The 230,686-nt window shown below is 37.8% G+C and carries 203 protein-coding genes and 2 tRNA genes (2 of these 205 cut by a window edge); 90 read left to right on the top strand and 115 right to left on the bottom strand.

The window, feature by feature from the left end; translation table 11 throughout:
- From ASE92_RS14675 to ASE92_RS14660, 3 genes are all read right to left on the bottom strand, one after another.
- Positions 1-275: the 5' portion of a serine O-acetyltransferase gene (locus tag ASE92_RS14675; protein WP_056850851.1), read on the bottom strand. Its footprint begins 268 nt before the window's first position; 275 of the gene's 543 nt are visible here — the first part of the coding sequence; the start codon lies at positions 273-275; its stop codon lies off the left edge, out of view.
- A gap of 167 nt (positions 276-442) precedes the next feature.
- Positions 443-2,035, bottom strand: coding sequence for a hypothetical protein (locus ASE92_RS14670; RefSeq protein WP_056850850.1), 1,593 nt, complete (start codon positions 2,033-2,035; stop codon positions 443-445).
- 452 nt (positions 2,036-2,487) lie between these two features.
- Positions 2,488-3,123, bottom strand: coding sequence for a LuxR C-terminal-related transcriptional regulator (locus ASE92_RS14660; RefSeq protein WP_157255754.1), 636 nt, complete (start codon positions 3,121-3,123; stop codon positions 2,488-2,490).
- A 387-nt stretch (positions 3,124-3,510) separates the two neighbouring features.
- On the opposite strand from ASE92_RS14660, the gene ASE92_RS21610 reads away from it, so the two are divergent.
- Positions 3,511-4,269, top strand: coding sequence for a sensor histidine kinase (locus tag ASE92_RS21610; RefSeq protein WP_056850847.1), 759 nt, complete (start codon positions 3,511-3,513; stop codon positions 4,267-4,269).
- A 162-nt stretch (positions 4,270-4,431) separates the two neighbouring features.
- Here the strand turns inward: ASE92_RS21610 and rfbA are convergent, their stop codons facing one another.
- The 15 genes from rfbA to ASE92_RS14580 all read right to left on the bottom strand — a co-directional run bounded on the left by rfbA (position 4,432) and on the right by ASE92_RS14580 (position 21,369).
- Entirely contained in the window at positions 4,432-5,292 is an 861-nt protein-coding gene (gene rfbA / locus ASE92_RS14650) for a glucose-1-phosphate thymidylyltransferase RfbA (protein WP_056850846.1), read from the bottom strand.
- Between the two features lie 54 nt (positions 5,293-5,346).
- Entirely contained in the window at positions 5,347-6,210 is an 864-nt protein-coding gene (gene rfbD, locus ASE92_RS14645; protein ID WP_056850845.1) for a dTDP-4-dehydrorhamnose reductase, read from the bottom strand.
- Positions 6,203-6,751: a dTDP-4-dehydrorhamnose 3,5-epimerase gene (gene rfbC / locus ASE92_RS14640; protein WP_056850844.1), complete on the bottom strand. Its 549-nt coding sequence runs from the start codon at positions 6,749-6,751 to the stop codon at positions 6,203-6,205. Before rfbC ends, rfbD begins: the two co-directional genes overlap by 8 nt.
- Positions 6,751-7,803 carry a dTDP-glucose 4,6-dehydratase gene (gene rfbB, locus ASE92_RS14635; protein WP_056850843.1) on the bottom strand — a complete coding sequence of 351 codons (1,053 nt, stop codon included), beginning with the start codon at positions 7,801-7,803 and terminating at the stop codon, positions 6,751-6,753. The genes rfbC and rfbB overlap by 1 nt, the downstream gene beginning before the upstream one ends.
- Before the next feature lie 414 nt (positions 7,804-8,217).
- Complete coding sequence (locus ASE92_RS14630; protein WP_056850907.1) at positions 8,218-8,781, bottom strand: DUF3109 family protein; 564 nt, start codon at positions 8,779-8,781, stop codon at positions 8,218-8,220.
- Positions 8,782-8,783: 2 nt separating this feature from the next.
- A complete protein-coding gene (locus ASE92_RS14625; RefSeq protein WP_056850842.1) occupies positions 8,784-9,557 on the bottom strand; it encodes a DUF3108 domain-containing protein in 774 nt (257 codons plus the stop codon).
- Between the two features lie 149 nt (positions 9,558-9,706).
- The gene (locus tag ASE92_RS14620; protein WP_056850841.1) at positions 9,707-10,237 is read right to left on the bottom strand and encodes a DUF2480 family protein; all 531 of its coding nucleotides are present in this window, start codon (positions 10,235-10,237) and stop codon (positions 9,707-9,709) included.
- A gap of 66 nt (positions 10,238-10,303) precedes the next feature.
- Entirely contained in the window at positions 10,304-12,391 is a 2,088-nt protein-coding gene (locus ASE92_RS14615; RefSeq protein ID WP_056850840.1) for a SurA N-terminal domain-containing protein, read from the bottom strand.
- A 235-nt stretch (positions 12,392-12,626) separates the two neighbouring features.
- A complete protein-coding gene (lptC, locus tag ASE92_RS14610; protein ID WP_056850839.1) occupies positions 12,627-13,199 on the bottom strand; it encodes an LPS export ABC transporter periplasmic protein LptC in 573 nt (190 codons plus the stop codon).
- On the bottom strand, positions 13,199-14,491 hold the full coding sequence (locus ASE92_RS14605) for a hypothetical protein (protein WP_056850838.1): 1,293 nt from the start codon (positions 14,489-14,491) through the stop codon (positions 13,199-13,201). Before ASE92_RS14605 ends, lptC begins: the two co-directional genes overlap by 1 nt.
- A 1-nt stretch (position 14,492) precedes the next feature.
- A complete protein-coding gene (locus tag ASE92_RS14600) occupies positions 14,493-15,227 on the bottom strand; it encodes a type III pantothenate kinase (RefSeq protein WP_056850837.1) in 735 nt (244 codons plus the stop codon).
- Positions 15,228-15,371: 144 nt separating this feature from the next.
- Positions 15,372-16,352: a DUF6427 family protein gene (locus tag ASE92_RS14595; protein WP_056850836.1), complete on the bottom strand. Its 981-nt coding sequence runs from the start codon at positions 16,350-16,352 to the stop codon at positions 15,372-15,374.
- A 181-nt stretch (positions 16,353-16,533) separates the two neighbouring features.
- Positions 16,534-17,523, bottom strand: a complete 990-nt coding sequence (locus ASE92_RS14590) for a glycosyltransferase family protein (RefSeq protein WP_056850835.1) — start codon at positions 17,521-17,523, stop codon at positions 16,534-16,536.
- A 20-nt stretch (positions 17,524-17,543) separates the two neighbouring features.
- Entirely contained in the window at positions 17,544-18,398 is an 855-nt protein-coding gene (locus ASE92_RS14585; protein ID WP_056850834.1) for a UDP-2,3-diacylglucosamine diphosphatase, read from the bottom strand.
- Positions 18,399-18,858: 460 nt separating this feature from the next.
- Positions 18,859-21,369, bottom strand: a complete 2,511-nt coding sequence (locus ASE92_RS14580; protein ID WP_056850833.1) for a YfhO family protein — start codon at positions 21,367-21,369, stop codon at positions 18,859-18,861.
- A 129-nt stretch (positions 21,370-21,498) separates the two neighbouring features.
- Here ASE92_RS14580 and ASE92_RS14575 point away from each other — a divergent pair, with 129 nt between their 5' ends.
- From ASE92_RS14575 to ASE92_RS14555, 5 genes are all read left to right on the top strand, one after another.
- Positions 21,499-22,581, top strand: coding sequence for an alginate lyase family protein (locus ASE92_RS14575; protein WP_056850832.1), 1,083 nt, complete (start codon positions 21,499-21,501; stop codon positions 22,579-22,581).
- Positions 22,582-22,646: 65 nt separating this feature from the next.
- Positions 22,647-23,153, top strand: a complete 507-nt coding sequence (locus tag ASE92_RS14570) for a GbsR/MarR family transcriptional regulator (protein WP_056850831.1) — start codon at positions 22,647-22,649, stop codon at positions 23,151-23,153.
- Positions 23,154-23,257: 104 nt separating this feature from the next.
- A complete protein-coding gene (locus tag ASE92_RS14565; RefSeq protein ID WP_056850830.1) occupies positions 23,258-24,073 on the top strand; it encodes a hypothetical protein in 816 nt (271 codons plus the stop codon).
- Between the two features lie 5 nt (positions 24,074-24,078).
- Positions 24,079-25,005 carry a TIGR01777 family oxidoreductase gene (locus tag ASE92_RS14560; RefSeq protein ID WP_056850829.1) on the top strand — a complete coding sequence of 309 codons (927 nt, stop codon included), beginning with the start codon at positions 24,079-24,081 and terminating at the stop codon, positions 25,003-25,005.
- Positions 25,006-25,073: 68 nt separating this feature from the next.
- Positions 25,074-25,529, top strand: coding sequence for an SRPBCC family protein (locus tag ASE92_RS14555; RefSeq protein WP_056850828.1), 456 nt, complete (start codon positions 25,074-25,076; stop codon positions 25,527-25,529).
- A gap of 126 nt (positions 25,530-25,655) precedes the next feature.
- Here ASE92_RS14555 and ASE92_RS14550 read toward each other — a convergent pair whose 3' ends face one another.
- The 5 genes from ASE92_RS14550 to ASE92_RS14530 all read right to left on the bottom strand — a co-directional run bounded on the left by ASE92_RS14550 (position 25,656) and on the right by ASE92_RS14530 (position 31,634).
- A complete protein-coding gene (locus tag ASE92_RS14550; protein ID WP_056850827.1) occupies positions 25,656-25,913 on the bottom strand; it encodes a DUF4834 family protein in 258 nt (85 codons plus the stop codon).
- A gap of 114 nt (positions 25,914-26,027) precedes the next feature.
- Complete coding sequence (locus ASE92_RS14545) at positions 26,028-26,225, bottom strand: YwbE family protein (RefSeq protein ID WP_056850826.1); 198 nt, start codon at positions 26,223-26,225, stop codon at positions 26,028-26,030.
- A gap of 54 nt (positions 26,226-26,279) precedes the next feature.
- Positions 26,280-28,322 carry an excinuclease ABC subunit UvrB gene (uvrB, locus tag ASE92_RS14540; protein WP_056850825.1) on the bottom strand — a complete coding sequence of 681 codons (2,043 nt, stop codon included), beginning with the start codon at positions 28,320-28,322 and terminating at the stop codon, positions 26,280-26,282.
- A 340-nt stretch (positions 28,323-28,662) separates the two neighbouring features.
- The gene (locus tag ASE92_RS14535; RefSeq protein WP_056850824.1) at positions 28,663-31,035 is read right to left on the bottom strand and encodes a M1 family metallopeptidase; all 2,373 of its coding nucleotides are present in this window, start codon (positions 31,033-31,035) and stop codon (positions 28,663-28,665) included.
- Positions 31,036-31,049: 14 nt separating this feature from the next.
- Positions 31,050-31,634, bottom strand: a complete 585-nt coding sequence (locus tag ASE92_RS14530; RefSeq protein WP_056850823.1) for a HupE/UreJ family protein — start codon at positions 31,632-31,634, stop codon at positions 31,050-31,052.
- Between the two features lie 237 nt (positions 31,635-31,871).
- Between ASE92_RS14530 and ASE92_RS14525 the strand changes: the two genes are divergently transcribed.
- Together ASE92_RS14525 and ASE92_RS14520 are read left to right on the top strand one after the other, a co-directional pair.
- Complete coding sequence (locus ASE92_RS14525) at positions 31,872-32,378, top strand: DUF6702 family protein (protein WP_056850822.1); 507 nt, start codon at positions 31,872-31,874, stop codon at positions 32,376-32,378.
- Between the two features lie 134 nt (positions 32,379-32,512).
- Positions 32,513-33,781 carry a hypothetical protein gene (locus ASE92_RS14520; RefSeq protein WP_056850821.1) on the top strand — a complete coding sequence of 423 codons (1,269 nt, stop codon included), beginning with the start codon at positions 32,513-32,515 and terminating at the stop codon, positions 33,779-33,781.
- Here the strand turns inward: ASE92_RS14520 and ASE92_RS14515 are convergent.
- Entirely contained in the window at positions 33,778-35,709 is a 1,932-nt protein-coding gene (locus tag ASE92_RS14515) for a glycoside hydrolase family 172 protein (RefSeq protein ID WP_056850820.1), read from the bottom strand. The genes ASE92_RS14520 and ASE92_RS14515 overlap by 4 nt on opposite strands.
- Positions 35,710-35,896: 187 nt before the next feature.
- Between ASE92_RS14515 and upp the strand changes: the two genes are divergently transcribed.
- The 5 genes from upp to ASE92_RS14490 all read left to right on the top strand — a co-directional run bounded on the left by upp (position 35,897) and on the right by ASE92_RS14490 (position 38,923).
- Complete coding sequence (upp, locus tag ASE92_RS14510) at positions 35,897-36,544, top strand: uracil phosphoribosyltransferase (protein ID WP_056850819.1); 648 nt, start codon at positions 35,897-35,899, stop codon at positions 36,542-36,544.
- Between the two features lie 65 nt (positions 36,545-36,609).
- Positions 36,610-36,936 (top strand): low molecular weight protein tyrosine phosphatase family protein, encoded by a 327-nt coding sequence (locus ASE92_RS14505; protein WP_056850818.1) that lies wholly within the window; start codon positions 36,610-36,612, stop codon positions 36,934-36,936.
- A gap of 27 nt (positions 36,937-36,963) precedes the next feature.
- A complete protein-coding gene (locus ASE92_RS14500; protein WP_056850906.1) occupies positions 36,964-37,653 on the top strand; it encodes a YjjG family noncanonical pyrimidine nucleotidase in 690 nt (229 codons plus the stop codon).
- Between the two features lie 21 nt (positions 37,654-37,674).
- On the top strand, positions 37,675-38,193 hold the full coding sequence (locus ASE92_RS14495; protein WP_056850817.1) for a DinB family protein: 519 nt from the start codon (positions 37,675-37,677) through the stop codon (positions 38,191-38,193).
- Positions 38,194-38,230: 37 nt separating this feature from the next.
- Positions 38,231-38,923 (top strand): hypothetical protein, encoded by a 693-nt coding sequence (locus ASE92_RS14490; protein WP_056850816.1) that lies wholly within the window; start codon positions 38,231-38,233, stop codon positions 38,921-38,923.
- Here ASE92_RS14490 and ASE92_RS14485 read toward each other — a convergent pair.
- Positions 38,920-39,819, bottom strand: coding sequence for a hypothetical protein (locus ASE92_RS14485; protein ID WP_056850815.1), 900 nt, complete (start codon positions 39,817-39,819; stop codon positions 38,920-38,922). The two genes, ASE92_RS14490 and ASE92_RS14485, sit on opposite strands and share 4 nt — an antisense overlap.
- 109 nt (positions 39,820-39,928) lie before the next feature.
- Here ASE92_RS14485 and ASE92_RS14480 point away from each other — a divergent pair, with 109 nt between their 5' ends.
- The 5 genes from ASE92_RS14480 (at position 39,929) to ASE92_RS14460 (ending at position 45,195) form a co-directional block, all read left to right on the top strand.
- A complete protein-coding gene (locus ASE92_RS14480) occupies positions 39,929-41,257 on the top strand; it encodes a flippase (RefSeq protein ID WP_056850814.1) in 1,329 nt (442 codons plus the stop codon).
- Complete coding sequence (locus ASE92_RS14475; protein ID WP_056850813.1) at positions 41,254-41,901, top strand: hypothetical protein; 648 nt, start codon at positions 41,254-41,256, stop codon at positions 41,899-41,901. Before ASE92_RS14480 ends, ASE92_RS14475 begins: the two co-directional genes overlap by 4 nt.
- 12 nt (positions 41,902-41,913) lie before the next feature.
- Positions 41,914-42,675, top strand: a complete 762-nt coding sequence (locus ASE92_RS14470; protein WP_056850812.1) for a class I SAM-dependent methyltransferase — start codon at positions 41,914-41,916, stop codon at positions 42,673-42,675.
- 111 nt (positions 42,676-42,786) lie between these two features.
- Entirely contained in the window at positions 42,787-43,701 is a 915-nt protein-coding gene (locus tag ASE92_RS14465) for a glycosyltransferase (protein ID WP_056850811.1), read from the top strand.
- 42 nt (positions 43,702-43,743) lie between these two features.
- Complete coding sequence (locus tag ASE92_RS14460; RefSeq protein WP_056850810.1) at positions 43,744-45,195, top strand: alpha-L-fucosidase; 1,452 nt, start codon at positions 43,744-43,746, stop codon at positions 45,193-45,195.
- Here ASE92_RS14460 and ASE92_RS14455 read toward each other — a convergent pair.
- Positions 45,190-45,942: a methyltransferase domain-containing protein gene (locus ASE92_RS14455; protein WP_056850809.1), complete on the bottom strand. Its 753-nt coding sequence runs from the start codon at positions 45,940-45,942 to the stop codon at positions 45,190-45,192. The two genes, ASE92_RS14460 and ASE92_RS14455, sit on opposite strands and share 6 nt — an antisense overlap.
- A gap of 130 nt (positions 45,943-46,072) precedes the next feature.
- On the bottom strand, positions 46,073-49,261 hold the full coding sequence (locus ASE92_RS14450) for a S41 family peptidase (protein WP_056850808.1): 3,189 nt from the start codon (positions 49,259-49,261) through the stop codon (positions 46,073-46,075).
- A 74-nt stretch (positions 49,262-49,335) separates the two neighbouring features.
- On the opposite strand from ASE92_RS14450, the gene ASE92_RS14445 reads away from it, so the two are divergent.
- The 4 genes from ASE92_RS14445 (at position 49,336) to ASE92_RS14430 (ending at position 53,320) form a co-directional block, all read left to right on the top strand.
- On the top strand, positions 49,336-50,616 hold the full coding sequence (locus tag ASE92_RS14445) for a glycosyltransferase (protein ID WP_082455071.1): 1,281 nt from the start codon (positions 49,336-49,338) through the stop codon (positions 50,614-50,616).
- Between the two features lies 1 nt (position 50,617).
- Complete coding sequence (locus ASE92_RS14440) at positions 50,618-51,709, top strand: YhcG family protein (protein ID WP_056850807.1); 1,092 nt, start codon at positions 50,618-50,620, stop codon at positions 51,707-51,709.
- A gap of 2 nt (positions 51,710-51,711) precedes the next feature.
- Positions 51,712-52,458 carry a glycosyltransferase family 2 protein gene (locus ASE92_RS14435; protein WP_056850806.1) on the top strand — a complete coding sequence of 249 codons (747 nt, stop codon included), beginning with the start codon at positions 51,712-51,714 and terminating at the stop codon, positions 52,456-52,458.
- Between the two features lie 301 nt (positions 52,459-52,759).
- On the top strand, positions 52,760-53,320 hold the full coding sequence (locus ASE92_RS14430) for a type 1 glutamine amidotransferase domain-containing protein (RefSeq protein ID WP_056850904.1): 561 nt from the start codon (positions 52,760-52,762) through the stop codon (positions 53,318-53,320).
- A gap of 63 nt (positions 53,321-53,383) precedes the next feature.
- Here ASE92_RS14430 and ASE92_RS14425 read toward each other — a convergent pair whose 3' ends face one another.
- The 6 genes from ASE92_RS14425 to ASE92_RS14400 form a co-directional block, all read right to left on the bottom strand.
- Positions 53,384-54,427 carry a hypothetical protein gene (locus tag ASE92_RS14425; RefSeq protein WP_056850805.1) on the bottom strand — a complete coding sequence of 348 codons (1,044 nt, stop codon included), beginning with the start codon at positions 54,425-54,427 and terminating at the stop codon, positions 53,384-53,386.
- 126 nt (positions 54,428-54,553) lie between these two features.
- The gene (locus ASE92_RS14420) at positions 54,554-55,738 is read right to left on the bottom strand and encodes a serine hydrolase (protein WP_082455070.1); all 1,185 of its coding nucleotides are present in this window, start codon (positions 55,736-55,738) and stop codon (positions 54,554-54,556) included.
- A gap of 31 nt (positions 55,739-55,769) precedes the next feature.
- Positions 55,770-56,687 (bottom strand): lysophospholipid acyltransferase family protein, encoded by a 918-nt coding sequence (locus ASE92_RS14415; RefSeq protein WP_056850803.1) that lies wholly within the window; start codon positions 56,685-56,687, stop codon positions 55,770-55,772.
- A gap of 79 nt (positions 56,688-56,766) precedes the next feature.
- Complete coding sequence (locus ASE92_RS14410) at positions 56,767-57,693, bottom strand: lysophospholipid acyltransferase family protein (RefSeq protein ID WP_056850802.1); 927 nt, start codon at positions 57,691-57,693, stop codon at positions 56,767-56,769.
- Between the two features lie 381 nt (positions 57,694-58,074).
- On the bottom strand, positions 58,075-59,871 hold the full coding sequence (gene typA, locus ASE92_RS14405) for a translational GTPase TypA (RefSeq protein WP_056850801.1): 1,797 nt from the start codon (positions 59,869-59,871) through the stop codon (positions 58,075-58,077).
- A 255-nt stretch (positions 59,872-60,126) separates the two neighbouring features.
- Positions 60,127-60,576: a VOC family protein gene (locus tag ASE92_RS14400; RefSeq protein WP_056850800.1), complete on the bottom strand. Its 450-nt coding sequence runs from the start codon at positions 60,574-60,576 to the stop codon at positions 60,127-60,129.
- Between the two features lie 117 nt (positions 60,577-60,693).
- Between ASE92_RS14400 and ASE92_RS14395 the strand changes: the two genes are divergently transcribed.
- Positions 60,694-61,371, top strand: a complete 678-nt coding sequence (locus ASE92_RS14395) for a TIGR02117 family protein (RefSeq protein WP_056850799.1) — start codon at positions 60,694-60,696, stop codon at positions 61,369-61,371.
- Positions 61,372-61,375: 4 nt separating this feature from the next.
- Here the strand turns inward: ASE92_RS14395 and ASE92_RS14390 are convergent, their stop codons facing one another.
- Positions 61,376-62,185, bottom strand: coding sequence for an esterase family protein (locus tag ASE92_RS14390; RefSeq protein WP_056850798.1), 810 nt, complete (start codon positions 62,183-62,185; stop codon positions 61,376-61,378).
- Between the two features lie 169 nt (positions 62,186-62,354).
- Between ASE92_RS14390 and ASE92_RS14385 the strand changes: the two genes are divergently transcribed.
- From ASE92_RS14385 to ASE92_RS14345, 10 genes are all read left to right on the top strand, one after another.
- Positions 62,355-63,062 (top strand): esterase family protein, encoded by a 708-nt coding sequence (locus tag ASE92_RS14385; RefSeq protein ID WP_056850797.1) that lies wholly within the window; start codon positions 62,355-62,357, stop codon positions 63,060-63,062.
- 78 nt (positions 63,063-63,140) lie between these two features.
- The gene (locus tag ASE92_RS14380; protein WP_056850796.1) at positions 63,141-64,244 is read left to right on the top strand and encodes a RimK family alpha-L-glutamate ligase; all 1,104 of its coding nucleotides are present in this window, start codon (positions 63,141-63,143) and stop codon (positions 64,242-64,244) included.
- 28 nt (positions 64,245-64,272) lie between these two features.
- Positions 64,273-65,373 (top strand): carboxylate-amine ligase, encoded by a 1,101-nt coding sequence (locus ASE92_RS14375; RefSeq protein WP_056850795.1) that lies wholly within the window; start codon positions 64,273-64,275, stop codon positions 65,371-65,373.
- Between the two features lie 7 nt (positions 65,374-65,380).
- A complete protein-coding gene (locus ASE92_RS14370; RefSeq protein ID WP_056850794.1) occupies positions 65,381-66,208 on the top strand; it encodes a type 1 glutamine amidotransferase in 828 nt (275 codons plus the stop codon).
- A gap of 139 nt (positions 66,209-66,347) precedes the next feature.
- Positions 66,348-67,535, top strand: coding sequence for a hypothetical protein (locus ASE92_RS14365; protein WP_056850793.1), 1,188 nt, complete (start codon positions 66,348-66,350; stop codon positions 67,533-67,535).
- Between the two features lie 53 nt (positions 67,536-67,588).
- Positions 67,589-67,747 (top strand): FeoB-associated Cys-rich membrane protein, encoded by a 159-nt coding sequence (locus tag ASE92_RS20960; RefSeq protein WP_082455068.1) that lies wholly within the window; start codon positions 67,589-67,591, stop codon positions 67,745-67,747.
- 11 nt (positions 67,748-67,758) lie between these two features.
- Positions 67,759-68,349, top strand: a complete 591-nt coding sequence (locus ASE92_RS14360) for a Crp/Fnr family transcriptional regulator (RefSeq protein ID WP_056850792.1) — start codon at positions 67,759-67,761, stop codon at positions 68,347-68,349.
- Positions 68,350-68,535: 186 nt separating this feature from the next.
- Positions 68,536-69,066, top strand: a complete 531-nt coding sequence (locus tag ASE92_RS14355) for a YceI family protein (RefSeq protein ID WP_056850791.1) — start codon at positions 68,536-68,538, stop codon at positions 69,064-69,066.
- 66 nt (positions 69,067-69,132) lie between these two features.
- On the top strand, positions 69,133-70,002 hold the full coding sequence (locus tag ASE92_RS14350) for a pirin family protein (RefSeq protein WP_056850903.1): 870 nt from the start codon (positions 69,133-69,135) through the stop codon (positions 70,000-70,002).
- Positions 70,003-70,236: 234 nt separating this feature from the next.
- Positions 70,237-73,641 carry a glycosyltransferase gene (locus ASE92_RS14345; protein ID WP_056850790.1) on the top strand — a complete coding sequence of 1,135 codons (3,405 nt, stop codon included), beginning with the start codon at positions 70,237-70,239 and terminating at the stop codon, positions 73,639-73,641.
- Between the two features lie 642 nt (positions 73,642-74,283).
- Here the strand turns inward: ASE92_RS14345 and ispF are convergent.
- From ispF to ASE92_RS14325, 3 genes are all read right to left on the bottom strand, one after another.
- On the bottom strand, positions 74,284-74,763 hold the full coding sequence (ispF, locus tag ASE92_RS14335; RefSeq protein ID WP_056850788.1) for a 2-C-methyl-D-erythritol 2,4-cyclodiphosphate synthase: 480 nt from the start codon (positions 74,761-74,763) through the stop codon (positions 74,284-74,286).
- A gap of 50 nt (positions 74,764-74,813) precedes the next feature.
- The gene (gene porV / locus ASE92_RS14330; RefSeq protein WP_056850787.1) at positions 74,814-76,001 is read right to left on the bottom strand and encodes a type IX secretion system outer membrane channel protein PorV; all 1,188 of its coding nucleotides are present in this window, start codon (positions 75,999-76,001) and stop codon (positions 74,814-74,816) included.
- A 194-nt stretch (positions 76,002-76,195) separates the two neighbouring features.
- Complete coding sequence (locus ASE92_RS14325) at positions 76,196-78,784, bottom strand: AsmA-like C-terminal region-containing protein (RefSeq protein ID WP_056850786.1); 2,589 nt, start codon at positions 78,782-78,784, stop codon at positions 76,196-76,198.
- Between the two features lie 250 nt (positions 78,785-79,034).
- Here ASE92_RS14325 and ASE92_RS14320 point away from each other — a divergent pair, with 250 nt between their 5' ends.
- A complete protein-coding gene (locus tag ASE92_RS14320; protein ID WP_056850785.1) occupies positions 79,035-80,714 on the top strand; it encodes an SUMF1/EgtB/PvdO family nonheme iron enzyme in 1,680 nt (559 codons plus the stop codon).
- A gap of 59 nt (positions 80,715-80,773) precedes the next feature.
- Here the strand turns inward: ASE92_RS14320 and ASE92_RS14315 are convergent, their stop codons facing one another.
- The 29 genes from ASE92_RS14315 to ASE92_RS14170 all read right to left on the bottom strand — a co-directional run bounded on the left by ASE92_RS14315 (position 80,774) and on the right by ASE92_RS14170 (position 108,106).
- The gene (locus tag ASE92_RS14315; RefSeq protein ID WP_056850784.1) at positions 80,774-81,274 is read right to left on the bottom strand and encodes an acetyl-CoA carboxylase biotin carboxyl carrier protein subunit; all 501 of its coding nucleotides are present in this window, start codon (positions 81,272-81,274) and stop codon (positions 80,774-80,776) included.
- A 4-nt stretch (positions 81,275-81,278) separates the two neighbouring features.
- Positions 81,279-81,998, bottom strand: coding sequence for a DUF4159 domain-containing protein (locus ASE92_RS14310; protein WP_200926423.1), 720 nt, complete (start codon positions 81,996-81,998; stop codon positions 81,279-81,281).
- Positions 81,995-82,699: a 16S rRNA (uracil(1498)-N(3))-methyltransferase gene (locus ASE92_RS14305; RefSeq protein ID WP_056850783.1), complete on the bottom strand. Its 705-nt coding sequence runs from the start codon at positions 82,697-82,699 to the stop codon at positions 81,995-81,997. The genes ASE92_RS14310 and ASE92_RS14305 overlap by 4 nt, the downstream gene beginning before the upstream one ends.
- A gap of 8 nt (positions 82,700-82,707) precedes the next feature.
- The gene (locus ASE92_RS14300) at positions 82,708-84,132 is read right to left on the bottom strand and encodes a hemolysin family protein (protein ID WP_082455067.1); all 1,425 of its coding nucleotides are present in this window, start codon (positions 84,130-84,132) and stop codon (positions 82,708-82,710) included.
- Positions 84,132-84,683 carry an inorganic diphosphatase gene (locus ASE92_RS14295; RefSeq protein ID WP_056850782.1) on the bottom strand — a complete coding sequence of 184 codons (552 nt, stop codon included), beginning with the start codon at positions 84,681-84,683 and terminating at the stop codon, positions 84,132-84,134. The genes ASE92_RS14300 and ASE92_RS14295 overlap by 1 nt, the downstream gene beginning before the upstream one ends.
- An 8-nt stretch (positions 84,684-84,691) precedes the next feature.
- Positions 84,692-85,342, bottom strand: coding sequence for a DedA family protein (locus ASE92_RS14290; protein ID WP_056850781.1), 651 nt, complete (start codon positions 85,340-85,342; stop codon positions 84,692-84,694).
- A 48-nt stretch (positions 85,343-85,390) separates the two neighbouring features.
- Complete coding sequence (locus tag ASE92_RS14285) at positions 85,391-86,764, bottom strand: NADH-quinone oxidoreductase subunit N (protein WP_056850780.1); 1,374 nt, start codon at positions 86,762-86,764, stop codon at positions 85,391-85,393.
- 3 nt (positions 86,765-86,767) lie between these two features.
- A complete protein-coding gene (locus ASE92_RS14280) occupies positions 86,768-88,231 on the bottom strand; it encodes a NuoM family protein (protein WP_056850779.1) in 1,464 nt (487 codons plus the stop codon).
- Positions 88,232-88,251: 20 nt separating this feature from the next.
- Positions 88,252-90,153: an NADH-quinone oxidoreductase subunit L gene (gene nuoL, locus ASE92_RS14275; RefSeq protein WP_056850778.1), complete on the bottom strand. Its 1,902-nt coding sequence runs from the start codon at positions 90,151-90,153 to the stop codon at positions 88,252-88,254.
- Positions 90,154-90,166: 13 nt separating this feature from the next.
- Entirely contained in the window at positions 90,167-90,496 is a 330-nt protein-coding gene (gene nuoK, locus ASE92_RS14270) for an NADH-quinone oxidoreductase subunit NuoK (protein WP_010601897.1), read from the bottom strand.
- Positions 90,496-90,999, bottom strand: a complete 504-nt coding sequence (locus ASE92_RS14265; RefSeq protein ID WP_056850777.1) for an NADH-quinone oxidoreductase subunit J — start codon at positions 90,997-90,999, stop codon at positions 90,496-90,498. Before ASE92_RS14265 ends, nuoK begins: the two co-directional genes overlap by 1 nt.
- A gap of 146 nt (positions 91,000-91,145) precedes the next feature.
- Positions 91,146-91,649 (bottom strand): NADH-quinone oxidoreductase subunit I, encoded by a 504-nt coding sequence (locus tag ASE92_RS14260; RefSeq protein WP_010601899.1) that lies wholly within the window; start codon positions 91,647-91,649, stop codon positions 91,146-91,148.
- Between the two features lie 2 nt (positions 91,650-91,651).
- Positions 91,652-92,689: an NADH-quinone oxidoreductase subunit NuoH gene (gene nuoH / locus ASE92_RS14255; protein ID WP_056850776.1), complete on the bottom strand. Its 1,038-nt coding sequence runs from the start codon at positions 92,687-92,689 to the stop codon at positions 91,652-91,654.
- Positions 92,689-93,699: a 2Fe-2S iron-sulfur cluster-binding protein gene (locus ASE92_RS14250; RefSeq protein WP_056850775.1), complete on the bottom strand. Its 1,011-nt coding sequence runs from the start codon at positions 93,697-93,699 to the stop codon at positions 92,689-92,691. The genes nuoH and ASE92_RS14250 overlap by 1 nt, the downstream gene beginning before the upstream one ends.
- Before the next feature lie 175 nt (positions 93,700-93,874).
- Positions 93,875-95,242, bottom strand: coding sequence for an NADH-quinone oxidoreductase subunit NuoF (nuoF, locus tag ASE92_RS14245; protein WP_056850774.1), 1,368 nt, complete (start codon positions 95,240-95,242; stop codon positions 93,875-93,877).
- An 81-nt stretch (positions 95,243-95,323) separates the two neighbouring features.
- A complete protein-coding gene (gene nuoE, locus ASE92_RS14240; RefSeq protein ID WP_056850773.1) occupies positions 95,324-95,836 on the bottom strand; it encodes an NAD(P)H-dependent oxidoreductase subunit E in 513 nt (170 codons plus the stop codon).
- A complete protein-coding gene (locus ASE92_RS14235; protein WP_056850772.1) occupies positions 95,829-97,043 on the bottom strand; it encodes an NADH-quinone oxidoreductase subunit D in 1,215 nt (404 codons plus the stop codon). Before ASE92_RS14235 ends, nuoE begins: the two co-directional genes overlap by 8 nt.
- A 5-nt stretch (positions 97,044-97,048) precedes the next feature.
- On the bottom strand, positions 97,049-97,549 hold the full coding sequence (locus ASE92_RS14230) for an NADH-quinone oxidoreductase subunit C (RefSeq protein ID WP_056850771.1): 501 nt from the start codon (positions 97,547-97,549) through the stop codon (positions 97,049-97,051).
- Complete coding sequence (locus ASE92_RS14225) at positions 97,549-98,091, bottom strand: NADH-quinone oxidoreductase subunit B (protein WP_039472971.1); 543 nt, start codon at positions 98,089-98,091, stop codon at positions 97,549-97,551. The genes ASE92_RS14230 and ASE92_RS14225 overlap by 1 nt, the downstream gene beginning before the upstream one ends.
- A 228-nt stretch (positions 98,092-98,319) precedes the next feature.
- The gene (locus tag ASE92_RS14220; protein WP_056850770.1) at positions 98,320-98,691 is read right to left on the bottom strand and encodes an NADH-quinone oxidoreductase subunit A; all 372 of its coding nucleotides are present in this window, start codon (positions 98,689-98,691) and stop codon (positions 98,320-98,322) included.
- An 81-nt stretch (positions 98,692-98,772) separates the two neighbouring features.
- Positions 98,773-100,494 carry a tetratricopeptide repeat protein gene (locus tag ASE92_RS14215; protein WP_056850769.1) on the bottom strand — a complete coding sequence of 574 codons (1,722 nt, stop codon included), beginning with the start codon at positions 100,492-100,494 and terminating at the stop codon, positions 98,773-98,775.
- Between the two features lie 114 nt (positions 100,495-100,608).
- Positions 100,609-101,511, bottom strand: a complete 903-nt coding sequence (locus ASE92_RS14210; protein ID WP_056850768.1) for a PstS family phosphate ABC transporter substrate-binding protein — start codon at positions 101,509-101,511, stop codon at positions 100,609-100,611.
- A 240-nt stretch (positions 101,512-101,751) separates the two neighbouring features.
- A complete protein-coding gene (locus ASE92_RS14200) occupies positions 101,752-102,573 on the bottom strand; it encodes an energy transducer TonB (protein WP_056850766.1) in 822 nt (273 codons plus the stop codon).
- Between the two features lie 18 nt (positions 102,574-102,591).
- Positions 102,592-103,098 carry a biopolymer transporter ExbD gene (locus ASE92_RS14195; RefSeq protein ID WP_056850765.1) on the bottom strand — a complete coding sequence of 169 codons (507 nt, stop codon included), beginning with the start codon at positions 103,096-103,098 and terminating at the stop codon, positions 102,592-102,594.
- Between the two features lie 3 nt (positions 103,099-103,101).
- Positions 103,102-103,716, bottom strand: a complete 615-nt coding sequence (locus ASE92_RS14190; protein WP_056850764.1) for a biopolymer transporter ExbD — start codon at positions 103,714-103,716, stop codon at positions 103,102-103,104.
- 74 nt (positions 103,717-103,790) lie between these two features.
- Positions 103,791-104,621 carry a MotA/TolQ/ExbB proton channel family protein gene (locus ASE92_RS14185; RefSeq protein ID WP_056850763.1) on the bottom strand — a complete coding sequence of 277 codons (831 nt, stop codon included), beginning with the start codon at positions 104,619-104,621 and terminating at the stop codon, positions 103,791-103,793.
- A 298-nt stretch (positions 104,622-104,919) separates the two neighbouring features.
- Positions 104,920-106,515, bottom strand: a complete 1,596-nt coding sequence (pckA, locus tag ASE92_RS14180; protein WP_056850762.1) for a phosphoenolpyruvate carboxykinase (ATP) — start codon at positions 106,513-106,515, stop codon at positions 104,920-104,922.
- Between the two features lie 301 nt (positions 106,516-106,816).
- Positions 106,817-107,167 carry a translation initiation factor gene (locus ASE92_RS14175; RefSeq protein WP_056850761.1) on the bottom strand — a complete coding sequence of 117 codons (351 nt, stop codon included), beginning with the start codon at positions 107,165-107,167 and terminating at the stop codon, positions 106,817-106,819.
- A 36-nt stretch (positions 107,168-107,203) separates the two neighbouring features.
- On the bottom strand, positions 107,204-108,106 hold the full coding sequence (locus ASE92_RS14170) for a diacylglycerol kinase family protein (RefSeq protein ID WP_082455066.1): 903 nt from the start codon (positions 108,104-108,106) through the stop codon (positions 107,204-107,206).
- 204 nt (positions 108,107-108,310) lie between these two features.
- Here ASE92_RS14170 and metK point away from each other — a divergent pair, with 204 nt between their 5' ends.
- Complete coding sequence (gene metK / locus ASE92_RS14165) at positions 108,311-109,597, top strand: methionine adenosyltransferase (protein WP_056850759.1); 1,287 nt, start codon at positions 108,311-108,313, stop codon at positions 109,595-109,597.
- Positions 109,598-109,663: 66 nt separating this feature from the next.
- On the opposite strand, the gene ASE92_RS14160 is transcribed toward metK, so the two are convergent.
- Complete coding sequence (locus ASE92_RS14160; RefSeq protein ID WP_056850758.1) at positions 109,664-110,194, bottom strand: biopolymer transporter ExbD; 531 nt, start codon at positions 110,192-110,194, stop codon at positions 109,664-109,666.
- Positions 110,195-110,294: 100 nt separating this feature from the next.
- Positions 110,295-110,825, bottom strand: a complete 531-nt coding sequence (locus tag ASE92_RS14155) for a superoxide dismutase family protein (RefSeq protein ID WP_056850757.1) — start codon at positions 110,823-110,825, stop codon at positions 110,295-110,297.
- Positions 110,826-110,943: 118 nt separating this feature from the next.
- On the opposite strand from ASE92_RS14155, the gene ASE92_RS14150 reads away from it, so the two are divergent.
- Positions 110,944-111,291 (top strand): hypothetical protein, encoded by a 348-nt coding sequence (locus ASE92_RS14150; RefSeq protein ID WP_056850756.1) that lies wholly within the window; start codon positions 110,944-110,946, stop codon positions 111,289-111,291.
- Between the two features lie 64 nt (positions 111,292-111,355).
- Here the strand turns inward: ASE92_RS14150 and ASE92_RS14145 are convergent, their stop codons facing one another.
- Entirely contained in the window at positions 111,356-112,555 is a 1,200-nt protein-coding gene (locus ASE92_RS14145) for a redoxin domain-containing protein (RefSeq protein ID WP_056850755.1), read from the bottom strand.
- Positions 112,556-112,679: 124 nt separating this feature from the next.
- Here ASE92_RS14145 and ASE92_RS14140 point away from each other — a divergent pair, with 124 nt between their 5' ends.
- The 5 genes from ASE92_RS14140 to infC all read left to right on the top strand — a co-directional run bounded on the left by ASE92_RS14140 (position 112,680) and on the right by infC (position 116,935).
- Positions 112,680-114,191, top strand: a complete 1,512-nt coding sequence (locus tag ASE92_RS14140; protein ID WP_056850754.1) for a cell wall metabolism sensor histidine kinase WalK — start codon at positions 112,680-112,682, stop codon at positions 114,189-114,191.
- Positions 114,188-114,874, top strand: coding sequence for a response regulator transcription factor (locus ASE92_RS14135; RefSeq protein ID WP_056850753.1), 687 nt, complete (start codon positions 114,188-114,190; stop codon positions 114,872-114,874). Before ASE92_RS14140 ends, ASE92_RS14135 begins: the two co-directional genes overlap by 4 nt.
- A 49-nt stretch (positions 114,875-114,923) precedes the next feature.
- Entirely contained in the window at positions 114,924-115,778 is an 855-nt protein-coding gene (locus ASE92_RS14130; RefSeq protein ID WP_056850752.1) for a DMT family transporter, read from the top strand.
- A gap of 158 nt (positions 115,779-115,936) precedes the next feature.
- Positions 115,937-116,242 carry a hypothetical protein gene (locus ASE92_RS14125; protein WP_056850751.1) on the top strand — a complete coding sequence of 102 codons (306 nt, stop codon included), beginning with the start codon at positions 115,937-115,939 and terminating at the stop codon, positions 116,240-116,242.
- Positions 116,243-116,365: 123 nt separating this feature from the next.
- On the top strand, positions 116,366-116,935 hold the full coding sequence (infC, locus tag ASE92_RS14120; protein ID WP_056850750.1) for a translation initiation factor IF-3: 570 nt from the start codon (positions 116,366-116,368) through the stop codon (positions 116,933-116,935).
- 206 nt (positions 116,936-117,141) lie between these two features.
- Here infC and ASE92_RS21745 read toward each other — a convergent pair whose 3' ends face one another.
- The 7 genes from ASE92_RS21745 to ASE92_RS14085 form a co-directional block, all read right to left on the bottom strand.
- A complete protein-coding gene (locus ASE92_RS21745) occupies positions 117,142-117,435 on the bottom strand; it encodes a GIY-YIG nuclease family protein (RefSeq protein WP_056850749.1) in 294 nt (97 codons plus the stop codon).
- A 299-nt stretch (positions 117,436-117,734) separates the two neighbouring features.
- Entirely contained in the window at positions 117,735-118,028 is a 294-nt protein-coding gene (locus ASE92_RS21740) for a GIY-YIG nuclease family protein (RefSeq protein ID WP_056850748.1), read from the bottom strand.
- A 59-nt stretch (positions 118,029-118,087) separates the two neighbouring features.
- Positions 118,088-118,161 (bottom strand) — tRNA-Asp (locus ASE92_RS14105).
- A 254-nt stretch (positions 118,162-118,415) separates the two neighbouring features.
- Positions 118,416-118,670, bottom strand: a complete 255-nt coding sequence (locus ASE92_RS14100) for a GIY-YIG nuclease family protein (RefSeq protein ID WP_056850747.1) — start codon at positions 118,668-118,670, stop codon at positions 118,416-118,418.
- A gap of 89 nt (positions 118,671-118,759) precedes the next feature.
- Positions 118,760-118,833 (bottom strand) — tRNA-Asp (locus ASE92_RS14095).
- A 103-nt stretch (positions 118,834-118,936) separates the two neighbouring features.
- Complete coding sequence (gene prfA, locus ASE92_RS14090; protein ID WP_056850900.1) at positions 118,937-120,010, bottom strand: peptide chain release factor 1; 1,074 nt, start codon at positions 120,008-120,010, stop codon at positions 118,937-118,939.
- 420 nt (positions 120,011-120,430) lie between these two features.
- The gene (locus ASE92_RS14085) at positions 120,431-121,171 is read right to left on the bottom strand and encodes a UDP-2,3-diacylglucosamine diphosphatase (RefSeq protein WP_056850746.1); all 741 of its coding nucleotides are present in this window, start codon (positions 121,169-121,171) and stop codon (positions 120,431-120,433) included.
- Positions 121,172-121,345: 174 nt separating this feature from the next.
- Here ASE92_RS14085 and ASE92_RS14080 point away from each other — a divergent pair, with 174 nt between their 5' ends.
- Complete coding sequence (locus ASE92_RS14080; protein WP_056850745.1) at positions 121,346-123,457, top strand: prolyl oligopeptidase family protein; 2,112 nt, start codon at positions 121,346-121,348, stop codon at positions 123,455-123,457.
- A gap of 35 nt (positions 123,458-123,492) precedes the next feature.
- Here the strand turns inward: ASE92_RS14080 and ASE92_RS14075 are convergent, their stop codons facing one another.
- Entirely contained in the window at positions 123,493-124,203 is a 711-nt protein-coding gene (locus ASE92_RS14075) for a hypothetical protein (protein WP_157255753.1), read from the bottom strand.
- Positions 124,204-124,406: 203 nt separating this feature from the next.
- Between ASE92_RS14075 and ASE92_RS14070 the strand changes: the two genes are divergently transcribed.
- Together ASE92_RS14070 and ASE92_RS14065 are read left to right on the top strand one after the other, a co-directional pair.
- Positions 124,407-125,417 (top strand): NAD(P)/FAD-dependent oxidoreductase, encoded by a 1,011-nt coding sequence (locus tag ASE92_RS14070; RefSeq protein WP_056850743.1) that lies wholly within the window; start codon positions 124,407-124,409, stop codon positions 125,415-125,417.
- 69 nt (positions 125,418-125,486) lie between these two features.
- Positions 125,487-125,813 (top strand): 2Fe-2S iron-sulfur cluster-binding protein, encoded by a 327-nt coding sequence (locus ASE92_RS14065; RefSeq protein ID WP_056850742.1) that lies wholly within the window; start codon positions 125,487-125,489, stop codon positions 125,811-125,813.
- Between the two features lie 207 nt (positions 125,814-126,020).
- Here the strand turns inward: ASE92_RS14065 and ASE92_RS14060 are convergent, their stop codons facing one another.
- From ASE92_RS14060 to ASE92_RS14040, 5 genes are all read right to left on the bottom strand, one after another.
- Positions 126,021-128,621 (bottom strand): glycoside hydrolase family 2 TIM barrel-domain containing protein, encoded by a 2,601-nt coding sequence (locus ASE92_RS14060; protein ID WP_056850741.1) that lies wholly within the window; start codon positions 128,619-128,621, stop codon positions 126,021-126,023.
- Positions 128,622-128,848: 227 nt separating this feature from the next.
- Entirely contained in the window at positions 128,849-131,107 is a 2,259-nt protein-coding gene (locus tag ASE92_RS14055; RefSeq protein WP_056850740.1) for a GH92 family glycosyl hydrolase, read from the bottom strand.
- A gap of 158 nt (positions 131,108-131,265) precedes the next feature.
- Positions 131,266-132,591: an alpha-L-fucosidase gene (locus ASE92_RS14050; RefSeq protein ID WP_056850739.1), complete on the bottom strand. Its 1,326-nt coding sequence runs from the start codon at positions 132,589-132,591 to the stop codon at positions 131,266-131,268.
- A gap of 35 nt (positions 132,592-132,626) precedes the next feature.
- Positions 132,627-134,318, bottom strand: coding sequence for a S41 family peptidase (locus tag ASE92_RS14045; protein WP_056850738.1), 1,692 nt, complete (start codon positions 134,316-134,318; stop codon positions 132,627-132,629).
- Positions 134,319-134,457: 139 nt separating this feature from the next.
- Positions 134,458-134,673 (bottom strand): hypothetical protein, encoded by a 216-nt coding sequence (locus tag ASE92_RS14040; RefSeq protein ID WP_010599278.1) that lies wholly within the window; start codon positions 134,671-134,673, stop codon positions 134,458-134,460.
- 170 nt (positions 134,674-134,843) lie between these two features.
- Between ASE92_RS14040 and ASE92_RS14035 the strand changes: the two genes are divergently transcribed.
- Positions 134,844-135,446: a porin family protein gene (locus ASE92_RS14035; RefSeq protein WP_056850737.1), complete on the top strand. Its 603-nt coding sequence runs from the start codon at positions 134,844-134,846 to the stop codon at positions 135,444-135,446.
- A gap of 116 nt (positions 135,447-135,562) precedes the next feature.
- Here the strand turns inward: ASE92_RS14035 and ASE92_RS14030 are convergent, their stop codons facing one another.
- The 4 genes from ASE92_RS14030 to ASE92_RS14015 form a co-directional block, all read right to left on the bottom strand.
- Positions 135,563-138,184, bottom strand: coding sequence for a gliding motility-associated C-terminal domain-containing protein (locus tag ASE92_RS14030; protein ID WP_056850736.1), 2,622 nt, complete (start codon positions 138,182-138,184; stop codon positions 135,563-135,565).
- 73 nt (positions 138,185-138,257) lie between these two features.
- Positions 138,258-139,067, bottom strand: coding sequence for a DUF4397 domain-containing protein (locus ASE92_RS14025; protein WP_056850735.1), 810 nt, complete (start codon positions 139,065-139,067; stop codon positions 138,258-138,260).
- Between the two features lie 17 nt (positions 139,068-139,084).
- Entirely contained in the window at positions 139,085-140,632 is a 1,548-nt protein-coding gene (locus tag ASE92_RS14020; RefSeq protein ID WP_056850734.1) for a SusD/RagB family nutrient-binding outer membrane lipoprotein, read from the bottom strand.
- Positions 140,633-140,643: 11 nt separating this feature from the next.
- The gene (locus tag ASE92_RS14015) at positions 140,644-143,724 is read right to left on the bottom strand and encodes a SusC/RagA family TonB-linked outer membrane protein (protein WP_056850733.1); all 3,081 of its coding nucleotides are present in this window, start codon (positions 143,722-143,724) and stop codon (positions 140,644-140,646) included.
- A gap of 238 nt (positions 143,725-143,962) precedes the next feature.
- Here ASE92_RS14015 and ASE92_RS14010 point away from each other — a divergent pair, with 238 nt between their 5' ends.
- Entirely contained in the window at positions 143,963-144,709 is a 747-nt protein-coding gene (locus ASE92_RS14010) for a DeoR/GlpR family DNA-binding transcription regulator (RefSeq protein ID WP_056850732.1), read from the top strand.
- Between the two features lie 37 nt (positions 144,710-144,746).
- On the opposite strand, the gene ASE92_RS14005 is transcribed toward ASE92_RS14010, so the two are convergent.
- The 3 genes from ASE92_RS14005 to ASE92_RS13995 form a co-directional block, all read right to left on the bottom strand.
- Positions 144,747-146,042, bottom strand: a complete 1,296-nt coding sequence (locus ASE92_RS14005) for a RagB/SusD family nutrient uptake outer membrane protein (RefSeq protein WP_200926422.1) — start codon at positions 146,040-146,042, stop codon at positions 144,747-144,749.
- A 15-nt stretch (positions 146,043-146,057) separates the two neighbouring features.
- Entirely contained in the window at positions 146,058-149,138 is a 3,081-nt protein-coding gene (locus ASE92_RS14000) for a SusC/RagA family TonB-linked outer membrane protein (protein ID WP_082455064.1), read from the bottom strand.
- Between the two features lie 87 nt (positions 149,139-149,225).
- Complete coding sequence (locus ASE92_RS13995; RefSeq protein ID WP_056850730.1) at positions 149,226-150,422, bottom strand: anhydro-N-acetylmuramic acid kinase; 1,197 nt, start codon at positions 150,420-150,422, stop codon at positions 149,226-149,228.
- 139 nt (positions 150,423-150,561) lie between these two features.
- On the opposite strand from ASE92_RS13995, the gene nagB reads away from it, so the two are divergent.
- Positions 150,562-152,487, top strand: a complete 1,926-nt coding sequence (gene nagB, locus ASE92_RS13990; RefSeq protein WP_056850729.1) for a glucosamine-6-phosphate deaminase — start codon at positions 150,562-150,564, stop codon at positions 152,485-152,487.
- 107 nt (positions 152,488-152,594) lie between these two features.
- On the opposite strand, the gene ASE92_RS13985 is transcribed toward nagB, so the two are convergent.
- The 3 genes from ASE92_RS13985 to ASE92_RS13975 form a co-directional block, all read right to left on the bottom strand.
- Complete coding sequence (locus tag ASE92_RS13985) at positions 152,595-153,617, bottom strand: LacI family DNA-binding transcriptional regulator (RefSeq protein WP_056850728.1); 1,023 nt, start codon at positions 153,615-153,617, stop codon at positions 152,595-152,597.
- A gap of 73 nt (positions 153,618-153,690) precedes the next feature.
- Positions 153,691-154,851, bottom strand: a complete 1,161-nt coding sequence (locus ASE92_RS13980) for an acyltransferase family protein (protein ID WP_056850727.1) — start codon at positions 154,849-154,851, stop codon at positions 153,691-153,693.
- Between the two features lie 381 nt (positions 154,852-155,232).
- The gene (locus ASE92_RS13975; RefSeq protein WP_056850726.1) at positions 155,233-156,777 is read right to left on the bottom strand and encodes a glycoside hydrolase family 10 protein; all 1,545 of its coding nucleotides are present in this window, start codon (positions 156,775-156,777) and stop codon (positions 155,233-155,235) included.
- A 206-nt stretch (positions 156,778-156,983) separates the two neighbouring features.
- Here ASE92_RS13975 and ASE92_RS13970 point away from each other — a divergent pair, with 206 nt between their 5' ends.
- The gene (locus ASE92_RS13970; RefSeq protein WP_056850725.1) at positions 156,984-157,886 is read left to right on the top strand and encodes a hypothetical protein; all 903 of its coding nucleotides are present in this window, start codon (positions 156,984-156,986) and stop codon (positions 157,884-157,886) included.
- A gap of 13 nt (positions 157,887-157,899) precedes the next feature.
- Here the strand turns inward: ASE92_RS13970 and ASE92_RS13965 are convergent, their stop codons facing one another.
- The 4 genes from ASE92_RS13965 to ASE92_RS13950 form a co-directional block, all read right to left on the bottom strand.
- Positions 157,900-161,628 carry a HAMP domain-containing sensor histidine kinase gene (locus tag ASE92_RS13965; protein ID WP_056850724.1) on the bottom strand — a complete coding sequence of 1,243 codons (3,729 nt, stop codon included), beginning with the start codon at positions 161,626-161,628 and terminating at the stop codon, positions 157,900-157,902.
- Positions 161,629-161,718: 90 nt separating this feature from the next.
- A complete protein-coding gene (fabD, locus tag ASE92_RS13960) occupies positions 161,719-162,600 on the bottom strand; it encodes an ACP S-malonyltransferase (protein ID WP_056850723.1) in 882 nt (293 codons plus the stop codon).
- 82 nt (positions 162,601-162,682) lie between these two features.
- The gene (gene folE / locus ASE92_RS13955) at positions 162,683-163,318 is read right to left on the bottom strand and encodes a GTP cyclohydrolase I FolE (RefSeq protein WP_056850722.1); all 636 of its coding nucleotides are present in this window, start codon (positions 163,316-163,318) and stop codon (positions 162,683-162,685) included.
- A gap of 14 nt (positions 163,319-163,332) precedes the next feature.
- Positions 163,333-163,743: a 6-carboxytetrahydropterin synthase gene (locus ASE92_RS13950; RefSeq protein WP_056850898.1), complete on the bottom strand. Its 411-nt coding sequence runs from the start codon at positions 163,741-163,743 to the stop codon at positions 163,333-163,335.
- A 102-nt stretch (positions 163,744-163,845) separates the two neighbouring features.
- On the opposite strand from ASE92_RS13950, the gene mqnB reads away from it, so the two are divergent.
- A complete protein-coding gene (gene mqnB, locus ASE92_RS13945) occupies positions 163,846-164,472 on the top strand; it encodes a futalosine hydrolase (RefSeq protein ID WP_056850721.1) in 627 nt (208 codons plus the stop codon).
- 41 nt (positions 164,473-164,513) lie between these two features.
- Positions 164,514-165,359, top strand: a complete 846-nt coding sequence (locus ASE92_RS13940; protein WP_056850720.1) for a menaquinone biosynthesis family protein — start codon at positions 164,514-164,516, stop codon at positions 165,357-165,359.
- Positions 165,360-165,587: 228 nt separating this feature from the next.
- Here the strand turns inward: ASE92_RS13940 and ASE92_RS13935 are convergent, their stop codons facing one another.
- From ASE92_RS13935 to ASE92_RS13915, 5 genes are all read right to left on the bottom strand, one after another.
- A complete protein-coding gene (locus ASE92_RS13935; RefSeq protein WP_056850719.1) occupies positions 165,588-166,283 on the bottom strand; it encodes a response regulator transcription factor in 696 nt (231 codons plus the stop codon).
- A gap of 153 nt (positions 166,284-166,436) precedes the next feature.
- On the bottom strand, positions 166,437-168,266 hold the full coding sequence (locus tag ASE92_RS13930; RefSeq protein ID WP_056850718.1) for a sensor histidine kinase KdpD: 1,830 nt from the start codon (positions 168,264-168,266) through the stop codon (positions 166,437-166,439).
- 279 nt (positions 168,267-168,545) lie between these two features.
- Positions 168,546-168,986: a hypothetical protein gene (locus tag ASE92_RS13925; protein WP_056850717.1), complete on the bottom strand. Its 441-nt coding sequence runs from the start codon at positions 168,984-168,986 to the stop codon at positions 168,546-168,548.
- A gap of 4 nt (positions 168,987-168,990) precedes the next feature.
- Positions 168,991-169,806 (bottom strand): T6SS effector amidase Tae4 family protein, encoded by an 816-nt coding sequence (locus tag ASE92_RS13920; RefSeq protein WP_157255751.1) that lies wholly within the window; start codon positions 169,804-169,806, stop codon positions 168,991-168,993.
- A gap of 542 nt (positions 169,807-170,348) precedes the next feature.
- Positions 170,349-170,717 (bottom strand): DUF3127 domain-containing protein, encoded by a 369-nt coding sequence (locus tag ASE92_RS13915; protein ID WP_056850715.1) that lies wholly within the window; start codon positions 170,715-170,717, stop codon positions 170,349-170,351.
- Between the two features lie 71 nt (positions 170,718-170,788).
- Between ASE92_RS13915 and ASE92_RS13910 the strand changes: the two genes are divergently transcribed.
- From ASE92_RS13910 to ASE92_RS13775, 28 genes are all read left to right on the top strand, one after another.
- Complete coding sequence (locus ASE92_RS13910; RefSeq protein WP_056850897.1) at positions 170,789-171,979, top strand: class I SAM-dependent RNA methyltransferase; 1,191 nt, start codon at positions 170,789-170,791, stop codon at positions 171,977-171,979.
- Positions 171,980-172,441: 462 nt separating this feature from the next.
- Complete coding sequence (locus ASE92_RS13905; protein WP_056850714.1) at positions 172,442-172,723, top strand: helix-turn-helix domain-containing protein; 282 nt, start codon at positions 172,442-172,444, stop codon at positions 172,721-172,723.
- 71 nt (positions 172,724-172,794) lie between these two features.
- On the top strand, positions 172,795-173,439 hold the full coding sequence (locus ASE92_RS13900; protein ID WP_056850713.1) for an HD domain-containing protein: 645 nt from the start codon (positions 172,795-172,797) through the stop codon (positions 173,437-173,439).
- A gap of 86 nt (positions 173,440-173,525) precedes the next feature.
- The gene (locus tag ASE92_RS13895) at positions 173,526-174,065 is read left to right on the top strand and encodes a hypothetical protein (RefSeq protein WP_056850712.1); all 540 of its coding nucleotides are present in this window, start codon (positions 173,526-173,528) and stop codon (positions 174,063-174,065) included.
- A gap of 73 nt (positions 174,066-174,138) precedes the next feature.
- On the top strand, positions 174,139-175,398 hold the full coding sequence (locus tag ASE92_RS13890) for a putative DNA modification/repair radical SAM protein (RefSeq protein WP_056850711.1): 1,260 nt from the start codon (positions 174,139-174,141) through the stop codon (positions 175,396-175,398).
- Positions 175,398-176,162, top strand: a complete 765-nt coding sequence (locus ASE92_RS13885) for a TIGR03915 family putative DNA repair protein (RefSeq protein WP_056850710.1) — start codon at positions 175,398-175,400, stop codon at positions 176,160-176,162. Before ASE92_RS13890 ends, ASE92_RS13885 begins: the two co-directional genes overlap by 1 nt.
- 33 nt (positions 176,163-176,195) lie before the next feature.
- Positions 176,196-176,852, top strand: a complete 657-nt coding sequence (locus ASE92_RS13880; protein ID WP_056850709.1) for a hypothetical protein — start codon at positions 176,196-176,198, stop codon at positions 176,850-176,852.
- Positions 176,853-176,909: 57 nt separating this feature from the next.
- The gene (locus ASE92_RS13875; RefSeq protein WP_056850708.1) at positions 176,910-177,935 is read left to right on the top strand and encodes a cell wall metabolism sensor histidine kinase WalK; all 1,026 of its coding nucleotides are present in this window, start codon (positions 176,910-176,912) and stop codon (positions 177,933-177,935) included.
- Positions 177,936-178,074: 139 nt separating this feature from the next.
- On the top strand, positions 178,075-179,490 hold the full coding sequence (gene miaB, locus ASE92_RS13870) for a tRNA (N6-isopentenyl adenosine(37)-C2)-methylthiotransferase MiaB (RefSeq protein WP_056850707.1): 1,416 nt from the start codon (positions 178,075-178,077) through the stop codon (positions 179,488-179,490).
- A 70-nt stretch (positions 179,491-179,560) separates the two neighbouring features.
- On the top strand, positions 179,561-180,811 hold the full coding sequence (locus ASE92_RS13865) for a sigma-54-dependent Fis family transcriptional regulator (RefSeq protein ID WP_056850706.1): 1,251 nt from the start codon (positions 179,561-179,563) through the stop codon (positions 180,809-180,811).
- A 30-nt stretch (positions 180,812-180,841) separates the two neighbouring features.
- Positions 180,842-181,348, top strand: a complete 507-nt coding sequence (locus ASE92_RS13860) for an LptE family protein (protein ID WP_056850705.1) — start codon at positions 180,842-180,844, stop codon at positions 181,346-181,348.
- A 72-nt stretch (positions 181,349-181,420) separates the two neighbouring features.
- The gene (locus tag ASE92_RS13855) at positions 181,421-182,455 is read left to right on the top strand and encodes a hypothetical protein (protein WP_056850704.1); all 1,035 of its coding nucleotides are present in this window, start codon (positions 181,421-181,423) and stop codon (positions 182,453-182,455) included.
- Between the two features lie 14 nt (positions 182,456-182,469).
- Positions 182,470-182,826: a preprotein translocase subunit SecG gene (secG, locus tag ASE92_RS13850; RefSeq protein ID WP_056850703.1), complete on the top strand. Its 357-nt coding sequence runs from the start codon at positions 182,470-182,472 to the stop codon at positions 182,824-182,826.
- Positions 182,827-183,351: 525 nt separating this feature from the next.
- Positions 183,352-184,515 carry a hypothetical protein gene (locus ASE92_RS13845; protein ID WP_056850702.1) on the top strand — a complete coding sequence of 388 codons (1,164 nt, stop codon included), beginning with the start codon at positions 183,352-183,354 and terminating at the stop codon, positions 184,513-184,515.
- Positions 184,515-185,390, top strand: coding sequence for a hypothetical protein (locus ASE92_RS13840; RefSeq protein WP_056850701.1), 876 nt, complete (start codon positions 184,515-184,517; stop codon positions 185,388-185,390). The genes ASE92_RS13845 and ASE92_RS13840 overlap by 1 nt, the downstream gene beginning before the upstream one ends.
- 128 nt (positions 185,391-185,518) lie before the next feature.
- A complete protein-coding gene (locus ASE92_RS13835; RefSeq protein ID WP_056850700.1) occupies positions 185,519-186,070 on the top strand; it encodes an RNA polymerase sigma factor in 552 nt (183 codons plus the stop codon).
- Positions 186,071-186,081: 11 nt separating this feature from the next.
- Positions 186,082-186,426, top strand: a complete 345-nt coding sequence (locus ASE92_RS13830; RefSeq protein WP_056850699.1) for a hypothetical protein — start codon at positions 186,082-186,084, stop codon at positions 186,424-186,426.
- A 221-nt stretch (positions 186,427-186,647) separates the two neighbouring features.
- A complete protein-coding gene (locus ASE92_RS13825) occupies positions 186,648-186,914 on the top strand; it encodes a hypothetical protein (RefSeq protein ID WP_056850698.1) in 267 nt (88 codons plus the stop codon).
- A 3-nt stretch (positions 186,915-186,917) separates the two neighbouring features.
- Entirely contained in the window at positions 186,918-187,142 is a 225-nt protein-coding gene (locus tag ASE92_RS13820) for a hypothetical protein (protein ID WP_056850697.1), read from the top strand.
- Positions 187,143-187,146: 4 nt separating this feature from the next.
- Complete coding sequence (locus tag ASE92_RS13815) at positions 187,147-187,530, top strand: hypothetical protein (RefSeq protein ID WP_056850696.1); 384 nt, start codon at positions 187,147-187,149, stop codon at positions 187,528-187,530.
- Positions 187,531-187,550: 20 nt separating this feature from the next.
- Complete coding sequence (locus ASE92_RS13810) at positions 187,551-188,006, top strand: Hsp20/alpha crystallin family protein (protein ID WP_056850695.1); 456 nt, start codon at positions 187,551-187,553, stop codon at positions 188,004-188,006.
- A gap of 179 nt (positions 188,007-188,185) precedes the next feature.
- The gene (locus ASE92_RS13805; protein WP_056850694.1) at positions 188,186-188,947 is read left to right on the top strand and encodes a DUF4197 domain-containing protein; all 762 of its coding nucleotides are present in this window, start codon (positions 188,186-188,188) and stop codon (positions 188,945-188,947) included.
- Between the two features lie 86 nt (positions 188,948-189,033).
- The gene (locus tag ASE92_RS13800) at positions 189,034-189,969 is read left to right on the top strand and encodes a PD40 domain-containing protein (RefSeq protein ID WP_056850693.1); all 936 of its coding nucleotides are present in this window, start codon (positions 189,034-189,036) and stop codon (positions 189,967-189,969) included.
- 228 nt (positions 189,970-190,197) lie between these two features.
- A complete protein-coding gene (groES, locus tag ASE92_RS13795) occupies positions 190,198-190,488 on the top strand; it encodes a co-chaperone GroES (protein ID WP_056850692.1) in 291 nt (96 codons plus the stop codon).
- A gap of 85 nt (positions 190,489-190,573) precedes the next feature.
- A complete protein-coding gene (gene groL, locus ASE92_RS13790) occupies positions 190,574-192,208 on the top strand; it encodes a chaperonin GroEL (protein WP_056850691.1) in 1,635 nt (544 codons plus the stop codon).
- Between the two features lie 305 nt (positions 192,209-192,513).
- The gene (locus tag ASE92_RS13785; protein WP_157255750.1) at positions 192,514-198,429 is read left to right on the top strand and encodes a PKD domain-containing protein; all 5,916 of its coding nucleotides are present in this window, start codon (positions 192,514-192,516) and stop codon (positions 198,427-198,429) included.
- Positions 198,426-199,448 carry a PorP/SprF family type IX secretion system membrane protein gene (locus tag ASE92_RS13780; protein WP_056850689.1) on the top strand — a complete coding sequence of 341 codons (1,023 nt, stop codon included), beginning with the start codon at positions 198,426-198,428 and terminating at the stop codon, positions 199,446-199,448. The genes ASE92_RS13785 and ASE92_RS13780 overlap by 4 nt, the downstream gene beginning before the upstream one ends.
- A gap of 23 nt (positions 199,449-199,471) precedes the next feature.
- The gene (locus tag ASE92_RS13775) at positions 199,472-200,131 is read left to right on the top strand and encodes an MgtC/SapB family protein (RefSeq protein WP_056850688.1); all 660 of its coding nucleotides are present in this window, start codon (positions 199,472-199,474) and stop codon (positions 200,129-200,131) included.
- Here ASE92_RS13775 and ASE92_RS13770 read toward each other — a convergent pair.
- Positions 200,128-203,010: a hypothetical protein gene (locus tag ASE92_RS13770; protein ID WP_056850687.1), complete on the bottom strand. Its 2,883-nt coding sequence runs from the start codon at positions 203,008-203,010 to the stop codon at positions 200,128-200,130. The genes ASE92_RS13775 and ASE92_RS13770 overlap by 4 nt on opposite strands.
- A gap of 81 nt (positions 203,011-203,091) precedes the next feature.
- On the opposite strand from ASE92_RS13770, the gene ASE92_RS13765 reads away from it, so the two are divergent.
- Positions 203,092-204,519 carry an L-serine ammonia-lyase gene (locus ASE92_RS13765; RefSeq protein ID WP_056850686.1) on the top strand — a complete coding sequence of 476 codons (1,428 nt, stop codon included), beginning with the start codon at positions 203,092-203,094 and terminating at the stop codon, positions 204,517-204,519.
- Between the two features lie 201 nt (positions 204,520-204,720).
- On the opposite strand, the gene ASE92_RS13760 is transcribed toward ASE92_RS13765, so the two are convergent.
- Positions 204,721-205,632 carry an AEC family transporter gene (locus tag ASE92_RS13760; protein ID WP_056850685.1) on the bottom strand — a complete coding sequence of 304 codons (912 nt, stop codon included), beginning with the start codon at positions 205,630-205,632 and terminating at the stop codon, positions 204,721-204,723.
- 65 nt (positions 205,633-205,697) lie between these two features.
- Complete coding sequence (locus ASE92_RS13755; RefSeq protein ID WP_056850684.1) at positions 205,698-206,933, bottom strand: DEAD/DEAH box helicase; 1,236 nt, start codon at positions 206,931-206,933, stop codon at positions 205,698-205,700.
- Positions 206,934-207,480: 547 nt separating this feature from the next.
- Between ASE92_RS13755 and ASE92_RS13750 the strand changes: the two genes are divergently transcribed.
- Both ASE92_RS13750 and ASE92_RS13745 read left to right on the top strand, forming a co-directional pair.
- Complete coding sequence (locus ASE92_RS13750) at positions 207,481-208,059, top strand: RNA polymerase sigma factor (protein WP_056850683.1); 579 nt, start codon at positions 207,481-207,483, stop codon at positions 208,057-208,059.
- On the top strand, positions 208,052-209,344 hold the full coding sequence (locus ASE92_RS13745; RefSeq protein ID WP_056850682.1) for a carboxypeptidase-like regulatory domain-containing protein: 1,293 nt from the start codon (positions 208,052-208,054) through the stop codon (positions 209,342-209,344). Before ASE92_RS13750 ends, ASE92_RS13745 begins: the two co-directional genes overlap by 8 nt.
- Before the next feature lie 565 nt (positions 209,345-209,909).
- Here ASE92_RS13745 and ASE92_RS13740 read toward each other — a convergent pair.
- Both ASE92_RS13740 and ASE92_RS13735 read right to left on the bottom strand, forming a co-directional pair.
- Positions 209,910-210,920 carry an inorganic phosphate transporter gene (locus ASE92_RS13740; RefSeq protein WP_056850681.1) on the bottom strand — a complete coding sequence of 337 codons (1,011 nt, stop codon included), beginning with the start codon at positions 210,918-210,920 and terminating at the stop codon, positions 209,910-209,912.
- 12 nt (positions 210,921-210,932) lie between these two features.
- Complete coding sequence (locus tag ASE92_RS13735; protein WP_010599217.1) at positions 210,933-211,574, bottom strand: DUF47 domain-containing protein; 642 nt, start codon at positions 211,572-211,574, stop codon at positions 210,933-210,935.
- Between the two features lie 360 nt (positions 211,575-211,934).
- Between ASE92_RS13735 and ASE92_RS13730 the strand changes: the two genes are divergently transcribed.
- The 4 genes from ASE92_RS13730 to ASE92_RS13715 all read left to right on the top strand — a co-directional run bounded on the left by ASE92_RS13730 (position 211,935) and on the right by ASE92_RS13715 (position 217,192).
- Complete coding sequence (locus ASE92_RS13730) at positions 211,935-213,722, top strand: hypothetical protein (protein ID WP_056850680.1); 1,788 nt, start codon at positions 211,935-211,937, stop codon at positions 213,720-213,722.
- A gap of 62 nt (positions 213,723-213,784) precedes the next feature.
- Entirely contained in the window at positions 213,785-215,620 is a 1,836-nt protein-coding gene (locus ASE92_RS13725; protein ID WP_056850679.1) for a hypothetical protein, read from the top strand.
- A 58-nt stretch (positions 215,621-215,678) separates the two neighbouring features.
- Positions 215,679-216,233, top strand: coding sequence for a LemA family protein (locus tag ASE92_RS13720; RefSeq protein ID WP_056850678.1), 555 nt, complete (start codon positions 215,679-215,681; stop codon positions 216,231-216,233).
- Positions 216,233-217,192, top strand: a complete 960-nt coding sequence (locus ASE92_RS13715; protein ID WP_056850677.1) for a DUF3137 domain-containing protein — start codon at positions 216,233-216,235, stop codon at positions 217,190-217,192. Before ASE92_RS13720 ends, ASE92_RS13715 begins: the two co-directional genes overlap by 1 nt.
- Here the strand turns inward: ASE92_RS13715 and ASE92_RS13710 are convergent.
- The 8 genes from ASE92_RS13710 to gltX form a co-directional block, all read right to left on the bottom strand.
- Positions 217,189-217,554 carry a response regulator gene (locus ASE92_RS13710; protein WP_056850676.1) on the bottom strand — a complete coding sequence of 122 codons (366 nt, stop codon included), beginning with the start codon at positions 217,552-217,554 and terminating at the stop codon, positions 217,189-217,191. The genes ASE92_RS13715 and ASE92_RS13710 overlap by 4 nt on opposite strands.
- A 26-nt stretch (positions 217,555-217,580) precedes the next feature.
- On the bottom strand, positions 217,581-218,165 hold the full coding sequence (locus ASE92_RS13705) for a chemotaxis protein CheB (protein ID WP_056850675.1): 585 nt from the start codon (positions 218,163-218,165) through the stop codon (positions 217,581-217,583).
- Positions 218,150-218,968 (bottom strand): protein-glutamate O-methyltransferase CheR, encoded by an 819-nt coding sequence (locus ASE92_RS13700; RefSeq protein ID WP_056850674.1) that lies wholly within the window; start codon positions 218,966-218,968, stop codon positions 218,150-218,152. The genes ASE92_RS13705 and ASE92_RS13700 overlap by 16 nt, the downstream gene beginning before the upstream one ends.
- The gene (locus ASE92_RS13695) at positions 218,969-219,340 is read right to left on the bottom strand and encodes a response regulator (RefSeq protein ID WP_056850673.1); all 372 of its coding nucleotides are present in this window, start codon (positions 219,338-219,340) and stop codon (positions 218,969-218,971) included.
- A gap of 15 nt (positions 219,341-219,355) precedes the next feature.
- A complete protein-coding gene (locus tag ASE92_RS13690) occupies positions 219,356-222,937 on the bottom strand; it encodes a response regulator (protein ID WP_056850672.1) in 3,582 nt (1,193 codons plus the stop codon).
- A gap of 18 nt (positions 222,938-222,955) precedes the next feature.
- Complete coding sequence (locus ASE92_RS13685; RefSeq protein WP_056850671.1) at positions 222,956-224,089, bottom strand: hybrid sensor histidine kinase/response regulator; 1,134 nt, start codon at positions 224,087-224,089, stop codon at positions 222,956-222,958.
- 259 nt (positions 224,090-224,348) lie between these two features.
- Positions 224,349-225,185: a neutral zinc metallopeptidase gene (locus tag ASE92_RS13680; RefSeq protein ID WP_056850670.1), complete on the bottom strand. Its 837-nt coding sequence runs from the start codon at positions 225,183-225,185 to the stop codon at positions 224,349-224,351.
- A 150-nt stretch (positions 225,186-225,335) separates the two neighbouring features.
- Positions 225,336-226,844 carry a glutamate--tRNA ligase gene (gene gltX / locus ASE92_RS13675; RefSeq protein ID WP_056850669.1) on the bottom strand — a complete coding sequence of 503 codons (1,509 nt, stop codon included), beginning with the start codon at positions 226,842-226,844 and terminating at the stop codon, positions 225,336-225,338.
- Positions 226,845-226,980: 136 nt separating this feature from the next.
- Between gltX and ASE92_RS13670 the strand changes: the two genes are divergently transcribed.
- The 3 genes from ASE92_RS13670 to ASE92_RS13660 are packed head-to-tail and all read left to right on the top strand — an operon-like array spanning position 226,981 to position 229,088.
- The gene (locus ASE92_RS13670; RefSeq protein ID WP_056850668.1) at positions 226,981-228,186 is read left to right on the top strand and encodes a HAMP domain-containing sensor histidine kinase; all 1,206 of its coding nucleotides are present in this window, start codon (positions 226,981-226,983) and stop codon (positions 228,184-228,186) included.
- Entirely contained in the window at positions 228,167-228,676 is a 510-nt protein-coding gene (locus ASE92_RS13665; RefSeq protein WP_056850667.1) for a DinB family protein, read from the top strand. Before ASE92_RS13670 ends, ASE92_RS13665 begins: the two co-directional genes overlap by 20 nt.
- Positions 228,663-229,088 (top strand): hotdog fold thioesterase, encoded by a 426-nt coding sequence (locus tag ASE92_RS13660; protein WP_056850666.1) that lies wholly within the window; start codon positions 228,663-228,665, stop codon positions 229,086-229,088. Before ASE92_RS13665 ends, ASE92_RS13660 begins: the two co-directional genes overlap by 14 nt.
- Before the next feature lie 260 nt (positions 229,089-229,348).
- On the opposite strand, the gene ASE92_RS13655 is transcribed toward ASE92_RS13660, so the two are convergent.
- On the bottom strand, positions 229,349-229,714 hold the full coding sequence (locus tag ASE92_RS13655; protein ID WP_056850665.1) for a DUF6249 domain-containing protein: 366 nt from the start codon (positions 229,712-229,714) through the stop codon (positions 229,349-229,351).
- A 135-nt stretch (positions 229,715-229,849) separates the two neighbouring features.
- On the opposite strand from ASE92_RS13655, the gene ASE92_RS13650 reads away from it, so the two are divergent.
- Together ASE92_RS13650 and ASE92_RS13645 are read left to right on the top strand one after the other, a co-directional pair.
- Complete coding sequence (locus tag ASE92_RS13650) at positions 229,850-230,416, top strand: Crp/Fnr family transcriptional regulator (protein WP_056850664.1); 567 nt, start codon at positions 229,850-229,852, stop codon at positions 230,414-230,416.
- A gap of 72 nt (positions 230,417-230,488) precedes the next feature.
- Positions 230,489-230,686 carry the 5' portion of a multidrug efflux SMR transporter gene (locus ASE92_RS13645; protein ID WP_056850663.1) on the top strand. Its footprint extends 123 nt past the window's final position, so the window shows 198 of its 321 coding nt (coding positions 1-198); it begins with the start codon at positions 230,489-230,491; its stop codon lies beyond the right edge, outside the window.

The raw sequence follows: 230,686 nt of genomic DNA, 5'->3' as shown, positions 1-230,686 counted from the left end.
GTTTTACTACTAATAACGGTTCCAAAACCATATTGTATCTTGAGGCCCTTCCCAATTCTTGCACCAGAATTTAGGCCGATGTTAAGCACCCAACCAATTAAGAATTTATAGAAAAGCAAATACCAAAAGAACAGATACCGCAAGATTTTATGTTGGTACACCAAAGAGGAGAGTCTGAAGAGAATCATGATCATCCTCGATTTGAAATTCCCCTTATTCTCCTGCCAATCTTGAAATATACCAGCTTTAAAAATGAGCTGATTATCTAACCTCATTATTTTTTTTGTAAATCATATATCGTGAATGATCGAAACCACACGCCTTACTTTGCGAGGAAGATTTAAATCATATACAAAAATAAGATTTGCAAAAAGGCTTTTCAATAGCCCTTAAATACCAAACGAATAACTGTTAAACGCTGCCTTTGAGGCAAAATTTATAATTATTTAGCCTCTACAAAAATAGGTGTTTCGCTAACCTCAAGTTGTACAATTCCATTTTTAGTATCTACAACTCTACTGTTCATTTGATTTTTCCCAACGGCAAGTGTATAAATAACAGCTTGTTTTGCCGAACCTAAATTCAAATCATAGCCTGCAGTACGGCCAATTTCATCAGGAACAGTAAGTACATACATTTTTTTATCGTTTAAAGCGTATACATCCACAATAGGATCAGCTTTAAGTGAAGATTCATAATGATATTCTCCTAATAATTTATTGGTTTGCAGAACATAGTCTGCAGAGGGCCGCTTGCCACCACCAGGGTTGATAAAACCTGATGAAGTATATTGAGTCCAGCTGTTTACGTCAACATTATCCAGCATATAAAAAATACATTTGGATACACCAGTTCTGGCATACAAGAGTGCAGTACGTAAATTCCAGTCTGCTTGAGTAATTAGAGCACTCTTATTGCCAATTTTAATGGCCCTTTGCGAAGTATGTTCACCAGAATCATAGCCAGTTTCAGTAACCCAAACCGGGATGTTGCCCGCAACCTTTTTAGACATCGCCGAAAACTGATTGGCAACGGATTGTAAATTAGAAAGTTCTGGCGCCATTCCTTTGGTTGCATTTCCGTTATTTCTAAATGCATCGTTCGAATAGAGATGGTAGTTAATCACATCAAAACACAGATTAATTTCCCCATTTGCTTTTTTCCCCCTGTGTATTTCACACCATTTGATCATCTTCTCAACAAACTGTGGACTTGGGTCTGCTAATCCACCCATTACAACTATCATATTCGGATCGGCATTTTTTACACCGAAGCCTTTTCCTAATTTGCCCTGGTGCCCATCATAAAAGGCCGACATGTTCGCGGCATATTCTTCAGGAGACTGCTTGGCTAAATCACCCTTCCACCATTTATCACGTTCATTGTCACATTCGATGTATTTAACGATATCTAAACCAACTTTTTTAACATTTCTGGTATCATCTCTCCAACGGATAGATGGATCAATTAGGAGCAAATTAGTATCTACTTTAGTGTTTGAGCCATATCTTGCTGCCAATTGAAAAGCGGCCCTTGCCTGTTTGATATAACTTTCAGGTTTGCTTCTATCTAAACCATAAGGTGCAGGTACATTTTCCGGGTCTCGCTGGTTTGCAGGATAGGTAGCAAGTAACCAGCTTGGACAACTCTTAACATCTATCAAAACATATTTGCCTGCATTTTTTAACGATTGGTAAATAAGATCATAATCCCAGCCACCATTATGTGCCGGACCAAAAGTAAAAACACCATCTTTTGGCTCAATCTTATCCCACTCTAAGTAATGCCGAACTCCGGTAAATATTTTGACATTATCAAATTTAGTCGGATCAATTTGATTATGCGCCACATCGGAAGACATATCCCATTCAAATGCATTTATACCTAAATATTCTTTGAATGCAATACCGTTGCTCGGCAAATTAGGAGATTTGATCAAATTAAGCGGCTGATCTTCAATAGCAATTGACCTTTTACAGGAATTCGATAAAAGAATTACCAGTAGACTGGTAATAGTTAAGATAGATTTGAACATTTCGGGAGATTTGCATCTAAAATAGCAATTTTCTTTTTGTAACGAACAAATTTTTAAAAAGATTTTCGAATTAAACAGCGTTACCCAGAATGAATACAGTTTGCTTAGTATCCAGAAGGAAAATGAACTCCACTAGCCCTTTACTTTTTGACGTCTTGGTAATTTTGACAACTCGGCCCCTGGATTCGTATTCATCAATTATTTCATCGCCGAGTTTTATTTTATTCAATTTAACTATTGGAGTAATGAAGCCTAATCTGATCATAATGACTGAATTAAATAGCATCTTCAAACCACTACATGTAAAATTTAAAGCAGAAATAGTAGATTCAAGAATGATATAAATAGCCTTGCAATATTGATACCAATCATATATTTACAGGAAAGAAAGCCCCTGTGCTAGCTGTTAGTAAGGAATTAGGTGCAATATGGCGATTAAAACGAAAGTTCAATTAGTTATAGTTATACTCTTTAAATTTATTCAGCGCTTCAATTTTGTTTTGAACATGAAGTCTTTTATAAATGTTTTTACAGTGATTCTTAACGGTATTAGGGCTAATAAAAAGCTGATCTGAAATCTCTTTGTAAAGCAAGCCCTTACTTAAAAGAGATAATACTTCCAATTCCCTGGCGCTTAAACCCAAGTCTACTCTTTTAGTCCCAGCATCCTTGTTTTGAAGTAAACTGATTACTTTACGAGCGATGAATGGACTCATGGGAGAACCACCTTCATAAAGGTCAATTAAGGCATCATGAATTTCAGCTGTTGTTGACCCTTTAATAATATAACCTGCCGCACCGGCCTTTAATGCACTAAATATTTTTTCGTCATTCTGAAAACCGGTACACATTAAAAACTGAGTATTCAGATTATTGGTTTTACTTTCCAAAATAACATCAATGCCTGATTTATTCTTCAGTTTAATATCAACGATCACAATATCCGGTGTGTTTACTGGCAGGCATTCTAGTGCCTCTTCAGCAGTTGCATAGATGCCTTTGATTTGGAAAAAATCATTTTCCTTAATGGCATTTACAAGACTCATGCGATAATAATCGTGATCCTCAATTATTGAAATAGAAATCATACAGTTAGCTATTTTATTTTTTATATTCGCAGCCACCGATAATAAGAAGATTTACATTAACTTAAACGTTTAAATCTGCTTCGACAGATTTTGTATTTTAAGCTAATCAAACAAGAAAAAATATAGGGGCGACAACTGTTCATTCATCATAACGAATGAACATTAGCAAAACTAAATAATATTAATCTACCGTCAAGATTTAGTTACGTCCTTTTAAATCAACGCGTTAAATAAAGATATACTACTAACTTTACTACAGTAATAAATACAACATAACATAAGATTATATCTACACAAATAGTATTTTACACCTCATAAATGTATAATTAATACTACTATATTTATATATTTTGTGTCATTTAGTGGATTAACATATAAAAACAGAAGATGAATCTAGCGCATATCCCTTTTTATGAGATCAATATTTACTACATTTTATTCACAATAATTCTGTTCATTCTGTTCATTTATTTGATTATAAAATTCTATTTTAATTCAAATTTTTACAGGAAGAATTTTAGAAGTCAGCGCAACTTGATCAATTTGGAGCGGGAAAGAATCAGTAGTGAGATCCACGACGAGATAGGATCAGGCTTAACGGCTGTTAAATTGTATGCCGAACATGCAAGTAGATCTAGATCGGATGTCAAGGAAATTCAAAACATAAAAGTAATGATTGATGAAATTTCACAGAAAATAAATGAGATCATTTGGAGTACAAATTCGGAAAATGATCATCTGGAAAGCCTCGTTTATTTTATAGAGGATCAAGTCCGCCAGTTATTTAAGCATAGTAAAATTCAATTTGAATCGGAAATAGATCAGAATATCCCTCAAAATAAAATTGATAATCAAGGAAAAAGAGAATGCTACCTACTCATCAAAGAGATAGCGCATAATGCATTGAAGCATTCAAAAGCATCGAAGATAAAACTAAATTTTTATTTCAATGGCGGTGATATGATCATAACCGTTAAGGATAATGGCATAGGCTTTGATTTTGAGCAGAATTCAGGAAAAGGAATGGGCCTTGAAAATATTCGAAACCGGACAGAACGGATTAATGGAACAATAACCATCGAACAATATAAAGGCACTATGATCAGTGTAAAGATTCCCTTAAAAGCAGATTTCGTGATCGGTTAAATAGTAATGTGAAAAATCCTGCAACTTCTATCCTCCCTCTAAATTCGTTTAAGACTTTTGATAGCGACTAATCCTGTATGAAATTTTCAGGATTAGTCGCTAAAAATGCAGATTAAACTTTTGCCTTTTAATACACTGCCAGGCGCAACGTTGTATTTTGAATTATTTAACCAATTTCAACAAATAACTACCATAACCACTTTTTACAAGCGGGGTTGCAATTGCCTTGAGTTGTTCGGCGTTAATAAAACCCATGCGATACGCAATTTCCTCGATACATCCGATTTTTAAACCCTGGCGTTCTTCAATAATCTGAACAAATTCTCCAGCCTGCATTAAAGAGGCGAAAGTTCCGGTATCCAACCAGGCCGTACCTCGGCTTAATACGCCTACTTTCAATTTACCCCGCTCCAAATACACACGGTTTACATCGGTAATTTCATATTCGCCACGAGTAGAAGGTTTGATATTTTTTGCAATCTCTACCACTTCATTATCATAAAAATAAAGCCCTGGAACGGCATAATCTGATTTGGGTGAAACAGGTTTTTCCTCGATAGAGATGGCCTTTTTATTTTCATCAAATTCTACCACACCATAACGTTCTGGATCGGCAACCTGGTAAGCAAATACCACTCCCCCATCCGGATCTGAACTGGCTTGTAAGAGCTTAGCCATACCATCACCATGGAAAATATTATCGCCTAAAACGAGTGCTACCTTATCGTTCCCGATAAAATCGGCGCCAATAACGAAAGCCTGTGCTAAACCATTTGGCTCTGCCTGAACAGCGTAACTAAATTTACAGCCCAATGAAGTACCATCACCCAAAAGTTTTTCGAAATTTGGAAGGTCATGTGGTGTAGAAATGATTAGGATTTCTTTAATTCCAGCCAGCATTAAGGTAGACAATGGATAGTAAATCATCGGCTTATCGTAAACCGGCATCATTTGTTTGCTACAAGCAAGTGTTAAAGGATGCAAGCGTGTTCCACTTCCACCGGCTAATATTATACCTTTCATTTGATTTTAAATTTTAGATGTTAGATTGCGCTAAACTCAATCAACTATTGGACGTTAATTATTTTCTTTTAGCTTTTCAATACACTTTACCAAGCTATCTCTCCAATAAGGGATAGTGATATTAAATGTAGATTTAATTTTTGATTTATCCATTACAGAAAAGGCCGGACGAACCGCCTTAGTTGGATAAGCGGAGCCCGGGATAGGATTTGCTTTAACCGTTGTATGACTAATATCGAAAATGGCTTTTGCAAAATCAAACCAGGAAGTTACCCCTTCATTGCTATAATGATACACGCCGTATTGGGTAGAGCCAGATTCAATGATATCAAAAATAGCGTGAGCTAGATCAATAGCATAAGTTGGTGTTCCTACCTGATCAGCGATGATATTTAGCTCCTCTCTTTCTGCCCCTAACTTCAGCATTGTTTTCACAAAATTATTGGCATATTCAGAATAGAGCCAACTGGTGCGAAGGATAAAATGTTCATTGATCAATGCCACCACTGCTTTCTCGCCATCCAATTTAGTTTGTCCGTATACATTAATGGGGTTTGCTTCATCGTTTTCTGACAAAAGCTTCACCACATTTCCTTCAAAGACAAAATCGGTAGAAACATGAATTAAAGTGGCCTGATTGGAAGCACAAGCCAAAGCTAGATTTGCCGCTCCTGTTTCATTTACTGCCTTTGCCAAGTCCACTTCGTCCTCCGCTTTATCTACAGCTGTGTATGCAGCGCAGTTAATTACAAAAGCCGGCTGCTCCTCTTGCAGCAAAGATTCTAATCCAGGTTGGTTCAAAATATTGGCCTCTGCCTCGGCTGGAAAAACGATATCAGTAATCCCTCTTCGTTCTGCAACGGTTTTCAGGCATTGTCCCAACTGACCGCCTGCACCTATGATTAATATTTTACCCATGATGAAGTTCAGCGAAAGGTTTTAATAAAAGATCTTTGTCAGAAATTGAGGCCTGATCAGCCGGAATTAACCAATCGATGTTTAAATCGGTATCATTGTAAATCACGCCGGTTTCAGAAGCTTTGTTAAAATAGTTATCACACTTATACAAAAATTCTGCAGTCTCACTTAGCACGGAAAATCCATGCACAAAACCTCTTGGAATATACAATTGCAATTTATTCTCCGCACTTAACCTGACAGCAACGTGTTTTCCATAGGTTGGTGAACCTGGGCGGGCATCAACAGCAACATCCAAAACCTCTCCTTTGGTTACACGAACGAGTTTCGCTTGTGCAAATGCTCCTGTTTGGGCATGTAAGCCTCTGATTACTCCATAAGAGGAAAAAGACTGATTATCCTGAACGAAATCGCCAGATAATCCAGTTTTTTCCTCAAAAGTTTGTTTATTAAAACTCTCGAAAAAGTATCCACGTGCATCTTCAAAAACCCGTGGCTTGATAATGATACAGTCCTTTAAACCTGTCTGCTCAATTTCCATTATTTATTATTGTACTGTGATTCGTAGTAAGATTGGTAATTACCTGAAGTAACGTTATTTAACCAGTCTTCATTTTGAAGATACCAATCAACCGTTTTGGCTAAACCTTCTTCAAATTGTAAACTAGGCACCCAATCTAATTGGTTTTGTAGTTTCGAAGAATCAATGGCGTAACGTAAATCGTGGCCGGCACGGTCAGTAACATAGGTGATCAACTTAGCAGATTCACCAGCTTCACGACCTAATTTCTGATCCATAATATTGCATAATAAATTGATTAAATCAATGTTTTTCCATTCATTATGGCCGCCGATATTGTATGTGTCACCTGTTTTCGAGTTGTGGAAAATTACATCAATCGCACGGGCGTGGTCTTCTACCCATAACCAATCGCGAACATTTTCTCCCTTACCATAAACAGGCACAGGTTTGTTATTTTTAATATTGTTTATGGCTAATGGAATCAGTTTTTCAGGAAAGTGGTGTGAACCGTAATTGTTTGAGCAGTTAGAGATTACACAATCCATTCCATAAGTATCATGATAAGCCCTTACAAAATGATCTGAACTGGCCTTGGAAGCCGAGTATGGACTATGAGGATCGTAAGCAGTAGTTTCGGTAAACATGCCTTCCTCACCCAAAGCACCATATACCTCATCGGTACTTACGTGATAAAAACGTTTTTTATCATAGTCACCTTTCCAGTATTCACGTGCCGCGTTTAGCAAGTTGACTGTTCCAATCACATTGGTCATCACGAATGCAGTAGGATCAGCAATAGAACGATCGACGTGACTTTCTGCCGCCAGGTGAATCACTGCATCGAAATTTTCATTTTTAAACAAATCCATAATCTCAGCCGCATCGGTAATATCTACCTTTACGAACTTATAATTAGGTTTGTTCTCAATATCAGTTAAATTAGCCAGGTTGCCGGCGTACGTTAAAGCATCAAGATTAACAATCTCGTAATTGGGGTAATTGTTTACAAAGCGGCGGACTACGTGAGAGCCAATAAAGCCTGCCCCACCAGTGATTAGAATTTTTTTCACAGTTATAAATGATTTTCAGTCGGCTAAAATAAGATAGTTATTACAATTAGACAACTTATTAGTACTTAAAGGCTATGGATTAAACGGTATTACTCCAAAAGCAAAGTCGTAAAAGCTTGAGATTTTTATCAAACTCCGTATTCGCTCTAAAGTTGGTTGAAAAAAACATACCTCAATTGGCTGATTGAATGTAGTGCCGCAAGTGGGGTTTACCGGGAATAGAGCAGGTAATTACAATTTCTTATTTAGTTGATATCTTTTTATCTGAAACCATATCGATATAAACATCTGGCAAAGCCAGAGTTAAACAACGTTGAACTGTGTGATTAGATAGATCATGCCTATCGACTTGCTTCCATGTGTCATAGCATTCTTAAGGCAAAAATATAATCCTTATAAAAAAGAACGATTAGCTTATAGTGCCGCCACCGAACTTTCCAGCTCTTTATACCAATCTTCTCCATACTTTCGGATTAGTGGTCCTTTTAAAAAACTGTATACCGGCACTTTCAATTCCCTTCCAAAAGTACAGGCATCATGACAAATGTGCCAACGGTCGTAATTGAGTACATCAAATTCAGGATATTTGGTGATGCGGATAGGATACAAATGGCAAGAAATGGGTTTCTGCCAGTCTACGATTCCCTGTTCGTAAGCTTTTTCAATGGCACATTTGGTAATGCCGCCCTCAAAAAGCACGTACGCACATTCTTTGTTTTTATCAACACAAGGCGTGGTTAAATCGCCATCTTCATCCACTACATAAACGCCCTGTTCTTCAATGGCTTGAATACCTTTTTCATTCAGCAAGTGTTTGATTTTTGGGTAGATTTCTTCCAGAACAGCGGTTTCATCATGATCCAGTGGAGCACCCGAATCTCCTTCTACACAGCAGATCCCTTTGCATTTGCTGAGGTTACAAACAAAGTTTTCCTTTAAAACGTCTTCGTGCACCAGCACTTGTTCCACTTCTATCATCATTATTCTTTTGCTAAAGCATATTTTAAGCCTGCGGCTGATTTTAATTCCATGGTTACGGCGCCAACTAGAATTTCTACCTGCGCTTTTACAGGCACCCTGTTACCATCGTCGGTAACCCACAAATACAGCCGGCTATCTTTTTTAAATATCCGGCCTGGTTTAATGGATGGACTAAATTTTAAACAACGGATGTTCCCTAGTTTACTTTTAATGGTTTCTTTACCCACATATTCAATTTCTAAAGCAGAAACTTCATCCTGCAGGAAATAGTTCAGCTTGAAACTATCGCCAACTTTAAGCTTAGAAATATCCAGACTTCTTGCGAAGTAATATGCGGAAACCAAATCAAAAGTCTGTGTAGTTGGAGTAGTAAAAGTACCCCTGTTAGATACTATCTTTTTCCCGTCCTGATTGAACCGAGCTTTATCCTGTCGCTTATAACTTGACTCCCTTATATTTTCCTGATAAAAATAAGGCAACAAATCCTTTTTATCAATGTACGAATCGTAATGATCTCTGATCTTATAAAAAACATCAAAGGTTCCTGATGTTTGCGCATCAACAGTAAGCTTGTAAGTTGGCCTATTATCAAAAACTAAATCAGAATTGGTTACTTTGATGGTTGCTTCTGCAGCCGTAATAAAGCCGTATCGCAACTTATATTGTAAGGTTTCTCCTTCCTGAAAAACCGGATCCTTCTTGAGCGGCAACTCTTGCGCCTGCAGCTTAAATGCTCCAATGGCTATCGTGAATAATAAGATTAATTTTTTCATTTGCTGTGCGTTTCGTTTGTGTGTTATGATGATAACGATTGAGAATGTTATGCTATATCATCAATCCGAAATATATACAAAAAGCCAACCAAACTAAAATTATTTAAACGCGATAAAATACAAAGCTATGAAGCTTCCTCTTTTGCAGGTTAGGGCTGGGCAGGGCTATCTTTCCTTTTAAACACCGGAACAGTAGAACAAGGCTCGCCAAACATAATACTTTTTACTACAGGTGTAAGCAAGTTCGTTACTTCTACATAAGCGGAAACCGGAACATTAATATCTCCACAGCCTTTTACTACAACGCGTTCATCCGCATAATCTTGTGGATCAATTTTAGCCAGCGCTTTAGCAAACAATACTGCATCCAACGTTTCCAAACCACCAAAAACGACCTCATTGGCATAAGGCTGAAGCTTATTGGCTAAGAGCATATATGCCCAGGTAGGTACAATGGCATCTGCAGAACAGACAATTCCCACATTCTTATCTTGATACTGGGTCCAATCATGCTCTTTAATAAATGCCCTAAAATCTTTTTCCCTTAACATTAACCCGTGAAAAAGATTATCCTTGATATCATAGATTACCCTTTCTCCTTTATGATAAAAATCTTCCAGGTTTAAAGTAATCAAACCACTGCTGGCTACTTTGTTAACGATATTTTCTTGAATTTCCATGGCTGCTAAATAAAAAAACCGTCCCCACTATGAGTGGAGACGGTTGCAAATTTACGGAATTTCTAATTAATAGAATTTCACGCGATTGTCTTTTATAGTAGCCTGATCAATTAAAGCCTGGAAAGCCGCCTGACCAGAACGTTGGCCTAAGCTTAACAACATACTTTCCTTCTGTTTAAACATGTTTGCAATCGGCGCTGGGTTAGTAAATCCATCCACAACGAAAACATAAACACCACGATCGCCAGCTACAGGAGCAGAAACTTTACCTGGTTGTGCACCAAATACGCTACCCACCAATTTGTTTTCTTGCGCAACACCTGGAATAACAGGGTTTGCGAAAACAATATTTTGAACTGGATTAACCGGAGCACCCACTTTAGATGCAATTTGATCTAAACTTGCTTTACCGGCAGCGTTCAATTTATCTTTAAGCATTTTAGCTTTAACTTCATTTAATACCAACGGCTGAATTTCTTTTTTAACCGCTTCTAATGGAAGAATACCTTTAGGATTTACAGCTGTTAAACGAGCTACCACGTATTCATTGGTCATGGTGTAGATTTCAGGTAAAACATCGCCTTTATCTGCAGCGTAAGCATCTTGAATTAATTTACGTGGATTATCTAAACCTGCAGCGAAACCCTGAGTTGCACTAATTTTATCGGCAACTGCTACTTTCAAACCTTTCTCTTGTGCATATTTCGCAAAATCTTTGCCTTTAACATCGTTTAAAAAATTGCTTGCCGCTTTATAGGCTGCTTGCTGTGTTTTGCTACTTGCGCCTAAAGCTTTCTCGATATAAGCCAATTTCGCCACTTTCGAATTACCCATCTGTCTTTCGATACTCATGATATGGTAACCGAACTGTGATTTAACCACTTTCAAATCGCCAGCCTTGCCATCGAATGCTGCGTTCTCAAACTCTGGAACCATTTGCCCACGGGTAAAAGAAGGTAAAGAACCACCTTGATCTTTTGAACCATCAACGCTATAAGTTTTCGCTAATTCTGCGAAGTTACCGCCTTTGGCAATTAACCCTTTTAACGAATCGGCTAATTTAATTGCCTTATCTTCACCACCAACTTTAGCCGGATCAATAAGGATGTGTTTTACTTTAACCGAATCCGGAGAGAAACGGGTATCAATCACCTTTACCAGTTTATAAGAATTCCCAGTTAATGCCGGACCATAATAACTTCCCGCTGGCAAAGCAAAAACTGCTGAATCTAAAGCTGCATCACCTAGTTTACCTTTTGATAAGTAAGTATAAGGCACCTTAACATCAGAGTTGATTGCGGCGAAAAGAGAATCATTTTTAGAAGTTCTGAAATCAGCTGCAATTTTTTCAACCTGTGCTTTTACTGCTGCAGAATCTGCTGCAGTTGGGCGAATGCTGAAAGATACATAATCGAATGAACGAGATTCCTGTGGATTATTGAAACGAGCTTTGTTCTCATCGTAATAAGCTGAATAATCTGCATCAGTTAATTTCACCGAAGCATCGGCAACAGTACTGTAATCTAAACCCACATATTTAAAGTTAGCCAGCTTATTGCGGTTGGTATATTCATCTGTAGCTTCTAATGAAGTTACATAAACCGAATTACGGATCAAGTTTGAATATTTCGCCTGTAAAGACTGTTCTTTGATTTGCTGCTGCAACATGTTTGATTGTTGCAAAGCCTGTGCATCTTTTGATTTTAAGAAATTCATCAAAGTAGCACGATCAATCTGACCTGTTTGAGGATTTGAAAAGTATTGTTTGATGATTGGGCTTGGGTTTTGGCCTTGCAATAAGTCGAACAACTCATCTTCAGAAACCGTTAAACCTAAACGCTCATATTCTTTATTCAATAAAACGCCAGCTAGTTCAGCATTCCAGGCCTGATCAACAGCCATAGCTGTCATCTGAGGATTTAAGCTTCCGCCGAATTGTTGTTTGTATTGATTTAAACTCTGATCTACTTTTGGTTGAAAATCATCAATACTGATATCATTCCCATCAACCGTACCCACTACTTTTTGATTTGCCGACCAAAAAGGCTTACCCACGTTAATTGCATCGCCTACTAAAAATGCAACAATTGCAAAACCGATTGCGAAGACCAAGATATAGCCAGCACGGTTACGCAAAAATGTCATTAATCCCATATTGTAATTATAAATTTATTTAGTTTTTTTTAAGAGGGCGCAAGATACAAATTTGCCTTAAAAAAGGAAACACAAAATTTTATTTATCAAGTGTTTAATATTTAGGGAAATAGAACCGCCAAAATTATAGAATGAGTGATGGATTGATGAGAGAATGCACGAAAATCAGGAAATGGTAAAGCAAATTAAATCGATTCACATTCCATCATTCTTTCATTCAAAATTTAATCATTATTTATGGCGCTATGCCTTCCTTCATATTTAGATCGCCACTTCCGGTTTCCATTGAATAGGTACTGAAATCCTGCGGAGCCTCGAAGTTGATGCCATTGCCTTCGCTACCGTCGGCGCCTTTTACGTAAACACGTTGTGTAGAGTAGAAAATTTTCTTTATTTCATCCCAAATCAACTCCTGGGAAGAAAAAGTATCGCCCTTGCTATTTTTAACAACTACATTTTTTCTAAACTCCGTCTTTTTATCCTGATCCTTGCGAATGGCGTAATCACAAACGAGGTTTCCATCAATGGTTCCGTTTGGATTGAAAAAGTCGATATTTACCCCTTTGGGCATTTCCTGATAGATTGCACCCTCTGATGGGGTAACCTTGTCCATAACTGGCGCATTTCCTTTGGCTTTTACACGAGCGGAGTCGCTGTATATTACTTCTACGCCAATAGTTCTGTCTCTGGAAAAAGTAATTTTGTTAATGGCAACCGGATTTGCTTTTTTCAGGTCGTCATCTCCACAGGATGCCAAAAATAATGGCATCCCCAGCATTAAACAAAAGAAAAAAGTTTGCGGTTTCATTAATCAACTCTATATCTACGGAACCAGGTATCGTTAAGTGTAAATCCTAAATGAAAGTTAATGAATTTTTCTTTTACGAGGTTATTGCTTACCGTTCCCCGCTGACCAACTTCTGTTGTGAAGTTGATTTTGTAGAACGCCGAACCTGCGTTAGCGCTTGGCAATGGAAATCCAAATCCTAATGAAGCGCCCATTTGTTTGATATCCTGATTATTAATCTGAATGTAGGTTTTATCGTAATTTACGCCTAAACGATAATCGATACGTTTCATATAACTATTATATGAAGTTGCATCTGGTGTCCATTGCCCACCCAATGAGGCACCCCAGCTATCCTGCAAGCCAGAATTTATATTGTTGATACTCGTTGCAGCCCATTTGCTCATTCTAAAATCGGCTCCAATTAACCATTTATCACTTTGTTTTATGGAGATCCCGAAATTGTGCGTTAATGGTAAAGTCAAGTTTGATTTTCCGTTATCTACCGAATTTAAAGTATCAAGTGCAGTACTTTCATTACCAGCAGCATCTCTGGTGTATTGGGTAGCAAAAAATGTTTGGTTAGAATTTAACTTACCAGAGTTACTTCCTGAGTAGCCCAAGGTTACTGATGTTCTTTTGCCAACATTAAAATCATATTGAATACCATAGGAAACATTTAAGCCACCTACGCTATTTTTATTTTGAAGTTTTGCATTAATTGCACCTGCAAGGGCATATTCAGTTGCTCTTGTTGTTTGAAGATTACCAAAAATGTATTCTGCATTGGCACCAATTCTTAAGTGATCGCCAATTCGATAGCCATAACCGATATAGGCTTTTGACAAACCACCTTCGCCTTCATAAAGTTGATCTACGCTGGTGGTATCAATTTTCACCTTGTTTCTGTAAGAATAACCTAAATCAGAATAAGGAAGGATTCCAAAACTGAATGCCGATCTTCTACTTACCGGAATGGCAAATGCCAGGTGGCTGAAAGTAGCATTAAAACTGGTTTCGCTTAAGCTATTTCGGGTTAAACTGGTTAAGCCTGCACTCATGCCTACATCAATAGTAGTTAAAGTGATGGCTGAATACGATGCAGGATTTTGCATGTTGATATTATTAAATCCTGTAATAGAATTTACTGCAGTAGAAATACCGCCCATAGCCCTTAACTGTGGCAACAATGAACCCTTGATATTTCCAAGTCCATACCTTGAATATGGAGATGAAGTGGTAACCTGCGCTTGAGCACCTAAACCACAAACTAGAACGAGTATGGCTGCAATATAATTGATTCTTTTGTACATTTTAATCTGCAATAGCTTCATTTAATCCTTTTAATACGATATAGGGATCTTGTATAATTTGAGGCGCAAAGATGCTGTTTTGTAATTGCTTATACAAAAAATTAGCATCGCCGCCTGTTATAATCACCTTTAAAGCACTTTCTTTTATATTATTTAAGGCGATAAAGCCTTCAATTTCATTTATAATTCCTTGCAAAACACCATTTTTTATGGCCGATTGCGTATCCTTGCCTTCTGGTATGGCTTCCTTTGCACTCCAATCTATCAGAGGCAATCTCCCCGTGTACTCATGTACAGCTTTAAAACGCATGGTGATCCCGGGGCTTATACTTCCGCCAAAATATTCTTTTTTGCTGGTAAGCAGATCATAAGTGATACAGGTTCCGGCATCAACCACCAGGCAAGCATTTTTCGCGAATAAACTATTTGCGCCTAAAATTCCTGCCCATCTATCTAATCCAAGGGTTATCGGTGTTTCGTACCTATTCGTAACGCCTTTAGTTAGGGTCGCAGAAAATCGGACGTATTGAGTGTGTTTTTTTAGATATTCCTCCAGCGCTCCAATCTCTTGATTTACACTGCTGATGATTGATTTTTTGGGCGAGAACTTGTCGATCAGCTGACCAAGATCTAAAATACCCAGCTTAGCCAACCGCTGATGATGAACGATTTCTTTTCCTGCAAAAACAGCCACCTTCGCCGATGAATTACCTATATCAATGCTTAAACTATGCATTTATGTATTTTAACACGAAAATTTGTTTGATACACTACCTATCTCTATCAAGCGAATTACAATCCAAAAAGCATTAATCGCAAAATCCTGCCACAAAGCTATCAATCTTTGTTAAGTTTTGATCTAGTATTTTGTTAAAAAAGGTTAAACAAAAAGAAAGTATTGTATAGATAGGACAAATAAAACGAAGAGTGTTTCGTAAAACCAACGCTTTTTCGCATTGCTAAAATAATAAGCCAGCAATACTGATCCTGGCGGTACGCAGAGTAGAAAATGCCAGATCCGGAAGTTTGGTTTTAAATAGAAACTGGCACCTGCAACAATGAACATAAAAAAAAGCAATTGAAATCCTTTCCGTGTGCTGATAAAGCTTCTGAAAAAGTTTTCACGCAGTTGTAAAGATGCCAGAACGATAATAATAGCGACCGGAATCAGTACAAGATAATCGTTATAGTTCACCTGAAAAACAGAAGGAAACTTATTGCCCAAAGGTTTCCAGATCTGGTAAAAGGAGGATAGGTTATCACGCCAATAATAAAATACAGCAAGAAAGAAAAACACGGTGATAAATCCAACGAGGCCGGCAATCCACTCCCGCCAATTAAAAGATCTAAAAAGCAAAAGCGCTAAAAAAATCATCAGCAACATGGCCATGAAAGGGAAATAGATCAATGTTCCAATGCCAATGATCATTCCGATATCAAAAACTGTGGTAATGGAATTTGCGCTCTTGCCCAATTTTAAAAATTTATCAATCACCCAGATCAATAAGAAATTAGCGATCAACGCAGGACTTAAAATCATGAAGGGCATGAATAAGCTCATGCCGGTGATGTACATTAATGCAGGCAAAAAGCTTGGTTTAGCCAACAAATTGTGGTTATTGATAACTCTATTAAAAATTAAGGCCTGTGAAAAAACGATTACTGCCGCGAAAAAGATATTGGCTGAAGCCGAAAATGCATTATCTAAATCAATGTTGATCAACAATCGGGCAAAAGGCTCCAAAAAATCAAAATTCAGCTGACTTGGCGTTTCATAAAAAATGGCAATACGCATCAAAAATGTGTAAGCCAATAGAAACAAGAGGTTAATAGGATTTAACTGTCGAAACTGATTAATCATGCCTTTTTAAAGAGTAGGCAAAGTAAAGATAAAAAGCTGAAAGGACAAAGAGCAAGGATGAAAGAGGAAGGAGAAAGGAATAATGAGCAAGGAGCAATGAATAAGGAGTAAGGAATAATGAGCAAGGAGCAACCTTTAGCCCCAGACTAAGGACTTAACACTACGAACTCCAGACGAAAAACTACACCCTCGCATATTTTTTCACCATATCATCAATAATCTTTTCCGTTTCATCAGGGAAATTAAATTCATGTTTCTGCGGATTATTAACCCAATCTTTAACAATGGGCAACCAATTTCTTGTGCTTCCCCAGATTACCGGCAAGCCAAATTGCTTGAGCGCATAGGCATTGCATTGTTGCTCAAACTGGAAGCGCATTGGTGCTACCAGTAACTTTTTCTTTAAATACAGTGCTTCCGCTGGTCCTTCGAAACCCCCACCGGTAAATAAACCTTCGCAGGTAGCCAGGCTTTTGTTAAACTTTTCATTATTTACAGGCTGTACAGAAACATTTTCGTGCGTGTAAGCTTCTTTACTATGTTTAGAGAAAACTTCCCATTTCACTTGGGGAATTTGTGAAAATAACTGAACTAACCTCTTATCATCAACCGCTGGTAAGTAAACAGTATAGTGGCCCAGATTCTCACTTCTTATTGCCCTAATTTCAGCCCTGATTACTGGGGTATGAATAAAGGTATCGTATCGATCAAAGTGAAATCCAATGTGGTATTTGGTTGGCGCATAACGGCTCAAAATCAACTTTCCCCAATCCAAAGTTCTCGGTCGCGGTACTTTTTTCGATTTAAAGGCGGCCTGGTGACTAAGCGAAACGCAGTCAATTCCCTGCAGTTTACAAGCCCAGGCACTTACCGGCTCGAAGTCGTTCACAATCAGATCATACTCTTTCAAGGGCAATTGCTTCATGTCTTTTCTGAAACGAAAAAGATTCATGCTTAACCAGGTAGCAAAATGATCAACACCACCTTTTTTTCCAAAAATGAAGCTGAAGCCATGTAACTGATATTTCACCGGTTGGCTAAGTTTAACATCAGCCTGTGTCCCGCTCACTAAAATATCGAGTTCGCCATATTTTTGAAGCAATGGAATAATTTCCCTCGCCCTGCTAATGTGACCGTTTCCTGTTCCCTGAATTGCGTAAAGTATTTTCATTTGTGCCCGAATATCTAAAATTATTGAGCAATTTCATACTTAATATGTTGTAAAAGTATGTTTACATCGAGTTTACTTTTTAAATCTTCAGCATCTGATAAGATCCCCTCATCTAATTCATCTTTGATAAAATCTATATGATTGTATTTAAAAATGGTCCAACTTTGATCTTGATACTCTAAAGCAGTTAAGCTTTCAACCCAGTCACCACTGTTCAGATACGTTACCTGACCATCTTCAGTTGCGATATTCCTTTTTTCTGCCTGATGAATATGTCCACATACCACGTAGTTGTATCCCTTCTCGATGGCCAATTCGGCAGCGGTTTGTTCAAAGCTGTTGATAAACTTTACAGCATCTTTAAACTTCGCTTTAATTTTCTTCGAGAAACTCATTTTCTCACGACCAAAAGCGTTGAGGATCCAGTTTACGAAGCTGTTGATTAAGATCAATGTATCATAGCCAACGGCGCCCATTTTAGCTAACCATTTAGAGTGTTGCATCGTCACATCGAAAACATCTCCATGGAAGAACCAGGCTTTTTTACCGTCGAGCTCTAAAATCAATTTATTCTGGAGGTGAAAGCTGCCCATCTCCATCCCATCAAACTTCCTTAGCATTTCATCGTGATTTCCGGTTAAATAATACACCTGAACCCCTTCAGATACAAACTTCATCAGCTTGCGGATCACCTTCATGTGCGATTCGGGCCAATAGCTTTTACTAAACTGCCAGATATCGATGATGTCGCCGTTTAGGATAAGGGTTGTAGGTTTAATACTTTTCAAATACTTGAGAAGCTCTTTGGCATGACAGCCGTAGGTGCCCAAATGTACATCGGAAATTACGACTACATCAATGGTTCTTTTATCCATAACCGGGAAATTTAGGGGAGAAGAATTTATTACCGCCTGAATGAAGCAGTTTAAAAATATTGAAGATTATCCTACCACTCTTCTTCCTCATCAAGTTTAACCTCAAAAGGACTAAAGAAATAAAGTACAATAATTAACAAGCAAACGGCGAAGAATGACTCTAGCATATCATCTGATTTTACATTACAAATGTAAGACACTGTTTATCAACCAAATGTTACGAGACTGTTAAATTATTCTTCGAAATGATAAAGGATGTTAAAACCGCAGGTGAAGTTGCCTATTGTAACTGCTTTAAGGATAAAAAGGGCTGATCACCGGGGAAGATAACTTTTCAAAAACACAAAAGTCATCCAATGAACATAGCCTTGTGCTTAAATTCATCAGATGACTTTTTATTTTCTTAGCGCCTGCTTTAAACAGACTTTTAATTCGTTTAATCGAATGATAAGCTAATCCGTCAACCTTCAACTGTCTTCTTTTTCTTCTTGTTTTCTGAGTAAAACCCGAAGCCCAAACCAGCAAGCAATAAAATTGAACCTGCCAATGAGATATTTTCTCCTACATAATAAGAAGTTGGGTGAAAGATAAATTCTACTTTATGATTTCCACCTTCAAGTTGTGCAGCTCGAAGAATGTAGTCAGCCCTGAAATAAGGCTTTTCAACCTCATCGATATACATTTTCCAACCTTTGTTGTAGTAAATCTCAGAGAAAACGGCAATCACATCTTTTGCTGAAGAATATTCATAAGTTAAATGGTCTGGCGTGTATTTAGTTAGTTTAATAAACCCTTCTACACCTGTACCCAAACGTTTGGTATCGATTAATGATTTATACTGTTCATCAACAATCGCCTCTTTTTTTGCATCAAAGCTGCTGATTGCTTTCATCTCTTCATCGGCATTTTTAGCATATTGAACACTTTGTACAAACCATGCATTACCCGCAGCTGTAGCATTGCGCTGCATCTTATAAGAGCCGTTTTGCGGATCCTGGGTGATAATGTATTTGGTATTTAACATATCCAAAACATCTTGATTGATGCTTTTTGTTAACTGATGATCAACCAGCTCCTGGAAACGTTTTAACCTGGCGGAGTGGAAACCCCCAACAGTTTTATGGAAAAACGAAGTTTCAGCACTTTTGAATGGATCGCCCAGCGATAAGTCAAAAACCCTAAAGTTTGGATCCTTATCAGCAGAAATAAAGTTGTCTACATCACGTGGTTGATAATGATTTTCGAGATCTGATTTTGCAACAAAGTTTTGATTGTTTAAGTAGCGGCGATCAACCTGCCATAAATCAATTAAGATAAATACTGCCAACAAGCCAAACGCCAGTTGCATGTTCATCTTTTTGGTGATAAATGCCCAGGTTAAGCCAAAGCCGATAGCGATGAAAAGCAAAGTACGTAAAGCATCAGCACGGGCCAGGCTCACGCGGTCTTCTTTTACCGCTGCCAATATTTGAGCAGTAAGTGAAGTATTATTTTGTGTGATCTGATTTAACCAGGTTGTTAATTGTGCTTGTGTTGAACTGGTGAAGCTGAAAAATACAGTTGGGGCTATCGCAACCAAAAGTGCAAAACCACCGGTAATACCTGCAGACCAGGTAAGGCGCTGAACCAGATATTTTTGATCATACTTTCCGTCTTGTGCTTCTTTAACTGCAAGTATGGCCAGTAGCGGAACCAATAATCCCACAACAGCGAGAATAGATTCTACGGCCCTGAATTTATTATAGCCAGGCAGGTAGTCAAAGAAAAGATCGGAAATTATTGGAAGATTTTGTCCAAAAGAAAGGAACAACAACAGGATACTGGTTCCCAATATCCACCATTTCCAACGGTGTTTTACGATAAACAAGCCAAATACAAAAAGAAAACATATAATCGCTCCAAAATAATATGGCCCGGAAGTACCTGGTTTATCACCCCAGTAATTTGAACCTGCATTTTGAGCTATCGCATTTAATGCTTTCTCAGTATCCTGACCATATATTGGACCTAAAACATTTGATACTGTTCCGTCTTGCAAGATCTTAATAAATTTACCGTCAGGATTTAATTGCCCTCCACTGGCACCACCATATAAATTAGGGATTAAAAAGGTGAAACTCTCGCCCACACCCTGGCTCCATTGGTAAGCATATTCTTTGTCTAAACCGTTTGCAGGCTCCGATTTATCAGTTGTTAAATTTGATTTTCCACGAATGGTTTCTTTACCATATTCATAAGTCGTCCAAAGTGTACCTGCGTTAACCATAACTGCTAAAATAATTCCCGCAGCTGCCCAGCCAATTGATTTACCAAAAGTGGACAATTGTTTGGCTTTGTATGCATGATATAATTCAATGCAAGCTAAAAAAAACAACGCTATAAAAAGATAATAAGTCATTTGAATATGGTTGGAACGGATTTCCAAAGCCATAAACAGCGCCAATAAACTTGCTCCAACTAAATATCTTCCTCTTAAAACCAGGATGATTGAGGCTAAAATAGGTGCAAAGAAACCGATGGCCAATGCTTTATTACTGTGCCCGGCGGCAATTATGATAAAGTTATATGAAGTAAATGCGAATGCAATCGCTCCTGCGGCAGCAAGCCAAGGATTAATTTTGAGTACGCAGAAGAGTAAATAAGCGCCCAACAAATATAAAATCACTGTACCGACAGGATCAGGAAATACACCTTTAATTAAATCGATACCGTAAGTGGTAATATTTAATGGATATTGAACCCATATTTGATAAGCTGGCATGCCCCCAAACATCTGGTTAGTCCAAAGCGGACCTTTCCCAGTTGCAGCCTTTACATCCATAATCTCTTTCTGCATGGCTTTTGCCTGCAAAACATCGCCTTGTTGTGGCGCTTTTCCCTGCAAAACAGGACTGAAGTAGGCAAAGGTAATGACTACAAAAAATGCAATAATGGCGAGGTGGATGCCATTTTTATTAAACCAGTTATTCATTAAGGTTTGTTTAAGTTTAAACGAACGTCAAAAATAAAAATTTGGGCGGGATAAAAAAGGAATTAATTAAATGCGAGTGGAATAAAAATTTAGTTTTGTATTATCAATTTACATTTCAACCCTTTTATTATGAGAAAGTTTGTGATTACAGTACTGATTCTAGTGGCTTCGTTTTCAGGTTTTACACAAATTGTCAGTCTTAATCAAAAGGAGATATCGACCTTGAAATTGGAAAATTCATCAACGGAGAAGAATAAAAAGCTTTACCATAGTTTTGAAAAACTGGCTTCTTCTTTTCTTCTGGAACAACCAAATCCGATTGATACGATCAGGACTGAAGGTCTATTGAAAGGAAATCCAAAAAAGGTAAAAACTCAGCAAGCCCTGGCCGATATGAATAAAATGTATACGCTTGCGCTACAATATAGGCTTAATGGAAATAAACAATATTTAGACAAATCTTTGTCCTTCTTAATCGCATGGGCAAAAATTAACCAGCCAAATGGTAACCCAATAGACGATACCAATTTGGATAAAGCGGTTGAAGCCTATGATCTCATCAAAGATTTAATTGGTGGTAACGATAAGGCACTGATCGAAAACTGGCTAAAGGAAACTGCTTTGGCAGAGATTAACAGCAAGCGAATGCAAGCCGGAAGAGGCACTGCTATTAATAACTGGAATGCACACCGACTAAAGGTTGTAGGGGAAATTGGCTACACCCTAAACGACAAGGCATTGATCGATTGGACAATTGAAAAATTAAAGCAGCATATTAATATCAATTTGCATGCTGACGGTACCAGTTTAGATTTTAAAGAACGTGACGCTATGCACTATCATATTTATGACCTGGAACCTATGCTCGAGCTCGCCATTATGATTGATCGGGCAAAAGGCGAAAATTTTTACACCTATCAATCCGGCACCGGCTCTTCGATACAAAAAAGTGTTGATTGGTTAATTCCGTATATGAAAGGCGAAAAGCAGCATGAGGAATATGTGCGTACAACGGTTAAGTTTGATCGGGATAGAGCGAAAAACAATGAACCTGGCTTTGCCCCAGGAACTATGTTTGAGCCAAAGCTCGCCTTACCCGTTTTACGCCTATCTGTTTACTTTGACCGAGGCCAAATCGATTTGCTAAATACCTTAGAAGGGAATGCCAGTTTCCAGCAATTGATAGACCACGTTAAAAGAGATTCCAAATAACAACTTTCATAAAAAATAAACTTTCAATAATTTTTGAAACTTTAAAAATCTTGTTATATTTGTTTATGGAATTAGCAGCAGCAAAACTAAAATTCATTGAAGCATGGGGTAAGTTGGGATCGGAATGGGGCATTAACCGTACAATGGCTCAAGTGCATGCCTTATTATTAATCTCTCCAGAAGCATTAACTACCGAAGAGATTATGGAAACTTTGAGTATCTCCAGGGGAAATGCGAATATGACTTTGAGAGATTTAATTGGATGGGGATTGATTGAAAAGCAGCATAAAGCCGGCGAAAGAAAGGAATACTTTTTTGCAGATAAAGATGTTTGGAACATTGCCAGGCAAGTAGCTAAGGAGAGAAAAAAGAGAGAGTTGGAGCCAGTATTAAAAGTATTGAACGAGCTTTCTTCTGTTCAGGGCGATGATAAAGATCCAGAATACAAAACGTTTAAAAAATCGATCACCGATATTAATAAGCTTGCCGGAAATGTAGATAAAACATTGGAAACCATGCTAAAAGCTGAAGAAAGCTGGTTCTGGGGATCTGTTTTAAAGGTTTTTAAATAGCCCAAACTCCCAGCCTCCCTAAAGTTGAGGAGATTAAAGCCCAAGCGGCTTTATTTTTTAACCCAATCTTTCATTTTTTACTGAAAGTTTAAAATATAGAAACGATGAAAATGCTAACCAACCACATCATTTTATTTGACGAAGAATGCCCAATGTGCCACTTTTATATCAAGGGATTTGTTAAAGCTGGCATGTTGGATTTAAATGGAAGAGCAGCCTATCAGCATCCGCCGGCACATCTTTGTCAGCTGGTTGATCGGCAACGGGCAGCTAATGAAATCGCTTTAGTCAATACGGAAAATGGCGAAGTAACTTATGGTATAAAAAGTTTGTTTAAAATCATTGGTCATGCCATGCCGGTATTCAAGCCGCTATTTGCATTTGGGCCATTCCTTTTCATTATAGCTAAGTTTTATGCTTTCGTTTCCTACAACAGAAAAGTTATTATTCCTGCAAATACCAAAGCCGATAGCATTCAACCTACTTTTAAAATTCACTACCGTATTGCCTACCTCCTATTTACCTGGTTTGCAACGGCATACATTTTAACGGCCTACGCCCATTTATTAAGCGATTCTGTTCCACTGGGAAGTGCTTATCGGGAATATTTTATTTGTGGCGGACAAATATTTTTTCAAGGTTTAATTATTAGTTTTTACCGCAACGGGAAGCTTTGGGATTATTTAGGCAATATGATGACGATTTCCTTTGCCGGATCACTTCTTTTAACCCTAGGTTTGCTGGTTCATCAGCTTTTTTCTATCCATCCGGCACTTTATATTTTGTACTTTTTATTTGTAGCCGGCCTAATGTTTTTAGAACATATTCGAAGAAGTAACATTTTGAAACTGGGTTGGGTAATGACTATTACCTGGGCTGTTTATCGTCTAATTATTTTAGGTTTAATTTTTAACTTATAGCAGTCATGATTTACAATAAAATAGTATTAGCTGGTGGAAATGGATATTTGGGCGGCTTGTTAGCCAAGCACTTTAGCGGCTTAGCAAGCGAAGTAATCATTTTGAGTAGAAAGGAAAAAGCGCAAAATGGAAATGTAAGAACAATTTTATGGGATGGGAAAACGGAAGGTATTTGGACCGAAGCTATTGACAGTGCTGACTTATTGGTAAATCTGTGCGGCAAAAACGTCAACTGTAGGTATACCAAACAAAATCAGCAGGAAATAGTAGATTCAAGGGTTATTCCTACCCGCTTGTTAACTACTGTGATACAGACTTTGCTCAATCCGCCTAAGCTCTGGATCAATATTACTTCCGCTACTATTTATCGCCATGCGGAAGATCGACCACAAGATGAATATACTGGAGAAATTGGCTACGGCTTTTCTATTGATGTATGTAAAGCCTGGGAAAGTTGTTTTTTTGAAACAGAAACGCCTGCAACGAGAAAGATAGCGCTAAGAATGGGAATTGTGTTTGGCCGCAGCGACGGCGCATTTCCAAGATTGCTTAACCTGGTAAAATTTGGTTTAGGTGGCAAACAAGGTGATGGCAATCAATTTGTGAATTGGGTACATGAACAAGATGCGATTCACAGCATCCAATGGTTACTGGAAAACGAAGCCATTAGCGGAGTGGTGAATTGCACTTCTCCAGCTGCAGTGACCAATAACACGCTGATGAAAACCATTAGAAAAACCTACGGAATTCCTTTTGGTTTATCAACGCCGGCATGGTTACTTAGTATTGGTGCGGCAATTATTGGTACCGAAACCGAATTAATTTTAAAAAGCAGGTGGGTTAAACCAGCTGTGTTATTGGAGAATGGATTTGAATTTCAATATGCGAAAATTGAAGATGCTGTACATGATATTGTGAGTTTGCGAATTTAAATGGCTCAATGGATGATTAAGATTTAAATAGATCCAATCCAAAAAATAAAAGTGAAGGTAAAAAGAAGATGCTTACTATCATACTCAAAACCATAATAGCGGCGCCAATAGAACGATGTTTCGATTTGTCCAGAAGCATTGATTTGCATGTACACTCCATGGCCTCCTCGAAAGAAAAAGCCATTGCTGGGCGGAAATCTGGATTGATTAACTTAAACGAAACGGTTACTTGGAAAGCAAAACATTTTGGGATAAATTTCACCATGACTAGCAAAATTACGGCTATGGAAAAGCCCAATTGTTTTACAGACGAAATGATAAAGGGACCGTTCAGAAAACTTCACCACCAACATTTATTTAAATCAGTAAATTCAGGTACCGAAATGACTGATATTTTTGAGTTTGGGGTTCCATTGGGTGCACTTGGAAAACTTGCTGAAAGTATTATCCTTAAAAATTATATGAAGAATTTATTAGTCCAAAGGAATAATGTGATCAAAAAAGAGGCAGAAATTTATAAATAGTTGTTATAAAACGCACAGCTAGCATGTGATTGCAACAAAACGAAGGAGAATCGTTTCTCGACTCTGAAGGCAGTCAATGAAAGGGTAAAAACAAAAAAGTCTCGATTTTCATCGAGACTTTAATTTTTATTTAACTTCTTCGTAATCTACAAAGTCGCCGAGTTTATCCGTTTTACTTTGATCGGGTTTAGGCGGCATATAATCTATAGATATTGCGCCTTCCGGTTTCGATCTTCGTTGTTGTTGCTGCTGCCCCTGTCCGCTTGCTTGTTGTTGCATTTTGCTGGCCAGGTTATTAAACAGCATCGGCAGTATCAATCGAATCAACATTCTGATGATCCAAAGAACTAATATTGCGATGAATATAAATTTAATAAATGCCATTGTTTAATTTACTGTTGTTACAAATATAGACGTACCAAAATTTATTTTGTTACTTCTCAATTCTTTAATTGCATTCCCATTACAAAATAAAAGGCGAAAATATGGAAGAAAGTTTTATTCTTCTACAATTTCTGCCACTCTCCCAACCTGCCCATCTTCCAACCTCACTTTGATTCCACGTGAGTGAAAAGCCGCTGAGGTAAGTAGCGTTTGAACCACCCCATAAGTAATATTTCCAGAGCGCTGATCTTTTTTTAAGATGATGCCAACTTCTAAACCTGGGTAAATATCTTTTCTGTTCTGACCTTTCATTTGCTTCAAAATTCTGAATAAATTTCGATTTTAAGCAATATGGAAGTAAAAACGTTACTTAGCAAACTTTTCGTTATACATTTTTTCAAGGGCAAACATTTCATCACGCAATTTTGCAGCCTGTAAAAAGTCCATATCTTTTGCGGCTTTCTGCATGTCCTTTTTCGTATTATCTATCGCTTTTTGCAACTCAGCTTTGCCCATATATTGTACAATTGGATCGGCTGCAATGCTGATTTCGGCATTTTCTACATAAGCTCTTGCTTTATTATCACTGGCTTTTTGAGAGAAATCAAGTACTGAAGTCTGCTCTAAAATCGCTTCGCGAGATTTACCAACTGTTTTAGGGGTAATGCCATGCTCGAGATTGTAAGCAATTTGAATATCGCGACGACGATTGGTTTCAGAAATTGTTTTTTCCATGCTATCGGTAATTCCGTCTGCATACATAATTACCCTGCCCCGATCGTTACGGGCGGCACGTCCAATGGTTTGAATGAGTGATTTCTCTGACCGTAAAAAGCCTTCTTTATCTGCATCCAAAATGGCCACCAAAGTTACCTCTGGTAAATCCAGTCCTTCACGCAGCAAGTTAATACCAACTAAAACATCGAATTCCCCTAAACGTAAACCACGAAGAATTTCTACCCGTTCTAAGGTTTTGATCTCCGAGTGGATGTACCTTGTTTTAATGTTTAAACGATCCAGATATTTGGTCAATTCCTCGGCCATACGCTTGGTTAAGGTTGTCACCAAAATACGTCCGCCATCTTTTATGGTTAAGTCGATTTCATCCAGCAAATCATCTACCTGATTAATTGCAGGTCTTATTTCGATTACCGGATCAAGTAAACCCGTCGGACGAATCACTTGCTCAACCACCACACCTTCCGATTTCTCCAATTCATATTCCGCAGGCGTTGCGCTTACATATATGGTTTGCGGTGCCAAAGCCTCGAACTCGTTAAAATTTAGCGGTCTGTTATCCAGCGCAGCTGGCAAACGAAATCCATACTCTACAAGTGATAGTTTTCTTGACCTATCGCCCCCATACATGGCCCTGATCTGCGGCACCGTAACGTGGCTTTCATCAATTACCATTAGATAATCGTCTGGAAAATAATCTAACAGGCAGAAAGGGCGCATTCCAGGCTGGCGCCCATCGAAGAAACGTGAATAGTTTTCAATTCCTGAGCAATAACCCAACTCTTTCATCATTTCGATATCGAAGTTGGTGCGTTCTTCCAATCTTTTGGCTTCTAACAAATGCCTGTCGGCGATCAACTGGTTTTTGCGGATTTCCAGCTCTTCCTGGATTCCCCAGATGGATTGATTAAACCGATCTTTTGGCGTAACGAAGAGATTGGCCGGATAAATGGCCATATCTTCCAACTTTTCTAATGTTTTACCTGATACCGGATCGATGGCAGAAAGTTCCTCAATATCGTCGCCGAAAAAAGAAATGCGATAGGCATGATCTAAATATGCCGGGTAGATATCTACGGTATCACCCTTAACCCTAAAAGTTCCCCGTTTAAACTCGGTTGTGGTGCGAGAATATAAAATTTCCACTAAGCTATGTAAAAAAGCATTTCTAGAAATCCTTAAACCTACGCCAAAGCGGAAAACCATCCTCGAAAAATCTTCAGGATTTCCCATACCGTAAATGCAGGAGATGGAGGAAACCACAATAATATCTCTTCGACCGCTCATTAAAGACGATGTGGTGCGCAAACGGAGTTTTTCAATCTCTTCGTTAATGCTTAAGTCTTTTTCAATATAGGTATTGCTCGAAGCGATAAAAGCCTCTGGCTGATAGTAATCGTAATAGGAAACGAAATAATTAACTGAATTCCCAGGAAAGAAATTCTTGAACTCGCCATAGAGCTGAGCGGCCAAAGTTTTGTTATGACTTAAAATTAGCGTGGGCTTCTGGGTTTGCTCAATTACGTTGGCGATAGTAAATGTTTTTCCAGAACCTGTAACACCCAATAATGTTTGATAATGTTCGTTGGCGTTTACACCGTCAACCAATTGCTTAATCGCGTTTGGCTGATCTCCGGTAGGTTTATATTCTGAAGTAATGTTAAATTTCATTGTTAACCAAATTTAGTCAAAATTGGTGTGATAAGCAATTTTGATGATCTCTCTTCCTCGTGTAAAACCTAAAAAAAGTTAGGGGGATTAGGAATTAAAGGGTAAACAGGAAACAGGCAGAAAAGTTAGAAATAGTTGGAATAAAATGAAGAGATTCCAACCGTAGTTCAAAACGATTTAACAGCATTGATTTTTATTTCATAATTTCCTAATCCTATCTCATTGAGTTTAAATCAGCATCAACCTAGTAAATCGAAAGTTGAACTTTTGATTTACTAGGTAAAAAAAAATCCTCGCTGAAATTATTCAACGAGGATTTCTAATCAAAACAGTAAAATATCTATTTACTCCCTGCCACTTTCATTGGGTTTGAGCCAACCGACTGGCCTCTAACCGCGGTTGCAGCTTTCATTTTAAATGCTCTGAATTTACTTTCTTTTGCTTTGCCGCCCCAAGTGTTATTACTTGTATCAATATCAGCTGTTTCACGTAATGGATCAACTAAAATTGAAGCTACTTCTTTATCCTTAACATAAAACTTAGATGTTTTCAACTCATTGTGCCTCCAGATTTGTGCAGGGATACGATCAATTTCCTTGCTTCCATCTTTATACGTGAATTCTACAATAATTGGCATAACCAAACCGCCCTTATTACTAAAACTCAGCTCGTACAAAAATTTATTTGCATACTCGGCCTGGTCTCCTTCCGGGACAACTTCGTAAGGCATTGCCATTTCTTGTTTTGTTGTTGCTGTCGTATCAAGCGTTACCATACCTCTATCATACTTATAATAGAAATCTTGTGCGCCCGTGTTTTTATCAACGTAGAAATTAATTTTCTTGTCCTCACGGTTTCTGATTTTCGAAATGTCTTCGAAAGCATTTAAAGCAGGCTTGTCCACTTTAACCATTCTTGATCTTGCCGCAGGAACTTCTTTTGGAAAATCCGCTTTGGCAAATTTCACGCTATCCAAAGAGATGTCGCAAGGATCAGTTCCATAAAACCAACCTCTCCAAAACCAGTCTAAATCTTCACCACTTGCATCTTCCATGGTACGAAATAAATCAGCAGGTTCAGGATGTTTAAATGCCCATCTTCTCGAATATTCTTTGAAAGCATAATCAAATAACTCTCTCCCCATAATAGTTTCGCGAAGGATATTTAAACCTGTCGCCGGCTTTGAGTAAGCATTTGGCCCAAAACGAACAATATTTTCAGAGTTAGTCATGATTGGCTCGAGTTCATCCTTCGGCAATTTCATATAATCAACAATAGTATAAGCCGGGCCTTTTTTACTCGGAAATTTATTGTCCCAAAGTTCTTCTGTTAAGTATTCAACAAATGAGTTTAAACCCTCATCCATCCAGGTCCACTGGCGCTCATCACTGTTTACAATCATTGGGAAAAAGTTATGCCCAACCTCATGGATAATTACGCCCAACATCCCGTTTTTGGTGCTTTCGCTATACGTTCCATCTGCGTCGGTACGGCCGTAGTTGAAACATATCATCGGGTATTCCATTCCGTTCGCAGCTTCAATACTTTGTGCTACCGGGTAAGGATATGGAATGGTGAAATCAGAATAAGTTTTAATGGTGTGCGCTACCGCTCTTGTTGAGAATTTGCTGTATAAATTGTAAGCTTCCTTGCCATAAAAGCTCATACACATTACGGTGTTGTTGTTCGCCTCAATTTTTTGTGGCATCGCATCCCAAACAAATTTCCGGGAAGAAGTCCATGCGAAATCACGAACGTTGTTGGCATTAAATACCCAGGTTTTTTTAGCAGTAGATTTTTTACCCTCCGCAGCTTTTGCTTCGGCTAAAGTCTGGATTTCTACAGGAGCTGTAGCTGTCTTAGCGGTGTTGTATCTGCTTAACTGAGCTGGCGTTAAAACGGCGCTGTAGTTAATACATTCGCCAGTTGATCCAACCAGGTGATCGGCTGGAACGGTCATTTGTACTTTAAAATCGCCAAAAGTTAAGGCAAACTCACCCCTGCCTGTAAACTGGTGGTTCTGCCAACCCTGAAAATCGCTGTACACACATAAACGAGGATACCACTGCGTCATGGTGAAAAGATAGTTTCCATCGGCCGGAAAAAACTCATATCCACCTCTGCCGCCAACGCTCATCCTGTCGGTAATTTTGTAATTCCAATTGATATTGAAAATATACTTCTGTCCGGTTTTTAGAGCGACTGGCAAATCAACCCTCATCATGGTTTTATTCACCGTGTATTTTAAACTCTTGCCTGTTGCATCTGTCAATTTGGTAATGTTGATCCCGTTACCGTTATCGCCCTTGGCACTCAATTGATCAAGTGTTTGCGTAGTTCCGCCTGCCGGCATTTTCGTTGCATCCTGGTAATTTGCACTTTTAGAAGTACTGTGTTCGTTTTCATCCAGCTGCAACCAAATGTAAGTTAAAGGATCTGGAGAATTATTGGTATAGGTAATGGTTTCAGAACCTGTCAACATCAGGTTTTTTTCATCCAATTCGCACTTAATGTTATAATCGGCACGTTGTTGCCAATACTTTACGCCTGGCGCACCACTTGCTGTACGCTGCTCATTTGGGGTAGGCAAAATAGTGCCCAACTGCTCAAACTTATTGCCATGGTTGCTACCAGGATTGTTCTGAATGTTTTGAGCCATGCCCACGCTACCAGAAATAAGAAGCAGGCCAGTTAATGTAAACAATTTATTCATGATGTTTTCTAATGCTAAAAGGGTATTCTTTCTAAAGCCATTTTTAAAGCCAGGCTAAATACGGCTGCCGATATAAACAAAACCCAGCTAAAGCGCCTAATTCTGGTGTAATTAAAAATAATAAACGTAATCAATAAAATGATTAAAACCATAAAAACCTGCCCTGTTTCTAAACCAACATTAAAGCCGAACAAGCCCCAGCCAACATTCTGGTCTTTCGCAAGCATCATTCTGATAGAGTTTGCAAAACCCATCCCATGTACCAATCCAAAACCAAGTGCCAAAAAATAATTTATCTTGATCGATTTTAAGGAAAAATTCTTTCTAAATAGATTACTCACAGCAGTAATGACAATAGTGCAGGGAATTAAAAACTCCACCCATTTGCTATCGAAACGAATAATATCGAGCACACTCAAAAGTAAAGTTAGCGAATGCCCTATTGTAAATGCAGTTACCAAAATCAATACTTGCTTTAGGTTAGTGTAGCTGTAAATTGCAACCAGTGCCAATATAAACAGCTGGTGATCCAAAGCATCGGCACTGATGATATGGCTCCAACCTAACTTAAAGTAGAAAATAAAATCTTGTAACGGCATGAATAGTTCGATAACTAACGGGATGTGATAGTTTTAAAGCTTAAAATTAAGTTAATAATTCTGAAAAGTTAACATTTTCGCAAAACAACGGATAAGTTTACCTAAAATGTTACCGACATCGGGGTTGATAGAGGAACATATATTCATGAAAATTTCGAATGGAATGGAACAAGTCCCTCTATTGAATCACAACATCGTAGCGATAATTTTGTAAATTCGCATTTCATAGGTTCAATCATGAGTAAGATCAAATTCTTTTTTGCCATTCTGATATGCGGTTACGTTTGCCTTGCATTTAATGTGAAACATCCATTACATGTAAGCACAACTGAGTTAAACTACAATAAGCAAGAAAAAACTATTGAGGTAAGCTGTAGAATTTTTACTGATGATTTTGAATCAATATTAGCTAAAAACTACAAGCAGAAAATAGACTTAACTAATCCTGCAATTAAAGGTAAAATGGATGAGGTGATTAAAAAATATATCATTTCCCATCTGCAAATTAAGGCTAATGGAAAGCAAATTAACATGCAATATGTCGGTTTTGAGATCGACCATGAAGCCACTAATATTTATCTGGAAGTAGAAAAAATTAACAGTTTTAAGTCAGCAGAAGTTACCAATATTATCTTATACGATTTGTTTGATGATCAGATGAGTATCGTTCATGTTGTGAAAGGAAAAACCAGAAAAAGCACCAAGATTTTGTATCCGGACAAAAAGTTCACGGCAAACTTTTAACTGTATTTTTTGTATTAAATATTAAATTACTGTTAAAATAGCACTATTTTTAGTATCCCGTTAATATAAAGATCATACCTGCGGGAAGAATTATTTATAATCTTAGTTTACACATTGGACTGTTAAAATAAGTTATGCATTTAATCATCTTCTCATCTGTTTTAACACCCCGGATAAAATACATTTTCAATTTTATCTTTAAGGAAATACTCAAAGCAGAAATAGAATTCACTGGAAACAGCCAATATTTTTTACAGAGCCAGCATGTTAAAATTAGCTATGGAGAACAACCATTGGGAGACGAGATTTTTTTCAAAAGCACATCAATTCTTTTCTCAAAAAAGGTTAATGAACTAAATATTAAAACTATTCCTTTTGGCGAATATCAGGTTCCGTTTCCGGTAGCAAGTTCTGCACTTCCTTTTGATGTGTTCGCTGCATCTTTTTTTATTGTAACGAGATATGAGGAATATTTGCATCAGCAAAAAACCGATGAGGAATTTAAGGGCGTAAGTAGTTTCCAATATAAATGGAAGGTTTTAGACCGACCCATTATTGATGAATGGGCACTGCTGATTAAAAATATTATCCGCAAAAAACATCCCACTATACATTTCGCAGATAAAAATTTCAGTTCTCAGCCTTGTATTAACCTTAGCATTACACCAAATGCTCCTGATGGTTTTTTAAGGAAGACACGGTTTATATTTAGCACTGTATTCAGCAAAGAAAACAGTTATTTAAGTTCAAAATTTGATCAATTAACCGGCTTTGGCATTAACAATGAAACGGCCTTAACTGCGCTTGAAAAAACAATTGAAAAGCAAAAAATCAGACCCGTATTTTTTATAAACTTTCCAAAAGTGCCGATTGAATACATTCAGGCAAACCAAGTCTCCCAACTGCTAAGTAATCAAAGCGTTGGCTTATTACGACCATGTGCAAGTGATAAGGAAAAAATAAAGGAGATTAAAGACGGCATATTTAAGTTGAAAAAGATTTTACCTAATCAAATCAATTTAAGCAGTCAGCAATTAGAAACCTTAAAATTTCCGATTTGCTACCTTAACCTATTAAACTCGGGCATTACCACAGACTATTCCATGGGTTATCCAGAAGTTTCGGGTTTTAGGGCCGGAACTTGTACACCATTTAACTGGTACGATCTGCAGCTGGAAAAGGTAACAGCACTATTGGTTAAGTGTTATTGTTTAAATGACTCGGTTCTACAAAATATGAGCCTAGATGATATTAAAAAAACGCTAAAAGACTATATTGATGGCGTAAAATTCGTTAATGGTCAGTTTTTAAGTAATTGGGAATTACGTAGTATCTCCAACCAATTGAAATATAAAAAACTACAAGCTACTTTTAATGAGATGAACAGCTATGCAGGCCATTAATTCGTTGTTTTTACTAGAATCAGTCGGTCAATATTTAGCCTGTTTCTCTCTTTATCGTTTTTGAAATGAAGCGTTACCGTATTTTGAAATTCACTGATTTCTACATCGCATAAAAACATTTTCTTTTTGGTTTCTTTTTGACTGCTGCAAAAGGAAATGGGTTGGCTCACCTGTGTTTGCCGTTGCCAGAAAGTAATTTCCGCACCATTGGGAGCAGTTTCAACATCGGCAAAAAGTTTATATTTCCCGTTGGGAATTTCCTGTAAATCTATTCTGATTTGTGCCCCTGCGGTAGAAATAAAATTATTCCCATTGATAGTAGCTTGCCCGTTAAAACTAAAACTCATCAATTGTGGATACACCATCATGGTATCCGGAAGGTAAACTAAGGTATTTTCATTTATAGGTTTGGCCGATGTGGAGATCGCTTTATCGGCATAATAAAATGCTACGGATGTATAGTCGACAGGTTTATTATTTTGCTCCGGACCATGTTCAATGGTATGGAGAATACTTTTTTCGAATGGCATTTTATCTGTTAAAAATAACCGGTAGCCACCAGTACGGCTGAAGGGCAAGGAATAATCCAGCGAACCGTGTAGCGGCAGGCTCATTTTCCGGTCCCAACGATCAAGCAAAGCATACCAACCTCCATTAAAATAGTCTTCAGAACCAGTTCCATGCATGGTCATTTTCCCATCAATTGAAGTGTAGTCATCTCCTTCAAAAAATAGCGTCATTCCTGGATTTAAACCTTGCGCCTGCAGAATGGTGGCTACGTAATGTCCTCTACCCTCTCCCTGCAAAAAAACATGTGGCTTACCCATTGCTGCATTTTTCTCGTGGTTCCAATAAGTGTAAAATTTCCCTTCCGTATTTGAGTTCCGCGGAATGGGTGAATAATACCATTTTGCTTTAATTCTTAGCGGCTCTGCCCTTTCAGCCGAAGTGGCTTTACGGTAAATTAATTCCACCTTCGCATTTTTATCGAATGGCATTGGAAAATAATTGTAGGTGATGTTGTTGGCTGTGCCTGCTAACAGACTTTGCATGGATACGCGACCAAAAGCATAACCAAAAAAGTCGGCCAGCGGCATGTAAACTGCAGGCTGGCTTTCATTATCCCAGGTAATTTTAATATCGATAAGTTTGCTTAATCCTTCAAATTGAAGGGCATTTTCCATTTCAAAACCAACAAAGCGACCGGGTTTATCTACACTTAATAATGTAACGCTTTCGCCGGGATTCAGTAATTTATCCACTGCAAATGCTTCGGCGTTTTTTACAGAAAGATTTTGCCCTTTGATATCTGCCCAAGTTGTAGAAATTTTCTCCAAAGCTGTTTTCTCATCAGCAGATAAAGCTGGATTAAATGTTTTAACAGTAGCGGCCTTGCCGAAATTGCGATATTGAATTTGATAAAACTCAAGTTTCTTCCCTCTAAAAACTACCTTGCATCCATTTTTGTATGGAATCGGGAAGTAGCAAAAATAACCTCCGATTTGGTTGCCACACAGGGGGAGATTAAATGGCGAAACTTTGCCAGAAAACAGGTCTGCAAACCGGACGGAATAAGAAGGCTTTTTACTTCCGTTAAAATAAAAATCGAGCGTATCATTGGTGGGCGTTGGCGTCCAAATCCGATTGATGACCCCAGCCCCCTTATCTTCGAAAATAACCGAGCTTCCATCAGCATTTTTTCTAATAAAGGAATACTTGCCGCTAAAACCATCATCGTTATTCCCTGTTGTATCATAAGATGAAAACTGCTTTACCACCGCATCAGTATATTTTGGCAAATCAGAAAGATTAATCATCGCTCCAAGCTCAGATTGAATGCTGATGATTTTGCGCTGAGCAAAAACATGCACGGAAGATAGGACTATAAAAGTAAGGGTAAGAATTTTACGAAGCTTAGCTAAATTCATAGACTGAGGTTAAGAAAATATTTGGTTAGCGCAACACTAATACGTTTTAGTGATACGATAACTAAATTAAAAATTATTCTCTGGCTAAGCAATATAAAATGTCAGTTTGATTAATTAGCCATAAAGATGTTACCCATTTACCAATCAAAAACAATAAATTAGCCATACCCTTAGCCAAACCTGCAAAATGACAACTTTCGATTTAAGCAAGACAAAATCCATAGCAAACACATTCATCTCTGAGCTTCGTGATGAAAACATTCAAAAAGATTCGATGCGTTTTAGAAAAAATCTCGAACGTATTGGAGAGTTTTTCGCCTATGAAATTAGTAAATCGATGAAATACGTTACTAAAGATGTCACGACGCCTTTAGGGGTTTCGCAATGCGAAGTTTTGGAGCAGCAACCTGTTCTAGCTACCATTTTAAGGGCGGGCTTACCCTTGCAGCAAGGTTTATTAAACATCTTTGATAAATCGGAATGTTGCTTCATCTCTGCTTTTAGGAAAGTTAAAAAAAGCGGCGACTTCGTGATCCAAATGGATTATATCTCTACTCCGGATTTGGATGGTAAAATATTAATTATGGCCGACCCGATGTTAGCCACCGGACAAAGCATGGTGATGTGCTGCAAAGAATTAATGAATAGATATCATATTGCTGAGCTGCACATTGTAGCCGCTATTGCCAGTACCGAAGGCGTAACTCACGTAAAAGCCAACCTTCCAAAGGCTAAACTTTGGCTGGGCGCCATTGATGAGGAAATGACCAGCAAATCATACATCGTTCCAGGCCTAGGCGATGCCGGAGATTTGGCTTATGGAGAGAAAGTGTAATCAAGATTATAAGTATCTAAGGATAAGGCGGGATGTAGCAAAAAAAATAAACAGGGCTAAAAAACATGAACATTCTTTTTGTTTGCAGTAGAAATAAGTGGCGTAGCGCAACGGCTGAGACGATTTTTAAAAACCACAGTCAACACCAGATTTGCTCTGCAGGCACTGCGCCATCTGCCCGAATCAAATTAAACTTAGGCCATATATTATGGGCAGATCTCATCTTCGTAATGGAAAAAAAACATAAACAAAGAATAGCTAAAAAGTTTAACGATGAGATTGTAAATAAGCGGATTATCATTCTGGACATTCCAGATGATTATCAATACATGGACGAGAGTTTAATTGAAGAATTACAAACTAAAACGAAAGACTATCTATTATTAACATAGATGATCTACTTTTGTAAAAACATTTTAATGAAGAAACACATCTTTTTCGACCTCGATCATACCATCTGGGATTTTGATCGGAATGCCGAAGAAACCTTGAACGAACTTTATCATACCCATAAATTAAAGGAACTTGGCCTACTATCGTGCTCCGATTTCATTTTAAAATATACGGAGAACAACCACCAGCTTTGGGCAGATTATCATCTAGGAAAAATTACAAAAGAATTTTTACGGGCAGAACGCTTTAGCAAAACCTTTATTCAATTGGGGATTCACCCCGATTCGGTACCGCAACAATTTGAAGATGATTATGTCAGTATTTCTCCAACCAAGACTAATCTTTTTGAGGCTGCTGAAGAAGTTTTGGCTTATCTAAAGCAAAAATATTCTTTGCATATTATTTCAAATGGATTTAAGGAGACGACATTGACCAAGATGAATTTATCCAATTTAAATCCTTATTTCGAAAACGTAATTATTTCTGAAGATGTGGGCGTTAATAAACCAAACCCACAAATTTTTGAATATGCACTGGATAAGGCCAAAGCAACAAAGGCAGAGAGCATCATGATTGGAGATAGTTTGGAAGCCGATATATATGGCGCTTTAAATTTTGGTATGGAAGCTATTTTCTTCAATCCGTTAGAAAAGGAAAAACCTGTCGATGTAGCCAAACAAATTACTCATTTGAAAGAATTAATGCTGCTTTTCTAATTGTTATTTTATCTTTATTAAATGACAAGCTCCAAAGTGAATACATCAATACATAAAATTGTGAATGCTTATAAAGGCAAGCTAGCACATTATGATGATGAGGTTTTTCAGTTAACCCCACCAATCAATGGTTGGAGTTATAGCGAGGTGTATTCGCATATATTCGATGCCAGTTTATTATCGCTAATTGCCTTAGAGAATAGTGCTCAAGGCAAAGGTGAAAAGGAAGCGACTCATTTTGCAGTTAAGGTTATTTTATTTCTTGGCGCCTTCCCTCCGTCGCAAAAATATAAAGTGCCTAAACGGTTGATAGATCGAGTAAAAAAAATAACGAAAGCCGAAGCTTTAGACTTCATTCTGGAATTTGAGGCATCGCTAAGTAAAATCTACCCTCTGATTGCAACAGCCAATAGAACGATCAAAACTAAACATCCTCGTTTAGGATATTTAAATGCAAAACAATGGCTTCGTTTTATCGAAATTCATCTCAAGCACCATTTAAAACAGTTGGTTAGAATTGAGGACAGTTTTAAACGATAAAAATATTTGCTCATATTTGATTAAATCCTTGAGTTTTATGAAACACCTATTTTATCTATTCGCCTTAACGATTTTATGTTCGTGCAATAGCGAAAAAAAAGAAGAAAAAAACGCAGTTGTTGCTACTCCCGGTGGGCTGGAAGGATTGCAGAAAGGTACTAATGCTGCCGCGGCTACAGCGCAGACCACGGGCAACACCTTGATATTTAATCCTAAACATGGCGAGCCAGGCCATACTTGTGCTTTGGCAGAAGGTACTCCGTTGAATCAAGCCGCAACGGCACAAGCTCAACAACCCGTTACGCAAGCACAGCCCGTTGCAGTTAACGTACCAGCTACAGACAACAGCAGTGGAAAAAACTTAAATCCCAAACATGGTGCCCCGGGGCACAGATGCGATATTGCTGTTGGTGCGCCCTTAGATTCGAAACCTGTTCAAGCAGCTCAAGCAACTACAGGCAAGCCAGTGGTGACACAAACTATAAACACCAAAGTGGCTAAAGGAATGAATCCTCCGCATGGCCAACCAAACCATAGATGTGATATTGCTGTTGGTGCGCCATTGACTTCTAAACCGGTTCAACCTTCAACAACAGTTACCACACCCCCAACTACTATTGCACCAGCAACTGTAAAAACTGCGGAAAACCAGACCGGAGCTAAACTAAATCCAAAACATGGTGAAGCAGGGCACCGATGCGATATTGCCGTTGGTGCGCCATTGAGTTAATATTTTATATTCGGAAAATCAGTTTTAGCTTTGTTGAATTGATTTTCCATATCACTTGTCCAGCCGAAGGCCGTAGTAGCCTGAGCTTTTAAATTTACCCCTGCAGCGCCGCTCCAGAAATGAACGAACTCTCCCCAGTTCATGTCTCTTGAGTACTCGCTTCCGTTTGCCGGGAAATTTTGGGACAACAACACGAAAAACTTATTTAAAGTAGCAGTTCCTCCGTTATTGGCATATATTGGATAGAACCAATTTTTAAACCATTGCGTATTTGCCCGCGGGAAATTATCAACTGTAGCCATACATTTATTATACCAACGATCGGCATCAGCAGTCATCCCCAGCTTTTTGTAAACATCGTATTGATAAATTTCCATCCACTTACTATCGCCCCAAATTTTGAAAGCTGGAGAGTTATGTTTTCCTTTTGATGCAAACTCTACAATATGACCCACTTCGTGGGTTACAATGTCTTTTTCGCCAGCGGTAAAACCAACCCAGGCATTCGCATCTGATAAGCCCACATCAATCACATTTCGCTTGTCATGACTGGCTTCGAAATAATTTGAAGGATGACCGCCACTATATTTCGCGGTATGGAAAATGGCAAACAAGCGTTTATCCTGCCCAAAATCTCCATAAACATTTCGGGTATATTGCCATACTTTGGTTAGGTAATCGTTTGGCCAGGTAATGGATTTATTCACATCTTTATCAAAATAAACCGCTAAATCATCATTAAAAAATACCCGATTAACCACTTGGTTATGTTCAAACCAATGTTCTTGCCAGGTTAAAGGTGGCTCATTTGCCGAAACCGGGTTTTCATTACTCTTTTTACAAGACGCAAAAACAACAAGAATAATAAAGCAGGAAATAATTTTGATCTGTTTCATCTTATTTGGTTATTAATGTATAATGTTAACGCTCATATTTATCAAATGTTTTTCACTGACTTTTGGATACTTCATCTGGCGATAAACATTTTTTTACATCTTTGCGCTAATGAAGTTACCTACTATAAAAGGATTTGACGAAGAAGCATTTAACAAGTATTTAAAAAATACGGGTTGGCTGATGTTAGCCAGAGTTGGCAGCCTAATCATCAAGATCTTAGTTGGCTTTTCGATTACTAACTATCTTGGAAAGGATTTAAATGGAATTTTGAATTATCCAACTGCTTTCACCACTTTTTTTATTGCGGCGGCTGCCCTTGGTCTAGACGGTTTTACAACTCGTGAATTATTAAGAACCCCTGAAAATAGAGATCGTATACTAGGTACAGCCTTTTGGTTGAAACTAATGGGAGGGATAGCTATTATTCCATTAATATTCATTGCATACACTTTATGGAACAACCAAAAACCGATTGAAACTCCACTCATTTACGTCTTAATTGTTGGTTTGACAGGGATCACTCAGGCTTTTTATATTACCGACAGTTATTTTCAATCTAAAGTTCAAGCGAAATATGTAATGCGGGTTCAGGTCTTCGGCAACATACTTTCAGCCCTTGTAAAGTTGATTTTGATTTTTTTAAACCGAGACATCCAATGGTTCATAGTCGCATTGTTATTTGATACCGTTATTCTAGCTGCTGGATATATCTATTTCTACCAAATCAAAGTAGCAAGCATTTTTAGCTGGATTTTTGATTCGAAATTAGCTAAACACTTAATCCGGCATTCATGGCCACTTGCTTTCTCAGCTATTTTAGTGTCTGTATACATGAAAATAGATCAATTAATGGTAGAAAACTACCTTGGTACGGGTGCATTGGGAATTTATTCTACAGTTGTATCTCTGAGTGAAAGTTGGTATTTCATTCCAGTAGCAATTGTAACCTCAGTATTTCCAGCAATCATGAACGCCAGAAGGGATGACCCCAAACGGTATCAAAAAAGACTTCAAAACATGTACGACATCATGGTTTGGATAAGTCTTAGTGTTGCTATTATCATGACTTTTGCCTCTCCGATTATTTATCATATTGTTTATAAACCTGAGTTTTGGGATGGAGCGCATGTGCTTTCTGTACATGTTTGGGCAGGAATATTTGTATTCCTTGGAAGTGCAAGTGGTCAATTCCTGATCGCTGAGGGTTATACAAAACTTTCTATGTTAAGAACAGGAATGGGGGCATTGGCAAATGTTATTTTAAATATCCTGTGGATACCCAAATATGGCATTATGGGAGCTGCCCTCGCAACTTTAGTGGCTTATTTTATAGCAACTTTCTTTATCTTATTCATCCCAAAAACCCGTCAACAAGCAATAATGATGTTAAAATCATTATTTTTGATCACAGCATTTCAAAAAATATTAAAACGTTGAGCACTTTAAAAGCACTTTCTACATTAATTGCAAAACCTAACAGGCTAAAAGCATTATTATCATATGGACATAAAGGTTATTTGAACAGCATCGGCTGGTTCACGGCCTTTGATAAAAAACAAGCAGTTGATGGGAAGGGCAAAGCACTCCCTTGGGTAACCTATTCCTTTATCGATTTTATTAAAGAACGGATCAATAAATCTCAACATATCTTCGAATATGGATCTGGAAATTCTACCATTTTTTACGCAGAGAAAGCCGGATCTGTAACCTCTGTTGAGCATGACAAAGGCTGGTTTGATAAGGTAAAAGGAACAAGCCCTGCAAATGCAGAAATGATCTTTTGCGAGCTTCAACGCGATGGGGAATATGCAAAAAAGGCAGCTTTGTTAGGCAAAAAATTTGATATCATTATCGTTGATGGCCGCGATCGGGTAAGATGCTGCCGATACAGTTTAGAGGCTTTAACCCCAACGGGCGTAGTTATTTTAGATGATAGCGAACGCGAAGTTTATGACCCTGCCCGTATTTTTTTAAAAGAACAAGGCTTTAAAGAGCTTAGTTTTAGCGGAATTTCTCCAGGTTTATTTTATGAAAAAGCAACATCGGTTTTTTATAAAGCCGATAATTGTTTGGGCATTTAATCTCCAATTTTTATGTTAAGCGAAGAAGTTAAAACAGCCTACGATAATTTTTACACCAACAGCGATGTAGCCTGGCGCATGCTTGGTGCTAAATATAAGGCCAAAAACATTGTTGATGTTTGTAAAAGCATTCGACCGAAAAAGGTTTTGGAGGTTGGTGCTGGCGATGGTAGTATCTTGCATTTTTTAAATGATTGGAATTTTGCACCCGAGCTTTACGCCCTGGAAATCGCTAAAAGTGGTGTCGATATCATTAACGACAGAAAATTATCTCATTTAAAGGAAGCGCAGACTTTCGATGGATACAAAATTCCCTACGCAGACGATAGCTTCGATTTAATTATTCTTGCACATGTTTTGGAGCATGTAGAACATGAGCGTATCCTGCTTCGCGAACTGAAAAGGGTAGCCAAATATATTGTGGTTGAAGTGCCAAAAGATTACCGTTTTGGTGTAGATAATCGCATGAAACACTTTTTGGATTATGGCCACATTAATATGTACACGCCAACCTCATTGCGGTTTTTATTGCAAAGCGAAGGGTTGGAAATTTTGGAAGATAAGGTTTCGATGACAGCGCCAGAAACCGTAAAGTTTAATGAATTCATCAACAGGAAGGCCCCTAAAACCTTTACTAAAAATTTAAAGATCGAGCTGGAGTACAAAATTAAAAGAACGCTTGGCAATTTATTGGGCAGAAAGAAGCAGGAGCAATTCGCAAATGCCTATACGGTTTTAACGCAAAAGTCAGATCAAAATCTGCATATATTTTAATTAGTAAATCTCTTTAAGTCGTCATCCTGAATTTATTTCAGGATCTTTAAATAGGGATGCTGAAATAAATTCAGCAAAACGTATCTGAAAAATGATGAAAAAAAAACATCAATGCAAAACCTAGCACCAATAGCCCTTTTTGTTTACAATCGTCCGCAGCATACCGAACGTACCATAAAATTTTTGCAGGAAAATGATTTAGCCGGCAAAAGCAATTTGTTTATTTTTTCTGATGGCGCAAAATCAAAATCAGAAGAAGAAAATGTTGCGAAAGTAAGAGCGCTGATTAACCAAGTTGACGGTTTTAAATCTGTAAAGGTATTTGAGCGAAGAGAAAATGCTGGTTTGGCGAATTCTGTTATAGAAGGCGTAACTAAACTGATTAAGGATTACAATCAGGTGATTGTTTTGGAAGATGATTTGATTACCTCACCGCATACCCTAAGCTATTTTAACGATGCTCTAAATCGCTATCGCGATGAAGAAAAAGTAATGCATATTGGCGCTTACATGTATCCTTTAAAGGCAGAGGATTTACCGCAATCATTTTTTTACAGAGCCGCTACCAGTTGGGGATGGGCTACCTGGGGAAGAGCATGGAAGAATTTCGAGCCCAACATTGATACGCTCATCAAACAATTTGATAAGAAGAAAAAATCCGCATTTTCGATAGAAAATAAAATGAATTTCTGGAAACAGATGCTCGAATTTAAAAAAGGCAAAAACAACAGTTGGGCCATTCGCTGGTATGCTTCCATATTTTTGAAAGGCGGCTTAACCTTAAACCCATCACTATCTCTGGTGAATAACATTGGGCATGACGGAACTGGTGTGCATTCGGGAATCAACGATATTTATAACGTGGTAATCAACCCAAAACCTATTACTGAATTTCCAGGGGTGATAGAAGAAGATAAAAAGGCCTATCAAGTCATCAAGCGCTTTCTATCTACCAGAAAAGGAAATATGGTTTTGAGGGTGAAACGTTTTGTAAGAGAAAAGTTAGCGCAATATTTTTCTAAATAATCAAATTTATTCTTAGTAATTTGGCTTACCGAAGCTAATAATATGAGAATAATATCCCTGTTTTTACTATTCCTTTCAGTAACTACCTATGCTCAAAATGCGCCTGAACCTTATGGCGCCCTTCCATCAAAAAGACAGCTTGGCTGGCACGATGTAGAAGTGTACGGCTTAATTCATTTTACACCTACTACTTTCGAGAATAAAGAATGGGGTTTTGGTGATGCAGACCCAAAAACATTTAATCCAGCTAATTTCGATGCTGAACAAATTATTGCCGCAGCTAAAGCAGGTGGATTAAAGGGAATTATCCTGGTAGCCAAGCACCACGATGGTTTCGCGTTATGGCCAACCAAAACAACAGATTATAATATTACTAAAAGTCCGTTTCGAAACGGAAAGGGAGATTTGGTAAAAGAAGTGGAGCAGGCGGTAAGAAAAGCTGGCTTAAAGTTCGGCATTTATTGCTCGCCCTGGGACAGGAATAATCCGCTTTATGGCACCGATAAATATTTAGCCATCTATCAGGCGCAGCTTAAGGAATTATACGGCAACTACGGAGAATTATTTATGAGCTGGCACGATGGTGCAAATGGTGGTGACGGTTATTATGGTGGAGCCCGAGAAAAACGGTCTATTGATAACACAACCTATTATGACTGGACAAATACCTGGGGCATCACCAGAAAAATGCAACCTATGGCCAATATTTTTAGTGATATCGGACTAGACATCAGGTGGGTGGGAAACGAAGACGGGCATGCCGCGGAAACCAATTGGGCTACTTTTACGCCCATGCCACCGAAAGGAAAAAATGTTGCAGTACCTGGTCAGGCAAACTATCCTGAGAGCCCTGAGGGAATAAGAAACGGTAAATTTTGGATGCCTGCAGAATGTGATGTTCCTTTGCGAAAAGGCTGGTTCTATCATCCTACCGAAAAGCCAAAATCTCCTGAAATGCTTTTCGACCTGTATTTAAAAAGCGTTGGACGAGGTGCCGGATTGGATTTAGGCTTAGCGCCCGATACACGGGGGCAGTTACATGATGATGATGTGTTAGCACTAAAAACGTTTGGGGAAATGGTTAAAAAAACGTTCGCGAATAATTTGGCCAAAAATGCAAGCATCACGGCCAGTAATACGCGGGGAAAAGGTTATCTAGTAGATAAGTTGATTGATAATAATAAGGAAACTTATTGGGCCTCAACAGATAATAACCATACTGCAAGCCTGGAGATTAATTTGAAATCGCCTAAAACATTTGATATTGTTAGCCTGCAAGAATACATCCCGCTTGGGCAAAGAGTAGAAGCTTACAATATTGAGATATTGGAGAACAACAGCTGGAAAAAGATTTACGATGGAACCAGTATTGGCGCAAAGAGATTAATCAAATTTGATCAGCCCCTAACCACAAAGAAAGTGAAGATCAACATTACTCAATCTCCGGTTTGTATCACCTTGAGCGAAATAGGATTGTATAAAAAAAGTTTATAAAGGTTTTTTTGCTTGCAGAATAATATAAGGCGATAAAGCCTGGCTTTCAAAGGGAATAATTTTAGTGAAAACTTTACCAGTTAACCATACGGCTTTTTTAAAAAGCTTAACACCGGCAGATTTTTGGCTTTCGTTTTCGAGCCAAACACTAAACCTGCCAAAGTAGCCTGATTTAACTTCGTTCATCCCGGCTTTTTCGCAAATCGATTTTAGCAAATCGGGGTTCATGCTATCAATGTTATGCTTATCGTAATTTTCTTTATCGAAGTTTTTTTGGAACCAGCCATTTACCGCTTTAAAGTTTGGAAGAGTGATAAAAAGTGTTCCACCGGGCTTTACAAAGGCAATGTGGCGGCTTATAATATCGGCTGTATCATTAAAATGCTCAATTAAACCACAACTTAAAACCAAATCATATTGCTGATCTGGGTAATAATTGAATAAGTCGGTTTCTATAATATGAATATCTTTTTCTTTCAAGCCATTCTTTTCCAATAAATCGACTACCACTGGAGGATGAATAAAATAATCCAATAGCGTTACCTCTAACTTGAGATATTTCTTCAAAAAAACGGCGTAATAACCTGGAAACCCGCCAAGTTCAATAGCTGTTTTAACATTATTTTGAGCTACAATTTCTCCGAGCTGGCGATGGAATACATAATTTGCTGGAATTTGGACTGCAAGTCCTTTTTTACTTTCCCAATAATTTACCCAAAAATCCCTGTCAGTTAATAAATTCGCCATATCTTAAAATAATTCCAAAGGCCAAAGAAACGGAAAAGAATATTAAAATAGAAAGGTGATATTGCTATATGGCTGAATTGTTTGTTACGAATTGCCGATAATAAAACAATTTAGCCATATAACAATCTAATTATTTCAAATCTTTTAAAATCTCGGCAACAGCTTTTTCCAACTGCGGATCTTTATTGGCCAATCGATCTTCGAAGGTATTTTTTACGAAAATATCTGGCTTAACTCCTTCGCTTTCGAGGTTCTTACCATCCATCGTATAACATCCCCATGAAGGTAAACGGTAAGATGATCCATCAACCAAACTTTTAGCTGAAGTAAAAATAATCCAACGGTAAGTTTCAGTTCCAATGATTTTACCCAATTTCAATTGCTTAAAGCCAGCAGCAGTCATTTCTGCATCGCTGAGCGATTGTTCATTGATAAGCAATACAATCGGTTTTGCTGCCGGACCGAAGTTGCTTTGCGGTGCCAATTTACCACCGCGGTACTTCCACTGCAGATACGGACGTTGTGAAAGAAACTTCAACACTTCATCATGTACATTGCCTCCTGTATTATAACGTAAATCTAAAATGATGGCATCTTTTTTTTCTTCCTGAGCGACCATATCCAAAAGGAAAGTTTCCAATTCACCACCACCCATATTTTTCATATAAGAATAGGCAATGCGGTTATTCCCCCATTTATCTACATTCTTACGGTTGTTCGAGATCCACTCATCGTAAAGATTCCCCCGTAAAGTTCCGGCACTTTCAGGATGGATGTTTACATAAATCTGTTTACCTTTTCTATCAAAGGTCAAAGTCATCTCTTTATCTAAGGATGGCTTGCTGAAGTAGTAATCTCGATCAATATTTTTATCCACCTTAATGCCATTTACCTCGGTTAAAATATCTCCTGGTAAAATATTGGTTCCTGTACGTGCAGCATTGCTTTTTGCTGCAACCCGCTCTACTTTCAAGGGGTTTTCATTGTCGAAAATAATCCCGGTTTCGTTAGTGGTGTAAGTTAAATTCTTCCTTTCCTCGGCACCCGCACTATTAAAGCCCATGTGCGATGAATTCAATTCGCCCAGCATGTCGTTCAGTAAAATCCTTAAATCGCTACGGTTATTTACATAGGGAAGATAGGCCGCATAACGGGTTTTCATCTCCTCCCAATCTACACCATGAAATTTTTCATCGTAAAAATTTTCATCCAAACCCACCCATGTTTCATAAAACATTTGGTTAAATTCAGCATTTAGATTCCTTGTAAATTTATAGCCATGATCGATCTTATCAAGCTTATTCCCTTCTAGAGTATATTTATTGACCACACCTCTGGAAAGCACAAAAAACTTATCTCCAGCTTGAACCATTGAATAATCACCCCCATCTGCAACTTTTTCCGTCTTATTGGCTTCAAAAGGTTCAATAGTTGTTCTATAAATACCTGGTGCGCCACCCTCATGATTCGATGAATAAAAAACGTAGGTTTTATCACCTTTAGCAAAAGCATCTGTACCAAATTGCCCACCAAAAGCAGGACCAACCAGTTCAATTCTGTCGAGAATATCTTGCGTATTGATGGTAATTACGGCGGCGGGTTTAGGCGTTGGCTTTACTTCGGTTTTCTTTTTAGTGGTATCTGCCTTTCCTTTTTTGGCTTTGGTTTCAACAATTGCTGGCTTAACTTCGGCAGGTTTGGTTTCCTTAAATAAATCATCAAATTTATCCGAACGGTAAGGCTCATCGTAATTGTTCAAAGCCATGCGGTAAATGTGCGCATTCGACATTCCTGTTGGATAAGAGGGTTTCGTGCGGGCACTCGTAAAGAAAATGTATTTGCCATCTGGCGACCATGACGGGCCGGTTTCTGTTACGCCTGTATTCGTGAGGTTGATTGTAGTATTATTTTTTAAATGATGAACGACGATATCTTGCTCAAAATTTCGATAGACGGTAAATAAAACATATTCATCATTTGGAGAAAAACTTGGCGCTGAGTTTTGAAAAGCCCAAAACTCATCGGTTACCAGGGTTTTGCTATCAAAAGTTTTCAAATCCATTAACCTCAACTCGTTTCTACCACTTAAGTAAACCGCCATCGTTTTGGCTTTATTTAGGGTGATATCTCTATTGTTGGCTTTATCTTTTGTAAGTTGTTTAATCGTCCCTTTTCCATCGCCGGTAATGGTAAACCAGTTTTGAAAACCATTTGCTGTTTGACTAAAAAGAATAGTTTTATTATCAGCAAGCCACTTACATTCTAAGGCTCGCTCACCACTATTCGTAATTTTCCTAACGAACTTGCCATCAGCATCACTCACAAAAACTTCGCCCCGAGAAATAAAAGCGATTTTTTTTCCATCTGTCGAGGCATCAAAAGCTGAGATATTTGCCCGCACATCATACTCTTGCTCTTTGCTCAATACCTGGTTTCTTGAAGTGCTGATGCTTACTTTTTCTATTTTCTTAGCAGCAACATCATAGGTGTAGAGCTGATAATCCTTTTCAAAAACTACAATCGTTCCGTTTGCAGCAACAAATGGACGCTTGATAGAAGTTTCAAATTTGGTTAAGCCAGTTTTCTGTCCGCCAATAAAGGTGTAAAGATTATATTCTTCATTACCTTCATCAGATACGAAAAATACGTTGCCTTTGCGATCAACGCTGGTCCAAAAATCTTTTCCGATGTAATCGGTATAGCGCTTATAAGTTCTGGTTTTAGGATTGTAAGATTGAATATCAGGATTGTAAGCGCCTTTATAATGCTTGCGGTTAGGAAATCGCATACTTTCCCAGGTATCATTAAAAAACAATTCTCCTGTAGGCGACTCTGCAATATGGTGCGTAGTATTGAAATAGTTATTGAATAAACGTGTTGCCGTACCGCCATTAATACCCACCTTATAGCTTGAGAAAGAATTGTATCTACCTGAAGTGAAGTAGATTGTTTTTGAATCCCAACTCCAGTTATCCACTTCATCAGATGCATCATTAAAGGTAATTTGTTTAATCTCTCCCCCATTTATTGGCATCACATAAACATCATTATTTCCAAATTGGTTGGAAGAAAATGCCAGCCATTTCCCATCAGGAGAAACTTTTGGATTAATCTCCTCCCCTTGCATCGCCGTAACCCGATCGGCAACCCCACCTTTTACCGGCACTTTCCAAATGTCGCCATCATAACTGAATACTATGGTTTGCGCATCGGGCGTTAAAGCTGGATAAGATGCAAAATATGTTTGATTTTGAGCAAATGAATGGCAAGGCAACAAAAACGCCATTGCTGTGAGCGATTTTAATAGGGATTTGATCATGATTTTGTTAGTTTGGCTTTGGTAGGATGAAATTACACAACAGATTTTATATTCGTAAACAATAAAATGTATTTTTGATTGATTTGAAAGTTGTACACCTAAATACTTATGATGGAAATGGCGGAGCTGGCAGAGCCTGTTTACGCTTAAGCGATGCACTAAAAGCCAGCGGAATGGATTCAAAGGTTTTGGTTTACTATAAATTTGGGCAAAATCCAAAAATTGATACTTTCAGCAAAACACCGATTCAGAAAGCGATGGCCGTTTATAACATCTTATCAGAAAGATATTATGCAAAATGGTTAAGCAAATCGGTTAAAACGCCGTTTAGTTTGCAGTGGTTTGGTAAATCTATTAAAAACCACCCCGAGGTTAAAAATGCAGATATTATTCATTTGCATTGGATAAACCACGGTTTTCTTACGCCTAAGTTTTTAGCAGAGCTTGATGAATTGGAAAAACCAATCGTTTGGACTTTTCACGACAGCAATGCTTTTACAGGCGGTTGCCATGTAAGGTATGGCTGTGAAAATTTTCATCAGCAATGCGGAAACTGCCCTATTTTGAAGATAAATGGCGATAATGATATCTCTCATAAAACCTGGTTGAGCAAACAAAAAGCTTATGGCGAATTAAACTTCCATATTATAGCGCCCAGCAATTGGATGGCAAAATCTGTAAAGTTTAGCAGCTTGTTGGGTACCCGGAAAACTTCGGTGATACCGAACACCATCGAAACGAATGTGTTCAAGCCTTATGTAAAATCGGAGGCAAAAAAAATATTGAAAATTAACCCTGATAAATTTGTGTTAATGAGTGGTTTTATGCCCTCAAAAAACGACAAACACAAAGGAACGCCTTATTTAATTGAGGCGCTCGAAATTTTATCCCGGCGCACAGGCATTCAAAAATCAAATATCGAACTGGTTATTTTTGGAAATAAGGAGAACGCAGAAATGCCTGAGTTCCCATTCAAAACGACTTTCCTTGGCACCATTAATAAAGATGATCATTTGGCCAAATGTTATTCAGCCGCTGATGCCTTTATCACGCCATCTTTGGAAGATAATTTACCTAATACGGTGATGGAAAGTTTGGCTTGTGCCACGCCAGTAATCGCTTTTACTACAGGCGGAATCCCAGATATGGTAAAGCACATGCAAAACGGTTACCTGGCCAAATATGAAAATGCAGAAGATTTAGCCAATGGGATCGAGTGGCTGTATCATCGCCCAAATAAAGAAGCGATACAAAAGGCTGCAAGGTTAAGCATATTATCCGATTTCTCTGAAGAGGTAGTTGCAGCTGAACACATTCATTTGTATGAAACCCTGATCAATTTACAGCCGAAATAATATGGAACTCGCTAAAAGCCATCTTGATAATATTAAGGCCTTAAAATCGGCAATTTTACAGAGTCGTTACAGGGCAGCCGCTCTTGTTAATAAAGAACTTTTATCCCTTAATTTTGCGGTAGGTAAATTTATTTCCCAAAAAATTGAAGAGGAAAAATGGGGTGCAAAAGTTATCGAAAATCTATCAGCCGATTTACAACTTGAGCTACCAGGTTTAAGAGGATTTTCGGCAACCAATATGAAACGGATGAGACTCTTTTTTGAGTCGTGGGAAGAACATTTATTAATTAGTCCGTCAGTGACGGCCAAATTAAAAACCATTGATTTACAAGAGATTACATTTAGTCCGTCAGTGACGGCCAAATTAGAAAATAGTTTTTCAAACGTAAGTTTCACACATCACGTTGAGATATTACAAAGTACAAAATCGTTAGAAGAAAGAATCTTTTATATTCAAAAAACTGCTACAGAATTTTGGAGTCTAAGCACTCTGAAAAACCATTTAAACAATCAAACTTTTCAAAAAACTGGCAGCTTACCCAATAATTTTTCCAAAACAATTACAAATGATGAAGCTAGGCAAAAAGCGCTGCAATCATTTAAAGATGAGTACCTATTAGATTTCATTAATATCCAAGATAGTGATGAGAAAGATGAACGGGTTTTAGAAAGTGAAATCGTTCAAAATATCAAGAAGTTTTTAATGTCATTGGGATCAGATTTTGCTTTTATTGGCAATCAATATCGATTAATTGTAGAAGATGAGGAATACTTTTTAGACCTTCTATTTTTTAACCGGCGTTTACAATGTTTGGTGGTTTTTGAACTGAAAACCGGCAAATTTAAGCCTGAATATATGGGCAAAATGAATTTTTATTTATCCGCTTTAGATGAATATGTAAAGCAACCTCACGAACAACCATCAATTGGAATTATTCTCTGTAAAGAAAAGAAAAATAAGATTGTAGAGTTTTCTTTTAGAGATTTTAATAAGGCAATGGGTGTTTCTACCTATAAAACCAGTCATGTTTTACCAGCAGCATACAAAGGTGTTTTGCCAGATGTTGAAACCCTTAAAAAATTAATGGACTAAAAATGCCAAAATTAACTGTTATCACTATTGTGTACAATAATGTTCGGGATATTGAGCGAACAATCAACTCTGTGCTTAATCAAACCTATACACAAATAGAATACATTATTATCGATGGTAAATCTACAGACGGCACATTAGCAATTATCGAAACCTACAAAAGCAAAATTTCCAAAATCGTTTCAGAACCTGACAAAGGGATTTATGATGCGATGAATAAAGGCCTGGCTTTGGCTACGGGAGATTATGTTTTGTTTATGAATTCGGGCGATGAAATATATGATGAGCAAACCGTAGAGGATGTTTTTGCTTCGGCCCCAGGTGCTGATATTTATTATGGCGAAACGGAAATGTACAACGATAATTGGGAAAGCCTGGGACGAAGAAGACATGAGGCACCGGAAAAATTCGATTGGAAGAGCTTTAAATATGGAATGAACATTAGCCATCAGGCTATTTATATTCGCCGGAACATTATAGCCCCCTATGATTTAACTTACAAATACAGTTCAGATATCGATTGGATTATTAAGGCTGCCAAAAAAGCTTCAAGCATTGTGAATGTTCATCGCTATGTTGCCAAATATTTGGTTGGCGGAATGAGTAAGAAGAAACACCGCGAAAGCTTGAAAGAGCGGTTTAATATTTTTACTAAATATTATGGTTTGATTCCGAATATTTTTAATCACTTGGTTATTGCAGGTAATTTGGCTTTTTATTTTGTTAAGCATAGAAGAACGAATGATTAGCTAGTTCAGTAGTAATTGTTTATCATTCTCCTAAAAGCTCAAAAATCAGATCGCTCTTTCTCTATGGCTCAGCAGATACCTTCTAGCAGCTTAATTGTCATTCTGAATGCAGTGAAGAATCCTCAATCTACTAACCGATTTCCCAAATATTTATACTGTACAAAATTAAAGTTTAGCTTTCATCGCCTAGAGATTATTCATGCCTCAGAATGACAAAACTCCACACTCAATCGCAATTTCAAAAAACAAAAATTCCTATAAAGCTGTATTTAATACATCACCTATTAAAAACAGAAAGATTATGGGACAATTAAGTAACCGCACAATAGCTGTACTTTCAGAAAGCGGATTTGAAGAAGTTGAATTAACCGAACCAGTAAAAAGGTTAAAAGAAGAGGGGGCAACCGTTCACATCATCTCCTCTAAAAGTGGAAAAATTAAAGCATGGGATCAGGATCACTGGTCGATAGAAGTTGACGTAGATAAAACAATCTCGGAGGCGAATACTGATGATTACAATGGCCTGCTTTTACCAGGTGGTGTAATCAATCCAGACGAATTACGCATAAACGAAGACGCAATTGCATTCGTCAAATCATTTTTTTCCGCTGGAAAACCTGTTGCAGCCATCTGCCACGGCCCACAAACATTAATTAATGCTGATGTTGTGGAAGGCAGAAAATTAACATCTGTTAAAAATATTTCGCAGGATTTAATAAATGCTGGCGCTATTTGGAGCGACGAAGAAGTGGTTGTAGACCAGGGCTTGGTAACCAGCCGAACTCCAAAAGATTTGCCTGCATTTAACGATAAAATTGTAGAGGAATTTGCCGAAGGCGTACATGAAGGGCAACACGCCTAAATGTTTTGGACGCTCTTTCTAGATTCACTCAAAAAACGGTTGGCAATTTGTCAACCGTTTTATTTATAACTTAACCTGCCGGATGATATTTTTGATATTCAATTCAATAATATCCGTCATGTTTTTGCACCTCAAATAGTTCGTGTCCTTAAAATATTCGCTCATGCTTTGTTTCAAAATGGCGATATTTTCTGGCGTAGTTAACTCTTCCTTGTTCGAAACATCACGCAGATCGGTTAAACGGTGACGCTCACTGCGTACTCGGTGTACAATAGAAGACCGTTCTTCCTGCTGATATTGAAGTACGGTTTTTTCGGTCAGCTGTTCCATACTCATTTTAACATAGGGCAAATTTTCCTTAAAAAACTGAGGTAGGTAAACCTTCAAATTTCCTTCGTAGAATTGCTGGTCAAAGTCGATTGCCCGAATGCGAAATTGAATATCATCAAAGTCGGGTGTAATTTGAACTACAAAATTATACGCCCGCATATCGCCCAACAGCATAATTAAACAACGCTCATTAAATTTGACGAATTCTTTTGCAATTCGCGTCGGATTGAATTCTGGGGTATACAATTGTCCTTTTGTAAAAACATCACCTGGAATGCCTGCAATGTGCTCCTCTACCAAAGTATCGCCATCAACTAAATAATTCACTTGGTTTGGAGAAAGAATTTCCTCCATTTCAAGGCCATAAATACGCGAAGCATCAGCTTTTTTAATATAAAAATAATCGTAAACGTCATTTAAGCGATTAACTATTCTGATCCGGAAAGGATGTGTGTTGCCAAAAGTGCAGTACTCAATCTTATCAATGTATTTATGTTCAACGATGCGAAGATTTCCAGAAGCTTTGAGGTTGGCATATATTTCTTTTAAACCGTTATGCAGGGTTTCGATGAGATCCTGTGCATAAATCGGCCCCTCCCAAAGGGAGTCTTTGCCAAATTTATCCATTAAAGGGAAAGCCTCATTAAACTGCATCAAATCGTTATAACCGATAGGCAATTTTGCTTCACGCTGATAAGTACGAAGGTACTTTTGCAATGCTTGTGTAACCGGAAAAATCGGTTTCTTTTTCAGGATTTTTACGTCGTCATTTTCCATTAAAAGCAATGTAGGATTTTAAAAATTAAACGCAAAGAATTTAAAGCAAGCGCACAGAATGCAGAGCTAGATGTAAACCTTGTTTTTCTTTGCGAAAAATTTTGCGCCCTTTGCGGTTAAATAATTTTAAGGATAACTGAAAGTCAATCCAGCTAAATACCTGCTTATTTTCCGATATGGATAATCGCCACCACCACCCGCAGCAAACTGAACAATAATGGTATTCGTTTTAGGATCGATATAAAGCCGCTGCCCCAACATCCCTTCGGCAGCATAATCTCCATTTTCGCCCGTTTGAGGAACCCACCATAAATAATGATGAGCAGATTTCTGCCAGCCTTTTGCCGATGTCGGTTGCTCAGCGCCTATATTAATAGACTGTTTCACCCATCCTTCTGGAATAATTTGACGATTATTGTATTTTCCGTAGTTAAGATATAGTCGACCAATTTTAGCTAAATCGATAGCGGTAACCTGGAATCTGCTTGCAGTGTTGGCTAAACCATTAATATGGTCTAATCCAAAAGAAGCATTGTATTCAGTTCCTATTTTTCGCCAGATATTTTCTTCAAAAAATTGAGCCACAGATTTACCCGTGGCCTTTTCCAAAATCCAGCCCAATAGTATCGGGTCAATACTTTTATATTTCCAAACGGTACCGGGTTTATTTACCAGCCTCACTTTCATCAGTTCAGCTTTCATATCGTGGGTATAATAATATTTGGCTTCATCAGAAAAAAATGCTTTCAGAACACCACCAAATGCATCCTGAAACTCCAATCCCGATTTCATATCCAATAGGTTTTTAACGGTGATATGATCAAATGCCTGATTGGATTTTAACTCCGGAAGATAATCGGTAACCTTGTCGTCTAAACTTTTGATATCGCCATTGGCCAAAGCCACGCCAAGTAAAATAGAAACCATACTTTTGGCACCAGAAAATATAGAAGTTAAAGTGCTGTCGCTATAATCCGCAGCATATTTCTGATAGAGAATGCTATCATTTCGAATGACGATAAAGGCTTTTAATTTCCCATTTTGGAAATAATCAGCAAAAGAAACAAACTGTTTATCGCCATCCCGAACTTTCAAAGTATCAAGATCATTTCTCATTTTCGAAGCAGAAAAGAAACGAAAAACAGAATCGCTTTTATGTAAAATTTCTTGTGGAAAAGCCTTATAAGTATTGGCATCAGGCGTACGATACCATAAAACCCGCATCAAATATGGATGCCAAATAAATAGACCTGCGAAAATGAGAAGTACGACAAGGAAGAAGTAAAATAATGCCTTTTTGAAGATTTTCATCAATATAGATTCCAGCGACAAATATAAAAGATTATGCTTGTTGCTGAACTTCTTTATGCGAGAAACTCGCCGCTTTCTCTTTCGGTTTATATTTCCACCGACGGTGACTCCATAGCCAATAAGCAGGCTCCTCCCGGATAATTTCCTCCAAAAAACGAGTATGTAATTCTGTAATTTCGAATTCTTCTGTAGCTGATGGATTTAAGCAAAGCGGCACGCAATCTACTTCATAATATCCCCGTTTTAAAACCTTTACTTTGAAATAAAAAATGGGTTGATTGGTTTTCCTGGCAATTTTTTCGATGCCAAGCTGAATAGAGGCTTGCTGGTGCAAAAAGCTTGTCCAATAATGCGATTCATCTTTTGATGGCGCTTGGTCGTTGCCAAAGCTGAAGATACTGGCGGCACCTTTGCTGGCTGAAAGCGCCCGCATGGTTTGGCGCATTGGCACTAACCTATTCCCAAATCGGCTACGCACTTTCTTAAACCACTTATCAAAAGTTTTATTGCTTAAAGGCTTGTAAATAGGATAATGATCTGCATTGAAATTTAAGCCTATTCCTAAAGTGCCCCACTCCCAATTACCATAATGTGCTGAACATACAAGAATGCTTTCGCCCCGATCAAGATAGGCTTGTACGATTTCTTTATTCCTGAAAACAAATCGTTTTTCGATCTCCTTTTCCGAAATACTGCTCATCTTAACAATTTCGAAAATAAGTGTAGACAGGTATTTGAAAAAACGTTTCTCAATATGCTGGATTTCACTTAAAGTTTTATCTGGAAGGGCACGGGTTAAGTTAGTTCTAACTACTTTTTTACGGTAACCGAAAACGCGGTAAATGAGCACATAGCTGATATCAGCTAATGCATACAAGATGGGTAATGGCAGCAACGATAATACGCCTAAAAAAAATATTCCCAAACGGGAAATCCCCTTTTTAATCATATCAGATTAATTAATTCAAAAACTGAAAACACGATAAAAACTCAAAAAGATTTATGTGTTTGCCATTCTTATCAAAAACTTAAGCCAAACTAGCAGAAATGCCTCCCTCATTCTCCAATAAACTAATTGGTTTAGGCTGTGGTTTATATTTCCATCGGCGGTGGCTCCACAACCAATAAGCCGGCTTTTCCTCAATCAATTCTTCCAGGAAACGAGTATGCATTTCTGTGATTTCAAATTCTCGAGTTTGATTGGGATGTAAGCAGATTGGAACACAATCCACTTCATAGTAGCCTCTTTTTAAATAGTTGATTTTTAAATAAAACACTGGTCTATTTGTTTTTTTAGCAATCTTTTCTATGCCCAACTGAACCGAAGTTTCCTGATGTAAAAAGTTGGTCCAATAAATAGATTCGTCTTTTGATGGCGCCTGGTCGCTTCCGAAAGTGAACATACTGGCTGAGTTTTTACTAGCCTGAATGGCCCTCAAAGTTTGACGCATGGCAACCATGTTATTGCCAAATTTACTCCGCATTGTTAAAAACCAATGATCGAAACTTTCGCTGCTTAGTGGCTTGTAAATGGGATAGTGTTGCCCCGAAAAATTTAAACCAATTGCCATACACACCCATTCATAATTACCATAGTGCGACGAACAAAAAAGTACGCTTTCATTATTCTGAAGGTAAGCTTCGACTAAATCGGCATTTTTAAATTTTACACGTTTACTAAGCTCCCTTTTCGAGATGCTTTTCATTTTGATGATCTCGATAAACAGCGAGGATAAAAACTTGTAATATTCTTTTTCTATGGTTTTAAGTTCCGCAGCACTTTTATCTGGAAAAGCATGGTATAAATTCTCCCTCACCACTTTTCTACGATACTTAACAACGTAAAAAATCAATAAATAAAAAGCATCAGCTAATCTATACAGTAGAAATAGTGGTAAAAGAGAAAGTGCGTTTAATAAAAATATCCACAGAAAGGATAGGCTCTTATTAATCATAAATGGGATTGATTAGTTTGATAATGCCAGCAAAATTAAAAGGACAATTAAACCCATCTGCCATGGAAATGTTAGTTTTTTATTCTTAAAAGTTTTATGAAAAACCGCTGACAGAAAATCAATCGATCGATTGACTTTGAGGATTTCCAGTAGAAATTTTATGGCACGAGCTTAGGTTTTCTTAAACCTAAAATACCTCACCCTATCTAAGATTATGCTTTGGCAAAATGGTATCCATCCCGCTCCTTGAGGAGCGGGAAAGGAAAACCTGACTGCCCATTGATTTAATTGTTCTTATATTCCTTATAGGGTTAAAACCCCTCAAACCAAAAAAGCCCCGATTGACATCGAGGCTTTTGATATTATAATTGCCTTAGCGAACTATCTACCGTTATTTTTACGTTGTTGCTCTGTTAAAAGGATTTTACGTAAACGCATGCTTTGCGGTGTAACTTCGATATACTCATCAGCCTGGATATACTCCATAGATTCTTCTAGAGAGAATTTAATCGCAGGTGCAATACGAGCATTATCATCTGTACCAGAAGCACGCATGTTGGTTAACGCTTTTCCTTTAACGATGTTGATTACTAAATCGTTATCGCGGATGTGCTCACCTAAAATCTGGCCTTCGTAAATATCAGTTCCTGGATCTACAAAGAAACGACCTCTATCCTGTAATTTATCAATAGAATAAGCAGTAGTTGTACCTTTATCCATAGAAATTAATACACCATTTAAACGACCTGGAATTGCACCTTTCCAAGGCTCGTAAGCTTTGAAACGGTGTGCCATAATCGCTTCACCAGCAGTAGCGGTTAATACGTTGTTACGTAAACCGATAATACCACGAGAAGGAATTTCGAATTCTAAGTGTTGTAAATCGCCTTTTGGCTCCATAATTAACAACTCACCTTTACGCTGAGTTACCAATTCGATTACTTTACCAGCTACATCACCCGGAACATCAACAATTAAGGTCTCAACCGGCTCATGTTTTTTACCATCAATTTCTTTAACAATAACCTGTGGCTGACCAACCTGTAACTCATAACCTTCACGACGCATCGTTTCGATTAATACAGATAAGTGAAGAATACCACGGCCATAAACCAACCATGAATCAGCACCTTCAGTTTCAACAACTTTTAATGCCAGGTTTTTCTCCATTTCTTTCATCAAACGATCTTTGATACGTTGAGAAGTCACTAATTTACCTTCTTTACCGAAGAAAGGAGAGTTATTGATGGTGAACAACATGTTCATTGTTGGCTCATCAATGCTAATTACTGGTAATTGCTCTGGCGCCTCGAAATCAGCGATTGTATCACCAATATCAAAACCATCAATACCAACAACTGCACAAATATCACCAGAACTAACTTCCTGAGTACGGATTTTTCCTAAACCTTCGAAAGTATAAAGTTCTTTAACTCTTGTTTTAACAATTTTGCCATCACGTTTAATTAAAGTAACCGGTTGGTTTTCTTTAATAGTACCACGGTGAACACGACCGATTGCAATACGACCTACGAAAGATGAATAATCTAACGAAGTAATTTGCATCTGTAAAGTTCCATCGTTAATTGGTGCAGGTGGAATGTTAGCCACAACAGCATCTAACAATGCGAAAATATCTGTAGTTGGTTTCTGCCAGTCAGTACTCATCCATCCTTGTTTAGATGAACCATAAATTACCGGGAAATCCAATTGATCTTCAGTTGCCTCAAGATTAAAGAACAATTCGAAAATTTGCTCATAAACCTCTTCAGGACGACAGTTTTCTTTATCCACTTTGTTTACCACCACAATCGGTTTTAAACCCAATGCCAAAGCTTTTTGCGTTACGAAACGTGTTTGAGGCATTGCACCTTCAAAAGCGTCGCAAAGTAAAAGTACACCATCAGCCATTTTTAAAACACGCTCTACCTCACCGCCGAAATCCGCGTGACCAGGGGTATCGATAATGTTGATTTTTACATCTTTATATTGTACTGATACGTTTTTAGATACGATAGTGATCCCACGTTCACGCTCTAAATCGTTGTTATCTAATATCAATTCTCCCTTTTGTTCGTTATCACGAAAAACAGAACAAGAGTGTAAAATTTTATCAACCAAAGTGGTTTTACCGTGGTCAACGTGTGCTATAATAGCTATATTTCTAATCTTTTGCATAAAATGCGCCTATAAATTTGGCGCAAAGATAGTGTTTAAAAATGGGAATTCTACTATATGAGCCACTATTTAATGCTATGATAATGTTGTAATTATCTCATCTTTAATTAGAAAAGCAATTGAAGTAGCACTTAGGTTTGCTTCGGTCCCGCTGTACACTATAGTCCTCATAAAAATTCGGAGCTGCCGTTGCCATCGGGTTTAAATCGCTACGCTGTTCCAACTATTAATGTTATAAAAGCAAGTGCCAACAGCTTATCGAGCGTTCAACCATTCCGGATAAGAAATCACTCCTAATTCCGGTTTAGCATCCCCTTCCAAAATCGCAATAAATTCCAAAGCATGGCCATCGGGATCGTTAAAATAAACCGCGATAGCGGGCATCCATGCAAAAACCATGGGTTGGCTATCATTAGTCTTAAGGAAATTATAGGGCTGCAATCCTCTAGTCTTTAAAAAATCTACTGATTTCTCCAATACATCTTCAACATCACATGTGAATGCAAAATGACGGATATCAATTTCTTCTTTTAGCTTTTCCCAAATGCCCAACATCGCTTCTTTCGGTTTACCTACCCAGAAAAAAGCAATTTTGCGCTCCGCCTCGTAATGGCATTGAGTGAGTCCTAAAACATTACTATAGAAATCGATAGATCTTTCTAAATTTTCTACATAAATATGCGTTTCAAATAGTCCTTTAATCATGTGGTGAAGGTATGGCTTTATAAAAGCTATTGAAAATCACCATTGTTGATGTGCCTATAAGAAATATCGATATAAAATTTATGGGTTACCGAACAATGATTTCTGGCATTAACAGTAATGAATAAAAGATTTTTAAGATATGCAGCAAGGGTAACGGTGGTATTTCTATCGTTTATAGCCTTTTATTTCCTTGCTGCTTTTATACTGTCGCGGATTACGGTAAATGGGAAACCAGTACCGAGCAATGACGTTTCCATCTACATCATAAGCAATGGCATTCATACTGATATTGCAGTACCAGCAACACATATGCTAAAAGATTGGACGAAAGAAATTAAATACAACCATACTGTACATGCAGACAGCACCTACAATTACCTGGCTTTTGGCTGGGGCGATGAGAAGTTTTACCTTGAAACCCCTGAATTTTCAGACCTTAAACTGAGCACCGGCCTTCGGGCAATTACTGGCTTAAGTACTTCAGCAATGCATACCAGCTACTATCATACTCCCGTTGAGGATCAGCATTGTAAAAAGATTATCATCAGCAAAAAACAGTATCAGCAGTTAATCAACTACATTACCGCTAGCTTCCTTACTGATGAAAAGGGGCAATTCATAAACATTGGTTCGGAAATCCATTATGATGATACCGACGCTTTTTATAAAGCGAAAGGCAGTTACAGCATTTTTAAAACCTGCAACACGTGGGCAAATAGCGCATTAAAAAGCTGCGACCAAAAGGCCTGCCTTTGGACAATCTTCGATACGCCAATTCTCAATAAATATCAGTAGACTACTAAACTTCAAATGCCCAATCTAAAAAGGCAGGCATCACGCTTTCCCAAGTAGGCACATCATGTTTACCGCCAACTTTTTCATAGTAAAATATATTTTCAGGGCGCTTGTAGCCTTTCCTCAAAAGAGATTTTACTACATCAATGGTATCATCAATAGAATCGATAATTAAGTTTTTGTTCCGATCGGCTTTTTCATCCTCAGTACCAGTCATTAACCAGAACTTCATATCAGGTTTTGTAGAAGTAGAATCAATAAGTGCATGCATGATCCGATCTGCATCCGTATAGCCTTCGGTTAAATCTTTCTTTCTCCACCAGAAAGCGCCCGAAAACACACCTATCACATCGAAAACCAATGGGTTATTCCAGGCAATATCAAAAGCTGATAAACCACCTAAAGAAAAACCAGCAAAACCAACTCTTCCAGTAATGGGCATGGCAATTTTCTTCTTTACAGAAGGCAAAAGCTCCTTAATTACAAAATCGGTATATAAATTTGCTTTGGCTCCGCGTCCTTTAAAATCAGGAACGCCTGCAACCCCATACTCCATTAATCGTTCAATAGATGCCCTAATGGCAACAACAATTAACCTATGATTTCTCTTATTGTGATGTGCTTCCTGTAAAATTGTGCTAAAATCCATCTTTGCTACATCTTGCCCATCGTTTAGCAAAAGGAGTTCTATTTTCTCATTGCCTAACATGCCTTCAGGTGCATATATATCTATTTCAACCTCCCGCTTCAAATAAGCAGATGGTATCTTAAAATTACTCGTATTAACTTTTACTGATAAAATTGTTGTGTACATAATATTCTAACCCCCAATCGCTCGGCACAGTTTGGTAAAAAGTACAAATGTACAAATCTTGATAAACTATCAATTAAAGGCGGCCATTTTTTACGAAATCCTTTATTTTAAAACGATTACATTCTTTTTGTTGAATTAAATTTCTATCTTAAAACATTCAATTTTATATATGGTTAAAGAAGAACATAAAAAGTGGTACAGCCCAAATTTAAGTGCTGAAATCGACATGCTCATCTTCGGTCACGGTGGTATCCCTATTCTACTGTTCCCAACGAGCATGGGGCGATATTTTGAAAACAAAGACTTCAAATTGATAGATTCTGTTGAGGGTTTTATCAATGAAGGAAAAGTTAAGATTTATTGCCCAGATGGCATTGATAAATTAAGCTGGTACAACAAAAGCATACATCCCGCAGATAGAGTAAAAAATCACATTTGGTACGACAAGTATCTACTGGAGGAAGTTGCACCTTTAGCCAGACATGAAACCGGGCACAGCAAAATTATTACTGCTGGCTGTAGTTTTGGTGGGTACCATGCGGCCAATTTTGCTTTCAGGCATCCCTGGCTGGTGAGCCATATGTTTAGCATGAGTGGCGCATTTGATATAAGTGGTCAGTTAGATGGATTTTATAATGATGATGTTTATTTCAACAATCCGGTTGATAATTTGATGAACAACAGCAATCCTGAACTTCATTACATGAAAATAGTTTTGGGTACTACAGATAGAGATATGTGCCGGCCAGACAATGAACGGTTATCGGGCATACTTGCACAAAAAGGCATCAATCATTGGCTAGATATCCGCCAGAATGCCGACCATGACTGGCCAATTTGGAGAGAAATGTTTCCCAATTATATTGCGCAATTATAACTGCGGCAGTCAAACAATTTAGCGAAAAAAACAATTAATCAGTTACACTGATTACACACCTAAACATAAAAAGTACCAATGAAAAAAATAGGGATTTTATTTGGCCAGGAACGTTCATTTCCTGAAGCCGTTGTAGAGAGAATTAACCAAAAAGCAGAAAAAGGCATCAGTGCCGAACCTGTTAAAATAGAGAAAATACTGCAAAACAGTCCACTAGATTATGCCGTAATTATCGACCGTATTTCACAGGATGTTCCATTTTACAGGGCTTCGTTAAAAAATGCAGCCATTACTGGCACCGCAGTAATTAATAATCCATTCTGGTGGAGTGCCGACGAGAAATTCTTTAATAACGCATTGGCGGAACAAATTGGAGTTCCGGTTCCGAAAACAGCATTGATTCCATCACGTCAACACCCTACCGGGACAACAGGCGAATCTTTCTCAAACTTAACTATGCCTTTAAACTGGGATGCAATTTTCGATTACGTAGGTTTTCCGGCATACATGAAACCTTATGATGGCGGTGGATGGAGAGATGTTTATAAGTTACATGATAAGGAAGATTTCTTTGATAAGCACAGTGGAACTGAGCAATTGGTGATGCTTTTGCAAGAAGAAATCATTTTCGATGAATATTTCAGATGTTATTGCATCGGCGGAAAACATGTTCGCATTATGCAGTACGAACCTCGCAACCCACATCATTTGCGTTATGCTGTTGATGGAAAAAAACCTGATCCAAAATTATTGAAAACAGTAGAAGAATATACGCTTAAATTGTGCCAATATCTGGGTTACGATTTTAATACAGTAGAGTTTGCGGTGCGTGATGGTGTGCCTATCGCTATCGATTTTTGTAATCCAGCACCCGATGCTGATATTAAAAGTGTTGGACAGGAAAACTTTGATTGGGTAGTAGAAACCACTGCTAATTATGCGATCGAAAGAGCAAAAGCACAAAAACCTGGTCAGGATAATTTAACCTGGGGCGAATACATTAAAACTTCGGTTGCTGGAAAACCATTAACGGCAAAAGCTACAGCTAAACCTGTAGCACCAGAAGCAGAGGCACCGGCAGCAAAAGCAGAGAAAGTAAAAGCAGGAAAAGCTACTGCCAAACCAAAAGCTGAGCCTAAAACAGAAGCAAAACCTGTGGCTAAGAAAAAGCCAATAAAATAACGGGATTAGATAACCAAATATTACTAGGATGAACGAATTTACGCTGGGCATAGAGGAAGAGTACATGGTAGTTGATCCCGTTACCAGGGAACTTACCTCGCATGACCAAAAAATTGTAGAAGCCGCCCAAAAAATACATAAAGACCAGGTTAAGGCAGAAATGCATCAAGCTGTAGTAGAGGTTGGAACGGGAATTTGCAAAACAACTGAAGAAGCCCGTAAAGAAATTTCTCAATTGAGATACACGGTTTCTCAGCTTGCCGGTGAGCAGGGTTTAAGAATCGGAGCAGCCGGAACTCACCCCTTCTCCCACTGGGAAAAACAACTCATTACAGAACATCCCCGTTATAATGAAATTGTAAACGAGCTGCAGGAAGCAGCTCGTTCAAATCTAATTTTTGGCTTACACGTTCACGTTGGTTTTCAATCTCGCGAATTGGCTATTCATATTGCAAATCAGGTGAGGTATTTTCTACCTCACGTATTTGCTTTGTCGACTAATTCTCCTTTTTGGGAGTCGAGAAATACAGGCTATAAGTCATTCAGAACTAAGATTTTTGATAAGTTTCCACGAACAGGCATCCCTGATATTTTCAATAGCATTGAAGATTACGATAACTACGTAAAGCTCCTGATCAAAACCAATTGCATGGATAACGCCAAGAAGATCTGGTGGGATATCCGCGTACATCCTTTTTTCGATACCGTAGAGTTTCGCATTTGCGATTGCCCGATGTTAATTGATGAGACAATGGCTTTTACGGCATTATTTCAAGCTTTATGCGCTAAATTGTATAAACTTCGGTTGCAAAACATGGAATTCATCAGTTATTCCAGAGCCTTAATTAACGAAAATAAATGGCGTGCTGCCCGTTACGGAATCGACGGAAATTTAATCGATTTTGGTAAAGAAATGGAAGTAAATTGTCGCAACTTGGTGCTTGAGTTACTTGATTTTGTTGATGATGTGGTGGATGATTTGGGTTGCAGAAACGATTTAGAATACGTTCATAAAATACTTGAGCATGGCACAGGTGCAGACAGACAGTTGGCAGTTTACCAACAAACCGGTAACTTTGAATCGGTGGTAGACTATATTACTACTCAAACACTTATAGGCGCAAAGTAATTTTAAAATGGATAAAAGAGACTTAAAGGTCGCCGTTATTGACATGAATAACGGCGCACCTAATCAAGGTATGCGGGGTATTCAGGAAATTTTATCTCGATTCAGAAAGGACAACAACATCAACCTTTCTTTTGATATTTTTGATTTAAGACAGAAAGGTGCAATACCAGGTATTGAATACGATGCCTACATCTCGAGCGGTGGCCCGGGTAGCCCGATTGGAAGTAAGGGTGAAAAATGGGAAAACGATTTTTTTAACCTATTAGATCAGATTGAAGCTTTTAATGCAGCGAATGACGAACAAAAAAAATATGCATTTTTAATTTGTCATTCTTTCCAACTGGCTTGTAGAAAGTTCGGCTTGGGAAATGTGACAGAAAGGCGATCGAATGCTTTCGGAATTTTTCCCATCACTTTAACTGAGGATGGCGAACAAGATGAAATTTTCAGCGGCATCACGAATCCTTTTTTCTCAGTTGACAGTAGAGATTGGCAGGTAATCGAGCCAGATTTCGCTGCTTTTGAGGCCAAAGGTGCTAAACTGCTAGCCATAGAAAAAGAACGTAAACATGTTGATTTGGAAAGATGTATGATGTCCATCCGTTTTTCTGATGAAATTCTCGGGACGCAATTTCACCCTGAGGCAGATCCCGTTGGGATGAAAATGTACCTGCTACAAGATGAAAAGCAAAAAGCCATTGTCGATTTACATGGTGAGCAGAAATATTTGGACATGCTTAACAGCTTGGATGATCCTGCCAGAATTGTGTTAACCCAAAGCATTATCCTTCCTAATTTCTTAAAAAAAGCGATCGGGAATTTACAGGAGGCCTGAAGCTAAAAATCTATTTTATTTATTTTCAAGCGGTCGTCATTGCGAGGCACGAAGCAATCTTAAAACGCTCGCTACTCAACGCATAGCAATGAGATTGCTTCGTACCTCCCAATGACGATATTATTAAAAGAATAACATTATGATACCAGCTCAACGCCGAAAATATAACGAACAGTTTACGGAAGAAAAATACAAAAACTTCATTACTGAGTTGGAAAGCGACTATTTCGAAATTCCCTTTCGAGTTGCTGAAACGCCAATTTTTGTACCCAAATCGTTAAAAGAAAAGCTGATTGCGGCAGGTGAAGAAATCATTAATCTCATAAAACAGCCGAACTTTAAGGCGTTAACACAAAAATCGATTCCTGCAGACTGGAATGTTCCGAATGAGAACGAACAGCCCCATTTTTTAACTTTTGATTTCGGAATCTGTAAAAATGAAGCTGGCGAATTAACCCCCATGTTAATCGAAATGCAAGGCTTCCCTTCGCTTTATGGCTTTCAAATTCATTTGGCAAACACCTTCAGAAAGTGTTTTGACATTGATCACTCCGTGAATCATTTCTTAAATGGTTTTGACGAAGAAAAATACATCGAACTTTTTAAAGAAGTGATTATAGGCAAGCATCAAGCGCATGAAGTTGCGCTGATGGATGTAGATGCTCCAAACCAAAAAACAGCTATTGATTTTTTCGTAACCCAAAAAATGCTTGGTATTAAAATCCTGGCTTTAGAGGATATTAAGAAAAACGGTAAACAGCTATTTTACGAAGAAGATGGTCAGCAAATTCAATTGAAACGAATTTATAATCGGTTAATATTCGATGAAGTAGCTGGCAACACTGAAATCTTTAAAAATAGTTTCGATCCGCGGGAAGAACTGGACATTGAATGGGTAACACATCCGAATTGGTTTTACAGAATAAGTAAGTATACCATGCCATTTTTAAAAAGTGAGTTTGTTCCTGAAACCCGTTTTTTAAATGAGCTGTCTACAATACCAACTGACCTGGAAAATTATGTGCTAAAACCACTTTTCTCTTTTGCGGGAATGGGAGTGATTATAGATGTTACCGAAGCTGATATAAATAAAATTGCTGATCCGGAAAATTGGATTTTACAAAAAAAAGTGACTTACGAACCTGCTGTACAATCTCCCAATGGTGGCGTAAAGGCAGAAATTAGAATGATGTATTTATGGCCTGATGGTGGCGAGCCGCAGCTTTGCACAAATTTAGGTCGGTTAAGTAGAGGTAAAATGATTGGTGTTCGTTACAATGCAGATTTCGATTGGGTAGGGGGAACAATTGGTTTTATGGAAGAATAACCTTTTTACACTCTCCTGAACTCAAAACCACTAAATCAGCTTATATTTGTCTTATGAATACTCAAACGATTTTAGTCTTTCTACTTTTTGCGGTTGCATTGGTATATGTTGGCCGTTTGGTTTATAAATCCTTACAGGTCAAAAAGGATGGATGTGGTGGTAATTGCAAGTGTGGCGTAGATTTTTCTGATATTAAGCCTGCGAAAAAGTAATTTCAGCCCTTATGATTGATCAGTTTAAAAATTACCTTAAAGAAAAAATTCAAATAACTGATGAACAATTCGACAGTATTTCCACTGGTCTAAAAATAAAAAAATTCGATAAAACCGAAATCGTTCAATACACTGGCGACATCACGAAACACGGCTTTTTTGTTTGTAAAGGTCTGCTTCGTGCTTACTCTATCGATGCAAAAGGCAAAGAACATATCCTTCAGTTTGCTCCCGAGAACTGGTTAATATCTGATCGCAATAGCATGAACAATGAAGCATCTGTTTTTTTTATAGATGCCATTGAAGCGACAGAGGTAGTGATTATGCCAAACGATTTCATGGAACAAGCCGCTATCCAAGTTCCTTGTTTGCAGCCCATGCACACAAGATTGCTTAATAATTCTATCCGGTTTATGCAAAAAAGGATTAATATGCTTTTAAGTGCAACAGCTGAAGAACGTTACCTTGATTTTATAAAACTTTACCCAAACCTCACGCTCCGCGTTCCGCAATGGATGATTGCATCTTACCTGGGAATAACGCCAGAATCTTTAAGCCGTGTGAGAAAAGAACTGGCCAATAAGCACTTTAGGCCATCATAGAAATTTTGAGTGTTAAGTGTTGAATGCCCGAATTGTAAACATGCTTTAATTCAATCAATCCATAATCATTTTGCTCAATCTATCATTCTCTATTTTAATCATTTAATTAACATACATCAATTTCTATTTCAGGCTCTTGCTGTAATTTTGTAGTGTAAATATTAAACACCTCAAAAACAAAAAGATATGGCAACTACTAAATGGACATTAGATCCAACACATAGCGAATTACAATTTAAAGTAAAACACTTAATGATCACTACCGTTACAGGTAGCTTAAAATCTTTCTCAGCCGAATTAACTTCAGAAGGCGACGAGTTTGAAAACAGCGAAATCTCTTTCAAAGGCGATATCGATTCGTTAGATACAGGAAATACAGATCGTGATAACCACTTAAAAAGCGGCGATTTCTTTGACGCTGAAAAATTTGCACACATCGAATTTAAATCTACTTCAGTAGAGAAAGATGGTAGCGATTACCTTGTTAAAGGCGACTTAACCATTAAAGGAGAAACTAAACCTGTAAAATTAACTGCTGAATTCGGTGGTATTGCAACTGACCCATGGGGAAATACTAAGGCTGGTTTTACCTTAAGCGGAAAAATTAACCGTTCTGATTTTGGTTTAACCTGGAATGCTGCATTGGAAACAGGTGGTGTTATGGTGAGTGAAGAAGTGCGCCTTCTTGGTGAATTGCAGTTTGTAAAACAAGCTTAATTGTATAGGCGCTTGGAGATAAGCATTCAAATCGGCTATCTCCAAACGCTAACCAAATCTCCAAGTATGGAAACTAAAAAAATAGCCGCTATTCTGAAAGCACCTGCACAACACATGGTTGGAGACGGCTTTAGAGTGCATAATTTTTTTCCTGCCGGTTATGAAATTAATATGAGTCCTTTTTTCTTAATGGATTATGGCTCAAAAATTGAATTTTCTGCCAGGAAAGAGCCTCGGGGTGTTGGCGTACATCCGCATCGCGGCTTCGAAACAGTTACTATTGCTTACCATGGAGCAGTTGCTCATCATGATAGTTCGGGGAATAGCGGCGTTATTTATCCTGGCGATGTGCAATGGATGACAGCAGCAAGTGGAATTCTTCATAAAGAATATCATGAAGAGAATTACAGCTTAGCGGGTGGCCCGTTTCAGATGGTCCAACTTTGGGTTAATCTTCCGGCAAAATTCAAAATGAATAAGCCAAAATATCAGGCTATTCAGCAAAGTGAAATGGCCCATTATCATTTAAGCGATGATGGCGGAAAAATTGAAATCATTGCCGGAAGCTATCAGGGAATTAAAGGTAACGCCAACACTTTCACCCCTATAGAATTGTACAACGCAAGGTTAAACAAAGGTGGAAAAGCTGAATTTAACTTTCCAGCAAACTTCAATACCGGATTTATGGTGATAGAAGGTTCAATTCAGGTAGATAATAATGAAATCGTTTCTGCCAATAATTTCATCTACTTCAAAAATGAAGGAGATGAAATTAAAATTGATGCGCTTGAAAATTCCATTGTATTGATTTTAAGCGGTGAACCAATTGATGAGCCAATTGTTCAATACGGTCCATTCTTAATGAACACGGAGGCTGAAATTACTGAGGCGATTTCAGACTATAATCAAGGCAGATTTGGTTATTTAGAAGAATAATACAGGTTTATAATTTATATTTTGAGCCGGCCTTTTTATTAAAAATTGCCGGCTTTTTTGTACCTACCTAAATACTTAGCCCTGATTGAGCGGTATCTACCGATTCTTTTTTCATCGGGAATATAGCGTAAAGCAGGACGAACATTAAGAAACATTGCAGGCATTGCGCTCCAAACCTTTTTCATACAATCTTCATATTCGTTAGTGACATTTGATTATTAAATCAGAAGAAAAATGTCCGGAAAACAAATATTTCAAACTGAGAACAAAAGACGCTGGAATACTTTTACCTGGGTTAGCCGCTCGTTTTTTTTAGTTTTCATCATCGCAATTGTGTGCGTTGCGTTTACTTTATCGTCGGTTCAGGCGCCAAAATTGCCTTTTATCAATACCAATACGCCGCTTACAGCTAGGCAGCTAGATAAATTAAAAAAATCGCAACAATACAAAGCTTTCTCTATAGCGAAAACAAAGCTGCAAAAAATAAAAAAGGATCGTGAGAATAGAGCGCTACATAAACGTGGTAACCACAAACGCATTAATATGGCTTTTTATGTAAGCTGGGCAGGTACAAAAAACGAATCCTTATCAGACCTTAAGCGAAATATTGGCCACCTGGATATGGTTGCTACAGAATCCTTTTTCCTAAATGGTGATTCTATTGTCGACAAGGCCGACACTGCCGCATTGAAAGTTATTCATGACAGTAAAAAATCAGCCATTGCAGTAGTTTCTAATTTTAATAAAGACCATTGGGATGGCAACGCTGTAAAACGATTATTGAATGATGTACCCGCTCAACAAAAGTTAATTTCTAACTTGATTTCAATCGTTCAAAAATATGGATACAAAGGAATAAATGTTGATTTTGAAGAATTGAATCTTGAAAACAGCAATAGTTTCAATTCTTTCATGAAAAATCTGTACAATCAGTTTCATGCAAAAAACCTCGTTGTATCTCAAGATATTTCTCCTGAAAATGATGATTATCAACCCGAGATTTTGCAGAAATACAATGATTACCTTGTGATTATGGCTTATGATCAGCATACAGATTTAAGCAATTCTGGCGATGTATCAAACCAGGAATGGGTAGAAGAAAAGCTTGATCATATTTGCACCAAAGTTGATGCGGATAAAGTAATATTAGCATTGGCTTGTTATGGTTATGATTGGCCAAAAAATAGCGTTGGCAAGTCTTTAACCTATGAAGAAGCGATCACTTCTGCTGTCAATTACAAAAGTACAGTAACCTACAATCCTTCATCCGCAAATTTGAATTACAGTTATAAAGATGGAAGCGGCATTCAACATGATGTATATTTTACAGATGCGGCCACCTATTTCAACATCATACGCAAAGCTGATGATTGGGGAATCGCAGGTATTGCCCTGTGGCGTTTAGGATCGGAAGATAAAAGATTATGGTCTTTTATTTCTGAAGATTTGAGTTTGAATGCTTTAGAGAAAAAGCCATTCGATCTACGCAAGATATCCACTTTGAACATGACTGGCATCTCTTACATTGGCGACGGAGAAATATTGGATTTGGTTTCTACGCCCAAACCTGGTGCCGTTCAGTTTACGCTTGATAAAACTGATTTCAGCATAGCAAACCAAAAGTACATTCGCTTGCCAGAAAAATATGTGATTAAACGGTTTGGAGAAGCCGACAAAAAAATTGCACTTACATTTGATGATGGTCCTGATCCTGTTTACACGCCACAGGTTCTTCAAATTTTAAAGCAAGAAAAAGTGCCCGGTTGTTTCTTTGTTGTAGGCATCATGGCCGAAAAAAACATGGAATTGTTGAGGAGAGAATATGATGAAGGTTATGAAATCGGAAACCATACCTTTTTTCATCCCGATATGTCAGCCATTGGCCCTCGAAGGGTAAAATTTGAGCTTAATGCCACAAGAAGATTGATTGAGGCCGTTACTGGCCATAGTACCATTTTATTTCGTGCACCTTTCAATGCAGATGCCGAGCCGCAAAATATATCAGAAATTTTGCCTGTGGCGCAAAGTCGTAAAGAAAACTACATCAACATTGGTGAGTATATCGACCCTGAAGATTGGGAGCCTGGCAAAACAGCAGATCAGATCTTCAACGAGGTGGTAAAACAAAAAGAAAATGGAAACATCCTGCTTTTACATGATGCTGGCGGGAACCGCGAAGCAACCGTTGCAGCCTTGCCACGAATTATCAGATTTTTCAAATCTCAGGGTTATACTTTCACCACAGTTGGCGATTTAATGGGCAAAAAAAGAGCAGAGCTGATGCCTGCTGTAAATTCTGAAGCCAATAGCGGATTTACCGGATCGGGAGATTATTTTTTCATAAACTTCTTTTATTACGGAAATATCATCTTGAACACAATATTTTCAGTAGCTATTGTTTTGGCCATCTTAAGGACGATTTTTATTGCTTACCTGGCGATAAAACAGCGTAAACTGGCTAAAATAAATGCGGCGGAGCTTGTTCAAAATCCTAACCAAATGGTAAGCATTATTATTCCGGCTTACAATGAAGAGATCACCGCTATACAAACCATCCAAAGTCTGCTGAAAATTGATTATCCGAATTTCGAATTGATTTTTGTAGATGATGGATCGAAAGATAACACCTTTCAGGTTATCGATGCCCACTTCGGCAATCATGCGCAGGTTAAGGTTTATAAAAAAGAAAATGGTGGTAAAGCTTCTGCGCTGAATTATGGAATTGCCAGAGCCAATGCTGAGTTTATCATTTGTATTGATGCTGACACGCAACTGAAAGCCAATGCAGTAACAGAAATGATGCGTTATTTCTATAAGGAAGACATTGCTGCTGTTGCCGGTACGGTTAAGGTTGGAAATACGCGAAACCTCATCACCAGATGGCAATCAATAGAGTACATCACCTCGCAGAACATGGATCGCAGAGCCTTCGATTTATTGAACACGATAACAGTTGTGCCTGGTGCTATTGGAGCATTTAGAAAAGCAGTAGTGTTAGAAGTTGGGGGTTTCACCATCGATACGCTTGCTGAAGACTGCGATTTAACCATGCAGATTTTAAAAGCAGGCTATAAAGTAAAAAACTGTGATTCAGCTATAGCCTATACCGAAGCGCCAGAAACTGTAAATATGCTTTTAAAGCAACGTTTTCGCTGGAGCTTTGGTGTGATGCAGAGTTTTTGGAAAAATCGCAAAACACTATTAAATAGAAAATATGGCTATTTTGGAATGATAGGCATGCCTAATATTCTAATCTATCAAATCATTCTGCCTCTGTTTTCCCCTCTGGCAGATTTGTTTATGCTGATTTCATTGGTAAGTGGCCTTTTTTCTTTAAGTGCCATTAACAATTTAACGTTAACAGGTTTCTCCGGAATTTTAAGCCTACACAATGGTTTTGGTCAAGTATTGTTTTATTATTTGATCTTCATTTTTGTTGATATAATTTTTGCAGCCATTGCATTTAAAATGGAAAAAGAGAAGCTAAAAAACCTGATTTACCTTCTTCCTCAACGGTTTTTTTGGCGGCAGCTGATGTACCTGGTTCTTTTTCGATCAATGAGAAAAGCCATCAAAGGAGAACTGGAATCTTGGGGAACACTAAAACGAACAGGAAATGTGAAGGAAGCTGTTGTTTGATGCAATGAACAATCAATTTGATAAATTTTCCAATTGACTTTATTGTCTTCATAAAACGTTCCTACGGAACGAATTGCAACACGGGAGGCAATTGATGGTTTGGTATCCGCAAAAAATATTACCCATGATTATAAGACACTGAAATTAATTCGTTGTGATAAAGATTATAGATTAGGTGCTATATCTGTGCTACATCTGAGCTCACAACCTAATAAGACTGTTCGTTTTGCTGAATTTAATTCAGCACCTTTCATGCTAAATGCTAGAAGAAATGGTTGCCCGTTCCGTAGGGACGAATCCTGGGTAAACGAAAGATTATATTTTTCAATTTCGTTCCGTAGGGACGTTTCATGATCTTCATTTGAAGTAATAAAAGCGGCAATTCGTTTTATTTGATAGATCAATTTGGAAACCATCGCTCAGCAATTCTGTTAGACAGAACTTTTGCCATAAAGAGTCAGCGCCTTGCAAACCTTGAAAATGAATACTGTTGCTGCTTTCTAGTCCCAATTGAAGCGTTACCCTGCAGCGAGGAATCATGACGAGCGAAGCCTGCCTGCCGCAGGCAGGCGTAAAAGCACAAAAAAGGGAGAAATTTAATGTTTTGAAACTGGCTTTACGCTTCAAAATGTTTATTTGAATTTATACTTTCTCGATTAAACAAACGGCGTAGGATACAACGCCTTCTTCCCTACCCACAAAACCCATCGTTTCATTTGTGGTAGCTTTAATCGAAATATCTTCTGTGCTAATTCCGATTGCTTCTGCAATATTTTGCTGCATGGCCGGGATATGCGGATTAATTTTTGGAGCCTCCAAACAAAGCATAGCATCGATGTTTCCCACTTGCCAGCCTTTATCAGCCAATAATTTAACTGTTTCTTTTAGTAGGATAATGCTACTTATTCCTTTCCAGCGATCATCGGTATTTTTAAAATGAAAACCAATATCGCGAAGGTTAGCAGCGCCTAGTAGAGCATCGCAAATGGCGTGAAGCAAAACATCAGCATCCGAATGGCCAAAAGCGCCCTTATGATGATCTAACGTTACACCACCAACTACAAACGGATGTTGATCTTTTAGTTGATGCACATCGAAACCAAAGCCTACTCTAATTTTCATTGGAAAAAGATTAAATGTTTAAATGATTATTGGAAAACTTTCTGAAAATCTTATCTAATGATTTTCTTATCGCCAAAGTTAAACAAAAGACCGAAACGGAGCGTGTTGGCCAGTGGACTTGTTTGTGCGTTTGCTAACAAATACGAGAAGTCTATATTGAAAACGTTGTATTTCAAACCTAAACCCAGCGTAAAATATCTACTATCGCCTTTTAATGGACTTTGATAATTATATCCTGCCCGTAAAGCAAATTGCTGGTTGTACCAATATTCTAAACCTGTTGAAATTCCAACCTCTCTGAGTTCTTCGCTAAAACCACCTGGCGCATCAGCGAACGAACCAAAAATACCAGCAGGAACAGAACGGTTTGGATCTCTACCACTGATAATATTATTGTTTGAATCGTAAACAGGCTGGGTTGGCACCAACAATTTATTAAAATCGAGGGCTAAGGTAAAGGTGCTATAATCATCAACAACAATAGTTGAGGCCCCGCCAAGTTTAAAATTGGTAGGTAAGAAAAAATTCTCACCGCCATCAGAATAACTCATTTTAGTACCAATGTTTGAAATATTGGCACCCGCAGACAGTACAGCCTGCTTTCCGAACATGGTTGTAGCGGTTTTATATAAGCCAGAAACATCTACTGCTACTGCTTTACCCCCACGTACCTGGCCTGAGGAAGATAACTGGCCAGAAGCTAAATTTGAATAAATATATCTAACTGACGAACCTAATGAAAATTCCTCGCCAAAGCTTCTGGCGAATGACACATCAAACGCCAGTTCATTAGGGTTTGCAATGCCTAAATCTTGCTGGTTAATATCTGTTAATTGAATAGAACCTAAAGAAAAATAACGCAGGGAAGCGCCGATTGTATTCCGATCATCAAGTTTATAGAAGCCACTTAGATAAGCCAGATTAATATCAGGCACTAAACTTTTCAACCACGGACTATAAGAAACTGAAAACCCGTACGGCTTATCGATAAAAGCCAATTTAGAAGCATTTATACTTGCCGAATTTACATCTCCTGCAACGGCAACACCTGCATCACCCATTGCGCCTGAACGAGCATCGGGAGTTATTAATAAAAAAGGAACAGCTGTTATAATATTGTTCGATTCGCTACCGTTGGTTTGAGTTGTACCGATAGCCACTTGAGCATTTGCTTTACCAAATACCAAGGCCAAAGAAAGTGCGGAAAAAGCAAGTTTACTGATGTACTTGAAATTCATCCTTTAAAGGTACGTAATTTTAGATCTTTGGGATATTGTCATTCTGGAGACTAGCTTGATAACGCAAAACCAAAAATTATATTTTACCAAATTACGAAATATGTGACTATTTACTAATTTAAGCTACAATTTTTACAGTTTGGTGAAACCACAAAAATTGTAACTATAAATTAACTAGGTCTTTACGTGTATAATTATTTATTCTTCTTTTTAAATAAATTATTCAGTTTGTCAGCAATAGCATCTTTAACCTTTTCCGTTGCCTTAGCTTTTGCCGTATCAATCTTTGCTTGTGCTTTAGTCTGTAATTCAGCCTTTTTCTCTGCAATCACAACGTTCACAGCATCTTTTGCGGCTAATTTTGTATCTCCAGCACCGTACTTTAAGCCGATAATTGGTTTCATAATTGTTCCGCCTAAAATTGCGTTCACTTTTATTGTTTCACCCATAGATACATTTGTACCCACTTTACTATTCAATTTTGCAATCATCGCATTTGCAGTTTCATTTGCTTTAGCGCCAAGCATTGCCCGAGGTACGTTTAAGGCTAAATCATATGCCATCGTTTGGTCCAACCCATTTGAACCTTGAACATTCATAACTATTCCATCTTTTTTTATATCGAAAGGAGAAACATTTAACCGGCCATCTTTAATTTTAAACTTGGTAATCACATTGTTCAGCTCCAGCTTTTTTAATTTATCAGAACTCAATGCCGAAGCCAGTTTATTCAACGGTTCGAAACCTGCAATGGTAGCTTGAATAATATCTGCCAAACCTTCGGCATTTATACTGGAATATACGGGCATCATATTTTGATCCAAATCTGAATTGAACTTTAGGTTGGTAGAAAATACGCCTTGTGCAAATTTGGCTACAGGCGCTAGCAACTTTATTGTATTGAAAGCACCAAATGCTTTTTGAATACTCATTTTCTTGATACCAAAATCGACATCAACTTTTGGTTTTTTCGGATCCAAAGTAGCATAATATCCATTCATTTTCACAGTACCATCAAGCATGTTCATGCCCATGTTTTGAAAGGTAATTGTTTTATTTTTTACCAAGAGTGCTCCCTGAGCATTTGTAATATCGTAGGTATCGTACAGCACCCTCCCAGCCTTCGCGGCAACTTTAAAATCGATATTTCCTGGAACTCCAAATACTGATAACTTAGAAGTTCCTTTTTTAGCATCACTTTCTGTTGTTTCCGATTTGGGCCCCATTAACTCATTTACATCAATTAAGTTTGATGACAAATTGAAGTTACCCTGTAGCGCTTGGTTTTTTTTGAAAAAATAACTGAGGTAATTATTTACAGATCCGTTAGCGGCGAAATCACTTTTACCCACTTTCGCAATTAAATTACTCAACGTTATGTTTTTAGGGCTAAAAGTCATTTTTGCTGTGGGTACACTGATGGGCATCGGTACATTTTTACCTGAATAAGTAAAGTTGCTTGCCAATACTTGTCCGGATGCCTTGAAAGCTTCATATTGCCCTTTATCGATGGAAGATTTGCGGCCTGCCGCCTGAATATCAGCATCCAAAATCCCAGTTAAAGTCATATCCTTCATCGGGAATATTGCAGTCAATTGTTTTAGATCCAATTTACCCTTCAAGGCCATATCCACAAATGGGTCTGTTGTTGGATATTTCAAAAGCAATCTTCCATCAACAGGCACATTGCCAAACTCCAAATGGAAGGCCGGCACATTTACCACCGTATGATCCATTACCCCATCTGGGTTACTGATGTTTGATTTAACTTGAATATTATTGATTGCTGAAGGTAGAGATGGGTATTTTATTTTTCCATTTTCAATGGAGAGATTAACGTCAAATGCGGGAAGCGACTTCTCGTTGTAAGTGCCTTTTGCAGTTCCATTCATAGCAAATTTTCCCGTCGCTTCCATATCCTTAAAGTTCGAAGCATAAATAGCTGGAATCAAAGAAAGGAAATTCTTAAGCTCCGATTGTTTGGCATCAAATTTCAAATCCATGGTAATGTCATTCTCATTTGGCATCGCCAGATAACCAACAGCAGATAAAACAAGCTCATTTAATTTGATTTCATTTTCGGCAAAGGTGAACTTCATATTTTTCATATCAATATCAATCGGCAACTCTGCATCCAGCTTTACTTTATTCAAATAAGGGATTCCACCATATTTTACAGTCAGTTTTTCAATATCAGATTGTGTTTTTAGGGTAAACAAATCTTGTGTGAAATCTCCTTTACCGTTATGATTAAGGTTTTTTAGTTCCATCAAGAAACCAAGAGAAGCATCATCATAAGTAACATTTCCATTCTCAATAGCATATTTTTGCAAAGCAACCTTAAATGCTGTTTTAGCTGTATCGTTGTTATTTGCAGCCGAATCTTTTTTCATGATATCCCAGTTCGTCTTTCCACTTTTTAAAATCTTGGCATAAATTGTAGGTTCATCAAGATCTACCGATTTTATTTGATAGGTTTCGCCCTTTATAACACTTAATAAATTAACATTTAATTGCAATTGTTTAACATTTGCAAGTGTGTCTTTAGCAAAGCTGTCGACACCAATGATGGTCAAATCGTTGATTTTTATCCCCAAGTTGGGGAAAGAAGTAATCAAACTTAAATCCAGGTCTTTGAAATCTACCTTGGCATTTATACTTTTATTAATAGTTGATTTTAGTTTTGCATCAATCTCTTTTCTAAAAAATGTTGGAATGGCAGCAGCAGCGGCAAGTAGAATTACAATGATGGCAATAATTACTATGGAAATTTTCTTAAACATGGGTTAATCCATTAAAAATATAATGTTTGGGCATATAGCTTGTCAATAAACGAACCAAATTAATAACGCTTATCTGCAACCAAATCTCAAATAAATCGACCAAAAATTTAAAAGACACAATACGTCATAAAATAATACGTTATGGGATAAAAATATAATCGGTATTTTATTGTCACAATATTTATATATTCACTAAAATTGCTTAATTTTATCAGTTGAATCGTCATTTGGCGATCGTCCCCTGTACTATATGAAAAAACTTATACTTTATTCTTTTACTTGTTTGTCATTAGCGGCATTGCTAAGTGCTTGTAGCTCCAAGGGAGGAAACAGCTCAAGCAAAACAGGTGTTCCTTACGCAGACCGGAAAAGCAAAACGAACCAATCGGGTGCTTTTGCTGTGGCTACTCAATACAAAAGAGCACCAGGACCTGGATTAATTCCTATTGAAGGTGGTGTGTTAGTGGTAGGTGGAAGCGCGATTGAAGTACCTGGTATCGAACCAAACATTTACAACTACAAAAGACAGGTAACCGTGCCTTCGTTTTACATGGATGAAACTGAAGTATCAAATACCGACTGGTTGGAATATCTGCACTGGATTAGATATAACTTTCCGGAAGATCAAGAATTTTATTACAATGAGTTGCCTGATACTTTGGTTTGGCGTAGTGCATTATCATATAACGAGCCTTATGTAGACAATTATTTGCGTCACCCGGCTTACCGCGATTATCCAGTAGTTGGAGTTTCATGGGAGCAAGCTTCTCGTTATTGTCAGTGGAGAACCTCACGAGCCAATGAGTTTATTTTACGCGAAAAAGGTATTTTAACAGATTATAAAACTTTAGCTGGCGGAAACACAGGGAAGAATGGTGCAGCAAATGCAACCGCAACGCCAAGACCAGACAAACCTTTTAACACTGATGCTTATATTAATGGCCAGTACGATGATAAAGGTAAAAATGCGCCAATAGATTACAATACAAAAACTGGTGCTGCTACCGGTACGGCTGGTGCTACAGCTGGTGGCAAAGGAAATAATCAACCAAGAAGAACGGCAACGTTGGAAGACGGCGTAATTATGCAGCCTTATCGCTTGCCTACAGAGGCGGAATGGGAATATGCTGCGTTGGGCTTAATTGGTAATACTGAGTACGAAAATATCAATCAAAATAAAATTTATCCCTGGAACGGATTAGGTGTGAGCTCTGCAGCTAAGAAAACCAGAGGTATGATACAAGCCAACTTTAAAAGAGCACCCGGCGATTATATGGGTGTTGGCGGATCATTGAATGATAAGGGAGATTTAACAGTTCCGGTAATCCAATATACGCCTAACGATTTCGGTTTATATAACATGGCTGGAAATGTGAATGAGTGGGTAAATGATGTTTACAGAACAGGTACCTTCACTGATGCAGATGCCTTTAATCCTTATCGCGGTAATTACTTCGAAAACAAGAAGCTGGATAATGCGCAAACTGGCAAAATTGCCCTGGATAAATATGGCAATCCGATAAAAGAAAACGCTTATTCAGGTAGAAAACAAACCTGGGAAGAAAAACAAGCACAGGCAAAACGTATAGATTCAATTTCGAAATCGACTGATCCGCAAAGCATAACAGCAGCTACAAGCTACCAGGCCGATCAAAGGGGTTATAGAGATAAACAGAACCTGCTTTTAAATGAAGAAGGTGTAACGTTGATCAATGATAAATCTAGAGTATACAAAGGCGGTTCATGGAACGATATGGCTTACTGGTTAAATCCAGCAACCAGACGTTTCTTATCACAAGATGAATCATCAGCAGAAATAGGGTTCCGTTGCGCCATGACCATGTTAGGTGCTCCAGAAATTAGCACCTCAGGAAAAAGAAGTTTTAAAACCCCACCTCCACGACCATACCGGGTGAGTAGAGGTAAATAACAAAAAAGTCCCAACTCTTTATGAATTGGGACTTTTTTTTATAGCTTAGAATTCTTGGGTTATTTAAATTGGATGAGTACCTGATTTTTCTCCACCTTATCACCTTTATTAATCAGCACTTTTTTAACTACTCCATCAGCTGAAGATTTCAAGATATTTTCCATCTTCATAGCTTCCAAAACCAATAGGTTATCACCCTTTTTAACTTCTACATTTTCCTCAACCATTACATTTAATACCAACCCTGGCATTGGTGCCTTTATCTCCGAAATTTTATTCCCAGCCAAATTATCCATACCCATTTGTTTCAGCAACTGATCAAACTGATCTTCCACCTTAATTTGATAGGTTGTGCCATTTACTTTAATGGCACAAGTTTTATTAGCGCTGTCAACGGATATGACTTCGGCGTTATATGATTTATTTTGATAAAGAAGATGCGTAGAACTGTTACTTAGTTTAATGGAATCCAAAGAAACTTCTTCTCCGTTTAATTTAAACACGTTATGGTTAATTTCAATATCATACTGAAACTGATTGTTAACTTTTACTTTATACATACTATTATTGTGTTAAAGCATACTGAACTAAATTTGCGCCCATTTTAAGCGCCTTGTTGCGGGTTTCCTGACTATCTTCAGGATATGTACCAAAATCTTCCCAGCCATTCCCCAAATCGCATTCAAATGTATAGTAGCAAACCACTCTCCCTTTATAGATCAAAGCAAAACCCTGTGGCCGCTTGTTATCATGCTCATGAATTTTTGGCAAGCCACCTGGGAACTTGAATTTTTGGTTATAAATGGCATGGTTGGACGGTAACTCAACGAAATTCAGTTCTGGGAAAACTTTTTTCATTTGAGGTCTAATGAATTTATCCAATCCATAGTTATCATCAATATGCAAAAACCCTCCTCCTGTTAAATATTGTCTCAAATTTTTAACATCCCGATCGCTGAACACCACGTTACCATGGCCCGTCATATACACAAATGGGTAATTGAAAAGTTCTTTCGAGCCTACTTCTACAATGCTTTCTTCAGGGTAAAAATTTGTTTTTAAATTGGTATTACAAAAGGAGATCAAATTTGGAAGTGCGGTACGGTCGGCATACCAATCGCCTCCACCACTATACTTCAGCTTCCCCATCCGGTAGGAAGGAACCGTGAAAGAAGTAAGAATAAAAAGTAAAAAGCAATGAATAAGCATAAACGAGCACAAGAGCAAACGTTTCAGCGATAATAAACCTTTAACTTTCACCTGATAACTTTCAACTCTTTTCATCGGTTAAGGTAATTGATTTCAAAACAAACAGAGAGTGCAGCTGTTTCGGTGCGCAACCTGTTATCTCCTAAAGTTAATGGTTTGAAGCCTTTATTCAAAGCTAAATTAACTTCTTCTGGGCTAAAATCTCCTTCTGGGCCAATAAGAATTAAATATTTTTGGTGCGGGGCAACCAGTTCAGAAATGTATTTCTTATCATCCTCATCAAGGCAATGCGCTATTAATTTATTTCCTTCGAAAGGAAGGTTAAGAAAAGCGCTATAGGAAATGGTTTCATTTAGTTTTGGATGATAGGCTTTGATGGATTGTTTGACCGCAGAAGTAATAACCTTGTTTAATCGATCTTCCTTAACAATACGTCTTTCAGATCGATCGGTAATAATTGGGGTTACTTCATCTATGCCAAGTTCAGTGGCCTTCTCTAAAAACCATTCCATACGATCGATATTTTTTGTAGGTGCGACCGCGATATGTAAATAGTGATTTCTTTTATGAAATTCGGTTTCTACTTTAAGAATGGATAAACTTACTTTTTTGGGATTATCAGAAATGATTTCGGCGGTGTAAAAACCACCTCTTCCATCGACTAAGTTTACTACAGTTCCAACTGATAGTCGCAATACCCTAACGCAATGTTTGCTTTCCTCTTCATTAAGCGTGTAGGTATTGTGGGTAATATCTGGCGTATAAAAAATATGCATTGTTGAATTTAATGATTATCAACCTGATCTTCTTCATTTATTACCAATTCCAGTTTAATAGTTTCAATGTTTTGTTCTGTTTTCTTTAAGATGGTAAACAGATAACCATAAGATTCATTGCTTTCGCCAACCTCCGGAATCCGTTCAAAAACATGCGAAACCAGACCACCAACAGTATCAAAATCTTCATCCTCTGGTAAATCATGTGGCAAATGCTCATTCACATCATAAACCGTCGCAAAGGCATTTACAATAAATTCGTTATCCGATACTTTTTCTACTAAAGGTTTTTCTTCATCATATTCATCCTGAATTTCACCTACCAGTTCCTCCACAATATCCTCTAACGTAACCATCCCGGCTGTACCGCCAAACTCATCTAAAACGATCGAGATTTGGATGCGGTTGCTTTGCAGTTCGCTCATTAAATCGTTAATCTTCTTTGTTTCTGTAACGAAGTAAGGTTTTCGAATGATATCATTCAGTGTCCAATGTTGATTCCCGGAAGCGACTAATGGCAGAATATCCTTGGCGTGAATAATTCCGACAATTTTATCCATTATCTCGTCATAAACCGGTAGGCGGGAATAGCCTTCAGCAATGATTTTATCGATTACTTCTTCTTTTGAGGATGACAATTCAATACCTGAAATCTTGGTACGCGGAACCATAATGTTCTTTACTACACGCTCATTAAAATCAAATACGTTTTTAATAAGTTCGTGCTCATTGTTATCCAATGCACCACTTTCCTTACCCTGATCTAACAAGTATTGAAGTTCTTCGGTACTGTGCAACGATTCGTGACCTGCAGAAGTATCGATACCAAATGGCTTCAGAATTACTGCAGCTAAGCTGTTCAAAGTCCAGATGAATGGCTTGAAAACCACATAAAAAATCTGCAGTGGAACGGAAACAAATAACGTAGTGGCCACTGGTCTTTGTATTGCAAAAGATTTAGGCGCCAACTCACCAAATACGATGTGCATTACGGTGATTAGTGAAAAAGCTACTATTGTTGATGCGGTATGTATGGTGGCATCACTAAAGCCCCATTCGAGGCTATCGAAAAGATTTTTGAAAATAGTGTGCATAACGCCTTCACCAACCCAACCTAAGCCAAGTGATGCAAGCGTTATACCTAGCTGTGTGGCTGCTAAATAACCATCTAAATTATGGATGATGGCTTTAGCCATTTTACCAACCCGGCTACCTGTTTTTGCTTTTATTTCAATTTGAGAGGCCCGGACCTTTACAATTGCAAATTCTGCCGCAACAAAGAATCCGTTTAGTAAAACTAAAAATAATGCTAGAAATAACCTCCAACCTACAGATGTAGTATCAGGCTCTTCTAAAGCAACCAAAATGGTATTGGTGGGCAATATTGCACTTAACTCTAAATTTAAAAACAAGCAGGCCGTGGGTAAATCCATTATGCTAATTCTCTAAATGTTGTGTTGTAAAGTTCTATACTTTCTTTAATAACTTTATGAGCATAGCGAACACCTAACAAATGTTCGATAGTAACATTTTTCTCTTCCAGTGCTTTGTAATCTTGAAAGAAACGAACAATTTCCTTCATTTGATGTGGTGGCAATTCATCCAAATCGTTAATGTAGTTTACAGACATATCATGTGCTGCAACCGCAATAATTTTATCGTCTTGCTCTCCGTTATCAACCATGTGCATTACGCCAACAACTTTAGCTTCAATTAATGTCATAGGGTAAACATCAACAGAGCAAAGTACAAGAATATCTAATGGATCTTTATCATCACAATAAGTTTGTGGGATAAAGCCATAGTTAGCCGGATACATTACTGATGAAAAAAGAACCCTGTCTAACTTGATTAGTCCGGATTCTTTATCTATTTCATACTTGGCTTTTGAGCCTTTAGGAATTTCAATGATTGCGTTTACAATTTCTGGAACGTTTTTACCAGGAGATACGCTATGCCATGCGTGATGATCGTCTTTTGCCATTTTTTAATTTAATCTTTCTTTTCCCCATCGGGGATTTTAACTTTACTTTTTACAAAGGTAATCAATAAAGGTATAGTTGTGATAACGATAAAGCCAATAATAATATATAATAAGTAATCGTTTATCTCTTTTTCAAATCTTTTGCCTAAAAAGTAGCCTAACAACGTGAGCGAGCAGATCCATAAAATTCCACCAACAACATTATAGAAAGCAAACTTTTTAAAGTCTAATTTTACTACTCCAGCAAAAATCGGTGCAAAAGTTCTTACAATTGGAACAAATCTACCCATGATCAGTGCGAAGGCACCTTGTTTGTTATAATATTCTTCTGCTGCTTTTAAATATTTCTTTTTGAAAAAGAAACTGTCTTTTCTGGTATACAGTAGTGGGCCAGTTCTTCGCCCAAACCAATAACCCGTAAAATTTCCAGAAATTGCGGCTACACACAAGCCTGCTAAAAGCACTGCAATGTTAACATCAAGTTTTCCGGTAGCTACGAACATTCCTGCAAGAAACAGTAAATAATCGCCAGGAAGGAAGAAACCAAAGAATAGGCCGGTTTCTGCAAAGATGACAAATACAACAAGATAGAAACCGCCCTCCCTCAATAATTTTTCGGGGTCAATTAAATGTTGTAGGTGGTTCCAGAAATCCTGCATATTTCAATTATTCGTAAAACTACAAATAATTATCTAACAAGTGCATACCTATATCAGGTTTAAAACAATTGCAGGATAAATACCCAAAATTAGCGTAATCGCCACTGATACAGCTAAAACAATCTTGTACTGTGCAGGTGTAGAAAGCTCTGTTTCAGCGCCATCTTTAAACCAAACGGCAACAATTACCTTGAAATAATAGTAGAAACCAACTAGTGCATTTAGGATTGCGAAGCCAACCAAAAGCATTTTATATTCACCCATTACATTAAGAAACATTAAATATTTGCCGATAAAACCTGCGGTTAAAGGAATACCTGCTAATGATAACATAGCAACCGTTAGCGATAAGGCAACCAAAGGATTTTTCTTACCTAAGCCATTGAAACTTTCAAAGCTATCGCTGCCGGTTTTTTGTTTCACTAATATTAATACCGCAAAAGCGATAATTGATGCAAAAGTATAGGCAGCTGCATAAACCAAAACATTGTTTTGAGAGTGCGGACCAATTACAACCAAAGAGAATAACAGGTACCCTGCATGAGAGATACTTGAATAGGCCAACATTCGTTTGAAATTCTTTTGGAATAATGCAGTAACGTTACCAATAAATAAGGTTATACAAACAATTACGATGAGTGGTGCAACCCAGAAATCGTGAAGCGGTGCAAAAGCATCGGCAAATAATCTTAAAAAAGCAGCAAAACCGGCCGTTTTAACCACTGTACTCATAAAAGTAGTGATTAAAGTTGGCGAACCTTCGTAAACGTCTGGAGTCCAGAAGTGGAAAGGTGCCGCTCCTACTTTAAAACATAAGCCAATCATCATCAAAATTACCCCTGGATAAAAGATCGGAGAAACTGCTTTGCTATTATCAACTAAGTAAGCTTGAATTTTATCTAAATCGAACGAGCCGCTGGCGCCGTAAATTAATGTAATCCCAAACAACAAGAAACCTGTTGAAAAAGCGCCCATCAGGAAATATTTCAATGAGGCTTCGTTTGATGCAAAATCCTTCTTACGAATACCCGCAAGGATATATAAACTTACCGACATGATTTCCAGACCTACAAATAACATCGCCATATTTTTGTACGAAACCATCATAATCATCCCCGCAAGGGCGAAAAGAATTAAGGTGTAATATTCTGCTATATTATCGCTTTTAGCGTGGAAATAGTTTTGCGTTAATAAGAAAATCAATAATGTACCTACAATACAAACAGCCGAAAATGCCAAAGCGAAATTATCAGTTTGCATCATTCCGAAATGAACGGCATTGCCATCCCATGCAGTAGCAGTGAAGCCTAATGCAGTAAGTAAGCCAACAACAGTAAGCGGCAATAATGCTTTCTTGGCTTTAAACAAACCTGCGTAAAGTACAATAAAAGCGGTTATACTAATGGTTATAATAATATTCATTGCTTATTTTACTGATGTTAATTTTTGATTTACCTGTTCTAATAAATGTTGTACAGATGCCTCTGTTAAGTGCAATAATGGTTTCGGGTAAACACCGAAAAAGATAATTAAAGCACAGATAATATAAAGAACCAATTTCTCAGTCCCTTGAATGTCGGTAAACGTGATGGTTAATTCGTTTGTTTTTCCAAGCATTACATTTTGGTACATACGTAACATATAAACTGCTCCGAAAATGATGGTTAAGCCTGCAATTGCAGCTGCCCAAATGCCGTAGTTATAAACGCCCATCAACAGTAAGAACTCCCCTATAAAACCATTTGTTCCTGGTAAAGCAACTGTACCTAAAACGATGATTAAGAAAACAATTGCCAGTTGTGGTGCTGATTTAGCAATACCACCCAATTCTTCAATTTTATTGGTTTTGGTTCGAGAAAAGATAATATCTAAAATGAAGAATAAACCTACCACATTGATACCATGACTTAACATTTGCACCATCGCTCCCTGAAGCCCCTGCTGGTTTAAGGCGAAAATACCGGCAGAAATAAGTCCAACGTGAGCAATAGATGAGTAAGCAACCAAACGTTTAGCATCTTTCTGCGTAAAAGCAATCAGTGAGGCATAAACAATACCAATGATAGATAAAACCATCACCAGGCCAGACCAATCCTGAACGCCTGCAGGTACAATTGGTAATAACCATCTGATTACACCATAAATACCCATTTTTAACATGATACCAGATAATAACATGGTTCCTTGAGTTGGAGCTGCTGTGTAAGTATCAGGTTGCCAGGTATGAAAAGGAAAAATCGGCATCTTAATCGCGAAAGCAATAAAGAAGGCCCAGAAAATCCAGCCCTGCTGTGCACTATCTAAGTTTAAAGCGTAAAATGCCTGAATGTCGAAGTTTTGAGCAGGATTTTGCAAATACAGATAAATAATCCCCATCAACATAAACAATGATCCTGCAATCGTATAAACGAAGAATTTCATGTTGATGCGTACCCTATCTTTTCCGCCCCAGAATGCGCAGATGAAATAAATTGGCATTAATGCAGCCTCCCATCCAATGTAAAATAAGAAAGCATCCATAGCGGTAAAAACCAATAACAATCCTGACTGCATGAATAAAATCAATGCATAGAAAGCAGCCGGGTTTTTATAATCATGCCTGTAACTAGATAAAATAATAATTGGAATTAACAAATTGGTAAGCAAAACCACCAACATGCTGATTCCATCTATACCGGCATGAAAACGAATGCCTAAATCTGAAATCCACGGTAGGTTAGCTTCAAACTGCGTAATTGCATTCGGAATAAAGTTACAGGCGATGAACAAGGCCAGGCCTAGAGAAGCGACCGAAATTACGGTCGAAACTATTTTAGCAGACTTACCCGCAAATGCAGTAATGATAGCACCCGCAAGCGGAAGAAATATAAGTAGTAAAAGTTGTTCCATTATTTATTTTTGAACCCTTTTTATATGTAATAAAATGTATAAGCAAGCAATGCGATGATACCAGCTACCATCATAAATATATAGAAACCAACGTTTCCACTTTGTAATAAACGAACTCCTTTACTTGCCTCGTTTGTACTCCAGCCTAGTCCATTCACAATCCCATCGATAAATTTCGTGTCGATAATTCTGTAGAAAAATCTCGAAAAAGCATCTAAAGGTTTGGTGATGATGAAATCGTAAATCTCATCTAAATAAAATTTATTGTAAGATAATTTTGCCAACGCAGAACGCGGTGCCTCATCAGCCACAGGAATACGAGCACCTTTAACATATCTAGTGTAAGCGTAAAGCAAAGCAATGATCGCGGCTACCACTGAAACACCCATTAAGGTAAATTCCGTTGAATGACTTAATTCTAATTCATGTTGTGCAACACCGGCACCGCTTAACCAATGTGCCAACCATTCGTTTCCGCCGAAAACGTGAGGAATGTTTATCGCTCCACCAATTGCAGCTAATATTGCCAGGATGATTAATGGAATAGTCATCGCTTTTGGCGACTCATGTACATGACTTTCTTCGTGATGTGTACCTCTGTATTTTCCAGAGAAAGTAAGGAACATCATTCTGAACATATAAAAAGAAGTTAAGAATGCGGTCAATACACCAACACCCCAAAGAATTGGGCTTGCCTGGTACGCATTTGCTAAAATTTCATCTTTAGAGAAAAATCCTGAAAATGGTGGTAAACCAGCAATCGCAATCGTACCAATCATCATCGTTAAGAATGTCACTGGAAGTTTTTTCCTTAACCCACCCATGTGGCGCATATCTTGCTCGTGGTGCATAGCATGAATTACTGACCCAGCGCCTAAGAATAATAATGCTTTGAAGAATGCGTGTGTTAATACATGGAAGAATGAGCCTGTATAAGCGCCAACGCCTAAGCCTAAAAACATGTAGCCCAATTGAGATACCGTTGAATAAGCCAATACTTTTTTGATATCTGTTTGTGTTAACGCAATAATTGCGGCAACTAAAGCAGTTGTAATACCTACGATGGCAATGATGTTTTGTGTAAGCGGTGCTAAATCGAACAATACGCTGGAGCGGGCAATCATGTAGATACCTGCAGTTACCATCGTTGCTGCGTGGATTAACGCAGAAACAGGCGTTGGGCCTGCCATTGCATCTGGCAACCAGGTAAATAATGGCAACTGAGCTGATTTACCGCAAGCACCAATAAACAATAGAATTGTGATTAAGAACAAAGTATTTTGTCCTGGTAACATGTTCGCCGCCTGAGGAAAAACTTTAGCAAATTCTACACTTCCGAAAGTAGTAAAGATTAAGAATACACCCAACAAAAAGCCCAAATCGCCAATACGGTTCATTACGAAAGCCTTTTTAGCTGCTGATGCATAAGCGCTGTTTGTATACCAGAAACCGATTAACAAGTATGAGCATAAACCTACACCTTCCCAACCGATAAACATCACGATATAGTTTGAACCCAATACCAATAAAAGCATGAAGAACACAAACAGGTTCAGATAAGAAAAGAATTTTCCGAATCCTTCATCATCATGCATGTAGCTGGTAGAATATAAATGGATTAAGAAACCAATTCCAGTGATAATCAAAAGCATGATTGAACTCAGTGGGTCGACCAGAAATGATAGTGGAATATGCAATGCTCCTGCGCTGATCCAATCGAATAAAAATACTTCGTGAGATTTTTGTGTATCGCCTTGTAAACTAAAGAAAATAACTACGCTGATAATGAAAGAGGCCAAAATTACTCCACTTCCAATGATCCCAACAAGTCCTTTAGATAAAGATTTTCTGCCCAGTCCGTTAATTACAAATCCTAAAAAAGGAAGTAACGGAACTAACCAAATCAATTGTTCTATTGTCATTCTTAATATATATTTACCACTTAAGGCGATTTAAAACATTAATATCTATCGATTTTGTATTTCTGTAAACCATTACGATAATCGCCAAACCAACTGCAACTTCTGCAGCGGCAAGCGCCATAATAAAAAATACGAAAACCTGTCCTGAGGGGTCATTGCTATGTACAGAGAAAGCTGTTAAAAGCAGGTTAACTGCGTTTAACATCAACTCAACGGACATAAAAATTACGATTGCGTTTCTACGGGTTAATACGCCAATTACACCAATTGTGAAAATAATTGCACATAAATAGATGTAATGATTTAGCGGAACGCCTGCCATTTGTGTAGTTAAATTTTCCATTATGCCTCTACCTCATCTCTTTTAGATAATAAAACTGCTCCAACCATTGCTGCCAATAGTAATAGAGATGATAATTCGAATGGCAATAAGAATGGACCGAAAAGCTCTTTTCCTAAATTCTCTACCAAACCTAATCCTTGATTTTTCAAAATTAAAGGGCTATTGATCGTTGCCGCTTTAAAAGACCCAACTAAGGTTACCACAAGGCAACACCCTGCAATTACACCTACAATTTTAATCAATGGTGATTTTACAGGCTCGGTTTCCTTATTCAGGTTGAGGAGCATCAGTACAAATAAGAATAATACCATGATGGCACCCATGTAAACGATGAAGTTTACAACGGCTAAAAACTGTGCATTCAACAATACATAATGTACCGTGAAGGTGAAAAAGGTAAGGATTAAGTACAAAACGCTATGAATTGGATTTTTTGCAAAAATCACCATCAGCGAAAAGATGATACTTAATGTGGCTACGAAATAGAATACTTGTGTACTCATTAATTTATTATTTGTTTGTACTCCTCATCATTACGAGGTACGAAGCAATCTCATTTTTATTGCCATTGCTTTAGGATTGCTTCGTTCCTCGCAATGACGGATTAGGTTATTTGTTTGGTCCTTCGACAAGCTCAGGATGACAACTATTATTTTTTCATTTCTAACGGAGCCTCAACCAATTTGTCTTTTCCGTAAATAAAATCCTTACGTAAATAATCAGCCGGTACAATTGGTCCGTCTAAATAAATTGCCTCTTTCGGACAAGCCTCTTCACATAATCCACAGAAAATGCAACGCAACATATTGATTTCATAAGTCGCAGCATATTTTTCCTCACGGTACAGATGCTTTTCTTCAGGCTTACGTTCGGCCGCAATCATGGTAATTGCTTCGGCAGGACAAGACAGTGCACATAAACCGCAAGCTGTACAACGTTCTTTTCCATTCTCATCTCGTTTCAGGGAATGCATTCCTCGGAAGTTTGCAGAAAATTCACGTTCTACTTCCGGATATCTTACTGTAGCCTCTTTTTTGAATAAGTGGCTGATGGTGATGCCCATGCCCTTCGCAATTGCAGGCAGGTACATACGCTCCATGAAGCTTAAAGGCTTCTGCTCCAGTACTTTTTTCTTGTTACTTAATGATTCCATAATTAAAACTTCTCTATAATCGCAATCACAACCCCAGTTATTATAATGTTGGCAATGGCCAAAGGTATCAAACCTTTCCAACCTAAATTCATCAATTGATCGTAACGGAAACGAGGGATTGTCCACCGTACCCACATAAAGAAAAAGATGAAAAAAACGATTTTCACAAAGAATACTCCAACACCAAATAATGGCGCCCAAGTCGGACCAAGCAAAGTTGCCATGTAATCCATTCCAGGATAGTTGTAGCCGCCGAAATATAAAGTTGCCATTACTGCCGATGAAACAAACATATTAATGTACTCGGCAAAAAGGTAAAAACCTAACTTCATTGACGAGTATTCGGTATGATAACCACCAATTAGCTCAGTTTCGCACTCTGGCAAATCGAAAGGCGCACGGTTGGTTTCAGCAAAAGAACATACCATAAAGATCAAAAATCCAAGTGGCTGGTATAAAACATTCCAACGCCAGCCATGCTGCTGATCAACAATTTCTTTAAGACTTAAAGTGTTTGTCATCAAAAGCAAAGCGATGATAGACAGCCCCATTGCAATTTCATAACTGATATTTTGCGACGCAGCACGAATAGCACTTAACAAAGAATATTTATTGTTTGATGCCCAGCCGCCAATCATCACGCCATAAACGCCCAAAGACACCACGCCGAAAATGTATAAAACACCTACGTTGATATCGGCAACTTGAAGCGGCACAATTTTGCCACCAATTTCCATTGGGCTACCCCAAGGAATTACCGCTGTACCAATACAAGCACAAAGTAAAGCCAAACCTGGCCCAACAATAAATAGCCATTTGTTTGATGTTGTCGGGATAATTTCTTCCTTCATAAACATCTTCACGCCATCGGCTAAAGGTTGCAAAATACCAAAAGGACCAGCTCTATCAGGACCTAAACGATCTTGAAGATAAGCAGCCACCTTACGCTCTGCATAGGTAGAATACATGGCAATTACCAAACTGATACCGAAAATTACGGCAACCAGAATAAATTTTTCAATGATAAAACCTGTATCCATTAGTATTTAACTGTTTTATGTAATTCAATTTCATTTGCTGCTTGCAAAGCCTGATTTGGCTGAATAACATGCAAAGGTTTCAATGTTTCGTAATGGTTTGATGCAATTACCGAAGTATCATCAATGTGAGTAGGTTGTTCGATAACCCAATCTGATGTTGCTTTTTTATCGAAACGACATGTGTTGCAGATAAACTCTTCCACTTCGCCAAATTTGTCTTTACGGGCAGTAACACGTAAAACATCTTCTCCCTTGTACCAAAGCGTTACTTTACCATTGCACTTTTCATGGTCGCAATCGCGATGCGCATCAACAGGTTTAGTAAACCAAACACGGTTTTTAAAGCGGAAGGTTTTATCGGTTAAAGCCCCTACAGGGCAAACATCGATCACGTTGCCTGAGAAATCATTATCAACTGCTTGTTGGATATAGGTAGAAATTTCCGAATGGTCGCCACGGTTCAAAATCCCATGAACACGTTTGTTTGTAATTTGATCAGCCGTAAAAACACAACGGTAGCACAGAATACAACGATTCATGTGCAACTGAATTTTATCGCCAATATCGATACGTTCGAAAGTACGACGCTCAAACTCGTAACGTGTTTTCTGCAATCCGTGCTCGTAACCTAAATTCTGTAAATCACATTCTCCAGCCTGATCGCAAACCGGGCAATCTAAAGGATGGTTAATTAATAAAATTTCGACCACACCTGCACGTGCTTCTAAAACTTCTGGTGAAGTAATATTCAGCACTTCCATACCATCCATTACTGTTGTACGGCAAGATGCAACCAATTTAGGCATTGGGCGTGGGTCTTTTTCTGAACCTTTTGTTACCTTAACAATACAGGTACGGCATTTACCACCACTGCCTTCTAACTTAGAATAATAGCACATTGCTGGCGGAACAATATCACCTCCAATTTGCCTTGCAGCATTTAGGATAGTGGTTCCGTTATCAACCTCTACTGTTATCCCGTCTATCGTAACCTTAACTTTTTCACTCATGGTTAATGATAATCTTTATTTTTTTGCTTTATGCCGTCATTGCGAGGCAAGAAGCAATCTTTGTTATTTTATACACATTGCAGTAGGATTGCTTCGTTCCTCGCAATGACGTGGTGCTTAAGATATCGCCTTGGTTCTCGTCTTCACGAGCCAATTTGCTCTCCTCACTGTCTGTCTACTTTTCTTCCGTTACCGGAGCTTTTTCTATCGGCGTAGCGTAGTTTGCTAAACCATAATTTTGTTGCTGACTCTTCACCGGCTCTTTAATGTGCCATTCAAACTCATCTCTAAAGTGACGGATTGCACTCGCCACTGGCCAAGCTGCCGCATCACCTAATGGGCAAATGGTATTCCCTTCAATTTTACGTTGAATATCCCAAAGTAAATCTACATCATCCATTGAGCCATGGCCATGCTCGATTTTGTGCAATACCTTTTCCATCCATCCAGTACCTTCACGGCAAGGCGAACATTGTCCGCAACTTTCGTGATGATAGAAACGAGTGAAATTCCAGGTATTGCGAACAATACATTGGTCTTCATCAAAAGCGATAAAACCGCCCGAACCCATCATTGTCCCTGTAGCAAATCCGCCCTCTGATAAAGATTCGTAACTCATTAAACGAGGTTCGCCGTTGGCCAACTTCAAAGTTAAATTGGCAGGCAAAACCGGAACAGATGAACCACCTGCAACCGTTGCCTTTAACTTCTTGCCATTCGCAATACCACCGCAGTATTCATCAGAATAAATAAATTCTTCAACTGGCAAGCCTAATTCGATTTCATAAACACCTGGTTTTACTAAATTTCCAGACGCTGATATTAATTTTGTACCTGTACTTCTACCGATACCTATTTTTGCATACTCATCACCACCATCATTAATGATTGGTACCACTGCAGCAATCGACTCTACGTTATTTACTACTGTTGGACAACCATATAAACCTGCAATTGCAGGGAATGGTGGTTTAATTCTTGGATTACCTCTTTTTCCTTCAAGTGATTCTAACAATGCAGTTTCTTCACCGCAAATGTAGGCGCCACCACCCGGCTGAACATATAATTCTAAATCGTAACCTGTTCCTAAAATGTTTTTACCTAACAATCCAGCAGCTTTTGCCTCCGCAATTGCCTTTTCCAAAATACGGATCTGAGGCATCATTTCTCCACGAACGTAGATGTATGAAACCTTGGCGCCCAAGGCAAAACTAGAAACAATCATTCCCTCAATTAAAGCATGAGGAATGTAGGTCATTAAATAACGGTCTTTGAAAGTTCCTGGCTCAGACTCATCGGCGTTGCAAACCAAATAGCGGGCAACACCTTCTGGTTTAGCCAAAAAGCTCCATTTCATTCCCGTTGGGAAACCCGCACCACCACGACCGCGTAAGCCTGATTTCTTTACTTCTTCAACAATCTCTTCAGGTGTTAAAGTTTTAAGGGCTTTTTCCACAGCACGGTACCCGCCTTTTTGGCGATAGACCTCAAGTGTATTGATGCCAGGTACGTTTATATGCTCAAGTAATAATTTGCGACTCATTGTTTTTTAGATGTGAGATGTGAGACTTGAGATTTTAGACTAATTGCCAATTCTCATATCTCATATCTAGTTTCTCAAATCTTATTTATTTTTCAAATCTTCAATCAGTTTATCTACACTTTCAATAGTTAAGTTTTCGTAGAAAGTATATTCCGGGCTAATTTGCAGTACCGGACCAAAACCACAGGCAGCTAAACACTCAACTCCTCTAAAGCTGAATAATCCATCTGCGGTAACTTCACCTTCTTTAACGCCCAACTTATTTTCTAAGTGGTCTAATATTTTTTCTGCGCCAACTAAGCAACAAGGACCAGTACGGCAAACGTCCAAAGCATATTTGCCTTGAGGTTTTAAGAAATACATGGTGTAAAAGGTTGCTACCTCGTAAACTTCGATCGGTTGAATGTTTAAATATTCAGCAACTTGATCCATCGCAGATGTAGGAACCCAAAGAAATTCTGCTTGTACTAAATGCAATAATGGCAGCAAAGCTGATTTTTCCTTACCCAAAGGATAACGACTTTTAACATCATCAAATTTGGCAAGCAATTCTGATGAGAACACTACAGGTGTTTGTTCTTCTACTTTAAGCATCTAATTCTCCTGCAATAATATTCATACTACTCATGTTGATAATGGCATCAGACAATAACATGCCTTCGCTCATTGGTGCAAACATTTGGTAATTTATAAAACTTGGCCTGCGGAAGTGTAAACGATATGGTGTACGGCCTCCATCATTAATTAAATAGAAACCTAATTCACCATTTCCACCTTCTACAGCATGATAAACTTCTGCTTTTGGTGCATCAATTTCTCCCATCACAATTTTGAAATGGTAAATTAATGCTTCCATATTGTTATAAACTTCTTGTTTCGGAGGAAGATAAAATTCAGGAACATCAGCATGAAAAATACCTTTTGGCTCTGTTTTCAGCTTCACAATGGCTTGCTCAATAATGCGCAAACTTTGCCACATTTCTTCGTTACGAACCAAATATCTGTCATAAATATCACCACTTGTTCCAACGGGAACCTCAAAATCGAAGTCCTGATATGAAGAATACGGGTCGCTTACACGAACATCATAATCTATACCCGTAGCACGTAAAAGTGGACCAGTCCAGCCGTACTCCAAAGCAGCCTCTTGAGTTACTTCCGCAACACCAGCTGTTCTATCAATGAAAATCCGGTTACGGGTTAAAAGATTTTCAAACTCCTTCAAAGCAACTGGAAACTCTTTTAAAAATTTATTAATCTTCGCAAAGGCCACTTCATTAAAATCTCTTTCGAAACCACCAATACGGCCAATATTAGTTGTTAAACGGGCACCGCATACCTCTTCGAAAATTTCGTAAATATGCTCACGGAATTGGAAAAGGTAAAGGAAAGTAGTTGTTGCTCCGGTATCCTGACCGATAATCGTATTACAGATAATGTGATCGGCAATACGCGAAAGCTCCATCACAATCACGCGAAGATAATCTACGCGTTTAGGCATCTGAATATTTAACAACTTTTCAACCGTCATGTGCCAACCCATATTGTTAATAGGCGATGAGCAATAATTCAAACGGTCGGTTAATGGTGTAATTTGATAGAAAGGGCGATGCTCGGCAATCTTTTCGAAAGCACGGTGGATATACCCAATTGTAGAAACGCCGCTTACAATACGCTCGCCGTCTAACTGCAAAACGTTTTGAAAAACACCATGTGTTGCTGGGTGTGTTGGGCCTAAGTTTAAGGTCACCAGCTCACTTTGCGGGTCGTTATCTGTATATACCGGATGGTTATGATTCATATAAATTACCTTCCAAAAAATTCATCTTTTTTATCAACTCGGTTCGGGTCTTCCAATGGATATTGCTTCAACATTGGATGCACACCTAAATCATCCATATTCAAAATACGGCGTAAATCGGGATGACCTTCGAACTTAACCCCGAATAAATCGTAGGTTTCTCTCTCCATCCAGTTCGCACCTTTCCAAATTGTTGTCGCCGTTGGTATGGTAGGATTTTGCTCAGAAATGAAAACTTTAATTCTAATCCGCACTTTTTCTACCATGTTATGCAGATGATATACAACAGCAATACCATGGTCTTTACCAGGATAATGAACAGCTGTAATATCAGTAAGGAAATTGAATTTTAACTCTTCTTTGAGATGTGAAAGTACATTTACGATAACATCTTTGTAGGTTACGAAAGTTAAAAAACCATAAGGCTCAGAAACTGCAGTAACCTTTTCGCCAAACCTCTCAGTCAGCTTAACGTGGATGTCGTTATTCAACGTTGTTTCTTCCATTATTTAATGCCGTATTGACCTAAAAGTTCTTTGTAATAATCAGAATTTCTTCTTCTTCCAGATTCATTTTTTACTAAATCCTGAATGCGTTGGAAACCGTCTAAAATAGCCTCTGGTCTTGGCGGGCAACCCGGAACGTAAACATCCACAGGGATTACTTCATCAATACCTTGCAAAACAGAATAAGTATCGAAAATACCTCCACTACTTGCACAAGCTCCAACTGCCATTACCCAACGTGGTTCAGCCATTTGGATATAAACTTGCTTTAACACCGGAGCCATCTTTTTAGCAATGGTACCCATAACCATTAAAACATCGGCTTGACGAGGAGAAAAACTCAAACGTTCTGCACCGAAACGACCTAAATCGTAGTGAGAACCCATGGTTGCCATAAACTCAATTCCGCAACAAGAAGTGGCAAACGGTAAAGGCCATAATGAATTTGAACGAGCCAAACCTATCACTTTATCTAACGAAGTGGCAAAGTACCCAGGTCCTTCGGTTCCTGGAGGCGCATCAACTATATTAATTTCACTCATGTTTATAAACAAAAAATGCTCATCCCTTTGCAGAATGAGCAACAAATTTACAATATTTTAAAGGCAATCAAACTAGCTTAACTTGATTTAGAACCTTTCTAAATAATTAAAATTCCCATTGGTTAGTGTGCAACATACACATTCAGTTATGCAATTAGCAATTTTCAGTTTACAATTTTGAAATCGAGGACTATTAACTGCAATTTTCTGCTGATAACTGCGAATCAACTAGTTCCAGTCTAATACTTTCTTTTTGATGACGTAGATGAAACCCAGTAACAACGTGCCCATAAAGATGAACATCTCAATCATTCCGTCCATTCTTAGCGCTCTAAAATTCACTGCCCAAGGATACATAAAGATAACTTCAATATCAAAAAGCACAAATAAAATTGCCACAACAAAATATTTAATCGAAAACGGCTGACGAGCATTACCCACAGATTTAACACCTGCTTCAAATGTTTCCAGTTTATCAAGCGTTTTACGTTTTGGGCCTAAAAAGTGTGTTGCCACTAAGGTGGTAACCACAAAACCCAGGGCTACGATTACTTGAAATATTATTGGTAAAAAATCTATCGAGGTACTTTGCGCTTGCATAATCTTTATTTTCTAATGCAAAAGTAAAAGAAAAAGGCAGAGTAACCAAACTCTGCCTTTCTAAATTATTTAACTTGTTAATTACTTACCTTTTCCTTTTGGTGCTGCTGCTCCACTTAATTCCTTTAGTTTCGCACTTGCATATGTATCCGCAGGATCTAATGCTAAGCACTTATTAAGATAATCAATTGCTTTTGGCTTATCTTTATCTGCATACCATGCACCTAATAATCTATATGATTCAATTAAGTTATTTTTCGCAGAAGCTTGTTCTTCTGGCTTAACTAACGTAACATATTTTTCATAATAAGGAATCATCAAGCCTTTTGTTGATTCGCCATTTTTAGTCTGATCGATATAGTCGTTGATTCTAGCTCGGTAAAAATATGCTAAAGCAAAATCAGGTGAAGCTTTTGATAATTGACCCAAAGCAGTATCAGCTCTAACTAAACCTTCGATATTCAATGGTTTTTTATCTTTTTTCAAATAATAAGATTCTAAGAATCTGTTTATACCGATGTATAAATAGTTATAAAGAGACCCTTTTCCATTTGGATTATATTTAGCAGCTAATTCGTAAACATCTGCCGATTTAGCATATTTCTTTGCTTTATATAATGCAGCAGCAGCTTCTGATAGCGCATCAGCGTTAGCTGAATCTACTCTTGTTGCCTTGATAATATTGTTTAAAGCTAAACTATCTTGGCCAGCTTGTAACTGTGCTTTACCTAAATAAAGATAATCGTTACCTAAAATTTTGGTTGTGTCTTTTTCCTTTGCAAAGAAAGAAGTCATGCTTGTTAAGGCTGCAGGGTAGTTCTTATTCTCATAAGCTGCCCAACCTTTCATTCTATCAACAACAGCTGCTTTTGCACTTCCTGCAGGCGCCTGAATAGATGAAGCAACTTGTTCTAAAGTTGGATAATCTTTAGCATAGAATAAGAACTGAGCATAACGCAACTGAGATTCCAAAGATTTATCAGTTAAATCCATGTATTTCTTGTAGTTCTCAATTCCTTTTTTAGCTTTTTCCTGATCGGTACCAAAGCTACTCCACTGTAGGTAAAGCTCGCCTAATTCACGGTAAGCAGGACCATAATTTGGATCAGCAGCAATTACATCCTGTAATTCTTTTTCACCTTCTGGAAATGCTCTCGATTCTTTATACATTTTACCAATCTGAGTTTTTGCTCTACGGTTGGTTGGATCGATATCATTTACACGGAAGTATGGACCTAATGCTTCAGAATTCTTTTTCTGTAATGCATAAGCATCACCTTGCGCTAAAAAGATTTCCGCATCTTTATCTTTCGAATCCAATTCATCAGCTTTGTTAATATTGGCCAATGCATTAGTGTAGTCAGGTTTAGATACGTCATCACTTGGTTTATCTTGAGCTAAATAAGCTTTACCGATATACAAATAAGTTTTGTAATCTTTTGGGGCTAAGGCAACTGCTTTATCAAAATTCGTTTTTGCAGAAGACGGATTATTTGATAGCATATCTGCCTCGCCTAAACCAATTAAGTTCAAATTATTTTTTGGATCTGCTGTAACACCCTTGGTAAATACAGCACGAGCCGAATCTATGTAACCAGTTTTTAAGTAAACCAAACCGAGATTATAGTAATTTTCACCGTTTGATGCTTGTGAGCTCACCAATGATTTTAACATTGATGATGCTTTCTGGTACTGTTCAGCGTCAATGGCTTTTTTCGCGTCATTTAAATTTTGAGCAAAAACTGCAGAACCCATCAACACCAAACCTAGATTTAAGGTTATTGCTTTCTTTGAAATTTTCATAGTTCTTTATTGTTTTTTAATAGTGATATATAAGCTTGTTAAACGTCTTATACATCGGATATTCCATTTTAGTTAAATGAAGTGTTTTACAACTTCGTGGTTCAATTTATTAGTTTATTTTCCGTTTGTCAGATTAATTTGTCTTGGCATTAACTTGTGCGGACCGAGTCCTGATTTAAGTACAATCAATTGACCTCTCTGACTTCTTAACCACGTTGCAAATCCTGTGCCTAAACCATCTCTTCCCTCGCAATCTATTATGTTCACATTCCTTAAGAATGGATAAACACCATTAATAAGATTATCCTGAGTGGGCTGATAAAACTTATCATCACCTGGCTTACCTTTAAGGTTTTTAACACCTAGCATTTTTACCTTGGATAGATATTGTGCTAATTGCGTATTCTTATCAGAAACCCAATCAACGCCTAAAATACCAATAAAAGTTTTATCTTCTGCAATAAGTTTAATCACGTCAGCGCTAGAACTTTTTGAGTAAACACCTTGAGCTGGGAACTGACTTATATTAGCCAACTGCTTAAGGTATTGAAAGGTACTTGAATAAGCGTTATCAAAGACCAATTTTTTTCCAGAACCCTTACCTTGTAAAATATCAACAACTTCTTTAACGGTAATTGTGCTATCAATATTGTCTTTATTTGTAATTAATGCTATTCCATCAACTGCAAATCTTGTAGAATTAATTCTTATTCCTCGTTGTGTATAGTATTTTTCTTCCGCTTTAGTGAGTAACCTAGGCATTACAATTACCCGAACACTATCGTTTAGAAATGCAGGGATGATTTTCTCCTCTGGTTTTACAGTTAGCTCAAATTTTGCATCTGGATAATCCAAATTAAAAATGTTGATCTGCTCCTTTATAATTGGGCTAACACTTTCGTCTACCAGAATTCTTAATGTACCGCTTGTACGTGTTTCCTTTACTTCGGCTGGTTTATCTTTTCTCTTGCAAGAAAGTAAACCCAGTACAATAAATAGATAAAGAATGTTTTTCATGTGTCTTAGTCTCGTCTCCCCAAACTTAAAAGCCTGATGAAAGCATAAAAGATTAAAAAGATACCAATGGCTATTCTTCCCCAGGCTGGAATAAAATTAAACCTGATTGCCAGTGGCTCCCAGAAGATAAACGCTAGACCCATCACTACATAAAGCACGAAGGTGACTAGGCCTAAAATGAGCAAAAACCGCTGTTTAGGCGATTTTTGCTTAAAAATATCAAAATTTAACATTTACTAATTAGTTCAATGTAAAGTTAACGTTGATGTTGTATTTTACCCTTACAGGCTTACCATTTTGAATACCTGGGTTCCAACGTGGACTTGCCTTTAGTACGCGGATAGCTTCTTCATCAGTACCGCTACCCAAACCACGGGTAACTGTAATATCAGTTAACTTACCATCCTTTTCCACAACGAAAGATAAAAATACTTTACCCTGAACGTTGTTTTCTTGTGCCATTGGCGGGTACTTAATTGCTTTACTTAAATAACCGTAAAACTTAGAAATACCTCCCGGGAACTCTGGTTGTTTCTCGATACTAACGAAGTCATAAACTTTATTATCATCAACAGCAACAGCAGCTTCTCTTTTAGGGCCCTCACCTACTGGCTCGGCAATTACGATATCAGCAGTTGGATCACCTTTGATATCACGCTGACCTGGATCAGCTTCTTTTAATTTCTCAACCGTTGGTGGTTCCTCATCACGTACTTGCTCATCTGGCTTTACGATTGGAGGTGGCATTTTTACCTGATCCACTTTTGGTGGCGGTGGCTCTACCGGTGGCGGTGGTGGTGTTTCTGGATTTACTGGGGGCGGTGGAGCAATAATTACCTCTTTTGCTTTTTCAACTTTCTCTTCCGTATCCATTGAACCTTTGATAAGGCCATAGATTTTAGGAGCGAAGAATAATGCAAGAAATACTATTGAACCAATAATCAATGCCCGAGTGGTATTGGACCCGTTGGTTTTACGCAACTGGTAAGCGCCGTAGTTTTTGTTTTTTCCTTCAAAAACCACTTCAATCCACTGACTTCTTAAAATATCTAACTTTGACATGGTTACTGATTTAACAAATTATAAAATACCTTGAGCTTTCATAGCTTCTTTTTCATTATCTAAGATATTGTCGTCATCAATCTGACGAACTTTTACCTTCAATATTTCTAATTCATCCATGATATCAACAAAGTTTTTGAAGTTAGAACCGCTGGTTGGTTTAACCAATACCACAAATTCTCCTTTTACACCAGATGCATCTGCTGTTTTTCTATTGTCGATAATCGATTTTTCAACTTGTGATAAATTTTCAAAAGTTGGAGCTGTTGCACCAGCTTCTCCCATATACCAAGCTACCTTATCATTTTTACCTAATAAAATAGTCATGGTTTTAGAAGCTTTCAGTTCCAATCTATTGTCCTTGTTGTTATCATCTTTATCTGGCTTCACAATATCCATTGCCTGTGGCGTAGAAATTGAGGTTGTTAAGATAAAGAATGTCACCAAAAGGAACATCAAATCTACCATCGGCGTCATATCGACTCTTGGCGTGGCTTTCTTCCCGCCTGTGTTTAATTCTGCCATTTCTTATTTTCTTCTAGCTTCAGCGTTTGTAACCAACAAGAATTTGTTTACTTTTTGCTTTTGCAATACATCCACAATTTTTTTAACTACCGGATATTCTTCTTTTGAATCTCCTTTAATACTTACACGCATTGGTTGAGAATTAACCTCTGCAGTTGCAGTACGGGCTTGTAGTACCCATGAGTTTAACTGATTATCAGTTGAATCTGTCGGAATTCCATTTTGTACTCCCGGCTTCATACGCTCACCTCCATCAAGTGCAAGAAACGATTTTAGACTTGATACAGGAACACCGAATGATGCAACTAAAGAAAACTTTTTAATCTCTTCAGGAGAAAATGTAATGTTATACTGTTGACCAATCAACTCTAAGGTTCTAGCCTTAACTTTCTGACCTGCAACCTCGAAAAAAACCTTACCCTGACCAATGGTTAAAATTGCATTGTTCTCAGCGGGCACCTTAAATTCATACGTTGATGAAGGAGTGGATACCGCTAATGGTTCAGGTTGTTTCGCCGTAGCAGTTAATATGAAGAACGTAAGTAACAGTGCAGCTACGTCGCACATGGCGGTCATATCTGTTACTGTACTGGTTCTTTTAACTTTAATTCTAGGCATAATATTTTTACTTTTTAATAATGATGATCTTTTTTCCGGTTTTCCATAAAGCCGGTAAAAATATTTTCAAAATATTATTTATGCGAGCTAGCGTAAGTTTGAACGATGCTGAAACCAGCTTCATCAATAGCATACGTTAACTTATCAATTTTTGAAGTTAACACGTTGTACATGATAATCGCTAATGTAGATACACCGATACCAGTCATTGTATTGATTAGTGCCTCAGAGATACCTACCGCTAATGCTGATTGATCTGGAGCACCAGAGTTTGCTAAACCGGCGAATGCACGGATCATACCTGTTACTGTACCCAATAAACCGATCAAAGTACCGATTGATACCAAAGTAGCGATGATGGTTAAGTTTTGCTCTAACATTGGCATTTCTAAAGCTGTAGCTTCTTCAACTTCTTTTTGGATGGCAACAATTGATTGCTCAACATCTAAGTTAGTGTCAGCTTCAACTTCGCTATATTTTTTCAAACCAGATTTGATTACGTTAGCAACAGATCCTTGTTGTTTATCACATTCTGCTTTTGCAGCTTCGATGTTACCAGCGTTTAATAAACCTTTAACTTTAATGATAAAAGTATCTAAGCTTGATTTACCGCTTGCTTTACCAATAACGATTAAACGCTCGATAGAGAAAACGATTGTAGTTAATAATAAACCGATTAAGATCGCTACGATTGGACCACCTTTATAAGCTGTACCTGGATAGTTGTTTGGTAATGGTAAATTTTCGTTGTTATTGTCGATAAAGTTTGATGGATCTCCTAATACAAATCTCCAAATGATAAAGCCGATTACAATACAAATTGGAATTACTAATGTTGCAAAAACATTTGAAGCACTTGAAGAGCTCTCTTTTTTAACAGTTGTTGGTTTTGGTGCGTTTGCCATTTTTTTTTAATTTTTAGTTTTAGTTCTTGTTTTTAATTTTTTGCTGTTTTTACTTTTGTACTACACACAACGATTGTTATCTGATTTTGTTGCGAAAAACAAATTTATAAATTGATTTTAAATTACAAATTAATAAATCAATAAACAATTAAATCGTTACTTAAGATTTAGTTTACGGTAACCACCATAGGCGTATAACAAAAGAATTGCCCCAGCTAGAGGCAATTCTTTCACAATAAAAACTAAAAAAAAACCTAATTGCAAATTTTTTGCCCAAAAAATGTATTTTAAACACAAATTAGCACACTTTTAACTCTTCTTGGTGTAGTTTTGACACTTTGGGTTGTTCAAACTGCTTAAAATTATCTGCAAAAGCATTTGCCAGTTCATAAGCTTTTAAAAAGTATTCTTCCTGGTTGCTCCATGTTTTTGATGGATCTAACATTTCATCGGGAACGTTAGGGCAATGTAAAGGAATCATTAATTTAAAAACATGGTGCATTTTGTAGTGGTTATGATCTAAACCTCCGTTCAAAGCAGCAGAAATCATTGCTCTGGTATAACTTAATTTCATTCGCTTTCCAACGCCATATGGGCCGCCACTCCAACCCGTGTTCACTAGCCAAACATTTACTTTATGAGCTTTCATTTTTTCGCCCAATAACGCCGCATATTTTGAAGGGTGCAATGGAAGAAAAGCCTTACCGAAACAAGCTGAAAATGTGAGTTGAGGCTCGGTAATACCCGCCTCCGTTCCTGCCACCTTAGCCGTGTAGCCGCTCATGAAATGAAACATGGCCTGCTCAACATTCAACTTCGAGATTGGCGGCAAAACGCCAAAAGCATCAGCGGTTAAAAAAAATATGTTTTTTGGAACAGATGCGATTGACGGTAAGATTGCATTGTCAATAAAATCAATCGGATAAGCCACCCGCGTATTTTCTGTTTTCTGAATATTTGAAAAATCTACCTCTTTGGTATCACTAAAGAAGTTTATATTTTCTAAAAGTGCTCCGAATTTTATCGCTTTATATATTTGTGGTTCTTTCTCTTCAGTTAAATCTACACATTTAGCATAACAACCTCCTTCAAAGTTAAAAACAGAATCATTTCCCCAGCCATGCTCATCATCGCCTATCAGCCCTCTCTCAGGATCAGCCGATAAAGTAGTTTTACCCGTTCCAGAAAGACCAAAAAATATTGCGGTATCGCCATCCTTACCCACATTTGCCGAGCAGTGCATTGGAAGTGTATTTCTATAGATTGGGAGGATGAAGTTTAAAACAGAGAAAATTCCTTTTTTAATCTCTCCAGTATATCCACTTCCGCCAACTAAAATCATCTTTTTAGTAAAATTGATGATGGAGAAATTTTCTTGCCGCGTGCCATCTACTATTGGATCTGCTAAAAAGCCAGGCGCTGCAATAATTGTCCATTCGGGCGTAGATCCTAAATCATCAATTTCTGGTCTTAAAAAAAGGTTGTTCGCAAAAAGATTTTGATAAGCGGTTTCTGTCACTACCCTAATAGAAATGGAGTAATCAGGGTCGGCACATGCGGAAGCATCACGAACGTAGATTTTTTTATCTTTCAGATAGCTTGTGATTTTGGCAAACAATTGATCAAAATTCGCGGGACTAATTTTGATATTTACGTCACCCCACCAAACCGTTCTTTCAGTGATATCGTCGTTCACGATAAATCTGTCTTTAGGAGAACGTCCGGTAAACTTGCCAGTATCAACAGCTAATGCGCCAGAGGATGCTAATTCGCCCTCTCTATTTAATAAGGCTTCATCAATTAATTCCATTGGAGATAATTGGTACTTTACAGCATTGTTTTCGCCTAGATTTAAATAGCTTAAATCTGGCGCATGCAGTTTCTTTTTGCTCATAACAATAAGTTAGTTAGTGAGGCAAAGGTAAAGAGTAATTGATGAAATAAACTAGTATTTTTAAGTAATTATTTACATATTGTAGCAATTACACTATTAGTTAAACATCTTAAATACAGTATTTTAAGAGCATTTTTGAAGCGTTAAAAAAAACAAAAAAATACACTAAGAGGCCGGTGTTTATACAGGTATGATGACGCAGATTTCTTTGATGGGAGAAACAGCGCACAAGAGGACGGATTGACGGAGCCATTTAAATGACGTTATGTTGCGATTTTAGTAACGAAGGTCTCTTACTAAATTAACCACCAGCTTTTTTCACCTTATAACCATCTTTTTGGAGAATAACCATTATCTTATCTCGCACGTCGCCCTGGATCATAATTTCACCATCTTTTACAGATCCACCGACACCGCATTTGGTTTTCAGCATTTTTCCTAAAACCTCCAGATCTTCTGTTTTACCTTTAAAACCGGTGACAAGCGTTACTGCCTTTCCTCCCCTATTTTTCTTATCGAGCATTACGCGTAAATCTTGATGGTTATTTGGTGAGGTTACTGTATCATCTACTTCCTCTTCATATTCGAATTCCGGATTTGTAGAATACATGATTCCACCAAGATCACTCAGGCTATTTTTTTTTGGTTTCATTATACAAAGGTAGAAAGTAATGGAAATTTTGTAAAGCTAAGGAACTATAACTTTTAAAGAAAGTGGATTTATACTCACTTCAATATCGGCGTTCATTTGTAGGGGTTCGCCATCAACATGAACTGGCCCGGCGTGTTCTCTTGTAATTTTGATGTTTTTTCCGCGTATAATCTCGATCATATCAGAAGTTTCTGCCGTACCTTTTAGCATGATGTAGCTTAACATGGGTAGTTTTAAAATAGAAAAAGGCTTAATAATGCAAACATCGAGCAAACCATCTTTTACTGATGCATTGGGCGATATGTAAACATCGTTACCATATTGCGAAGAATTTGCGATACTAACGGCAAACGCTTTCCTGCTATATTTCTTGCCATCAATATCAATTAGATATTGTTCTGGCTTGTAGTTGAAAACCTCTTGAAACCCCAGTTTAACATATCCGGCAAGACCACGTTTTTTATCTCGCGAGAAAGCTGAGCTCAAATGTGCGTCAAAACCCATCCCTGCTAAATTAAAGAAACATTTGTTATTGAATTCAGCAGTATCGATTTTATCTACTTTAAATGCATTAATTGCCATTATTGCGTGGCGCAGGTTTTTGGGAATATTTAGAAAACGAGCCAACCCATTTCCAGAACCTAGTGGCAGAACGCCCAATGTGATGTTATGTTTTAGAACTTTGGTAGCCACTTCATTAATGGTACCATCGCCGCCCGCGGCAACAATCACGTCGAAATTTTTGGATGCGGCCTCATCTGCCAGTTCCGCAGCATGACCCACATATTCTGTGAATACAAAATTTGCATTAAACTTTTCTTTATCAAGATACTTATCGATAAAATCAGGAATACGCAGCTTTCCCTTTCCACCGGAAATAGGGTTAATAATGAAAAGTATATTGTTCTTTGTGTGCAAAGTGTAAGAATGAGCGTACAAAATAATCTATAATTTTTGAAATAAAGAAAATATGCTAATTTTGCAGGCATTAAAAGTGGATTGATTTGCTATCCCGATCGTCGGGACCGGATTGCAACCACTTAAAAAAATTGCTAATGCCTCCTTCCAATCATAACAAACCTGTTTTCAAGGGGTTTTGGCAATTATTAATTTTGTTTATTTTTCACTAATAATATTTAATAAATGTCGTATTTATTTACATCAGAATCTGTATCTGAAGGTCATCCAGATAAAATTGCCGATCAAATTTCGGATGCACTAATTGATAATTTCTTAGCATTCGACGCAGAATCTAAAGTAGCTTGTGAAACTTTAGTAACTACCGGGCAAGTAATTTTAGCTGGAGAGGTAAAATCAAAAACCTATTTAGATGTTCAACAGATTGCCCGTGATGTGATCAAAAAAATTGGTTATACAAAAAGCGAATACATGTTCGAAGCCAACTCATGCGGTATTCTATCTGCCATTCACGAACAATCGCAAGATATTAATCAAGGGGTAGACAGAAGTAGTAAAGAAGAGCAGGGAGCAGGCGACCAGGGAATGATGTTTGGTTATGCTACAAACGAAACTGAAAATTATATGCCATTGGCGCTTGATTTATCTCACGCTTTATTGAGGGAATTAGCCAATTTAAGAAGAGAGAATTCTGAAATCAGCTATTTACGCCCAGATGCAAAATCGCAGGTTACGTTAGAATATTCTGACGATAACCAGCCTCAACGCATAGATGCCATTGTTATTTCTACACAGCATGATGATTTTATAAAGCCTAACTCTGAATCCAAAGCTGATAAAGACGCTGCCAACGAAGAAATGTTGACCAAAATTAAAAGTGATTTGGTTTCCATTTTAATTCCGCGAATCAAAGCTAAATATCCTCAATACGCTCATTTATTTAATGATGATATCACTTACCACATCAATCCGACCGGAGTGTTTGTAATTGGCGGCCCACACGGGGATACAGGTTTAACTGGCCGAAAAATTATTGTAGATACTTATGGTGGTAAAGGTGCTCACGGTGGTGGCGCTTTTTCTGGCAAAGATCCAAGTAAGGTAGATAGAAGTGCTGCTTATGCTACTCGCCATATTGCAAAAAATCTTGTTGCTGCTGGCTTATGCGATGAGGTGTTGGTTCAGGTTTCTTACGCTATCGGTGTTGCAAAACCGACTTCAATTAACGTGGTAACTTATGGAACTGCAAAAGTTGACTTAACTGATGGCGAAATAAGCAAGAAAGTAGAAGAAATTTTTGATATGCGTCCTTATTTCATTGAGCAACGTTTGAAATTAAGAAACCCGATTTATAGCGAAACAGCTGCTTATGGGCACATGGGCAGAACCCCGGAAACTGTAAGTAAAACTTTCAAAAACCCTTACGGTGAAGAAAAAACCGTTAGTGTTGAACTGTTTACCTGGGAAAAATTGGATTATGTAGATCAGGTTAAGGCGGCATTCGGAATTTAATTCGACAGAAATATAGAAAAAGCTTCCCGTAATCATCAACGGGAAGCTTTTTTGCTTTTAGACTTACTATAAGCCTTTCGATTTTAAAAAACCAGCTTCTTGTTTTAATATATTTTTATCGTCGATACTATAAGACTTAATATCAGCGATCTTCATTTCGTCAATTGCATCAACAAAATCTTGAAATTTAGCAGTTTTAGTTGGCTTGATAATCACAATCATGTATTTTGATGGATCAGCTCCATGCACTTTGGCCACTTTAAATTTATTCGCCACTATTTCTTTCTGAAGATCATCAATAGAAGAAATTGTCATGATTGATGCATCAGCTGTACCCAGATAGCTAACTGCCTGATTGTTTTTGCCAAGTAAAACCGTCATCGTTCGTGAAGCAGGATAATCCATTGTACAGCCAGCACACTCATCTGGTTTGGCTACATCTGCAGCATTCAATGTACCCAACGATGTGGTTAACATAAAAAATGTGGTTAGCAAAAACATGAGATCGACCATTGCCGTTAAATCGACTCTTGGTGCTGCTTTTTTCGCTCTTCCTTTAGCAGGCTTGCCATTTGTAGTTTCGTTTAAAGTTGCCATAAGTTTAGGTTTTTAATCATGATGACAACCGGGTAAAGATTACATAAAAAAAGCGATTAAAAATTAATCGCTTTACGCTTTAAAGAACTTGTGAAGTGTATTACTTAACTGCTTCGATTACACCACAACCGACCCGAGGGCCAGAATTACCTGTAGGCTGTGTTTTATAATCGTCTGTTCCTCCATGAACAATAATGCCTCTTCCTATAATATTTTTAACATCGCCATCTTGCACACTCCAACGATCTGTAGTGATCGAAATCTTTGCTTCTCCTTTCGAATCCAATTTTATATTGCCTATATCACCACTATGGAATGCACCTGAATCCCACTTGCCGTGGTTTTCCTTCGTTGGATTCCAGTGCCCATGAGTATTCTCTCCCATATCGCCACAATCTCCATGCTCATGAAAATGCACCGCAACGCTACTATCTGCTCTTGAAGCAAATTTCAACTCTAAATCCATTTTAATTTTTCCATCACTTAACCCATAAAAGGTAGCTTTGCCGATACTTTTTGACGGATCTGCAGTTTCTGCTAAGTTTGCTGTAGCCAGTTTGCTTTCTTTCTGACCACAAGCACTCAATAATGCGATACTAGCAATCGTTAATCCTAAGAAATATTTTTTCATCCTTTTAAATTTAGTTTTATATGAAACAGATTGGCAATCATTTGGTTTGATTAAAAAACTGAACACATTAAAACCATTTAAGAAGCCACATGTTTAAGAAGTATAAAATGATATAATTATGGAACGGCCAATTGCAATGAATACTTTGAGTCAAATTTTAGAAAAGTTGAGGCTGAAAGGAAAAGATAACGAATTAAAAATGTCTGATCATGGTAAAATGCAAAGCAAATCGCTAGGCAACATTTATAAACCAGAAGATCTGACAATAGTAAAAACTTATAGATTTGAGGGAGATTCTGATCCTGGAGATAATTCAGTACTTTATTTAGTGGAAGATAAGGATAAAAATATTGGATATATTTTAGATGCTTATGGTATTTATTCTGATAATATAGGTTCGGGTTTTGATGATTTTCTAAAGAAAATTCCGACTGAAAATAGAGACGAGCAGGAGCTATTCTCGTAGGGATATTATATATAATAATAGAGCAGAGGCACGGAAAGATCCATGCCTCTTTTTTAGTTAATTCCTACTTGTAAAACACTAAAACTTTCATTTTTTTCTCTTTCTTAACCACATCAAGACCAATATCGTTTATCGATTTCATAACGCCATCTTTAGTTCTCATCTCCACATTGGTTTTTATATCGTATCGTTTATCAAAACCTGTCTCATCCACCACGGGCAAAGCAAACTCATTTGCTAAATAAGTTTCTGCAAAGTCTGCCATTTTTGCACCTGTGCCATCATAACCGCGTCCGCTGAAACTATAACTCAACTCGCTTTTAGCAGACTCAATGGCTTTAAAGTTTTTATTAACCAAAGCGTAAATTGGCATATCACGATATTCAATCCTCGCTTTAACTGGTAAGTTTACTAAAAGATATTTCTGTAGTGTACACATCAAGCTATCCTTTTGCTCAGGCTTAACCAGTAAATCAAGCGAGTATAAGCTTTCTTTATTTTCATAATCCGAAACGTCTTTTTCAGGCACTTCATATACCAATTGTTTTTGAGAAACGATACCAAAAGCATCTTTATATAAACTTAAAATTGTTGCATTTGTAAAACTGATTCTCCTCATTCTGTATATACCTTTGTCTAGATATCTGTTACTACCCGAAGGTTGTCCCTGCATATAACCCCTTAACGAAAAGCTATGATTTAAAGTCGAGTCTACGGCAAACGGATCGCCATTACCCGCAAGTTTTTCTTTTTTGGTTTCTCCGCTTGATTTTATGGCTTCGCCTTTGATTAGTTTATCTATCATTGATTGAGTAATAGAGTCACTTCTTACCAGCGCTACAATTTTCCCTTTGGGATTAATGATAATGCTTTGCCCAACATAGGCGAGCGCAAATAACTGGTAAAAAAAATCGGAAGTATCGCTTGCAAGCCATATTTTAGATGGTTTCTTTTTCAAATAGGTATTTAATCTTTCTGGTGTATCGTCTGATAAACCGATAACCTGAATCGTATTTTGGTTATCAAGCTGTAATTTTGCAAGGGTATCCATTTCTGGCAAGCAGGGAGAACACCAGGTTCCCCAGATATTTAAAATATAAATTTTATTTTGCGGCTTATTGAGCGAAACTGATTTAACAGGCGCATTAATTAAATTCTGAATTGGGATATCAGGAAATTGTTCTCCACTTTTAGCCTGTAAGCCCTGAGCCATCGCATTCATTCCTACCAAAGCAAAAAAGAGATTAAAAAATATTAGCTTCATAATTTTAAAATATTTCTTCAAAATTGGAGATTGGAAATTTGAGAAAAGTTATCCACCAGGTTAATTAAGGTTATATTATGTTAACGGGTTTAATTGGCACTTAAGAATTATATACATTTGAATTATGCGTAAAAAGGCCAGCTTGTTAGTTGTTGTTTGCTTTGTTGCAATGACGGGTTTATTGGCATTACAAGCTTATTGGATTGTTAAATACTATAACGTTACGAAGGTAAATTTCGAGAAAGAAGTAAACCTTGCCTTTGAAGACGGCATAAAAAAGGAACTTAGTTTACGTTGTGATACGATACAGAAAATTGTAGAAAATAAAATCCTTGATACAAACGCATTCATAATTAGTGCAAAGTTTCATAAAGACGATAAAAAGTACGTTTACACCATAGCTGCCAAAGGAAATGCAAAGGATAAGTTTTCCTCTTCTTTTAGCTTAGCTAATTATAGCAAAGCACTTCCGAAAGATAAAAGTGATACCAGTGTTAGAAAACACGTGGCAAGAGCTTTGGCACTTGCAATGAGAGAAGAGGATTTAGAGACACATACCATTTACTATAGAACGCAAAAACTGGGTGTTTTTATGAATGAACAGGCAAAGAAATATCAATTCGATACAACCAGACTCCGCCCAGCATTTAATCTTTATCTGAAAGAACGAAATATAAATATTCCATATAGCTTTATGGTTAAAAAGGAAGATAGCACGAATAATAAAAGCATATTAAATTTTAAGTTATCGAAGTCTTATTCTGTTATCACAAAAGCTTTTTCAACTTATAGGTATACTGATAACCAGCGTTATGTTAGGGCCATGTTTAAAAGCCCTACATCTTACATTCTTTCTCAAATTAGTTTAATTTTATACTCATCACTGGCCATGATCCTGATTATCTCTGGCTGCATGGTTTTTATTCTAAAAAGTCTTTTCAAAGAGAAACGCCTATCTGCTATTAAGAATGATTTCATCAGTAATATCACTCATGAATTTAAAACTCCCATCGCAACGGTTTCGGTAGCCATTGAGGCCTTAAAAAATCAAACGATTTTGGATGATAAAGAAAAGACAGACAGGTATTTAACTTACGCAAAAAATGAAATTGAAAGGCTGAATCTACTTGTAGATAAAGTAATGAATCTGGCGATGTATAATGAAGGTGTTTCAAAAATTAATAAAGAAGATATTGATATTGATAACATCATAACAGATTTGATTAATCTGCATCAGATGGCAAATTCTAAGACGATTACGCTACAATATGAAAACAAAAGTAGAGAAAGTCATTTAATAGCTGATAAGATTCAATTTCAACATGCAATTAATAACGTTTTAGATAATGCAATTAAATATTCGGCAGCTGATACCAACATTAAAATCACTGTAGAAAAACAAAGAAATTATATGGTTATAAAACTTAAGGATAATGGAATTGGCATTGCAGAAAAAGAAACGCTTATGGTATTCGATAAATTCTATCGGGTAAGCACAAAAAACAGCCATCCCGTTAAAGGTTATGGATTAGGTTTAAATTATGTAAAAAAGATTATGCAACAACATTCGGGCTGGTATAAAATAGAAAGTAAATTAGGTGCCGGAACAACATTAATTTTAGGTTGGCCGCTATGAGTAAAATCCTTTTGGCCGAAGATGAACCCGCCTTAGCTGAAATTGTTAAAGAAACTTTAATGTTAAAGGGTTTTGAAGTTATCCATACACAAACAGCCTCCGAAACAATTTCTAAATACCATTCTATTAAACCTGATATTCTGGTATTAGATGTTATGCTTCCAGATGGAGATGGATTTTCAATTTCAAAACAAGTTAGACAAACTGATACGCTAACGCCTATTATTTTCCTTACTTCAAAATCGCTACCCAACGATGTTGTAACCGGATTTGAAAGTGGAGGTAACGATTACCTCAAGAAACCATTCAGCATAGAAGAACTTGTGATCAGAATTAAAGCCTTATTAAGCCAAAACAGGTTGGTTTCTAAGCCAAAGGAAATGCAGAAACAAGCGATTAATATAGGCAAATATCAATTTACCTATCCAGAAGGTATTTTAGTTTGGGAGGACATTCAAAAAACTTTAACCCATCGAGAAGCCGAAATTTTACAGATGCTTTTGCTAAACCGAAATAAAATGCTTGAGCGAAATACCATTTTAAATATCTTATGGAATAACAATGATTATTTTTCTGGCCGCAGCCTTGATGTGTTTATTGCAAAGCTGAGAAAATATTTGAAAGACGATCCATCTGTCTTTATCATCAGCATAAGAGGCCAAGGCTATAAACTTGTTTATTAGCAATTCTCTTGCTATAATATGTACTTTTGCCGCTCATTTAACATTCCGAATGAAAAGCAAATTTATCATTCCACCGATTCCTGCAGTTTTATTGGCCATAGTTAGTGTTCAATGTGGTGCGGCGATAGCAAAAGGTCTTTTCCCGGAGATCGGAGCTGCTGCAACTGCTTCGTTAAGAATAGGTCTATCTGCCATTATTTTACTTCTTACTTTTCGTCCAAAACTGAGTGAGCTGAATGCTAAGCAATGGAAATATGTAATTTTATATGGCCTTTCTCTTGGTGCAATGAATATGGTATTTTACTTTGCCATAGAGCGCATTCCAATTGGCCTTGGCGTAACACTAGAGTTTGTTGGCCCACTAGTTTTAGCCATATTTAGTTCCAAAAAAGCTGTCGATTTTATCTGGGTTATTTTAGCGGCAGTGGGGATTGCCTTGATTGCACCTTGGACTGATAAAGGATTAGATTTAATCGGCGTATTACTTGCGCTACTTGCAGGCGCTTTCTGGGCGGCCTATATTTTATTGGGTGGTAGAATTTCAAAGATAATGAAAGGCGGCGAAGCCGTAGCCGTAGGCATGTTATTCGCCACTATTCTTATCCTGCCATTTGGTTTTGCGGGAGGAGGTCTAAATCACCTCAACCCTAAATTATTGGCGCTGGGCGCTGCGCTTGCTTTGCTTTCAAGCGCTATACCTTTCACGCTTGAAATTACTGCACTAAAGCAATTACCTCCAAGAACTTTTAGTATACTGATGAGTTTGGAGCCAGCAATGGCTTCGCTTGCAGCTTTTGTCTTTTTACAAGAATACCTAACGGTGGTAGAATGCGCAGCAGTTGCCTGCGTTGTTATCGCTTCAGCAGGGTCTTCACTTACCGCAAAAAAAAAGGCGAAAATATAAATTACCCTACGAGTGTATTGCAAATTAACATTCATAAACTTAACAAAGTAGATAAATGTGGAGTGATTTACGTATGCTAAGTAGCCTAAGTTTCCTCTTGTAAATATAAGATTTGCTATAAAATTTAAACTTTTTCTGTCAGGGTGTGTCTATTATGTATGATTAACACACAAGAAGCATATCATTTTATTACGATGCCTCTGATTATGGGTATCGTATTATTCATTTTCGGAACCGCATTATTCATCATTGCGATTAAACGCAAGTATCAAAGAAAACAAGTTGCAGGCCTGGCAGAATTTACCTGTTCGGATAGAATGGTTAATACTAAAAAAATGGAAAAAGCGATTCGATATATTGCTTTGGTTTTACTATTATCTGGCTTTATTATTATTACTTACGAAGCTTTAAGAATGGAAAGCCAACCGTCGAATCAAACCGACACGGCTATAAATCTCTTATAATTAAAGTCGCGCCAACGTCATCATTAAGCTTGAAGTCGTTTTTGCTTTCAAATTATCGTATCTTAAAGAAGGTCCATAAAATGGGAACTCAAAATAATTAATTTAAACTAAAAATTTTCAAATTTGGCATTAAAAAAAGCAGGATTTTACAGGGGACCACGCTTGCCCTTCAGAAAAAAAGAAGCAGAACACAAAATTAACCAATACATCACTTCGCCTGAAGTGAGGTTAACCGGAGAAAATGTTGAAACAAATATTTATCCATTGGAAACAGCTTTAGCATTAGCTAAAGACCAGGATCTAGATTTGGTTGAAATATCACCAAACGCCAGTCCACCAGTTTGTCGCATTATTGATTATAGCAAGTTTCTTTACGAACAAAAGAAAAAGCAAAAAGAAATCAAGGCCAAAGCAAAACAGACCATTATAAAAGATATCAGATTCGGTCCTAATACAGATGACCATGATTTTCAGTTTAAACTGAAGCATGCCATTTCGTTTCTAGAAAGCGGCGAAAAGGTTCGGGCCTTTGTTCATTTTAAAGGTCGATCTATTGTTTATAAAGATCAAGGTGAAATATTATTACTAAAATTTGCCCAAGGACTTGAAGATGTTGGAAAAGTAGAATTGCTACCGAAACTGGAGGGCAAGAGAATGTTTTTAACACTGGCTCCAAAAGCCGGCAAGAAATAGAGAGTTCGCTCTTCTTTACAAAACCTTGGAAACAAAAAAGCCTTAACTTTTTCAAGTTAAGGCTTTTTTTGCGGAATGGACGGGACTCGAACCCGTCCCCCAATCTTATTGGGGATGACAGGCAGGCATTCTAACCAACTGAACCACCCAAAATCTTCAACAACTCATTTTTCGGAGAGTTAATAAGTTGATTGATTTGAAGGTGACTATATTTTTTCAGACCCCTTTCTCGAATCAATCTTCAACAACTCATTTTTCGGAGAGTTAATAAGTTGATTGATTTGAAGGTGACTATATTTTTTCAGACCCCTTTCTCGAATCAATGCCTCTCGTTTTGAGGGCATTTCCTCCAGATAGACAAAATGCCAAGGAGTTTTTGAGCTGGTGTATTTTGATTCTCCATTATTATGCGCTATGATTCTGGAATTAGGATTTTCAGTAAATCTTTTATAAAAATAATTATCTTTCAAGCTTAGATTAATGTAAATACAGAAAGCCATAGAGCATATTGGTGTGAAAACAAAAAAGCCTCAACTTTTTCAAGTTAAGGCTTTTGTTGCGGAATGGACGGGACTCGAACCCGNTAATGTAAATACAGAAAGCCATAGAGCATATTGGTGTGAAAACAAAAAAGCCTCAACTTTTTCAAGTTAAGGCTTTTGTTGCGGAATGGACGGGACTCGAACCCGTCCCCAATCTTATTGGGGATGACAGGCAGGCATTCTAACCAGCTGAACCACCCAAAATCTTCAACAACTCATTTTTCGGAGAGTTAATAAGTTGATTGATTTGAAGGTGACTATATTTTTTCAGACCCCTTTCTCGAATCAATCTTCAACAACTCATTTTTCGGAGAGTTAATAAGTTGATTGATTTGAAGGTGACTATATTTTTTCAGACCCCTTTCTCGAATCAATGCCTCTCGTTTTGATGGCATTTCCTCCAGATAGACAAAATACCAAGGAGTTTTTGAGCTGGTGAATTTTGATTCTCCATTATTATGCGCTATGATTCTGGAATTAGGATTTTCAGTAAATCCTTTATAAAAAGAATTATCTTTCAAGCTTAGGATAATGTAAATACAGAAAGCCATAGAGCATATTGGTGTGAAAACAAAAAAGCCTCAACTTTTTCAAGTTAAGGCTTTTGTTGCGGAATGGACGGGACTCGAACCCGCGACCTCCTGCGTGACAGGCAGGCATTCTAACCAGCTGAACTACCACTCCTTTTGTCCCTCTTTAAAGTTAGAACCTCTTTCCCTTGCGGGAATGCAAATATAGGCACTATATTTACTTAATCGTTATTTTAAACGAAATTTTGCGGATCAAATGCGTAACCTGCTGAATTTCATTTGATATATTTTCATTTTCTTCATTCAGAAAATAAAAAAGCCTCAACTTTCTCAAGTTAAGGCTTTTGTTGCGGAATGGACGGGACTCGAACCCGGCCCCAATCTTATTGGGGATGATAGACAGGCAATCTAACCAGCTGAACCACCCAAAATCTTCAACAACTCATTTTTCGGAGAGTTAATAAATTGATTGATTTGAAGGTGACTATATTTTTTCAGACCTCTTTCTCGAATCAATGCCTCTCGTTTTGAGGGCATTTCCTCCAGATCGACAAAATGCCAAGGAATTTTTAAGCTGGTGTATTTTGATTCTCCATTATTATACGCTATGATTCTGGAATTAGGATTTTCAGTAAATCCTTTATAAAAAGAATTATCTTTCAAGCTTAGAATAGTGCAAATACAGAAAGCCATAGAGCATATTGGTGTGAAAACAAAAAAGCCTCAACTTTTTCAAGTTAAGGCTTTTGTTGCGGAATGGACGGGACTCGAACCCGCGACCTCCTGCGTGACAGGCAGGCATTCTAACCAGCTGAACTACCACTCCTTTTGTTCCTCTTTAAAGTTAGAACCTCTTTCCTCTTTCGAGGTTGCAAATATAGAGACTATATCTTTATTTACAAATTTTATTTTAAAATAATTTTAATCGTCTAGTTTCCAGCACCTTCCTGCATTTTCTCAGCATTTTCAGCAAACTGTAATGCGTCGATAATCTCTTGAATATCTCCATCCATAATGGTCGGTAGATTATACATGGTTAAGCCAATACGGTGTTCGGTTACACGCCCCTGAGGGTAGTTGTAAGTTCTAATCTTGGCAGAACGATCTCCTGTAGAAACCATTGTTTTACGTTTAGCAGCAATATCGCCGTTTTTTTTCTGCAATTCAATGTCGTACAGCTTACTGCGCAACATCTCCATAGCAATCACCCGGTTACCCAACTGAGAACGTTCTTGCTGGCAAACCACCACGATGCCCGAAGGTTTGTGCGTTAGCTGCACTTTGGTCTCTACTTTGTTTACATTTTGTCCACCAGCACCACCCGAACGAGAGGTCTGCAACTCAATATCAGCTGGGTTAATGTAAAGATCAATTTCTTCAGCCTCTGGTAAAACAGCTACCGAAGCAGCTGAAGTATGCACACGTCCCTGCGTTTCAGTATCTGGCACACGTTGAACGCGGTGCACACCACTCTCATACTTTAGCTGGCCATAAACATCATCGCCGCTCACTTTCAAAATCACCTCTTTATAACCGCCAGCGGTTCCTTCGGTTACATCAACCGTTTCTACTTTCCATCCTTTAGTTTCAAAAAAGCGGGTATACATGCGGTATAAATCACCAGCAAATAAAGCTGCCTCATCGCCACCAGTTCCGCCTCGAATTTCAAAAACTGCATTTTTAGCATCTTCCGGATCTTTAGGAATCAACATTAAACGGATATTGCTTTCCATTTCTTCTTGTTGTTTCAACAACAAATCGAGCTCCTCTTTGGCCATTTCCCGCATTTCAGGGTCTTTTTCAACCGCTAAAATTTCCTTGTTGGCATCAATATTACTCATTACATTTTTGTAGATTTTATACTCATCTACAATTTTGCCCAAGTCTTTATATTCTTTATTTAAAGCCGCAAAACGTTTCATATCCTGAATCACATCTGGATTACTCAACGATTCTTCTACATCTTCCCAACGTAGTTTTATGGCTTCTAACTTATCTAACATAGTATTATTCGAATTGAAATGCTCCTGGTTTGGTATTAGCCAAAAATTTAGGAAATGCAAAAATAAGCAAAAAAGCTGAATTTGTTTGGAACAGGCTGATACAGTTTTTAAAGGATTTGGAATGAATGGTTCTGTAAATATGGCGGTCAGCAGTCCTGCTAACGTTTCAAGCACCGAGAAAATCGGTGGCTTTACACTTATATCAGGTTTAAAAACGAAGGGAATCACCTTTTTGAACTTTACGTTTCTAAAATAGCAGCAAGGACCTGATTAATTAAACGGGATTGAAATGGCAGCTCCAGATTTCCTTCTAATCGGGACTATAATGTAAAGCACGAGGGACGCTGTAGATTCTACAGATTTTGCTTTCCAAAACTTAAAAAATCTTTCTGATCAGCAATATAAACGAGATTGTAAATTTTATCTGTAGTATTCTAGTTTTAATTCTGCCCCGTCGAAAACTGCGTAAGAATTGTAATTGAGCCACTCACCAAGATTTACATAGCGGCTTCCATTACCCAAACTAATATCTAAAGGCAAATGCCTATGCCCGAAAATAAAATAATCGAAGTGCTCTTTTTGTAATTGCTCTTTGGCGTAAATGGCCAGCCATTCCTTATCCTCACCTAAAAAAACCTCCTTTTCGGTTTGAGCCGCCCTACTTCCCTGGCTCCAGGCGTTTGCAATGCCAATTCCAAAGTTAGGATGTAAACGAGCGAATAACCACTGGCAAAGTTTACTTCTAAATATTTTACGCAAGAATTTATATTTATGATCGCCTGGCCCTAACCCATCGCCATGATGGAGGTAAAACTTCTTACCACTGCGTTCAATAATTTTCTCATCGCCAATAATTTCCATGCCAATTTCCTGGCTAAAATAATCGCGAACCCACATATCATGGTTGCCTTTAAAAAAGTAGATTTTAATTCCAGCATCGGCCATTGTGGCCAACTTCCCTTGCAAACGAATAAATCCCTTTGGGATAACTTTTGCATATTCGAACCAGAAATCGAAGATGTCGCCCATTAAAAACAATTCGCTGCAGGTTGGTTCAATAAAATTTAGCCAATTTACAATACGATTTTCACGGGCACGGCTTTCGCTGTAACTCGGCGTACCTAAATGAAAGTCAGAAGCGAAATAAATGTTCTTGCTCATGTAAGGCTTCAAAGGTAGTGGAAAAAGTCCGAAGGAAAAAGTTTGGAGTCCGAAGTCGGGAGTCCGAAGTCCTAAGGAAAAAACCACATAAGAGAAAAAAATCTCTGTAATCCAAGTATCTGCGCAATCATCCCGAAGGGAAAAACATTTAACAGTAAATAAATCCTTTTCGATATGAAAAAGCAATTTGTATTTGGCTTATTTGCAGTGATACTGTTAGCTTGCAAGGCTGAAAAAAGAGACTTCATGAAATATCCGAAAACAAAAAAAGACAGTACAGTTGATCATTATTTTGGAACCGAAGTTGCCGACCCCTATCGTTGGCTGGAGAATGATACATCAACTGAAACTGCAGCATGGGTAAGCGCTGAAAATAAAGTGACGAAACACTACTTAGCTCAAATTCCTTACCGAGATGAGATTAAGAAAAAGCTGACCGAAATTTGGAACTACCCCAAAAATGGTGCTCCGTTTAAGGTTTGCGAGTATTACTTTTTCACCAAAAACAACGGGCTTCAGAACCAAAGTATCTGGTATATTAAAAAAGGTTTCGACGGAGAAGAGGAAGTTTTTTTAGACCCCAATAATTTAACTGCTGATGGTACCGCAGCTGTTTCTCTAATCGGTTTTTCTCATAACAAAAAATATGTTGCTTATTCCGTCGCTCAGGCTGGATCTGATTGGAGTAATATTTACGTCAGAGAAATTGCCTCAAAAAAGGAATTAGCAGACGAGCTGCAATGGACAAAATTTTCTGGTGCGGCCTGGAGAGGTGATGGCTTCTATTACAGCAAATTCGATAAGCCTGAAAAGGGTACGGATTTATCTGCCGCCAATAAATTTCAAAAAATCTACTATCACAAATTAGGCGATCCACAAGAAGATGATCAACTTGTTTTTGAAGATGAAAACAATCCCAACCTATATTTTGGAGCTGTTGTTACAGAAGATGAGCGCTTCTTAGTTATTTATGCAAGTGCCGGAACATGTGGTAACGCTTTACATTATCAAGATTTGACGATTCCGAACAGCAAAATTTCTCTTTTGGTTAAAGGTTATGAAAATAACCACAGAATTATAGCCAATGTTGGCGACAAGCTTTTATTGAATACTGATCTGGATGCAGAAAATAAACGCGTAGTGCTCATAGATCCTGAAAACAACGCTCCAGCCCATTGGGAAACCATCATTCCGGAATCAAACCTGGCGTTGGAAGGCGTAGATACGGGAGGTGGCTTTTTGTGGGCATCGTATCTCAAAGATGCCAGTACAAATATTGTTCAATATAATTTAGCAGGAAAAAAGATCAGGGAAGTAGACTTGCCCGACATTGGTACCGCCATCGGTTTTGGCGCTTACAAGGAGGATAAAGAGTTCTTTTATACCTTCTCAAATTTCATCACGCCTGGCACTATCTATCGTTATGACATCGCAAATGCAACATCTATACTTTATAAAAAACCTGACCTAAAGTTTAACACTGATCACTATGAAACCAAACAACTATTTTATGCTTCAAAAGACGGGACTAAAGTGCCGATGTTCATCGTTCATAAAAAAGGAGTTAAATTAAATGGCAACAATCCGGTTTTCCTTTATGCTTATGGAGGATTTCAGGTGAGCTTAACACCAGGGTTTAGTTTATCAAGAATGCTATTCCTGGAAAAGGGCGGTATTTATGTTCAGCCGAGTTTACGCGGTGGAAGCGAATATGGCGAAGCCTGGCACAAAGGTGGGATGCTGGAGAAGAAACAAAACGTTTTTGACGATTTTATTGCGGCAGCCGAATTTTTGATCAAAGAAAAATATACCAATCCATCTAAAATCGCTATTTCGGGCGGATCGAACGGTGGGCTTTTAGTAGGTGCCTGCATGACCCAAAGACCAGAACTTTTTAAAGTTGCATTACCTGCCGTGGGCGTTTTAGATCTGTTACGCTATCATAAATTTACTGTCGGCTGGGGTTGGGTAGTTGAATACGGCAGCAGCAATAAAAAAGAAGATTTTGATTATCTGATCAAATACTCACCACTTCACAACATTAAGGTTGGTGTGAACTATCCGGCAACATTGATTACAACTGCCGATCATGATGACCGTGTAGTACCTGCACATTCATTTAAGTTTGCAGCTACGCTTCAGGAAAAATATCAAGGAGAGAATCCAATATTGATCAGAGTGGATATCAATGCCGGACACGGCGCAGGGAAACCGACTACAAAAATGATTGAGGAGGCAGCTGATGTGTGGAGTTTTGTATTTCAAAACCTTGGAATGGAGTGGTGAGGATCTCCTCACCTAACCAGCACATCTGAAAGCTATTAAGTTCTTGATATTAGCCTGGGGAAGCCAGAGATAAACTCAGTACCTAAACACCCTGTTGTTAATTTTATCCTCACCTTATCATAAGGTGTTATATTTTTAAGACCGACATATAAATAGAAAAATCCTGAGGTTTCAACAGTGCCCAAACCACCTATTGTTACATGGAAAGTTCTTGTTTTACCGACACCTTTTATGAACCGATTTGCAATAGTTGTTTCGAAATTCCTACTTTCTTTTATGTAGAGTTGATTAATTAAGAGTAGAATAACATCCGATAGCCAAAATTTTGAGACGTAAATTAACAAGGCAAGGATTCCCAGACCGGCGAAAATAGTTCTTAAAAGGCTATCATCTTTAAAGAGGTAGCGAAAGTTAACAAAGTATAAAACTACTACGGGCAAAAGGAGGATGTAATTCAAATAACTTACCCAACCTCTAAATTTCGGCTTACTCAATACAGCACTAACATTAAAAACGAGAGCAGAAAGCAAGGGCATAAGCATTAGCCAATTCCATGGATGATGCTCCAGATAGATATAGGCGCCTAAACCTACAGGCATAAATGCAGTAGGAAGTTGCCATGTTTCACTATAAACGATAAAGGTTATCGCCCAAACCACAAACAGCAGTCCTAAAATTGGCAGAAGAATTCCCAAGTTAAAAGCTATTGAAGAGACCATTTTGGCTAACATATAAATTAATTTCAAAATATAAAAATTAGTAAGATCTATTAAGCCTATAGACCAATTATAATTCGCTTTGAAACGGCTAAAACCTTTATCTTTTTTATTTAATCACTTTAAAGCATATAAAATACTGAATAAGATCAGATTACAGAATTATCTAGAATATTTCTAAATAGAGAAATTGATAAAAGTTTATTTTGTAACTTTGCGTCAAATTTTTTTGAATGATCTCTACTGATATAGCCGTAATTGGCGCTGGTCCGGTTGGTTTATTTGCCATTTTTGAAGCCGGTTTATTAAAAATGCGTTGCCATTTAATTGATTACCTGCCTCAGGTTGGTGGTCAGCTTTCTGAAATTTACCCAAAGAAACCAATTTACGATATTCCAGGTTATCCTTCGGTATTGGCGCAAGAGCTTATTGATAATTTGATGGAGCAGGCAAAGCCTTTTCATCCAACTTTCACCTTGGGTGAACGTATTGAAGGATTGGAAAAACGTGGCGAAGCTGATTTCGTTTTAACCACGAACATGGGAACCGTTATCGAAGCTAAAGTAGTGGTTATTGCTGGCGGATTAGGTTGCTTTGAGCCACGTAAACCTGCTGTTGAAAATCTTGAAAATTTTGAAAACGGTAAAGGTGTTAACTATATGATTCTTGATCCCGAAAAATACCGTGATCAGAAAATGGTTATTGCTGGCGGTGGCGACTCTGCTTTGGACTGGACGATTTACCTTGCTGAAGTTTGTTCTGAATTAACGTTGGTGCATAGAAGTGAGAGCTTCCGTGGTGCTCCGGATTCTGTTGCTAAAGTAATGGCATTGGCAGAAAGCGGGAAAATTAACCTGATTTTAAACAGCAATTTACAAGCTGTTCACGGATCAGATAAGTTGGAGCAAGTAGAAATTGTACAGAACCGTACCATGGAAAAAACGGTTGTAGAAGCAGATCATTTGATTCCTTTGTTTGGTTTAAGTCCAAAATTAGGCCCAATTGAAGCCTGGAACTTAAACATCAGCAAAAGTGCTATCGAGGTTAATACCGATGATTATTCTACAAACATTCCCGGTATTTATGCCATTGGCGATATCAATACTTACGCTAATAAATTAAAATTGATACTTTGTGGTTTCCACGAGGCCGCTTTAATGAGTCATAGCGCTTATTCGTACATGAATCCGGGTGTAAAATATACGATGAAATATACCACCGTAAACGGAGTTTCAGAATTTTAGGCTTTGCGTTAATATTGTTTCAATAAAAAACTATTTTAAGTAAGTTTGCGCTAATAAGCGAGCAGAAAAATGGAAAACAACATTACGATATACATGCAAGAACCGGATGGTTCTGTTACCCCTCACGAGGCACCAACCGATATGGGCTTGAGTTTGATGGAATTTTTGAAAGCATCAGAATATGATATTTTAGCTACCTGCGGCGGAATGGCTTTGTGTGCCACTTGTTGCGTTGATGTACTAGAAGGCGAAGAGAAATTAAACGAAATGAGTGATGATGAATACGCAATGTTAGATACCTTGCCTGATTTGTTACCCAACTCTCGTTTAGCTTGCCAGCTACAATTAAACAACAATATGGATGGCTTAAAAGTGAAATTACACGGAGTAAGTTAAGTTTATAAGATACATAAAAGTAAAGGGCGATGTTTTTCAACATCGCCCTTTACTTTTATGTATGGTCTAGATTCTTAACTCCGACTGCCGAAAGACGTATACAAAATCTGCAGATCTTTAGACGGGATTACAAATCCCGACTAACCATGAAATCTCGCCTACTGAATAAGATTGCTTTATGCCTCGCAAGAACGGCTAATTAAGAAATTAGTTAACCTCTATCCTCCTTCTCTCTACATTCCAGCCGTAAACCTCAATAGCAGTTTTTTGGTCTCCGTTATATTCGACTGTTATCAACCTGCTTTCTCCAGGCAATATACTCACGTAATTATCATCATAAAACGCTGGCAAAATCCGCTTGCCTGTTTGGCTATTAATTAACGCAACACGGTTGAAAAAAGCTACCGGATTGCCCCCCGGATTAGTTAATGTTACTTCCATCTTGTCCTTAGATTTTTTAACGGCATTCACCTTTAAAGCTGCTGGTTTTAAATTTTGTAAGCCTCTATAATTCCCATCCTTATCGGCCAACCAGTAAATATTTTCACTTAAAACCTGCTGCTTTTCATTGAACAGTTTGAGTGAGACAAACACGCCATCTTTCTGGTCAAGTTTTTTCAGAAAATCATTCAATGGAAAAAAGCGGCGAACGGAGGATGCACCAATGGAATTGAAAACCTGCGAATAGAAATAATCTTTTCCATCCATATCATAAACCTTGGCCTGAACCATTAAATTATTACGATCTGTTAAACCGTTATTCACTACCGTTACCATGCTATCCACTGGGTTCATCATGATATGAAGCGGCTCACTGCCTTTGCGCAAACCATAAAGACAGGCATTTGGGTCGAGGTAGTAATCATACATTTGTCCACGAAGAGCCGTCCATGGGTTTTGTGTTTTCCAGATAATAGAACCCGTGTACCAATCCCACATTTTGTTAGAGAAGCCTTCCATCAAAGCACGGTATTGATCGTAATTAACGAGCTGTGCCTTCATTGCAAAATCCTTTGCATCTTTAGCTTTGCCATAAGGATTAATATATTGATCGTAACCAATGTATTTATGATAATCCCAAACCGAATCTGGCTTGCTTTTAAATTGTGGTGCAACCATATTTTCTTTCGGGATAAAACGCTCCAATGATTCGTAATCTCCCACGCCAACTGAACCCACTTCGGAGTTGTAAGGAAATGTTTTTACCGCCCAAAAGCTTTTTGGATCTTGAATGCCATACGGCCCATCGCCATTACCACCGATCGAATTGTACGACATCTCATCACTATTAGAAAACTCGAAAAACTTCCTAGTTCCATCCAATCGCGGTAGAATATCATTTTTAATGGGATTTAGAATATCCTCGGGAGGCGTAATTTCATTTCCGCCGCACCAGAAAGCAAGTGAAGCATGGTTACGAATCATTTTTACCTGATCTTCAATCGCTATTAAAACCAGTGGATGATTATCTGGATAATTCCTTCTCGTCCATTGATCTTCTTTTTTTAAGGGATCTACCCAACGGCCATTGCAATCGCCACTAAACCAAAAATCCTGAAAAACGAGTAAACCATACTTATCACAGGCGTTATAAAACTCGGGTCTTTCTAAAATGGCGCCGCCCCAAATCCTAATCAGGTTTAGGTTCATATCCTTGTGGTAACGAACTTCTGCATCATAACGGGCGTCAGAGAAACGAAGCATCGCATCAGAGATGATCCAGTTACCGCCTTTGATGAAAATCTTTTGGCCATTTACATAAGCGCCCATACTTTGGGTACGTTCATTCCAAATATTATCAATCTGGCGGATTCCAACTTGTAAATTTTCCTGATCCAAAACCTGGCTTCCACTTAAAAACTTAATGTTTACTGGGTACAAATCCTGCTTTCCATAACCACTAGGCCACCAAAGTTTAGGGTTTTCCAAAGCTAAATCTGCAAATGTTATTTCTGCGGTTTTATTCGCAGCGATAGAAACTGTTTTACTAACTGTTTTGCCAGCAATTTGATATTGCAAAATACCTACAACGGCTTTAGCTGTTGGATTTTCTACCTCAACCGAAACCTTGATAGTTGCCGGTTGTTGCTTAGCGTTCGGTAATCTTTTACCAGGAACCAGCGTAACTACATGAGGGTTTTTTAAGTTGATGGATCTCGTTTTTTCGACGATTACCTTATCCCAAATGCCTGTGTTTCGATCACGAGTAGGCTGAATCCAATCCCAGCCTGCCGTATATTGCGTGGTTAATCCTTTGGCAATTGTTCCGTCGCCACCTTGCCCGCCATTCGGGTTGCCGGGAAAATCTGGTGGATAAACGATTACAGCCAAGCGGTTTTTACCTGTGGCAGAAAGAAATTTTGTAATGTTATAATTGGCACGAATATGCATGCCTTCATGCATTTTCGCATTGATCTTCTTCCCATTGAGAAAAAAATCAGCTTTATAATTTATCCCACGGAATTGTATCCATACCTGTTCGTTGCCGATAACTTTTTCATCAAAGTCCTTCACAAACCAATAAGTATAATGCTCGTTCCCCGTTTTATAGATATCGGCAATCTTCTCATTGTTCATTCCATAAAATGGATCAGGAACCTTTTTGTTATTAAGCAAAGTAGTTAAAACCGTCCCTGGAACTGTAGCAGGTAACCAATTATTTAGCCCGAAGTTCGAGCTGGAAATTTGGTTCCCGGTAGCATTGGCGTCCTTAATGTTGGCACAAAGCCAGCCAGAATTAAGTTCGTAACGTTGGGCTTGCGTGTTTAAAGCAGCTAAAAATAAAAGCGAGAAGAGCAATTTCCTCATAAATGAGTTTTTAAATTAAATGTTTTTTAAACTATTGGCTTGGTGTTTCCGAAGAATTTCCAACCGTTAATAATAAACCTGATAGAACGGAAATACTTTTTTATTTGTTTTCAAGAGTTGACAACTTTAGGCAACCGAGAAAAAATGTTGTCAACTCTACAAATTAAAAAGATTTTAGTGATAGCAGGGCTACCCTAGCCAAACGATCTCCGAAAATTTTAAGATCACTATTTCCCTGAAACTGGCCGATCTGCAGCATTAATGCCCCATAATTTTGATGGCGTATTGCCCATGTAAATCTCCATGGAACCGCCATTTACAATGGTTTTATGCTCAATAAACGACTTATTATAAGGTTTGCCATTAATTAAAATGCGTTGTATGTACTTATTTGCCACAGAATTTCCTACCACTTTAATCTCGAAATTCTTGTTTCCTTCCAATTTAATGGTTGCCGAATTAATTAAAGGCGTACCAAAAACATAGGTACCATTGGCGGGATTTACCGGATAAAAACCAAGTGCAGAAAAAACATACCAGGCGCTCATTTGGCCTACATCTTCGTTTCCACACAAACCATCAGGTTTTGCAGTAAAGAAATCATTGTCAATTTTGCGAATCAATTCGGCTGTTTTCCAGGGCTGACCGGCATAAGCATATAAATAAGGAATGTGGTGACCAGGCTCATTTCCCTGAGCGTAATTGCCGATCAAACCAGAGATATCAGGCGAGCTGTTTTCACCTAAATCGGCAGGAACGATAAACAAGGAATCGAGTTTGTTTACAAAAGGTTTATCGCCACCGAAAAGATTGATCAAACCCTCCACATCCTGAGGAACCAACCAAGTATATTGCCAGGCATTACCTTCTGTATAATCATCTTCGCGGTGCTTGGCCTTAACCGGACTAAAAGGCGTACGCCATTTGCCATCGGCCATTTTACCACGCATAAACTGAACATCCTGATCAAAATATTGGCGGTAAAGCTGTGCTCTTTTGCCAAAATATTGATAATCTTCAGTTTTATTCAGTGCCTTTGCAAACATGGCTATACAGTAATCATCGATCGCATATTCCAGGGCTTTGGCAACAGATTCATTAACCTTATCGGCTGGAATGTACTTAAGTTGCTGGATGTAATCGATGCCTTCCGTTTTTTGCATGGCGGATTGTTTTACTGCTTCATAAGCAAGATTTGCATCAAAACCCCGATAGCCTTTCAAATAAGCATCTACTATAACGGGAACAGCATGATAGCCCACCATGGTATTGGTTTCGTTGCCCATTAAATGCCAAACCGGAAGTTTGCCCTGCTCCTTGTAAATGGCCAACATAGTATTCACCACATCACTCACCCGATCCTGATGTAAGATAGTATACAACGGATGCGCCGCCCTGTAAGTATCCCAAAGTGAAAAAGTAGTGTAGTTGGTGAAATTTGCCTGTTTATATACTTTCTTATCGGTACCTAAATAATCGTTATTCACATCATTGAAAAGTGATGGTGCCGTCATGGTATGAAACAAAGCGGTATAGAATATTTTTTTGGTATTGGCTGAAGCATTGATCTTAACCTTCGACAATTCTTTTTCCCATTTCGCATCAGCTTTCTGCGTTGTGGATGCAAAATCCCATCCAGGCAATTCAGTTGAAAGGTTTAAGATGGCATTTTCGATGCTTACCGGAGATAAGGCAACTTTTATTTGAAGTTTATTATTGTTAATTGACACGAAACTGGCTACTGCTTTCAGCTTTTTGCCATTAATGTCTTTGCTTTCTTTCAGCTGATTATCCTCGTAAATATCGAAGTTTTTTAGGGGTTGAGAAAACTTGATGACGAAATATAAGCGCTGATCATTTGCCCAGCCTTTAGAATTTCTATTCCCGACAATGGTATTGGCGTCGATTTGTTTAAAAGATGCATTAGTTGGCGCATCCCAACCAATGCCTTCCACCAAATCGATCATGATATGTGGCGTTGGGGCATTTTTGGTGAAGGTGTATTGGTGGAAACCTACACGTTCGGTAGCCGTTAATTCTGCTTTGATTTTGTATTTATCGAGTAAAACGCTGTAATAACCCGCTTTGGCATTTTCATTTTGGTGCGAAAATGTCGACAGATAGCCTTTATCTTCTTCTCCCTTTTTACCTTTTTCTAAAATAGTTGCTCCTGTTACGGGCATAATTGAAATGTCGCCCAAATCGCCAATGCCGGTTCCACTTAAGTGGGTATGCGAAAAACCAGTGATGGTATTGCTTACGTAGTTGTAACCGCTGCACCAATCCCAGCCTTCCATAATATTGTTTGGGCCAAGTTGTACCCCTCCGAAAGGAACATTTGCGCCAACAAAAACATGCCCGTGTTTGGCAGAACCGATAATGGGATCTACAAACTGGGTTAATTTCGAATTTTGCTGGGCGCTGATTCCATTGGTGAATAATATCGCCGAAGCAAAAACGATTAATTTTGCACTAAAAATTTTCATAGTCTAAATAGGATAAGCTAAATCGATTTACAAATTAATAAATTATAAACGACTTAGAGAATTATTCGGGAAAAGTTGATCCGATTGCTCAATTAATTGTGCTTCTCTTACTGGAGATGTTTGTCATGACAAAAGATTTTGCAGTAATCCAACAATGTTTACTTTTTGATCTCTAGCACAATTACCTCATCATTTTTATTCATATTTTCAGCAATAGGAATATGGAGCGAACCGTTTTTCAAAGTTGCGTTTACTACTTTCTTATCTTTTAAATAATAAGCTTTTTGTATTTTCTTAAATGGGAAACCGTTCAACAAAATTTCAGGTTGAGCTTTAAAAATATGGATATATAGCTTATCGCTTTTTTGGGTAATGCATCCCCAATCTTGCGGTTTTAAGTAACCTGCGTTGGTACCGTAAATGCTTGCTCCATATATTTTTAACCAATCACCCATTTTATTTAGTCGCTCAGTAAACTCAGGCTGGATTTCTCCGTTTGGCATAGGGCCTATATTTAACAATAAGTTAGCTCCTAAAGCTGCTGCTTTTACCAGGGTTTGAATAAGTTTTGTTTCACTTTTATAGGAAGTATCAGTGAGGCTAAATCCCCAGGAACCGTTTATAGTCTGACAAGCTTCTAAAGGAAGTTGGGCACTTGCTTCCTGAAAGCTTAATCCAGATTTATTCTCTCCAGGTAAATCTTGTTCAAACATTTGGAAATCCTCTCCTGGCAATGGAGAAAGGTGGTGGTTATTACCGATCATGCATTGAGGCTGAAGCTTGTGTATTAAACCATAAATTTCGTCATACTTCCAATCGAGTCTAGAAGTTCGGTCTTTCTCTCCTTCCGGAGCAGTTTGATCCCAATGACCATCGAACCAAATACCACCAATTTCGCCATAGTTGGTGAGCAACTCGGTGAGTTGGTTTTTCATAAACTGAAGATAACTTGCGTAGTTTCCATGTCCTTTTCTCCCGCTAAACTGGCCAGTTCTGCCCGTTTCATGTGGATAATCTTCGCGGCGCCAATCCAATATAGAATAGTAAAGAAAGAGTTTAATGCCTTGTTTTCTACACTCGTCTGCCATCATCTTCACAATATCCTTCTTGTAAGGTGTGTTCATGATATTGAAATCCGAATATTTGGTATCCCACATGCTAAAACCATCATGATGCCTTGTGATTAAGGTAATGTATTTCATCCCAGCATTTTTCGCCGTTGCAACCCATTCTTGCGCATCAAAATCGATGGGATTAAAAAATTTCTCCAAACGGGTGTAGTTCTCTACGGTAACTTTTCGCTCGTTCATTACCCACTCTCCACTTCCAGGAATGCTAAACGGCCCCCAGTGAATAAACAGTCCGAAGCGAGCATCAGCAAACCATTTGCGTGCTTCGATATTAGATGGAGCAGGCACATAATTTTGTGCAACAGCAAACAAACCATTTACAATAAAAGCAATGATCAGGCCTAATTTTTTCATAACTGATGTTTAAATTTGGTTGAAGAAAGGATGGTCTAATCTATACTTGTCGGTTCCTTAACGGGCTTGCCAATTACTTTATAATTGCCATCTCCTTTTAAAATAGCCAACATTTGAGTTTGATTGGCAAACAGGGTTTTTGCTGCCGCCAGTTCTTTATCGTATTGGAAACTTTGCTCTATTCTACCTTTCTCGTAAAAATATCTGCTTATAATTTGTGCTTCTAACACCCTTTTGATTTCTGCTTTATGTGTAGCCAAATCATTCTTTTTTGATGAAGTAAGCTTGTATTTCAAATTTTCTAAATCAGCTTTTACTTCCGCTGATTTATTTTCTTTTTCTGCCTCAATACGTAAATCAGATAATAATCTTTCTGTTCTGCTTTGATAGGTGAGGTCTTTATCTGCCAAGGTGCTTACAAATGCAGCATAATCTGCATCTGAAACCTGGAATGTTTTCGCTGATGCTAACTTTGTAGTTTTTTTCGAAAAGATATTGGCATAGTTAAAGAATAAACTTTTGTTAATCATGGTAATGGTAACCGGGCTAAGTTTATCTGCATTTACTACCAAATCGGGGTAAACGCCATTTCCACTGTAAACATTTCTGCCCGCTTTAGTTTGATACATGGCGATTGTTGAATCGGCAAATCGCTCAGCCATTCCATTGATGTCCTTATGGGTGTAATCGAGTTTTTGAATGCATCGGCCCGAGGGTGTGTAATACTTGGCTACAGTAACTTTAACCAAACTGTTGTACGGAAGATTAAATGTTTGCTGCACCAATCCTTTTCCATAACTGCGTTGGCCAACTACAATCGCCCGATCTAAATCCTGTAGCGAACCGGCAACAATCTCGGAAGCCGATGCAGAATTGCCATTTACTAAAACCACCAAAGGAACTGAAGAAGATACTGGCATCATCTGCGTTTTATAGGTGATGGTTTTTTCGGCATTTTTGCCTTTTTGAATCACCACCAACTGATCTTTATCTACAAATAGGTTTACAATTTTAACAGCCTCCTGCAAAATACCCCCACCATTATTTCTTAAATCCAAAACAATGCCTTTAGGGTTTTCTTTATTAAGGTTAACCAAAGCATCCTTTACTTCCTGACCAGAATTTTCTAAGAATTTATCCAACCTAATGTAACCAATGCCATCGCCAACCATGCCCGAGTATGAAACGTTGGGCTGCTTAATTTCATCACGGTTTAATTTTTTGGCAATCTCCTTACCGTCTCTCATCAACGTTAAATCAACTGGTGTACCTTTCGGGCCGCGTAACAACTGACTAATTTGCGTACGATCTTTACCTTTAATTTCGATCCCATTTATTTTCAAGATCTGGTCTCCGGCTTTAACATCGCCTTTGTTAGCCGGATAGCCCTCACTTACATCATTTACAAAAAGTTTTCCATCTATGAGTACAGTAGCTGCGCCAATTCCACCGTATTGGGTACTGATATATTTGAGTTTATAATCTTCAATTTCCGATTCGGGAACATATTCTGTGTAAGGATCGAGTGTTTCCAACATGGCATCAATCCCTGTTTTCATTAACTGAGGCGCATTGGTTTCATCAACATAATTGATATTGATCTCTTTATACAGTGATGCGAAAATGTCTAAGTTTTTCGATACCAGAAATAAATCTTCCCTAAATGAAAAAGAGAAAACAGCTAAAGTCAAACCTGCTGCTAAAACATAATATTTTAGTTTCTTCATACCTTAAATTCTGGAATCCAAAACAGCAAGCTGATGGATGATTTATTTTTTATAAAGGTAAATGTACGAAAAGGCCCAAATATTAAAAATAAGATATTTGAAAGTGCTTTAGGCAGAAGAGAAAGAGATGGATTTTAACTTAAAGTCTATTGCCTTTAGTATCGGCTAGTGCTTTTTGAATGGTGAATTCGATGTAAGTTCGGTCGCGTTTTACCAAACGCATTAAATCTTCAACCAATTGATCTTCTTTGCCAGGCGTAAACTCTAAAGGCTCGTTCGCTAGATCGCGGTATTTCCTTAAAAATTTAGTTTTTACTTTAAAAGCAGTTTCAGAAGTAAGTTGAAAATTAGCCATAGCAGATTTTATTTGATGCAAAAGTAAAAAATATTTGCTCACATCGCCATTTTTTTGTGAGGGCTTTACAAAAAATAGAGTTAACAGGAATGTTTTGCACGATAATTGTGCTGAAATGCGGATTATAAAATCCAATTGATTAAACACACAAACATTAAACATTCAAAAAAATGAAAAGAATCATCCTTTCTATTGTTTTCCTAACCGCTGGCTGGGTAACAGCTCAGGCACAAACCTTCAATTTAGGTATTAAGGCAGGTGTAAACCTGGCCAAACTCAATGCAGATTTCGCCAGCGAAGAAAACCGATTAGGTTATCAAGTTGGTGCATGGGCACGTATTGGTGGTGCAAGTTTTTATGTACAGCCAGAGGCTTACATTGGCAGCAAAGGCAATAAGTTTATCAGCTTTACCAATAATAACAATACCGAAGTTGCTGCAGAAGGTAAAGTAAAATTTACCACGCTAGATATTCCTGTTTTACTGGGAACGAAATTCGGTGCAAAAAACCTAAATTTTAGATTAATGGCCGGACCCGTGGTTTCATTTGTGCTGGATGAAAATTCTAGCTTTAGCAGTGCCTACGATCAGGCTACAGATTTCGACAATTACAAAAATCAAGCTATTGGAATCCAAGCCGGTGCTGGCGTAGATGTAGGTTCAATCTCTGTGGATCTACGTTATGAAGCAGGGCTATCAAACATTAGTAAAAGTGAAAAGTATACTCAAAAACCTAACTTATTCCAGTTAAGTTTAGGCTTTAAGATATTGTAACATAAGATATCGACATAAAAAAGAGCCACTTGTAAATATACTTACAGGTGGCTCTTAAACATTGTGCACTTCGTTGTTGTTATCGTTTTTTCAGCGCACAGCATTGACATAATTGATTATTTAAGAATGGTTAAACTTCCGGTTAGCTTGCCGCAATCATTTTTTAGATCAATGACATAATAATAAACGCCGATACTTAGTGGCTTACCATTATATGTGCCATCAAATTCTCTCGGATAACCTTTAGAGTAAAATACACGCCCGCCATTTCGATTGAAAATACAAAATTCAGCATTAGGATAATTTTCTGCGCCAGCCAATCGCCAGGTATCATTAATTCCATCGCCATTTGGGGTTATTGAATTTGGAACTTGAAGTGTTTCGTTTTCCAAAACTCTGAAATCGATGATATCAGTATTCACCTCACATCCAAACCGATCAGTCACCTTTAAATAGTATTTGCCTGGTTTAGCATTTAAGTTGCGTTCGGTATAAACTGTATTTTCGCCAGCATCAATCCATTGGTATAGATAAGGCGAAGTTGATCCGCTAATTTCAATTCCCGTTACATTTACCGTATTTCCATCACAACTAATGTAAGATTGTAATTTAGTTAGATCGATAAACGGAACTTCTGAAGCAGCAACAGTAAATATCCCAGCTACATTCTCACAGTTTAATCCATCTGACGCGATCAAAGTATATTCACCAGGGCCCACTCCACTTAGATTTTTGCTTCGACTGATCACATTGCCACCACGATCAGTCCAGGTGAAGACGGTTGGAATTTCGCCTTGATAATTTTGAACGATAATACTTCCGTTTGAATTGCCACAACTGGCAGGAACAGTTATAATCGCTCCGACATTGAAGTTTTTATTTACATTTTTTACTTCATAGATAGGAGAAGTAATTTCACATGCTCCACTTCCAGCTTTAAAATAATAACTTCCAGCTGCAATGTTTTCTAAATCTTTACCATTACCCAAAACTATTCCTTGCTGGTTGTACCAGGTTTTAGTCAAATTATTTGCTACACCAATATTCCTGATACTACCATTTGAGGCACCACAATCTTCATCAATAATTTTTTTATTCTTATCATCGATGCCATTTCCTAACGAGCCAACGGTGTAAGTTGCCGATGTTACATCGCAAGCACCCATTTGCCCTGCTTTTAAATAGTACGTTCCTGCCTGAACATTCTCAAGGTCTTTCTTATCGCCTACAATTTGTCCGGAACTATTAAACCATTGAAACACGCTGGCACTATAAACCTGTATATTTTTTATACTTCCGGTAGGTTGACCACAAAATGGATCTAAGATTTGCTTGCTCGCATCATCAACTAAGGGCTTGGAGAAATTTGATGTTGCACCATTGGCATCAGTTCCCAGACTAGTTAGTTTAGCATTAACGGGTCCGTTGTATTTCCAAGCTCCTGTAGCATCTGTATTAATAGTAGCAAACCACGTTTTACCTTGACAATCGCTACACTCATCAGTATAAAATAATTCAACTATTGAGTTTGGAGAATATCTTCCACTCACTTCCGTAGAGGTAATGACATCGATTTTAGCTGGATTGAGCGTTTGATTTTTAAAAGTAATTGCTCCGCTATTATTACAATAAATACTATTTTTAAAAATGGATATAGGATATGAATTTTCGATAAGAACAGCTGTTTTATTGTTGGCAATAAAATTTTGATCATTGACATCGGCACCACCAATCATTCCTTTCGTATTTGAAAAGTTAATGTGGATACCTAAGGTGTTTGAAAAATTTTCTGTCCCGATTTTCCCTGTTCCAATTCTGTTTCGAGCAATCACAAACCCATCATTTACATAATCAACATGAATGGCAATAGATTGGACTCCAACAATATTATCGCTAATTATTGGTTCACTTGTTCCACCATTCACATAAATTCCTTTAGCTGAAAGCGTTGGCTTAGGATTTGAATTTTTATCTAGTCCAATGATATTATTTACAATTTTGTTAATGCCTTCGGCACCACCTAACGCTATCCCAGTTCTGGTATTGCCGGTTATTAAATTCCCTTCCGCTGGTGTAGCTCCACCAATAATTCCATTAGTCATGAAACTGATATCAATCCCTGTTTCATTGGGTGAAACAGTTAATCCATTCTCGGCTAAACCAAAAATATTGGATGAGATTTTAACATTTTCTATAAAAAGCTTTGGTATTCTAAAAGGCGAAAGAATACCTGCATAACACCCCACGAAACAATTGGGTTTACCTGGTGAGCCAATTCTGATATCTTTAGAATTGTAAAGATAGATGCCTCCCTTTTTATCTTCTATTGCACCAAGAGCATCAGATTGAAAGCCGCTAAAGAGCATACCATAAACCTCTATTTTATTTCCATTATCCATTCTTAAGCCACTAAAATATTGTGAAACAGCTTTAACCAAACTTATTTTAATATTTGGGTTGCCCAAAGCAGAGAAAGATTGAGTAGTTGCATCGATAATGATATTGGAAGTGAGTATAGGAAGTTCAGATTCTAGGGGGATGGTTACATCTACCAATGTTGAACCGGGCAAATTGAAATATATGTAATCTACATCTGTGGTGCCATTAGCATTGGCTTTTTCTATCGCGTCACGCAGAGATCCAGCTCCATCATTTAAATTATTGGTTACGGTGAATATTACCGCTGCCGCAGATTCGATGCAAATAGACAACACTAAAAATAACACAATTCTTTTCATTGATTTACAAACCTTAATATACAAAAAAACCAAGTCAGTAATTGACTTGGCTTTCTACAAAATTTCCTTTTTGTTAAAAGAATGTGGTATAAAACGTTTGTGTCACAGCTGTTGTTCCGGTAGTTCCAGAAATTCCCCGAAGATATAATGTATAAGCTCTACCTTTTATTAGGGTTGCATTAGTAACCACCGTAAAGAGTGGAGCACCTGTTGCAGAACTGGCATACCATAAAGGGATAATTGGTGAAGAACCAGGACCAAGGTTAGTTAAGCTAACCCAATTAGAAGCCTGGCCGTAGCCAACATTTGTAATGATCTTTGGGTCAGTTAGCGAAGTTCCTCTAACAACGTCAATATTGGGCAGACCTGAAGCTAAATTGACCAACCTTATAAATATTTTGGTAGTATCTAAAGCAGGTCTTACATCTTCTAAAACAAAAGGAGTACCTAATGCTTTGTTTGTTGCAGAGTATAAACCAGTAGTATATATCGTGTAATATTTTCCTGGCTCGGGATTAATTGTGGTATTTAGTACTTCCAAATTTGCATCCACTGTAGCTGTTGGGATGATTTTCGCCGTAAGTTTATGCGCACCTGGAGTGGTTGCAGCATACCCGAAATCTGGAAATAAACCATTGTACGTATAGCCAGAATTTTCTATTCCGGTAGATGACAAAGAAGCGGAAAACTTAGTGCCATCTATGTAATAATTGGAAACCGGGCTACCAGGAGTTAAGTTTAAAACCTTTAAGTACGAATATTTTGGATCTGCAGGAGCCAGTTTTTCATATTCTGTATTTTCTACATTTTCATAATCATCTTCCTTTGAACATGCAGAAAACAATCCAATACAAGCGGTTAGTATATATATTAATTTTTTCATATCTATTTATTTAAAGGTTAAGGAAGTGAGAACCACATTGGTTTAGTATGATAGTCTACTCTATCGGCACCAATTTTTTTCAAAGCTTCGATGTTCCAGATATATTCTGAATTATATCTTGGACGGGTTCTTTGTGCAGGTTTTCCTCCATTATCTGCTGAAAACGAAGTTGGAAACACAAATGTTCCTAAGTATGGATTATTACCCTTTGAATCTCCGGTGATATAATTGTATTTCCGTAAATCTGTCCATGTTTCAACGAAACCATAACCATACAATGCCAGGTATTTTTGAAGCATGATGTCTTTTAGAGTTAAATCTACCGACGATTGTTTAACTGAAGCACTTGTCATGTAAGCGGTTTTCTCTGCAGTTGTAATCGCAGTACCTAGTGCACTTACAAAATCGATACTAGCAGATATGCCATTTAAATATGCTGTGTAGGCAGTTTGTTTATCTTCTGATCTAAATGCGGCTTCTGCTTTCAGAAATTGCATTTCAGAATACGTCATTACAGGGAAACCGGCTTTATCTTTAAAAAGATATTTTCCTTGACCTGCACCTGGGTTTGCTCCTCCAAGCGAACCCCAAGGATTAGCGATTTGATTTTTGTTAATTACCGTTCCAGGATCAGCTCCATTAGGACCTGTACCTCTATAAACACCATCCTGTGAAGGCGTAATCATAGTATTTCTTCTTGGATCTATAACAGTTCCAGGCGTTCCTGTAAAATAGGTGCCATCTAGCAAACCAACGATAATTCTGGTTTGGCGATAAAGACCTAAGTTGGCTCTTAACGGGCCGAAGAAGTTTGCATCAGCAGAAATAGTTCCATTGTTTGGAACGATAAAATTATCTGCATTGCTTGCTAGAGCCTTATCAACGTAATCAATTACTTTTTGGGGATCATAGCTTGCCTTGTTAATGGTACTGCTTGCGTTTCTAGCCAATAAACCATAGTTAAATTTGATCCACTTTGAAGCGTCGCCTGCATAAACCAAGTCTGCTGACGCCAACTTTGCTATTGAGCCAGTACCATCAGTTCTGCTGAAGTTTTTGATAGATTCATTTGCTAAACGAGCAACTTCTGCATATACATCAGCCTGTGAATCATAATCAAAAATAAAACGATTAGGTTCAAACGCTTGTTTCACTATGATTTCACCACTGTAATCTGTAGTAATTTGCCATCCCCATGCTCTTAAAGATTGTGCAAGACCAACATAATTCCACTCTTGCTTTTTCTCGCTATCTGCTATAATTAATCCTAAGTTCGCACCTAAACCATAATAACACGTTCTCCAAATCTCACCCATTGCGTCACTTGCAGCAATCCACCCGTGAGATTCGCCAACGTTTACCGCACCACCAAAATACTGAATCGTTCCTCCCAGGTACCTGGCATCAAATTGCACTCCTCTTTCCATTTGTGCAAACAAAGGCGGCACTAATGTTTTGCTTTCAGGATTTTGTGGCGTTGCAGGATCGGTATTTATATCAAAATACTTCTTACATCCAGAAAATGATACTGCGAAAGCGATTAAAACTATATATATCTTTTTCATTATTTTATTAATTAAAATCCAACTCTTAAACCAAAATTGAAACCCATTGGCTGTCCAAATGAACCAAAGTCGATCCCCGTTCCACCTGTACCACCAGATGCAGCACTTAAACCATTAACCGATGGATCAACACCTTTGTAATTGGTTAAAAGCAATAAGTCAGTTCCAGTAAAGAAAACGCTGGCACTTTTAAATACATTACTCTTCGCAAACACTGATTTCGGCAAAGTATAAGCTAGTGTAATATCTTTTAACCGAACCCAGTTAATATCTTTCTCAATAAAATCTAGCGTATTGTAGGCGGTAGAGTAATATGAGGTTGAAATATATGGTAACACTACAATGTTATTTTGTGTAGGATTCGCAGTATTTTCCAATCCGTCTCTTAATACTCCTTTAATAATTCTTGGCGTTTCTCTGTCCAAACTTCTTTTTGACATACCTCGTGCATACAAATAAAGTTCGGTAGCATTGTAAATGTCGCCACCTTTACGAATATCAAAAAGGAATGATAAATTAAAGTTTTTATAAGTAAAACTATTGATAACGCCCAAACCTATATCTGGCGCAGTATCACCTATCTGAGTCCATTCGGTACTTCTAATTGGCAAACCATTACTTGGGCTAATCAGTACATCTCCATTGCTGTTTCTCAAATAATCCATACTTGCCAAAGCCGAAATAGATGAACCAACAACATATTGGCGTCTTACGTTATCAAATAGCCAGGTATCAGAAACATAAAAGGTGGTTTGGTCTGCAGGAAGAGAAGTGATTTTTCCTCTTGCTCTGGTTACGTTTGCTGTAATATCCCAGCTGAAATCTTTGTTACGAATTGGAGTTCCTTTTAATACCAATTCAAAACCTTTGTTTATTACCTTTCCACTATTGATGTATTCCAAGATTGCACCTGTTGCGTAACTTAAACGTGGTGCGGTAATTTGCCCATTACTCTCAATGTGATAGTACGAGAAGTTAGCAGACAATCTGTTTTTGAAGAAACTTAGATCGATACCAGCCTCTGATGAAGTAGTAAATTCTGCAACTAGGTTAGGATTTCCTAAAGTAACATCAACAGCAAAACCTCCACCAGTTGTGGTTTGAGGAATTAGCGAAGTTTTTGTAATGTAAGCTCTTTTAGCATCCTTACCTGATTGCCCCCATGAAGCTCTTAGTTTACCTGACGATAACCAACTGATTTTTTTAAATGCTGGCAAATCTGAAAACACAAAACTTAATGATGTTGCAGGATAGAAAAATGCATATTCATTAATTGGTAATGTTGATGAAAAATCCTGACGACCTGTTAAAGTTAAGAAAAGTAAATCATCATAGCCCAAAGTTGCCTGACCAAAAGCGCCCATTTTACGCTTTAAAATGTTCTGGTAGGCTACCCTTTGTGTGGTTGGATCTGTATTATTTAAACTGTAAAATTTTTGTTGATAAAATTTAGTTCCAAACTGTGAATTAATTTCGTCAGTATTATCAGAAATGTCATAACCCACTACAAATGACGGTTTAAATTTACCAAAGTCTTTTCTTGCTGTTGCAACAAATGAACCATTAAATAAACGCACATTTTCATTGAAAGTATTAATACCACCGCCACCATAACTTGTTGCAGCAACATTAGCGTTGTATGATTGTGGATGATAAGCACCTAAACCCTGCATTGCATAAACATCAGCGCCTGCAGTAGCCTGAAAATTCAACCATGATAAGGGTTTATAACTGAAACCGACATTCGTAATTACCCGGTTTACTTTATCCCAGTTAGGATTATTTTCCATAGCCCAAAGCGGGTTATCAAGTTCGCCACCTAAACTTCCAGAAATAGTTCTTCTATCTCCGGTAGCGGTATAATAGTTATTAATATCATCTACAACAGGCCAGGTTAAAACACTTAACATCGGGCTTCCAGATCCTTTATAGGTCTTGTTTGTTTTAGAAGATATAAAGTTCATAGAAGCGTTCATGCTTATTTTATCGCTGATTTTCGAGGTACCAGACAGTTTAGCATTAACGGTATTATAATCAGTTCCTTTAATAGGCCCCTCCTGATTAGTATAGCTTAAACCAAATCTAACAGACAATTTTTCTGTTCCACCTTCTATAGATGCGTTGTGTTTCTGTGTCCATCCAGTTCTATAAAAGGCATCAAGGTTATCGTATCTGGTAAATCTTTCCGGATATTTTGCTCCGAAATATGTTCTAGTCCGCACCTCTTCATCGAAAATACCACCGGCTCCTCCACCGTATACCGTTTGAACTTCCGGAAAGCGATAAGGAACTTCTGCTCGGAATGAGTTATTGTAACTCACACTTGCAGTGCCTGCTTTTGCCTTTTTAGTCGTAATTACAACCGCACCAGACGCCCCTTGTGTTCCGTATAATGCCGTTGCTTCCGGACCTTTCAATATGGTTAATGTTTCGATTTCCTCAGGATTAATATCCATACCCCTATTACCATAATCATTAGTACGGTTGAAGGTTCCTTGTCCAACTAGACCATACTCACTAAAAGTGTTGTTTGAAATTGGTAAGCCATCAACTACGAAAAGCGGCTGGTTATCGCCATCTAAAGATACGGCTCCGCGGATGATAATTGATGTTGAAGCGCCTGGCGTGCCACTGGTTGAAGTAATGGTTGCACCAGCTACCCGACCCTGAAGTGAATTGATAAAGTTATCACGCTGTGTTGAGGCGATATCAGAACCTTTTACCGTCTGGGCATCGTAACCTAAAGCCCTGTTGGTTCTTTCAATACCATAGGCGGTAACAACAACATCATCGAGATTTCCCGCATCAGATGCAAGTGAAACGTTGATTACCGGGTTAGCTCCAACTGTACGTTCAACAGTTTTATAGCCAATATAAGAAAACACCAACACATTCGTGTTAGATGCCTTGATAGAATAGCTTCCATCATTATTTGTTTGAGATACCACTGCGCTTCCTTTAACTCGAATGGAAACACCTGGTATAGGCCCATCGGATGATGTAACCTTACCGGTAACGGTTATTTGCTGCGCAAAGGCATGAGCCAGCAACAAAAACGTACCAAGAAAAATTAATAGTAGCTTTTTTTTCATAAACTGCCAATAAGGGATTAGTTAGAATTTGTTTAGTTGTAGTTAGTTTGTTGTTTGCCAAAACACGCATAATAACGCATTTTATTTAATTTAAAGTAAATATGATAAATGTTTTTTAATAAAAAAAACAAATAACAAAGATTTTCCTACAACTATTACAATATATAATTGCACAAAAACGCATAAACACGCAAATAATTAAAAAGTATTTTTAATTTAGTGCAAACCAAACATCAACATGCTCAAAAAAGAACGCCATGATTTCATTATGCGCCAAATCAATTTACACAATCGTGTACTTACTTCTGATTTGGTTCAATTACTTAATGTATCTGAAGATACCATAAGAAGAGATTTACAAGAATTGGTAGATGAAGACCTTCTTTTTAAAGTTCATGGAGGTGCATTGTCTAAATCATACCACAGTTCTTTTGATGATAGTACGGTTTATGCCAGAGACATTAAAATAGTCATTGCGAAAAAAGCGACCTCGCTTTTCAAAGATGGAATGGTGGTTTTAACGGGCGGAGGAACTACTATTTTAGAACTGGTAAAACAACTTCCGCAAAATATTGCCGGAACATTTTTTACCATCAGTCCCTTGGTTGCCGTTGAGCTGGCAAAATACGATAACCTGGAAGTGATTTTGATTGGTGGGTTGTTTTCAAAAAATTCGCAGATCACCTACGGCGGACAAGTAATTACCCAGCTTTCGGAAATCAAAGCGGATTTATGTGTAATGGGTACCAGTGCTATCCACCCGGAAGATGGTCTAACAGATACTTACTGGGAAATTAATCAATTAAAAAAGGCAATGATTGCCTGTTCCAAAAAAACTGCGGTTTTGTGTATATCCGAAAAGCTGGATATCTCTTTGAGGCTACGGGTTTGCCCGATTGAAAGCATCAGCTATTTAATAACAGAATTAGATCACGAAAACGAAGCTTTGGCCGATTATCGAACTAGAGATTTAAACATATTATAAAAAAATGGGTTCCAGATTGGAACCCATTTTTTTGTTTTTAGAAAGTAGGGTTGGCCGGAGTATTTGGATTATTATCCCGCTCCTGAAAAGGATAAGGGAAAAAATTCCGCTTCCGATCTGCCAGAGGCTGATTAAATCTTCTCATGTCTTCTAGCTTTAGGCCCGACATAAACAATTCGATACTTCGGTGTTTATAAATTAGATCCAATAATTGCTGTTGCGTATAAGTGCCCGTTAGCGCAGGTAAGTTGGCGCCTACACCAAAGGGATCTGTAGCTGCAGTTTTAGTTACGATTTTATTCAGCTCGGTTAATGCACTTGCTAAGTTTGGAGTAGCCTGACGGGCATAAGCCTCCGCTTTGATTAAAGTAATTTCTCCTGGTAAATAAACCGGAATCTGTGTAAAGGTTCCCGCTCCGAAACCATTAATACGTACCGTAGTATTTACAACTGTGTAAAATGGAATTCTAGCATCACCAGCATCTGGAACATTTGCGCCTGTTTGACCAAGATTAATGTTTTTTGGCTGAATAACATTATTCGTTGATGTTGCAATCTCGAAAAGTGGATTCAAGTTTAATGCATCGTAGTTGAAAGCAGATTTCTTCGTCAAATCAACTGCATTAGCTGCCGTTAATGCCAAAGTATAATTGCCAGCGAAAAGCGCATACCTGGCTTTCAAAGCATTCAATGTATTCGGGATATCAATTCCAGCTGGAATATTTCCAGCAAATGAAGTACTAATAGGATTTGCAGCAATAACGGCCAATGCATTATCAATAGTTGCAATTGCTTTATTAAAGCCATCAACACGACTAATAAATGTTACATTTTGCCCGATGCCAGCTGGTATTTTTTCCCAATATTCAGATAAATTTCCAATTGCTAATGCCTTAAAAATACTGGCGTGGGCCACTAAACCAGCAGCATAGTTTTTATCGGGCAAGTTTGCTGCATTGTTAATTACGTTGTCCGCATCAAAAATAATTTTATTTGCTCCAGCCCAAACATTTAACAAAATAGTATTGGTTCCATCAACCTGTACACCTCCGGCAACTAAACGCTCCTCATTGGTATTACCAGTATTAATCGAAATCAACTCATTGGTTGTTAAACCATTTAGGGTGATCGATGCATATAAAACACCTGCTCTGGTGGTCGAAAAGTTTTTCTGCAAACCTACAGTGACACCTGTCAAGCCCTTTGCTGAGGTCAATACTTCGTCAGCCGTAGCTGCATTAGGATTTAAGTATTCCTTATTACAAGCGCTAGAAAAAGCAACGGTTGTAAGCAGAAATGCATAACCTATATATTTTGATTTTAAATTTTTCATAATAAGTCTTTTTATTTAGAACCTTGCTTGTAAACCCAAAGAATATGTACGTGGAATTGGAACTGAGCCAAAATCTATATTTCTTAAAATGGTAGATTGACCTCCAGAATTTAACTCTGGATCGTATCCCTTGTAGTTATCCCAGGAAATCAGGTTTCTTCCACTTAAGTTAACCGTTAAGCTTTTAATAAATTTAACCTGGCCAATGTTATAGCTCAAAGAAATTTCTCTTAATTTCACGAAAGATCCATCATCAATACGCCATTCTTCCACATTGTAGGCACCTGCAACATAGCCCCTAGGCAATTGACCCATCTGTTCTGCTTCGGCTACCTTTCCATTACCAACACCTTGACGAGTTCTCCAATCTGCATTCCAAACATCCCCTCCCTGAACAGCATCCAACTGAATATGTAAGCTTAATTTTCTATAGCTAAAATCATTTACAAATGATCCGGTATAATCCGGGTTTGGATCACCGATTACTTTACGCAAAACATTACCAGCCGATTGACCAGCAGTTAAAGGAATACCAGCGGCATTCGTTGCAATGCTTCCATCGCTTGTGCGCTCAAAATAAGTTCCGTAAAATACACCTACCGGGTAACCGTCCGTGATAGAAACCGGTGCACCAGCATTTGTAGAAATTAATCTTTGCGCACCCGATCCTATGATTTTATTTCTGTTTCTGTTGAAAATCACGGTAGAAGTCCATGAGAAATCGTCGCTTTTTAGCGGAACACCAGTCAACATCAATTCAAAACCTTTGTTTTTCAGTTTGCCTCCAATATTATCCAACAAACTCGAATAGCCTGTTGTAGGTGCAATTACTACCCCTAGCAACAAATCCTTAACGGTTTTATCGTAATAACTGAAAGTTAATCCCAATCGATTATTAAAGAATGACATATCTGTACCAACCTCTAACTCTTGTTGACGCTCAGGTTTTACATTCGTATTTGCCAGTGTAGTTAAAGAAGTTAGTGAAGTTTTACTATTCAATGCACTTGGAGAATAAACGTTGAAACGATCATAAGCACCAATTCCAGTTAAGTTACCCGATTGGCCGTAAGCTGCTCTCAATTTAAAAGCATTCCACCATGATGAAACACCTAAATCTTTCCAATAATCTGCAGATGAAAGCACATAACTCACATTTGCCTTTGGATAATACTGAGTTCTATTTTCTTCACCGAAAACGGTAGATTGATCGACTCGAATGGCACCCGTTACAAATAAGTGATCTTTGTATTTAAAATTTTGTTGAAGATAGGCTCCGCTAATAGAAAACTCTGAGCGGCTATCACTGTTTGGCAAAATGGTACTTGCTCCATTTACCACCTGAACAAATGGCGCTAAACCACGACCATTTAATAAACTAAAAAGATCCTTTTGGTATTGATATGAACCGCCCAATTGCGTGGTCGAACTCAATAAATCTGTGATCTTCGTATCATAGGTAAAATTTAACTCATTATTAAACAATGTAGTGGTGGCATTTGCCGCACTGGCATAACCATTTAATGATGGGTCTAAAGTCGGTCCGCCACCATAAAAACCAGTACTTACATTATAGGCAAACGGCGGAATAAAAGTGGTCCCATTTTGGATTGAATTATCAACCCCCATGGTATAATCGATGGTAAGGTTTTTAACCGGAGTTAGTTTTAAACCAGTGTTGGCAATGATACGGTTGGTAAACTGGCGCTGTTTGATATCCTCAATTACTGAAACAGGATTCACACGACCACGTTCTCCAACAGCTTTAAGGTTGCCCAAAGCATCTCTTGCAAAAATATCATGGAAATTACCAAGAATGGTTACGGAATTCATTGGAGAAAAGAACGAATTACCATCTGGTTTTTCGTTGGCATCGCTATGAACATAATTAAATCCAGCAGTTAACTTTGCCCATTTATTAATGGTTTGATCAAGGTTTGCCCTAAAATTCATTCTGGTGAAATCAGTATTTTTAATAATACCCTGATTAGAAAAGTAACCAGCCGAGGTGTAGAATTTAGTATTGTCATTACCACCAGAAACTGAAACTGAATTATCTGTTCCAATTCCCGTTCTAAATATGTAATCCTGATAATTATAACGGGTAACCGGAGTAGTCGTAATTAACGCAGGAGATAATACATCCTGAGTTTGTGCCGTTGGTCCATCGGTAGGGCCACCAAATTTTGTTGGCGATTGGTTTACATCAATCTGCTTACGTAATTCACTGATAGTTAAACTGGTATTAAAGCTCACTTGTGGCTCTCCAGTTTTCCCTCTCTTAGTAAAGATCTGAATTACACCTGCATTTGCTCTAGATCCATAAATAGCCGCCGCAGCTGCACCATTCAACACCTCAATGCGATCTATATCAGCCGGACTGATATCCACCATTCTGTTTTGACCTATGCTTCCAACAAAGTTTCCGCCATCATAATTGCCAGATGTATTGGTTACTCTGGTTGTTGAATTATTCACAATCACCCCATCAATAATATACAATGGTTCAGAAGATGAATTTACAGAACTCACTCCTCTTAGTCGAACTGAAATTCCGCCGGCAGGATCGCCTGAGTTTTGGCTGATTTGAGCACCTGGCGTTTTACCTTGAAGCGAGGCCAATGCGTTTCCGCTTGGTGCTTTGTTTAAATCGTCTCCTTTAACGGTACTTACATAACTACCCAATTGTTTTCTGGTAGTTCCTTGCGATGTTCCCGTAACAATTACCTCATCTAATCCAACTGCATCAGCACTCAAGGTAGCGTTTACCTGAACCTGATCGCCTGTGGCTAGGCTTACCGGTTGGATTTTACTTTTGTAGCCCACGAACGAAAATTGAATTTGGGCAATTCCCGCAGCTAAATCAACAGAAAATGAATAGCCTCCGTTGGCGTTGGTACTCGTTGCTAAATTTGTGTTTAAGATTTTCACAACAACACCGGGAATCGGGTCGTTGTTGGCGGCATCGGTAACTTTACCGCTAATGGTATAGCGTTTCGTTTGTGCCTGTGCCATTTCTGTAAATAAAAGCAGCAGCAATGGGATCATCAAAATTGCAAAAAATCTTGTTGACCATTTTAGGTAACTTTTTTCCATAAAATATTGGTTTTGTAGTTAAGATTAGGGTTTGAGCAAATGTAACGAAATTGTTGAAAAAGCAAATTTTCTTGGAGGCAAAAAAGTTTATTCCGGCAAACTTATTTTCCCCATGCAAATAGATGGAACACCTTTTCTATCGCCGAAATTGATGGGCGAACCACATAATGTCTCATTGGCTAATACAGCAAATAAAACGGCTTCCTTTGCATCGGGGTTAATGTTTAAGTCGTCGGTGGTGAAGAAATTGCAATTAGAAAGCTTCCCTTTTAATAATTCTACCAAAAGTGGATTATGCATCCCCCCACCGCTCATAAAAATTTGTGCATTGGGTTCGTTGCCGAAGCATCGTTTCACGGCATTCGAAATGGTTTCTGCCGAGAAATGGCATAATGTGGTCATCACATCTCCAGTTGCTATATCCAATGTTGAAGATCGATTTTGTGCAGCCTGTAAGTAATCCAGATTAAACAATTCAGGGCCTGTGGTTTTAGGAAAATCCAACGCAAAAAAATCGCATTTTAATAATTCCTTCAACAAGGCTTCATTTAATCTGCCAGATTTCGCAACAGCACCATTTTTATCGTAAAATTGATTGTAATGATGTTGCATAAATTGATCCATCAGGGTATTCCCCGGACCAACATCAGTTGAAAAAATTTCTGATGCATTTAGATTTCCAGGTAAATAAGTAAAGTTAGCAATACCTCCAATATTGAGCATTACCCGATCTTCGCCGCTCTTCGAGAAAATTAAATAGTCGCCATAAACTGCTAGCGGCGCACCTTCACCGCCAGCGGCTAAATGTTTTTGCCGAAAATCTGATAAAGTGATAATGCCGGTTTTAACAGCAATGTGATCGCCATCTCCAATTTGTAGCGTTCCATTTGGATAATCTACAAGTTGATGAAGAGATTTTGGCGCATGAAAAATGGTTTGACCATGACTGGCAATAAAATCAATCTGATCATTTTTATAGCCCCATTGTTTCAAAGCCTCATTAATCAACTCAGCATGTGTATTGGCAATGTATTCATTCATCAAACAAACCAACTCCAAATCCACTTGCTTTTTAGAAAAAACGGCTTTAATCTTCGATCTGAAATCGTCAGAATATTCTCCGGTTTTAAATTCAAGTATGTTAATATCCGTTTCGGCGCCACTTCCCTTTACCACACATAATGCAATATCTAATCCATCCATTGATGTTCCGCTCATTAACCCGATAATTAAACGTTCGTCTTTTTGCGCTTTGTGATAAAGATTTTGAATTTGGATGTTCATAATAATTTTGATCAAACGTTTGTTTATAGCCTCAATCGAATTTTAAGGAAATACTTGCAATAAAAGTAAATAACCTTTGTTAGAAATTGGGCATAACTCTCTATATTTACTGCTCCGTACATTAAAAACCATAAATAAAATGGCTAGATTAAATCTATTGGAGGAGACACGTTTCGAGAAACTCCCTGTGAGCGTGTTCGAAAATCCAAAAATTGCTTCCATTAATGTGGCGCACAGAATTGCCAACCTCATTAAATCAAAACAAGCAAACAACGCACCTGCAGTACTGGGCTTAGCAACAGGTGTTACCCCAATTGCAGTTTATGCCGAATTGGTTAGGCTGCACAAAGAAGAGGGTTTAAGTTTTAAAAACGTAATTACTTTCAATTTGGATGAATACTATCCAATGCAGCCAAATGCCGCACAGAGTTACGTTACTTTTATGAACGAAAATCTTTTCGATCATATCGACATTGATAAAAACAATGTTCACATCCCTGATGGAACGCTTCCCCTTGAAGATATTCCTGCATTCTGTTTAGATTACGAGAAAAAAATCGGAGATCTTGGTGGCCTTGATATCCAGATTTTGGGTATTGGTCGTACGGGTCACATCGGTTTTAATGAGCCTGGTTCGGCACCAAATTCCGGCACACGCTTGGTTACTCTTGATGATTTAACCCGCCGTGATGCAGCCAGAGATTTTGGTGGAAAAACCTTTGTACCAACCAAAGCCATCACCATGGGGATTGGTACTATTTTTAAAGCCAGAGAGATTATTTTGATGGCCTGGAGCCGCAAAAAAGCTTCGATTATTAAAAAAGCGGTAGAAGGTGAAATTTCTGGCGATGTTCCAGCTACTTATCTTCAACTTTCAGAGCATGTTGAATTTATTTTAGATACTCCGGCGGCAGCAGAATTGACCCGTTTTGACACCCCATGGTTAGTTAAAGATTGCGTTTGGACAGAAGACTTGATTCGCAAAGCAGTAATTTGGCTGGCCAATACATTGAAGAAACCAGTTTTAAAATTAACTGAAGACGATTACAATAACAATGGTATGGCCCAACTGGCGACTGAAAAAGGGCCGGTTTATAATATCAACATCCATATTTTTAACAAATTACAGCACACCATTACGGGCTGGCCAGGTGGAAAACCAAATGCTGATGATTCTCAACGGCCAGAACGGGCAGAACCTGCTAAAAAACGGGTAATTATCTTTTCACCGCATCCGGATGATGATGTGATTTCAATGGGTGGAACGTTTATTCGTTTGGTGGATCAGAAGCACGATGTTCATGTGGCTTACCAAACCTCTGGAAACACTGCCGTTTGGGATGATGATGCGCTTCGTTTTGTAGAATTCAATGTAGATTTCACAGAAAAGATGGGGATGGACAATTCGCACTTGAAGGAATTGTACAATAAAATGAGAACCTTTATTGATCAGAAGAAACCTAACCAGGTTGATACTCCAGAAATACAAACAGTTAAAGGTTTGATCAGAAAGGGTGAAGCGATTGCAGGTGCCCGTTATTGTGGTTTGGAAGATGACCATATTCATTTTCAGGCGCTACCGTTTTACGAAAGTGGGAAAAACCAGAAAAATCCGGTTACCGATGCTGATATCGAATTAACAATTGAGCTTTTACAGCAAGTTAAACCGCAACAGGTTTTTGCAGCGGGCGATTTTGAAGATCCCCATGGAACACATATTGTATGTTTTAATATCATTCTAGCTGCATTAACACGTCTTCGCAAAACAGAAGCCTGGGCGCAAGATTGCTGGTTATGGATGTATCGGGGTGCGTGGCATGAATTTGAAACCCACGAAATTGAAATGGCTGTGCCTATTTCTCCTCAGGAATTGGAGCGCAAAAGAAACGCAATATTTAAACATCAAAGTCAGAAAGACAAAGCTGTTTTTCCTGGCGATGATGCAAGAGAATTTTGGCAACGTGCTGAAGATAGAAATCGTGAAACTGCAAAAGCTTATGATGAATTAGGTTTGGCAGAATACGAAGCGATGGAAGCTTTTGTAAGGTGGAAGTTTGTTGACTAGCAGAATTTTTAAATACAAATCCTCACTTCAAAAAGTGGGGATTTTTTGTTACCAAGCTATTGATTATCGAAACCAGGAGCATCGCTACTTTCGAAGAGGTTTCTTGGCTAATCTACTGCTTTATCAGTTGATTGCCGTTCAACAACGGTTGGATCAAGTACAATGTGTTCGATATTATTGTAAGGATTTGGCTGACCCACCATTTTCAGAAACATCTTGGCGCATTCTTTTCCTATTTTCGCAGGGTGCTGATCTATGGTGGATAAATTCGGGGTGATATAAGCAGAAAAAGCTTCATTGGCAAATCCAATCACTCCAATTTCAGGCGGTGTTTTATCAATTTCCTTAAGTTTTTTAATTACCCCAAGAGCCGTAAAGTCGTCTCCGGCAACAATTGCATCAGGCTTATTCTTGCTACGCATCAACTTGCCAGCGCCAAACCTTCCATCTTTGATTGATAAACCACCAAAAATTATATGTTCATCCAGAACCGGCAAACCATTATCTCTTAAAGCAGCTTTATAACCTTTCAACCGATCATCAAAAATTTTAATTTGATGCACGGTGGTTACAAAAGCTATCTTTTTATAGCCATGATCAATTAAATGTTGCGTGGCCATATACCCCGCTCGAAAATCATCAAGGGTAATGGTTGGCACCACTAAATCTTCGTGAACCCGATCGAAAAGAATAAGTGGTTTGTTTTGTTTAACAATTTCTGTAAAATGAGAAACATCCTGTGTTTCAAGCGACATGGAAGCCATAATTCCATCTACCTGTGCTTCCAACAACGTCCTCACACCATTAATTTCATTCTCAACCGATTCATTTGATTGATAAATGATGACCCGATAGCCGCTATTTTTCAACCCATCTTCGATACAATGAATAATAGAAGCGAAAAAATGGGCCTGAACACTTGGAACGATTACGCCGATAATGTAAGTCTTGCCCGACTTAAGTGCAGAGGCTAATTTATTTGGACTGTAATTTAGTTTTTTAGCGGTTTCTACAACAGCTTTTTTAGTGGCATCACTTATTGCGGGGAAACCACTCAATGCTCTGGAAACGGTAGAAACGGTAATGTTGAGCGCTTTCGCAATATCGTATATGGTCGTTTTTTTCTTCAATTTTGGTTAGCTAATTTTAACAACCGCAAATTGGATGGAATCAGTTCAATCGATTGTTCTGCCAATTTAGTAATTATACCTTAATGATTATATTCTTTTTATACATGAGGTAAAGCAGCACGTAAAACCCAAGTACATAACTTACCGCCCATACTAAAGATGCGTTAATGGGCGAAAAGTAAGGCGTATAGAAAGTGGTATAAAATTTTTCAAGCAGGCCCGTTTTTGAGCCATCAGCGTTTGTTATTTTAATCAAATTTAGAACCCTCGGCATTAATCCCGCCAGGAAGAAAACGGTGATCGCATTTACGCCATATACTACAAAAGGTGTGGTAATTCTCTTATAGCCCTGAACATCGATAAGCCAATAACATATTGCAAGTCCGATGGAAGCTAAGCCTCCTGCGTACAAGACATAAGAACTTGTCCACAATGCTTTGTTTATGGGAAACTGAAGATCCCATAACAGGCCAAATATCACTGCCCCAACTCCTACAGAAAATAGCCAAGCTACTTTTGTTGGGCTATCAATGTCTTTTCTTCTCATCCAAATACCAACCAATACACCAAATAAACAAGTTCCCACAGCTGGTAAGGTACTTAACACTCCTTCGGGATCCCAGGTTTTCGCAGCGGCCCAGGTATGCGCTTCAGTGAGGATGCCTCTATCAATCCAGGCGGCCAAATTGGTTTCTTTTTCCAAATTTGGGTAGCCAATACCTGGAACAGGAACAAATGTCATCAAGGCCCAATAAACGGCCAAAATCACTATAAAAATTTTGAAGATCGTTTTATTTGAGAATTTAAGGAAAATGATACTGCTAATAATGAATACAATCCCGATGCGCTGCAGAACACCTAATAATCTAACGGTTTGAAAGGCTTCGATTAAACTTTTGCCATCGATAACTACCGCCATCAATTTTCCGAAAATAGCCAGAAAAAAACCCAGAAAGTACAAAATCACTCCCCGCTTAATGGCTTTGACAATAGTTTTCCCATGAGTTGATGGATTGGCCTTGCTGCTGCTCATTGCAAAGGCTATTGAAACACCTACAATCCAGAGGAAAAATGGGAAAATTAAATCTGTAGGGGTACAGCCATTCCATTCGGCATGCGCTAAGGGCGCATAAATATGGCCCCAGCTACCTGGATTGTTAACCAATATCATGGCTGCTACGGTTAATCCTCTAAAAAAATCAAGAGATAGCAAGCGTTGTTTCGGTTCAGTCATGATTTAAGCTTTGGTTTAGGCAAACTAAATTAAGGCTTTGTTTTTGGATAGAGAAATAATTGACTGATGAAGTTTAGCCGGCCGCTGATCACTAGTAGAACAGACCGAGTTTCGATAACGATTAAGAGCACAGTTTCAACTTTAAAACCTGGCTTATTCTTTAGCGTCAGTACTTTGCAAATTGTTAGTTAATAAGGCCAACTTTTCCATGGCCCGATTGTATCACATCCTTATGCTTTAATCCCTTAAGCTTATCGTTTCCGGAATACTTTTTTTCTAGAAGTTGTTGAATCTGGCTAGAAATCTATCCCTGCTTTTTACGCTAAAAAGAATATTTATAGCGATACAGAAGGCCCTAATTCCAGAAGCTTCCTAACGATTTTATTCCTTAGCTATTGGAATTTCTACACCTATTGGTCCGCTTGGTTCGCTCTCGTTTTTCAATCGATCAAGTGCCGTAACCAAATAACTATACCTTTTACCAGCTTCGGCAGAAGTATCAATAAATGTAAGATAATCTTCAAAGCTAATTTTTAGAATATTTTTTGGATCGAGCACTCCTATTTTCTCTCCTTCTGTAAAGCGATAAATCACAAATCCAGAAGCAGTTTCCCCATCTTTTGCCTTTAGTGGATTTTGCCATTTTAAATGGACACCATCTTTAAGGGCATCGGCCGTTAATGATTGTGGCTCATTTGGAGGGGTTTCATCTAACCAAGGCATTTGCGGCGGCAAGGCCGGATACTTATAAAAATCATTTTTTAAAGAGTCACCTACCGATCGTGCCACTGTACTCAATGATTTTGAACTGAAAAACACGCTTCCCTGAATGCGGTTATGCTCCCTGATATATCGGATCTGCCGGGGTATTTCCGTTAAATTTTTCCAAGCAGCTTCGGCTCTGGAATTTACCAAATACGCCCCCTGCCCGATGTAAACATGCCTGCCATAACTATTATTGCTCCACCAATCGAGCAAGGTACCGAACGGAGCAACTCGCCTGGTAAAAGTAAAATAGATTTGAGGATTGATATAATCTACCCACCCTTCTTTAACCCATTTTCTACTATCAGCAAAAAGCTCTGCATAGTTGGATAAACCACTCGTTGCCGAGCCTTCGGGATCTTCATATTTGTTACGCCAAATACCGAATGGACTGACACCAAATTTTACCCACTTTTTGTAATGGTGAATACTATCATCTAATTGTTTAATGAGCTGATCTACGTTATTTCTACGCCAATCTCTAACATCAGTAAAATTGTTTGGATACTTGCTAAAGGTTGCAGCATCATTAATCGTTTGCCCCTCAATTTTGTAAGGATAGAAATAGTCATCAAAATGGATTCCATCAACATCGTATCCTTTAACAACATCTAGTATTACCTGCACAATATATTCCCTAACCTCTGGAATGCCCGGGTCAAATTGTTTTTTGCCTCCATAGGTAAAAAACCAATCTGGATGTTTCTTAAATGCGTGATCTTCATGAAAAACGGTACTGCTGCTCATGCTTGCACGATAAGGATTAAACCAGGCATGTAATTCCATACCCCGAAAATGCGCTTCTTTGATAGCGAAGGCCAACGGATCGTAACCAGGTGCAGGTGCTAAACCTTGCTTACCCATTAACCATTGGCTCCAAGGCTCACGCGATTTAGCATAAAATGCATCGCCAGCGGGCCTAACCTGCAAAATGATGGCATTCATGCCTTGACTTTTATGCCTTTCCAAAATACCGATCAGCTCTTGCTTTTGCTGATCAATGGTTAATCCGGGACGGGAAGGCCAATCAATATTGGTTACAGTAGCTACCCAAACCCCTCTAAACTCTCTTTTTGGTGCAATTTTTGTTAAAGGTTGAGCATTTAATATATAAGGTAATACGGTTAAAGATAAAAGTGCGTATAGTAAGTTTTTAAGCATTATTCTTGTCTTGTTTTTGATTCGGGATGCGTACCTGTGTTAATTTGAATACAAACGAACATTAGCAATTAAACGATTTTTTTTAAAATCTCTTATAATTTTTATTAAAAATTATAATTTGCGCCTGCTAAAATTAATTGTGTACTCCATTTACCTATGGAACAACAAAAGTATATTAATTTAAGAAGATACAGCATTATTAAAAAATGGAACCACAAAAGATTAATAAAGGCGATAGAAACAAAATTTACTTTCTGGTTATAGTTATAGCTGCACTTATTGGAACAAATGCTTACCTGTTTTTTAAAGATCGACAGCATAGCGAACGATTTGTTACAGTGAGTACTGAGAAGGATAAGCTGAGATTAGAAGTAGAAAAAATCGAGGTTGAGCTTGATAAAGTTGAGGCGCTAAATCTGGATTTAAATGAAAAACTAGTCGAAGAACAAAAGTTAGCTAGAGAAAAAATTGCAGAGCTAAAGGTGGCGTTAGAGAAAGGAGAAATTACTCAAGGCGAATTAGATAAAGCAAATAGCCAAATTAATGAGCTAAAAACTTTTGTAAAAAACTATAATGATCAGGTTATCCAGCTTCAAAAAGACAATATTTTCCTCAAAAACAGCCGTGATAGTTTAGAAAATACGCTCAAAAACATGAGCAACAAAGCTTCGGGTTTAGAAAGTGAAAACGCTAACCTGAATGCAAAAGTTAAAACCGCAGCGGTATTAAAACTTCAAAGTGCTGATATTGTAGCTTTCAGAACAAAATCAAGTGGCAAAAAGGTTGAGGTTACCAAATCATCAACTGCCGAAAAACTAAGCGTTCGCTTTAATATTATTGCCAACGAATTGGCAGAAAAAGGTCACCACAACATCTATTTAAGGGTTTTCGATCCAGCGGGAAATTTACTTGCCGACGAAGGCAATAGGTTTGAAGCCGATGGACAAGAAATGCAGTTCAGCCACTCCATCTACATCAATTATAATAATGATGATAGCACTTATGTGATAGATTGGGCAAATCCAAAACCTTTTATCAAAGGGATTTACACTGTAATCTTATATGCTGACGGCAATACGATGGGTAAAGCCCAGGTAGATCTTCGTTAATATCCCTACAGTTCTAAGCCAGAGGAAACGCTAAATAAAATGTGGTTCCTACATTAATCACAGAGGTAAAACTAATTGTTCCGCCTGCATTTTCTACGGCTTGCTTTACAAACGCCAAGCCTAAGCCAGTTCCAGATGTTTTGGTAGTAAAGTTAGGCACGAAAATTTTATCATGTAACACCGCCGGAATCCCTTTTCCATTATCCTTAATTTCAATATAGGCGTATTCATCATCATGATATAGCACCGCTGTAATGCAACAGTGAGATTCATCATCAATGGCCTCAATTGCATTTTTGAAAAGATTATTAAACGTTCTTAATAATTGATCATGATCTGCAAGAATCCGGATACTATGTTCCGACTTATTAAGTACGTTTATTTCTACATTATCGCTGTTTTTATATACCTGACGAGCCTGTTCTATTACCGGCATTACATCCAATTTCTCTAAATTGGTATCTGGCATTTTTGCAAAATTCGAAAACTCTGATGCAATTTTAGATAGGCTATCTATTTGCTCAATGAAAGATTTGCTGAATTTATTAAACTTATGCTCGAAATTTGGATCATTCTCCTTCCATGATTTTTCCAGCAATTGAACACCCAGTTTTAAAGGTGTAAGTGGGTTTTTAATTTCATGGGCTACCTGCTTGGCCATTTCCCGCCAGGCACTTTCCCTTTCCGATCGGGCCAGTTTTGCTGCACTGGCCTCAAGTGCGGCAATCATTCCGTTATATTCTTTTATTAGAGAGCCGATCTCATCATGCCTGCGCCAAACAATGGGTTCATTGCGTTGTCCAATCCGCGTTCTACTAATACTCTCTTGAATAAAAGTTAGCGGACTGGTAATCTGGTTGGCTAAAAACACTGCTAAAACTCCAACAGCCACAAAAACCAAAGCATAAATATTGATAAGATTACTTACAAACAATGCTATTTTGTCTGAGTACTCCTCTTCGTTTGAATAATTTGGCAAACCGATGTAGGCAATTGTTTTGTTCTGTGCATTTCTAATCGGTGCGTAGGCTGCAGCATAGATCAAATCGCCAATTTTTTCATCAGGATTGATATATTCAGATCGTTTTAATTTATCTAGGTACGTATAAGCTAAAGGCTCCATCTTTCGACCTATCACTTTCGAGTTATAAAGTTTAGGGTAGGTCGTCATCAGTAGGTTTCCTTGCGTACTGTATAAATTAAGATCTACATTGTTTACATCAGCAAAATTCACAAAATCAGCAACCGCATCTTCATCTTCCACAATCCCTTTGCTAAAAACCTGTTTCTCATAATTCTGCTGTACCTTTCTAATTTTATCTTTTATGGAAATGGTTTGTTGGCCACGGTACTCATTATTCATATAATAATAGGTTACCCAGCCCACAATTAACAGCGTGGCTACTACAGATAGCACAATAGAAACCTGAATACGTGTTTTGTAAAGAATTTTATTGGCGTTAATCATCAACGATCTATTAATGCTAAACCAACCTACACGTTCATCATCCAGATTTTTAATTAACCAGATTAATCCATATAATACCAGTGAGAAAATGATAAACACCAAAAAGAAGAAGGATAACGCTGCTAATCGCTCTACATAGCCCACCTTTTGCTTACTTATTACCACCATTTTGCTTTCAGTAGGCTTATAAATTAAATGGCTATAATCTAATTCATTATCGTTACTCATGATAAAATCATCCTTTTTGCCATTAAAAATTTTACCATCCAATGGGTAAGTATAACTTCCGGATTGATTTAATAAGCGGTTATTACTGTATAATGCGATGGAGTATCCCTTAAAGTCTTCGTCTCTGATCAGTTTTTGATCGCCGAGCAAATCGGGTAATCTATTGTTGTAATTGTATGGTTTTGAACGGAGTTCGATAACCAAAGTACCCAATAAACTCCCCTTGTTTACCACCGATATGATGCCGAAGTAATCCTGATAGCCGAAAGTATTATTCACCTGATAGAAATAATTCGAGCCGTCGATTTTAACTGAGCCAGATTCTACCAGTCCTTTATACTTCCTAAAAGGCTGCCCATTGGGGTTGCTGATATCGATTCCGCTTTTATCGTAAGGATAAATCTGATAATCGTAGCGGCTTAAATAACCATCCAGATAATTTTTAAGGTGGTTTTTCAATACTGCATAGTTAGACTTTCCGCTTTCAGCAAAATATTTAACCAAGAATTGATCATTTAATAATTGCCCCTCCAAACTGCCCAAAGCTACAATCGCATTTGGATCTTCTGATGATTGTACCTTCCGGGCAAGCGGCTCGCGAAGGCTGCGCTCCGTAATATCTTTGTACTTAATGTATTTAATAGAACTATTAAAGGCAAGGCAAAAAAATACTATGGCGAATAAGCCGATAGAAAACTTTGCCTTTTCGACATAAATACTTCTACAAACAATTAAAAGGATAAGTGCAAAAACGATAAAAAAAGCAGTAAAATCTGTAGATAATTTATAAATGAAAACAATTGCAAAACCTGCTAAAAAGATGATTAATCTTTCCTTATTACTTACGTTTAATTGCTTGCTAACGGTTGCAGAAATGGTGGTGATTAAGTAAATCTGAAACCAAACCAGGCATAGGATTACAATACTTACCCAGCTAGAGCCACTCAGCTTTAGAATATTAATAATTTCAAAATTGATTTTTGAATTGTAAATTAATCCGAAAAAAACCTCATCGCTAAAATAAGCTATTGTGGCAATAAAAGCCAAAAATACAATGTGAATAATAATGCCTAAAATTTTGCTTTTCCTGATCCATTCGGCAAATTTATATTGCTCTTTGTGGTTGTACATAAAGAGCAATAACCAGGTAAGCGTAATTACGTTCAATAAAAAATCGCCCAATGATGGCATGAGAAAACTTTCGGAATAGATCCTTGGATCGAAAAGATCGAGTGGAAACCGGTGGTTAAACCATCCATAATACAAATCCGAAAGCCTAAACGTTAAAAAGAACACCATCAATAAACAGGTACCCCAAACAATATGTCCTTTTCTTGCAATGAAGGAGCTTAATGAATTGAAAAACATACAAATGCTTATCAATCCTGCCACGAAAAGCCATAACTGAGTAACAGAATAATAATCTTCTATATAGCCCGGTTTTACCTTTAGGCCGAACAAAAACTTATTGTCAATACTTTTAATACTGTAAACCTCTTTATCAGTAAACGATGCCAGTGTAAGTAGTTTGGAATTTGATAGCAGTGGATCTAAATCATTTTTAAAATACTGCGTTTCTTTAAATGGATATTGAGATTGTATCGCGATGAGGAAAACCAAACTAAAATTGCCTTTTGTACTCTTAATTACCTCGTACCATCCATTGGAAAAAAAAAGCACGGAGCTTCCTTCTCTTATCGTCCGTGGATCGATATCTGTAACGCGGTAGGTACTCCAGAATTTTAACTGATTGTTTTGAAAAGTGAGGAGGTTAATTCCTTTTATCTTTCGATAAGTATTTAAAAAATCTATAGCATCATTTGGATTTACATGGAGCTGTTTTGCTTTCGCTACCTCTGCTTTATTGGCTAAAAATGCAGCAACTTCCCTTTCTTTTACCAAGAGGTTCTGTTGAACCTCGTGAGCATCGCGTTCCAACAAATCACTTTTGGTAGTAAATCTGCTCAACGAAATAGATGTTGCAATGAGACAGCAACCTAAAACCAGCAGTAGAAATCTAATTTTTACACCAAAGCTCAATTTCATCGATTTTGATAAAGATATTAAATATTGACAAAAAACAACGCCATAAACGGTTTGTTTATGGCGCTGAAAATAATTTATAGAATAAAGGTGTTAAGCAATGGCAGCACTAATGGTTTGTACCTCACGACTAACCTTTTTAACTAAACCTTGCAAAACATTACCTGGCCCAACTTCTACAAATTCAGTTGCACCATCGGCCAGCATATTCTCAACAGTTTGAGTCCAACGTACCGCACCTGTTAATTGTTTAATTAAATTTTCTTTTATCTGAGCTGGATCAGTATAAGGCTTGGCATCTACGTTTTGATAAACGGGGCATATTGGCGCCGAGATAGCTGTAGCCTCAATTGCTGCCTGCAATTCAATTTTTGCTGGCTCCATTAACGGCGAATGGAACGCACCACCTACATTTAACTTTAGGGCTCTTTTTGCACCCGCCTCTGTTAATTTAGCACAAGCCAAATCAATTCCTTCAATGCTACCAGAAATAACCAATTGGCCCGGACAGTTATAATTTGCCGGAACCACTACTGCATCAACTTCAGCACAAATTCTTTCTACTACATCATCAGCTAGGCCTAAAATAGCCGCCATAGTAGAAGGTTGCGCCTCACAAGCTTTTTGCATGGCGTTTGCACGGGCAATAACCAATTTCAGGCCGTCTTCAAAACTCAAAGCATTGGCAGCTACCAATGATGAAAATTCGCCTAAAGAATGACCAGCAACCATATCAGGTTTGAAATCATCACCTAAAACCTTTGCCAAAATAACCGAGTGTAAGAAAATTGCTGGCTGGGTTACATTGGTTTGTTTCAATTCCTCATCTGTTCCACCGAACATGATATCGCTAATGCGGAAACCGATAATTTCGTTTGCTTTTTCAAATAATGCTGCAGCCTGTGGGTTTTCATAAAGATCTTTACCCATGCCTACAAATTGTGCTCCTTGTCCAGGAAAAATATATGCTTTCATACCTCTTAATCCCCTAAAGGGGAAATTAAAATGTTTATAAATTATTTATAACGCTCCCTGCTCCCCTTTAGGGGCCGGGGGTTTAATCTAAACTTGCCGTAATTAATCTTAAAAATTCAGCCCTGGTTTTATCATTGCTTAAAAAACTACCTGTAAAAGCTGAAGTGGTGGTTACAGAATTTTGTTTTTGTACGCCACGCATCGCCATACAAAGGTGTTTACATTCGATTACAACTGCAACGCCCTTCGGATTTAAAGTATTTTGAATGCAATCTCTGATTTCATTTGTTAAACGCTCCTGCACTTGTAAACGGCGAGCAAACGCATCAACCACTCTCGGGATTTTGCTTAACCCAACAATATGTCCGTTTGGAATGTAAGCAATGTGAGCTTTTCCAAAGAAAGGCAACATGTGGTGTTCGCACATTGAATACACTTCAATGTCTTTAACCACAACCATTTGGCTATAATCTTCTTCAAACATTGCCGATTTCAGAATCTCATCCGGCTTTAAATCATAACCATGAGTTAGATATTGAAGTGCTTTAGCCACTCGCTCAGGCGTTTTTAACAAACCTTCACGCTCCGGGTTTTCACCTAGTTGACCAAGAATATCTTTGTAATGTGTAGCGACAGCTTCGATTTTCTCGTCGTTATAACGGTCTATTTTTACATAGCCATCAATCGATTCGTCTTTTAATACGTTTTTAGTGCTCATTAATTTAGATGGTTTTAACCAAAGTATTCAACAAAATTATTTTCAGTTTCGTAAATTTTTACACAATGTAAAATCGCTCCGCTTTCTGCAATCGGCGCTTCCAATTGCTTCCAAATTTCGATAGCTAAATTTTCTGTAGAAGCCAGTTTTCCTTTCATAAAATCTACATCAAGATTTAAGTTTTTATGGTCAACTTTATCAACTACATAAATATTCATTACATCCTTAAGCCACTTCAAATCCACAAGAAAACCCGTTTCTGGATTTACTTCGCCCTTAACCGTTACATATAACCAATAGTTATGACCATGCCAATTTGGGTTGGCGCATTTACCATAAACTTCGGCATTTTTATCATCATCCCAATCAGGTCTGGCAAGTTTGTGTGCCGCATTAAATGATGCTTTTCTCGTTATATAAATCATTACAATAAAATAAAAGGTCAAATATACTGATAAAGCTTTAAGCCAAAGGGCCAAAGCTTAAAGAAAGACATTTTAATGAAAAGAATGCCTTAAATTTACCTCATGAAAACTCTTGTAGTAGCCGCTACCAAAGCCGAGGTTACATTTTTTTATCAGCATTTCAATTTGCCCGAAGGGGATTTTATCGAAAGTAAAAACTTCGATTTATTGATAACGGGAGTTGGGATGGTTGCTACCGCTTTTTCTTTAGGACAGTTTTTAAATGCCAACAAATACCGTTTAGTTTTGAATGTGGGCATTGCTGGCTGTTTTGATCGGAATGTGGAGTTAGGGAGTGTTTTAAATGTGACCGAAGACATTTTCGCTGAACTTGGAGCCGAAAATGGAGATGAATTTTTAACAATCACCGACCTCGGTTTCGGCGAAAATCATTTTAAATCGAGGTATAAAAAAAATATTGATTTACCACCAGTAACCGGAATTACCGTAAACTGTGTTACCGGAAATGAAAGAAGCATTAAAAACCTTAAAAGGAGGCTTAATCCAACCACCGAAAGCATGGAGGGTGCGGCAGTTTTCTATGCCTGTAAACAAGAAATTATTGATTGTTTGCAAGTGAGAAGTGTATCAAATTATGTAGAACCCCGAAACAAAGACAACTGGAAAATGGGTTTAGCTATTAAAAACTTAAATGATTGGCTTATTTCTTTTATATCAGAAATGAACTGATTATGACGGATTAGTTTTTTGCAGTAGTTAATTTTGAAAACATGAAGCTTACACTTGGTTTTTCGCCCTGCCCAAACGATACATTTATCTTCGATGCGCTAATCCACCATAAAATTGATACCGAAGGTTTAGAATTTGAAGTAACCTATGATGATGTGGAAACGCTTAACCAGAAGGCGTTGAAAGGACAGCTCGACATCACTAAATTAAGTTTTCATGCTTTTGCTTATGTGGCTAATCAATATGCTTTATTGGATGCCGGTAGCGCTTTGGGCTTTGGTGTTGGACCGCTTTTAATTAGTAAAAATCCTTTCGATGAAAATGATTCTCGGCTTCAAATGCCGAATTCGGAGTTAAGAATTGGAATTCCTGGAAAGTACACCACTGCGAACTTCTTGCTTGGAATTGCCTATCCGCAATTGCAAAATAAGCAGGAAATGGTATTCTCTGAAATTGAATCAGCTTTGCTGGAAGACAAAATAGATTTGGGTTTGATTATCCATGAAAACAGATTTACCTACCAAGATAAAGGCTTGAATAAAATTGTTGATTTGGGTGATTATTGGGAAAAACTGACAGGCTGCGCTATTCCTTTAGGCGGCATTGTAATCAACAGAAATCTGGATAGAGAGGTTCAGCTTAAGGTAAACCGCTTGATTCGTCAATCGGTAGAATTTGCATTTGCCCATCCTAAATCGGGCATCGATTTTATCCGAGAACATGCGCAAGCTATGGATGAAGCCGTGATGTACAAACACATTGAGCTTTACGTAAACAAATACAGCATAAATTTGGGTGAAGAAGGGAGAAAAGCGGTTGATACTCTTTTTAAGTTAGCACAAGAAAGAAACATCATTCCGCCAATTCAACAAAATTTGTATTTGTAAACTGGTCAAAGCAATATTCCAATCACTTTTTATGCTAGTAGTTGGTGTCCACACCGACCATTGAAAATTGGGCAATAAAACTAGAGAATCTTCTGCATAGATTTCGGTTGGTGAGACACCAACCGACAGGTAAAAGCCATTTCAGCAACCAAGACATTTATGCTGGTAGTTGGTGTCCACACCGACCACATTAGAGAATTACAACAATCCAACGTTTGAACGCTTTACCTAGCTCACCAACAATTTATAGCCCTTGCCATGAACGTTAATAATCTCAACGCTCGAATCTCCCCGAAGGTATTTACGTAATTTGCTCAAAAACACATCCATACTTCGTCCATTGAAGTAGTTATCGTCGTGCCAAATGCTTAATAATGCCTCTTCTCTGGTTAAAACTGTATTTTTTTTCAAGCAAAGCAAACGGAGTAACTCTGCTTCTTTGGTAGAAAGTTTCTGCTGCTGATCGCCGTTTGTAATGATTTGAGTAGTATAATCGAAAATATAACTTCCAATATTAAACTGTGTTTCAGGTGCCTCTTCTGCCCCATCGCTTTTGCTCGATATGCGTTTAAACATCGCATTGATACGCAGTAATAGTTCTTCTATACGAAAAGGTTTGGTGATATAATCATCTCCACCTAAATCGTAAGCGGCAGATTTATCTTCCAGCATGGTTTTTGCCGTTGCAAAAATGATAGGCACTTGTGCATTCACTTTGCGAATGTCTTTACCCAAAGTAAATCCATCTTTTTTAGGCATCATCACATCTAAAATACACAGGTCGAAGTTTTGTTTATTAAAAGCCCGCAAACCTTCTTCTCCGTCTGTACAAAGCACCACATCAAATTTGCCCTTTAGCTGCAAATAATCTTGTAGTAATAAACCTAAATTTGGATCGTCTTCTACCAGAAGTATTTTTTTCATTTTCGTTATTTTATTGACATAGGTAGCATTCTACCGTAAATGTTTGATTCTGTACTTGGACAACGGTTTATTTGTTAATTTATCCGCTATAATAACTCCAGTTTAAACGCAGTTACACAAAGTATCGACCAATGCCGTTTTTTCTGCCGATGTTTAGCTTTGATATAAAGGTAACGATATTTCGAACTTTGTTCCTTTATCTTTTTCGCTACTCACTTTGATGCTGCCATTAACCTGTTTTATAATATCCTGAACATAATTTAAGCCAAGACCGAATCCCTTAACATCATGCAAGTTACCAGTTGGCACCCTGTAAAACTGATCAAAGATTCGTTTAGATTGTTCTTTGGTCATTCCGATGCCTTTATCAGCAATTTCTATGATCAATTTATTATTGGCATTTCTGGTTGTGATTGTAATTTCCGGTGTTTCGGAGCTATATTTATTGGCATTATCAATTAGGTTATAAAGCACATTTGATAAATGAAGTTCATCGCCAAAAACGGTAGATTTTTCGGCATCTGTGTGGATATCCAAAATCGCATTTCTTTTTTGCAATTGAAGACTCATGCTGTCCAGAACAATTACAATCAAATCGTTCATATCCACTTCGGTGTTCTCCATTTTCAGCTCTCCTTTTTCTAACCGGGCGATACTCAAAACACGTTCGATATGGCTGCCCAAACGAACGTTTTCATCGTAAATAATATTAGCCAGGCGTTTCAATCGGGTTTTATCTTCAGTAACTTCCGGATCTTTTAGTGCCTCACTTGCAATCATAATGGTTGCAACCGGAGTTTTAAATTCATGCGTCATGTTATTAATGAAGTCGGTTTTCATTTCAGAAATTTTCTTCTGCCTTAAAATGGCATAAAGCGTATAAGAGAAAATAAAAACCAGCACCAGTAATAAACCTACAGATGTAGCAAGGGTAAAACTTAAGTTGGCCAAAATTGCCGAGTTTTTATTTGGGAAAGTGACAATTAAAGTACCGGGATCGCGGAATAAATCGTTTCCAAAAAGAGGCGTTTTATAGGTGTTTTCAGGTAGAAACTCTCCTTTAGCGTTCGAGGCTTCGATAAACAAAACCGAATCTTTTTTGGCCAACGAAACTTTATAATAGGGTTTTTGAGTAATATTATGTGTTAACAATTCAGCTTTTAAAACATCGCCCAACGCCTCGAAGTTTATACGTTTATAGATAGGAATGTTCGATTCTTCCAGTTCTTTGGAAACATCTTCTACTAAACTCATTCTAGAATAAGGCAAAGTATCCTTTCCCAAAGCAGCAATTTTTACTTCCAGCTTTTTCCTGGCGATTTCATCCTCACGTTTAAATTTTTTCTCCAGTTCATCAGAAACCTTTGGTACACTTACGGTAAGTGGCTTGGCATTTATAGGATCATAAACCAAATAACGTAAAGTATCTGGCAAGCTTTGCAAACTTTTAAATTCGAATGTTTTAGGTGCTGGAGCATAGGGCTTAGTTCGCATGCTATAGCCTTTTAAAATTAAGCTTCGCATATCCACAAAAGCGTCCATCTGTAAATCAAGGCTCTTTCCGTTCAGAGAGGATAAGGATACAAAGTCGCGTTCAGATATTACATTTGGCGCACGAAAAGATGCCCTAATAATACTATCCTGTTGATTTAGATAATTTTCGATTAAATTTTCGCGTTCGGCAAATCTCAATTCCGATTCCTGAACATATTGCTGCCTTAAATCTTTAATATCCAGCGCCCTTTGTCGAGCATCCTGAATACGCTTTAATTTGTTTTCGGCGTCTTTCCTGTTGATGTGGTTGGCCACATTTAGTCGTTCTACCTTTTTAACTACAGTAGCTAAAGTTTGATTTACCTGTTCGTCAAACAGTTGAGATTTTAGGTTATAGGCTTCCTTGATGTAATACAACTGCATCACAAAAACGCCCAGCAAAGCCAACGTCATCAGCACCGTAATAAACCAAAAACTCCTTTTTTTCATTGATGTGATTTGTGCCGAAAAGTGTTTGTATGAACACTTTATAACCTAATAGCAAACAAAAATACTCAATAGCTAAGTTACCAGAATGTTTTTAACATATTTTAACACGGCTTATTGAGCTGGAAATGAAGATTTAAGCTTAAGTAAATGCCACAAAAAATGCCGAGGCAAAAGCCTCGGCATGGTTCAAAATTGTTTGCTTAAAAAGATTCTTTATTTATTTCTTGCCAAATATTTCTACTTTAGGTAAAAACTAAAAAACGCAACCATTTTAGGTCATTAATAAATCCTTTTAACCTCTTCTATCAGAATCTTTTTATTTGGGTTATTTATCCATTTAAGAAACTCTTCCTCAGCCATTTCAGCTAACTTCTTGCTTGTGTAGAAATGTAGAGATATTAGCAAAGCTTGCTTACCTTCTGCAGGTTGAGCTACTCGACCTTTCCTACTTTCGAAATTTTTATTAATAAGGTTGACGAGGTAGTCTGTTCCTCTCTTTATAGATCTCTGATGCAAGGTTTTAAAAAATGGATTATAAAAAGATTTGTCGGCCTTCATAATACTAGATGATAATTCTGAATTATCAAGACCTCTCAAAAACCCAGAAAATACAACAGACTCTTTATATTGAGCAATCCATTCTTGTTTATTATCGTTGCCTTGAGAAAATGATGAAAAAGCAATGGCTAATAAAATGTAAAATATTAAAATGTATTTCATATCGTTAATATAGTTTCCATAAAGTTATTTTATTTACACCACCTTTTGCATCAAAATAATAGTGAGTCATTTCAGGATATGTATGAATACCTGCGTGACCAGAGGCTCCAAAATATGCAAAACCTGGATAATTCGGAAGCATTATATAGATACCTTTTGAGCCTGCCATAGCATTAGCAAATCCCGCCCCATGGGGTCCTGAGTCTGATCCATTCAATATAATGCTATTGAAGGGCGTAGGTGGGAATGCTTTTGTCATCCAAGCATACAAGGACGCTGCAGATAGAAAATAATTTTTACCATCGCCTCCTTTATATGTACCAGAAACTTCTGGAATGGCTACACCTGAATAATTTAAAGCCCTAGATACACGTAGAGCACAAGCATTGCTATAAGTATTGTCATTGTCGCTATTATTATCATTGAGACTAGCATCTCTTAGCGTTTTTGGAGTTCCACCTACTAAATTAAAGACACTTGCAGCATCCAATTCAAATCCCGTAGAATTTTTAGGATAAGCTAGGTAAAAATCTGTATAACTAGTCAATACTTTATGCGCTATGATGAGATTTGGATCGTTCCAATAGCTTATGTCAAAATCATTAAGACCATCAGAACCGTCTGCCGTTTTATAGAAAAATCGATTTTTAAATGTTTCTAAACTTACAGTTGGATTCTCCATTAAATACCACACCGCCCAATCTACAAATTCTTTAGTCTCTGTAGTTGTGCCGTTTGTTACTAGATAATCACTCAATGCAAGATAGATCTCATTATGCGTCAATAAGAAATTTTGCTTATCAACATCTGTGATACCCATCCAATTTATTATATTACTCAATATAGATGATGTAGGTATTGGCGTGACTGGTATAGGGACTGAACCAGGCCCACTACATGGCAATATCCATTCAGTACCCAGAGGAAGAGGAATAGATGGAACAACATAATTAGGATTGGGGTTACAACTCGGAGGATAGTTTCCGTTAGATGATCCGCCACCGCCAGAACCCCCGCTACCTAAACCCACTCCATAAATTCAATTGTAAACAAATAGCAGTAACACGACTTTCTATTGTAAACTTATTCCAGTATAGGACAAGCATAAAACACGTTGAAGAAGACCTATCCCTTCAGACGGGGTTTCGACACAGTTGGTACGGAGTTAGTTCGGGGTTGTGACAATTCTATCCGACTCAAGTCTGACGTAAAACTGAATAAAATTGGTGTTAAAGGTTAACTTATTGTACGCTGAATATAACTTAGTAGTTATGGGTACATGCCAAAATGTACTTCCACAAAAAATGCCGAGACAAAAGCCTCGGCATGGTTCAAAATTGTTTGCTTAAAAAGATTCTTTATTTAGAAAGGCAAATCATCATCTTCACCTGTTGTGTTGCTCACATCAACCGGAGCTGCATAAGCTGGAGTAGCTGCTGCCGGAGCGCCTGCCGCAATCGCATTGATTCTCCAAATCACCAAACTATTAAAATATGATGTTTTTCCTGTTTTATCTGTCCAAGGGCGGCCACGTAAATTAAAGAAAACCTCAACCTCATCACCCGCTTTAAATGTATCTAATAATGCAGTTTTATCTTGTAAAGCCTCAAAACGGATATATTCTGGGTATGTTGGATTTTCTGCGTATTCTACTATTAAATCACGTTTTTTAAACGTTTCACTTACCTGCTGCGTTGCACCTACTTCGTGTACTTTTCCTTTAATTTCCATAACTAATACTAATATTGTACCTTAAAGAATCAAATCTCTATAATTTTATTGATAACTTCGCATATATTATGATGCAAGTTTTCCACAATAAAAGCAAGGTAATTATTACCTGCAATAAGCGCCTTTCTCCGTATTTACAAGATGAAGTTACGGCACTGGGTTATAAAATAGAAAGAGCCTTTCCAACTGGTGTTGAGCTAAATATCAACCTTACAGAGTGTATCAAGCTAAATTTAAACTTGCGTTGCGCCAGTCAGATTTTATATGCGATTAAAAGTTTTAAGGCCATTACTCCTGATGACTTATATAATGAAATTAAGAATATTGAATGGGAAGAATTGATCGATTTTGCAGGATATTTTTCCGTAACTTCCAATGTGGATAATCCAAATATCACTACGCCATTATTTGCCAATTTAAAGGTTAAAGATGCGATTGTCGATCGCATGAAAGAGAAAAAAGGCATCCGCCCGAACTCCGGCTCTGATGCCAACAAAGCAGTAGTGCATTTGTACTGGAAAGATGCAGATGCCGACGTTTTTATGGATACCTCTGGCGAAACCTTGGCCAAACATGGTTACCGTAAAATTCCGGGGAAAGCGCCAATGCTTGAAGCCCTGGCTGCAGGAGCTATTTATGCTACCAAATGGGATAGAAAATCGCCTTTCATTAACCCGATGTGTGGTTCAGGAACATTAGCTATCGAAGCTGCATTAATTGCAACCAATCGTGCGCCTGGCTTATACCGTATGAATTATGGCTTCATGCACATTTTAGGCTATGATGAACAGGAATTTTTCACTGAAAGAAGAATTTTGAAAGATCAGGTCATTAAAAATATAGATTTAAAAATTATTGCTTCTGATATTTCGGAAGATGCCGTTGAGGTTACGCGTAGAAACGCACAGACAGCCGGTGTTGATACTTTAATCGAATTTGAGGTTTGCGATTTCGAGCTTACTCCTGTGCCAGAAGGCGGACAAGGCGTAGTCGTTTTCAATCCTGAATATGGCGAACGTTTGGGCGTTCACAGCAAATTGGAATTAACCTATAAACGCATGGGCGATTTTATGAAAACTAAATGCAAAGGTTATTCAGGCTATATTTTCACTGGAAATCCAGATTTGGCTAAAAAAATCGGATTGAAAGCTTCCCGGAAAATCGAATTCTATAATGGAAAATTAGACTGTAGAATGCTTGAATATGAGTTGTATGATGGATCACGAAGAGCTCCCTTAATTCAGACTGAAGAGGCAAATTAATTCTATATTTATTGGAGCCTGGTAGCTATTTGTGAATTGCCAGGTTTCTCTTCTATCCCCTCAATTTACATTAATCAACAAAAAATTTATCCCAAAGGCTACTGTAAATGCTGTAGCGTTTCGCTATTATACACTTCTGCTCCCTTATATTCAACGCTTGATTTTGTAATGGCCTAATTCATCAATGCCTTACCTTATTTGAGGTTTTCGCCAAAGGTTTTATTAGTCTTATGTGATGTCAATAAACAATCAAGGCTTAACTACAATACCTTTCCCCATCACGTTGACCATGAATGGCAACAAAGAATTCATTAAACTTTTAAGTTATTGGCTTGTTAGTACATAGTTATGTTTCTCGGTATTTGCGTGATTCAATTATTTGAAGAAGAATAATTCCTATAAAATCTAAGCCGTTCAGAATTTCGTAAATAATTCAAACATTAAAAAAATTATCCCTTTTTTATGGAAGATGTATTAGCTTTAAAGACAAAGAATGTTGCTGGGAATATCAGAAAAATTAGAGAATACAGAGATTATACTCAGGATTATTTGGCAGCAAAATTAAAAATTTCTCAAAACGCCTACAGTAAAATTGAGTTAGGTTATAGTAAATTGACTGTTGATCGTTTATTTCAGATCTCTACAATTCTAGAAGTTGAGGTAACTCACTTACTTACTTTAAATCACAATGATTTAATAAAAATTATTGCTGAAGATGAGAGCAGAACAGCAGCGGTAAGTTAAAAACTTCCGCTGTTGAAATCATTTCTGCCCGCCTGCATAAATTTCCAATATCTTTGAGAAAAATTCTTTTTATGCATTCATCCATTCAAAAAACCATCGATTTTGTTAAGAAAACATTAGCTAATGCCGAAGCAGGGCACGATTGGTTTCATATAGAGCGGGTTTATAAAACTGCTCAAAATATCAACAAAAAAGAAAATGGCGATGAGTTAGTGGTAGCTTTTGCCGCACTCCTTCATGATATTGCAGATCCAAAGTTTAATGATGGTGATGAAACGCTGGGACCAAAAATGGCTGCAGCATTCCTAAAATCCATTCATGTCGATCAGGCCGTTATTGATCATGTAAAATTGATTATTGAAAATATGTCGTTCAAAAATAGCTTTGACCAAAAGGCATTTACCTCCAAAGAAATGCAAATTGTTCAGGATGCTGATAGATTAGACGCAATCGGAGCCATTGGAATTGCAAGAGCATTTACTTATGGAGGTTTTAAAAATCGCGTGCTTTATGATCCTGCTATCAAACCTGAACAACATTTATCAAAAGAAACCTATAAAAATACAACCGCTCCTACCATTAATCATTTTTACGAGAAACTACTGTTGTTAAAAGATTTGATGAATACCGCAGCAGGGAAAACTATTGCAGAGGAACGCCACCAGTTTATGCTACTTTACTTAGCACATTTTTACAGCGAGTGGGAAGGCAACTAGCCTTTTGATTTAAATACCGTCAAATTACTTATATTTCAGTATTGGATAGAAAGACATTCTGCGATAACTTAGTAAAAGTATATGTAATGAATGTCTTTCAACTTCAATATCATAAGAGCAGCGTGCTTGTTGCTACACTTGCTGGCGTACCCACAATCGGTGCCCTATTAATGTTTATTATGCTCTACCATTTGCCAATTAACACCTCTTTTTGGCTTATTTCTATGCTCATCACCACTTTCTTATTAATCATGATTTTGGTTTTACGATGGATAATAAAAACACAGATTTTTGTTCCATGTACCGTAAGTATAGAGCAAGAGCAGATGAAGCTGGAGATTACTGAAAACAACTTATTCTATAACAAAAGAAATTTTTCAGCGCTATGGGAAAATATTTTATCCATCGAAGAAAAGTTTAGTATTCAGCATGGGAATTACTCTTATACTGTAATTTTTACTGCCCCCTACTTTAAAGCAAATTTTAGTATGAAAGAGCATTATGAAGATGAGGCGGAGAACTTTTTCAGCCTATTGCGTTCTTATCAGGAAAATAAAAAAATCTCCAACATTCATCAGCAAAAGCAAATTACCAAAGATTTTCACGATCGCTTGGCGAGCAACTAATATTCTCCAAAAGAGTAAATTTTTACTAATATTTTTAGTTTTTAAAACTATATTTGTTAGTAAAAAATTTACTATGTCATTCGATCGGATTCGTGAAAAGTTAAATATTCTTGCTGATGCTGCTAAATATGATGTGTCTTGTTCATCTAGTGGTGGCACCAGAAAAAACAATAATAAAGGACTAGGCGATAGTCATTCGTCAGGCATATGCCATACCTATACGGAAGACGGCCGGTGTGTTTCATTACTTAAAATTTTGTTAACCAACCATTGCATTTACGATTGTCTTTTTTGTGTATCGCGGAAAAGTAACGATGTAAAACGTGCTGCATTTACTGTAGATGAAGTAGTGGAACTCACCATGAATTTTTATCGCCGCAATTATATAGAAGGTCTTTTTTTAAGTTCAGGGATTTTTAAGAATGCAGATTTTACGATGGAACGTTTGCTTTTGGTTTGCAAGAAACTCCGGTTAGAGCAAAATTACAATGGTTACATTCATTTGAAAACTATTCCTGGTGCTAGCGATGAACTCATTAAAGAAGCAGGTTTATATGCAGATAGGATGAGTATAAACCTTGAAATGCCCACTGAGGCAGGTTTAAAACTTTTAGCTCCAGAGAAAAGCCATGCCGATGTGATTAAGCCTTTGGATTTTGTACAGAAAAACATCGCTCAATTTTCTGCCGATAAAAAGTTAATCAAACATGTTCCAAAATTTGTTCCGGCAGGGCAAAGTACTCAAATGGTAATTGGAGCAACGCCAGAAAGCGACAAAGATATTATGTATACGGCCAATACATTTTATAAAAATTTTTCGCTAAAAAGGGTTTATTATTCTGGCTATGTACCTATTAGTGATGACACCCGAATGCCAGTACTTGGCACTCAACCTCCCCTTTTAAGAGAAAACAGGCTGTATCAGACTGATTGGCTAATGCGATTTTATGGTTTCAAAGTACAGGAAATATTAAACGATGCCAATCCAAATCTGGATATTGATATTGACCCAAAACTTAGCTGGGCGATCAGAAATATGCAGCATTTTCCAGTTGACATCAACAAGGCTGACTATAAAATGATTTTGCGCATCCCCGGCATCGGTGTGATGTCGGCTCAGAAAATAGTACAAGCAAGGAAGTTTGGAAAATTGAGGATTGATCAGCTTAAAAAGATGGGCGTTGCTTATAACCGAGCGAAACATTTTATCACCTGTGTGGATACGCCTTATCAAATAAAAGATTATCAGGGTACTCAAATTAAGGCCTTTATCTTAGCCGAAAGTCAGAGCAAATATTTAAAAACCGACAGCAATCAATTGATTTTATTTTAATGATTTACGTTTTCGATGGATCCTTGCCCGGACTTTTAACTGCTGTTTTTGAATGGTTTGAACGAAAACCAGGTTTCGTTTCGTTAAAATCTATGGAGATTTTCCAGCCGGAGGCGTTTACAGAAGTAATGGTTATAGATACCAATGCCGAGAAAGCAGATCGCGTTTGGGCTGGACTTCAGAAAAAAATTAAAAAAACCTGGTTGCGTAATTTCTATTGCAGTTATTTATCAGAAATTCCTGAGGCCTATCAACACCTGTTTCAATTTACTATTTATATATTTCAAAATCCGGTTGGCGCCGAAACGAATTATGGTAATGAGCATGTAATGGCACTATCTAAATATGCCAAAAGCGTTGAACGGGAGAAGCACAGAATGGAAGCTTTTATTCGCTTTCAAAAAACTGGCGATGGCATGTTTTACGCCTCCATTGATCCAGATTTTAATGTGCTTCCATTAATTAATAACCATTTTAAAAATAGATATGCCGATCAGCAATGGATTATTTACGATTTAAAAAGAAAATATGGCCTTCATTATGATTTAAACACTGTTGAAGAAATCATCATCGATTTTACAACAGAAGCAAATAAGAAAAATCCCCCGACAATATTGATGGATGAAAAGGAGGAGCTTTACTCCCTTCTTTGGAAAGATTACTTTAAAAGCGCCAATATTGTAGCCCGCAAAAACACAAAACTTCATGTTAAACATGTGCCGAAAAGATATTGGAAATATTTAACCGAAAAGCAATTGGGTTAAAATATTTCATTAATTTGGTAATAAAAAACTAAAATGTCTTTAAGATACGTCCTGATTCTTTTGCTCTCACTTCCCATAAGTAGTGCTATTGCTCAAATCGCAGGCAAGTTTGTCTATTCTGCCGGAGTAGATGCCGGAAGCAGAACACTAACATTCAAGGGTTCAAATTTTTCCGATCAATATACAGGGCATGTGAGCGAAAAATATGGTCAAGGCAGCTTCTCGTTAAAAAACAATGAGTTATATTTAAATTATCATGCCTTAAATGATAAGGATTCATCAGCTTATAAAATTTCTGCCCAAAATGACCCCTCTAATTTAACACGGCTCTACGTTCAAATATTTGACAACAAAACACCTGTTAATGGTGCTTGGGTGGCCATGAGAGATAAAAACTTCGAAATATTATTTTCTGTTACGACATTGGAAAATGGAACTGCATCGCTAACCATCAGAAAACTGCTCGACATACACTACATTACGTTTGATTTCATTGGATTTAATTCGGTTACCATTCCATTTGATCGGCTTAAAAATCAAGCGAACGATATATTTGTTGATTTCAAGCCGCAAAAAACAATGATAATGCCGAAAAAAACAGTTGTATATAAGGTTTTAAAGTCAGACTCAAACACACTAATTCTATCCGACTCAAACAGAACTAAATTGTTATTTAAAAGCGCAAAATAGATGGTTCAAAAATGGCTTGTTAACATTCCTTTAACATAAAAAGCTTTAAATTGCACCATGAAATTAAGTGTGCTGGTTTTAATTACTGCGCTTGCCGTTGCGCTTTCCATCGGGATGGTTAACTTCTATTTTGAGCGCAGCTGGTATTATTTCGGAATATCTTTCGGCGTTTCATTTCTCTCCAGCTTTCTGGTTTTTTACTACTTACTGGAAAAATACATTTACAACAAAATCAAACTCATCTATAAACTTATCCATAACTTAAAATTGGGTAAAGATTTAAAAGATGCGCTTGGCGAATATGTAAGCTCCGATCCGATTAACGATGTAGAACAGGAAGTTAAGGAATGGGCAGGGGCTAAAAAAAGGGAAATTGATTTGCTGAAAAAACAGGAACAATTTCGACGGGAATTTTTATCAAACGTTTCTCACGAATTTAAGACGCCACTATTTGCCATCCAGGGATACATCGAAACGCTGCAAGATTGCATCGTTGACGATCCCGACATGGCTGTTAAATTCCTGAAAAAAGCTGAAAATAATGTGGAACGTTTGAGTTATCTGATTAACGATTTAGACGCCATTTCCAAACTCGAAACAGGCGAGTCACCTATAAATTATCAAAAATTTGATTTTGTTACTCTGGCGAAGGAGGTGATGGAAAATCTGGACGACCGGGCAAAAGCCAAACATATTAAACTGTTTTTCAAAGATAAATATACCGCCGTTACCCTTGTAAATGCTGATCGGGAGAAAATCAGGCAAGTGCTCATCAATCTCATTGTAAACAGCATTAAATATGGCGTAGAAAACGGGGAAACAGCCATTAAAATATTTGAACTGCATGATCAGTTTTTGATCGAAGTAACCGATAACGGCATCGGGATAGAGGAGAAACACCTCCTTCGTTTATTTGAGCGTTTCTATCGTATTGATACACACCGGGCGAGAGAAGTAGGCGGAACGGGTCTCGGTTTGGCCATTGTAAAGCATATCTTAGAAGCCCATCAGCAAACCATTTCGGTAAGAAGCACGCCAGGAATAGGAACCACTTTCGCTTTCACCCTCCAAAAAATCGGATAAGATTTGAGGCCCAAATTATTACTGGCTAAGCTGGAATTACCATTTCCAATTCTTTTGTAAACATTCAAACTAAACGTGCCAATTTGTCACTTTTAAATATATTTGTGTATTTTTGCAATCCCCAAAATCTTTTTAAAGAATGATCGATTTACAAATACCAGATAAAACGCATGACGAAGCACGACAAGGAGAAGCACTAATTTTAGATGTTCCTGTAAAAGCTAACGCACGCAAATTATATATTGAAAGCTATGGCTGTGCCATGAACTTCGCCGACAGCGAAATTGTTGCCTCCATTCTTTCAGAAACCGGATTTGAAACCACTGGCGATTATCACCAAGCTGATGTTATTTTTATAAATACATGTTCTATTCGTGAAAACGCAGAAACCAGGGTTAGAAATCGTCTTTCGCAGTTTGGGGTAGAAAAACGCCGCAATCCAAAATTAATTGTTGGTGTTTTGGGCTGTATGGCCGAGCGTTTAAAATCTAAATTTTTAGAAGAGGAGCGTTTGGTAGATGTAGTGGTTGGGCCAGATGCTTACCGTGATTTGCCAAATTTAATTGAGCAGGTAGAAAGTGGCCACAAAGCTGTTAATGTACTGTTATCTCGTGAGGAAACTTATGCAGACATTAGTCCGGTGCGCCTGAATAGCAACGGAATAACTGCCTTTATTTCCATTACCCGAGGTTGTAACAATATGTGTTCGTTTTGTGTTGTGCCTTTTACCCGTGGCCGCGAACGTAGCCGCGATGCACATTCCATTATCGAAGAAGCAAAATCATTATTTGAGGCTGGCTATCGCGAGGTAACACTTCTAGGTCAAAACGTAGATTCTTACACCTGGACTTCAGAGGATGGGACTGAAACGGTAAACTTTGCTCAACTTTTAGAACACACTGCTCTGGTAAATCCTGACTTAAGGGTTCGGTTTTCTACTTCTCACCCAAAAGATATTACTGATGAAGTACTCTACACTATTGCCAAACACGACAACATTTGCAACTATATTCACCTGCCTGTTCAATCGGGTAATACACGTGTATTGGAATTGATGAACAGAACTTACACCCGAGAATGGTACATTAATCGTATCGATGCGATTAAAAAAATTATTCCAGGTTGTGCAATTTCTACTGATATTATTGCGGGTTTCTGTACAGAAACAGAAGAAGAGCATCAGGAAACATTAAGCATGATGGATTACGTGGAGTATGACTTTGCCTACAACTTTACCTACTCGGAACGCCCAGGAACTTTAGCTGCCCGTAAGCTAGCAGACGATATTCCGGAAGAAGTAAAAAAACGCAGATTGGCAGAAATTTTAGCCAAGCAGCAGGCACACTCATTAATGCGTTTACAGGCATGGGTTGGTAAAACGATCCGGGTTTTGATCGAAGGAACTTCTAAAAAATCTGACCTGGATTACTGCGGACGCGGAGATAGCGGTGCAATGGCTATTTTTCCAGCTATTGAAGGTGTTAAACCTGGGCAATATGCAAACGTTTATATCGAAAGATGTACTTCAGCTACGCTGATTGGAAGAATTGTTTAATAGAATAAGGAACAAGGATAAAGGAACAAAGACGATGTCTAAGTACTTTATACTAACTACTAAGTACTAAATGGATACACAAAATATTAAACAACGATTTGGCATTATAGGTAATTCACCCTTGCTTAATCGTGCTATAGATATTGCAAGCCAGGTGGCGCCAACAGATATGTCGGTATTAATTACGGGCGAAAGTGGAAGCGGTAAAGAGGTTTTTTCGCAGATTATCCATCAAATGAGCGCCCGCAAACATGGCGCATTCATTGCGGTAAACTGTGGTGCCATTCCCGAAGGAACTATTGATTCAGAACTTTTTGGCCATGAGAAGGGATCGTTTACAGGAGCACACGAGGCCCGCAAAGGTTATTTCGAAGTAGCCAATGGCGGAACCATTTTTCTGGATGAAGTTGCTGAATTGCCGCTGGGTACTCAAGCCCGCTTATTAAGAATTTTAGAGAGTGGCGAATATCTTCGCGTAGGTTCATCGAAGGTACAAAAAACAGATGTTCGAATTATTGCCGCCACCAATGTTGATGTTTACAATCGCGTAAAAAACGGTAAATTCCGTGAGGATTTGTACTACCGTTTAAACACAGTGCCTTTGCGTATTCCTGCGCTTCAAGAGCGTAAAGAAGATATTTATCTTTTATTTAGAAAGTTCGCTGCCGATTTTAGTGATAAATACCGTAGTCCGGCTTTACACTTAGAACCCGATGCCGTGCAGATTTTAACCAATTACAGTTGGCCAGGAAATGTTCGCCAGCTGAAAAATATTGCAGAACAAATTTGCGTTTTAGAGAAGGATAGAAATGTAACCGGACAAGCCATTTTAAACTATATCCCAAATGAGGCCGGAAGCAACTTACCAATGGCGATTAATTCTCAATCGAAAGAAGATTTTACAGAAAGAGATATTCTGTACAAAGTGCTTTTCGATATGAAAAAAGATATGGTTGAACTCAAAAAGTTAGTGGCTGAAATTATTCAGCATGGTGGCAATACGGCAACCGTTTTAGCTGATAATCCTCAGTACATCAACCAACTTTACCGGGATGTGGAGCTCCCATCGGGGCAGGAACATGGCTTTACCATCCAACAACCTACACAAAGTAATAATAACAACGGAAGCAATAATAATAATGGCGATTATTTTGCCCACGAAGCGGAAGAAGTTGAAGAATCGTTATCACTAGTAGATAAAGAATCTGATTTGATAAAGAAAGCGTTGAAAAAACACAAAGGAAAGCGCAAGTTCGCCGCCCAAGAGTTAGGCATATCAGAAAGAACTTTATATAGAAAAATTAAAGAGTTGAACTTATAAAAGCTTAAACCAACTTAAATCTTCATTTTAATGAAAATCAAAATATTTGCCATCCTTCTCATTGCTGTTTTAAGCTCGTGCTCCTATAAGTTTAGTGGCGCATCAACCGAAGGTTTAAAAACGGTTATTGTGCGTACTTTTGAAAATAATGCGCCACTTGTTGTTCCAAATTTAAATAATCAGTTAACTGAAGCCCTAAAAACAAGAATTCGGAACCAAACAAACCTAAGTGTTTCCACTACTGAAGCTGATGCTGTTTTTGAAGGACGAATTACAGGTTACGATATTAAGCCGGTTGCATTGCAATCAAGTTCTACACCAACTGCAGGCGCTAACCGATTAACCGTAACGGTATCCATCAAGTATGTAAATAATGTAGCTGGAAAGGAAAAAGAAAGTTTTGAAGAAAGCTTTACCAAATTTTTCGATTTTCCTTTAAATGGGGCTTCCATTCAAGCTGCTTTACCAAATGCACTTGATCAGATTAACAAACAATTGACCGAAGATATTTTTAACAGAGCTTTTGCACAGTGGTAAATATCCAATTACACAGCGTAATCTTTTCTTAAAAACCGCTTACATTTTTTAACTTAGCGACAAACCTCAACAATGGATAACAAACAACTACTGGCAGATTTACTTGCTCAACCCGGAAAGGTTGGGTTAGCGCATGTGCCAATGTTGAAAGAAATGGCAGCACGGTTTCCCTATGCACAGCCGATCCACTTGTTACTGGCCAAGGCAGAAGCATCATTTGTTCCTAAAGCGGCTCTGTATACTAAAGGGCATACCTTATTCCATATATTGAATATAGTACCAATTACCGAAGCAGAAGAAGAGATCATTGGGAAAGAAATTGTTGAAGAACAATTAATTTCTGAAGAGATTAAAGATGAAAATGCAGCAGCAGCTGAGATTGCTCCACCTTCGGAAATAGAAACGCCGAAAAATTTACCTGGAATAGATAGCCATTTACTAGACTTGCCTGCGGATGAAAACAACTTTATTGAAAGCGTAGCTGCAACTGATTTCTTTGCTTTTGAACAGAAACTAAGTACTGATGTTGTTCCTGAGCCGCCACAAATCGAAACCGTTACTCCCGATGAACCGGAAATTCACCGTGTTTCTAAGTACGATGATGACCAACTTCCTTATACGTTTCTATGGTGGTTGGCCAAAACAAGAAAAGAGCACGAACAGATATTTCAGCCTTACGCACAACCACGGCCAGGTTTAGCGCACAAACAGCAGCAAACTAACCAGCAGCAAGAAAGAGCAGAATTTCAGCAGCAATATGTAGAGCACATCTTTCACATTCAAACCCCTTTCGAAGTAGCAGATCATTTAGCAGAATACCCTACACCCGAAGTTAAAGATGCAAAGGGCGCTGAAATTATTGAGAAATTTTTGAAGGAAGACCCTACAATTAAACCACCAAAGCCAGAGCAAATCGATAACGAAAACAAGGCAAAAAAGAGTGCAGAAGATAACTACGACCTCGTTTCGGAAACTTTGGCGAAAATTTACATCGAGCAAATGCTTTACCACAAAGCCATAGATACTTATAAAAAATTAAGTTTGAAATATCCAGAAAAAAGCCGTTACTTTGCCGACCTTATCCAATCTATAGAAAAGAAATTTTAAAATATAATATTACCATGGTAACCTTTTTAATCATTTTATTAATTGTTGTGTGTATAGCTTTAGGTTTATTTGTATTGATACAAAACCCTAAAGGTGGTGGTTTAGCAACGGGTGGCGGCACAAGCAACATGTTTGGCGTTCAACGTACGGGCGATGTTTTAGAAAAAGGATCGTGGGTTTTATTAGCTGCCATTGTGATTTTAACCTTAGGCATTACTACGATTACTAAAAATGGCGGTGGTGCTACAGCTGTAGGAAACTCTGCTATTCAAGAGCGTTTGGATAAAACTCCGGCTCCATCTCCACTTGGTGGATCATTAAACAACACTACTCCGGCAAAACCTGCAACAGCTGATACGACTAAAAAATAATTAATTTAATAAAGCATTTTTGAAAGCTTTCCTCCAAAGGGAAAGCTTTTTTTATTGTATAAATTTCTATTTGAATACTACAATACACAATTGAATTTTTAAAACTTATTGCTATATTCGTTTACCTCATCTCTCAAATAATCATTAATTATAAATCTAAATTAGCAAATAAGAAAAAAGCTATTAAAGCAATTGGTTCTTGTCTTATTACTCTTTATTGCTAACGCCTGCAAAAAGAGCGTTGAAACCACAATAATAGATCAACAGAAACTAGAGGAATGGTATAATAAGAATGTGTCTGTAAAGAATATTCCATTCAATGATCTCAAACCAATATGGAAATCAGTTACGACTAAGGAAGACGTTAATAAGATAATTGTTTACGAGGTTGAACTTTCTAACCCTAAACAGGTTTATCAAAAGCTGAGTACCAGTATTAATAATAAAGAAGCCCAATTGAGGAATAGTATTCACTTACTAATCTTTAAGGATCAAACTACGAATAAGTTTATAACCGGGTGTTATATGTCTGTATTAAATGAGGGTAAAGAAATAATAAAGTTAAACAACGTACATTATAAACAAGCTGTTGGTCTGAGTGGTAAAATTATGTTTTTTAATATGAATGGCGATTTACAGAATGGCTGGGAGTATGATAAAGGCGTTATTACAAAAAGGATTAATGGAAGCTTGGAAGGATATTATTATGGAAATAAAAATGCTTTGTCTGATTTGAAAGACCCAGCCCTAGTAGAGCGTAAAGACGTTGGGATGAACAAACTCATGATCTATATTCCGCCCGCATGTGCATTCCCACAACCTGACTATAAAACAGCCTGTGTTGGCGTTGAAGGATATATGGAGTGTTCAACATATTTTTCAGGTTACATTTGTGCTGATGGAGCAGAAAGTGGAGGTGGTGGAGGTTATGTACCCACGCCCATTGGCGGTGGAAACGAAGGTGGAGGAGGTTCACCGCAAGCGCCTAAAGTGGTTGATGTAGATCCAGATGCCAGACAATGTTTAAAAGATATCAAAGCTGCACTCGAAGGATTAGGCATGAAAAATACTGCAACAGGATCTGGGTTAATTTCAAGTGTATTGAATAAATTGAATTTAGGAACTGGTGCTAATTTCAATGCAATTATTACAGAAGAGACAATTGCTCCAGGTTCAATTGCTGAAACTACATTGATAACAAATCCTAATAGCTGGGGTACTCAAGGTTATGTATCTAAAATTAATTTTAATTCTAGTTATTTAAATAAGGCATCAGAACTTGCAACGGTAAGGACTATGATGCATGAATATTTGCATGCGTATTTTGATTGGAATATGTATTTAATCAGATCTGGACAAAAAGGTTCAGATCATGAGTTTGAAACCGCCTATACTTTGTTGTTCGATGAAAGTGGAGCTCCACTTCCTGACTCATATGGAAATGTTGCCCAGCATGAACAAATTGCTAAAACTTTTACTTCCGAAATTTCATCAATGTTAAAAAACTATGCTATTACACACAATATTCCAACACCGGCTGACCCCCTATATTTTGATAAAATGGCATGGGGTGGCCTACAGAAAACTTCTTTGCACAAATTTGCACCTGATGGTGCAATATACACCAACAGTGCTGAGCAGGGAAATGGATCATATACAATTACTACAGCCCTAAAATGTAAAAACTAATGAAATATATATATATGATTATTATAGTATTTTATAGCATTTCTTTATTTGCTCAAATTAATATTTCTAAACAGTATGTTATTGTAGATATTGATAGTACTGCTGGTAAATATTCTGGTTGTAATGCTATAATAGCTTCAGATAATAGTGGTAGGGAGATTTATGCTTTAAATGTTCGTTTCAAATTAAATCAAATTAAGCGAAGTAGGATTAATGATAATGCTGATTTCATGTTTACATTTTACATCATACCACAAAAAAAGATAGTGCTCAAGGAAGTGCTAAGTACTGATGCGTTAAAAAAAATAACAATTAATATGGATGAAATCAAAGAAAAATTGCTTTCATCTGGATATTATGATTTTTTTGATTTTCAACCGATTATAAAAAGTAAGGATAAATATTACACTTTCGAAAAATGCAAGATAGTTGGGCAAGCATTTGATTTACAAGAAGATTTGAAATATTTCCCAGAATATGGAGGGAAATCATATAAATTTAAATTAAATTTATTATCCAAACCATATACAAAAGAAAATATAGATTCATTGCGAAGAGTTATCATGAAAGACTCAACTGCTTTAAAGCCATTTGATACATGGATTGATGATTTTTACGACAAATGGTTTATATCAAATATTGATGATAAAAATAAGACGGTAGATTTTTGGATTGATTTAAAACCTATTCATGATGCAGAATATTCATTTGGCAGAATAACAACAGAAATAAAATACAAAATAGGATTAGGAATAACTGATTTTAAGATAATTCCACATTATTCAATATCGGAGGTTTTTTTTAAAGATGATTTTTATCCAGTACCCTTCCACTATAAAAAATCTTTTAATCTACAAACACTTTTAAATGATTAATTTTTAAAACCTTCCTTCCCGGAAGGTTTTTTTTGACCTAAATTTTTGAATTAACTTTTAAAAAAATGAGCGCAATTTAAAGTAATATTGAATCTCATCCGTTTTCTGGTTTATAAACCCAATTAATTTTGCCAACAAACGAATCTCAAAATATTATTTCTACGGTTTCCAACTACGGAAAACGCTTATTCAGTTTCATCCGCGGGCGAGTGAGTACGGATGAGGATGCGGAAGATATTTTGCAGGATGTTTGGTACCAGTTAAGCAATCAGCCTGAAGCTGGTGCCATAGAGCAAATTAGTGGCTGGCTTTATCGCGTCGCCCGGAATAAAATCACCGATAAATACCGAAAGCAAAAAGAAGATCATTTGGAAGATTTTACTTTCGAAGGCGAGGACGGGGAAATCAATTTTAAAGAGATTTTATTGGCTGACGCCTATTCTCCTGAGCAAGAAGGTTTGAAAAAGCTTTTCTGGGATCAGCTATTTTTGGCACTGGAAGAACTGCCGGAAAACCAGCGTTATGTTTTTGTTCAGAATGAATTGGAAGAACGTACTTTTCAAGAACTGGCTGATGAAACCGGTGAAAACATCAAGACTTTAATATCAAGAAAGGGCTATGCAGTGAAACATTTGCGCAGCCGTTTGCAAAATTTATATCAAGAATTTATTAACTATTAATTGAATAGGAAATGAGAAATAAAAAGTTTAGTAAAGGCAAGAAATTCATTTTCTTTATCCCTGTTGTAGCACTAATCGCAGCGGCCTTAGGCTACGTTGTCATGTTTTTATGGAACTGGATTTTACCAGAAGTAGTCCACGCCGGTAAATTAAATTTCTGGCAGGCATTAGGTTTGCTGGTACTTTGCCGCTTGTTGTTTGGCAATTTCAACAAAGGTGGGGGCAACAACCGATTTCGCGAAAAAGCCAGAGAAATGCGCTCGAAATGGGAAGGAATGAACGAGGAAGAACGGGCAAAGTTTAAAGAAGAATACCGCCGCCGTTGTGGAGGATGGGGACATCGAAACAAAGAATAATATGAAGCCAGCTGAAAAGCTGGCTTTTTGTGTTTTAAACTCTTGCCCGTCTTTGTCTAAAAGGGATTGCTATGCAGCGAGGAGCTTTCCAATTCTTCATTAATGACCGTATTAGGTGTTGTTTAGCCAAGCCAACACAAATCATGGCATGAAATAATTTTTTTCAAATTATTTAAAGTAAAAATAAATCACCGCCGTCTACCCTATTAAATAATCAAAAAATGAAACAAATATTTAAAGCTATAGCATTCGGAATCTTACTTGGCGCAGCCGTATTTTTCGTGCCCTTCATATTTAAGTTTATATTGGGATTGATGGTTATCGGTCTGTTCCTCAAAATGATTTTCGGCCGCCGTCGTCGTCACTTCGCAAATCGATTCGAAGAGTTTAACTCAAATTACTCGCCAATTGTACCTATTGATAATCAATGGTACAAACCCACCATTCAAGGAAACGGCCCAACAAATCACATCAACATTAATTACTAAGCCATGAAAGCATTTAGAATATTATTAGCCATGGTTGTAGCAGGTGCAACCTTTTACAGCTTGAATGTGTTGGCCATTCAAAACGGATATCCGGATCGGTTAGATCTCAAGAACAGGAATTACCGGGAAAACGATTGTGATTCACACCACGAAAACCACGGTTTTAGCCATCACAACCGGAAGGCAGTTGATAGCGTAATCATTCCAATTGATAGTTTAAACCAGTAAGCAGATGTCTCAGGTTTTAGTTTTAAGCAGTCCTTCGCAAAATGATGTTAATCCTATTTTAGGTTTTGCAAGCGAGTTGATTACCAAAGGAGAAAAAGTTACTTTTTTCGGTGCTCAGGAATTTAAGTCGCCAATTGAAAATATTGGAGCAGATTTTAAAGCCTATAATGAAGATTTAGATATCTTCAAACAACATTCGGAAGATGAAAAACCTAAATCTGGTTTGATAAGTGCGTTGCTTGAGCCAATGAAGTTTATTGATGACATCGTGGTGCAAATACGCGGATTAAAATTCGATTACGCCGTTTTTTCTCCATCGTATCCTTATGCCAACATCATTACACAATTACTGGGTATTTCGAGAACCCAGCAAATGATCTCGAACTGATCACAATTAATTTTAATAACATGTACAACGAAAATAGATGCCACACCGGCAAAATGAATAACAGCTGCGGAACAACACACGCAAGATTTGGCAGACATCACAATGGAAGATTTGCCCACCATGCACACGAAATGTTTGGGAATGGTACCCGACGTGTACCGGCGAACATTGAAGAAACTGATGAGAAGTTCACTATCTACGTTTTTGCTCCTGCCTTGGAAAAAGAATACCTGAAAGTATTAACTAAAGACGATGTTTTAACCATTTCTTACACCCCGAAAGAAGAACCGGCAGAAAGCGAAAAAAAATTCAGTAGAAGAGAATTTAGCAATGGTGCTTTTGAAAGAGCATTTGCTTTAAATGGCAAAGCCCTCGTTGATCAGATCACAGCGAAATATGCCGATGGCATTTTAACAATCATTCTGCCTAAAAATCCTGAAACGAATATGCCTGCAAAAGATATCGCAGTAAACTAAGTTTCGTCTATTATAATTTCGAAAACCCTGATTGTTTTTACAATCGGGGTTTATTTCTTTAAGGATTTTTCGCCTCCATAAATTGAACATGTTTGCTAGGATCAAACCTTTATCTTCCCAACAATTAAGTTGCTAAAATTTGTGGCAGCCATTTTGCTTTAAAAAGCCAAACACACACGATGAAAAGAATCAATATTTTAACTGCATCCCTAGCATTAATATTATTTTCCAATTTTAACGCCAAAGCACAGATTAAGTTAAGCGACATTTTTAAAAAAATTACTGAAAAACAAGCAAATACAACAAGCGCAACTGGCACACCAAGTACGTTCGAGATTGGCCAGGGCATTAAAGAAGCTTTGCAAATTGGGGTTTCTGCGGGTGCCGATAGATTATCGGTGAAGGACGGTTTCTTAGGAAATTTAGCGGTAAAAATTCTAATGCCTCCCGAAGCACAAAAGGTAGAGAAAACCTTGCGTGGAATTGGCCTGAACAAACTTTGTGATAACGTAATCACTAGTTTGAATCGTGCTGCTGAAGATGCGGCTACTGAAGCAAAACCAATTTTTATAAATGCTATAAAACAAATGACATTGGCAGACGCTTCTAATATTTTATTAGGAAACAACGACGCGGCGACCACTTATTTCAAACGTGTGACCACGGCACAATTGATGCAAAAATTTAGTCCGATAGTAACAACGAGCTTAAACAAGGTTAATGCTACAAAATACTATTCTGATTTAACCTCGCAATATAACCGGCTCCCTTTAGTAAAACCGGTAAATACAAACCTCACAGAATACGTTACGCAAAAAGCGATTGATGGTTTATTCATTGAAGTTGCAAAAGAAGAACTTAAAATAAGAGGTAATTTAAGCTCACGTAGCACAACTTTACTACAAAAGGTGTTTGGATACGCTGATAGAAAGAAGATTTAAGTCTGAACAAAATCATAAAAGGCAGCAGGCCCGGGTTTTGAAAAAACTCGGGCCTGCTTTATTTAAAACAATTCGTAAAATTGTACATGATAACATTCAAATCGCGTTTTGCAGCCGTTACTATCTTTTGTCTAGCTATTTTCGCGTCATGCAACTCAAATAAAAATGAAGAGTCAAAATCAACAGCAATGTTGGATAGCATTTCTTTAAGCAGTAAAAATTTCGCTTTGGCTTACCAGGATGGAGAAAAAATTGTGGCCACAAGTATTGATACGATGAAACAAATCTCCTTTGGGGGCGCTATGGACCCAGCTATTTCGCCAGATGGGAACAAGCTAGCCTACACGGTGAATAATACAACAGGCAACCGGACGATTTGGGTTGCCGATTTAGAAAACAAAAGTCAGCTGCAGTTACATGTGAATAGTAGCAATTATTACCAAGCCATGTGGTCGCCGAATGGAAATGCAATTGCTTTTAACATTTTTAATAGTAAAAACCTTTGGAAGGTTGGGGTAATTAAAGCAGATAATACGGGTTATTTGATTTTGGATAGCGCCTCGGCGATAAACGTTTATTCGCCAACATGGAAAAACGAAAAGGAATTGGTGGCGCATGATTTAAAAAACCTTTATACGTTTAACGTTGATGGAAAATTAGTCGAATCCAGAGTGATTGCGGATTTGATTGGAAAGGATTTTATGATCGCCAGCGGCAATCACTTCTTTTATTCTGAAGATGGCACAAAACTCATTTTCAATGCAGGAAACTCAGACGCTCCTGATGGCCTAACGGGGCCAAGCGAAGCGGCTTACATCTTGAATATTGCCAGCAAAAAGATCGAGAGACTTTCGCCAAAAGGAGTTAATGTTCCCTACATTTTCGTAACCGCAGATGACCGGATTTTTTATAGCGGCAGCGAAAAGCCATATACCCAAAGCAAAATTTACGTTTCGGATCTGAAGGGAAACATCAAAACTCTAGTAGATAAGGGTTTGAATCCAACAGGAGCATTGAAGTAGATTTTCTTAATTTAAGCGTATAGCATACCTCGGCTAGATGCAGCTTATAAAACATTTGAAGGTGGCTGGTATTCTTCCTCCCTGCCAAGCTGACACCAAATATTCTCAATTTGTTTATATTTTGACAGGACGAGTGAAAATTTGTCCCTCAAAAGCACTTGGCATAAAAAGTGTTAATTGTATGCTTAGTTAAAAAACTCAAATCAAAATAAAAAATAATAAAAAGTTATGGCGTTAAACCTTAAACCAATTGCTGGCAGTTCGAACAGAGTAATTGTAGAACCAGCTGCCGCAGAAGAGAAAACTGCATCGGGTTTGTATATCCCTGATACCGCTAAAGAAAAACCATCTAAAGGAACTGTAGTATCTGTTTCTGAAGAAGATGCTGAAGGTAAAAAAGCAACCGTAAAAGTTGGGGATGTTGTTATTTATGGTAAATACGGCGGTACTGAACTTCCTTACGAAGGTAAAGACTATCTAATTATGCGTGAAACTGATATCTACGCTGTAGTAGGATAATTTAAGTTAAAAGTAGAAAGTTAAAAGTCATAAGTAAATGCGATTTAATAGATCGTAAATCGTAATTCTAAAATCTTAAATCAAAATGTCAAAACAAGTAAAATATAACGTAGAAGCTCGTGATGCCCTGAAAAGAGGCGTTGATATTCTAGCGAATGCAGTAAAAGTAACGTTGGGCCCAAAAGGACGTAACGTAATTATCGATAAAAAATTCGGTTCTCCAGCGATCACTAAAGATGGTGTTACAGTTGCTAAAGAAATCGAATTGAAAGATGCGGTTGAAAACATGGGCGCTCAAATGGTGAAAGAAGTAGCTTCTAAAACAGCTGATATTGCGGGTGATGGAACAACTACTGCTACTGTTTTAGCTCAGGCCATTATTACTACTGGTATTAAAAACGTTGCTGCTGGTGCAAATCCAATGGATTTGAAACGTGGTATTGATAAAGCTGTTGCTGCTGTTGTGGCTAATTTAAGAGAGCAATCTCAAACTGTTGGTGAAGACAATAACAAAATTAAACAAGTTGCATCTATCTCAGCTAATAATGATGAGGTGATCGGCGCTCTAATTGCCGAGGCAATGGGCAAAGTTGGTAAAGATGGTGTAATTACTGTTGAAGAAGCAAAAGGTACTGAAACTGAAGTTAAAACAGTGGAAGGTATGCAGTTTGATAGAGGTTATTTATCTCCATACTTTGTTACCAATGCAGATAAAATGGAAGCTGAATTAGATAATCCTTACATTTTAATCTACGACAAAAAAATCAGCAACATGAAAGAATTGTTGCCAGTTTTAGAAAAAACTGTTCAAACTGGTAAACCATTGGTGATCATTTCTGAGGATTTAGATGGTGAAGCTTTAGCGACTTTGGTAGTAAATAAAATCCGTGGTTCATTAAAAGTTGTAGCAGTTAAAGCTCCAGGTTTTGGCGATAGAAGAAAAGCAATGTTAGAAGACATCGCAATTTTAACTGGCGGTATTGTTGTTTCAGAAGAAAGAGGTTACAAATTAGAAAATGCTGATTTAACTTACTTAGGTTCTGCTGAAAAAGTGGTAGTTGATAAAGACAACACTACAGTTATTAACGGTGCTGGTAACTCTGAAGATATTAAATCTCGCGTAAGCCAGATTAAAGCTCAAATTGAAACCACTACATCAGATTACGATAAAGAAAAATTACAAGAGCGTTTAGCTAAACTAGCTGGCGGTGTTGCTGTTCTTTACGTTGGTGCTGCAAGTGAAGTAGAAATGAAAGAGAAAAAAGACCGTGTTGATGATGCTTTACATGCAACCCGTGCGGCTGTAGAAGAAGGTATTGTTGCAGGTGGTGGTGTTGCTTTCATTCGTGCAGTTGCATCAATTGCTGATTTAAAAGGAGCAAACGAGGATGAGAATACTGGTATTCAGATCATCCGTCGTGCTATTGAAGAACCATTACGTCAGATTTGTGAGAACGCAGGTATCGAAGGTTCTATCGTAGTACAAAAAGTTAAAGAAGGAACAGCAGATTACGGTTACAATGCCCGTACTGATGTTTATGAAAACTTAATTGGTGCTGGTGTTATCGATCCAACTAAAGTTTCTCGTGTAGCACTAGAAAATGCAGCATCAATTGCAGCAATGCTATTAACAACCGAAGTTGTATTGGCAGACGAACCTGAAGAAGGTGGTGCTCCAATGCCTCCTATGGGTGGTGGTGGCATGGGTGGCATGATGTAATCATAAACCCATATCACGAAAATTTTTCGTGTAAAAATATGCCCTCAAGGTTTTCATCCCTTGAGGGTTTTTTTATGCCCTCACGATATCAAAAAAGGCATTTTTACTTTCATAAATCACTCTTCAGAAGCTGTTTGGTGTAAATATTTGTGAGTGTAACTTAGAATTTACCTTATTTGTACTTGAATATTTAAGAAAGCGTAGCATTACTTATTACACAAATGTAAGTAAGACAATCAGGCCACACACTGATTACCGCAACTAAATCATTCCCCCGTGTTAGAGATTTCTTAATGTAGACCTGTTTGAAAAGGAAATGGCTTTTGTATGCCCTTATTTTAGGGTTATTATTTAGTACTAAAATAACATTTGCTCAAATCACTATTGGGCCAGTAAATGCAGGACCATATACGCCTGGAAGTACTATTGCTGCAACATTTAAATTGCCCACAGAATGCTTCGGGCAAAACAATGTTTTTCAGCTTTACCTATCTGATGAAAACGGAAATTTCGGAACCGAAAAATTAATTGGCAGCTATACTGCTTTTTACAGCACCTATGTAAATGGCATTATTCCCGCAACAGGAATCCTTCCGGGAACAAATTATAAATTGAGGGTTAAGTCTACCAATCCAGCTATTATTAGTACCGAATCAACAGCTTTCGAAATAAAATCCGGAGCAGCCACCGAGGCGAAATTAATCTCAAACTACCTCAACCCAAACAATACCGAAACATTTGGTATCTGCACCAGCCGACCTAATAATCAATTTATTATTTCCAATGAATCTACTGCCGCTTCTGTAGTTACAGCAACTGTTACCAATGAGCTAACTGGTAATGTATCGCCATTGAATTTTACCACAAAGCTGCAACAGTTTACTGCCGACCAGGCGCACTACACAATATTAACTAAGGCGGTAAATCCAGATGGAACCGTGGCCACCAAAGCGTATTTTCTAATCAATAACAAAACAGTTACCGCATTTGGAAACTCGGGTAACAACATCGTTTGTTTGCCTTTGGGCGCTTTGGAGTTTAGCGTGGATTATACCTCACCTGGCGGAATACAAAATAATTTTCCCGGCGACAAATACACCATCACCTGGGGTGATAATTCAACATCTGTTTACACTTTCTGCGATATTGCCGCACTGCAGGGTAAGGTAAAACATAATTATCTCCGCTCATCCTGCGGAAGCACTTCCGTATCAAGCGCTGGTACTATCTTCAATGCTTTTGATGTAACCATAAAAGTCTCAAACGTATTTTGTGGCGATTTGGGAACACCAGTTTCTTCATCGGCAAAGGTTGTAGCGCAGCCGGTAAATAATTTCACTTTCACCAATCCTGGCTGTACCAACACCAATATCACTTTTATTAATACCTCAACCGCGGGAGAAAATCCGAATACCAACTCCTCTGGCTGTACAGAAAATGTAGTAACCTATAACTGGTATGTTGATGGAGTTCTGGTGGAGGCAAACAAACCCCGCTCGTATGATTTTGTATATAAATTCTTAACACACGGTGAACACAAGATCAGACTGGAGTCGAACAGTTCGGGTGCTTGCCAGGCTGAGGTTGTAGAAAAAATTATCTGTATTCAGGATCCTCCAAAACCAGATTTTGTTTTAGCTACCAAAACAACATGTGCAGGTGGATCGATAAAAGTTACTGATAAATCGGTGATCGATCAGATCTGCAATGCAGCCAATTCTTATTTTTGGGTAATATCGCCAGCGGCGAACTTTATTAGTGGCACAAATGCACAAAGTAAAGAGCCAGAATTTTTGTTCAATACTGCCGGCGTTTATACCATTACCCTAAACATTACAACACCATCTTGTGGTTTGGTTTCATCTACACCGCAAACCGTTGTGGTTAATAAATCGCCAATTGTTACTTTATCTCCAAACATTACCCTTTGTAACCTCGCCACCTACGATTTTAACCCGACAACAGTTGGCCCCACAAAAACTTTGATTGATGGAACACTGCTCGATGAAGCTGATACGTATACCTGGACGGTAACCGCTACTGGTGCCGGAACATATAGTTTTGCAAACGGAACTACTTCAAATACAAAGTATCCGTCAATCAAATTTGACAACTATGATGAATATACGATTAGCGTAACGCAGAAAAATAATTGTGGTACTATCACTAAAACTCAAAAAATTACTTTTTCTACTGCTCCGGTAATTAATGCAGGTACCGATCAAAGTATTTGTTTCAACGAGCCTTCTTTCCCATTGGCAGCAACTATCACCGGATCCACAACTTCTCAATCCTGGATTGGTGGAAATGGTCTTTTCACGCCAAGCAGAAATGCATTAAACGCAGTATATACGCCGACGCTTGCCGAAAAAAATAGCGGCAGCGTGACCTTGCGCCTGAGAGTAACAACCGCTTTGGCCGCCCCATGTAATCAAATTGATGATGATGTAGTACTCACGATTAAACCGAATATTGATATTACAAGTGCAGCAGCAAAAGTAATTTGTACAGGCAAAAACGTGGATTACACCCCAACTTCGGCTGTTGCCGGAACCGTTTTTAACTGGACAGCAACTGGTAGCACAAATGCAACAGGCTTTGCAGCAAGCGGAAGTGGAAAGATAGACGATGTGTTAACCAATACCGATTTGACCACTGATGCAATTGTTACCTATGTAATTACTCCAACTTTGGACGGCTGTTTTGGTACTCCCTTTACATTTAAAGTTACGGTAAATCCAAGTCCTTTGGTAAATGCAACCGCTCCAACCCTTAATATTTGCAATAAAACGAGTGCAGCTATAAGTTTATCATCGGTAATGACCAATGTAAAATACATTTACAGCAGCGTGATTAGTGGAGAAATTACAGGAAATAGCAACCAAAGTGTTGCATCATCTAGCACCGTAATTAATGATATTTTAACCAATTCAGGTTCAACGCCTGCAACAGTAACTTATACCATAACCCCAGTTTCGGCAGGTAATTGTGCCGGTGCACCAACCACAATTACCATTACCGTTAACCCGAGTGCAACATTGGCAAATGCCGGTGCAGATGCAGCCCTTTGTAATGTAAACACCTATATGCTTCAAGCCAATGAAGCTTTGGTTGGTTCAGGTAAATGGACAATTGTAACTGCCCCTACTACAATTTCTTTTGCTAATGATACCAAATACAACACTGAACTCTCTGGCTTGCAGGCTGGCAATACCTATGTTTTAAAGTGGACAATAAGCGATAGCGCTTGTTCGACAACAAGTGATGAGGTACAAATTACTGTAAGCCCGGAAAGTATTGGAGGGACCACTTCTGGCAGCAATACCTTGTGTGCGGGTACTAACGGAGGAGATATCACGCTATCTGGGCAGGTTGGCAGCATCATCAGATGGGAACGCTCTATTGATAATGGACAAAACTGGTCGGTGATAAACTCCAATGCAAATCCATTGGTTTATGCTAATTTGAGCATAACAACACAATACCGGGCGTTTGTTAAAAGTGGAAGTTGCGCCGAAGCCATTTCATCGGTTTCTACTATTACCGTTAATCCTTTAACAGTTACCGCCAATGCAGGTATCGATCAAAATTTATGTAGTGGGAACGGTGTAACTTTAAATGGAAATAATCCGGCTCCGAACAATGGCTTGTGGACACTCAGCTCCAATCAAACAGGAGTAACAATAGCTGATGCTACTATATTTAATACAAATGTAACTGGTTTAATTCCCGGAGAAGTTTACAAGTTTAAATGGACAATTACAGGTTTTACGGGCTGTCCGCCATCCTCATCGGAGGTAACAATCACATACTTCTCCCCTATTTCGAATAACATTAATAGCGCCGCGACATCAGTTTGTTCTGGTCAGCAGGTTACTATTCTAGGCAATGTTCCAACAGGCGGTTCAGGAAGTTTCAATTATCAATGGCAAAGCAGTACCGATGGAAGCACATGGGTAAATATTCCTTCGTCAATTGATAAGGATTTAACGGTTAGTCCGCCCGCTTCCTTATTTTACAGAAGATTGGTTAACAGCACCATCTGCACTTCGGTAAGTAATGTAGTAGAAATAAATGTATTGCCAGATCTGGCAAATAACACCATTTCTGCAGATCAACAACTGTGTATAGGTTCAGCAGCAGCTCCATTAACTGGATCTATACCAACGGGTGGCGATGGCAATTTTAATTATCAGTGGCAGTCTAGTTTAAATGGAACAGTTTGGAGCGATGTAATTGGGGCAAATACGTCAAATTTTACACCACCATTGCCAACGGTAACCATTTACTACCGCCGTAGAGTAACCAGCGGTTCGTGCTCGATTAACATGAGTAACTCAATAAAGCTCACTGTAAATCTTCCTGCGAAAGCAGAAATTACTTTTAATGAAGACAAAGGCTGCGCTCCGTTTAAACTTACAAGTACTAATGTGTCAGCTGTTTTGTATCCAGATCGAAATGCTACTTATACCTGGTTTGCAAATGGAGTAGAAATTGGAACAGGAGCAACTTTTCCTGGTTATACCATCCTCAATCAAAATGAAAGCGTAATTATTAAACTTGCGGTAACCAGTAGTAATGGCTGTGATAACGATGAGATTACACATACATTCACCACCCGGCAAGATGTTACTGCAGCGTTTACACAGAATACAACAAGCGGCTGTGGGCCTTTGAACGTTACGTTTACCAATACCTCTACGTCACTAACCGCAGCTACCTTCAAATGGGATTTCGGGAATGGAACAACTTCCGATTTGCCACAACCCGCCGCGGTAACCTATCAGGCTGACCCCACAGGAAAAGACCTTACTTACATTATTACACTAACTGCTACTACACCTTGCGGCACAACCACCAAAACTGCTGAAGTTTTAGTAAAAGCCAAACCAGTTTCTATATTCTCGCCAGATAAAACAGCCGGGTGCTCGCCATTTAAAGTAACTTTTAGCAATACATCACCCGGCAATTCTACCAGTTATACTTACGATTTTGGCGATGGAGAGACAGTTACTACTACCGACAAAGCCAGTGTTTCTCATACTTACAACACTCTTGTAGTTAAAGATTACGTAGTAAAAATGCTTGCTACAAATGAATGTGGTTCAACCGAATCTCAATACACCATCCGGGTTTCGCCAAATTCTATTGTTCCTGAATTGGTTGTAAACAGTAACCAACTTAGGGGTTGTGCACCATTTAAGGTAGATTTTTACAACAATACAAAAGGGGCAAGTACATTTGTTTACGACTTTGCCGATGGAAGTACAGCCATTACCCATTCTGCTCCAGAGGTAGTTTCGCATACTTTTACCAAACCAGGCAAATACAAGATAATACTTTACGCTTCCAATGGATGTTCCGATGCCTCAACCACAGAAGAAATTGAAGTTTTAGAACAACCTACAGTAAGTTTTACGGCCGACAAAACTATTGGATGCGATGGTGTAGTTGTAAAGTTTAAAAACAATAGTCAGGATGCGATTGGTTATGTTTGGGATTTTGGCGATGGCACTACTTCAACTAATGTTGAGCCAACACATACTTTTACCGGATCGGGCAAAAGCTTTAACATAACCCTGACCGCAACAAATATTTTGGGCTGTAAAAATACAGTAAGCATTCCGGGATATATCAAAACGGCAAATCCACCTGTGGCCGCGTTTACTGTTAGCCCTGGCAATGAATTGTCCATTCCAAACTTCACTTTCGGTTTTAAAGATATTAGTAGCGATGCGGTTAGCTGGGAATGGCTTTTTGGAGATGGATCAAGATCAACACTACAAAATCCAACTCATACTTATGCAAATGAAGGGGTGTATCCAGTTACCTTAAAAGTTTTAAATAAAGAAGGTTGTCCGGCTACCATCACCCAATCGGTTAGAATTATCGGCGTACCAGGAAACTTAAATTTACCCAACTCATTTATGCCTGCAAGTGCCAAAAACGAAATTAAAACTTTCAGGGCAAAGGGCCAGGGAATTCAAGACTGGAAAATGAGCGTTTTTAATAAATGGGGGCAACTGATTTGGGAAACCACAAAATTGGATGATGGTGCGCCAGCAGAAGGATGGGACGGTACATTTAAAGGGCAAGACCAACCACAGGGCGTTTACTATTGGAAAATAGAGGTAAAATTTATAAATGGAAGTGACTGGAAAGGGATGACTTATGATTCTGCTCCGCCACGGAAAACAGGCGTAATATACTTAATAAGATGATGGGGAGAAAGATACTATTATTGATGCTTGCTTTGCTGTTGCCGATCTTGATGATGGCTCAAGATCATATTTATTCACAGTTCTATAATTCACCAATTTACCTCAACCCTGCACTCACCGGGCAGTTTGAGGGCGATATTCGGTTCAATGCCTTATACCGAAATCAGTGGTCGGGTTTGGCCAGCGATTATTCTTACATGAGCGCCTCGGGCGATTTAAACCTGGAAAGGATAAACAGTGGTGTGGGCATAATTTTTAACAGAAGTACAGAAGGAACCGCCTATCTGGTAAAAAATAATATCGCCGCCAGTTATTCATATATCATAAATGGCGATGATTTTGCACTTTCTTTTGGCTTACAGGCCGGAATAACCAACCAAAAGTTAAATTGGGACAAATTGGTTTTTGGCGATCAGATTGGTATCGGAACGGGCTACATACCGGGTAGTATTTCTGGTGCTGAAAGACCGAGTATTGATAGCCGCTTTTATCTTGATGCCAACGCAGGAACCAATCTGGTTTACGGTAAATTTATGCTTGGTGTAGCAGCTCACCACATCAATCGTCCTGATGAATCTCTATCAGGCTTTCAGGCTAAATTGCCCATGCGCATTTCAGGAAATATGAGTTACAAACTCACGCTAATTCCCGATCAATACGATCGTGATGGAAGTTATCTTATTCCTTCCATCGTGGTTTACAAGCAGCAAAATATCACTTCATATAGCGCAGGGATGCAATACAAATACGCTGGCATAAATGCTGGAATTTGGTACCGAGGTGGAAGTAATGCCGGAGGAAACGATGCAATTGTATTATCGGTAATCTTTGACATTTTTAACCGAAGAACCAATGGCGAGAAATTTAGGGTAGGTATTAGTCATGATGCCACCTCTTCGAAAATCAATTATTCCAACACCAGTGGAACATCAGAAATTGGTTTGGGCTACGAAAAGTATTTTCAAAATAGTTCAAATGGTGGGCGGGCGAATGGCTTAAGATGTTACGATTTTTATTAATTTGGCTTTGTTAATTCAAAGCGATGAACGAGATTTTAGACAATAGCCATTTCATCACGCAAAGTGAGGTTAATAAATTTTTATTAGCCACTTTGTTATGTGGCTTAATTGGTGCAGAACGCGAATACAGAAGTAAATCTGCAGGTTTAAAAACCATGATGATGATTGGCTTAGGTGCCACGCTATTCACCATATTATCCGTTAAAATCGGACCAACAAGTCAGGACAGAATTGCCTCTAATATTGTTACCGGTATTGGTTTTCTAGGTGCTGGCGTAATTTTTAAGGAAGAAAACAGAGTTAAAGGATTAACTACCGCTTGTATTATCTGGATTGTAGCCGCCATTGGTATGGCCATTGGTGGCGGGTATTATGAACAGGCCATTGGCGTAACAGGTGTTGTACTGTTGGCTTTAATTATTTTTCCGTTTGTAGAAGAAATTGGCGATCGTCGTTTTACGAAAAGAATTTATCGCATCGTTAAAAAGCAACATACCCAGGGTGATTTAGAAAGTTATGAGGAAGCTTTTAGAGAAAATAAACTTAAGCCCCAGCGTGGAAAACATCAGTTAGCAAATAATATCATCACTGGGAACTGGACAGCCACCGGCACGCCGCAAAACCATCGGAAATTTGTAGAGCAAATGTTAAAGGATAAAGATATTATTGAATTCGATTTTTAGGGTTTTATATGATCAGTAATTTCTCTTATTAACTTTGCCTTTTCTTTTGAAATTTTAGTGACACTTAACCATTTAAAAAACAAATCGTAGCCCCAACCTGAAATTGATTTTTTATTTTCTCTGATAAAATCCAGCAATTCATATTTGCTTTTTAGGTTATATGTATTATTGCCAATTTCTGCTGAAGCTTTTAAATAACGTAGCAAAGTTTTGTGTTGAATGGATTTAAATTCTCTTTCAAGTTCAATGGCATAAGTTATTGCCCTACTAAAATCTTCCTTAATTACCATTAGCTCCAATAAACTCAACTGATGCATCTCAGTAGGTTGTTTGGTTTTCCTGAAGTGATCAATCTGTTCTTTATATTTCTTAATACCGCTCTCAAATGCACTATCAGCATCTTTTTGCTTTCCAATGTTTTTGTAAAGTATGCCTACATCACCCCAGCTGTCACTAAAATTTTTTGCTAAAGTTTGATAATCTTTTATGGCATTTAGCGTATCTCCAATTTTAAGATAGCTTTTCGCTCTAAATTCAAAATCAGGGATGACAAAATTCATTATTCGAATACCTCCTGAGGTATCTTGTTTGATTGCTTTAATTAAATAGTCTATTGCTGTTTTATAATTTCCAACCTGATAATTAGACTCTCCAACATTTCCTAAAAATATTCTGCTCATGGCTAAGCTATCATTTATAGCAATTGCTGCATTCGTTAACTCAACAGCCGCTTTAAATTCCTTACGGTAGTAGTGATTGTCGCCTTTGCTTAATAATGCCAAAACCATCGAATCTGTTTTTGGCAAATCATCTTTGGTAATCATTCCTAAATCAACAAACCACAAAGCCTTTTCAAACCGATTGGCAGTATATTGATTTAGATTGTTTGGAGAAGTTTTAAGCTTATTTCTGTTCAAGTTAATCTCTGACAAATAGGGTGCTTTTACAATTTCATGAGGAATTTCTGCAATCTTATTATCTCGAAGATCAAGTGATTTTACAAAGAAATTTTGCCAACCACTTTTGGGCAACTCCCCTATGCCACAATTTTCTAATTCAAGTGTATAAGCTTTTGATGGTATAGAAAATATAGCTTTCATTAATTGTATTGTGTTGATTTCGGTATTGTTGTTTAGATTCAGCAGTTTGATTGCTTTCCACCCGTTCAAATTATCAGGAAAGGATGTTATGTTGTTTCTTGTGATATTACGCTTAGGGTTGGGATCGTCTTTTCTATAAATTCCTCGGCCATTGTCATGGCTTTTTTCAGCTATATCTGCGCTATTAAGATATAGCTCTTGAAGAGAGTCTAGCAAACCAATTTGATCTGGTATACTATTTAGATCATTAGAGCTTAAACCTATTTTTTTTAGGGATTGCATATTGGCAATACTCGTTGGAATCCGTTTGATATTATTATAGTTTAATTGTAGGTCCTGTAATAAAGTAAGATCTCCAATATTTTTGGGTAATTCATTCAATTGGTTGTAGGAAAAGTTTAATGATTTTAGGTTTTTTAAATCGGTAATCGCATTTGGTAACTGTATAATAAAATTGTCATTAAAGTCTAGCGTAGTTAATTTTTTTAAGTTCTCAATATTTGCAAATACATCATTTAAATTGCAATGTTGCGCTTCCAAAACTTTTAAATTCGTTAAATTACCTAATGTGGAAGGCAAACATTCAATTGGATTAGCACTGATTTTGAGTTCGATTAATGAAAGGCATTTTCCAATATTTGGGTTTAATTTTTTGAATCTGTTTGCGCTTAGCTCTAAATACTTTAGGTTTTTCAGTTCTCCAATTTCGTCTGGTAGAAAACTTAAGGAATTGTAATTCAAGTATAAATTGGTTAATCTTTTCAGCTTACCAATGGTTGTTGGAATTTCTTCAACTTTACTTTCAATATCTAAAGAAAGGAGCCGACTTAAATTTCCGACTTCTTTAGATAGTACAATTTTACTTTGACCACTTATTTTTAAATGCTCTAAGCTTTTTAGTTTGCTAATATTTGGAGAAATGGCAGTTAATTTAACGTTGAACAATGCGAGGTGTTTAAGGTTTTTACTCGCTGATATCGCATCAAAAAAGTCTTGTTCATTTTCTACTTTTCCACTAGTTAACTGTAGCTCGGCAAGCTGTTTGTTTTTTAAAGGGGTTGTTAGTCTACCTATAATTTGAAGGTCGTCTATCCAAAGTTGGTTCAAATTTGGTAATGATGAAAGAATCTTGAAAGCTTTATTGTAATCCATTTTATATGATTGTAACCTTAAAGATTTAAGTGATTTCATTTGTGAAAACCATTTTGGCAAGGTTTCTAATTGTCCTCCAATCTGTAGCAGTTCCAGATTATCTAAGTATATCAACTCCTTTGGTACTTCATGAAGCGGCACATAGATTAAAATCAATTGCTTTAATTGAGGTAGCTTGGCTAAAGTGGATAGAGCTTCATTAAGTTTAAGTTTGCTATTCCCATAAAAACGTATTGAATTAATTTTGTTCAGTTTCAAGATTTCATCCGGAAGCTTAAAGGCTGGAACCGTACTTTTTTCGGCATACGGAGGATAGCCATTAAATTGAATTGTTTCTAAATTTGAAAATCTAGTGGCGGTTTGTAATAATGCTTTTAACTCATCTTCATTATTAAACTCGAACTCCAAATAATTGATGGAGGATAATTTTTGCTCATACTTATCCAGTTCCTTTATATCATTTACAGACAACTTAAGCCCCACAGTTGGGCTTTGCATATTATTATATTGTAAAATCGACACTTCATCTGCGAAAAGGTCTCGAGTTGAATATGGAAATTTGAAAAATTGTGCATGAAGTAGTTCTACAGAACTGAGAAATAAAAATAAGAGAAGCGTTCTTTTCATGTATAAGTCTATTATTTGTAAATATAGTTTTCTTTATAATATCTCTAAACAAATCATAGCTTTGTATAACTAACTATCTTCATGATTAAGGAACAGATTTCAGTTTTCGATATTTTTAAAATAGGCATTGGCCCATCGAGTTCGCATACACTTGGTCCGTGGAGAGCTGCCCAACAGTTTACAGCATCGCTAACCCAACAAGGTTTACTTTCTGATGTAGAAATGGTAAAGATATTACTTTATGGCTCTCTTGCTAAAACAGGCAAAGGCCACGGAACTGATGTAGCCATTTTGCTAGGCTTAACGGGTGCAGATCCCGTAACATTTGATGTTGATGCCGTTACGCCAACCTTTGAAACTATCCAGAAAGAAAAAAAACTTAATCTTGCTGGCCAAGCCATAATTGATTTTGATTACAACAATGATCTATTGTTCCTCTTTGCAGAAAGCCTCCCCTTTCACCCCAACGCGGTTACCTTCCAGGCTTTTTTAAAAAATGGCAAAGCTTTTTCCGAAACCTATTATTCCATTGGTGGGGGGTTTGTAGTAAAAGAAGGCGAAGACAATAGCCAGAAACCTCAGGTCGATTTACCCTTTCCTGTAGAAAAAGCGAAAGAACTTTTGCACTGGTGTTTATCAACAGGATTAAAAGTGAGCGAAATCGTGATGGAAAATGAACTGGCCTGGCGACCAGAAGCGGCCACCAAAGCTGGCATTCTTCAGCACTTTGCGGTAATGAAAGATTGTATTTATCGTGGCTGCCACACTACAGGTTTTTTACCTGGCGGATTGGATGTTGCCCGAAGAGCATTCCCATTGAACAAACGATTAATCGGCAAAGCCGAATATACCGGCTATCACTCCTGGCTAGATGCCATCAAAAAAGGCGGTAACGGTTTCAACTATATTTTAGATTGGGTAAGTTGCTTTGCTTTGGCGGTAAACGAGGAAAACGCATCATTCGGACGAGTAGTAACTGCACCAACAAATGGTGCAGCTGGCGTTATTCCAGCAGTTTTACAATATTTTATAACTTTTTGCGATGGTTACTCGGAAGAGAAAATCATTCAATTCATTGCCTGCGCATCTGAAATAGGAAGCATTTTCAAGAAAGGTGCTACCATTTCCGCAGCGATGGGTGGTTGTCAGGCAGAAATTGGGGTTTCATCGGCAATGGCAGCAGCAGCACTTACAGAATGTTTAGGTGGTTCGCAAAGGCAGGTTTTAATGGCCGCAGAAATTGCGATGGAACATCATTTGGGCTTAACCTGCGACCCAATCGGTGGATTGGTTCAAATTCCTTGCATCGAAAGAAATACAATGGGTGCCATTAAGGCCATAACAGCAAGTCAGCTGGCGCTACAAAGTAATCCTGATAAGGCAAAAGTAAGTTTAGATGCCGTGGTAAATACCATGTGGGAAACTGCACTGGATATGAACGCCAAATACAAAGAAACATCAGATGGTGGCCTCGCGACCAATATTCCTATTAGTTTGCCCGAGTGTTAAAACCTCACCCTATGAACGGTCGTGGGTTGGGTTATTTTCTGCTTTCCCTCTCCTTGAAGAGAGGGTTATAAAGTACAGCAATATAATCTTGTGATTTAAGTCTTCGCGATCTTTTGTGCCTTTGGGGCCAAAACCTCTGCATCCACTTATATTTTCTTACATACCTTATATGATAAAAAAACCTTGCTTGTTTGCAATTACCTAAACTAAGCCCGAATAGTGAAGCACTAGCCACCAAATACCAGTGGTAATAAACGACAGCAATATCCCGATACCCACCACCAAATTAGAAACTTTGGGATTTAGATTATATTGATCTGCCACCACGCCGGCAGTTAGTAAGGTTGGCATGGCCATTTCGAAGATGGTTATTTTCGCTATCATCCCGCTCATTCCCAATAGCAAAGCAATAACGAAAACTACAAGCGGTGCCAATATCAACTTATAGAACAATGCAAAGCTGACGTGTTTAATTTCGCTAAACCAACCACCAAATTTCAGCTGAAGGCCAATGGAAAATAATGCCAGCGGACCAACAGTTCCAGCTAGTTTATCGAATAGAATATCCAATGATGATAAGTCTAAATAGTGGGGTAATATTAATGCCAATACGCAACCGATCAATGGCGGAAACGTGAGCACTTTTTTGAGCACCAGTTTTGCACTTAGTTTCTGTTGTTGAGAAGAACGAATGGCAACAATGATCCCAATGGTTGATAACAAAGTGAAGGTAATCTGATCACAAATAATGGCAATAGCCAATTCCTTTTCGCTGAAGTAGGCAATAATTAACGGAAAGCCAATAAATGAAGTATTACTTAACGAACTCACCAATTTTAAGCCACCAGAAGTTGCCCGACTTACATGCGTAATTTTTGCGTAAAAGGTAATAAATACCCATCCAATAAGCCAGACACATATAGGCGCTAAAGCCGGAAATAGCAGATCTTTTGTCCACACGATGTGCGGAAGGTACTTGAAAGAAACTGCCGGCAATGCAATATAGATAATCCATGCATTAATGCCTTTATGTGCATCTTTAGGGAGTGATTTACTTTTCCTGAAAAGAATACCTGCAACAATACATAAGCCGATTAGAATGAAATTTGCCATGATTAGCGCAAATATAAGATAAAAGAAAACGCCAAATAGTTTTGTCTAAATGGCGTTCTTGATATTTATGTTGCAGGATTACTGGGCTTCGGCTTTTTCTTATGCCAAACCTTTTTCTTCCCATTATTTCTTGGGTGCTGTGGGCGCTTTTCTTCCACGTGCGTAATCTCCATTGTTGAAATGTGTTCCGGTAAAGGCATACGTGGAACTTCTTTTTCAATCAGTTTTTCAATATTGTCAAATTTGCGCTTATCTCTACCGTTCACTAAAGTTATCGCTGTACCTTTTGTAGCTGCACGAGCAGTTCTTCCAATTCGGTGAACGTAATCGGCCGGATCGCCAGGAACATCGTAATTGATTACCAAGTCAATTCCTTCTACATCAATACCACGAGATAAAACATCGGTACCAATTAAAATTGGAAGCCTTCTGTTTTTGAAAGCGAGCAAAATATCCTCCCGTTCTGTTTGCGTCAAATCAGAGTGAAAAGCGGCTGCCTTAATGCCCAAGCCTTTAAATGCTTTGTATAAAGCTTTAACCTTCTCTTTGGTTGAAGCGAAAATAATGCTGCTTTTGTAAGTGCCGTCTTTAAAAAGATCGGTTAACAAAGCCTGCTTCTGCTGATCGTGAATGTTATAAGCTTGCTGATCGATGCCTTCGGCTGGTTTAGCAATAGAAATGGTAATCTGCTGAGGATCATTTAAGATGCTGCCTGCCATTTTCCTAATTTTCGGCGCCATGGTTGCCGAAAAAAGAAGCGTTTGTCTTTTCTTCGGCAAGTAACTTACAATGCGCATAATATCATCATAAAAACCCATATCAAGCATTCTATCAGCCTCATCTAAAATTAAATGCTGCAAATGTTCCAGTTTCAACAAACCTGATGACAAGTGTGCCATTAACCTGCCTGGTGTGGCAATAATTATATCCACTCCTTCACGCATTGAGCGCTTTTGTTGTTCATAGGCAATTCCATCGCCACCACCATAAACCGCCAGCGAACTGATGTTGGTAAAGTAAGCCAAAGCTTCTACCTGCAAATCTATTTGTTGAGCAAGCTCTCTTGTTGGCGCTAAAATGAGGGTGTTATTGTGCCTGTCTTTAGCGCGAGCAATTTTATCCATTACCGGTAAAAGGTAACTGGCCGTTTTTCCAGTACCCGTTTGCGCACATGCAATCAGATCATGATCGGCCAAAATTACCGGAATTGCTTGTTGTTGTATTGGAGTAGCGCTTTTATACCCCATAGCCATTAGGCCTTCGTGTAAATCGGGGTTAAAGTTAAAGTCGTTAAAATTCAATCTGTTGTGTTTATGTATTTTAGCAAAAGTACCTCAAATTAAAACGAATAGCAAACGCCAATACCGCTTGAACTTTTAAAAATTAGGTTGTCTGTTTTTTCATCCTTTAATTGATTTGAAAATGAACGTTTTGAAGCTCTTGGTTACAGCAGTCCCGCCCTCTGCTATAGCCCCTGCCAAAAAGCTCGGAGCTGTCGCTTCGTCGCCTGCCAGCCGCAAGAAGGGGTTTAAATACACAGGTTAATACATAAAAGGTTAACCGCTAATGCTACACTATGGTCTGAAAACCTAAAAAAAAGCACAGAATTTTTATTAATAGCCCCGGTTGAAGCGGTTACCCTGCAGCGAAGGAAGCATGACGAAGCGAAGCCTGCCTACCACAGGCAGGCGTAAAAGCGGAAAACGGGAACAAACTTTAATATTAGTTCTGTCTTTGCGCTTCAAAAAAAGATGATGAACTATAAACTGAAAAGCATTTTACCTTATTGGCGCCCTTACTGAAAAATATTTTTTATACTTGAAAGATATTTAAATAGCTACCCATTTTTTGAAGTTTATAAAAAACATAGCTGGTATTAACCAGAAAGATGATGCAGATTTAATTGCTGAGTATAAAAGTACTGGCGATTTAGATGCGTTGGGTACGCTATACAATAAATATATGCACCTGGTTTTCGGGGTTTGCCTCAACTATTTTAAAGATGAAGAGCTAAGCAAAGATGCCGTGATGCAGATTTTCGAAGAGCTGGTTAAGAAGCTTAAAATTCATGAAGTACAGAATTTTAAAAGCTGGCTTCACGTACTCACCCGAAACCATTGTTTAATGGCATTGAGGAAATCTTCGAAGCAAAATAATGTATCTATTGATGATACTTTTGTGGAAAACAGCGAATTTGTGCATCTGGATATTGACGACACAAAAGAAACGCAGCTTACCATAATGGAAAAGTGCATGGAAACCCTGCCCGAAGAACAGCGGAAAAGCGTAGATTTATTTTACTTACAAGAAAAATGTTATAAGGAGGTATCTGATATAACAGGGTACGACATGTTGAAGGTGAAAAGCTACATCCAAAATGGTAAGCGGAATTTAAAGATTTGTATAGAAAAAAATAGTAGTGAATAACGATTGGTTAGATATTGATGTTTTGGAAGATTACCTTGATGGTAAACTTGATGCTAAAGCGATGCACTTTGTAGAGCGCCAGGCATTGGAAGATCCTTTCGTAGCCGAAGCTTTGGAAGGCTTGAAACAATCGCCAAAGCGCAAGCAAACGCTATCTATTTTACAAAAACAACTGTACGACCGGATTTCGGAGAAGCCCGCTAAACGTAAAATGTGGGGCATAACCACCCATCGTTTAAGTATTGCAGCAACAGCTACGGTAGCTTTTATTGCCGTTAGCATTTTGTTTTTTATGCGGGAAACCAGCCGTAAAAATGCAGAAATTGCTGCCAGGAAAGAAAAAGGCGTTATCGTTAATTTAGATACTACAACTTCACTTGCCAATACAAAACCAGTTAAAAAAGATACCATTAATGCCAATACAACATCAGCCTTAATTGATAAAGCAATCGTAGATGCTAAGACAGGCGATTTAGCAAAAAACACTAAAAAAACGCCAAATCTTGCTAAGCACGAGCCAGCATTAATAGCTGAGCAGAAAAAAGCGGTAATGGCTTCAGCTAGAGAAAAAACAGAGGTTGCACCTGCGCTGAGCAAAGCTAAACAGGCTTATGCTGCTAGCGAAGTGGCCATTGCAGCGGCACCAAATGTGGGTGCCAACCATGTTGTTTTTAGTGGCAACGTAATCGACCAAAGTAATGGCAAACCCGTTGAGGGTGCTGTGGTTAAGCTTGCCGGATCGAATAACGTAACAGCTACCGATGCTAAAGGTTATTTTGCCCTACCAGCAGACAGTGTTCCAAAAGACAAAGATTTGATTATTAATGCTGTTGGTTTTAGAGAACGGCCAATTACCAATGTGAACGACCCGAATGCGATTAGGAACGCGATGACGGGCGATAAATCAATTAATGAAATTGCTGCCATAATGGGCTCAAACGGTCGTAAAAAGGAGAATATTGCTGCGCCAAAAATTATGTTGAAAGCAGAGCAAAATCTCGACGGCAAGACATTAACGGAAATCACGAAACCTGTTCCTGTATCGATAATTAACTATAGCCAATATTTAGAAACCAATAACAAACTATACAACGTAAAAGGTCCTGAACAATTTGTTATTGTAAGTTTTAAGGTTAAGAAAAACGGTCGCCCGACAAATGTTAAAGTTATTAAGTCGTTAAACCCTAAAGCCGATGCCGAGGCAAAGCGCCTCATTCAAACCGGACCAGACTGGGTTTTACCTAAAAACGGTAACGATATGGTAGAAATGAGTGTAAGGTTTTAGTATGGTATTGAGTTTTATTCACTCAAGTAATTTAGAGAAGACCATAAAAGCTATGTGTCCTATTCCTATATAGCCCGTAGTAACTCCCGATTATTCAACCATATAGAGATAGAGAAAATATAGAAACCCATAAATACTATATGGTCCATATCCCTATATGGTTCACAGCAACTCCCAATTATTCAACCATATAGACGTAGAGAAAATATAGAAAACCATAAATACTATATGGTCTATATCCCTATATGGCTCACAGCAAATCGCGATTATTTTAACCATATAGACATAGCGAAAATACAGGAAACCATAAAAGCTATATGGGCTATATTCCTATATTGTTCACCGCAATTCCTAATTATTTTAGCCATATAGACACAAAGAAAATTTAGAAAACCCTAAATACTATATGTTCTATATCCCTATATGTTTCATAGCTAATTCACAAGTAAGATACTTATATAAAGCCTCCCATATCTTCTTAGATAACAAACTCTCTCCAAAAGCCTATCAAACAAAAAAGACCAAAGCAAGTGCTTTAGTCTTTTCAAAACATCTCTTTAATATTCTATTTGAAATAATAAATCGCTCCGTAAATAAGGGCGGCCAAGGTTGCTGAAACCGGAATGGTTAAAACCCAAGCCCAAATCAGGTTAATGGTTACACCCCAACGAACTGCAGAAACGCTTTTTACAACACCCACACCTACAATTGAACCTGTAATAGTATGCGTTGTAGAAACCGGGATACCAAAGTGCTCAGTAATACCCAAGGTAATGGCACCTGCACCTTCAGCAGCAACACCTTCTAATGCTGTTACTTTGGTGATTTTTGATCCCATTGTTTTAACAATCTTCCAACCACCGCTCATAGTTCCCAATGAAATGGCCGAATAACAAGCAATTGGAACCCAAGCTGGCATAGAATCAAAATCAGGAATCACTTTAGCAGCGATTAATGCCGTCGCAATAATACCCATTACCTTTTGCGCATCGTTACCACCATGAAAGAAACTTAAAGCGGCAGATGATAATAACTGCAAACGCTTAAACCACTTTTCAGCTGTTGAAGGCTTAGCGTAGCGACAAATATTAATGATAATCAAGGTTAGTACTACTGAAATGACCAAACCAATTATTGGAGCCAAAACAATAAAGGATACAATTTTAATTACATAGCCCATGTTCACTGCATCCATCGGACTAGCGCCGATAAGCAAGGCATGCGTCATACCTGCACCAGCGAAACCACCGATTAAAGTATGCGATGAACTCGAAGGGATACCGTACCACCAGGTTAGCAAATTCCAAATAATGGCAGCTACTAAACCAGCCAGAATTACCTCTAATGTAATATAATTTTCAATTACCGTTTTAGCTACCGTGTTGGCAACCTTATGATCGGTAAAATAAAAGTAAGCTGCGAAATTAAAAAGCGCAGCCCATAAAACCGCCTGAAAAGGCGTAAGAACTTTTGTAGAAACAACTGTTGCAATCGAATTAGCGGCATCGTGAAAACCGTTAATGTAATCGAAAGCAATAGCCAGAATTACAACAACAACCAATAAGGTAGTTACCATGTTTGTTTATTATTAAGCGTTTTTAACTAAGATAGTTTCAAGCACATTTGCTACATCCTCACACTTATCTGTCGCTTTTTCTATCGTTTGTAAAACCTCTTTTTGTTTAATTAATTCAATTGCATTGGTTTCGTATTCAAATAAACGGGCAACCGCCAATGTAAATACATAATCTGCCTGGTTTTCGCCGCTATTAATACGGATACAAGCATCAGCAATTACACGTATGTTTTTGAAACTGCGTAACTCTTTAATTGCTTTATCAATATCAGTACACATTTCTACTAAAAGTTCTGCAATTTTAACAATTGGTTCGCTAATCGTATTCATGTTATACATTTGCATGCGGTTGGCTGTACCATAAATATAATCGGCAACGTCATCAACAGCTGTGGCCAATTGGTGAATATCTTCCCTATCAAACGGTGTAATGAAGTTCCTGCTCAATTCAAGAAAAATCGAATGCGTAATATCGTCTCCTACATGCTCTAAGCGTTCAATTTCCTTAAAAATTGTTTTTCTGCTTTCAGCATCAGCAGTGCTAACCATCTCTAATAATGCTTCAGCAATTTTTAATGCGTTGCTACCAGCTTGCTCAAAAAGAGGATGAAATTTTCTGTCTTGAGGTGTAAAGAACTTAAAAATATTGTTCATGTTAATTTCTAATATGTTGCAAAGCTACAAGCTCAATGTTAAGTTAATGTTAATTCACTAATTATATTAACGAATTGTTTCTTATTGAAGCCCTATTCTAAACAATTAGAAGTGATGATGTTAGCCGAAACGCTGCTCGTTATCATTTAGTAAAGCAATGGGTGTGAATCTTTGGTAACACCTGCCCCGCTTTATGCTACAATCTTTTTAATAGTGAAAGCCAATGGGAACACCAAATCAATGCAATTAAAAAGTATTTACGCGTCAATCGGGTTTATTAACTAGGGTTTGTACAATCGCAAAACGCAGCAAAACAAACCTTTCTACGAATCAACTGTTCTATAGCGATAAACCAAAAAAATGACAGCTCAAAACAGGAACAACCTTTGGATTTGGATAGGTAGTATTGCTGGTGGATTAATCCTCATTTTAGCCTTTGGGGCAATGTTTATTAGTGCCCGCTGGAAGCCAATTTTAACCGAAAAAATTAAGGAAGGGGTTTATAATGGATCTAGTCATCTTTATAAGATAGATTTCAAAAGTATTAATTTAAACGTAATTACGGGGAGTTTAGCACTTCGCGATGTAACCCTCAAGGCAGACTCTTCGGTTTTCGATTCTTTAAAGCAACAAAGATTAGCCCCAGCCCATACTTTCGAAATAAAGCTTAAAAAACTTCAAATCACAAGGGTGAGCATTCTGACTGCATATTTCAAAAAACGATTGAACATTAACGAAATAATGCTCGATCGTCCATCCATCAAAGTAACTTTTAATAAGGTTCCTAAAAAAATAGATACCAGTAAGGTTCAAAAATCCCTATACGACCAGATTTCAAAGAACTTTAAATCTGCAGCTATAAAATCTATTAAAATCATAGATGCAGATTTCGATTATATTAACAAGAGCACTTCTATTAAAACGAAAAACAGCGTTAAACACCTTGATGTTACGGTAAAAGATTTTCTTTTAGATTCATTATCCGGAAAAGACACTTCCAGATTTTATTATACAAAAGATATTTCTTTTCAGGTTGCCGGCTATAAATCCAATACGAAAGATAGAATGTACACCGTGAAAATCGATACGATTAGTGGCTCCTATTCATCAAAAAAACTCAGTATTAAAGGCCTTACATTGAAACCACTTTATCCTGAACTGGAATTTTCAAGAAAATACAAGGTCCAGAAGGATCGGTATGACTTAAGTTTTAGCAACATAGAATTTAACGGAATAGACTTTATAAAACTGAATACTGATCAAAAAATCGAAGCAAATTCCATTAAAATCGGACCCGCCAATGTTGCCGTATTCATGAGCAGAGAATCGCCCCCTCCCCCAGGCCTTGATAAAGGAAAAAACTATCCGCACCTGGCTTTGAAGCGGTTAAACATTCCAATTATTATCGACACGGTAAAGCTAAGAGATGTAAATGTTAGGTATTCAGAGTTTAACCCTGCAAGTAAAAAAACTGGTTCAGTTGAATTTAAATCGTTGAAAGGAAATATATACAACATTACCAATGATAGTTTACGTTTGGTTAAAAAAAATCATGCAATTGCCGATTTGAATACCATGTTAATGGGCACAGGAAAATTGAATGTAAAAATTGATTTTAATCTTACGGCTAATGATGGTGCGTTCAGCTATAGTGGTAGCCTGGGGAAATTCGATTTGAAAAATCTCAATTCATTATCAAAAAACTTAGGTTTAATTGAGGTGGAAAGCGGAAATATCCAAAATATAACATTTAAAGCAAATGGAAACCTACGAGCCGCCTCCGGCTCGATGACCATGTTGTATAACAATTTAAAAGTTAAGTTACTTTCTGATAATATTGACGGCGAAGGCACAAAAGAAAAAGGATTGTTGTCGTTTCTCGCCAATACCATTCTAGTTAAAGATGAGAACCCAAGTAAGGGCGACCCTGCACGAACCGCTAACATGAGTACAACGAGAATCAATTCGGGATCGTTCTTCAATTTGATGTGGAAAAACCTATTTGTGGGAATAAAAGATATTGTTGGTGTAGGTATTGTGCCTGAGAAAAATCCTGTTCAACAGCAAAAAGTAATCGCAAAAAAAATAAGAGAACAGAAAAGGGCAGATAGAAAAGAAGCACGGAAAGCCAGAAGGGAGAAAAATTAGGCAACATTTTTTACAATACGATTATAAATGTATATTGCTATGAAAACAAGTCCCTTCGTTAAATGCCTGATACAAAATCAAACAGATATAAGCTTTTAAAATGGATTGCCGCAATACTACTGATTATCCTTATCCTACTTGCAGGATTAGCCTGGTTTTTAAATGTAAAATCGCAACCGCTGCTTTCCAGCCGCATCAAAACGCTTTTATATAAATCGACCGATAGCCTTTATAACATTAGTTTTTCTAAAGTTACCACCAATATTTTAACTGGTAGCGCTACCCTTTATAATGTAAAAATTACGCCTGATACCAACCGTTTCAACCAACTGATCATTTTAAAAAGAGCGCCAAACAATCTTTACACTGTTACCCTCAAAAAACTTCAGGTTAAACATTTTCATCCTATTACGCTTTACAGGCATCAGAAACTTCAACTCGAAGAGGTGATTTTCGACAAACCCGAGGTTAGTATGATGAACCGTCAATTTGAATTTAATGAGAACCGGCCACCCAGACCTATAAAATCTCCTTATGCAATGATTTCGCAAAACTTAAAGGAGTTCCGTATAGATAACATTCTCTTCAGAGATGCAAGCTTTAAATATGTCAATAAGAATATCCCAAATTCAGTACCTTTTATTATTGATGATTTGAATATTACGCTTAAAGATTTGTTGGTCGATTCAACCTCCGCGGAAGATCCCGATCGCTTTTACCTGCTTAAGGATGTAATCATCAACCTGAAAGATTATACCTATCCCACTCCTGATCAGATGTATCATATCAAACTGAATCAACTTGATTTTAAAGCATCGACTGGAAGTTTAAGGATAAATAAATTTGAGGTTAAACCGCTTCATGATGAAATGAAGTTTGGGAAAGTTGCGGGTTATTCTAAAGATCGGTTTCATGTAGAAATGAGCAATATTTCAATCAAAGGAATCGACTTACCGGTATACATCAGTAAACAAGAATTCAGAGCCAAGGAAATGAATATAGCAAATGGTTTTGTTTCCGTTTTTAACGATAATAGCATTTGCATCAACCAGAACCCAGCAGATAGCGTTCAAAAACGAGTAGGAAGGTTTCCTCATCAACTGTTGCAATCAATGGGCGTCCCCGTACTTGTTCAAAAAATCAACTTAAAAGATGTTGATGTAAGTTATGCCATTTATAATGCAGAGAGCCAGCAGCGGGGTAAAATTTCTTTCGAGAAAACAGCGGGTACTTTTAAAAATGTGACTAATCTCGATAGAATAAAAGCGATAAACCCGAACATGGAGGTGAAGCTAAAAACTTATCTACTTGGCCAGGGAGAACTTGATTTGGATTTCAACTTCGATCTGATTGCCAAAAACGGGGCATTTACATGTAAAGGGCAACTACAGACCTTTAATGCCAGAGTTTTAAACCAGATTACAAAACCTTTAGGACTTGTGCGCATCAACAGAGGAATTGTGGATAAGCTTAACTTTAATTTCAAAGCGAATAATGATGGCGCAAAGGGCAATGTTAATTTCTATTATTATGATTTATCAGTAGCGCTAATGAAAAACGATCCTTCAAAAGATCATTTAGTTACCCGTGGGTTGCTTTCTATTTTAGCCAATGCGTTGGTTATTAACTCAGAAAACCCGGATAGGAATGGAAAATTCACCTCAGCGAAAGTAAATTATGAAAGAGTAGAAAACACTTCATTTTTTAACCTGATTTGGAAAAGCCTTTTTTTAGGCATTAAAAACAGCGTTGGAATTACTGAAGAAAAGCAACAGGAAATTAAGAAACACATCAAAAATTTTAATGAGATGCGAGAAAATCATCGCATTAGAAAACAAAAAAGGTTACAACGAAGACAACAAAGGGAAAAGGAAGCCCTTAAAAACGACTGGCGCTAAATAGAAAAAATGCCGAACGTTTTTATATCTTTAAATATCTAAACCAAAAAACTAAATCATGATTATCGCAATTATTCTCGTTATCTTAATCATTATCGGCATTTTCTTTTACAATTCGCTAATTGGTAAAAAGAATCAGGTTTCTAATGCTTTTTCTGCAATCGATGTAATGCTCAAAAAACGGTTCGACCTAATTCCCAACTTAGTGGAAGTGGTAAAGCAATACACCAATTACGAGTCGGAAACCCTTTCGAAAATTGTAGAACTTAGAACCCGGGCTGCTGCCGGTAATATCAGCGATGCGGAAAAGGCACAAATTGACAGTCAGCTGAGCACAAGCGTTAAGGGATTGATGGTTAATGTAGAAAATTATCCTGATCTGAAGGCCAATACCAATTTTATAAATCTTCAAAGTACCTGGACGGAAAGTGAAGAACAAATTGCGGCTGCCAGAAGATCTTATAATGCTGCTGTTACCGATTACAACAATTCTATAATGATGTTTCCAGGAAGTTTATTTGCCGGAATGCTGAACTTTCATCCCGTTCCAGTGCTTGAAACTGCCGTGGAAGAACGAAAAAATATCAGCGCAAAAGATCTATTTAACAATTAATGCAATTTTCTAGTTTAGCAGGAAATGTAGCCCTTCAAAACATTTTGGCTACCATGGAAGTGGAGCGCAAAAAAATTGCTTCCACCCAAAAAAAAGGCTATTACTTTATTGGAGGCGGTATTTTATTAGGCATAATCGGTTCGGTTTTAGGCTTTCCTATGCCATCGATAATAGCGGGTTTGGCTCCCATCATTTACGGTGGAATTGTGCTTTTTAAAATTAATGACGAATTACAGGCTTACAAACATGCTTATAAACGTGATGTAATTGGTGAAGCACTTCGGTTTCTAGATTCGAGCCTGATTATTGCTCCACAAAATGGAATTGTAGCACATGAGTTTATCCATTCTCAGCTTTTTACAACTGAACCCGATCGATACAAAACTGAAGATTTAGTAAGTGGAAAAGCAGAAAAAACTGCCTTTTACTTTGCGGAAGTGCATGCTGAATATAAAACCGTTACACAAACCAAAAACGGGACAAAAACAGAATGGCATGATATATTTAAAGGAATTATCTTTGTAGCCGATTTTAACAAAAATTTTAATGGCTCAACCATTGTTCGGCCTAAAGATTTTGGTAGCGCAATCGGCGCCTGGTTTTCTACAAATTTATTTTCTTTTAGTGATCAGGATGTGATCAAACTCGAAAACGTAGACTTTGATAAGGCATTTATTACGTATGGCACAGATCAGGTTGAATCTCGTTATTTATTAACACCAGCGATGATGGAACGCATTTTAAAACTAAATAGCAACTCCAAATACTCCATCTCGCTGTCGTTTATTCAATCTAGAATGTACATCGGTTTTCCCTTGGATCGAAACTATTTTGAGGCGCCCATCTTTAAATCTCTACTTAATCCAGATCTATTAAATGACGATATCTATACGATCAAATTCATGTATGATATTGTAAAAGAGCTCGATTTGAATACGAGAATTTGGGGAAGAAATTAACTCAAATGTTTTTTTACAATCCCTTCTAAAGCTTCGATATCAAAAGGCTTGGATAGATAGCTATCTGCACCAGCTTCATCAGCCAAGGCTGATATATCGTTATTTGCCGAAAAATAAATCACAGGAATGTGTTTCAAATCAGGATTATTTTTGATGGCCTTTGTTGCCTGTATGCCCCCCAAATCGGGTAGCCAATTATCCATAAAAATAATATCTGGCATGTAGGAGGCCACTTGGCTTTCAATATCATTTGCCGTTTCGGAAGTTTTAATTTCATAGCCCGCATCTTCCAAAATGAAAGTACAAAGATCTAAAATATCTCTGTTATCATCAAACACGAACACTTTTTTTGCATCAGCCATAAGTTATCTCCTAAAGGCAGTTAATTTTAATTATTTAGTTTGTTTATAAACGCAGCCATCTCAAAACTATTCAAAACAAGAGCTGTTTTTATCTCATTTAAGGCTTGCTGTGGCATATACGGCATTATAGCGGTATCCGGATTTTGGATAATCACTCTTCCACCCCATTTTTCTACTATCTTTAATCCTTCTACCCCATCTGCGTTTGATCCTGACAGTAAAATGCATACCAGTTCATCTTTGAAAACTTCAGCTGCCGATTGAAAAGTAACGTCAATCGATGGTCGTGAATAGTTCACTTTTTCTGAGTAATCTAAAGAAATAGTAATTTCTTCTTCGATTAGCAGATGGTAATCGCCAGGCGTAATGTACACGTTTCCTCGCAAAATTGGCTGTTTTTCTTCCGCCTCATTTACAATCAAATGGGTTCTGCTTTTCAATAAATCAGTTAGCAGTGAATCGTTCCCTGATTTTCGGTGTGTGACCAAAATAATAGGAAAACTCAAATTACTTTTTAAATCAGGAAAAATTTCCAGTAACACATCCAAACTGCCTGCAGATCCACCAATAACCAAAGCACTGCACTTTTTGTCTGCTATAGTTTGCGCCATATTTTTTCTAATTTAACGCGTTTATACTCTTTTGCCTTGGGCCAAAAATCTAAACTTTCTTTACTGCCCAAAGCCAAATATCCTAGCTTTTCTAAACTGTTATCAAAAAGTTGAAACACTTTATGCTGCAATTCTTTATCAAAATAAATGAGTACGTTTCTACATAAAATAAACTGAAATTCATTAAACGAATGATCAGAAACCAAGTTATGTGTACTAAAAATCATTTTACTGCTTAAAGATTCATCAAACTTTGCCAAAGAATAATTTGCGGTATAGTACGAAGAAAAATCCTTAGTGCCATCAGAGGCTACATAATTCTCCGAATAACCCTTCAAATAATTCAAAGGAAACATTCCTTTCTTGGCCTTTTCCAAAACTGAGGGATTGATATCGGTAGCATAGATCAACGATTTCTGCAACAAATTTAATTCTTTCAGCAGAATTGCCAGTGAATAGGCTTCTTCGCCTGTGGAACAGCCCGCTACCCAGATTCTAATGAACGGATACGTGCCTAAAACAGGTAAAACATCATGTCTCAGCGATCTGTAAAAGCCAGGATCACGGAACATTTCAGTCACGTTTACTGTAATTTCCTCTAGAAACCGTTTGAAATATTGCTTATCACTTTTAACGGCATACCTAAACTCGGCGAAGCTTACAAAATTATCAAGGGTATACAACCTGGTTATTCTCCGCTTGATGGATGCATGAGAATACTCCAAAAAATCGTAGCCATGAACTTCCAATACATCGCTTAACAATGCATCAATTTGTTCATTATCTATCGCCTCGCTGATCACTTATTGTGTTACTTTTTCTATTTGAGTTAATAATTCGTCTACGTTTATAGGTTTAGATACGTAGCCAGCTGCACCGGCAGCCAGGCACCGCTCTTTGTCGCCTACCATTGCTTGTGCGGTAACCGCTAAAACCGGTATATTTTGCATTTTCTCTGATTTTTTGATCACAGATATGGCCTGATAACCATCCATTTCTGGCATCATCATGTCCATTAATACCACAGCGACATTTTTATTTTCTTCCATAATGGAAAAACCTTCCTGGGCGCTTGTGGCAGACAAACAATCGAAACCTTTGGCCTTTAAAACAGCTTTTAAAGCGAAAATGTTTCTATTATCATCATCAATAATGAGAATTAATTTCTGAGGCATATTTATTAAAAAGGTTTAAGCTTTGTGATGATTTTCGTATAACCAAACTCGTAAAAGAGATACCAACTGATCCATATCTACAGGTTTGCTTATATAATCTGAAGCACCTGCAGCTATACATTTTTCTCTATCGCCCATCATGGCTTTTGCTGTAACCGCTAAAATTGGCAGATTACGGTATTTTATATCTTGCCGAATGGCCGTTGTAGTTTCGTAACCGTCTAACTCGGGCATCATCATATCCATTAAAACAACATCTACTTTGGGGTTTTCCTCAAGCAACTTTAAGGCTTCCTTACCATCTATCGCCGCCAAAACCTTCATTTGATGTTGCTCCAATACTTTTGTTAAAGAGAAAATGTTCCTCACATCATCATCGGCAACCAACACCGTTTTGTCTTTCAGTACATCCTGAAGTTCGGTAAATGCTTTTGGTGTTTTAGTTTTTTCGCGGCTTTTTTCTTCCACCAAATGCAAAAATAATCCTGCTTCATCTAAAATTCTCTGGTAAGAATGTGCCGTTTTCACCACAATCGAATCGGCATATTGCTTGATCCGATTTTCTTCACCCTTGGATAAGTTTTTACCCGTAAAAATGATGATGGGTAAATTTTCCAATCCAGGTGTTTTCTTTACCACTTCCAGTGTATCATAGGCATGTTTATCAGGGATACCCATATCTAAAATTACGCAGTTTACATCTGATTTGTGCAAGGCAGAAACACCTTCACTCACCTGGTTAACAATTTCCGTTTGAATACTAAAATTGCTTAAAAAGTAGCTCAATGCTTTGGCATGCTGTTCATTTTCCTCCACAATTAATACTTTCTTTGGATGTCTGCTTAGTGCATGCTCCAACTTGGAAAATATTTCCTGCATGTGCTCAAAAGCGAAAGGCTTGTTAATAAAATCGACAGCGCCTTTTAATAAACTTTCTTTTTTAACCTGCAGTGATGACATAATATGCACTGGAATAGGTCTCGTTGTTGGGTCGGATTTTAGCTCTTCCATCACTTGCCAGCCATCTTTAACAGGCAATTGAATATCCAATAAAATAGCTTGCGGCTTATACGCTTTTGCCATTTCAATTCCAACATCGCCGCGTACGGCCACTAATCCTTTATAATTTCGCTTCCGTGTAAAATCAAGCAGGGTTTTAGCAAATGGCGTATCATCTTCCACAATTAAAATCACCTTATCGTCTGGCGTAATATTATCACGATCATCGTCAATTTCCTGTGGAATATTAGTTACCGTTAAATGCTGAATTTTCGGTACTTCTGGCAAAACGGTAACAGGTTTTTTCCACGGATCTTTTAAATCTTCAAAACCCTTATTCTTATCAATAGGTAAAACCAAAATGAACTCACTTCCTTCATTTTCTTTACTTTTCAATTCAATGTAACCACCCAAAAGCTTGGCCAGTTCACGACTAATAGATAAACCCAAACCCGTGCCACCAAACTTACGTCGGGTAGAACCATCGGCTTGCTGAAAGGCTTCGAACACCATGCCCTGCTTTTCGGGCGCTATGCCCACACCGGTATCTTTAACCTTAAAAATCAGCGCGTTTAAATGTTCATCTTTTTCGATATTAAATTTAACCGAACCTATTGAGGTAAACTTGATGGCGTTTGATAATAAATTCTTTAAAATCTGCTCCAAACGCATTTTATCGGTATTGAAAAATTCGGGTAGATTGCTAGCCCTTTCAATAAACAGTTCTAAAGCTTTATCTTTTGCTAGTGGATTAAAGAGTGATTGCATGTTCTGTGCAATTTCCTCAATCTTCACATTTGAACGGTCAAGCTCCATTTTTCCGGCCTCGATTTTTGAAAGATCTAAAATCTCATCTATCAAACTCAATAAACCTTGTCCTGAGCTTTGGATTACAGAAGCATATTCCTGATGTTCTTTGTCCATGGCATCATTTTCAGCCATTAATCTTGACAATAAGAGAATGGAATTTAATGGAGTACGCAACTCATGAGACATATTTGCCAAAAATTCCGATTTATATCTTGTGCTCAGTTCTAAAGCCTCGGCCTTTTGCTGAATTTCTGCATTCCTCTCTTCAATCAGTTCATTCTTCTCTTCCAGCAAACTGCTTCGTTCTTCTAATTCCTGGTTGCTTTGAAGCAATTCTTCTTGCTGTACCCTAAGTTCTTCTTCTGATGCCTGAAGCTTCTGTGCCTGTGCTTCCAATTCAGCATTCATACCTTCCAACTCTCCATGCTGAACTTGTAACTCTTCAGATTGAGCCTGTGTTTCTTCTAATAATTGTTGTAGCTTTTGCCTGTTTTGAGCACCCAACAATGCAGTACCAATATCAGAAAGTACTGAATTTAGAAATTGCAGTTGCAAATGACTAAATGCCGTAATGGTACCCAACTCCAATCCACCTATTGAAATTCCATTTCTAACAATAGGCAACACCAACAATTGGGCTGGTTTAATATTTCCTGTGGCGTGTGTAATGGTTAATTCAGTTTGGGGTACATCTTCCAGCAAAATGCTTTTGCCCGATTTTACAGCTTGTCCGATCAACCCTTGTCCAAGCTCTAAAACTTCAACCAGGTTTTGCCCTTCTAAAGCGTATTTTCCCTTTAAGTGAAGATAACCATCATCTTTAAATAAATAAATTGCACCGATTTGGCTTTTGGTATAAGAAGCCAATAACTCAATAATATCATCAGCCAAATGGAAAACATCCTTTTCACCAACCATTTTAACATTTAAGTTAGCTACGCCAGTTTGCAGCCATTCGTTTTCTGCCAATGTATCGAACGATTTTTTCAGCGATGAAGACATCGTATTGAGCGATTCGGAGAGTTCTCCGATATCATCCTGACTTTGGCTATCAAGCTTAACGCCATAATTGCCATTTGATATTTGAGATGCAATTTCTTTGATAGCTGCAATTCGCTTCTCCATCTCGTATTTTTTGCTTTCGATTTCCTCTTGCAACTTCACTCGCTCATCAAAATCAACTGACACTTTTCTATAAAAAAATAAGGTGATTAAAATGGCCAAAGCGGCTGCTATCAAAATTAAAATAGGCGTGTAAGAAGTGAGTTTGTTCAGCTCTACAGTGCGTTCCTCTAGTAACCTGCGTTCTTCTTTAACCATGGCGTTCACAGTTTCCCGTGCCTCATCCATGTAAACCTTTCCTTGAAACAAAACTGTAGCGTCTACCGCTCCACCAAGCCCTTTAATTTCAATGGTAGATTTAATAATCCCCATTCTTTTAGTTAAAATATTGCGAAGTCCGGCAACGTTTTTTTGCTGTACAGGGTTATCTTCGGTTGCACTCTCTACCTTTTTCAGTATCGCTGCAGCAGAATCACTGGCACCATAATAAGGTGTTAAAAAAATCTTGTTTCCGGTAAGTAAATATCCTCTTTGCCCGGTTTCAGCATCTTTTAAGTATGAAATAATGTTTTCAGCATCCAATATTACCTGATCACTATGCTTCACCAACTCCGTACTTTTTATCAGGTTGCTAATGCTCACATACGAAGCTAAAGAACTGATAAAAAGAATAATAAGCGACAAGCCAAGACCTAAACGTAAATTATTTTTAAGGGTAGTTTTCATTCTATAATTTGGAGATGATTAGATTTGATTTTGCAGAATTTCTTCTTCAGTTGTTGGAATAATGAAATAAAATTCCGAGCCCTCATCTGGCACACTATTTACTCCAATAGTACCACCATGGCGCTTAATTATTTCTGCACAAATGTACAAACCAATACCTAAGCCGTTAAAACGATGACTATTTTCCTCAACGCGGTAAAATTTATCAAAAATCTTTTCTTGTTGCTCGCTGGAAATTCCAATTCCAAAATCTTTAACGGCCAGGTAGAGCTTCCCATCTTTAATATTAATGGTTACGTTTACCTGGTTAGTGCCTGGAGCATATTTAATAGCGTTGGTTATAAAATTGATGACCACCTGTTCCAACCGCATTTCATCGCCAAAAATATTCTCGCTGGTTTGGCCAAGCTTGGTAATTTTAAAATCAGGATTGGATTGTTGCAACATCTCAATGGCATTGTTAACCATATTATCGGCACAGAAGCTTTGCATGTTAAACTTCATTTTGCCACTTTCAATCTTCGAAATATCTAATAAATCAACAATCAATTCGTTTAGCTTTTCGAGCTGAATGCTGGCTTTTTCCAAATGGTTTTGAGCTATTTCTTTGTTATCCTTATTTAAGCTCCGTTGCAAAAGCTGTATATAACCTTTAACGCTGGTGAGTGGGGTTTTTAACTCATGGCTGGCAATACTGATGAATTCGTCCTTTTTTTGTTCAGCTTGTTTTCTAAATTCTATTTCTTTTAACAATTCTTCCTGAACCTCGTTTAGCTTTCTACTCTGCTCATAAATGCGGTAAAAAGTCTTTATCTTAAGTAAAAGAATATTGATATCAACCGGCTTGATGATGTAATCTAATCCCCCACTTAAATATCCTTTAGTTATAAATTTAAGTTCGGTGTTTACTGCCGATAAAAATATGATTGCAGTATCTTTTGCCTTGCTAAAGCCCGAAATGGCTTCGGCAACTTCAAAACCATCCATATCTGGCATTTGAACATCCAGAATGATGAGCACATAATTGTTTTTTAAAACCTTTTTTAATGCTTCTTCTCCAGATGATGCCGTGTCTACCTCAAAATTATGAGCTTGTAGTACTTTCTGCAACGAAATAAGGTTTTCTGGTCTGTCATCAACTATAAGGATCATCGTTATTAAAACAAATAGGAAGCTAGGATAATTATGTTTGGTCTGGAGACAACATCTCCTAAACTAGATACAAACAGCAAAGTTTTAAAAAGGTTTTGGGTTTTGAAATTTTTTTTCGAAACTGTTTTGAAGTATTACAATTAAGGCTTAGTTCTGTTCTTCATTTCAAGTCCAGATTGAAAAAAACGGGCGCTTTTTATTACGATCAGGTTTAGGTGGCCAATAATTTCAACTATTAAAGTTTCCTCTGCCAATAGCCTTAGAGCTGACTAAAAGTATCCCCTTGCTTAAAATCACCTGTTTCGAAACCTTTTTTAAACCAAAACATACGTTGTTGTGAAGTTCCATGAGTAAAAGAATCTGGCTGAACATCACCAGTGGCTTGCTTCTGTAATTTATCGTCGCCAATGGCATTAGCTGCTGTAAGGGCTTCTTCAATATCCCCTTCTTCCAGTTTAAAGTCTTTAAGGTTTTGAGCATGATGTGCCCATAAACCGGCAAAAAAATCGGCCTGTAATTCTAATTTTACTGATAAACGGTTATATTCTTTTTCGCTAACCTGACCGCGGGCTTCATCAAGCTTTGCAGAAATGCCCAGCAAATTTTGCACGTGATGGCCGACCTCATGCGCAATTACATAAGCTTGAGCGAAATCGCCGGCAGCACCGAAACGGTTTTTTAAATCATCATAAAATGATAAATCGATGTACACTTTCTGATCACCAGGACAGTAAAACGGACCCACGTTCGAACTTGCATTTCCACATGCAGTTTGCACACCCTCTCTAAACAACCTCAGCTTTGGATATTCGTATTGTTTGCCCATGGCCTGAAATTCTTTATCCCATACCTGCTCGGTAGATTCTAAAACACCAGAAACAAAAACCGCCTGTGGATCATTTGCCGGAACGCCTTGCTTAACTTCTTCTGTACCTTGTGACGTTGGAAGCTGACTCACTACACCACTTAAGTCCTTCCCGAAAATTAAACCGAGTATAACCACAACGATACCGATACCTCCGCCAAGAATGGTTTTACCACCACCTCCGCTTCTACCATCTTCCATGTTGCTGCTACCTTTTCCGAACCACTGCATATTTTTAAATTTTGATATTATGAATAACCGTAAACCGTAGTTAATTGTTAGACTAAAGTAGAAATTATTTTCCTGATTTATTCTTTTAGGTTTTGATGGAATAAAAAAAGCCAGAAATTTCTTCCTGGCTTACACATCGTATCTTTTAATCTAGTTACTAAACACAGCAATTGCTTTTGCAATTCTAGCCTTAGTTTCTTCGACACCTAATAGTACAGCAATATCAAAAACACCAGGCCCAAATTTGCCACCAACCAACATCACGCGGAATGGCAACATTAGCTCGCCAGGCTTAAAACCTTTTTCTTCAGCCAATGCTTTAAAAGCTACTTCTTCACTAGCAGCATCAGTTAAAGCCAATTTTTCTGCAAAAGCATTAAAAAATTCGGCTTTTTCTAGCGTCCATTTTGGTTTAACTGCTTGCTCCTCGTATTGGCTAGGGGAGGCAAAAAAGTATCCGCTTTGCGCCACAAAATCAGGCAAAAGTGTACAACGATCTTTAATTAAATCGATAATCGTATTTAAAAAATGATCATCCGCAACTTCAATTCCTGCTTTTTGCAGTTCAGCTTTAACTGGTAACTGTAATCTGGTCATCGGCGATTGCTTGATCCATTCGTGATTGTACCATTTGGCCTTTTCGAAATCGAACTTCGCCCCTGCTTTACTTATTCTTTCTATCGAAAATTTTTCTTCCAATTCTTTTAACGAGAAAAGCTCCTGATCTGTGCCATCATTCCAGCCTAATAAAGCCAGCATATTAACGAAAGCCTCAGGCAGGAAACCCATCTCTTTAAAACCTTTGGTAACATCGCCAGTTTTAGGATCCGTCCAATTCATAGCATACACCGGGAAACCTAAACGGTCGCCATCACGTTTGCTTAATTTTCCATGTCCATCCGGCTTAAGGATTAAAGGTAAATGTGCCCAGGCTGGCATATCAGCTTCCCAACCTAAATATTTCCACAGCAAAATATGAATTGGTGCCGATGGCAACCATTCTTCTCCACGAAAAGCGTGAGAAATTTCCATCGCTTTATCATCTACCACAACCGCCAGATGATACGTCGGCATACCATCTGCTTTTAATAAAACTTTATCATCAACCAATGAAGTTTCAAAACTTACATCACCCCGAATTAAATCATTAAAATGAACAATTTCATCTTCAGGCACCTTTAGTCTGATCACGTGAGGCGTTTTTGAAGCCAATAGATCTTCAACCTCACTAATGGTTAATGTTAATGAATTACGCATTTGCATCCGGGTAGCCTGGCCGTATTGAAAGTTTGGAAGTTCTTTCCTTTTCGCATCCAGTTCTTCAGGAGTATCAAAGGCGTAGTAGGCATAACCATCGCTAATCAATTGTTCGGCAAACTTTCTATAGCTTGGTTTGCGCTCGCTCTGGCGGTAAGGCCCGTAAACTCCAGGATTCTGTGGACTTTCATCTGGGGAAATGCCACACCAGTTCAAACAATCTACAATATACTGTTCTGCACCTTCTACAAAACGATTCTGATCGGTATCTTCTACCCGAAGTACGAAGGTTCCATTATTCTTTTTTGCGAACAAATAATTAAACAACGCCGTACGTACACCGCCTAAATGCAGTCCTCCGGTTGGGCTTGGGGCAAATCTTACTCTAACTTTCTTATCCATAATTGGCTTGTTGAGCGGTTGGCGTTAAGCGATTAGCGGTTCAACCGCCTATCGCCATGCGCAACACGCAAGACGGTACAAAGATATAGTTTTTATGATTTTTTCGTTTTGTTATTGTAATTTGCCCATCTAAAGCATGAACCCTTATCAAAAGAAACGCCGCTGGAAGTTTTTCCTCCTCATATTTGCCATTCTAATCGGCATAGCTTCAGTATTTTATACCGATTCTTTCGTAAAAAAAATGGAGCGTGAGGAAGCGGCACAGTTTCAGCTCTGGGTGAAGATTACAGAAAGATCGATGCTTTTGTATGATAATGATAACTTCACAAGTGTTGTAGAAGATGTTAGGGAGAATACCAAAATGCCCGTTATTGTAGTGAATGATGATGGCACAATCCTTTCTTCAAGCGGGTTAGACAGTACCAAAACCTGGTACCCCGACAATGAAAAATTGGTTTACGATAGTCTTTACTTTGTTCGGGAACTTTCTACAATGAAAAAGCAACATCGCCCTGTGGTGATGAATATCATGGGGCAGGAAAAACTTGCCTACTATAAAGATTCATTTATCCTTACCCAACTTCGTTATTTTCCGTACATCCAAATGGGTGTAATTTTTCTTTTTCTGTTAACCGCTTACACCGCCTTTAGTTCTGCTCGAAAAGATGAACAAGATCATGTTTGGGTGGGTTTGGCCAAGGAAACAGCGCATCAACTAGGCACCCCGATATCCTCGCTCATGGCCTGGGTAGAGCTGATGAAATCCAAATTTGATGCCGAGGACGACCCGCTCATTGCCGAGATGGAAAACGATATCAAACGATTGGAAATTATTACCGACCGTTTCTCAAAAATTGGATCGAAACCAATATTAGAAGACCATACGGTTTACATTGTAATCAGCGACTTTATCAGGTATTTCAAAGTCAGAACATCCGATAAAGTGAAATTTAGCATTACCGGCGATGAACAAGTAAGAGCCTTATTAAATGTGCCACTATTTGATTGGGTGATTGAAAACCTTTTGAAAAACGCAGCAAATGCCATTGAAAATGAAGGATCGATTTCAGTAAATATAATTGAGAATCTGGCAAAAGAGCAGGTTTTTATCGATGTTACTGATAGTGGAAAAGGTATCCCACGGTCGAAATTTGATGCCGTTTTCCAACCGGGTTATACCACCCGTAAACGTGGCTGGGGACTTGGTTTATCACTTACTAAAAGGATTGTTGAGAATTACCATAGCGGTGAAATTTTCGTAAAAGAATCTGAGCTCGGCAAAGGAACAACCTTCAGAATTATTTTAAAAAGCAGCTTAAGATATGAACCGACCACAACCTAACGAATACCCTGCCTGGGGCGAAACCTATATCAGCAAAGTGAATGGCGATATTATTGAAGTTTTAGAAGAACAGGTTTTCACCATACCAGCTTTGTTCGAACGAAATAAAAACAAGGAAAACTTTGCTTACGCGGATGGCAAGTGGACGTTAAAAGAAATGCTTGGCCATATTATAGATTGCGAAAGGATTTTTGCTTACCGGATGACCGCTTTCGCCAGAAATGAACCGCAGCAATTACCTGGTTTTGACGAAGATGAATACGTAGCAAATGCCCGCTTCGATGAACGCAACTATGAAGACATGATCGAAGAGTTTTCCGCGTTAAGAAAAGCGAACCTTTACTTTTTCAAAAGCCTCAATGATACAGAATTGAACAGAAAAGGAATTGCCTCGAACAGAGAAATCAGTGTAAAATCGATCTTATTTATAGCTGCCGGTCATATTATTCATCATGTTGGAGTTTTAGCAGAACGTTATGAAGTGGTTTAAAGATTTTACCGTTGAGGAACTGAATGGCCGACCAAAAAACCATATTGGTGCATTGTTGGGTATTGAATTTACCAAAATTGGCGATGATTTTATTGAGGGCACGATGCCTGTTGACGAACGCACACACCAGCCTGCAGGAATTTTACATGGTGGAGCATCGGTTGTTTTGGCAGAAACATTAGGAAGTATCGCATCTTACATGCTCATTGATCCTGAAAAGTACGTTGCCGTGGGATTAGAGGTAAATGCAAATCACTTGCGCCCTGTAAAAAGTGGCTTGGTTAAAGGTATTTGTACACCCATACACATTGGCGCCAAAACCCACATCTGGGATATTAAGCTTTTTAACGATCGCGGTAAAATGAGCTGTATCAGCAGACTTACTGTTGCGGTAATAAATAAACCGACTTAGTTAATCAGTTTCCTGTAAATAATTATTTGGAAACAGGCTTGCAGCAGCTTCGGCTTATGCTGTTTGCTATAAATAGATTTGTAGTACTTCCTCGGAAATTATTGCAAGAAAAATATGCGAAAATCCGTGTAATCTGCGGGAGAGAAATATATGGCTTAAGATATTGCTGCAAAAAAATCACCCGCAGATTTCACAGATTTGAGCAGAACAAAATCTGCAAAAGTCAGCGTATCTACGGGAGAACAACCTTTAGCAACAACTTATTTCAAACCTTCCTGATCTAACCATTTCTTCTCGATAACATATGAGATGATCAAACCTAAGCCGCCGAAGATTCCGATGCAACCAAAATAAACGGCTACTGACTGGCTGATTTCACCATTTGTCATATCGCTGCCGAAAACGCCTCTAACAGTGAATAAAGCAACTAATAATCCTACACCTAAACCCATAAAAAGCAAACCAAATTTTAAACTCAAAAATGGTTTTGGGGTGGCTCGTTGTACTCCTGGATCGATTCCTCTTTCGATCATGGCCATTTTTTCTTTGTTTGATAAATAGCGGATTCCGAATATCATCGCGAATGCGCCTAAAAAAAGCGAAATTGGAACTAATATACCTAGCATGGTGTTGTATTTTAAATGTTAATAATTTATTTATCTTTTACTGAACCGTGTTCTGTGTATTATGACTACATAAATTTTAATCAGGTTACAGGCCTGCTCAAAAAAAATTATAGCTTTATTTAATTACTTCACAATTTGCAAGAGAAATTAAAAAATACCGAGTTATTTACTGCATTGGGCGATGATGCTTTATCCTTGCTGGCTAATTATTTCAAGGTAGTCAATCACAAAAAAGGCACTATTTTAATCCACGCTGAAAAAGTTGAACCTTACTTTTACATCTTAGAAACTGGTATTGCCAGAGCTTACTCTATTGGGGAAAACCAGCAAATTACTTTTTGGTTTGGGCAAGCTGGCGATGTGTTGCTTTCTTACAACAGTTACATTAACAATAAACCTGGCTATGAAAATATCGAACTTTTAGAGGATTCGGTCTTATATCAAATTCATCTCCGCGATTTATTTGAGCTTTATAACGAACATTTACCGCTTGCTAATTGGGGTAGAAAAATTGCTGAAAGAGAATTAATTGCTACTGAGAAAAGATTAATCGACCGTTCGTTTAAGGATGCCACAGAAAGATATCGTGATTTTATTGTTCAATCTCCTGATCTTATTAAAAGAGTAGCTTTGAAACATATTGCTTCTTACTTAGGCGTAACACAGGTTACTTTAAGCAGAATTAGAGCGGCCTGCAAATAAATCTATTTTTTAACATTTGTAAAATGTGGGCCAAGCAAGGTATTGTACTTTTGCCGAAACAATCATTACGTTATGAACTGGATCATTTTAATTATTGCCGGCCTTTTCGAAGTTGGCTTCACTACCTGCTTAAAGCTTTCTAATAATTTTTCGAATATTAAATGGAGTATCGCTTTCTTCGTTTGTATTACTTTAAGTTTTGTTTTGCTTAATAAAGCCACTCAAACGCTACCTATGGGCACGGCGTATGCGGTTTGGACCGGAATCGGC

The organism is Pedobacter sp. Leaf41 (genome assembly GCF_001422545.1).
In the GTDB taxonomy this organism is placed as follows: Bacteria; Bacteroidota; Bacteroidia; order Sphingobacteriales; family Sphingobacteriaceae; genus Pedobacter.
This window is presented reverse-complemented; position numbering and strand designations above follow the sequence as displayed.

Bases quoted from the DNA above. Each gene is read 5' to 3' on its own strand.
- ASE92_RS13860 (WP_056850705.1), top strand. From the start codon at position 180,842: ATGAAAATCAAAATATTTGCCATCCTTCTCATTGCTGTTTTAAGCTCG.
- ASE92_RS14660 (WP_157255754.1), bottom strand. From the start codon at position 3,123: ATGATTTCTATTTCAATAATTGAGGATCACGATTATTATCGCATGAGT.
- ASE92_RS14030 (WP_056850736.1), bottom strand. From the start codon at position 138,184: ATGAAAAGAATTGTGTTATTTTTAGTGTTGTCTATTTGCATCGAATCT.
- ASE92_RS14420 (WP_082455070.1), bottom strand. From the start codon at position 55,738: ATGAAAATCTTCAAAAAGGCATTATTTTACTTCTTCCTTGTCGTACTT.
- ASE92_RS13805 (WP_056850694.1), top strand. From the start codon at position 188,186: ATGAAAAGAATCAATATTTTAACTGCATCCCTAGCATTAATATTATTT.
- ASE92_RS13815 (WP_056850696.1), top strand. From the start codon at position 187,147: ATGTCTCAGGTTTTAGTTTTAAGCAGTCCTTCGCAAAATGATGTTAAT.
- ASE92_RS14185 (WP_056850763.1), bottom strand. From the start codon at position 104,621: ATGGCAAACGCACCAAAACCAACAACTGTTAAAAAAGAGAGCTCTTCA.
- ASE92_RS13975 (WP_056850726.1), bottom strand. From the start codon at position 156,777: ATGCTTAAAAACTTACTATACGCACTTTTATCTTTAACCGTATTACCT.
- gltX (WP_056850669.1), bottom strand. From the start codon at position 226,844: ATGGATAAGAAAGTTAGAGTAAGATTTGCCCCAAGCCCAACCGGAGGA.
- ASE92_RS14480 (WP_056850814.1), top strand. From the start codon at position 39,929: ATGAAGTTACCTACTATAAAAGGATTTGACGAAGAAGCATTTAACAAG.
- ASE92_RS14415 (WP_056850803.1), bottom strand. From the start codon at position 56,687: ATGATTAAAAAGGGGATTTCCCGTTTGGGAATATTTTTTTTAGGCGTA.
- ASE92_RS14545 (WP_056850826.1), bottom strand. From the start codon at position 26,225: ATGAAAGGTCAGAACAGAAAAGATATTTACCCAGGTTTAGAAGTTGGC.
- ASE92_RS14200 (WP_056850766.1), bottom strand. From the start codon at position 102,573: ATGTCAAAGTTAGATATTTTAAGAAGTCAGTGGATTGAAGTGGTTTTT.
- ASE92_RS14345 (WP_056850790.1), top strand. From the start codon at position 70,237: ATGTCCGGAAAACAAATATTTCAAACTGAGAACAAAAGACGCTGGAAT.
- ASE92_RS14020 (WP_056850734.1), bottom strand. From the start codon at position 140,632: ATGAAAAAGATATATATAGTTTTAATCGCTTTCGCAGTATCATTTTCT.
- porV (WP_056850787.1), bottom strand. From the start codon at position 76,001: ATGAATTTCAAGTACATCAGTAAACTTGCTTTTTCCGCACTTTCTTTG.
- ASE92_RS14490 (WP_056850816.1), top strand. From the start codon at position 38,231: ATGAAACACCTATTTTATCTATTCGCCTTAACGATTTTATGTTCGTGC.
- ASE92_RS13810 (WP_056850695.1), top strand. From the start codon at position 187,551: ATGTACAACGAAAATAGATGCCACACCGGCAAAATGAATAACAGCTGC.
- ASE92_RS14430 (WP_056850904.1), top strand. From the start codon at position 52,760: ATGGGACAATTAAGTAACCGCACAATAGCTGTACTTTCAGAAAGCGGA.
- ASE92_RS14070 (WP_056850743.1), top strand. From the start codon at position 124,407: ATGATCTCTACTGATATAGCCGTAATTGGCGCTGGTCCGGTTGGTTTA.
- ASE92_RS13865 (WP_056850706.1), top strand. From the start codon at position 179,561: ATGGATACACAAAATATTAAACAACGATTTGGCATTATAGGTAATTCA.
- ASE92_RS14295 (WP_056850782.1), bottom strand. From the start codon at position 84,683: ATGGCAAAAGACGATCATCACGCATGGCATAGCGTATCTCCTGGTAAA.
- ASE92_RS14555 (WP_056850828.1), top strand. From the start codon at position 25,074: ATGCTTACTATCATACTCAAAACCATAATAGCGGCGCCAATAGAACGA.
- ASE92_RS14670 (WP_056850850.1), bottom strand. From the start codon at position 2,035: ATGTTCAAATCTATCTTAACTATTACCAGTCTACTGGTAATTCTTTTA.
- ASE92_RS13825 (WP_056850698.1), top strand. From the start codon at position 186,648: ATGAAACAAATATTTAAAGCTATAGCATTCGGAATCTTACTTGGCGCA.
- ASE92_RS13715 (WP_056850677.1), top strand. From the start codon at position 216,233: ATGCAATTTTCTAGTTTAGCAGGAAATGTAGCCCTTCAAAACATTTTG.
- ASE92_RS13655 (WP_056850665.1), bottom strand. From the start codon at position 229,714: ATGCTAGGTATATTAGTTCCAATTTCGCTTTTTTTAGGCGCATTCGCG.
- ASE92_RS14385 (WP_056850797.1), top strand. From the start codon at position 62,355: ATGGTTAAAGAAGAACATAAAAAGTGGTACAGCCCAAATTTAAGTGCT.
- ASE92_RS14375 (WP_056850795.1), top strand. From the start codon at position 64,273: ATGAACGAATTTACGCTGGGCATAGAGGAAGAGTACATGGTAGTTGAT.
- ASE92_RS14360 (WP_056850792.1), top strand. From the start codon at position 67,759: ATGATTGATCAGTTTAAAAATTACCTTAAAGAAAAAATTCAAATAACT.
- ASE92_RS14590 (WP_056850835.1), bottom strand. From the start codon at position 17,523: ATGAAAATACTTTACGCAATTCAGGGAACAGGAAACGGTCACATTAGC.
- ASE92_RS14595 (WP_056850836.1), bottom strand. From the start codon at position 16,352: ATGATTAATCAGTTTCGACAGTTAAATCCTATTAACCTCTTGTTTCTA.
- rfbC (WP_056850844.1), bottom strand. From the start codon at position 6,751: ATGGAAATTGAGCAGACAGGTTTAAAGGACTGTATCATTATCAAGCCA.
- ASE92_RS14265 (WP_056850777.1), bottom strand. From the start codon at position 90,999: ATGAGTACACAAGTATTCTATTTCGTAGCCACATTAAGTATCATCTTT.
- ASE92_RS13760 (WP_056850685.1), bottom strand. From the start codon at position 205,632: ATGGCAAATTTCATTCTAATCGGCTTATGTATTGTTGCAGGTATTCTT.
- ASE92_RS14410 (WP_056850802.1), bottom strand. From the start codon at position 57,693: ATGATTAATAAGAGCCTATCCTTTCTGTGGATATTTTTATTAAACGCA.
- ASE92_RS14325 (WP_056850786.1), bottom strand. From the start codon at position 78,784: ATGTTTAAGAAAATTTCCATAGTAATTATTGCCATCATTGTAATTCTA.
- ASE92_RS14125 (WP_056850751.1), top strand. From the start codon at position 115,937: ATGATTAACACACAAGAAGCATATCATTTTATTACGATGCCTCTGATT.
- ASE92_RS14400 (WP_056850800.1), bottom strand. From the start codon at position 60,576: ATGATTAAAGGACTATTTGAAACGCATATTTATGTAGAAAATTTAGAA.
- ASE92_RS14040 (WP_010599278.1), bottom strand. From the start codon at position 134,673: ATGGCTAATTTTCAACTTACTTCTGAAACTGCTTTTAAAGTAAAAACT.
- rfbD (WP_056850845.1), bottom strand. From the start codon at position 6,210: ATGGGTAAAATATTAATCATAGGTGCAGGCGGTCAGTTGGGACAATGC.
- ASE92_RS14210 (WP_056850768.1), bottom strand. From the start codon at position 101,511: ATGAAAAACATTCTTTATCTATTTATTGTACTGGGTTTACTTTCTTGC.
- ASE92_RS21610 (WP_056850847.1), top strand. From the start codon at position 3,511: ATGAATCTAGCGCATATCCCTTTTTATGAGATCAATATTTACTACATT.
- ASE92_RS14505 (WP_056850818.1), top strand. From the start codon at position 36,610: ATGAACATTCTTTTTGTTTGCAGTAGAAATAAGTGGCGTAGCGCAACG.
- ASE92_RS14580 (WP_056850833.1), bottom strand. From the start codon at position 21,369: ATGAATAACTGGTTTAATAAAAATGGCATCCACCTCGCCATTATTGCA.
- ASE92_RS13780 (WP_056850689.1), top strand. From the start codon at position 198,426: ATGATGGGGAGAAAGATACTATTATTGATGCTTGCTTTGCTGTTGCCG.
- ASE92_RS14535 (WP_056850824.1), bottom strand. From the start codon at position 31,035: ATGAATAAATTGTTTACATTAACTGGCCTGCTTCTTATTTCTGGTAGC.
- ASE92_RS14365 (WP_056850793.1), top strand. From the start codon at position 66,348: ATGATACCAGCTCAACGCCGAAAATATAACGAACAGTTTACGGAAGAA.
- ASE92_RS14425 (WP_056850805.1), bottom strand. From the start codon at position 54,427: ATGGAAAATGACGACGTAAAAATCCTGAAAAAGAAACCGATTTTTCCG.
- ASE92_RS14145 (WP_056850755.1), bottom strand. From the start codon at position 112,555: ATGAAGCTAATATTTTTTAATCTCTTTTTTGCTTTGGTAGGAATGAAT.
- ASE92_RS13710 (WP_056850676.1), bottom strand. From the start codon at position 217,554: ATGGCTGATGCAAAAAAAGTGTTCGTGTTTGATGATAACAGAGATATT.
- ASE92_RS14015 (WP_056850733.1), bottom strand. From the start codon at position 143,724: ATGAAAAAAAAGCTACTATTAATTTTTCTTGGTACGTTTTTGTTGCTG.
- ASE92_RS14155 (WP_056850757.1), bottom strand. From the start codon at position 110,825: ATGAAAAAATATTTCTTAGGATTAACGATTGCTAGTATCGCATTATTG.
- nuoK (WP_010601897.1), bottom strand. From the start codon at position 90,496: ATGGAAAATTTAACTACACAAATGGCAGGCGTTCCGCTAAATCATTAC.
- ASE92_RS14225 (WP_039472971.1), bottom strand. From the start codon at position 98,091: ATGAGTGAAATTAATATAGTTGATGCGCCTCCAGGAACCGAAGGACCT.
- ASE92_RS14220 (WP_056850770.1), bottom strand. From the start codon at position 98,691: ATGCAAGCGCAAAGTACCTCGATAGATTTTTTACCAATAATATTTCAA.
- ASE92_RS14570 (WP_056850831.1), top strand. From the start codon at position 22,647: ATGGAATTAGCAGCAGCAAAACTAAAATTCATTGAAGCATGGGGTAAG.
- ASE92_RS14520 (WP_056850821.1), top strand. From the start codon at position 32,513: ATGCATTTAATCATCTTCTCATCTGTTTTAACACCCCGGATAAAATAC.
- ASE92_RS13995 (WP_056850730.1), bottom strand. From the start codon at position 150,422: ATGAACATCCAAATTCAAAATCTTTATCACAAAGCGCAAAAAGACGAA.
- ASE92_RS13920 (WP_157255751.1), bottom strand. From the start codon at position 169,806: ATGGGTATCACAGATGTTGATAAGCAAAATTTCTTATTGACGCATAAT.
- ASE92_RS14465 (WP_056850811.1), top strand. From the start codon at position 42,787: ATGCAAAACCTAGCACCAATAGCCCTTTTTGTTTACAATCGTCCGCAG.
- ASE92_RS14310 (WP_200926423.1), bottom strand. From the start codon at position 81,998: ATGAAAAGAGTTGAAAGTTATCAGGTGAAAGTTAAAGGTTTATTATCG.
- ASE92_RS13905 (WP_056850714.1), top strand. From the start codon at position 172,442: ATGGAAGATGTATTAGCTTTAAAGACAAAGAATGTTGCTGGGAATATC.
- ASE92_RS13940 (WP_056850720.1), top strand. From the start codon at position 164,514: ATGAAGCTTACACTTGGTTTTTCGCCCTGCCCAAACGATACATTTATC.
- nuoH (WP_056850776.1), bottom strand. From the start codon at position 92,689: ATGGATACAGGTTTTATCATTGAAAAATTTATTCTGGTTGCCGTAATT.
- ASE92_RS14160 (WP_056850758.1), bottom strand. From the start codon at position 110,194: ATGGCAACTTTAAACGAAACTACAAATGGCAAGCCTGCTAAAGGAAGA.
- nuoF (WP_056850774.1), bottom strand. From the start codon at position 95,242: ATGAGTCGCAAATTATTACTTGAGCATATAAACGTACCTGGCATCAAT.
- ASE92_RS13880 (WP_056850709.1), top strand. From the start codon at position 176,196: ATGTCTTTAAGATACGTCCTGATTCTTTTGCTCTCACTTCCCATAAGT.
- ASE92_RS14130 (WP_056850752.1), top strand. From the start codon at position 114,924: ATGAAAAGCAAATTTATCATTCCACCGATTCCTGCAGTTTTATTGGCC.
- ASE92_RS14455 (WP_056850809.1), bottom strand. From the start codon at position 45,942: ATGGCGAATTTATTAACTGACAGGGATTTTTGGGTAAATTATTGGGAA.
- ASE92_RS14390 (WP_056850798.1), bottom strand. From the start codon at position 62,185: ATGTACACAACAATTTTATCAGTAAAAGTTAATACGAGTAATTTTAAG.
- ASE92_RS13965 (WP_056850724.1), bottom strand. From the start codon at position 161,628: ATGAAATTGAGCTTTGGTGTAAAAATTAGATTTCTACTGCTGGTTTTA.
- upp (WP_056850819.1), top strand. From the start codon at position 35,897: ATGACAACTTTCGATTTAAGCAAGACAAAATCCATAGCAAACACATTC.
- ASE92_RS14440 (WP_056850807.1), top strand. From the start codon at position 50,618: ATGGAACTCGCTAAAAGCCATCTTGATAATATTAAGGCCTTAAAATCG.
- ASE92_RS14585 (WP_056850834.1), bottom strand. From the start codon at position 18,398: ATGGATAAAAGAACCATTGATGTAGTCGTAATTTCCGATGTACATTTG.
- ASE92_RS14395 (WP_056850799.1), top strand. From the start codon at position 60,694: ATGAATAAAAGATTTTTAAGATATGCAGCAAGGGTAACGGTGGTATTT.
- ASE92_RS13970 (WP_056850725.1), top strand. From the start codon at position 156,984: ATGGAACCACAAAAGATTAATAAAGGCGATAGAAACAAAATTTACTTT.
- ASE92_RS13910 (WP_056850897.1), top strand. From the start codon at position 170,789: ATGCAAGTTTTCCACAATAAAAGCAAGGTAATTATTACCTGCAATAAG.
- ASE92_RS13930 (WP_056850718.1), bottom strand. From the start codon at position 168,266: ATGAAAAAAAGGAGTTTTTGGTTTATTACGGTGCTGATGACGTTGGCT.
- ASE92_RS14495 (WP_056850817.1), top strand. From the start codon at position 37,675: ATGACAAGCTCCAAAGTGAATACATCAATACATAAAATTGTGAATGCT.
- ASE92_RS14500 (WP_056850906.1), top strand. From the start codon at position 36,964: ATGAAGAAACACATCTTTTTCGACCTCGATCATACCATCTGGGATTTT.
- ASE92_RS14085 (WP_056850746.1), bottom strand. From the start codon at position 121,171: ATGAGCAAGAACATTTATTTCGCTTCTGACTTTCATTTAGGTACGCCG.
- ASE92_RS14005 (WP_200926422.1), bottom strand. From the start codon at position 146,042: ATGAAAAATTTAAAATCAAAATATATAGGTTATGCATTTCTGCTTACA.
- ASE92_RS14285 (WP_056850780.1), bottom strand. From the start codon at position 86,764: ATGAATATTATTATAACCATTAGTATAACCGCTTTTATTGTACTTTAC.
- ASE92_RS13690 (WP_056850672.1), bottom strand. From the start codon at position 222,937: ATGAAAACTACCCTTAAAAATAATTTACGTTTAGGTCTTGGCTTGTCG.
- pckA (WP_056850762.1), bottom strand. From the start codon at position 106,515: ATGAGCAAAAAGAAACTGCATGCGCCAGATTTAAGCTATTTAAATCTA.
- ASE92_RS13900 (WP_056850713.1), top strand. From the start codon at position 172,795: ATGCATTCATCCATTCAAAAAACCATCGATTTTGTTAAGAAAACATTA.
- ASE92_RS14260 (WP_010601899.1), bottom strand. From the start codon at position 91,649: ATGGAATCATTAAGTAACAAGAAAAAAGTACTGGAGCAGAAGCCTTTA.
- ASE92_RS13770 (WP_056850687.1), bottom strand. From the start codon at position 203,010: ATGAAAAGAACGCTTCTCTTATTTTTATTTCTCAGTTCTGTAGAACTA.
- ASE92_RS14605 (WP_056850838.1), bottom strand. From the start codon at position 14,491: ATGTACAAAAGAATCAATTATATTGCAGCCATACTCGTTCTAGTTTGT.
- ASE92_RS14485 (WP_056850815.1), bottom strand. From the start codon at position 39,819: ATGAAACAGATCAAAATTATTTCCTGCTTTATTATTCTTGTTGTTTTT.
- ASE92_RS13685 (WP_056850671.1), bottom strand. From the start codon at position 224,089: ATGATCCTTATAGTTGATGACAGACCAGAAAACCTTATTTCGTTGCAG.
- ASE92_RS13775 (WP_056850688.1), top strand. From the start codon at position 199,472: ATGAACGAGATTTTAGACAATAGCCATTTCATCACGCAAAGTGAGGTT.
- ASE92_RS13800 (WP_056850693.1), top strand. From the start codon at position 189,034: ATGATAACATTCAAATCGCGTTTTGCAGCCGTTACTATCTTTTGTCTA.
- fabD (WP_056850723.1), bottom strand. From the start codon at position 162,600: ATGAAAGCATATATTTTTCCTGGACAAGGAGCACAATTTGTAGGCATG.
- ASE92_RS14305 (WP_056850783.1), bottom strand. From the start codon at position 82,699: ATGCATATTTTTTATACGCCAGATATTACCCACAATACCTACACGCTT.
- ASE92_RS14195 (WP_056850765.1), bottom strand. From the start codon at position 103,098: ATGGCAGAATTAAACACAGGCGGGAAGAAAGCCACGCCAAGAGTCGAT.
- ASE92_RS14565 (WP_056850830.1), top strand. From the start codon at position 23,258: ATGAAAATGCTAACCAACCACATCATTTTATTTGACGAAGAATGCCCA.
- ASE92_RS14025 (WP_056850735.1), bottom strand. From the start codon at position 139,067: ATGAAAAAATTAATATATATACTAACCGCTTGTATTGGATTGTTTTCT.
- ASE92_RS13830 (WP_056850699.1), top strand. From the start codon at position 186,082: ATGAGAAATAAAAAGTTTAGTAAAGGCAAGAAATTCATTTTCTTTATC.
- nuoE (WP_056850773.1), bottom strand. From the start codon at position 95,836: ATGCTTAAAGTAGAAGAACAAACACCTGTAGTGTTCTCATCAGAATTG.
- ASE92_RS14370 (WP_056850794.1), top strand. From the start codon at position 65,381: ATGGATAAAAGAGACTTAAAGGTCGCCGTTATTGACATGAATAACGGC.
- ASE92_RS14045 (WP_056850738.1), bottom strand. From the start codon at position 134,318: ATGAAGAAACTAAAATATTATGTTTTAGCAGCAGGTTTGACTTTAGCT.
- ASE92_RS13885 (WP_056850710.1), top strand. From the start codon at position 175,398: ATGATTTACGTTTTCGATGGATCCTTGCCCGGACTTTTAACTGCTGTT.
- typA (WP_056850801.1), bottom strand. From the start codon at position 59,871: ATGCAAAAGATTAGAAATATAGCTATTATAGCACACGTTGACCACGGT.
- ASE92_RS14190 (WP_056850764.1), bottom strand. From the start codon at position 103,716: ATGCCTAGAATTAAAGTTAAAAGAACCAGTACAGTAACAGATATGACC.
- ASE92_RS14175 (WP_056850761.1), bottom strand. From the start codon at position 107,167: ATGAAACCAAAAAAAAATAGCCTGAGTGATCTTGGTGGAATCATGTAT.
- ASE92_RS14280 (WP_056850779.1), bottom strand. From the start codon at position 88,231: ATGGAACAACTTTTACTACTTATATTTCTTCCGCTTGCGGGTGCTATC.
- ASE92_RS14150 (WP_056850756.1), top strand. From the start codon at position 110,944: ATGGAACGGCCAATTGCAATGAATACTTTGAGTCAAATTTTAGAAAAG.
- ASE92_RS13845 (WP_056850702.1), top strand. From the start codon at position 183,352: ATGTCTGTATTAAATGAGGGTAAAGAAATAATAAAGTTAAACAACGTA.
- ASE92_RS21740 (WP_056850748.1), bottom strand. From the start codon at position 118,028: ATGGCTTTCTGTATTTACATTATCCTAAGCTTGAAAGATAATTCTTTT.
- ASE92_RS14560 (WP_056850829.1), top strand. From the start codon at position 24,079: ATGATTTACAATAAAATAGTATTAGCTGGTGGAAATGGATATTTGGGC.
- ASE92_RS14000 (WP_082455064.1), bottom strand. From the start codon at position 149,138: ATGGAAAAAAGTTACCTAAAATGGTCAACAAGATTTTTTGCAATTTTG.
- ASE92_RS14525 (WP_056850822.1), top strand. From the start codon at position 31,872: ATGAGTAAGATCAAATTCTTTTTTGCCATTCTGATATGCGGTTACGTT.
- mqnB (WP_056850721.1), top strand. From the start codon at position 163,846: ATGAAAACTCTTGTAGTAGCCGCTACCAAAGCCGAGGTTACATTTTTT.
- ASE92_RS13720 (WP_056850678.1), top strand. From the start codon at position 215,679: ATGATTATCGCAATTATTCTCGTTATCTTAATCATTATCGGCATTTTC.
- ASE92_RS14460 (WP_056850810.1), top strand. From the start codon at position 43,744: ATGAGAATAATATCCCTGTTTTTACTATTCCTTTCAGTAACTACCTAT.
- ASE92_RS13840 (WP_056850701.1), top strand. From the start codon at position 184,515: ATGAAATATATATATATGATTATTATAGTATTTTATAGCATTTCTTTA.
- prfA (WP_056850900.1), bottom strand. From the start codon at position 120,010: ATGTTAGATAAGTTAGAAGCCATAAAACTACGTTGGGAAGATGTAGAA.
- ASE92_RS13855 (WP_056850704.1), top strand. From the start codon at position 181,421: ATGGATAACAAACAACTACTGGCAGATTTACTTGCTCAACCCGGAAAG.
- ASE92_RS13740 (WP_056850681.1), bottom strand. From the start codon at position 210,920: ATGGTAACTACCTTATTGGTTGTTGTTGTAATTCTGGCTATTGCTTTC.
- ASE92_RS14355 (WP_056850791.1), top strand. From the start codon at position 68,536: ATGGCAACTACTAAATGGACATTAGATCCAACACATAGCGAATTACAA.
- ASE92_RS14515 (WP_056850820.1), bottom strand. From the start codon at position 35,709: ATGAATTTAGCTAAGCTTCGTAAAATTCTTACCCTTACTTTTATAGTC.
- ASE92_RS14230 (WP_056850771.1), bottom strand. From the start codon at position 97,549: ATGGAAGAAACAACGTTGAATAACGACATCCACGTTAAGCTGACTGAG.
- ASE92_RS14250 (WP_056850775.1), bottom strand. From the start codon at position 93,699: ATGAGTGAAAAAGTTAAGGTTACGATAGACGGGATAACAGTAGAGGTT.
- folE (WP_056850722.1), bottom strand. From the start codon at position 163,318: ATGAGCACTAAAAACGTATTAAAAGACGAATCGATTGATGGCTATGTA.
- ASE92_RS14290 (WP_056850781.1), bottom strand. From the start codon at position 85,342: ATGCAGGATTTCTGGAACCACCTACAACATTTAATTGACCCCGAAAAA.
- ASE92_RS14530 (WP_056850823.1), bottom strand. From the start codon at position 31,634: ATGCCGTTACAAGATTTTATTTTCTACTTTAAGTTAGGTTGGAGCCAT.
- ASE92_RS13695 (WP_056850673.1), bottom strand. From the start codon at position 219,340: ATGCCTCAGAAATTAATTCTCATTATTGATGATGATAATAGAAACATT.
- ASE92_RS14320 (WP_056850785.1), top strand. From the start codon at position 79,035: ATGAAAAAACTTATACTTTATTCTTTTACTTGTTTGTCATTAGCGGCA.
- ASE92_RS13665 (WP_056850667.1), top strand. From the start codon at position 228,167: ATGAACCGACCACAACCTAACGAATACCCTGCCTGGGGCGAAACCTAT.
- ASE92_RS14615 (WP_056850840.1), bottom strand. From the start codon at position 12,391: ATGGGATTAATGACATTTTTGCGTAACCGTGCTGGCTATATCTTGGTC.
- ASE92_RS14035 (WP_056850737.1), top strand. From the start codon at position 134,844: ATGAAAAGAATCATCCTTTCTATTGTTTTCCTAACCGCTGGCTGGGTA.
- ASE92_RS14350 (WP_056850903.1), top strand. From the start codon at position 69,133: ATGGAAACTAAAAAAATAGCCGCTATTCTGAAAGCACCTGCACAACAC.
- ASE92_RS14060 (WP_056850741.1), bottom strand. From the start codon at position 128,621: ATGAGGAAATTGCTCTTCTCGCTTTTATTTTTAGCTGCTTTAAACACG.
- ASE92_RS13980 (WP_056850727.1), bottom strand. From the start codon at position 154,851: ATGACTGAACCGAAACAACGCTTGCTATCTCTTGATTTTTTTAGAGGA.
- ASE92_RS14055 (WP_056850740.1), bottom strand. From the start codon at position 131,107: ATGAAAATTTTTAGTGCAAAATTAATCGTTTTTGCTTCGGCGATATTA.
- ASE92_RS14065 (WP_056850742.1), top strand. From the start codon at position 125,487: ATGGAAAACAACATTACGATATACATGCAAGAACCGGATGGTTCTGTT.
- ASE92_RS14300 (WP_082455067.1), bottom strand. From the start codon at position 84,132: ATGGATTTACCCACGGCCTGCTTGTTTTTAAATTTAGAGTTAAGTGCA.
- ASE92_RS14135 (WP_056850753.1), top strand. From the start codon at position 114,188: ATGAGTAAAATCCTTTTGGCCGAAGATGAACCCGCCTTAGCTGAAATT.
- ASE92_RS13680 (WP_056850670.1), bottom strand. From the start codon at position 225,185: ATGCAGTGGTTCGGAAAAGGTAGCAGCAACATGGAAGATGGTAGAAGC.
- ASE92_RS13820 (WP_056850697.1), top strand. From the start codon at position 186,918: ATGAAAGCATTTAGAATATTATTAGCCATGGTTGTAGCAGGTGCAACC.
- ASE92_RS13735 (WP_010599217.1), bottom strand. From the start codon at position 211,574: ATGAACAATATTTTTAAGTTCTTTACACCTCAAGACAGAAAATTTCAT.
- ASE92_RS14315 (WP_056850784.1), bottom strand. From the start codon at position 81,274: ATGTATAAAGTAAAAGTTAACAATCAGTTTCAGTATGATATTGAAATT.
- ASE92_RS13935 (WP_056850719.1), bottom strand. From the start codon at position 166,283: ATGAAAAAAATACTTCTGGTAGAAGACGATCCAAATTTAGGTTTATTA.
- metK (WP_056850759.1), top strand. From the start codon at position 108,311: ATGTCGTATTTATTTACATCAGAATCTGTATCTGAAGGTCATCCAGAT.
- ASE92_RS13670 (WP_056850668.1), top strand. From the start codon at position 226,981: ATGAACCCTTATCAAAAGAAACGCCGCTGGAAGTTTTTCCTCCTCATA.
- ASE92_RS13765 (WP_056850686.1), top strand. From the start codon at position 203,092: ATGATTAAGGAACAGATTTCAGTTTTCGATATTTTTAAAATAGGCATT.
- uvrB (WP_056850825.1), bottom strand. From the start codon at position 28,322: ATGAAATTTAACATTACTTCAGAATATAAACCTACCGGAGATCAGCCA.
- ASE92_RS14625 (WP_056850842.1), bottom strand. From the start codon at position 9,557: ATGAAAAAATTAATCTTATTATTCACGATAGCCATTGGAGCATTTAAG.
- ASE92_RS14575 (WP_056850832.1), top strand. From the start codon at position 21,499: ATGAGAAAGTTTGTGATTACAGTACTGATTCTAGTGGCTTCGTTTTCA.
- ASE92_RS14630 (WP_056850907.1), bottom strand. From the start codon at position 8,781: ATGATAGAAGTGGAACAAGTGCTGGTGCACGAAGACGTTTTAAAGGAA.
- ASE92_RS21745 (WP_056850749.1), bottom strand. From the start codon at position 117,435: ATGGCTTTCTGTATTTACATTAATCTAAGCTTGAAAGATAATTATTTT.
- ASE92_RS14600 (WP_056850837.1), bottom strand. From the start codon at position 15,227: ATGCATAGTTTAAGCATTGATATAGGTAATTCATCGGCGAAGGTGGCT.
- groL (WP_056850691.1), top strand. From the start codon at position 190,574: ATGTCAAAACAAGTAAAATATAACGTAGAAGCTCGTGATGCCCTGAAA.
- ASE92_RS14235 (WP_056850772.1), bottom strand. From the start codon at position 97,043: ATGAATCATAACCATCCGGTATATACAGATAACGACCCGCAAAGTGAG.
- ASE92_RS13950 (WP_056850898.1), bottom strand. From the start codon at position 163,743: ATGATTTATATAACGAGAAAAGCATCATTTAATGCGGCACACAAACTT.
- ASE92_RS13875 (WP_056850708.1), top strand. From the start codon at position 176,910: ATGAAATTAAGTGTGCTGGTTTTAATTACTGCGCTTGCCGTTGCGCTT.
- lptC (WP_056850839.1), bottom strand. From the start codon at position 13,199: ATGAAACCGCAAACTTTTTTCTTTTGTTTAATGCTGGGGATGCCATTA.
- ASE92_RS13925 (WP_056850717.1), bottom strand. From the start codon at position 168,986: ATGAAATACATTTTAATATTTTACATTTTATTAGCCATTGCTTTTTCA.
- miaB (WP_056850707.1), top strand. From the start codon at position 178,075: ATGATCGATTTACAAATACCAGATAAAACGCATGACGAAGCACGACAA.
- secG (WP_056850703.1), top strand. From the start codon at position 182,470: ATGGTAACCTTTTTAATCATTTTATTAATTGTTGTGTGTATAGCTTTA.
- ASE92_RS13725 (WP_056850679.1), top strand. From the start codon at position 213,785: ATGCCTGATACAAAATCAAACAGATATAAGCTTTTAAAATGGATTGCC.
- nagB (WP_056850729.1), top strand. From the start codon at position 150,562: ATGGCTAGATTAAATCTATTGGAGGAGACACGTTTCGAGAAACTCCCT.
- ASE92_RS14010 (WP_056850732.1), top strand. From the start codon at position 143,963: ATGCTCAAAAAAGAACGCCATGATTTCATTATGCGCCAAATCAATTTA.
- nuoL (WP_056850778.1), bottom strand. From the start codon at position 90,153: ATGACAATAGAACAATTGATTTGGTTAGTTCCGTTACTTCCTTTTTTA.
- ASE92_RS14435 (WP_056850806.1), top strand. From the start codon at position 51,712: ATGCCAAAATTAACTGTTATCACTATTGTGTACAATAATGTTCGGGAT.
- rfbA (WP_056850846.1), bottom strand. From the start codon at position 5,292: ATGAAAGGTATAATATTAGCCGGTGGAAGTGGAACACGCTTGCATCCT.
- ASE92_RS13915 (WP_056850715.1), bottom strand. From the start codon at position 170,717: ATGGAAATTAAAGGAAAAGTACACGAAGTAGGTGCAACGCAGCAGGTA.
- ASE92_RS14470 (WP_056850812.1), top strand. From the start codon at position 41,914: ATGTTAAGCGAAGAAGTTAAAACAGCCTACGATAATTTTTACACCAAC.
- ASE92_RS14380 (WP_056850796.1), top strand. From the start codon at position 63,141: ATGAAAAAAATAGGGATTTTATTTGGCCAGGAACGTTCATTTCCTGAA.
- ASE92_RS14620 (WP_056850841.1), bottom strand. From the start codon at position 10,237: ATGGAAATTCAAGAAAATATCGTTAACAAAGTAGCCAGCAGTGGTTTG.
- ASE92_RS13890 (WP_056850711.1), top strand. From the start codon at position 174,139: ATGTCATTCGATCGGATTCGTGAAAAGTTAAATATTCTTGCTGATGCT.
- ispF (WP_056850788.1), bottom strand. From the start codon at position 74,763: ATGAAAATTAGAGTAGGCTTTGGTTTCGATGTGCATCAACTAAAAGAT.
- ASE92_RS14140 (WP_056850754.1), top strand. From the start codon at position 112,680: ATGCGTAAAAAGGCCAGCTTGTTAGTTGTTGTTTGCTTTGTTGCAATG.
- ASE92_RS14050 (WP_056850739.1), bottom strand. From the start codon at position 132,591: ATGAAAAAATTAGGCCTGATCATTGCTTTTATTGTAAATGGTTTGTTT.
- ASE92_RS14550 (WP_056850827.1), bottom strand. From the start codon at position 25,913: ATGGCATTTATTAAATTTATATTCATCGCAATATTAGTTCTTTGGATC.
- groES (WP_056850692.1), top strand. From the start codon at position 190,198: ATGGCGTTAAACCTTAAACCAATTGCTGGCAGTTCGAACAGAGTAATT.
- ASE92_RS13730 (WP_056850680.1), top strand. From the start codon at position 211,935: ATGACAGCTCAAAACAGGAACAACCTTTGGATTTGGATAGGTAGTATT.
- ASE92_RS14215 (WP_056850769.1), bottom strand. From the start codon at position 100,494: ATGAAAATTTCAAAGAAAGCAATAACCTTAAATCTAGGTTTGGTGTTG.
- ASE92_RS13660 (WP_056850666.1), top strand. From the start codon at position 228,663: ATGAAGTGGTTTAAAGATTTTACCGTTGAGGAACTGAATGGCCGACCA.
- ASE92_RS20960 (WP_082455068.1), top strand. From the start codon at position 67,589: ATGAATACTCAAACGATTTTAGTCTTTCTACTTTTTGCGGTTGCATTG.
- ASE92_RS14080 (WP_056850745.1), top strand. From the start codon at position 121,346: ATGAAAAAGCAATTTGTATTTGGCTTATTTGCAGTGATACTGTTAGCT.
- ASE92_RS13895 (WP_056850712.1), top strand. From the start codon at position 173,526: ATGAATGTCTTTCAACTTCAATATCATAAGAGCAGCGTGCTTGTTGCT.
- ASE92_RS13705 (WP_056850675.1), bottom strand. From the start codon at position 218,165: ATGGCGCAAACTATAGCAGACAAAAAGTGCAGTGCTTTGGTTATTGGT.
- ASE92_RS14450 (WP_056850808.1), bottom strand. From the start codon at position 49,261: ATGATCAAATCCCTATTAAAATCGCTCACAGCAATGGCGTTTTTGTTG.